The sequence below is a fragment of the Bacillus cereus group sp. MG1 genome, assembly GCF_040460035.1.
In the GTDB taxonomy this organism is placed as follows: Bacteria; Bacillota; Bacilli; order Bacillales; family Bacillaceae_G; genus Bacillus_A; species Bacillus_A cereus.
This window is the reverse complement of the sequence record NZ_JARVGY010000001.1, coordinates 288358-519043: the sequence shown is the minus strand read 5'-3', so window position 1 is coordinate 519043 and position 230686 is coordinate 288358. Positions and strand designations below refer to the sequence as shown.

Here is a 230686-nt window from a genome sequence, read left to right as displayed (position 1 = left end):
TACAAAGCAGTTTTTAAGTGTAATGGAATATATTTATGGAAAGTTTGATTTTGCAACAGCTTCAATTGAGAAATTAAAATTAATTAAGGTGAATTATGAAAATGGTTTTGCCGTTTCTTCTAGTATATTAGCAGAATATAATTTAAAGAGAATGGAGACATCGAGATGACATATATAATTAGAGAAATGAAGCAAGAAGACATTCATGCTGTACAATCAGTAGCAAAAATAGCTTGGCATGATACATATGAAGGCATTATTCCAAGAGAAATTCAAGACAGTTTTTTAGACGAGGCATATTCTGATGAAAAAATGAAATATCGTCTTAAAAATACGCATTTATTCGTTGCGGAAGAAGAAGGAGAAGTAATAGGGTTTGCGAACTTTTCACCTGTTAGACTACAAAATGAAGCGGAATTAGGTGCGATTTATTTGTTACCAGATCAGCAAGGAAAAGGGATTGGAAGTGCTTTATTACAAAGAGGGATTAAGGAATTAAATGGGATACGTAAATTGTACATACATGTAGAAGCAGCAAATGAAAAAGGAAAACGCTTTTATGAAGCGAAAGGTTTTGCTGAATTAGAGCAATTTGAAGAAGACTTTGAAGGACATATGATGCAGACAGTAAGGATGGTTTTATATGTATAAGGAGGACTAGCAATGAAAATTTTTGATTTTAGTGAAAAAGTAGGAAAGCACCTATCAGTATTTCAATCTAATTTCATCATGTCGAAAATAGTAAACCATAGAGGGAATATACATATCGGTGCTATGCATTTACACGAGAATGGAATCATCGGTAATCATGAAGCAGTTGTATCTCAACTGCTTCTTATTGTGGACGGAGCAGGATATGTATGTGGGGCAAATAAAAAAAAGATAAAGGTAGAGGCGGGACAAGCTGTGTTTTGGGAGAAGGGAGAGCTTCATGAAACAAGTACAGAACAAGGATTAACGGCAATTGTTATGGAAGCGGAGAATCTTGAACAAGCGATAGTAATGCCTATTATTCAAGGGGAGTTGTGAAAAATGATAATTAAGGCGAATCAAGAAGATACCAATGAAATATTAAAATATACGGCTCAATCGCTTTTTGAAGGGACGAGAGGAAATTGTCAATTAAGTACAGAGAAAGCGATTGAAATTACAAAGCCGATTGTAGAAAAAGGAGCGTATTATTTAATCATTAAAGAAGCAAATAAAGTAATGGGATGGATATTAATAGGGGAAAATACAGACTATTTTTCTCGTGAAAAACTTGGATTTATATATGAATTGTACGTTTTCCCAGAATATCGCGGGAGAGGATTATCGCGTGAACTGATGGAAGCTGGTATTAAGGAATTAAAGGAGGAATATTCAGAAATTAGGTTGAATGTATTTACTGGGAATTTTGCAAAAAAGATGTACGAAGAGTTTGGGTTTGTTGAAAGGCAGGTAATTATGACTTTGAAGTGAGTAGAATAGTCTGAATGAGAGAAGAGAAAATAATGATTTAGTGGCTACTTTATCGCTGGAATTTAAAGCGAATAAGTATAAAATAGATGGTTTGCCTTTATTTTATAGTAGATTTATAGAGTGTGCTTAAAAAACAAATAAATTAGTATTATACAATATATCGTTATTATAGCAAAAGAGAAATTTTGGAAAAATATCATTTTTTTGTTTAGAAATTTTTAAATTATTGATATAATCAATTTGTAGAATTGATTATTGGTTAATTTTACTATTTTTTAATTTTAAGGGGGATTTAATAATGGCAGGACAAATTCGTATGTCACCAGAGGAGCTTAAATCGAAAGCGACTCGATATGGACAAGGTGCAAATCAAATTGAGGACATTTTACGTCAACTACAAAACTTACAAAATGAATTAAGAGGAGAATGGGAAGGTCGTGCTTTCGAAGGTTTTGACCAACAGTTCAATCAATTAAAGCCAAAAGTACAAAACTTCGCACAGCTATTACAAGAAATTAATATGCAGCTTAATAAAACTGCAGAAGCTGTTGCTAGACATGACGAAGATCTTTCTCGTAATTTCGGTCTACAATAAGACAGATAAACAGAAATATATAATTTAGCCATGCAACCATACGTTGTATGGCTAAATTACTTTAAAACTAGAGTAAGATACGAAGTCTTTCATTAGATAGACTCGCAGTCGCAGGAGTGATAAGTAGTGAAAAAGTTCAAATGGAGCATCTTGTTGTTTATTATTTTAGCTCTTGTACTATCAACAGGGGTCTCCTATTTAGCATTAAATCAAAATGTTAAGAAAGCTAATGAGAATACTACACCAAAAATGACAGTTGCGTTGGTAAATGAAGATCAGGGCACTGTATTTGAGGGCAATAAAATAGCGTTTGGAGATCAATTTGTTAAAAATGTAAATAAAAATACGAAACAAGAATGGTACGTAGTTAGCCGCGGGGTAGCGGAAAATGGATTGAAAAATAATAATTACAATATGATGATTGTTATTCCAAATGATTTTTCTAGGAAGGCAGTTGCGATTGATTCAGAGATTCCAGAGAAATTAACGTTAAACTACAAAGTAAATGCAACTGGGAATAAGGATTTGAAAGCTGAGGCAGAAAATACAGCTTCTGTTATTTTAGAAGATTTCAATAAGCAAATAATCGACGTTTATTTTGCGAGTATTATCGGTAAGCTACAAGGTGCACAAGATAATATAGGTAAAATAATTGAAAAAGGAAACGTTCAAACAACTATGTATAAAAAAGATATACATAGTCCGTTAGCAAATTACACAAATCAATTTAAAACAGTACAAGATTATACAGGTGTTTCTGTTAATAGTTTCAAAGGATTTCAGGATGTTTTAAAAGGTTTCGGTCAAGCGTTAGATGAAGGGAATAAATCTAACAGTACGTACTTAGATGGTTTTAATAACTTTCAAAAAATGCAAACTGATAACAATTTGTTAGCGAATAATTTCACAAATCAATTCAATCAATATATGAATGATATGAATACAGGCGATGCTTTAAAGCAATTAAGTGCATTGGAATCCGCTAATAAAATTATTTCAAATCAATTTACGTTTTCAGAGAAAGAACCGAATATTTTAACTGATGCTGCAGCGATTCAAAAATATTTAGCAGATGTAAAAAAACAAGTATCTGAATATGATACAGAACTTGCAGGAAAGTTAGAAAGTGATATTCAAGAGACGGTAATTAAGAAGTTAAAGCAATCTATGTCGAATGATGGAAAGCAAGAAATCTTCATAAATACATTAATGAAACAACCAGATGCTCGAATAAAGAAACAAATCGAGAATTTAATTGCGAAATTACCTAGTTTAAACATGGAAGAAATCGGTCAAAGTGATTTGCCAGATACAACGAAATTACAACTGCAAAATGTAATTCAATTTACAAAAAAATATAATAAAGAAAATAATTTTTATTATGATCCTGTAAATAAAATATCTTTAGGAAACGCTATTAAAGAAGTAAAGGATAGACTTTATACAGAGGGAATTACATTTAGTGATACTGCGAAAGTAATTAAAATGGAATCTCCGCAAATTTTGAAGATAAAGATTCCAGAAGAATTTAAACTAGATGGAAGTACAGGATTCTTACATATTGATGGTGAGGATCGTACAAGTGATTTTCTTCAAAGCGAAGCAGGAGAAATTACAATAGCTCCTCGTAATGAAGGGGATATAAAGATTGATCTGCATGTGAAGTTAAAAGATCCAAACATCAATATAGATGTTTTCTCTCCTGTAATGTGGCAGTGGGAATTGAGTGGGACTCATAAAAAAGAAACTAGTCCTGAAAAAGAAAAACCTAACAAAGAAGATAAAGGAACACAAACGGAAAATAGCAAGGTGGAAAATGTGGTTCATAAATCACAGTATGGCATAATGCCGTTAGTACACAATGCTAAAACGCCTATTATCAAAAAAATGGAAAACACAACAGGCAATAATGAAGGAAGCCAAGGAGGCGGAACAGGGAAAGATAACGGAACTGGAGGAAACCCAGGAGGCGGAACGGGAACAGATAACGGAACTGGAGGAAACCCAGGAGGCGGAACAGGGAAAGATAACGAAACTGGAGGAAACCCAGGAGGCGGAACGGGAACAGACAACGGAACCGGAGGAAACCCAGGAGGCGGAACGGGGAAAGATAACGGAACCGGAGGAAACCCAGGAGGCGGAACGGGAACAGACAACGGAACCGGAGGAAACCCAGGAGGCGGAACGGGGAAAGATAACGGTAAAGTTACTGAAAGTACAACGAATCAAGTAGTACATCAAAAAGCAGAAGTATTAACAAAAAATATATCTAGTGTATTAATAAAAGAAGCAGTAGATACAGTCGAAAGTTATCAAGGTTTAATGAGCCTTTACGAAATGTATTATGGGATTGATTTAAGAACGAAAGATGTAGGTCCTAAGTTAGAAGAGGGAAGTTTAGATGCAATTGCGACGGATCAATCTTTGTACTACGTATTAAATAAACAAAGTTTAATTGATTTAATTTCAAATCTTGTTTCATCAAGTATTACTACAGAAATAAAGCAAGATATGTCAGGTTTAAAACAAAAAATAAACTCTTATCAACAATCTATTACTAGTGCGGATCAAAATTCTATGCTACTAGCGGAGAAATTAAATGGAACGACGCAACAAGCAACTAGTATGAATGAAAATTTAGGAGAGTATGTAAAAGGTTTAGCGAAATGGCGTGAGAATAGCTTAAAGCTAGTTGAAGAGCAGCAAGTATTAACAACAAATCATGCTGGTGAGCAAACAGCTATTTTATCGTTAGATTCTGGTATTAAATCATTAATGATGCAAAGTCAGTCATTGGTCGAAAGTTCGAAGCATAGTTTAGCAACTTCAGACGATGTATATAAAACATTTGATCAAATTAATGGACAAGCAAAAGAAATTCAAGACAGCGGAACGACAATTGTTTCAAAAGCTGATCTATTATTAAATGACTTTACGAAGAAAATGGAAGATGATAAATCATTCTCCAAAAACTTTACGAAAATTTTAGCGAATAGCCGTATTGGAGATCGTCAAAATGAGATGCTATATGACTTTTTAGCTAGTCCAGTTCAAAAGCAAAATGATGGAGTAATTGCAGCAGGTAATGCTTTTACACCGTACTTAATTGTATTAACTTGTTTCATTGTTGCATTATTTACAGCATACGCAATTGCGAATCAAGAAAAGAAACGAATGCAATCAGATCATTTTGAAGAGAAATTCTCATTAATTGATATGAATGTACCAACTACAGTAGTAGCTTTCGGTATATCAATTGTGGAAGGGATTAGTATAGGTATCATTTCTGGGCGTCTTTTAAAGTTCGGTCAGGATCAAAGTTTACTATGGATTGCGTTCATCACATTTATTATGATGGCGTTTGTATTGGTCTCAACCTACTTATTACGACAAATAAAAATGGTAGGAATGTTTATACTATTAGTATTTTTAAGCATGTACCTATTTTTAACTGAGGCAGTTGGAAGTAAAGTAGATCAAATGTCGTCTGTCGGAAAGATACGTCAATTCTCACCGCTTCAGTATATAGAAAGTTTTCTAAATGATTTTATTAGTGGTAAAGATACTGGGAAAGTTATTTTTGTCGTATTGTTTGTAATTGCCATTATTGGATTGGTTAGTAATCTATTTGTATGGCATAAGAAATGGGAGGAAAAAGAAGTAAATGATCAAACAATGGAGCATAGTGGCTAAGTTATCATTTCTCTCTATCCTTTTACTGTTTGTCGCGCTACCGATAAGGAGCGCGGCTGACAGTTATCTTGGTGATGATGGGAAGATTAAGTTTAAAGTGGATCGACTTGAAGAAAGCGACCAAGAAAAAAATAAAAAGGAACATAAGGAAACAGAATTAGATAAAGCATCGATTGAGTTATTTAACAAAGATATAGAGGAAGAAATTGAGAAAAAGAAAAAGAAAGAACAAAAAGATATGGAAGCTTTGCGAGATTCTCTTTTTACAAAACCAAAAGAGAATAATAGTGTTAAAGATACGAAAAATAGTTTATTTAGCAGTGAATACATTGTCAGAAAAAGTGCAGATGAAGTAGCGAGTAATGAAACAATGAATGAAGAGCCAATTAGTATAACAATAATATTATTATTTGGCGGCGGCATTCTACTTATTTGCATCGGTATTTATACGGTTCTTCGTAAAAGTTGGAGGTAAAGTGATGGCAATACAAACACATATCAATGTGACAGTAGATTTTAGTAAATGGAATGGAAATACATATGATTTGCGTATTCCGAATCATCAATCTATTAAATATTTATTAAAAAACTTATTAGATACGCTAAAGATTGATAATCATGAAGGTTCACATTTTGTAATTAAAGTGAAAAATAAGTCAATTGTTTTAACAGATAATGATCGTTTAATTGATCACCAAATAACAGATGGAGATATTTTGCAAGTTTTATAAAGAATATTTTTTACTTTTAGTTATTTGAAAATAAGTTATTACGGGTTATAAAGAAAAGGAGAAGAGGATAAACATGACGGAAAAAATAATTCAAATTGATGCAATGAACTATCAATTTCAAATAGAAAAAGAAAATTGGAAATTGGAGATGACCAAATCTCAAACACGTATAAAAGACTTCCGTCAATTCGATATAATTACGGGCGAATCATCTGAATTTGTACTATTAACAATAGAAGAAACGGATGATATGTTTACGTTTCTATATCAAGTAGATAAAAAATTATATAAGTGGGACGATCTTAGCCGTTTTGGAAGAAATGAGAAATTAAGACTACTTCGGAATGTTGCGCAGTTTCGTAAATATTTAAATAAACGAATCACGTTCTTTTTACATCCAGACAATATAGTTTTTAATGCTAATTTAATACCAAGTATTATACATAGAGGAATTCGAGATATTGTTCCGCCAACCCCATTATTAGAAGAGCAATTTTTAACACAATATAAGTGTCTAATTATTGCTTTATTCTCCCAAAAACATAACTTTGATGATTTGTATGCTGGGTTACTAAAAGATGCAAAAGAAACAACATTTGAACAGACCGTTGCTCAAATGGAAAGCTTAGATGCATTACTGCAGTTTCTTGATGACAGCTTTGAGAAGGAACAAACAAAAACAGAAAAAAATATGCAGTTAGTACCTAAAAAAAGCTATAAATCATTTAAATACTTAGCTTTTTCCTTCATAGCGGCGACAGTTATTTTAGCTGCTCCTTTAATATATTTCACTTTTATAAAATTTCCTTATCAAAATAAATTGTTAGAAGCAAATGCAAGTTTCATAGCAACTGATTATGACAAAGTCATTACGCAATTGAATGAAGAGGAGTTTGAATCATTACCGATTGCATCTAAATATGAGTTAGCATTTGCATACATTACAGCTGAAAAACTAGGTGAAGCTCAAAAGAAATCGATTATGAAAAACATTAGTTTGAAAAGTGATGAAAAGTATTTGCTGTATTGGATGTATAACGGAAAAGGTAATTTTGATAAATCATTAGATTTAGCTAAGACACTTGATGATCCTCAGCTTATTATGTACGGCCTTGTTAAACAAATTGAATCACTGAAAAATAATCCGGATTTATCAGGGGAAGAACGTGATCAAAAGTTAAAAACATATGAGCAACAATTAGATGAATATAAAAAGAAATATGGCAATTCATCAAACGATAAAAATTTGTCGGACACAGAGAAAAAAGAGTAAGCACTTGATGAGACAGTTGAAAAGGAGCAGTGAACACGGATGGAGCAACTATTAGTATTGACTTATGGAGACAAAATATATAAGTGCACATTACATCCAAATGAGCAATCAATAGTGTCGATTGGAAAAGAGTGGACAAATGATATTACGAATCCAAGTTTAGAACAAGAAGTAGAGTTAAAGTGGAATAATGAAGTAAATGCTTGGATGGTACAGGATCAATTAATAGAATTCAATAAGGAAATTGAGATTGGGAAAACAAGAGATGTGAGCTTGAAAATCTTTATATCTATTGTTGGCACAACTAAAGTGTTTGATATTGGAACGAAACATTCTCTTACAGTGAGTCAAAACGATTACGATGATATTTCTATTACCGGGACTAGTGTAGATTTAATGCTATCTCGCGAAACGTTGTACGATTCTTTTAAAGTGAACGTGTATGGCGGGGATGTATTTCATAATTATACGAAGTTAAAAGATAGCGTTATGTTGGAATCAGGAGACGTATTATATTTTGATGGTATTTTATTGGAGATTGGTAGTGAAGACATTCAAGTACTTTCTTCAGAAGATAAAGTGAAATCTGCGTTACCTATTTTAGTAGAATCAGAAACGAATTATCAAAGTGGTTATCCAGACTATCATCGTTCACCACGTATTATTTACCGTGAACCAGAAGAGAAAATGACAATTGCAAAGCCTTCAAGTATGCCATCAAAACCAACGGAGCATTTAGCAAGAATCATTGCACCTTCACTTGTCATGATTGTCGTAACTGTATTACTTGCTATTTTCATGAAATATGGAATGTTTATTATCGCATCGATTGCGATGACATTAGTAACAATCATTGTTTCTGTCACATCGTATATTAAAAATTTGAAGCAATATAAAGTCGACATTGTTGAACGAGATAAAAGCTATAGAGAGTATATAAAACAAAAAACGAAAGATTTACATGCAGAAAGTGAAAAACAGCGTCACGCATTACATTATCACAATCCAAATGTAGAAGTAATACGTAATATGGCAGTTCAAGTAAATCCTAGAATTTATGAAAAAACAATGTTACATCATGATTTCTTAACATTTAGCGTTGGAACAGGACAAGCTAATACGAGTTTTGAAATTCAATTTAATGAAGAAGAATTTAGTCAAACGAAAGATGAATTAATCGATATAGCACGTGAACTAAGACAGCGTTATCTATCATTGGAAGATGTACCAGTTGTAACAGATTTAATGAATGGACCAGTCGGTTATATTGGCCAACGCTCTTTAGTGTTAGAGCAATTACAATTATTAGTTGCACAAACGGCTTTATTCCATAGTTATTATGACTTGCAGTTTATTACTATTTTTCCGGAAGAAGAAAAAGAAAAATGGGATTGGATGCGCTGGTTACCTCATGGAAGTGTTCGCGATATAAATGTACGTGGATTTGTATACCATGATCGTAGCCGTGATCAAGTGTTAAATAGTTTGTATCAAATATTGAAAGAACGAAAATTAAAACTAGATGAAAAAAGTTCTACTAATGAAAAAATGTACTTTGCACCGCACTATGTCGTTCTCATTACAGATGAAAAACTAATATTAGACCATGTTGTTATGGAATTCTTTAATGATGATCCGAGTCAATTAGGTGTATCACTTGTATTTGTACAAGATGTTATGCAAAGTTTACCGGAGCATGTGAAAACGGTAATAGATATAAGAGATGCAAAACAAGGGAACATCATCTTAGAGCAAGGAGAGCTTGTTAACCGTCAATTTAAACTAAATCACGTACCGAAAGGGTTCAATTTAGAAGATATTTCACGGGCATTAGCACCATTAAATCATTTGCAAAACTTAAAAAATAGTATTCCAGAAAGCGTAACATTTTTAGAAATGTACGGCGTTGAAAAAGTAAAAGAACTGAATATCACAAGTCGTTGGGAGAAAAATGCAGCGCATAAATCTTTAGCTGTACCACTTGGATTACGTGGTAAAGAAGATATCGTAAACTTAAACTTACACGAAAAAGCACACGGACCACACGGATTAATAGCAGGTACAACCGGTTCAGGTAAATCGGAAATTATACAATCGTATATTTTATCTCTAGCAGTCAATTTCCACCCGTACGAAGTAGCCTTTTTACTAATTGACTATAAAGGCGGCGGAATGGCGAATTTATTCAAAAACTTACCGCATTTATTAGGAACAATTACGAACTTAGATGGAGCACAAAGTATGAGAGCGCTCGCATCAATTAAAGCTGAATTGCAAAAAAGACAACGCTTATTTGGGGAAAATGATGTAAACCATATTAATCAGTATCAAAAACTGTATAAAGAAGGCTTAGTAAGTGAACCGATGCCGCATCTATTTTTAATTAGTGATGAATTCGCGGAACTGAAGTCAGAACAACCAGAATTTATGAAAGAGTTAGTTTCAACAGCGCGTATCGGTCGTTCGCTCGGAATCCATTTAATATTAGCTACGCAAAAACCGAGTGGTGTTGTAGATGATCAAATTTGGAGTAACTCGAAATTCAAACTAGCATTAAAAGTGCAAAATACATCAGATAGTAATGAAATTTTAAAAACACCAGATGCTGCTGAAATTACATTACCAGGACGTGCTTACTTACAAGTTGGGAATAATGAAATTTATGAACTATTCCAATCAGCTTGGAGCGGAGCAGACTATGTAGAAAACAAAGAGGATAAAGAACATTTAGACGCAACAATCTATGCAATAAATGATCTAGGACAATATGAAATATTAAGTGAAGACTTAAGTGGACTTGGTAGCAGTAAAGAAGTAATAAGCGTACCATCTGAACTGGATGCTGTTATTGACTACATTCACGATTACGCAGAAATAAATGAAATTGAAGCGTTAGCTAGACCGTGGTTACCACCACTTCCAGAAAGCGTATATTTACAAGACTTACACGCTATTCAGTTCAAAGAAGCATGGACGAAAGAAAAGAAACCATTACAAGCAACAGTTGGTCTACTAGATCAGCCTGAATTACAATCACAAACACCATTAACATTAGATATTAGTAAAGACGGACACGTAGCGGTCTTCTCAAGTCCAGGCTACGGAAAATCAACATTCTTACAATCAGTCATTATGGATGTAGCTCGCCAGCATAGTCCGGAGCATTTGCATGTGTATTTAGTGGACCTTGGAACAAATGGTCTTCTACCTTTAAAAGGATTACCTCATGTAGCGGATACGATTACGATTGATGAATCTGAAAAATGTTTAAAGTTTGTTGAAAGATTAACTCAAGAAATGAAAAATCGTAAACGATTATTAAGTGAATATGACGTTGCAAATATTGAAATGTATGAAAAGGCAAGTGGGAAAGAAATACCACATATTATTATTGCGATCGACAATTATGATGCAGTAAAAGAAGCGAAGTTCTATGAAAGCTTTGAAATGCTAATTATGCAAATTGTCCGAGATGGTGCAAGTTTAGGAATTCATACCTTAATTAGTGCAGGGCGACAAAATGCACTTAGAATTCAATTGTACAATAATATTAAAATTCAAACTTGTCTATATATGATTGATCAAAGTGAAGTAGCTAGTATTGTAGGGAGATCTGATATAAAAGTGGAAGAAACAGCAGGAAGAGCGTTAATAAAACTAGAATCTCCTACATTATTCCAGGTTGCATTACCTACGAAAGCAGAAGATGAATTACAGCAAATTCAATTATTACAACAAGAAGCAAATGATATGGACCGAGAATGGGATGGAGAACGTCCGAAGGCAATTCCAATGATGCCAGAAATTATTGATATTGCTACTTATCGTAAAAATAAAGAGGTTACAAAAGCCCTACAAGCAGCAAGAATTCCAATGGGGCTTGATTTTGCAAACGTAGAAGTTGTAGCTCATGATATTGCAGGGAATGATCATTTAATGATTTATAGTGTAGATGATAGTATGAGAAAACAAATTGTATCTAGCATCCTATCTCAATTGAATAAAGATTATTTTGAAAGTGTGACGTTAGTGGATACAGCAGAGTATAGTTTCGTTCAATATAAAGATAATGTGACGCACTACATTGTAGACGAAAATGAAATCAATATGCATGCGAAGTATTGGATGGAAGTAATTCGCGAACGAGCTCTTGAATTAGCGCAAGCAAGACAAGAAGGTAGAGAAATTCCTGCATTCACAAAACAACTCATTATCATGACAAATGTTGAAGAGTTTAGTAAATTTGTTTATTTAGAAATGGAGGATGCAGCAACTTTAATTGATCTATCTCGTACAGTAGGCATTTACTTTGTATTAGCAGGTCACCACGACTACATGGACCGAAATCGTGAAGCTCTACCTATGAAAATGAGAAGTAAGCTAACAGCAGCAATTATCGCAATGCCATTAAATGATCAAAGTATCTTCAACATAAAATATATAAGCAACGAAGCGCCATTAGGTAAAGATGAAGTGTATTACTATCAAAAAGGGAACATAATGAAACTAAAAATGCCTAGAGTAACTAACGAGGTGACAGTATGAAATTAAAGAAGAAAGCTAAGGTGATGATAGTCGTGTCAATAGTGGCAAGTTTATTAAGTGGATGTGGTTTTGGGGAGACAAAGATAGAGTATGAGAGATTAGTAAAGGCATTGGATGAAGGGGACATGAAGACTGTTATGTCTGCAAGTGATGATGGGTATGCTTATGTGAAAGAAGAGGTTAGGGATAGCACTTTTATTGAGGATAATAATAAGCAAATAGGAGTAGTTTATCAAACAACGCAAGGTATTTATAGTATTAAAGATAATATTCTTTTTGGTGAGGCACAAAAGAAAGTCAATACTCCAGTTGAGGATGAAAAACATAGTGACAACCCACAATATAAAGAAGAAGTTGTATTCAAGTCAGATATAAGATACGAAAATGGACAGCTAGAAGCTTCAAATCGAGGGAAAGATATGTCTAATATAAAATTAATGCTTAATAGAGTGCAAGGAATAAAAGAATTGAAACCAAATGTGAATAAAAAAAGCTTCAGCCAACCAGCTACGATAAGCTATAATTTATCAGAAATTCAATTTAAAGAGATATTTAATGGGAATTTAGGATTAGAGTATGAGAAGTTTAGTTATGCAACACTACTAATTGAATTTAATTCTGCTAAGGATACAAAGGAAAATCCGATGGAAATAACAGAGATAACAATTTCGATAGGCTATAAACAAAGAAATGAAGAAAATAATATGATTAGGCATGATCAAGAAATAACAACATATTTACATAATAAAGAAGAAAATAATCGGAAATCAAAAAAAGATTACTTACAATATGAAAAGAAATTTAAAGAAAGCCATTAATATATAAGGGGGAGAATATGGTGAATGAGGAAGATTATAAATTAAGTAGTGATGTAGGAAAATTAAGATTATCGGCAAAAGATATTTATGATTATAATGCACAAGAAAAAAAATATAATAATTCTGATCCAATAATAAATAAACAGAAGTTACAAGACAACTTTAATGCTAATCTTATAGCTTCTGATGATATTCATTCAGTAACTGGATTTGGGGCATATGCTTTAGAGGATAGAAACACGCATGAAATTTTCATTGTATACGTTGGAACCCAACCGAGCCAAATAGGTGATTTAGCAACCGATGGAGCAATTGGGCTACATAATTTAACTAATTCACCTATATTGGGGTCATTAGCGGAATTTCAGTATAGTCAAGCAGAAAAATTTTATGAAAAAGTCAAGGCGAAGAATAAAGGAAAGAAGATAACTTTACTAGGGCACTCCTTAGGTGGCGGAGCAGCGAATACAGTTGCATTAAGACATCAAGAAGATAATATAAACGTATTAGCTTTAAATCCTGCGCCTGTTTTAAATAAAGATGTGGTTAAGTACGGATACGGGACCAATATGAAAAATTGCCGCAGTCTTATAAATGAATATGATCCTTTGTATGGCGCCATTAAGGCCGCAGATTTTGTAATACCTGGACAGGTTTATAAAATGGAAAATGGGGAAGGGCATTCTTTTTTATATGATCCAAAATTTTATTCTAGGAATGGGAATGTAGCAATAGATAAATTGAAAAAGGTTAGCGAAACAGGATTTGATTGGAAATTTGGTTTTTTAGAAATATCAGAATCTGCTGGGGACCTATATAAAGGAATCACTGGAAAAAAAACATTAAGTACAACAGAAGAAGTTGTAGTGGATTTAGTGGTAAATGGAACCCCAGTCAGTGCAATTCTAGTTGCAATAACAGTAGTGGGAGATACTAGTGCTCTAGCAACAAAAATAGCAAGTATAGGTGTAGAAACAGGAAAAAAAGCTTTGAAATTTAGTAAGGAAGTTATACAAGAAGTTAGAAATCAGGTGAATGCGGCTGTGGATTGGATAGAGAATAAATTAGCAAAATGTAAGGAAAAGGTACTTGAAGTGTTAGAATCAGTATTTAACGCAGCTGTAGATTTTTTAGTAGGATGCATCATTCTTTATTTATCCCGTGATGAAATTATAGCAATTGCAAAAGAAGTAGCATCTTCTCTTGTTCAAGATATTTTAGATGTATTTAAAGGTGACTTTGAAATTGATACAAATATTGCTTCAATTGCTGGAGATTATGTAAGAAGCCATCGCCAATCATTATTAAACTATTTTATGAATGATGGTAGTAGAGGATTAAATCGTTCATTATTAGTAGAGATTTCCAGAGATGTGAACGAACTTTCAAATGATTTAAAAGAGTTAAGTCAAGATGTAACAGATGCGGTAATTTCTATGATAGCAAAAGATGAAGAGTTAGCTTCGGTTTCTTATTATTGATAAATGTTAAGGAAGGGGGTATGAGGATGGATTTACATATGATAATGTCGAGGGTTCATAGTACATTTCCGGACAGTGGTGGGCGAGATCAAATTATTAACGTTGTTATGCAACTTGAAAAAGCAGCTGTATCTTTGACAGGAGATATTAGAAGATTAGAAAGTAGTATTGATAATAGTTTGCAAGGTAAAACACGTGATGCTTTTATTGATCGTATCCGCCAATTAGAAAAAAGGCGACAAAAAATAGAAGAGAAAATTATCGTATTAAAAGGATCGGTGAATTAATATGAAAGATTATATGGAGAAAGTTTTGCCTTTAGGAAGTGTAGTGAGGTTGAGTACTGAGGAAGAAAAAGATGTAGAGTATGTAATTACTACAAGAGGAATACTTCTCGATGAAGACACTTTCTATGATTATGGTGGGGTATTACACCCAGTAGGTTTGACGGCAGAGACATATAAATTATTCAATGACTTTGATATTTTAGAAGTGAAATTTGAAGGGTATAAAAATTCTATTGAAGGAAAATTTGCTCATAATTTTAAAATATGGCGAAATGAATTTGTAAAAACGATAAAGAACAAGGCTGAAAATAATAAGTAACAATTATTAATAAAACAAGGGCTATAATATATTTAGAAATAAATAGACTTTCCTCTTCCAACATGGAAAGAGGAAAGTCTATTTTTGATTGAATAAGAATCTAAATATCTAGTATTACGTGGGAACAACATGAAAAAGAACGTCAAGAATTTATAGCGAATAGAAAAAGAATAAAATAAAAGTTGAAATAACATTTGTAAATAATAGTCATAGACTGTTTTTTATGGTGGAAATCTATTTGTGAAGAAATAAATCATTTTATCCTATATGATGAAAATGGGATATTTCGGTATTTTTATAGTTAGGAAAAAGTTATTCTAAAAGGAGTCAGTTGAATGAATCATAGACGCAAGAAAAAGAAACCGAAACAAATAAGAAAAGAAGCAGTTCAGATAAAACCGATAGTAGAAGAATAACCACTAAAGAAGAGTAGCAACAAGTTGGTTTATATTCTCCTAGGTATTCTTCTTTTCCAAATTTTATATGGGCTGTCTTGGAAGGTTCTACAACACAAGTAAGCAAAGGGAAGACTTTCCTTATTATCGTTTTCTTTATCTTAATTGCAATAGGGTTATCTATGATAGGAAACAAATAAGGGGGAGTTCAGATGTTTAAGAAGAAGGAGAAAAAAAGCATTTACGTTAGACTGGTAAACACACAAGGGGAAATCATTCGAGAGTTTAATTGTACAGAAAAAGACTTGCGAAAAGTAAAAGAAAATGGTGCTGAAATTCGTTTGGTTGGAGATAAGTCATATGAGATGGTAGCAACCGATGAACAATTAGAAAAACTAGCAAGAGCTGAAGCAGAAATCGAAGCGGAAATTAAGGCATGGGAAGATGCTTTAAATGAGAGTTTGGATGAACGCGAAGAAAGAGAAGCGAGACAGAAGGAATTGAAAGAAAAGAATAAATGGAGTACAAAGAAGAAAGTAATCGTATTTGGACTCATATTCTTTGTATTTATTGGATTACCTATTATCGAAGGGTATCAAAATAGTAAACTAGTTGAAGAAGGTACATCGTTAAATGCAGAAATTGTAGGTAGGCACGTAGAGGAGGAATTTATATTTACACACCCCACACTAGTAGTTGAGGTAGATGGTAAAAAGCATAATGTATGGGTAAGTGAAGAGACATATAACGGAGCAGAGTGGTTAGGTAGACTAAAAGTCATCAAAACAAAAGATGGTAAAGTTGAGAAAGACCCTAGATATGAGGGTGAAGACTTAATTACGAGTTATTAAGCAGTATGTTTTTAGTATTCGCTTCTCTCAAATTAAATAACATTATTATTTGCAAAAATCGAATCCATTAAAATAAAAAACAAATTTTAAATAACTGTAATAACCTCCTAGCATATTGTTGATGGGAGGTTATCACCTTTCTGAAGATAAAATTAAAGCTATATTATCTCGATACAATTGTGATGACAGTAACGTTTTTACTAAGTGAGTGCAGTTTCGGGGGAAACAAAAATAGAGTATGAGGAATATGCTTAAGTGAAAGAGAGAAGAATATTTAGAGCTTTTGAGGAGAAAGAAGGCTATTTGAACTATCAAAAGCATTCTGATTATGTACGGTAATTAATGTAGTGATGATATACATAAAAGATTATCTAAATTTAGTTACACAAAGATGAATGTACTTGAAAAATTAGGAATGTAATGGGATTTTAGTGAATGAAAATTATTTAAACTGTATAGAAGGTGAAAAACTGAATGTGGAACATAAAAGAAGAAGATTTAGACAAGTTTCGAATGACATGTCAAGGTCGTTTAAGTTCTGAAGGTGCTGCGGGTTTTATGTTTGGAACAATATTTTATATTTCAATATTTATGTTTATTATTTTTGTAGGGGATTTGAATTACTACAATATTTTTTTTGACAGAACTATTGTTAAAACTGAAATTGTGTTATTTAGTATTCAAATTATATTTTTAATTATATATCTATTTCCGAAAGCATGTTTTAAATTTCAAAAGTTACAAACGCTCGTTATATTATTATATGCGTTTCAGCTTGGAACGATATTATTTGTAGTTTCGATTGTCTCTGAAATGGCTGACAATTCAACTGGTAGGATGTATACTTGGCTACTATTTGTAGGGGCAGTTATTATTCATATTGTAGCAACGCTAGATACATTTAAACAAGCAAGTGAAGGTGCGTTTAGTAGTGGTGAAAGATCCACCTCTTTTTTTAGTAAGACAAAAGGAGCTATGATTAAGGGGGCTATAATATATGTATTAATACTACTTATTTTGATGTATTTTCAAAATGATTATTCAATTGATTTTTTTGTTATGTATGGAGTAGGAACTGTTTTAATGTATGCGGTTGCAATTGGAGTGGCAGAATTCCAACTATTGGCGTACTGTAGATTTAAATTCAAGTCATTTAATATGTCATGGGCAGAGAATGAGAGAATGCGTGGGAGAATTTGAAAACAAAATAAGAAATTCAAAATGAAAAATAAATAATATATTAATAGAATTTTAGTGTTTGAAAAATAATTGAAACGTATAGAAGGTGAAGAGCCAGGATGTGGAATATAAAAGAAGAAGATTTAGATAAGTTTAGGATGACATGTAATGATCGTTTAAGTCCTGAGGGTGCTATGGTTTTCTTTATTGGAGGGATAGTTTATACTTCAGTATTTATGTTTTTTATTTTTATGGGGGGGTGGATTATTATCATACTTATTTTGATAAAACAATTGTTAAAACTGAAATTGTTTTATATAGCTTACAATTCATCTTTTTAATTCTATATTCATTTCCAAAAGCACGTTATAAATTTCAAAAGTTCCAAACGCTCGTTGTATTATTATATGCATTTCAATTAGGTACAATAACATTTACAGCGTTAGTTCTTCCTGGGATATCTGATTATTCAATTGACCGAATGACTTTAATTTGTGTAGGGTTATTATTTGTAGGAGCAGCTATCGTTCATATTGTGACAACAATTGATACATTTAAACAAGCGAGTGAAGGTGCGTTTAGTAAGGATGAAAGATCCATCTCATTTTTTAGTAAAAGAAAAGGAGATGTGATGAAGTGGGCTACAATATATGCGCTAATCCTGTTTATTTTGATATATTTTCATAATGGTTATGGAATTGATGTTTTAGTTCTTTATGCGGTAGGTATTGTTTTACTGTATACAGTAGCCATTGGAGCGGCAGAATTCCAACTATTGGTGTACTGTAGATTTAAATTCAAGTCATTTAATATGTCATGGGAAGAGAATGAGAGAATGCGAGGGAGAATTCGAAAGCGAAATACAAAATCCAAATCGAAAAGTAAATAAGAGTGAAATAGAATTGAAGTAAATGGAAATTATTTAAACTGTATAGAAGGTGAAATGTCAAGGTGTGGAATATAAAAGAAGAAGATTTAGATAAGTTTAGGATGACATGTAATGATCGTTTAAGTCCTGAGGGGGCTACAGGATTTATGTTTGGAGGAATACTATTTAGTTCAATAACCATTTTTTCTATTGTTTTATCAGCCGGGTGGGATTACTGCATGCTTCTCTTTAATATAGGAATTGTTAAGTTAGAAGTATTCTTATATATTATACAAATAATTCTTTTCGTCATTTATTCATTTCCGATAGCTCAATTTAAATTTCAAAAACTACAAACCCTTGTCGTATTATTATGTTCATTCCAATTGGCAACAATAGCTCCTATTGCTTTGACTGTTACTAAAATGGCTAATAATTCAATTGATTGGATTACAATACTGTATGCGGGTTTATTGCTTTTAGGAGCAGTAATTTTTCATATCGTAACAACAATAGATACATTTAAATTGGCAAGTGAAGGTGCGTTTAGTATGGATGAGAGGTCTGCTTCTTTCTTTAGTAAAACAAAAGGAAAGATGATGAAGTGGGCTACACTATACGCAGTAACTATTCTTATTTTGATATATTTTCATAACGATTATGGGTTTGATGATTTATTTATGTATGTAGTAGGGACCTTTTTAATGTATACGATAGCAATCGGTGCAGCTGAATTTCAGCTATTAGCATATTGCAGATTTAAATTTCCATCATTTAATAAAACGTGGGAGCAACATAAAAGAGAGACTCCAAGATATCGAAAGAAAAATAAAAAAGGTAAATCGAAACGTAAGGCATAAAGAAAGTGCGTATTGTACGTTTTGATGATAGAAAAGTAATTATTTACAGGAGAGTATTTTAACTTCTAAAAGAAAATTTAATTATGTAAGGTGATTAAAGTGATTAGAAGGTTATCTGATCGAAAATGTAGAGTGGGTAGTGTGATGATGAAATGAACACAAAAAAGGTTTCTAAAATGATTACTATCATAATAACAATCAGCCTACTACAAGCATGTAGTTTTTTTGAAAAAAAGATAGAATATGAGCCATTTGTCAAAGATTTGGATGAAGGTGACATGAAAAAGGTTATGTCTGCGAGTGATGATGGATATGCGTATGTGGAACAAAGAGGTATATATAGTACATATGAGCAAAAGGAAGATGGAGAGCATAGAAAAACAATCTATCAAACTTCGGAAGGGATATATAATACGAAAGATAAAAGTTTATATGGAAATACAACACAAGAGGTTACTTCAGCAGTAGACAGCAAAGATAATAAAGAAGAAGTTGTTTATCGTACCAATATTATGTATAAAAATGGACAGGTACAAAGTCCGGAATCGAATCTGGATGTTTCATATGTGAACTTAATTGTAGATCGTTTAAAAGGGATAGGGAAACTAAAGATGAAGCCCGGGGATGATATAAAAAAGTTTGATCAGCCTAGTACTGTTGGATACAAACTAACTGAATTAGAGTTTCAGAGTATCATTAATGATAAGTTGAAAATACAATATGATGAATATGATGGTGGATCAATCGCATTGCATATTGATTCTAAAAATGGTTCAAAGCAGATATTGGAAGTAAGTATTGTAATAAATTATAAGAAAAGAAATGATGAAGGCAAGTTAGTAAAATACATATCACAAATACATACATCTTTTGATAGTCACCAAGGTAATAACCAAGATGCGAAACAGGAATATATTGATTTTAAAGCAAAGTATAATAAGACGCAGTAATATTTAGAAGGGCATTTGTACGGAAAGATAATAGCGACATAAGTGGAATAAATGTTTCATAAATATAGTGGGAAGAATTTGAGGATAAACGCCCCAATTGTTGGAGTAGATGCAACAATTGGGGCGTTTATCTATCTAAATTTAGCTTGAATACATAACATGTTTTAGTTAGAGTCATTGCTCCGCAAGTAGCTTCTTTATCTTCATAATAACAGTATGAAATTGTGTATAATCTGCTTTTATTGTTAAGTTATAACTATTTCTGCTTATAAAGTACCCCTTATTATCGATACATCGTCCACATCCCAATGTCTTTAAATCCTAGTCGTTTATAAATTCGTCCAGCAGCTGGATTGTTATAAAATAAACAAAGTGTTCGGCCTTCTTTCGTAAAGTCTTGAATCATTTTTTGTAATATGAGTGAAGCGTAGCCATTTCCACGATAATTCGGGTGTGTACATACACCAACTACCATAGCGGATAATGAATTTTCAGCGGAAGTAGAGGTGGATGCGATGATCACGCCGTCTTTTTCAATATAGTATGTGCGTCCTGTATTCGTTTCGATAGCCTGCCTTAATATTTTCTCTGATTCATTAGTAGTCGGAAATTCAGCAATGTCACTTCGTAATTTCATAATTCGTTCTATATCATCGAGTGACGCAAGTTTAATCGTTTCATGAATAGGCGTGTCAGGTAAGTTGTTGTCATTTAGACATTCACAAAAATACATTTCATTTTTGACGCCTAATTGTAGACTTGGAGCAGTTTCAAACTTTTCTACAATAGTTGACTTACCAGAGAGTTTAAGTGGCTTATATGCGGAAAGAAGTGCCTCAAAATCAGTGGTAACAAAGTCTTCTTTACTATATGGTATAAATGAATCGTGGAATCGGAGTAAAATTGATTTTAATGTTCCATTCTCTTTAAATACTCCCCATAGTTCTTGAAAATCTGTGTCATAACTGAAAGCTTCAATATCTCCAATAATAAACAAGTTAAGGGCTGCTTCTTCTTTTAGGTAAGCGAATACTTGTTCATGATCTTTCTTTGTTAATTTTCGCATCATAACGAATCGACCTCTTTTTTATTTTTCTAAATATTACAACTTAAGTTTTTTGAAATCAATATTAAATTTTATGTTTAGTTCACAAACTTTCGGAAAAACTAGGAAAGATATGACAAAGGAGGTTATGAACGGTGGATCATCCAATTCAAGGGTTAATGAAAGCAGCAATGGAAAATTTAAAAGAAATGGTTGATGTAAATACGATTGTTGGAGAGCCTGTTCAAACGGCTGACGGTGGTGTGGTGTTAACGGTTTCTAAAGTAGCGTTCGGTTTTGGAGCAGGAGGTTCTGATTTCCAAACGAATGATGGACAAAGAGCAAACGGTAACGCTGCATTTGGTGGCGGTAGCGCGGGTGGTGTTTCTATTACACCAGTAGCATTTCTTGTGGTGAATAAAGATGGAGTAAATATTCTTCATTTACAAAATGCGACACATTTAGCAGAAAAAATGATTGAATTAGCTCCACAAACAATTGATAAAATTCAATCGATGTTCCAAAAAGAAGAAAAGAAAGAGGGAAATCATCATCCTCAAAACCCTGATGAAATCCTTTAAAAACGCCTGCTTATGAGCAGGCGTTTTTTCTTGTAATCACTATGTAATAAAACACATGAAATTGTAAATAGTTTTTGAAGTTTTTTCTATGTTTCTAAAATTTTTCATGTTAAAATATGCTATAGAATTGAAACATATAAAACGAAGGTGGCTAGGTGCTTTGTCTGGAGGATCTGACCAAGTAAAGAATATGATATATATTAATGGTAATCGTCGAGGTCATTGTTTTATTACATCAGGAATTACGTTTAAAGAGTTTGCGAGTAACATCCCTTCACCGCTTCATCAAGTGTTGCTTTTGAAGCACAACTTTGAATGGACGGATTTTCATTATCATACTTTATTTGAATATGTTGAGGAAGAAAATATACATAAGTTAATTCAAGCAGAGATTGATGAATTTGATGAATTTTGTTGGGTAGATTTTGATGATGCAAGCGATTTAGATGAATTAGAGCCGAAAGAAATTGCAGAATTATTATATTTGGCTCACAAAAAAGAACCACTTGCAAGAACATTCTTTCCGCTGTTGAAAAATCGATTTGTTTATTTTTCACATGATGACGGATGGTACAACAAAGTGTATTATCGTAGAATTGCTGATTTTGTAGGAATGTTAAGTAAAGTCATTCCGTATAAACTCGGTGCTTTCGGTAAGAAACGTTTTTCTTTCTTCCAAAAATCAAAAATTTTTCCAGCAATTTCAAAAGAATTGATCATGGGACTGATTCCACTAATGGAAGATGGTCTTTACATAGATCTAGCAGGGAAGATTGAGTCAAGAAGAGGTCTTGAAATTCCGGTATATGTAGTTGGTTCGTATGAAAGTACGGATGAGGTGTTAGATAATATCGATGAATTGAAAGAGGAAGCAACAGAAACAGGTTGGCTCATTTTTGATAAGAAAGAACAAGAGTGGCAATGGGTTGTTGACTAAGAAAACTTGGCGTATGAAGTCAAGTTTTCTTGTCATTTGAAAGGAGTACAAATGAAGAAATATTATACAATTGTGGGTATTATAAGTATTATTCTCGTGGCAATATTACTTATAACTTGTCCGAAAGAATCAGATTTTAAAGTGTATGTAGAGGATAAGTATGCGTTGAATTGTAATGAGAGTAGTTTTGAATGCACGCAAAATGTAGATGGTAAAAAAGAAAAACTACAATTTGAAAGTACAGATGCACGAAATGGTGTATTCTTTATGACTGTAAAGCAAACATTTAAAACAGAAGCTGGTGTTTCAAAAGAATATAGCGGAGTAGGAATGTTTGGTACATTTCTTTTTGTTTCAGAGAAGACTTTCTAGTAATAGAAGGTCTTTTTTTTATGCTTATGTTCATATAGATGAAGTAAGACAAGCATAGGAGGGATAGCGATGAAGAACACATGTATCGTTTGCGGTGGTGAGGAGTTTTTTTCCTCAACGTTATATGCACGTACGAAGCAAGATTGGGCATATGCACCAAACATGTATCGATTTGAAAAAGTATTTATTGAGCATCGAGATGAAGAAAATTATCCAGTGTTTCAAGAAATTACAGCGAAACATTGTTGTGGATGCGGTCATATTATGTTGTATCATGAATGAACACACCAAGTATAACTTGGTGTGTTTTTTTAAAACGCTGACAAAGCAAGCGGATAAAGTAAAGTAAATAAAACAGAAAAACTACCAAAACCAATTGCTGTATATCCAAGTGTTCTTGCTCCGAAATTGACAGCTAATAGGCCAACTAAAATTGCTAGGGAGCCGAGCGTAACTGGATAAAAAGCAATGGAGAATAACGAAAGAAATAAAGCGACATAGCCTACCATTGTGCCGGTATTTGTACCTTCTATCTCATTTGCAATTTCTTTACGCTTATGTCTAATTGGAATGCCAGCTGGTGATATTTCAGCAGCATACTCTTCGTTTTTTTCACCACTTTTAAAATGATGATTTCTCTTTCTTCGCATGTACATCCCTCTCTTTCAATTGGGTGTATCTATAGTATCTTTCAAAATGAGAAGAGCATGAGTATGAGTTAAACCCAAGTAAAGCAAAAATTGGAGAATACGCATTCCATCGTTAACATATCCATCTCCTATTGAAGATAAAGTGTGGGATTTTTTCCACTAGGACTGATTATCAGCCAGCAACAATTGGATTTTTATGAGCAGTTCTCTCCCATTAACTAATCCGCATCCATTGAATTTTGAGGTAGGTGTCTTACTGCAAGCGGGATAAAACAGGAATTTTGGAAAATGATGTAGAATGAAATGAATGATAATACGTGAAGGTAGGGGAATGTATGACGAAATTTAATTGGCACGAGTCAGCGGAGAAGAAATGGGATAGTAGCGCAGAGTTTTGGAATCAAAATAGTCAAGAGATGTGGGACAGTGGTAGCAGAAGTACAATTATTCCGTTTTTTGAACAATACGTGAAGAAAGAAGCACAAGTGCTCGATGTTGGTTGTGGTGATGGCTACGGTACATATAAATTAAGTCGCGCAGGCTATAAAGCAGTGGGAGTAGATTTATCGGAAGTGATGATTCAAAAAGGTAAGGAACGCGGAGAAGGACCGAATTTATCTTTTATAAAAGGAGATCTTTCTGCATTACCATTTGAAAATGAGCAATTTGAATCAATTATGGCAATTAATTCTTTAGAATGGACGGAAGAGCCATTACGAGCGTTAAATGAAATAAAGCGTGTGTTAAAGAAAGATGGATATGCATGTATTGCAATTTTAGGACCGACAGCAAAGCCACGAGAGAACAGTTATCCTCGCTTGTACGGAAAAGACGTTGTTTGTAATACGATGATGCCTTGGGAATTTGAACAGTTAGCGAAAGAACAAGGTTTTAAAGTTGTAGATGGCATCGGCGTATATAAGCGCGGAGTAAATGAGAAGATGTTAGGTCAACTACCTACAGAGTTACAACAATCGTTAACATTCTTATGGGTATTTATGTTAAAAAACGTATAAAGAAATGAAAGAATTTTTAGGAGGTAAATAAGTGCAGAAAATACAAAAAACTGATACAATATCATCAGAACCAATTAAAGGGGGACTAGGGTATATGACAACTACTACAACAGTGAAATCCGATATTGAAATCGCACAAGAAGCGAGTATGAAGAAGATTCAAGAAATTGCAGCTGATTTAAATATTTTAGAAGATGAATTAGAGCCATACGGGCATTATAAAGGTAAGTTATCTCTTGATATTTTTAAGCGCTTACAAGATGGGAAAGACGGTAAAGTTGTTTTAGTAACAGCAATTAACCCAACTCCAGCTGGAGAAGGTAAATCAACAGTAACAGTTGGTTTAGGTCAAGCTTTTAACAAAATTGGTAAGAAAACAGTAATTGCACTTCGTGAACCATCTCTTGGACCGACGATGGGATTAAAAGGTGGAGCAGCGGGTGGCGGTTTTTCACAAGTCGTACCAATGGAAGACATTAACCTTCACTTTACTGGAGATATCCATGCGATCACAACTGCCAATAACGCATTAGCAGCGTTTATTGATAATCATATCCAACAAGGAAACACACTTGGAATTGATACGCGTAAAATCGTTTGGAAACGCTGCGTTGACTTAAATGATCGTGCCCTTCGTAACGTAGTAATTGGTCTTGGTGGACCTGTACAAGGTGTACCACGTGAAGACGGTTTTGACATTACAGTAGCATCTGAAATTATGGCCGTGTTCTGCCTTGCAACAGATATTCAAGACTTAAAAGCACGTTTATCTCGCATCGTAGTTGCCTATAACTTTGCAAATCAACCTGTAACGGTTAAAGATTTAGGTGTAGAAGGTGCGTTAACACTATTATTAAAAGACGCATTAAAGCCGAACTTAGTACAAACGTTAGAAAATACACCAGCTATCATTCATGGCGGACCATTTGCGAATATCGCTCACGGTTGTAACAGTGTTATCGCTACAACAATGGCAGCAAAATTAGGTGATTATGTTATTACAGAAGCTGGATTCGGTGCTGATTTAGGCGCTGAGAAGTTTTTAGATATTAAAGCTCGTGCAGCTGGCATTAAACCAGAAGCAGTTGTTATTGTTGCGACGATTCGTGCGCTTAAAATGCATGGTGGCGTTGCAAAAGATCAATTAAAAGAAGAAAATGTAGATGCATTAGCAAAAGGTATGGAAAACTTACAGAAGCATGTTGAAACAATTCAAAGCTTCGGTGTGCCTTTCGTAATTGCAATTAATAAATTCATTACAGATACAGATGCAGAAGTTACATACTTACAAGAGTGGTGTAATGAGCGTGGCTATGCAGTATCCTTAACAGAAGTTTGGGAGAAGGGTGGCCAAGGCGGAGTTGACCTTGCTGAAAAAGTACTAAAAGAAATCGAAAAAGGTGAAAACAACTACGCACCACTTTATGAATTAGAATTACCCTTAGAAGAAAAAATTCGTACAATTGCTCAAAAGGTATATGGCGCAAAAGATATTGAATTTGCTCCGAAAGCACGTAAGCAATTAGCTCAATATGAAGGAGAAGGTTGGAGTAACCTACCAGTTTGTATGGCGAAAACACAATACTCTCTTTCTGACGATGCAACAAAATTAGGTCGTCCATCTGACTTTATCGTTACAATTCGTGAGTTAAAACCATCTATCGGCGCAGGCTTTATCGTTGCGTTAACAGGTACAATGTTAACAATGCCAGGTCTTCCAAAACAACCAGCAGCACTTCAAATGGATGTAAATGAAGATGGAAAAGCAGTAGGTTTATTCTAAAAGGTTGTAATTCATCTCGTTTATCTGTAAACTATATATACATCAAGTGGCGCCTTTCCATCGAAAGGCGCCTGTTTTTTGGAGGAAATTATGTTTGATCCAACTGCTTTTGACAATTTAAAAGTAATCGTAGAAGGTGCTGTGTATGATTTTGATCTACATGGAGATATTCTTGTAACAGATCGAAAAGATATGATGGATCTTGCTTCATTAAGTCGTATATATCATATCTCATTTCAATTAACAGAACCGTTTGAACCATTAGTAGAAGCAACATTTTCATTATCTGTGGATGCAAAGAACTTGTCTGGTGAAATACTAGAAGTGCCTCAGTTTACACCAGGTTGTGAAATGAAGCTAGCATTTTTATTCCCGTTAGAACAACCAGAAGTAAAATGCGAAGGAATTGAAACATTAATGCGTTCTATATGGGGAAAAGAAAGAATGATTATGCAGAAAGTTTCATACGAATATAATAAGCAAGCGATTTCATATCATAATAAGGTAGAGGTTCTATTTCAAAAAGCGATTACAGAAGACCATGTTGATGATTTAATAGCTGTTATTTCACACATGATAGAAACGGTGCGAACAATACAGCATTTTCTTCAAAAATAGAGATAAAGGAGAAAAACAAATGATAAAAGATATGCAACCATTTTTACAACAAGCTTGGGAGAAGGCTGGTTTTAAAGAGTTAACTGAAATTCAAAAACAAGCGATTCCAACTATTTTAGAAGGACAAGACGTTATAGCTGAATCTCCAACTGGAACAGGAAAAACATTAGCGTACTTATTACCACTTTTACATAAAATTAATCCTGAAGTAAAACAGCCACAAGTTGTTGTTTTAGCGCCAACACGTGAACTTGTAATGCAAATTCATGAAGAGGTTCAAAAGTTTACAGCAGGAACTGAAATTTCAGGTGCATCTTTAATTGGTGGTGCAGATATTAAGCGCCAAGTTGAAAAATTAAAGAAACACCCAAGAGTAATTGTCGGTTCACCAGGCCGTATTTTAGAATTAATTCGTATGAAAAAGCTAAAAATGCATGAAGTAAAAACAATTGTATTTGATGAGTTTGATCAAATTGTAAAGCAAAAAATGATGGGCGCAGTGCAAGATGTAATTAAATCAACGATGCGCGATCGTCAATTAGTATTCTTCTCGGCGACAATGACAAAAGCGGCAGAAGATGCGGCACGTGATTTAGCAGTGGAACCACAATTAGTACGTGTAACACGTGCAGAATCAAAAAGCTTAGTTGAGCATACGTATATCATTTGTGAGCGACGCGAAAAAAATGATTACGTAAGAAGAATTATGCATATGGGCGATGTAAAAGCAGTTGCTTTCTTAAACGATCCATTCCGTTTAGATGAAATTACTGAGAAATTGAAATTCCGTAAAATGAAAGCGGCGGCTCTTCATGCAGAAGCAAGTAAACAAGAGCGTGAAGCGACAATGCGTGCTTTCCGCGGAGGGAAATTAGAAATTCTACTTGCTACTGATATTGCAGCGCGCGGTATCGACATTGACGATTTAACACATGTAATTCACTTAGAATTACCAGACACAGTAGACCAATACATTCACCGCTCAGGACGTACTGGACGTATGGGTAAAGAAGGAACTGTCGTATCTCTTGTAACTCCACAAGAAGAGCGCAAATTACTGCAATTTGCGAAAAAACTAGGCATCGTATTTACGAAGCAAGAAATGTTCAAAGGATCATTCGTAGAAACGAAACCGAAAGCACCAAAGAAAAAGAAACCAGCATTTACTGGGAAGAAAAAGCCTAGATAAATGATGGAGAAGGCGTAACTATTTGTAGTTACGTCTTTTTTGTTTGTAAACAAGTGATAATGGGAATTAATCTGTACCCTTTGTAAAGGACATTTTGAAAAAAGTTAGGCAACATCAAGAAGATGGTTTCTGTATCCAACAGGAGTCATCTTTTTTAAATTCCATTGATATCTATAATGATTATAATACGTCATATATTTCTTAATCTCTTGTTTCAATTCATTAAAGGACACGCAAGGTTTTATATGAGCTTCATCTTTCAGATGACCAAAAAATGATTCTTGTGGGGCGTTATCCCAACAGTTTCCTCTTCTTGACATGGATTGTCCTAGGTTTAGCTTTTTAACTAGCTTTTGATAGGTAGGGCTTGTGTAGTGGGATCCTTGATCTGAATGAATATAAGCACCTTCAGTCAATCGAATCCGCGGATTCCTTTTTAGTTTATGGAGAGTTGTCGTTACGAGCTCTAATGTCATCTGTTCTGAAACATGGTAAGCTAAAATTTCATTAGTTGAGCCGTCTAAAATTGTAGATAAATAGGCCCTTTGATTCTTACCGTAAACTAAATAGGTGATATCTGTAAGAAGTGTTTTCCCTGGGGTATTTTGTTTAAATTCCCGATTTAATTGATTTGGTACTATTCGATGTTCTTTTGTAGCTTTAAGCATTCTTTTATAAGGATTCGCTTTGCGAACCGGACAGATAATCTCGTATTTCTTCATAATTCTACGGATACGCTTTAAATTGTAGACAACTTGAAACTGACCCGCCAATGTCATCTTTATCTGACGAGCCCCTTTGTTTCTATTTCTAAATCGAAGTGCTTTTAATATGGTTTCCTTCAAGATTTCATCTCGATCACTCTTTTGTTTCCGTTGTTCTTGAGATGAAACTGAAAAGTAATTATAGTATCCCGAACGGGATACACCAGCTACTTTACACAAATGACTGACCATATTCCTTAAGTTGTATTTCATGATGACAGAACGAATCAAGATGAATTTCTGACTAGGTGGTAGTGTTATTTCCTTCTCATCCTCCCTTCCATAAGTTTGATTTTTTTTAGCAATTCGTTTTCCGCCTTTAGTAAGTTTCGTTCGGCTTCTAAACGGGCATACTTTTCTTCTAACGTAAGCTCTCTCTCAAGAGTTCTTCCAGCGTTTTCGATACGTGTATCCCTTAAACCCAATACACCATTTTTTCTATAAGCAGCACGCCATCTACTTCCCGATGACATAACTCGTTTCATTCCAATCATATCTATATCAAAACCACATTCTTCAAAAATATTTCGAGGTAGCTTTCCTTTTTCATTTTCCTCAATAAAAATATGCTTAAATTCCTCTGTATAAGTGATACCTTTCTGACTTACAGATTTTACGTATAGGTTATTTGATAGAATTTGAATTTCTCTTTCTGTAAATAGTTTTTTTGTCATTTTCAACATTCTCCGATCCCAATTTTCCTTTTATTATACAAGAAATACCCTATAGAATAGACTTTTTTCAAGTGTCTATTCTATAGGGTACATTTTAAATTGTATTAGTGTTTTTAATGTGCCTATCATATATATGCTTCTACTGGGAGTATCGAAAAAAGGGTAGTTTATTTATTTGGTTTATACGAGGAAATAATATAAAAAAGTCGAATATTAAAATGATGCGAAATAATAAAAAGAAGGTACACATATGGATAGGAAATTAGGAATGTTTTTGAATACAAAATATATTGAAGTAAACGAAGGAATACAAAAAGCAAGGGAATGGGATTTAGAATATATTCAATTATATGCTATGAATCCGACTTTCAACTTAGCTAACATCTCAAAGATACAATGGAATACATTAAAAGAAAACTTATCTTTTAATGAGATTCAAGTCCCGTCATTAGCAATTAGCTTCGGAGAAAATGGAATAATAGGAACTGAAGCTGAATGTGTAATAGAGAGTTTTAAATATATTACTGATAAAGGGTTAAGGTTAGGAGCTAACATAGTAACAGCCCATATTGGGAAAATCCCTGATGATGAAAATAGTGAGTACTATGATAAAATGCTACGTGTTTGTAATGAAATAGGGGACTTAGCGTTCAGATTTGGAGGATTCTTCGCCATTGAGACGGGATCTGAAAAAGCAATAGTATTAAAACGATTTTTAGAAACTGCAAACTCGAAAGGACTAGCTGTTAACTTTGACCCAGCAAATTTAATAAGTGATGTAAATGAAAATCCGGGAGAAGGTTTATTACTATTAAAAGATTATATAGTACAAACTCATATTAAAGATTGTAAAGAAGTGAAAAGTGATCGTTCAACTAAGTATATAGAAGTCGCAGCAGGGAATGGTGAAGTAGATTTCGATATATTCTTCAAAGTATTAGATAAAATTGGATTCGACGGATATAACATGATTGAAAGAAATGATTATTTTGATGAACTGGATGGGATGAGTCAGTCGATAAATTTTGCAAAGAAGTACATACCAACTCAAAAGGAATAACGATAGTATTTGTAGAAAGCTACATAGAATATAAAAACCATTAGGGGGAAATGTAATGATCCATAAAGTAGGACAAATTATGTTATATGTAAATAATCAAGATGAGGCAGTAAATTTTTGGACGGAGAAGGTAGGGTTTCATGTAGTTGCAGAGGAAGATAATAAGCAAGGAATGAGATGGATTGAAATCGCTCCGAAAAGCGGTGCGGAAACGAGCATTATATTACATAATAAAGAAGTTATTTCGAAAATGAGCCCAGAATTGAATCTTGGTACACCGTCTTTAATGTTCTTCTCAGAAAATCTTGATCAACTATATACAGATTTAACAAATAAAAATGTTACTGTTGGAGAAATGGTAACTATGTCTTCTGGTAAAGTGTTTAACTTTGCTGATAGCGAAGGGAATTATTTTGCGGTTATGGAGAAGAACCAATAATAATATTGCTATGTGAAAATCCCCCTCAAATATATTTGAGGGGGATTAAATTTTTGAAGTGGATTTTTCATTAGAGAGTTGTTTAATAAAAAATACTCCTTTTTCAATAGCTGTCTCAATATAGCCAACGATTTGGTCAAACGTAAATACTTGTAAGTCTTCAGGCAAATGTTGCTTTGGATACAACATATCTTCAAAAAGATACTTTCGAAAAGCTAAAACGTTTTCTCTAGAAACCTCTTCAATATCCACAATGTGAGCCTCTTGATTGAGAAGAGAGAAAAGCTGTTGTTCTTGATCGTAATGATGAAGCAACTTTGCATTTAACAATTTAAAATCGTTATAGTACAGGGGTGCGATAGTTTCGTCATTCTCTATTCTATTTTTTAGCCAAGGTAGAAAAAATCCACTTAGCCAATTATCATCGGCAATGAGGTGGGTATAATAGCCTAAAATAAATGGGGAATCTATATGTGATTCATATTTATGAAAAAATGAATCATAATCTATTCTTCTCGTATAGTTCTTCGTTGTACCGGCATAAAAATGTGAGGTTCCTTTTTCTTTTTTTGAATGAACAGCATCAGGGGCTACAGCTCCAAGTAAGAAAGAAGTCTTATCGTGAATTGATAGTTTCTCAGCAATACCACTAGCGATAATAACATGCATAATTCGTGATCCCATGAATGCCACCTCTGTTTCCAGTATTCATTTCAGGAAGAGGACTAAACGGTTAGTATTACTTTCCCTGTACTTTTTCTACTTTCGACCCATTCATGTGCTTTCCCTGCATTTTGAAGTGGAAAAGATTTCGTAGCCTTAATTTGTAAACGTCCGTCACGCAAATAACGGAAAACTTCATTGCAGTTTCTTGGAGCAGTTCAGGACGCTTTTTTCGTGTGTTTCCAAAGCTAAAACCGAGTATAGAGCGGCAACTTGCATGTAAATCTTTCGTTTGAAAGTTACCAATTTCACCGCTAGCATTACCGAAATGAACGAGGCGACCGTAATAAGCAAGGCAGTTTAAACTTCTTTCAGAAACCGTTCCAGAAATAGAGTCTAAAATTACATCAACCCCTTCACCATTTGTCAGTTCATTGACTTTCTCTACAAAATCTTCATCTTGATGACAAATAACATAATCAGCTCCAGCCTCTAATAGTTTAGCAAGTTGAATAGCAGTAGTGCCAATTCCGCCAGCAGCCGCATGAATGAGTACAGATTCACCTTGTTGAAGCCTTGCAACATTTGCGAGTAAATTATAGCTTGTAAAAGATACGATTGGACAAGCGGCTGCAGTTTGAAAGTCAACTTCATGGGGTAATACGAAAGTAAGATTTTCATTTGCAACAACGTATTCTGCGTAAGATCCATTTTGAGGAAAAGCAATGACACGTTGTCCAGGGTGAATATTTTTCACATGAGAACCGACACGTTCTACAATACCAGTGGCATCTATACCTGGAATAAAAGGTAGTGCTTTATTTCCTTTTTTACCATAACGTAATTTAATATCAGCGAAATTTACACTAGTAGCAACAACGCGAATTAAAACTTGATCTTCTGAAATAGCCGGTATATCCAAATCTGTATATTTCATCACTTCAGGACCACCGAACGACGTTACAACGATAGCTTTCATCATATATCCTCCTAAATTTGACTATATAAATTATTTTAAATCTTTATCAGAAATTGGAAAAATATATAATAGTTATGTGTGGTTATAAGTGAAGCTTATGAACTCAATGAATCATAATATTAATTTATATAAAAAAACTTTAAAAAATCGAAAGAAATATGAATTACCTGCCAATATATAGTGTAAGACAAAGGAGGGCTGGAATATGAAGGGTGAAATAGATTACGCACATTTAATCCAATTAACTTTATCAGGAAATAAAGAAGCATATAGCAAGTTGTATGATAAAACGATTCAAGAAATATATAAAACAGCACATTTTTTAATAGAGGATAAAACGGATGTAGATGATGTCGTTCAAGAAATATACATACAACTATATGAATCGCTTCGTAAGTATGGTAGCGAGAAGCCATTTCGTCCTTGGCTAATTGGACTTGCGATTAAACAAATTCACTCTTATAGAAGAAAGAGGTGGATGCGACTACGAATTATAAAAAAAGCAGAAGAGCAAAGAAAGTCAGTGCAAATTGATTTTTCTAACGATGTTGTAAGTAAAATATCAAACCAAAAACTAATTGAACTCATTCATAAATTACCGTATAAATTGAAACAAGTTATTATCTTAAGATACTTACATGATTATTCACAAGAAGAAGTAGCACAAATATTACATATTCCAATTGGTACTGTGAAATCTAGAATTCATGCGGCATTAAAGAAACTACGTCAAAAAGAGCAAGTAGAAGAAATCTTTTTAGGAGAGGTAGGGAATGTGAAATGAGTTTAGATTGTAGAGTTAGGGAATCTATACAAGAAGAAGCAAAGGGTATTGTTGCCCCGCCGGATTTAAAAGAAAAAGTAATTGTACAAATAAAAATGAAGCACGGGCGGAGTAAGAGGAAGAAACGCCTTATCGCAGGAGTACTTGCAGCAGCTCTTTTAATCCCGACGACAGGTTTTGCGTACCAATCTATTATGGCGGATGGTATATATGGATCTTTTGAGAATTTAAAAAACATGCCGGAGCAATGACATTAGAAACGTATATGCGTTTTAATGCAAAATTATCAGAAGCGAAAGATGAAATGGGTTCGAAGGAATATGAAGAGTTTACAAAAGAACTGAAAAAATTAACTAATGCAAAGTTTGCGTACGGAGATTCGAACGGTAATATTGATTATGATCAATTATTACCGGCTAAAAAAGAGGAATTGAAAAAGGTGGTAATGGAGCTTCATCCGTATTTTGATAAATTAAATGGCCATAAGTCTAGTAAAGAGGTATTAACTCCTGAAGAGTATGAACAATATATGGAAGCATTAATGTCATATCAAACCGTTTTAGTAAAAACGAAATCGAGTGGGGGGATAACAATAGAAGAAGTACCTGAAGCGTACAAAGAAAGATTTATTAAAGCAGAGCAGTTTATGGAATATGCAAATGAAAAGGTGCAATAATTAGAAAAGCTCATAGCCTTCTTAGCTTTGAGCTTTTTTATTGAAACAAAAAAGAGTGTTCAATTATACTTTTTCATATTTGCATTATCTTTTTGTATAAAACAATCTAAAAGGGAATAACCAGCTATTAAACTAATTATCGTAACAAAAGTTGTATTTATTAGAATAATATTAACTAAATAAGGTAGGTATTCTGCAAGTGGTGAAAAGAGTAGTGCTGGGGAAAAGGAAATGAATAGTGTAGGCACTGTAATAGCAATAAATTTATCCGGTTGAAAGCTCCAGTTTTGTTTACTTGTTTCGCGATTAATAGATTGAAGGAATCGTAATAAAATGCCAACTATAAGAGGGAAGAGTGTAAAGTAGAATAATCTTGGATAAACGTTAAAGTTCACTTGCGTGTCTGTATCTAAATAAAATTGAATTTTTACTCCTACAAATAATAATAAGACGATAAATAATGTAAAGCAGAGGTATAGCATCACTTTTTGCATTATATTCCACCATCCTTTACTCAAAATATATTCAAAAAAAAGAAGAGATATACAATAACTACTGTTGTATATCTCTTCTTTTACTGTTAGTTAATAGTGGAGTTTGCTTTTTCTTGCTTCGTGAAATAATCAATAATGCCCATTGCACTAATTTCTATATCTAGATGTAAAATATTATAAACGGAATGATCTGATGGAACGTTTAACTTTGTAAGATGAGAAGATATTTTATCCATTAACAAAGTTTGTAAAGCTTTAGTCGCTTCATCGAAATCATTATACTTTTCAAAGACTTCCTTACCAGTCTGAACGAAAATAGGTAGCCAATGTTCCAGTTGATTGTATACTTCTGTAACATGAGAGGATGCGCCGTAATGACCGAAATAAATAGTATCTACATCCATACTTTGAATATGATTTTTAGAAGCAATCATCGCATCTGGTTGAAATTGTGAAGGGGACGTTGATGGTAGATACAGTTCTACACCAACGTTTGCGAGTTCTCTATAATAAATTCCAATTGTATCACCAGTGAAAATCCCGTTTGTTAATGAATCGTGAATGCTAATATGGTGCTTAGCATGCCCCGGTGTATCATAAAATGTAAGGATACGTTCTTCGGCAATTTTTAACGTATCACCATGTTGTACAATACGAACACGTTCTTCTTCTATAGGAAGAATTGGATCAAATAGTTTATCAAAATCTTCTTTGTATACAGCTTTTGCACCTAAAATGAGTTTTGTTGGATCAATCATATGACGAGCACCACGAGAATGCACATATAACGTAGTATTTGGGCACTTCTCCATCATTAAACCAGCTGCGCCAGCGTGATCTAAATGCACATGTGTAACGATAATGTTTTTAACATCGTTTAAATCAATATGTAATTGTTGTAAGCCGTCTAAAATATACGGAAGAGAAGGGGCTGCACAAGTTTCAATTAAAGTAATATCGTCACCTAATAAAACGTACGTACCTGTTCGTTCATTATGCTGTAAATCGAAATCATCAATAAGATATAGGTGAGAAGATAATTGCTCTACTTTTTTCATATTTACCACTCCTTATATACTGCATGTTTCTATTATACGATAAAATAGAAAAAAGGCAGAAAACGAAGCTCGTCTTCTGCCTTTTTGTAATATTATTATTTCGTTTGTTGTTTATTAATAGACATAATGAACAGTCCAACAATCCCGCCTACTAATGGAAGCATAATCTCTCCTGCTAAATTAAAGTAGGAGCTTAAGAATAAACCATTTACATCGATTACCCAGCCAGTAACATACAATAACATCATATATAGTACGAAATAAAACTCGCGATTTGAAATCGTTTCATGTTGTGCAGTTTTCATAATGGACACCATCCTTTTCTTTTATAATGGAATATAAACTGTCACATTTTGTTCACATTTCAATTGTAAAACTTTCCATCATAAAAGTCTAGTAGTATGTGTCGAATTTTGAACGGAAATAAAGCGTTATCATTATATCTTATAAGTACGTAATAAGAGATGTATATTCACGAATGTAGTATAGTATAAACATAGAATGATAGTGAAGAGAGGGGCAAAGACAATGACAGTTTATGATTTTTCAGCTAAAACAATTACCGGTGAAGAAAAATCGTTAAAAGATTACGAAGGAAAAGCACTTCTTATTGTAAATGTAGCTAGTAAATGTGGTTTCACACCGCAATATAAAGGATTACAAGAGGTGTATGATAAATATAAAGACCAAGGACTTGAAATACTCGGATTCCCTTGTAACCAATTCGGAGGACAAGAACCAGGTACAGAAGCGGATATTACTAGTTTTTGTGAATTAAACTACGGTGTAAACTTCCCAATGTTTGCAAAGGTTGATGTGAAAGGTGATAAGGCTCATCCTTTATATACATACATGACAGAACAAGCACCAGGTTTACTCGGTATGAAAGCAGTGAAATGGAATTTTACGAAGTTTTTAATCGGAAAAGACGGGAAAGTAGTAGGGCGTTTTGCGCCGCAGACGAAGCCGGTAGATTTAGAGGTTGAGATTGAGAAGGTACTTGGAGAATAATTAGGAGTTTCACTTTATTAAAAAACGTCTCAAAGAACAATGTAGTTCTTTGAGACGTTTTCTTTAAACTCACATTTTCAAGATTAAATTACTGTATCAAAGTCATCTGATTTAGGTAGAGAAGCTGCTTTTTTCATAAGCACTTCCCATAAGTGTACGGTTTTCTTCCATTCTGCTGCAACCTGCCCCTGTTTATACATAGCATTCTCATAACTGGCAGTAAGTTGTTGCATATCGGCCGAGTTGTAAAGTGTATCGATATGGAGAGCGTATTCTCGGAATGTTTGACTTTCACCCCGTGGCATGCCAATTCTCGCAAATTGTTTTAAAAGTGCACCGTAAGCTTTTTGATAAACAGCATCATCTTTTCGGTATTTATAGAAATGAATAATAAGAAATGTCCTCCATATCATTCTAGTGGTGAAGAGAATGTATCCCATAATACTAATTAGTATCGTAGAGAGGAATACGTACCACCAAGAAAAACTAGTTTGAGAATTTGTGACCTTTTTAGTAGAAGCTTCTTCTGTATTTTCTATTAAACTTTTAAGTTTTGCTTCATTATTTCGTTGTTGTATTTGCGTGTTATTAGAATTATTTGCTTCGCTATTTTGTGAAATAGGAGCAGGCGTATTATTTATAAAATTATAGGGATTAGTAAATCCTTTTGTTGGTTCGAATGGAATCCATCCGTATCCTGGGAAATATACTTCGGCCCAAGAGTGTGCGTTATCGTTCGTGATTGTATAAACATTCTCACCTTCTGCAGAGGCAAGTGTATTGTCAAGAGTTCCTTCTGTATAGCCTTTTACCCAGCGAGCAGGAATCCCGGCAGAACGAAGTAGTACAATCATAGACGTCGAAAAATTATTACAGTAGCCGCTTTTTGTATCGAAAAGGAATTGATCTACATAATCTTGGCTTTTGGCAGGGAATAAGACATTCGTTGATTCGTATGTAAAAGAGTTGTCTGTAAAGTAATTTTCAATAGCTAATACTTTATCATATCGGTTGTCTTTATCATTTGTAAGATTGACAGCCAAGTCTTTTACGCGCTGTGGTAATGACTTGGGAAGTTGTGTGTACTTTGTCATAAAATAAGGATTTGTTTCTTGACCTTCATTTGTTTTTACAGCTTTCAAGTTTTCTATGGAAAACTCAGGGATCTCATATGTTACTTTATACGAATGTAAAGTAGTAGAAGAGTCTCCATTCATTGTATAAATTTTTTCTGAAAACGGGTCAACACTGTATGATACATCAGAAGCAGCCTCAACTGATACTAATCCTGCTGGATAGGTAAGATGAGGGTAACTTTTTTGCATGGTAATTGTTGCCTCAGTCGTTTTCATTTTTGTATTTTGTTCGTACCAGCTTACGACGTCGTTTTTATTTTTAAAAGAAATCTTTTTCGGATTTTCAGAAATTTCCCAGCCTTTTCCTGTATAAAAATCTTTTGTTTCTACTCTCCAATATTGTTTGTTTTGCGTTCGTGCTGTGAAAACAATTGTAGGATCCGCCTTAAAAGGACCGCCTAATCGCGAGTCATCTAAACCATACCCAATTGTAGAAACTTTTTGCTCTTTACTTGCTTCAGATGTGTTGAATTTTAAAAAATCCATTGGGTTTGGCCATTGAGGGCCAAATTTTGGAGCAAAGTATGCAATGGTTGCTAATAATACGATAAATATTGTAAGTGGTCTAAGTAATTTTGAGATTTCTCTAGCATAATTTTGTAAGTGTTCACGTTCTTTTATTCGTTCTACTTGAAGAAGACTAAGCATAAAAAGCCGATGACAACAGTACGAATAATAGCGTAGTTTGCATTGTATAAATGTAAGTTATGAAAAGTTGCGATATAAATAATAGTCAATACAAGGAATAGAAACCCACGTTTTTTATGAATAATCCAAAATGAAGTGAAAGAACTCAAAAACCAAAATGAGAGAAAAAATAAAACCGTCGGAAAAACTGGAGAAATATCTAGTAAATTCCCTTGGAAAAACAGGGAGGAATTTCGAAACATATTAGAAAAGAATGTTGTTAGCCAAGATGGATTTATAAAAGCATTTTTATAATATAGGGAATGAATGATAAATAAGACTGTGACAATTTTTATAGGAATCTGCCACCTCGTTTGAAAAAAAGAGAGAGCGAAGCAAATTCCTATAAATGTTACGAAAATATCTAATCTACCTACATTTGTAATGCCTATAAGAGGTCTTAGCCATTCTAGTAAAAGAAGAAATACACATGCATGCATGAAGAATCTGTTCGTATCCCACTTGTATTTTGCTTGTAATATCATCATTTGCTCACCTCAAAAAACACGTTTGTATACCGGTTTTCATAAACCGTGTTTACAAATATTTGTCGTTTTTTTAGAGTTTCTAGTATACTGAGTTCTCGGTGTGAAAGTTGATTCGCTTTTTCTTTCACGACAAAAACCATACATTTTCTATTTCTTATAGCAGCACAATCAGCCGCCTTTTGAATATCGGGAGAAAGATTACTGGTCACGAGTATAACCGTGACGGGCTCATAAATTTTTCTTAGTTCCATGTCTACACTCTGGGAGAGCGGAAATACACTGTCTGCTTGTACTTTTGCTAAATGACAAAGGATTTGTTGTAACTGCGTATCTCCATTGTCTAAAGGGAAAATAGTTTGTTCTTTTCCGATAGACACGAATGATGCTGGTGAATTTTGTTTCAAGACAGCCCTTACAATAGAGGCAGTAAATGTGACGACTGATTCGAATAGAGGAGACTCGTTTCTGTCTATGAATATCATGATATTATGGCTGCGCTGTTGTTCAAACTCTTTTGTCATAATATTGTTTGTTCGTGCAGTTGCTTTCCAATCAATCCATGAAAAGCGATCACCAGGTTTATAGTCTCTGACACCGACAGAGATTGTAGAGTCTTTTGCTGAATTTATATTTGCTGAAAGCGCTCCTTGTTCGAAATGATTTTCCAATTGTCGATACGCTATATCTACATACTGGGGATAGACTAAAAATGTATCTGGAACTGAAAAAGTTGCTTCTTTCTCTATCATGCCGAATAAATCGCCGGTTTTGACACGTACGCTTGAAAAAGTGTGCTCGCCTCTAGGGATTGTGTCAATAACATATTGAAACGAAATATTTCGTTCCAATCCTGGGAAGAGTACTACCTTATTCATCTTTATTTGTTTACAACTTATAAATTGTGGTGGCAGTTCATCTTCTATAACTAAATAAAGTAAGGGAAAAGGAAATTTTCTTTTTATTGTAATCGTGCTTACAAATTGTTCTCCTACTACATATCCATTCTGGTTTGTTATTCGCTTTACTTCAGCGTCCCGTAAAGCGTAGAAGGGGAGTAGTAGCGAATAAAGAGCAATGGGAATTATGCTGTAAAATAAAAACCAACTGACAAACCCTCCTTGAAACATAGCGTACACAAATGTTAAGACTAGGCATAAAGGGAGTAGCAATAACTTCATAACGTGATATAGTGCTCGCAGCATTCGTTTCATCAAGGGTTCATCGCCCTTTGAGTAGGCACGGTAGTTCGTGCAACGATTTTTGCGATAACTTGTTCGCCAGTTATTCCTTCAAATTTTGCTTCCATTTTTATAATGAGTCTATGTGCTAAAACGTAAGGGGCTAAAAGTTTAACATCGTCTGGAATAACATAATTCCTGCCATGGATAAATGCATAAGCTTGTGAAGCTTTCATTAAAGCAATTGAGCCACGTGGACTTGCACCTAGCTGTATAGAACTGTACGTACGAGTCTGATTAACAAGCTTTACAATGTAATGCTTAATTGCTTTGTCCATACTTACTACCCGTACGCTTTGTTGTAAATAAAGTAATTCTTCTATTGTAGTAATGGTCTGTAATTGAGAGAGTGGATTTGTTTTTTCCATCCGGTTTAAAATTTCAAATTCTTCCTCTGGTGTAGGATATCCCATTTTTAGTTTCAATAAGAAACGATCGAGTTGAGCTTCTGGTAGAGAATATGTTCCTTCATATTCGACCGGATTTTGTGTAGCCATGACAAAGAACGGCTTTGGTAAAGGCCTTGTAATGCCATCTATTGTAATATTGCCTTCTTCCATACATTCAAGTAAAGCAGATTGTGTCTTTGGAGATGTACGATTAATTTCATCAGCAAGTACAAAATTACCCATAATTGGTCCAGGCTTGAACTCAAATTGGAGCTCTTTCGGATTATAAATAGAAACTCCTGTTACATCTGACGGCAATAAATCAGGTGTAAATTGAATTCGCTTATAATCAGCATCAATGGATTTAGAAAGAGCACGTACTAGCATTGTTTTCCCGACACCAGGAACATCTTCTAATAGGACATGACCTTCAGCTAAGAGAGCTGTCAAAACTAAGATGGTTTCTTTTCGTTTTCCGACCATTATTTTTTCAATATTATTGATTATTTTTTCTACAGTGGGATGTAATGAATCAAGCTGGGGCATCGTAATCCTCCTAATGTTATTATCGTTTTCTAATCTATTTAGTGGACATATTTCTAATTCTATTTGTAGATAGTAAAACTTCCACCTTTAATTCTGAGAATATTCAGATTATTTATTTTGATTATATCTAGTATAATTGTTTCCGTAACTAAGGGCAATACAGTAAATAATGATTTGTAGTTTTATGTAAAATCAGACTCGATATAAAATAATAACATTGGGAAAAATTTTTTTACATACAATTTATACTCTTTTCCATATAGCAGTTTTGAAATAATATCAAAACTCTTTTTCTTTTGCAAAATAGTCGATACCTCAAAATACCATTCTCCTAATAATCACGATTAACCATAACCTTCACAACGGAACAAAAGGTTTTCTCACAAACTTATTCTCTAATAAATTTTTGACAATCTCTTGAACTGTGCGAAATGTCACATCTGTATTTTACAACCTCTCTTATAGTAAGGGTATGTAAGAGAGACGTATTAAAGGAGTGAACAGTATGAAGAAAAAAACTTCAGCACTAATGAGACGTTTAAAATATTTTTCACCAATAGATCGTTATAACGATAATCATACACAAGAAACATATGAAGATCGCGAATGGGAAAATGTGTACAGAAAGCGTTGGCAGCATGATAAAGTAATTCGTTCTACACACGGCGTGAACTGTACTGGTTCATGTAGCTGGAATATATATGTGAAAGATGGAATTGTAACTTGGGAAGGGCAGGAGCTTAACTATCCGACTACAGGTCCTGATATGCCAGATTTTGAACCGCGAGGATGCCCACGTGGAGCAAGTTTTTCTTGGTACATTTATAGTCCACTTCGTGTGAAATACCCGTATGTACGTGGTGTTCTTTGGAATATGTGGCAAGAAGAATTGCAAAATAACGAGTCACCATTAGAGGCTTGGAAAAGCATTGTGGAAAACCGTGAAAAGGCACGTACGTATAAGCAGGCGCGTGGTAAAGGGGGATTCATTCGTGCGAATTGGGATGAAGTATTACAACTCGTTTCAGCTTCATTACTGTACACAGTAATGAAATACGGTCCAGACCGAAATGTTGGCTTTTCACCAATTCCAGCTATGTCGATGCTAAGTCATGCTGCTGGTAGTCGCTTTATGCAACTTATGGGTGGACCGATGCTTAGCTTCTATGATTGGTATGCGGATTTACCACCAGCTTCTCCTCAAATTTGGGGTGATCAAACAGATGTACCAGAAAGTAGTGACTGGTATAACTCTGGTTACATTATGACATGGGGTTCAAATGTACCAATGACGAGAACACCAGATGCACACTTTTTAGCAGAGGTTCGATATAAAGGAACGAAAGTTGTTTCTGTCAGTCCTGATTTCGCTGAATCAACAAAGTTTGCGGATGATTGGATTAGTGTGAAACAAGGTACAGACGGTGCACTTGCGATGGCAATGGGGCACGTAATCTTACAAGAATTTTACGTAGATAATCAAGTGGAATATTTCACAAAGTATGCGAAGCAATATACTGATTTTCCTTTCTTTGTCACATTGAAACAAAAAGGAGATCAATTCGTTGCTGATCGGTTCTTAAATGCTTCTGATATTGGACGAGAAACGAAGTTAGGGGAATGGAAACCTGTTCTTTGGAACGAGAATACGAATGATTTTGCAACACCTCACGGCACAATGGGGTCACGTTGGGATAATGAAAAGAAATGGAACTTGCGTTTAGAAGATGAAGAAACAGGTGAAAAGATTGATCCACGTCTTTCTTTACTTGGAATGGAAGAAGCGATTGGAACTGTACAAATTCCGTACTTCTCTGATGATGGAAACAAAGTATTAGAACGTACGATTCCAGTGAAAAAGGTTATGACAGAAGAGGGCGAAATGTTCGTTACAACTGTATACGACTTAACGTTAGCAAATTACGGTGTGAACCGAGGGCTTGGCGGACAAGAACCGAAAGACTTCAATGATGATATACCGTTTACACCTGCATGGCAAGAGAAAATGACAGGAGTAAAACGTGAGCTTATTATTCAAATTGCTCGTGAGTTCGCACAAAATGCTGTTGATACGAATGGTCGCTCAATGATAATTGTCGGAGCGGGTATTAACCATTGGTTTAACTCTGATACGATTTATCGCGCCGTTTTAAATCTTGTTCTTCTCGTTGGAGCACAAGGTGTAAACGGCGGTGGTTGGGCTCATTATGTTGGTCAAGAAAAATTAAGACCAGCAGAAGGATGGCAAACAATCGCGATGGCAAAAGATTGGCAAGGTCCACCGAAATTACAAAACGGTACATCCTTCTTCTATTTCGTAACAGATCAATGGCGTTATGAAGATACACCTGTTGGACATTTAGCGTCACCAGTTGAAGGTAACTCTCGTTATCAACATCACGGTGATTACAACGTATTAGCTGCACGACTTGGCTGGTTACCTTCTTATCCAACATTCGAGAAAAATGGAATTGAATTATATAAAGAGGCTGTTGCTGCTGGTGCAACAACGCAAGAAGAAATCGGAAAATATGTTGCACAAAAATTAAAAGAAAAAGAACTGAAGTTTGCGATTGAAGATCCAGATAACACAAACAACTTCCCGCGAAACTTATTCGTATGGCGTGCGAATTTAATTTCGAGTTCTGGTAAAGGACATGAATATTTCTTAAAACATTTATTAGGTACAACAAACGGGTTAATGAATGACGACAGTGATTCATTACGACCAGAAGAAATAAAGTGGCATGAAGAAGCGCCAGAAGGAAAGCTTGATTTACTCATTAATTTAGATTTCCGTATGGCTGGAACAGCACTGTATTCTGATATCGTCTTACCTGCTTCAACTTGGTACGAAAAACACGATTTAAGCAGTACAGATATGCATCCATTTGTACATCCATTTAATCCGGCAATCGGTTCACCGTGGGAAGCGCGCTCTGACTGGGATATTTTCACTTCACTTTCTAAAGCTGTGTCAGATTTAGCGAAGAAAATTGATCTTGAACCAATGAAAGAAGTTGTTGCAACACCACTTCTTCATGATACACCGCAAGAATTAGCGCAACCACTTGGCAAGATTAAAGATTGGAGTAAAGGTGAATGTGAACCAATCCCGGGTAAGACGATGCCACAAATTCACGTTGTTGAAAGGGATTATAAAACGATTTATGACAAAATGACTGCGCTTGGACCAAATGCCGGAAAACAACCGATTGGTACGAAAGGGATCTCTTGGTCAGCAGAAAAAGAGTATGAGCAATTAAAGAGCAAATTAGGAGTCGTTCGAACGGATTCTATCGCGAAAGGTTGTCCAGACATCAAAGAAGCAATCAATGCTGCTGAAGCGGTATTAACACTATCTTCTACAACAAACGGTCATATGGCAGTAAAAGCATGGGAAGCACTTGAAAAACAAACAGATTTAAAACTACGTGATTTAGCAGAAGAACGTGAAGAAGAATGCTTTACATTCGAACAAATTACAGCACAACCGAAAACAGTAATTACTTCTCCGGCCTTTACAGGTTCAGAAAAAGGTGGACGACGTTACTCACCGTTTACAACAAATGTGGAACGTCTCATTCCTTGGAGAACGATAACTGGTCGACAATCTTTCTACTTAGACCATGACATGATGAAAGAATTTGGTGAAACGATGGCAACATTTAAACCAATTCTGCAACATAAACCGTTCCGTAAATCACGACCTGAAGTAGAAGGGAAAGAAATTACATTAAACTATTTAACACCGCATAATAAGTGGTCGATTCATAGTATGTACTTCGATTCATTACCGATGTTAACGCTATTTAGAGGTGGTCCAACTGTTTGGATGAATAAAGAGGACGCTGCTGAAGCGGGTGTTGCAGATAATGATTGGATTGAGTGCTTTAATCGTAACGGTGTTGTTGTAGCGCGTGCTGTTGTAACGCACCGTATACCGAGAGGAATGGCATTTATGCATCATGCGCAAGATCGTCACATTAACGTACCTGGTACGAAATTAACAAGTAATCGCGGGGGAACGCATAATAGTCCAACTCGAATTCACGTAAAACCGACACATATGATTGGTGGATATGGTCAATTAAGTTATGGATTTAACTATTATGGTCCAACTGGGAACCAGCGCGACTTAAACGTTGTAATTCGCAAACTGAAGGAGGTAGATTGGCTTGAAGATTAAAGCACAAGTCGGAATGGTAATGAACCTAGATAAATGCATCGGCTGTCATACTTGTAGCGTAACATGCAAAAACACCTGGACAAATCGTCCAGGTGCTGAATATATGTATTTCAATAACGTAGAAACGAAACCAGGTATTGGTTATCCGAAACAATGGGAAGATCAGGAGAAATATAAAGGCGGCTGGGAATTGAAAAATGGTGAAATTCAGCTAAAATCCGGTTCGAAAATGAAACGTCTTATGAATATTTTCTACAATCCAGATCAACCAACGATTGATGATTACTTTGAACCTTGGAACTATGATTATGAAACGTTAACAAATAGTCCGCAGCGTAAGCATCAGCCAGTTGCTCGTCCGAAATCAGCAATTACAGGCGAATTTATCGACAAAATTGAATGGGGTCCAAACTGGGAAGATGACTTAGCAGGCGGACATATAACTGGATTGCAAGATCCAAACGTAAAGAAAATGGAAGAAGAAATTAAAACAGATTTTGAAAACGTCTTTATGATGTATTTACCACGCATATGTGAACATTGTATGAATCCATCTTGCGTATCATCTTGTCCATCTGGTGCGATGTATAAGCGTGAAGAAGATGGAATTGTTCTTGTAGATCAAAATGCATGTCGCGCATGGAGATTCTGCGTATCATCTTGTCCATATAAAAAAGTGTATTTTAACTGGCAAACGAATAAAGCTGAAAAATGTACAATGTGCTTCCCACGTATTGAAGCTGGTATGCCAACAATTTGTTCAGAAACATGTGTAGGACGTATCAGATATATTGGAGTAATGCTATATGACGCTGACAAAGTAAAAGAAGCAGCTTCTGTTGAAGACGAAAAAGATTTATATGAATCTCAGCTTACTGTTTTCCTAGATCCAAATGATCCAGAAATAGCAGCTGAAGCGAAAAAACAAGGCATTCCTGAAGAATGGATTAAAGCAGCACAACAGTCACCTATCTATAAAATGATTATCGATTGGAAAATTGCTCTGCCTCTTCACCCGGAGTATCGTACAATGCCGATGGTTTGGTATATCCCTCCGCTTAGCCCAATTATGAACATGGTGGAAGGGAAAGGTAGTAACTGGCAAGCAGAAGAGGTTTTCCCTGCAATTGATAATATGCGTATTCCAATTCAATATTTAGCGAATTTACTCACTGCAGGGGATGAATCACACATTCGTCTTACATTGAAAAAAATGGCTGTTATGCGAACACATATGAGAGCACTGCAAATTAATAAAGAGCCAAATGAAGCTGTATTAAAAGAACTTGGTTTAACGAAACAGGATGTAGAAGATATGTATCGTCTTCTTGCCATCGCGAAATATAAAGATCGCTTCGTTATCCCGACATCTCACCGTGAACAAGTGGCAGATTTATATAGCGAACAAGGAAGCTGTGGTTTATCATTCACAGGTGGTCCAGGCTCTTGTATGACAATTTCTTAAATAAAGGGGGCAGAAAATTATGAGACAAAGTTTACAAACAGCTTTTTCTTGTTCTTCTTTTCTTCTCTCCTATCCTGAACTAGGGTGGAGAGAAGCTTTAACTGAATTGCAAGAAGAGGTTAAAACAATAGAACAGGAAGACGTTAAAGCTTCACTTACAGCCTTTATAAAGCAAGTGCTAGATAAAACGAATGATCAACTCATTGATAGTTACGTATATACATTTGATTTTGGTAAGAAAACAAATATGTATCTTACTTATATGAACACTGGTGAACAAAGAGAAAGAGGTATTGAATTACTAGAGTTAAAACAACATTATAAAAAATCAGGTTTTAGCGTAACAGATAAAGAACTACCTGACTATTTACCACTTTTACTTGAGTTTTTTGCAAATGCAAATGAGCAAGACAGTGAACCAATTATGAGTAAATACACGGAAAATATACAAGCATTACACGTTCAATTAAAAGAAGCGGGTAGTATGTATGAACCAATTCTTGCGTCTGTGCTACTCGCTATCGAAACATGGGGTGTACAGACAAATTAGAAAGGAGCGTTGTCAAAATGATGGATCAATTTCTTTGGGTATTGTTTCCCTATATCATTTTTGCAATCTTTATCGGTGGACATATTTTTAGATACAACTATGATCAATTTGGATGGACATCAAAATCTAGTGAACTATTAGAAAAGAAAATGCTCCGACTCGGAAGTCTATTATTTCACTTTGGGATCATGTTCGTAATTGGCGGTCATGTTATGGGGATTTTAATTCCAGAAGCTGTATACCGTTCAGTAGGTATTTCTGAGCATGTGTACCATGTAGTAGCAATTAGTTTCGGGCTTCCGGCAGGTGTTGCTTCTATTATCGGTTTAATTATATTAACGTACCGCCGCGTAACTGTAAAACGTATCATTGCAACGAGTACAAAGGGAGATTATATTGCGCTTATTTTATTACTTATCGTAATGCTAGCAGGACTTTCTTCAACATTTTTAAATATCGATTCAAAAGGATTTGATTATCGTACAACGATTGGCCCTTGGTTCCGAAGTCTCTTTATTTTCCAACCGAAAGTTGAATATATGATGGAAGTACCAATATGGTTTAAAATTCACATTCTCGCAGGGATGGGGCTTTTCGCAGTGTGGCCATTTACAAGACTTGTACATGTATTTAGTGCCCCAATTAAATATGTAAGCCGTAGTTATGTGATTTACAGAAGACGTATTCCTAATGAGTTGAAAAAATAATACTGCTGTAAACGGATAGGAGCTAATGGTTAAAACGAAACGAGGTCTAATATGGAAGGCCTCGTTTTTGTTTACATAGGCAATAAACGTTAATAAGTAGTTTAAATTGAAAAAAGATTAGCATCTAAATAAGATGCTAATCAATGCTACAAACAGAAGCAGAGCAATCTTCACAAGCAATTTCACATTTTAAAAATTGTAAATCGTGGATTGTAATCTTTCCTTTATGAATTGAAATTGTACCTTGCTTTTTTAATTCATTTAACATTCGATTTACACTTTCACGTGAAGTTGCACAGAAATTAGCGAGTTCTTGATTCGTTAATGGTAAATCGATGAGAATACCATTTTCTTTTAATACACCGTAACTATTTGTCATTCGTATAAGAGTAGAGTACAGGGCACCTTTTTTGCCGTGTAATACTAAATCTCGGAACTTCGTTTGCATTCTTCTTAAATGTTCACTAATCCATTTCATAAATTCAAATACAAGAGCGGGTTTTTGGAGTAATGCTTTTTCTAACGCTTCACGTTTTATTACACCTACTTCAACATCTTCAAGACATTTTGAGTTTAATAAATATTTTGCATTATCCGTGAACAATGTTAATTCTCCAATAATGTCATATTCCGAACAAATTCGAAGTGTTAATTCTTGTCCGTCAGCACTAAGTTTACTAATTTGTACTTTCCCTGAGTGAATGATATAGAGTTCTGTTGCCTCCATACCTTCTTGAAAAATAAAACTACCTTTTTTTATCTGCATTTTATATTCAACAGATGCAAGTAATTCTTTTAAATCTTGAGATAATGTCATACTGTTTGCCACAGTGATCACCTTTCTTCTTATAAGCAATACATTTCCTATTTTGAGTGTAAGTATGATGAAAATGCAAGAGCTATTTAAAAATAAATTGAAATTTCAATGACCGTAAGGAGGAGTGGCTAAAGATGTGAACAAAATGCGAACGGATTTGTGAAAATTTTTTGAATGGGGAAAGTGATGTGAGAAAAGTCACATTGAATATGTAGCTTCTTTTTTATAATGAAGGCAAATAAAAAAATGAAAGCTTACTAAGGATTGCAGCAGAAAAGAAGGGATAGAGATGCACGAGAATATGAAAGATTCTTTAAAGCGGCCACTTCAAGATTTACGCATTTCAGTTATTGATCGTTGTAATTTTAGGTGCACATATTGTATGCCTGCTGAAGTGTTCGGACCTGATTATGCTTTTTTACAGGAAGAGTGTTTATTAACATTTAATGAAATAGAAAGGTTAGCGAGATTATTTATAAGTATGGGAGTTAATAAAATTAGGCTTACTGGCGGTGAACCTTTATTGCGTAAAGACTTACCGAAGTTAATTGCAAGACTTACAAATCTAGAAGGCTTAAAAGATATTGGACTCACAACAAACGGAATTCATTTAGCAAAACAAGCTAAGGCGCTAAAAGACGCGGGATTAAAACGTGTAAATATTAGTTTAGATGCGATAGAGGACCATGTCTTCAAAAAAATTAACGGAAGAAATGTAAGTACAAAACCTGTACTGAAAGGAATAGAAGCAGCAAATGCTGCTGGATTAGAAGTAAAGGTAAATATGGTCGTAAAAAAAGGGATGAATGATAGTCAAATTCTTCATATGGCTCGTTATTTTAAAGAAAAAGAAATTCAGCTCCGTTTCATTGAGTTTATGGATGTAGGCAGTACAAACGGATGGAATTTTGAAGAAGTCATTACGAAGGAACAATTAATAGAGAAAATTAATCGTGTATATCCAATTGAGCCCGCTCAGCCTCGTTATTTTGGAGAGGTTGCGAAATTGTATCGATATGTAGGGAGTAATGCAGAAGTTGGATTTATTACTTCTGTTTCTGAGTCATTTTGTTTTTCTTGTACGAGAGCTCGTATTTCGGCAGACGGCAAGTTTTTCACATGCCTATTTGGAGCGAAAGGAACGGATTTGCGAACGCTTCTTCGAGAAAATATTTCTGATGCATCACTATTAAAAATTTTAAATGATACATGGCGATATAGAACAGATCGATATTCAGATGAAAGAACAGTTGAGAATACAAGTAAACGTCCAAAAGTTGAAATGTCTTACATTGGTGGATAGTGAAAGGAGGATTTCTTATGCAAGAGCGTTATTCAAGACAAGTGTTGTTTTCTGGAATTGGTGAAATGGGACAAAGAAAAATAAGAGAAAAGCATGTGCTCCTAATCGGTGCGGGTGCGCTAGGAGCTGCGAATGCAGAAGCACTTGCTAGGATGGGAATTGGGAAATTGACAATTGCTGATCGTGACTACGTCGAATGGAGTAATTTACAGCGGCAGCAGTTATATACAGAAGAAGATGCGCAGCAGTGTAAACCAAAAGCAATTGCAGCAGCAGAACATGTAAGAAAGATTAATTCTGAAGTGGAAATTGTACCAGTTGTAACAGATGTCACAATGCGAGAAATAGAAGAGTTAACAAAAGATGTGGATCTCATATTAGATGCGACTGACAATTTCGATACGCGTCTACTTATAAATGACATTTCACAAAAAGAAAATATACCTTGGATATATGGCGGATGTATTGGGAGTTACGGTGTAACGTATACAATTCTTCCTGGGAAAACACCATGTTTTCGCTGTCTAATGGATCATCCTATGGGCGGTGCAACATGCGATACAGCCGGAATCATTCAGCCAGCTGTACAAATGGTCGTTGCTCACCAAGTTACAGAGGCGATGAAAATATTGGTGGGTGATTATGAATCATTAAGAGGGACGATGTTGTCATTTGATATTTGGAACAATCAATATCTCTCATTAAAAGTAAATAGACAGAAGAAAAGTACATGTCCTTCTTGTGGGAAATCACGAACGTATCCAAGCTTAATATTTGAAGCGCAAATGAAAACGGAAGTGTTATGCGGACGGAATACAGTTCAAATCCGTTCAGGAATAAAGAGAAATCTTAATTTAACCGAAATTCAAAAACGATTACAAAAAAGTGTACATGTCAAAAAAACGCCTTACTTACTATCATTTCTAGTTGATGAATATCGTTTTGTTTTATTTATAGACGGTAGGGCATTTATTCATGGGACAAATGATGTGAAAATAGCAAAACGATTATACGCCAAATATATAGGATGAACAGAAAAATCGTTTTTTCCTTATTAAAATGAGGTGAAAAAGAATGTTAGATAAACGTATACCAATTCCAGTAGCAGAAGCAGTTGCTCGTGTAATGAAATATGCCTACCAAGGTGAAATGGAAAAGGTTTCTCTTATAGAAAGCTACGGTAGAACACTTGGAGAAGATGTTATTGCAGATCATGATGTTCCGCATTTTGATCGCTCTCCGTACGACGGGTTTGCGATTCGAGCGGAAGATACAAAAGAAGCGAGTAGTAGTAACCCCATTCAATTTGAAGTAATTGGCGAAATTGGAGCAGGCTTTGTTTTTACAGAAGAAGTGAAAGAATTTCAAGCTGTCCGTATTATGACAGGTGCCGCAATTCCGGAAGGGTGTAATGTGGTTGTTATGTTAGAGCTAACGGAAGGATTTGAAGAAAATGAAAAGATTTATATGGTATTAAAACGCTCTTTCTCTTCTAGCGATAACATTTCTTTTAAAGGAGAAGATGTAAACCAAAATAGCATCCTTGTGAAAAAAGGGACTGTTATTAATCCTGGAGTAGCAGCGCTTCTTGCTACGTTTGGTTATAGTTCCGTACATGTTATAAAACAGCCGGTTATTGGAATTGTAACAACAGGAAGCGAACTGCTTGAAGTACATGAACAATTAAAGCTAGGGAAGATTCGAAATAGTAACTCTTATATGATTGCTGCTCAAATTGAACGAGCCGGCGGAGTTGTACAGTATTATGGGCAATTCGCTGACGATTTAGAGACGTGTTATAACACTGTAAAAAAAGCGATGAAAGAAGTCGATATTTTAATTACAACTGGTGGCGTTTCGGTAGGAGATTATGACTATTTACCTGCTATTCATAAGAGGTTACAAGCTAATGTACTTTTTAACAAAATAGCGATGCGACCAGGAAGTGTGACAACTGTAGCTGAGGTAGAAGGAAAACTACTATTTGGTTTATCTGGTAATCCTTCTGCTTGTTATGTCGGATGTGAGTTATATGTTCGACCAGTCATTGGAACATATTTGCATAGGAAAGATCCACACATTTATCGTGCAGAAGCAATTTTACAAAAAGACTTTTCGAAAGCAAATCCGTTTACTCGTTTTGTAAGAGGGAGAGTGGAATTTGTAGATAGTCAATTGCAAGCTATACCAGTTGGTTTAGATAAATCTAGTGCAATTTCTTCACTTGCAGAGGCGAACGCATTTATCGTCCTGCCAGGAGGAACGAGAGGATTTGAAGCAGGAATAACTGTTTCCGTACTGTTATTAGAATCAAACGCTGGAAGTGAGTGGCCGTGGGAAGAACCACTTCGATCATACAAATAATAGAAAAATAGATTACTAACTTATACAAAGATAAGAGGTGCAAAATGATACAAACGTATTATGAAGTAATTGATACACCTATTTCAATTGAGGAAGTTACAAACAAAGTAATTCGTCGTGAGTGTGGCGCAGTTACTACTTTCGTTGGTACTGTTAGAGAATTTACGAAAGGGCGTCGTACGCTACATTTAGAGTATGTAGCATATAAAACAATGGCAGAAAAACAACTTGAGAGAATTGGTACTGAATTAGGAGAGAGGTGGCCTGGGACATTTGTCGCCATTACACATCGCATTGGTACATTACAAATTTCTGATCTTGCTGTTGTCGTCGCTGTTTCTACACCACACCGGAAAGCTGCATATGAGGCGAACGAATATATTATGGAGCGTATAAAACAAATCGTTCCAATTTGGAAGAAAGAATTTTGGGAAGATGGTGAACCTGAAGAGGAGATGAGAATATGATTGAAGTACTATTATTTGCACATTTACAAGAAGAAGTAAGTAAGCCAGCATTACAAATCGATTGTGAAAATATTACAGTTGCTGAACTAAAGAAGGTACTCATTAAGAAATACAACGTAGCGATTTCAAATGAAATCATGGTAGCTATAAATGAAGAGTATGCAAATGAGAATGACGTCATTCAAACTGGTGATACTGTGGCGATGATTCCGCCAGTAAGTGGTGGTTGATTCTTTTCGACCTAATCATGTTACGACGTGATTAGGCTGGAGAGAATGAATATAACTATGCATACATAGGAGGGAACAGGATGAAAAGTCCTAATTTTCAATTAAGTTTACAAACTTCTAATCTAATTATAGGTTTTATGGTATGGGTCATTTTATCATCATTAATGCCTTATATTAAAGTGGATATCCCATTAACTGCGGGGCAAATTTCTATGGTCACAGCAGTACCCGTTATTTTAGGTTCTGTTCTTCGCATTCCAATTGGTTATTGGACAAATCGTTTCGGAGCAAGAAAATTATTCTTTATTAGTTTTATTCTATTATTACTTCCTGTCTTTTATATTAGTGTTGCCAATTCTATGATGGATTTAATTATTGGTGGATTATTTGTAGGAATCGGTGGTGCTGTATTCTCTGTAGGAGTAACTTCTTTACCAAAATACTTTCCGAAAGAGAGTCATGGTTTTGTAAATGGTATTTACGGTGTCGGTAACGCCGGAACAGCAATTACTTCATTTTTAGCGCCTGTTATCGCAACTTCAGTTGGCTGGAGAACGACAGTACAATGTTATTTAGTTTTACTTGCAGCATTTGCACTTATGAACTTTTTATTAGGTGATCGTAAGGAGAAAAAGGTGAATACACCATTAATGGAACAAATAAAAGGTGTATATAAAAATGAGAAACTTTGGTTTTTATGTATCTTTTACTTTTTAACATTCGGATCATTTGTCGCATTTACAGTATACTTACCAAACTTTTTAGTATCTCACTTCGGATTAGAGAAAGTAGATGCTGGTATGCGAACTGCAGGATTCATCGTACTCGCAACAATTATGCGTCCGATTGGTGGTTGGCTCGGCGATAAGTTTAATCCATTTAAAATATTAATCTTCGTATTTATCGGTTTAACACTTTCAGGTATTATTTTATCATTCATGCCTAGTATGAACGTGTATACATTTGGTTGCTTACTAGTCGCATTTTGTGCAGGCATTGGTAATGGTACAATCTTTAAACTCGTTCCAATGTACTTCTCAGAACAAGCAGGTATTGTAAATGGACTCGTTTCAGCTTTAGGTGGACTAGGAGGGTTCTTCCCGCCCCTAATTTTAACATTACTATTCCAACTAACAGGCCATTATGCAATTGGATTTATGGCATTATCAGAAGTCGCACTTGCTTGTTTAATCATTACAGTGTGGATGTATAGTCAAGAAAAGCTGTTAGTGATGTTAAAGAATCATTAATAAGGAAAAAGAACCATCCCAAAGTATTTTGGGATGGTTCTTTTAGTAATAGGCTTCAACATGTTTTTATTGATCTCTCAATAAACGCTTATTTTCTATAAGAATGTGCTTTTAAAATGAAGATGTCAAAAGTTATTCAATTAAAGGGCAGATTAGTTAAGGAAATCTTTAAAGTATTTACATATAGACTTGCGAAAAAAGACACAATCTCGCTTATAATTAAAGTTATATGAGCTTAGGGTGATAGCGATGGGGTGGGAGTGTCAAGTAAGAATTTTATGCATAATTGCCACTAAGGGAGATGATTAAAAGTTGAGTAAACAGAATATCAGCACAATAGTTTCAGGAGATTTGATTGTTACCCATCTAATTGGCCAGATTAATACAGAGGATGTGTATGAATGGTTTAATGATTTTGAGCAGGTTTGTCAGCAATTTATTTCTGAGGGTCGGAAATACAAATTGTTGGTGGATAGAAAAGGGTATACCCCAAATCATTTTTCTGTTCAAAAAGTATGGAAAGATAAGTTCTTCAATGAAACCATTTTGAATCATAGTAAGGCAATTGCATTTCTTCTTGAAGAAGGAGAGATACTGAAGTATTTGCAACAATCCAATACAAAAGAATCCGTGGAGTTTTTTGATGATTATGAACAAGCGCTAATTTGGTTGAATGAATATCCAATATAAAAACTGAATAGAAAGAGTTGCTCGTAATGTTACACTTGTCATGAAATTTATTTGTTTACAAGTTGCAAACACCATTTATTTTCTTCATAGATTGCTTGTGAAATAAAAGAACGGAACTACAACAAAAAGAACAAACGTCCCCTAAAAAACGTTTGTCCAAAGGTAATTACTATTTTAACTAAGAAATAGATTACAATTTATGTGTACGAGAAATCTTTTTTATAAGTTTAGGCAATATAGATGTTAGTTCTTGCTTCAAACGCTTCGTAAATGATGGATCTTTACCAGAAGTTGAAATAGTGACAACATATTCATTATTTCTTATAACGCCAGGTGTGTGAAAAGATGATTCTGTACCATCACTTACAACGTTAACCCACTGGAAATCATGAGCGGCCTGTTTGACCATCATATTTACAGCGTGTTGATTTGTAGCTGCATAAATAAGGTGAGCATCTTTAATATCATCATTACTAAAAGCTTTTTGCTTCCAAGTAATATAAGAAAGTTCCTTCATTTCCTCGCAAATTTCTGGGCTGACAACAGTGACGAAAGCGCCTGTATCTTTTAATCCAGACGCTTTTCGATATGCAATTTTACCTCCACCAATGATAACAACCACTTTATTTTGTAGATTAAACATAAGAGGGTACATGTTATACATATATGCATTCCTCCATTCGTTCTAACAATGTTAGTTTCATATATGTATCAAACTGAAGACAGTTACAAGTCGTAACATGATTGTATTTTTTTGTATGCAATTCAATTTTTTGAAGTAATAATCCGGTAAAGAGAAGGTATGGCATGACATATACATGGGACGCAGTCGATGTTATATCCTTGAGCTCAACAGCAAAAGAGGGAGTTCCTTTCGTTAAAAAGGAACAGGATACTGGCATACCAAGTTTTCGTTCGATGGCTGCTCCGATTTGTTGTAACTCATGTATCGGTTGTGTATCACTACTGCCTCGTCCTACGAGTAAAATACTACTATTTTGCATTGGCATAGCTTCACGTATTCTTTTCACTACAAGTTCCACCATATGTGGATGTGTACTAAAAGGAGGTACAACTGAAAATGTTATTTGTGGATATTTCTTTTGTAGTTGTTCTATTTCAAAAGGAACATCACGTTTGTAGTGAGCTGCTGCAAATAATAAAACAGGTACAATCATTATTTCAGTTACTCCCTCTATTATCGTTTCTGTAACTGCATCCGAAATAGTAGGTGTCGTTAGTTCTAGAAAAGCTATTTTTTGAATTCTTTCGTTTCGCTCTTTCATAACAGATTGAATAAATTGAATGAATTGTTCATTACCTTCTTGTAGCCGGCTCCCATGTCCAACATATACAATTCCTTTCATTGTCTCACCATGTCTTTCTTCATAAGAGTTTCTTGTAATTGATGATCTACGTTATGAAACCCAACTTTATTTGCATAGTATAAAGTTGGAACGTCGGTATACGAGAATGGGAGAGTAAGAATATTGATAAAGCCAAGGCGTTTTATTTCTGCTAGAAACGTATCAATAGAAGCACGACCTTCAAATACAATGCTATCCCATGAGAATTCAGAAAGCATACGTGAATGAATTTCATCGAAGCGATGATCAATTGTGTACTCATGAGTCATCATATAGGAACCAGCACCAATTTTTTCTTGAATAACAGCAATTCGGTTAATGTTTCGTCCTAAATAAACTGTTGTATTGGAAGAGAACTCTGCTTGTTTACTTAGTAGCCCATATTGCATAAGTTTTTCTTGAGTGGCAACGTTCATATGTTGTAGTTGCGCTTGTAAAGAACGAATATCTTTTTGGTGTTTACTACATGATTGCATCAATATTTCTACACTTTCAGCTGAACAAAAAACAAGACGATTAACGTTAAAAATTTCATTGATTTGTTCAAGTGTTAATGTGTATTCTACCTTTTTGAAAGTAGGAATTTGATATATTTCTGCACCGGCTTCTTGTAACTTTTGCTTCATTGAACTTGTTTTATTCGTTGCAGATGCAAATAAAACTTTTTTCTCGTGTAATGGTTTACGTTCTTTCCAAGCGATCTGATCCCGTAAGGAAACGACATCACCAATAATTGTCATAGAAGGATTAGAAATATTTTCGTTTTTGACAATAGAAACAATGGTAGACAGTGTCCCTGTGACAACGCGCTGTTTACCAGTTGTACCCCATTCAATGACTGCTACTGGCGTATCTTCTTTTTTTTCTGCTTGTAGTAAGTTTTCACAAATTGTAGGTAAGTTTTCTATACCCATGTAGTAGGCAATTGTGTCGCTATTGTGAGATGAATTATATTTTCCATGGTCGGTTAAAGGACCTTTTGCATGTCCGGTTAATAAAGTGACGCTATTACTGTAGTCACGGTGGGTGAGGGGAATACCTGCATAGATACTAGCGGCGATGCTAGATGTAATACCTGGTACAATTTCATATGGAATATTTGCTGATGCTAAAGTTTCTGCTTCTTCACCAACACGGCCAAAAATAGATGGATCTCCGCCTTTTAAGCGGACTACGATTTTTCCTTCTTTCGCAAATTGAAGGAGGTGTGCGTTAATCATTTCTTGACGCATAGTATGATTCTTTGGCATTTTTCCGCAATAAATAAGTTCACATGTTTCTTTTGTATAATTAAGAAAGGAAGGGTTTAATAAGCGGTCATATAAGACGATATCTGCACGATTTAAGCACTCCATCGCTTTTTTTGTAATAAGCCCTTCATCACCTGGTCCTGCACCAACTAAATATACATATCCGTTCATATTCGCACCTCGTCTATTTTTATTTAAAAGGAAGCCAGGGGAGGCTTCCTTTTGTAAATTACATGTATATATAAATATCCCCGTCAATAACTTCTACTTCATACGTTTGAATACAACCATCATCAGGTTTTTGAACTTCACCTGTTAGTAGTGAAATTTTCCAATTATGTAGTGGACAAAAGACGAATTCTCCAGATACAATACCTTCCGCTAATGGCCCGTTTTTATGAGAACAACGATTTTCTACAGCTCGAATATCGCCATTTGAAAGGCGGAATAGGGCGATAGACATACCTTTCATTTGTACCTCTTTACCGATTTGAATAGGAAGGTCTTCTGCACGCATAACTTTTATTTTTTCTTTCGTTTGTATCATATAGATCACAGCTCCTTATTTCACAGTTTCTACTTCATACATCGCTTTTAATGATTTCGTTTCTAGTGCTTGTCCCCATGCTTCTTTATATGTGCCACGAGCTTTTTGGAAACGTTCATTTAACTTAGTGACCATATTTGCATCTTGCAGTATTTCCTTTATGTGATCGAAGCCTAATCGTTCTGTCCAGTAGGCAGTACGCTCTCCATAAATACCAGTTTCACGATAATATTGCATGTAAGCTGTAGCGATGCGAAGGACATCATCTTCAGTAGGGACAATCATTACAAAATCAGCTTCGCGTACTTCCGTACCACCATTTCCGCCAATATAAAGTTGGTATCCATTTTCGACACAAACAACGCCAAAATCTTTCGTCAGTACTTCCGCACAGTTACGCGGACAGCCCGTTACACCCATCTTTATTTTATGAGGTGTATCTACCATTTCTAATGATTGTTCAAGCAACATACCAAGTCCTAATGAATCTTTCGTACCGAAACGGCAGAAACGAGAGCCAACACATGATTTTACATTACGAAGAGATTTTGAATACGCATATCCAGAAGCCATATTTAATTCAGCCCATACGTTAGGTAAATCTTGTTTCTTAACACCGTATAAGCCAATTCGGCTCGCACCTGTAATTTTCACAAGTGGAACATCGTACTTTTTCGCAACTTCAGCAATTTTCATTAAATCATCTGCTGTTGTAACGCCTCCGTACATACGTGGAATAACAGAGAAGGTACCATCGTGCTGGATGTTACCATTCATTCTTTCATTCACGAAACGGGATGATTTATCATCTTCATATTCTTCTGGAATCGCCATACGTAAATAGTAGTTTAAAGCAGGACGACATTTCGAACATCCATCTTCATGTACAAAACCAAGAACGTTTCGTACTTCTTTTGGAGATTTTAAACCTTTCTCATGAATGGCCGCTACGACTTCATCACGTGATAAAGGTGTACATCCGCACATACCGGTAGACTGTGCAGAAGCATCAAAAGCATCTCCAAGTGTATGAGATAAAACTTGTTCTACAAGCGGACGACATTTACCACAAGACCCTGCGGCTTTCGTACAGGCTTTAACTTCTTCAAAAGTCTTTAACTCCTGTTCTAAAATGGCGTGAACGATTGTGCCTTTCGTAACACCATTACATCCGCAAATTGTGTCATCCGCACTCATAGTAGCAACGTCAAGTTCACATTCTTCACCAGCTTTGTGAAGAATGGAAGCTGGTGTATATTCTTGTATATCTTCTTCTTTCTTTAACATGCTAAAGAGGCGGGTACCGTCAGCTGTATCACCGTATAAAACGATACCGACGACTTTATTATCACGAATTAATATTTTTTTATAGGAACGTTTACATTCATTAAAGATGGATATTGCTTTCGTTTGATCATCTTCATAAATTTGGCCAGCAGAGAATAAATCACAACCAGCAACTTTTAAGTGTGTACCGACGATACTGCCCGAATATCCATCAGTTTGTAAATTTGTTATATGTTTTGCTAATATCGCACCTTGTTCATAAAGAGGAGCAACAAGTCCATATGCGATACCGTCATGCTCTGCACATTCTCCAACTGCATAAATGGACTCATCATTTGTTAGCATATAGTCATTGACTACAATACCGCGATTTACAATTAGACCAGCATCTTTTGCTATTTGCGTATTTGGCCGTATTCCGACAGCCATTACGATTAAATCACAATCTACAACTTCACCGTCTTCAAATTGAATGCCCTCAACATGGTCTGTACCAAGAATTTTTACAGTTTTCTTTTCCATTAAAAACTTCATGCCTTGTGCTTCTAAATCTTCACGCAGAAGAGCAGCTGCTTTCGTATCTAGTTGTTGCTCCATTAAGCTAGGCATTAAATGAACAACATGTACGTCCATTCCTAAATCAATTAGACCTCTTGCGGCTTCTAAACCGAGTAACCCGCCACCAATGACAACGGCCTTTTTCTTTTCTTTAGCGGTATCTATCATAAATTGTGTATCTTCAATAGTTCGAAATCCTGTTACACCAGAAAGTGCGGAACCTTCAACAGGTAAAATAAAAGCACTAGAACCTGTTGCGATAATGAGCTTGTCGTATGTAAGAGTATGCTTCTTTTCTGTAATAATAATTTTTTCTTCTCGGTTAATACTTTGAACTCTTTCATTCGTATACAAAGTTATTTCGTTTTCTTCATACCAACTGTATTCATTCATAATGATATCTTGTATATTTGTTTTGCCTTGTAAAACATGAGAGAGCATAATGCGGTTGTAGTTTGGATGCGGTTCATCTCCAAAAATAGTAATCTCATATGAATCACTATCATGTTTTAAGATTTCTTCCATACAGCGAATGCCAGCCATACCATTTCCGATCATAACTAAACGTTTTTTCATTTTCGTTTCCCCTTTTTATGTGAAATATTGAACAAAGGATTATATTTTTATTATAGAAAATCAAATAAGGGGGAGATGTGATATTTATCACATCTTTATAATGATTCACAAATTGTTAAAATTCGGTTTTATGTGAAGGGGATGTGAATATTTTTCGCGAAACGAAAAAGCAGGCCATAAGTATTTACACTCATGTCCTGCACTTGATTTATGCTTTCGTAATGGCACGCGGAAATAAAATATTATTTTCTAAATGAATATGCTCAAATAAATCAGACTCTAGCGCTTCGAGGCGTTGGTAAACAAGTCGATAAGTACCGCAAGCACCTTCTGGAGGAGTAAAGTCATTTGTCACTTTACGAAGTTCTTTTATAATATTTCCAGCATGATTGTGCTCATTTTCTAGTTCATTTACTACTTTACGTAACTTAGCATAGTTTTCATTAGTTGGATTTTGTTCAAATTCTAAAATTAATGGAAAATCTTCCATTTCTTCTTTAATTAAATGCTGTTCTAATTCCATTCTAAGTTCATGAAATAGCTCATGAATTTGAGCAAAATGAGGCTGACTTGCCCCATGAACACGTAATACTTTTGTCACATATGGACTTAACTGTGGTAATTCTTCATTTAAATAGCGGTGATGCTTATTTATGACATAATCAATCAATTCACGATAAGAAGCATTTTTCCAATCAATTTCCGATTCATTTAATCGTTTCGTATTATGATAAAGCGTATTTAACTCTGTAAGCACTTCAGTAGCTGATAAATTTCTTTCATGAATTGCATCAATAAGTGGCTTATTACCGCCACAACAAAAATCTATTCTATATGATTTAAAAAGATCACTAGCTTTCGGAAATTGTGTAACAATCTCACCAACAATTGAAGTTTCAGTAAATGTATGTTCCATATGAATGCCTCCATAAAATTTTAATGTAATATCTGAATTAAGAATAGCGATAAATTAAAATCTATGTAGTGATTGAAATCACTTATTCTGTGTCGTTTTTGAGAATAATAAGAAGAATGTTATTAAAATAAGGGGGAAAGTAATAAGTGGTAATATTTTACGTTAATAAAAAAGAAGCTTAGTAAAAGCTTCTTTTTTATTACTATTTTTCACATGCAATTCCATCGCCATCACGATCAAGATGAGAGCTATAACCTGGTTGCCCTTTATGTAAAGGAGCTTTCCCAGCTGCTCTAACTGCAGCACAATTTTTGTAGTATGCACTATCAGTATTACCATTAGCTGGTTGTGTTTGAGCTTGCTGTGCTTTTTGTTCTTCTTGTTGTTTACGAGCTTGTTCATCAGCCTGACGTTTTTGTTCTTCTTGTTGTTTACGAGCTTGTTCATCAGCCTGACGTTTTTCATCCTCTTGCTTACGAGCTTGTTCTTCGGCTAGACGCTTCTCATCTTCTTGCTTTTGAGTTTTTTCGTCCGCCTCTTTCTTTTCTAGCTCTTTTTTCTGTTCGCTATCTTTTGGCTCTTCATTATTAGAGGCAACTTTTGTACTAGTTGCTGTCGTTTTTTCAGAAGAAGGAGCTGAAATACCTAATAACACAACAAAAATGACAAATAATACAGCTGTAATAATAAATTGTTTTTTCGCTACACCTGTTTTCTTAATAACAGATAAGATTGCTAGAACAAGGAAGAATATAAATAGAATGAAACTTAAAGTAGAAAAAAACTCGACGACGGGGTGTTCCGATTTTGTTGTACCGGCCGTTATTAATATAATAGAAATCATAAAAAGAATAACGGTAGGACGTCCATATTGTTTTGCTTTTCCATTTTTCTTAAAGAATGAAATGATACATAAGATTAAAAGAATAAAAGCAATAAAAAATAAAGCTGCACCAATATTACTTAAAATCGACATTTTCATACCTCTATTTGTAAGATTCTTCTTATTGATTATATAGGAATTTATTGGATATTACACGTTTTGTATAAATTTAGAAAATTAATATTTTTAATAGACTCATAAACATTTATTTTATATATAAGGAAAAATGGATATATTTCCTATTACTTTTTGAAAGAGATTTCATAAATTATAGTATATCAATTGAAAGGAGGAGATTTGAATGGAATTTCAATTGTTGGTAACTTGTATATTACAAGAAGGTAATGCTTACTTTTTAGTAACGAAGGTAGATGATGTTATTACGTTAAAAGTACCGATTACTGCGGGAGTAGCAGGTTTATTTTTAGCTTTAGGTGTACCAAGATGTTCTTAATTTAAATCTATAGTAGAAGAGGAAGGGACATGCCTTCCTTTCCTACTATTACATAATATAATTATGTAAACTTAAATGTCATATTTGTGATAGCACGTTTGAAATGGACATGCATATACTATAATGTTTCATTGGATGTTAGCGGTGAAAGGTAGTTTTAATAAGTGCATCCAGTGATATTTTTAAGCTATGAAAATAAAAGAGGTGCTATTATATATGAAAAGAAAAACATTGGATATTCCAGTTACATTGCGAAGAGAGTGGTTTTTAATAGAGTTAGCTCATTTAACGAAAAAATATGGAATTGAAATTGCAACTAGTAAAATGGATGCTGCACCGTTTTTAAGAGATCAAGTTACGGAGTCAAAGATAGGGAAAGGGCTACAATACGATAAATATGATGATGAGTATATAATTGAAAATTAAAGGGTAACAACAAAATTAAATTAATTTATAACAAAATATAAAATAAAGCAAATTCTAAATATAGAATCTGCTTTATTATGAAATACTTGTAGTCAACTAGCCTCTTTCTAGTGTTTTTCCTACATATTTCTCTTGCGTTATTCCAAAAGAGTCACGAAGAATGCGAGCATAATCTTTAGATTCTATTGGTCGTTTATTTTTGGTGCCTTTAAAGGTTTCTGTATAATTTTTATTTGTTAATGATATGTGACCATAAGTAGTTAATTTACAAGTGATAGCTCCTTTATTAAAAGGAGATTCTTTATGCTCTACAATCACTTTTTGAATCTTATTCACTTTTTTCTCATCTATTGGATCTACAGTGAAAGCATAGCCTATTTTCCATTCGTTTGAAGGTTCAGATTGTAAGAAACTTGTAGATTCCCCGTTAGCTCCTTTTCTCATTTCTAAAATATGCGTACCTTTTCGAGTATTTCGCTTACGAATTCGATATTCTCCTGTTTGAGAGGAGATGACTTCTCCGTTAAAAGGGACTGGATGTAAAGGGAGATGAGATGCATAACCTGCATCCACAACATAATCTTTATCCTCATGACTTAATATGATAATGACATGACCATCATCGGGTTTCCATTTATTATCGTAAAGGTCATAAACAGTACCGGCTACTTTGTATACTTGAAACCCACAATCAATTAAAAAATAATACAATAGGGAGTTTAATTCATAACAAAGTCCACCTCGTTTTTGAATAAGTAACTTTTCTATTAAGTTATCTTTTGAGATATTTTTAATAGTACCAGCCATAATATCAAGATTTTCATAGGGGAGGATCATTCCCATTTTTAAGAGAATTTCATCTAAATCATCAAGTGTTATTTCTTTTGCAGGAATTTCTAAGCGTTTAAAAAACTCCTTTTGTAATTTGGTCATCATAAAGTATTCTCCTTTCTTTTTACAGAATTTTCTTCTGCTCACCGATAGGTTAGTACTTCTAAAAAGTTAATTCAAGTGTGCGGAAATTATCATAATATATGTTTCTGGAAATATGATTTTCTATTCGGAAATTTCAGTTTAATTTTTAATCGTAGGAAAGTCTTATAATACAAGCTCCTTTAAAATTAGTTTGTATTTAATGAAAAGAAAGTACATATCTTTATTATATTTTTAAATAACTAACTAGTAATAAAATGTTTTTTCACTAAAATTTTTTCAAGATTTGTATGCTTTATATAAACAATAATGATTTAAAAAATATCTGGGTGTAGCGAAGTTAACAATTATTGAGAAACTTTTTTGTCGTATTCTATCAAAAGGAAGAGGTAGAAACAAAGAGAATAACGAGAGTTAAGGAAGAGGGTATACAACTAGTAACCTTCTAAAAATAAAAGATTAGCTATTATTAAGGAAGGGAAAATATAAAATATTATAAAGAACACCTTCTTTCAAAAAAATAGGGGGAGTAATATGCGACTGATGAGAAGATGTGTGGCCTTACTAATTGTATTTTTTATCATGGCTCCAACGATTAGCACAAATGTACAGGCAGAAGTTGTAAAAGAGCTTGGAAAGGGGTTTCCTGATACAGAAGTATTCACACCTGGAGAATGGTTTTTAGGCCAAAAACCTGCTAATTATGATGAGAATAAACCGCCAATTCTCTTTGTACAAGGAAGAAATGGTAATGCTGATAGTTGGTATGGAAAGACAGTATATCATGATATAAATGATATGTATGATTATGCTTTAAAAGCAGGTTATCAAACAGTGTTTATACAATTGTATGATGCTGCAGGGAAAGGTTCGGCTAGTCAGTGGGATAACGGAAAATTGTTAGCACAAAAACTTGAAGAAATATATAATTATTTCGGTAAAAAAGTTAATATTGTAGCGCATAGTAAAGGTGGTATTGATACACAAGCCGCATTAGTTGAATATGGTGCGAATCGATTTGTTGGAGATGTTATTACACTTGCTACACCGCATCACGGCTCAAATTTAGCAGATTTGTCATATAGTTGGTGGGCAGGTTGGCTTGCTTCTATATTAGGTCAAAAAGATGATGGTACGTATTCGTTACAAATAGGTGAAATGGCAAAGTTTCGTTCAATAATAGATAACAACCCAGCAGCTAAATTAAACCGTTACTATACGGCTACTGGAACTAGCTGGGGGCCAACATTTTCTGCATTATCTATGGGCGGGTTATATTTATCATCGTACGGTTCAAATGATGGACTAGTAAATGAATGGAGTGCGAAGCTATCGTACGGTACACATTTATTTACAGATTCCAGATTTGATCATGACAATATAAGAAAAGGATCAGCTGTTTTTGCACGAATTGAACCATATTTACGTACGACAAATGTGGGATTACCAGCTTTAGTAGCATCCAGCACTAGTTCAAATGAAGATCTAGAACAATTAAATACAACTTCAAATCAAAATATTTTAGGAGGCGAATTACCACAAAATCAGTGGATAGAGCAAAGTATTTCTGTTGATAAAAAGGCTGAAGGAATCGTTTCTGTACTAACTGCTTCTTCTGATGTAGAAGTACAAATGGTATCTCCAAAAGGAAAAATCTATGCAAATAAAGATAGCGCTATAACTACTGGTGAAGGCGAATCTTTCTTTAATAGGGCGACAATTAGAACATTTAAGTTTGATAAATTGGAAGTAGGCGAATGGAAAATCAAAATGATGGCGAAGCAGTCGAAAGATGCATATTTAGTTGTAAGCGATTACAAGGATGACGCACCATTTGTTCTTCGAATGCCTACAAAAGTTAAAATAAATAAACCTGAGTATAAACTGAAAAAATCACCTGTAGCACCTGAAATGAAAGGGGATCTTTCCATAACAGTAAGAGTCGTTAATAAAGAAGGTAAGTTAGTCTCTGAATTTAATGAATTACAAAATGTTAATACGAATACATTTACAGGTGCTTTGAAAGATATAAAACAACCGGGAGTATACAACGTTACGATGGATATAAAAGGGATGAATAAAGAAGGAAAACCATATAATCGTACGATTGTTAAGTCGGTTTATGTAGAGAAATAAGGAAGAATAAATAAGTATAATAAAAAGTGCAGAAATCTTGTGTTAGAAAGAATTCTGCACTTTTTTATGTGGGGAGAGATAATAAAAGTTGAAAAAACTGTTATTCAATAAAAAAAGATGCTGAAATAGCATCTGAATGTGAAGAAATAATTTTAACTTAGTTTTGTAACTGTTAATTCAACTGAATTTATACCATTGTCACAAGTTACAATACTTTGACGATTAAAACCACTATTATTTCTAAGTTGAAGAGTTGAATTAGCAGGCACTGTAACAATTGTTTCGCCAACGAGTTGAAGACATTCGTTATTTGATGAAGTATTCATTTGAATAGCGAAGTCACCTTGACTATTAGCAAGTGGATTGTTATTTAAAAATATAGTTATGACTGGGATATGTGGAAATACAGGATTTAAAGTAGTATTAATACTGGAAATGAACGAAACTCTATAATCACCAGCTTGTCTAAAGTGTATAGTAGTAGGATTTAGTAAGGAAACACCTCCTGCTAAAGGTCCAACGTGATTAAATGGAAAAGGATCGCCAAAAGGAACAGTTATAAATTCAGTTTGCCAAAAAGTTCCGTATGCAGGACAGCTTCGTTTATGTGAATGGTCACATGAACATTTTTTATTTGAACTGGAAGAAGATTTGCATGAGCATTTTTTATACGAGTTTGAAGAATGATAGTATGAACCCAAAATATTACCTCCTATTCTTAATAAATTTAAACCACATAGTAGTTTATGAAGATGAATCACAATTGGCGTGTATGCTTGTACTATAAAAGGAAATAGATTTGGAATATAAAGTGGTCAAATGATGAAGTGTAGTATTTGGGTATTACCTGTAACACCTTTTGAAGATGATAAGGTTTATAATTTGATAGAAAAATAAATGGAATTTCTAAATAGATTGAAGTAACGAGGAAACGTTTATCCCGCTATTTTCCGAGCAGTAAGACTCCCATCTCAAAATTCAGCGAAAGCAAAGAAGTTAGGTGGGGGATGAATTAAACCCCCACTCATTAAAATTTCACTTTACTATATTTATTTAGTCTGACAAAACAGAAATATTACCTTTAGCTGTATGGATGTTATCATTTGGTGAAGTTATAATATTTAGCTATATTTATATTAGGTTATTCAGTTTATTTTTTATTTGCGTAGCTGAGCAGGAAAAAGTCAGAAAATATAGAATAATATACATATGAAGCATCGTTTGTTTTTGGTGTGAATAGTAATTAAAGATACGCTAAAATATTTAAAATTGTAACGAAAGAGAGATTAAATAATAGAGGGAGCAACTTACATGGAAAATATATTAAAGGTATCTTCAAAATCAAGCCCAAATTCAGTCGCAGGTGCAATAGCAGGAGTACTAAGAACAAGTGGTAATGTGGAAATTCAAGCGATTGGGGCTGGAGCTATAAATCAAGCGATTAAAGCAATTGCGATTGCAAGAGGGTTCGTCGCTCCAAGTGGTATTGACTTAGCTTTTGTTCCAGCGTTTCAAGAGATTTCTATCAATAATGAAGAAAGAACAGCGATTAAATTAATTGTAGGCCCTAGAAAGAAAAGGTCTTAGTAGAAGAGAGCGTTACTATAAGGGAAAAAGGCCAATAGACTTCCCAGGTTAGATACGCTATTTTATGTAACCGATCCTTGGGTGTGGACACGGCATTATACCGGACTCATGTCTGTTAATTTCTCCTTAAATTTAGCGCGTGTTCTAGATACTTAAAAATGCCAAATCCTTTGTGATATAAGGGATTTGGCATTTTTGATGTTTTTAAAAATAAACAACCTTAAAACTGCTCATTTAGAAGATTTAGTTTTAGTAGCGGCCATTGAACGTTTTTATAATAGTTTACCTGATAAATGGTCTTTCTAATTCTTGCAGCTATAGACTGTTCGTGTTGGTATCTATTCAAGTCAATTTTATTACGCTCCATAACCTTTGTTTTAATTTGATTCAGTGTTCCTGCTCCATCTAGTTCGGTTAATATTGCTATAATTTCATCTAGCCATGAAGTGCTGTTGGACATACATATACCTCCTAATAAAACATGTGTACTTATTTTTATTTTAATCTTTTAAATTTATATATTCATATATTGATTCAATAAAATTAGCAAAATATAAATCTATTGATAATATTATTAAAGCGTTGAATGAGAGCTTTATTCTTTCTGAGGATGAGCAAGAGGAAGATATGTATCAGGCTAATATTGATTCGGATTTTAGTAAAGTAAAGATTGCAGAAGAAGAGAAACCGGAAAATCGAAAAAAAACTAAAATGGAATCTGGTAGGGAAGTATGGCCTCGTGATCCGAAAAAAGCTAAACAAGCTATTAAACAGGCAGAATTTAAATGTGAAATAGATGACACACATGAAACATTTGTATCGGAAGCCAGCCGAAAAAATTATATGGAGGCCCATCATCTAATACCGTTAAGAATGCAACATGATTTTGAAAATAGTTTAGATGTTGTTGGAAATATAGTTAGTATATGTCCGAACTGTCATAGGTTGATTCATTATGGAAGAGACAAAGATAAGAAAAAAGTTTTAGAACTTCTCTTTGAACAAAGAAAAGATTCTTTGAAGAAGTTCGGTATTGAGGTATCTCTCAAAGAGCTATTTGGATACTATGGAATTCTAAAATAAGAATATTCATAGCTATAGTGAAGGTAGAATGTTTCATACTTAAACATAGCTATTATTGTGATGGAAATTTAAATTTCGTCTTTTGAAAGTATCAATAATTTGTATTATTTTTATAGGGTTATATATTTTTCTTTTGCTCTGCTGTATAGCAGAGCTCTTTTTTTTGTCGTACAAAAGCCACCTATATATGTGAAGTGCACCCCAATTGTTAGGCTGTGTCTAACAATTGGGGTGCACTTCAGTCCTGTCGGGCGGCTTCTTTTAATTTATATTCACCAATTCATCAAACTTAAACTTAGTATTCAAACCAAAGGCATCTGTACAATATATAGTTTTCGTCATCGGTTCAATATGTAATACATTTATGTACATGTCTTGCACCATTCCATCACGATAGTATGAGATATGTATTTCTTCTTCCTCGTGAAAAGATTGCATTAACGCTCTTTCTATTCGTTCCATAGTATCTTGTGTTAAAAAAGGTTTAGGTACTTTATATTGTTCCTCAAACATTCTATGTATTTCCTCGTATTGCTTCGGTATTGAAGCAAACGGATTCCATTTGACCATCTTATCAAGACTTTTTTTCGATTATTGTAACGATATTAATGCCTCTATCGTTGTACACATATCTTCATACATAATTCTCTTTATAATAGATTTCTATATTTTAAAGTTTGTTAAGCAATTATTACATTTTGATACACCTGGAAAATTAAGATACATATGTAAGCATTTTTAATACACTGGGATTTTATATGCCAACTTAAGTACCTTTACAGTGGTGTTTAAATACAATGGTATGAGTAGTTACCGTTGTATTTAAGTGTTCAATAAATATCAGAATAACGAAGGGGTTTGGCTGATGAAGGACAATATTAAAGGATTAATTGAATATGGCGAACGTATTCCACATTTTCATAAAGATTTCCCCATAATTTTATTTTGGAGTCACAGAAGTGGTTGCACTTCTCTGGCTAATTGGTTTTTCTTCCAAATTGGGTTATATGAGGAAGCAATGAAATATGCACCGTTCATTCATTACTATGAATCTGAAATATACAAAAATAAAGTTGATTACTACACAAATTTAGAAATGCAACTCTTGGAACTAAGTAAGGATACCATAAAACTTGTGCGCAACCCTTATAAAAGAGCTGTAAGCTCATTTTTAATACTTTATGACAACCCTTACGCCTCGAAACAATGGGAACAGATTAGAGAATATTTTTATAATGATAAAAATGAATCGAAAGGAATTTCATTTAAACAATTTTTATATTATGTAAAAGAAAAAGGGGCTAAATCCATTCAGTTAGATCAACATTTTTCACAACAATATATTGAGGGAGAAGAAAAGGTCATCAAACAAAATATAAAACTAGAGAATTTTAATACAATAATTCCGCAGCTGGAGAAAGACTATGGATTACTTTCTTCTGATATATCACTCCTTACAAACTCCAATCACCATAGGGCACATCAAATGATTCATAAAGGAAACTATGCAGATGAGGATATTACAAACCCACACTTCCCTTCATTACCAACCTATCGAAGTTTTTATGATGAAGAAGCTCTAAATCTTGTTTCAGAAATATTTACTGACGATTTTGAAGCATATGGATATAAGAAGAATGAAATTAATTTTTAACTAATATACCTATCACCCCACTATGTATAGGGTCTCTTTAAAAACTATAACCACTATGAAAAGCCAGCGGTATGGAAGGGGAATTATAATGAGCATTTCTATTATAATGATGGGTTTCATCATAGGGGGATTGGTTGGAGTAACAGGGATAGGCGGGGCCGCATTACTGACTCCATTTCTTCTAACATTAGGTATAAGTCCTTCTGTAGCTGTTGGAACGGATCTAGTATATAATTCTATCACTAAAATGTTTGGAATATCCCAACACTGGAAACAGAAAACCATCAATTTTAAACTAGTAAAATATCTAGCTATTGGAAGTTTGCCTAGTGCAATTATCGCAGTAATAATAATTCATTTCTTGCCAATTTTTCATGATAATCGAGAGGGAATTATAAAATATATATTAGGATATGTTTTAATCATTGCGGCAATTTCTATTTTTATAAAAACATTTTTCTATAATGAATCTACACAAAGTTTTTTTCAAAAACAGACTATGGTCAAAAAAAAGAATCTAACAATTCTTATCGGTGCAATACTCGGTTTTATCGTGGGACTTACTTCCGTTGGATCAGGCTCTTTATTTGCTATTGCAATGATATATTTATATCAACTGAAACCATCCGAATTAGTAGGCACAGATATTACACATGCTTTTTTATTAGTGACGGTTGCAAGCATACTAAATATGAATTTAGGAAACGTAGATTATCTTTTATTAATTCACTTACTCATTGGTTCTATCCCAGGTGTCATACTTGGTAGTAAATTCTCCACTAAGATTCCTGTTAAACCTCTTCAAATATTTTTAGCTATCATTATTGGTGTTAGTGGACTAAAGTTAGTTATCGCTTATTAAAAATATTTCATGTTTTGCTATATAAGAATGGAGGTTCAAAATGGATCATATAGAACTATATAATTTTATATACAAGCAAGGGCGTGTCCCTCATTTTCATAAAGATTTTCCCCTCATCTTGTTTTGGAGCCAAAAAAGCGGATGTACTTCGCTAGCCCACTGGTTTTTTTATCAAATTAATTTATTTAAAGAAGCGATAAAGTACAACCCGTTCATTCACAACTATGAGTATGAAGTATATAAGAACTCTACACATTATTTAGCACAATTAGCTAGTGGATTACAAACTAAAGAGAAGAAGACGTACAAACTAGTAAGAAATCCTTATAGAAGGGCAGTAAGTTCTTTTGTTGCTCTGGTCCCACCACCAAATATTGAGAATCCCGTATGGAAACCCATTCGGCAATTTCTGTATGGTGATGAAACTTGCAATAAACCCATTTCCTTTAAACTATTTTTGTATTACTTAAAAGCACACATGACAAAATTAGATCAAGTAGATCCTCACTTTACACAACAATATATACAAGGAGAAGAAGAATTTGTTACAAACTATATCCATCTAGAAAATTTTAACACAGGTATTTCGAAGCTAGAAGAGGTATATAAATTAAAAAAATCACCATTATATCTATTATCAAAATCATGGCATTATCAAGGGAGTAAGATGATTTACAAAGGAGTTTATGCAGACGCTGATATTACAACCCCTGTTTTTCCACGATTACCTACTTATGATAGTTTTTATGACGCAGAAACAATTCAGTTGGTTCAAGAGGTATTTGCAAAAGATTTTAATATGTATCATTATGATTTAAATTCTATTTCTTAAAATAAAAATGTTCAAAGCCTGCTTTATTAAGGGTGTTATTTTAAAACTGATAGGACGATATCCCATATTTATAAATTTTCATAAACCTTTCCTAAATCTTTTTTCAGTTGTGTTTTTAAGTGCTCATTTTCACTTTCTAATAGCTTGTTCTTATGTTTTAAAAGATTGAGCTTATTCTTTAAAGTTTCTATGATTACATCCTTAGAGGCATCCGATGTCCTTCTTTTTACATTCTTAAAATCATGTATGCCTTCTTGCTGTTGACGTAAGTCTTCAATCGTTTTTCTGACTAAGGGTTCTCTATATAAATATGCTTTTGAAACCTGTGCTTTTTCTGAAACTGAATTAAAATTAATTTTTTGTCCTTCTTTAACCATTAACTGTATTACTTCATTCACTCTATATTGTGTTTCCCTCTTTTTTTTAGAGGCATGATTCAATAACCCCGTTGTATTCGGATGTTTGTTAACCATCAATTTTTCTTTCCTCTCCTATATATTCTCGTTTATGTTTCGGCATACCGAAAATTCCAATTTCATTTTTCAATGAATCTCTAATTTCCTTATACTTATTAAGTTTTGGTTGAATCAATTCAATAGAACGAATACGACCGTTAGTTTGATACTTTATAATATCTTCTTCCATCTTTGATATCTGCGCATTATAGTAATCTAAAAATGTTGTATCTACATGAAAACTCCTACAATTATTTTTAATACAAGGGGTTTCTAACGAATAATCTAAGAATTCACAGCTAACCTTAGGACTCTTTATGCATAATCCATGATCCAAACGAATAGAGTCCATGTTATGGCGAATCCATTCTAGTTCCAAGCCGTTTTCTTCTGCCTGCTCAGGGAGACTGGCTTGTATTAATTCTCCAGTTGTGTCAATACGCACTGAGTTTTGAACTTTTTCCCATTCCCTACGAAGAGTGTTATCTGAAATTTTTGCATAAGTTAATGTCATTTCAGGACTAGTATGTGCCATTAACTTTTGTACATGAAGAATATTCATACCATTATTAATTAGATTGACCCCATATCTATGTCGAAAAGCATGGTTCTTAAATAGAAATATTTCTCCATTTTTATCAAGGATTTTATATTTTTCGGCTAGTTGATTTAATGCATAGGTAACCGATTTTTGTGAAAAGGCCATCCCTCTATTTTTTCCAGTAAGAACAGGGAACAAAAATTGATGTAAGTTGTTATGCTTCTTTTCATGATTGTTAATATATTCTTGTTGTATTTTAACGATTTCCACAATTTCTTCTGAAATAGGAACAATATGTTCTTTTACATTTACTTTTCGTTGATCTCCTACCAACCACCAACCATCTTGCTTATATGCTAGACAATTTAATTGTAGCTGACATACATCTGAGACTCTAAATCCTGTTGCTTCCATAATGACTATTAATCGTGCAATTTCCGAATCTAAATTATGTAGATTTTCCAACACTTGCTCCCATATAAAATCTGGCACATGTTTAACATGTTCGTGATAGTTTTTCTTTTCTCTTCGAGGAAAGTCTTCGGGAAATATTAATCTGTTAACAGGGGTTTTAGGTGCTTCTTTCCATTCAAAACTTTGCATATATTCAATTATTCTTCTGACATTTGAAAGGCACTCTATTACATGACGATTACTAGGAACACGATTTTTCGTATAACTCTTTCCTCCCATTTCACGATTTCTAACATAAAATAAAAAATCTTCAATGTCCTGTCTTTGTAGATTTTGTAAATCTATCCACTTTGGATACGTTTCTACAATGAAATCAAAAAACAAATACATTTTCTTTAAAATATTTTGGGCGGTTGCAAAGGTAATTTGTTGGTGTATAAGTAATGTTTGATTTACATACTTTTTAACTAATTCCCGAAAGGGAAATTTTATACTGGTGAAATTAAGAAATCTGTCTCTTCGAGACATATTATATGGAATCCCTAGTCTTTTTATATTCCATTTATCTTTTTGATGTTCAGGTCGTTCGTCATAATAATTAGAGAAAAAATCATATAAACTTTTACATACTCCAAGATAAGGTGAAATAAATTCTCCTCCACGATGATGGGGGTATTTTAACGGCTTATTATTTTCAGTTAGATATAATTTGTATTCATCTAATAATGTAGTGTAAGGAATATCAATTATCGATGTGACTTGAGGGAATTTCTCGACTAAAAATTTTGAAAGAAAGTACATTTTATAAAAATGCTTCTCCATAAAGCTGGATAAAAGCCAAATTTCATTAGTTAAAGAATAAAAAGAATAGTACTTTATCTCAAGTTTAATATATTCATTACTAATTTTATTGAAATCAACAATTTTTTTTGTTTCTTTAATTTTTCCTCTTCTATCTGGCAGGGGAAACTCTTCGATTTTCCATTCATCTAAAGCCCAATAACCTTTAAGGTCGTTCATAACTTTACGTTGTATTTTATTGGAATTAATAGCTACGATATTCATTTTCTCATTCTCCTATGCTGCTGGGTATACTTTTCTTTTTTCTCCAGCTTGTGTTTTAGATTCTCTAACAGTGATACTACCATCATTGATATTGAAGTCCTCTATCCATAAACTTAATAACTCAGAGGCTCTTAATCCTCCTTCATATAAAATACGAATTATTAACTCATCTCTTATGTTATTACATGCTATACGAATTAATTCGGCCTGCTTAGTAGTAATGGTTTTTATTTTTCTTTTAGGTTCCTTAAGTTTTAAGATATTAATTTTGGTTGTTGGGGTATGTGTTATATGATCTAAAAATTTACGAAACTTTCGCCTTGTATTATGGACTTCTTTTGTAACTTTGGATTTTACATTAAATAAGATTTGACCACTACGCCATTGGTAGTCCAAAAATTCGATAACACAATTAGTGATTAAGTTAACGGAAGATTCAGTTCTTTTAGCGTACGCTAACTTCTTTGTGTCATTTAAATAGATAGTATTTATATCATCTGTTGATTTTCTTAACCAATGAATAAATTCTGTTAATAAACTTATATCCACTTCCCTGTAATCTTTATTCTTTTCGTTTAGAAAACACCAGAATATTTTCAAATGATAACAGTATGTTTTAAGTGTATTAGGGGCTTTTCCTAAAGAATCCTTATGTTTTATAAATTTCATGATTGGGATAACTGGTTCACCCTTGTTATGTAAAACCATCCAACGTTCTTCCCCAAACGATGTAATAATACTTTGTACTTTAAACATTTTTCCACCTCCAACTGTTCAATCTATCTATACTATAAATACTATCTCTTTTTACTATTATTATAGCTTCTACAAAGAGACAAAAAAAGAGAACTACCTATCGTTGTATACGTTATCTCTACTCATATATTATACTATTGTTAACACCATACCTCTTCCACGTACTACAGGAAAGCTGTTATATCCCATGATGTAATACCTCACTTTTGTTTTTTTAACTCCACTACAAACAAACATGTGTTCTTTTTTAAGGTTTGAAAAGGGACCATTTTGTTAACATGAATATTCAAAAATAATTTTTTCAAGTTAGAATATTCAAAAACTTATTTATGCAAACAAGCATGTCATGATAACATTTAACAAAAGGGGGTAGAAGTAGATGAGTGTTGACATTATTTCTAAAGAAGAAATCACAAAATTATTAAACGAATGGTATCAAGCTATGATTTCACAACGTGTATTACAGTCTCAGAAAATAAAAGAAGATATTGCAAATAAAATCAATAATATTAAGGAAGACCAAACAATATTAGTCTACTACGCTTTATTGAATGCACGATATAAACTGCTAATTCGGGATATGGATAGTACAAAAGATATTCTGGACAAAATCGAGCCTTTATCAGAGTCTACAGAAACATTTTTAGAGTACTATCATCATTTATTTAAAGCAATTTACGCTATTAATAAAGCAAACCATAGTGAAGCAAGAATGCAATTTGAAAAAGCTGAAACGTTTTTAGAATACATGCATGATGAAATTGAAAAAGCAGAATTTAATTATTGGCTTGCAGTCCATTACTATCACGTATTAAAACCGATCCTAGCAGTTCAATTTGCTACAAAGGCGAATGAAGTATTTTCAATTAGTCCAGGGTATGAATTAAAAACTGCAGCATGCTTAAATACTTTAGGAATGGCACACATTCGACTAAATGAATTCGAAAGTGCAGAGGAATATTTACTTTCAGCACTAGGTACCTTCCAAAAATCTAATGATGAACTTCTTATTAAACGAGTTAAGCATAATTTAGGACTTTTATACGCAAGTCAAAACATGCCAGAGTTAGCAATTAAACACTTAGAGGATTCATTAGAAAATAACGCTAAAACTATGTTTCTTTTAGCAAGAGAGCATTTTAAGTTAGGTTATAGTCATATCGCTAATGAATATATTGAGAATGGCTATAAGATTAGCGACTTATGTTATCGTCATCATTTCCGAATTTTAAAAGCAGTACATAACTATGTACCGCAAGAAGAATTAGAAAATGTGGTTATAGAAGGTATTTCGTATTTTGAAAAAGAAGAATTATATGATTGGGTAAAAGAATATGCTTCTCTTTTAGGTGAAAGATTCTATGGTTCAGAAAATCACAGAAAAGCAAGCAAGTATTTGCACATCGCTTTAGATGCAGACAAAAAGAGCATAGAAAGAAGGGCGCTAAAATGAAAAAAGCAATCTTATTAATGATGATGTTATCCGCTGTTTTTACTTTTGGTCTTACTAATGTAAAAGACATACCACAAAACGAAGCAATTGAAGTGTTTATGGATCATGGAGAACATATTTAAAACCTAAGGAAGAGGGCGCTTATAGTGTCCTCTTTTTAATATCTATTATTTATATGATGAGGTTGCAGGTACGTCTTTTGGTTATTGTTTGATAAACGTAAGATGTTTCTAAAAATGTGTATACAAAGGTGTAATTTTGTACTGTATATGTTCACGTACTATATAAAAAAGTATGAAAATCTATAAAAATAATTATTTCAATAAAATTTGTTTTAGATATTAAAAAGTGCCAAAACCCTTGTGGTATAAGGGGTTTGGCACTTTTGTGTTTTTTATATTTTATCAAATAAACAATTCTAAAACTGTTCATTCTTCTCCCAAGATTCAACGATATAATGTGCGATCGTCGGATTGAAGCCTTTACCAACTAAAAACATAATCGCAGCAACTTCTGTTAATGCGTGTTCATGTGATGTATGTTTTGCTTCATTTAAACCGTAATCTACCCATGGTTTTACGAAATCTAGTACGGGTTTCTTGAAAGGTAAAAACTGTGTACCGACAACTTGTTGAATTTGTTGTTGTGTTGGTTCAGTAATTGGTCCAGGTGGTAAGATTTGTGGTTGTGTAATGTCTAGTGTTGGTCCAGGTGGTAAGATTTGTGGTTGAGTTGGATCTATTGTTGGTGGTTTAGGTGGTGAGACACGTACGTCGTAGTTTGGTTGATACATTTGTTGTTGGTATTGCGGTTGTTGTGGTTGAGTTGTGTATGGATTTTGTTGATATTGTTGTTCTTGGTTTTGTGGTGCTACATATGGATTTTGTTGATATTGTTGTTCTTGGTTTTGTGGTGCTACATATGGATTTTGTTGATATTGTTGTTCTTGATTTTGTGGTGCTGCATATGGATTTTGTTGATATTGTTGTTCTTGGTTTTGTGGTATTACATATGGATTTTGAGGATATTCATAATTTGGACGTGTTTCATATGGATTTTGTTGAAATTCAGTTTCTTGATTTTGCGTTGTTGCATATGGGTTTTCGTCATATTGTGGTTCTTGCTGTTGTAACTCTTGTTCTTCGTATTGTTCTGTGTATCTCTGTTCTTGTTGTTGAGGATACAATGGTTGCCTTGGATAAGGCGGTTGATTATTATAGAACATGTTTATTCCTCCTTCATGATGATGCCTACCACCTAGTGTATGGGCGGACAAGAAAATATGTGATGAAAAAATGCGGGCGTGTTACAATAAGTAACTGGGTGAAGATAAAATGACAAAACAAGAAAAAATTCAAAAAACAATTACTTTTGTAAAACATATTTTAGAAAAAGATGCGAGTGGGCATGATTGGTATCATATTGAACGTGTACATAAAATGGCGATTTCTTTATCTGAGCAAGAAGGTGGAAATCGTTTTATAATTGAAATGGCAGCATTACTTCACGATGTGGCAGATGAAAAGCTAAATGAAAGTGAAGAAGCAGGAATGAAAAAAGTTTCTGATTGGTTAGAAGAGCTACGTGTTGAAGAAAAGGAAAGTAAACATATTCTTCATATCATCGCCAATATGTCTTATAAAGGTGGCCATGGCGGTAAAGTGGATTCACTTGAAGGGAAGCTTGTTCAAGATGCGGATCGCTTAGACGCCCTTGGAGCAATTGGAATAGCTCGTACCTTTGCATATGGCGGGGCGAAAGGGAGATTAATGTATGACCCAACTATTCCGCCGCGTGAAGAAATGACGAAAGAAGAGTATAGAAAAAATAATGATCCATCTTTAAATCATTTTTATGAAAAACTTTTGAAATTAAAAGATTTAATGAATACGAATGCAGCAAAACAAGAGGCTGAAATTCGTCATCGTTATATGGAACAGTTTATTGAACAATTTATGAAAGAGTGGAATGCACAAATATGAAAATGTTAACTGTGGAGAACTTATCAAAATCATATGGAGAAAAGCCGTTATTTGATGGATTATCATGTAGTATTACAGAAGGACAACGTGTCGGAATTATCGGTGTAAACGGAACTGGTAAATCGACATTATTAAAAATAATTGCAGGATTAGAAACTCCTGATACAGGTGATATGACGTATTCACGTGGGTATACAATTAGTTATTTATCACAGCAACCAGAGTTTGATGAAAAACTAACAGTATTAGAGCAAGTGTTCCATGGTGATACACCTTTAATTCGTCTTCTTCGTGATTATGAAAAAGCACTATTAAATATTGAAAAAGATCCAAGTAATGAAAAAGTACAGGAACAATTATTTGCAGTGCAGCAACGTATGGATGCAATGAGTGCATGGGAAGCAAATGCAAGTGCGAAATCTCTTTTAACGAAATTAGGAATTACAGATTTCACTGCAATTGTTGGGAATTTATCTGGTGGACAGAAAAAACGTATCGCAATGGCACAATGTTTTATTGAAACACCTGATTTATTAATTTTAGACGAGCCTACGAACCATCTTGACCATGAGACAGTTGAATGGTTAGAAGAATATTTAGCAAGATATACAGGTGCGGTATTACTTGTAACCCATGATCGTTATTTCTTAGATCGTGTGACGAACCGTATTTTTGAATTAGATAATGGTAAATTATATAGCTACGAAGGAAACTATAGTACATTTTTAGAAGCGAAAGCACTTCGTGAAGAGCAAGAATTGGTACAAGAATCGAAACGCCAAAATTTATATCGTCGTGAACTTGCTTGGATTCGTCGTGGTGCAAAAGCCCGTTCTACGAAACAAAAGGCGCGTATTCAGCGTTTTGATGAGCTAAAGGAACTAGAAGGACCAGCTGCAAAACAGTCAGTTGATATTGCACTTAGCGGTAGCCGTCTTGGGAAAAAAGTACTTGAGTTAAAAGATGTAACGAAAAAATTTGGTGATAAAACGGTATTAAACAACTTTAATCATATTGTGAAACCAGGCGATCGCATCGGAATTATTGGAGCGAATGGAAGCGGGAAATCTTCGCTATTAAATATGCTTGCAGGTAAGTTATCTCCTGATATTGGTGAAATTGAAGTTGGGCAAACTGTAAAAGTTGCTTATTATACGCAAGAAAATGAAGAGATGAATTTAAATCAGCGTATGATTGAATACATTAAAGAGATTGCAGAAGTTATTCATACGACAGATGGAAAAGTAATTGGTGCATCTCAAATGTTAGAACGTTTCTTATTCCCGACGCATTCACATGGTACACCGCTTGGTAAACTATCTGGTGGTGAAAGAAGACGTTTATATTTATTACGTATTTTAATGGGAGAACCAAACGTACTTTTACTTGATGAACCTACGAATGATCTAGATACACAAACATTAACAGTACTAGAAGATTATTTAGAAGATTTCCCAGGTGTCGTTTTAACTGTATCGCATGACCGTTACTTCTTAGATAAAGTAGTAGATGAACTGTTCATCTTTACTGGCGGAGGCGAAGTGCGTGAATTCCTAGGTAGTTATACAGATTATTTAGAAATGGAAAAAACGAGAGAACTTATGGAGAAAGCGGAAGTTCAAAAAGAGAAAAAAGTAGTAGAAGAAGCTCCAAAACAACAACGTAAACGTAAACTTTCATATAATGAGCAGCGTGAATGGGAAACGATTGAAGATACAATTGCCGAACTTGAAGAAAAAATTGAGTCAATTGGAGAAGAACTTGCGAAAGTTGGATCTGACTTCACAAAGGCACAAGAATTATCTGAAGCACAGCAGAAAACAGAAGAAGAGCTAGAAAAACAGATGGAAAGATGGAGTGAACTATCAGACATCGTTGAAGGATTAAAATAAAAACAAGCTGCATATATTGAAAAGTAAAGAGAAAAACTTTACACTATTGGTAGAACCTATTTTAGGAGGGGAAAAATGAGAACATCTAATCCAATGTTGAAAAAAGAGGCATTCCGTAAAGAGGGAGCAAGCGCTTCTGCGATGACGATTGGCGGAACAGTAGGCAAAACGTTCATTATGCTTATCTTGCTACTTGCAACGTCTGTCTATTCATACATACAGATGATGCAGGGGACGATGAAGATGCCAGTATTAATTGGTGCTTTAATCGTTGCGGCAATCATCGCATTCGCGTCTATGTTCTTCCCGCGCATTTCACCTTTTGGTGCACCAATCTATGCAGCGGTAGAAGGGGTTGTGTTAGGAAGTATTTCAGCAGTTTATACAATGAAATTTGGCGATTCTATCGTTTTAAATGCTGTATTACTAACAATCTCAATTCTATTTGCAATGTTAGTGTTATATGCAACACGCGTAGTAAAAGTAACGGATAAATTCCGTACAGGCGTTATGGCAGCAACACTTGGAATTATGGTTATGTATTTAGTCGTATTCCTACTAAATATGTTTGGTGTAACTGTTCCATACATTCACCAAGGTGGTACAATCGGTATTATTATTAGTGCAGTTGTTATTGTAGTTGCTGCATTAAACTTATTACTAGATTTCGATTTAATCGAAAATGGTGTACGTAGTCAAGCTCCGAAATATATGGAGTGGTATACTGCGATGGGACTAATGCTTACATTAGTATGGTTATACTTAGAAATTCTTCGTTTCGTTTCTTACTTTACGAAAAATGACTAATAAAAAAATCCTGCATGAAAAATGCAGGATTTTTTTATTTTCAAAGATATATTGAATGTATGGTATAATATGGATGATAGCAACTTGAAGTGAAGGAGATGGAATATGATGAAAGAGAAGAAGGGGATTATGAAAAAATTATTTTCTAAAAGTTTTTTCATAGAACTAGATGAAGCTTTAACGTATCCATCATCAAAAGTTATTACTTCAGCGATTGAAGGATATGCAACTGAATGCAATGAAAGACTAAAATTTGAGAGTAAAGTTAAACCGATTACTTTCTACTTAGAAAATGTAATGTACCGTGCTGAAATAAAGATGGCTCGCGGAGGATATTACATATCTTGTACTGAAGTGTAATAAATTTTGAAACTATACATGTTTGAACTATGTATGGTTTCTTTTTTTGTTTTGTAAGGTCCAAAATAATACTTTCTACTTACGGATATATCATTTTGTGCTTTTTACCATTCAAACATTTCTCCTTACAATGAAGAAAAACATGTGAGGTGGTATAACTTATGATGAATCTTCTCTGTACATAACTGTGTAGAAGTAAAAAAATAATAGCTTATAGAGAGTGATTAGCACAGAAATTAAGAAATATATAGGAAGAAACTACACACTATGCATTATAAGGTGTGTAGTTTTTATATATATATAAATTAGAAAGTGAAGAGATTATCCTATCTTACGATATAGAATGGATATTTAGTTTGTGATAATCTGGAAAAAGAATTAAAAGGTTTGTTTTCTTCGTGGTTTAATGTAATTGTGAGCAGTGTATTAAATATTAGGAGGGATAATAAACATGCAAAGTTTAGATGAAAGCCTACATTGGATGCCTAAAAGTGTATCTTTGCAGAGGAAAATAGCAAATGACATAAAATCTGATGAAGTTGTAATGATTTGTATAAAAAATAAGGTGAATGAATTAGTTATCCCACATCCCATTACAGACTTTATAAGAAAAGTATATAGGAATAGAGGAGTAGGGTATCATACTCAACTTAAAGCAGCAAGAGTAATATGTAAATTTCTTAATTTTATCTATAGAAGCATTGGAGATGATACTAAAGGCTATAATGAATTATTAAATCAAGGAATAAGAGGATTAAAACTTAAGCATGGTGGAGACTTTATTACACAGCTAACTTATGAAGGAGTTAGTTTCAAACATTCTAGTTATTGTGAGAGTGTACTTACAAAGTTTTATATATATTTAAAAGAAAATGAATTAATTGATGAAATTTTCCAAGTAATATATCGAAAAGATGGTGAAAAAGTAGGAGTGCCATATTCATTATTTAGTAAATCTGTTTTTGATATTGAGCGCCCTAATAAAAAATGGATAAACGAAAAATTAAGACTTAAGGATTTTGGACCTAATCGATATCGATTAGCTTATGAGTTTATTGAGGAAGCAGAGTCAAGCGATATAGCATTAGGTGTTTGTTTTCAAATTCTTGCAGGATTGAGATTGGGAGAGGTTGTAAACTTAACAAAAAGTTCTATTTATGAAACGGGTTTTAGAGGGAACGATGGAATGTGGTTAATAATTCAAGATAATCAAGAAGAATTGTTTGGACATTTATCTTCTAAGTATGATGTTCAAGTTAAACGTCCTAGAGAAGTTTTTGTTTTAAATGATCAGAGGCTTTGGGAGATTTATCATAATCATATGGAACGTTTAAAAAAACTTGAAAAAGAATGGGAATATAAAAATAATAAGGCGTTATTCATTTCAAACAATGGCTTACCTTTAAGTGGTGCTGGGTACGCTAAGAGATTTCATAGAGTGAAAAAAAGATTTTTAGAAAAGTTAAGAATAAACCGAAGGTATGAAGATTTAGAATTCTTAACAAGTTTACCTTGGTCTACACATATAGGCAGGGGGATTTTTACAAACTTCCTTATTGATATAGGTCTTAGTATTGAAAAAATTGCTAATTTAAGAGGAGATAAAACATTAACAGCAACTCTAGAATATATTGAAAAGAGAACCTCTTATAACAGAATAAAAGAACATGTAAATATCCTTACTAGTGTATATGGAGAAAATAAAGAAAATGTAGATATTTTGAAAAGCTCATCTAATACAAGAAAAATTTACGATAGATATATACATAATTGGAGTGGATTGAAGTAATGAATCAAAAATTTGTAAATTTAAATCAGCTGAGTTATAAAATTACTAAACATGGACTAAAATTTTTAGTGGAAAATGGTATTATTAAAGTTGATTATAAGGATGACGAGATTTTTGTATGTGAAAAAGATATAAAAAAGCATGAAGAATGGGAAAGAAAATTTAGTAATGAATATTTTACTGTAAGACAATTATGGGGATTTTTGGGTGTGAAGACGATAGAAGGGAAAAAATTGACTAATGCATATTATAAAAATCTTATTAAACTTGCTGAAAAAGGGATTATCCATATCAGAATACTGAGATATCCGTTAATAACATTGAATGATAAAGATTATCAAAATGTAAATCAATTTATCAGAAAAAGGGAGATAATTGATATTTTACATAAGTATGTACCTACAAGTAAATTTTTGAAAATGGTATCTATAGGATACAGTTATGCAAATGATATAGTAAATAAGTTTAATATAGAGAAAATAAAGTTCCTACAAGGAAAAGAAATGACATTTTATAATAAAAAAGACATAGAATCTTTCTTGAAATATAGGGAGAAGACAGTTGGAGATAAGATACGACTAAATGTTTCTGATGAGAGTCTACTAATTAAAGAAGATGTTTGTAAAATGTTGAATTTAAATAGTTTTAACTATAAGAAGTTTATAAATGAAGGGATATTACAAATTCAGGAAAAGATTGGGAGGAATATTTTCTTTACAAAAGATAAAGTAATAGTCCTAAAAAATCAAATAGAAAAAATGGATAAGAAACTTAGAACAGAATATTATACAAGACATGAAGTAATTCAAGAATATGGAATGAATGTAGATGCAATAAGGGAAGGGATAGAGAAAATTGAAGTTCCCTTATTAGTGAGGGGAATTTCAAGATATCTTTATAATAGATGTTTATATTTAAAGAAAGATATTATTAAGGAATACAATCGCAGAAGTGAAAAAATAAATCTTTATTTAGATAAAAGGAGTTTATCTGCCAATGTATTATATAGATTAGGTGTTGAAGGGATTGAATTTTCTGAACGATGTAAGGAGACAAAGTTACTATGGTTTGAATTTTTAAATTCTAAATCAGTTTTATACTCTGGCCAAAATAATGCGTCCAAAGCTGCAAGGGTGCTAGAGTATTTTTCAGCTACTAAGTTTTTGAGTCAACGACTTACCGAAAAAGAAATTTTTATGTGTTCTTCTAAAGAACTAAATTTAATGTTTTTTAATAAAAATACTGGTATCTATATACAAAAACCGATATATGTTTTTTTGAAAGAATTAGATAAGAGTGAGGAGGGGATTTTTAAAAATAACAATTTTAGGTTAAGCGAAATAAATAGTCCATATAAGATAAGTAGCAAGAAAAAGAGATCAAATGATATATACTCACCTGAAGAATTTAAAAAATTTTTTGATTATATTTCTAACCTTGATTTTCATAAAGAGAGAGCAATTAGAAGCGTGAAGGAAGTTATCAATAAATCTGTAACTAATAACCCAAGGAGAAATTTTTATAATCAGTATGATTCGGTTTGGCTGTATATGTTAATACACTTAAATAATGCTTGGAGACATTGGGATTGTACAGAAATTCCAAGAATAAATTTTGAAGGAACTAGTATAGTAGGTACCATAGATTGGCTCGAAAATAACCAGATATCAATAGAGGATGCTAAAACAATTGTAAGGAAATTGCAAATCAAAAATTTGAAACATTCAAAAACTGGGTCGACACGTTATTTTTATTGCTCTGAACAACTAATACTACCAGTTGCCTATGCAATAGTGTTATGTGAAATACGGAGCCGTGAGCTAAATCCTTTGAGCGAATCTTTAATAGATTTTCGTTCAAAGAATCGAGTGGTTACTAGTTATCCATATAATAGTTTTTTTAGTGATTTTTTAGAAGCGAACCTTAAATTTTCATCACTGAAAATGAATAGGACTTTTATAACATTTTCTTTTAATATAATTAATAAATATAAAGGTTCCGCACATGAACTTGAAGTATTAAAATTTCTTAGGAATCATAAATCGATTGAAACTACAAATATTTATATACACATGAGTCAATTAGATATTGATTTTTTAAGTAAACAAATGTTTTCTAGAGATTATTTTGGTTTTATAGCAGATGGTTTTGCAGATATTTTATTTGGATCAACACAAGATATTTCTGAGAGGACCCAGCAAATTAATGTAATATATGAAAAAATCGGAAAAGATTTAAAGTTAGAAGGGTTAGCAGATACCTTATTATATTTGTCAAAGAAAGAAGATATAGTAAGAGATCTCATTTACGGATTAGATGAAGATAATATCCACAAAATAAATAATATGTTAAACATTGGTGGTATGCATTCTAAAACAATGCACACTCAATGTTTATTGTCGTCAGAAGATTGTGTGTATCCCAATATAGACAATTGTATAGGTTGTCCTTTTGCAATATATAATTTTTATGCACTTTCAGCAATTACTGAAAGAATACTTAAACATATAGTAACTTTAGTTGAAGGTGAAGGCCTTGCTAAATATAAAGGAGATAATGAGAGAAATGCGATCCTATTTATAAAAGATTTAAAATTATTTAAGGAGGCTGAAAAAAAATTTGGCCCTTGTATTTATGAATTTTTTAACATGAGCCAGAAGAAATTTGAAAATATATTATTAAAATTACCTTCTCTTACTAGGTACCTTCCGGAAGAGAGAGAGGTGTAAAAATGGGAGAAGTAGCTAGATTTAAAAAAAGTTTTGAGATTTCAGAACTAAATGATGATGTGTTTGATTTGGATTTAAGTATAGAACTTGCTATTGAAAACTTACAAAGGGTAGAAATGAATGAGTTTTCTAAACTTAATTTTCACAATAATTTATGGCAACTATATGATGAAGAGAAAGATAGTATGCTATATTTTAGATTCAATAGATTGGAAGAGGAATTGCAAGATGAGCATTTTGATCGAGTAGAGAAAGTAATAGTAGTAATGAAATGTTGGGTAGCTAGTTTATTAGTTCAATATCATTTTAGTACTGTACATGCAAATTTTAATTATACAATTGATGAACTAATAGTCACAAAATGTTTCGAAATACACCTGTTAGAAGATTTTATTGAAAGAACTATGTCAAAAGGTGAGAGAACGAAGTCAATATTAGCCACAGCTTTACTAAACTTCTTTAATTATTATGATAATTTTAATGGGGTATCAGAATATTTGAATTTCATATCAACTATTCCAGCTTCAAAGCCAAAAACAAGGACTATTCCTACGGTGAAGGATTGCCTTAAATTTGCTTGGATTTTAAATGATTTCTTTACAAGGACTGATCATAAAGATTGGAAGTATATTTATTTTTATCCAATACGTATTTGGTGGCACTTAACTACGATTATTCCAATAAGAATTGGGGAATTTCTTCTTCTGAAAAGAGAATGTATAAGAGCAGAGGGAGATAAGTACTATCTTTATTTGTCTAGAATTAAAAATAAGAAACATGTAGGTAAGGAAAGAGAGCTTGAGAGGATAGAAATATCTTTTGAATTTTATGACATGATAAAAGAATATGTAAATTTGACTGAACAATATGGATATTCTAAAACATTATTGTCTTATCGAGCTCATAAAGAAATATCATTGACCAATAGGTTAGATTATTCAAAAACGAAACGGAATCCTAATATTTTTACGAGTCATTCTTTTCAGAGAATTTTAAATGATTTTTATGATAATATCATTTCGTCTTCACCATATAATTTCACCATTAGAGCACTAGGAGAGGACTCAGAACATGAGATTAGAAGAAGTAGACAGAATGGTATAGTTTTTGATTTCGAGCGTCGTTTAAGGCCAAATGATACAAGACATATAGCCTTTTTATCATTAATGATACAAGGCTTTCATCCAGTGGAAATTGCAAGATTAGGGGGACATGACACTGTATACGCCCAGCGACATTATCAACAGCATGAATTTTTTTTAACAGACTCAGGTATATCTAAGTTAATTAAAATGTTTAGTTTTACTGGGGAATTTTTAAAAGGATATAATTCCAATGGGACTTCTTCGAAAAGTACACTAAACATAGGGAAAAAGTTTAGAGAGGAATTTATTTTTTCACCAGCTAAAACTTTTAAAGATCAGTGGGATAAACTGGATGTTGGAAATTGTACGGCTCTAGTTAAGGATTGTCGTACGCAATGTTTTCAATGTGAATATTGGAGAATAGAATATGATGAGTTTATAGAAAAGAGAGAAAAGATTGAGAAATGGATGTTAGAAAGTCGTGAGGAGGTAATGGCTTTATATAAAACTTTATTTAATTTACATTTAAAGTTAGTTAACAAAACAATAGGTAAGATTAATCCGAATTTAACGAAAAATTTAGCTATACAATCAAAGAAACTTACCGCATTAATCGAAACACTTGATAAATTTAAAGAGAAATATGAAGGATGGTTGGAAGATGAGTAAGGTTGGGAGAAAAAAGAAGGAATATCCAGAGGATAAAATTAAAGAAATTATTCTTAAGTTTGCAAAAGATAAAGGAATAAGATCAGAGATTCCTAAAAGAACATTGAGTGAGTATGCAAAAGAACTTTTTAGAAAAGGAAAAATTACTTGGCTTGATGAGGAGATATCAGATAACTATTGGGTTCGAACCGAGAGAAGGGGGTTTCAGTTAATTGAGGAATATAATACTATAGTTCATAAATCCTTAGCACAAAATAGGTATAATACAGTACAATTGCCTAGAATAGAGGAAATTATAAAGTTGCATTCCAATAATTTGAAGCGGTTACAGCAAGAACTTCTCCCTTATGAAAAGGAATTATATATAATTCAGAAGGAAAAAAACACATTGCGAGATGAAATGAATCAGTTAAAAAAAATAATGAATGAGAAAGAAATATATATAGCAAATTTAGAGAAAAGAATTAAATTGCAGCAGGAAACAATCTTTAAACTATTTCATTATGGTTCTGTTAAAAATCCTAAACTTAGAAATTTAATGGAGATGGGGGAAGAGGTAAATTCTATAGTGCAGGATGCGTTACAAAATATTTTTAACTTAAATGCAGATAAATTTTTAAATTATGATATGAATGAGCAAGGAAGAATGACAAATATGGAGAAGGTGCAATCAAAGCTTTCGCTTTTAGATGATTTTAAAAAGTTATAAACAGAAAGAACTGTACCTTATAAACTGGACAGTTAAAAAAGAGCTTTAAAAATTAGGCACTTAAAAAATAGTTCCGGTATTATATCGGAGCTATTTTTCGAGTTTCCATTGATAACGATCATAATTATAATTTTACACATAATCCTCCATTACTTGTTGAAGAGATTGGAATGTTTGACAACACGTAGAGTCTAATAGTGGTAAGATATTTAAAAAATAATTAAATAGAATTAGTTGTTCCATCCAATTATTGGTTTATAAAGGAAGATTTATATAGAAGCACTATATCACACGTACTTAAGCCGCTAGGAGTGTGTATGAATTTTCAGAATTTTTATATAATAATATTGACAATGACCTAGAGGGTTATAAGAAACTAAGGATCGAATGCTTGAAAGGGGAGCAATAAGTAATTATAAGATAAGAGAATTAAATAAATTAGGTATAAACTCTAAAGAAATTATCAAAATAGCTATAGAAAATATGTCTAATCTTTTAACAGATGAATTTTGAGGATTGAAATAAAAGAGAATACTGGTGTGAAAACTATAAAAGGTAAGAATTTAGGACCAAAGAAGAAATCTCTCTTGGGTTGTTTGCAAAATTATCAAAATTAATATTTATAATTTTATGTTTATCACATATTACCAACTACATCCATTATAATGGATGTAGTTGGTAATATGTGATAATTATGTATACATCTAATATGAAAAGATTAATTTATTCATGAAATTTAGAGTGAGAAGGAGTTTTTTTAATGAGTAGACTTCAATCTATAGAAAATGGTTTGATTGAAATCAATGAGACAGTATTTCAGGAGCTTTGTGATGGTTATCTTGCGATGCGTAACGAAAATTATACAGCTTTTTCTAGAACGGGAAGTCAGAGTGGGAAACAGAAAACTAGAAAAGGGACGCCTGATTCGTTCTTTTTATTGTCAAATGGAAAGTATATATTTGTTGAATATTCCACTAATATTACTTCAGGGGTAAAAAAATTGGGGGAGGATATCCAAAAATGTCTCGATGAAGAAAAAACTGGAGTCCCCATTTCAGATATAGCAGAAATAATTTTATGTATTAATTTTAATTTGAAGGCATCAGAAATACAGGAATTAAAAGAATTATTGTCTAAAACAAAAATTATATTAACAATGGTAACGTTGAATTCATTGGCTATAGAATTACATTTAAACCATAGAGATTTAGCTAATCAATATTTGGGATTGCCATTAGATACAGGACAAATTGTATCAATTGGAAGATTTATTGAGGAATATAATAGAGCTTCAAATCGGATATCGACCCCATTGGACAATAAATTTCTACATCGTGAAAATGAAGTTAGTGCTCTAAAAAATGCTCTAGCTGATTTGGATTTTATAATATTAACAGGTGCTCCTGGTGTAGGAAAAACCAAACTAGCGATTGAGACTATAAAAGAATTTGTAAAAGAGAATAAAACGTTTAATGCATTTTGTGTTTCTTACAAAAATCACACTTTACTTGAGGACTTGTTCCATCATTTAAAGGAGGATAAAGATTATATTTTATTTGTTGATGATGCTAACCGAATAGATAGTTTTGATCAAATTAAAGGATTTTATCGTAGTTCAAGGAAAGGAAACCTTAAAATTGTTATTACAGTAAGGGATTATGCTTTACAAGAAATAGATAGAAGGTGCAATGAATTTTTGCCGCAACATATTAATGTTCCAAAACTTAATGATGAACAAATTATTGAAATAATAAAGGCTGATTCATTTGAAATATTAAACTCAGATTATCAACGAGAGATAGTTAGAATTGCAGATGGTAATCCAAGGTTAGCTATAATGGCGGCATTGTTGGCAAAACAAGAGAAAAATTTGGAGATTTTATCTGATGCGTCAGATCTTTTTGAAATTTATTTTTCAACCTTTATTCAAGATCAAGCAGAATTTGAAAATGATTTACATATTCGGTGTTTAGGACTTATTGCATTCTTTTATACAATCCCATATAAGGATAAAGAATTAGTAACAAATATATTGAGTGATTTCGAAATTAATTATTATGATTTTATTGATGCAATAGATAAGCTTGATAAATGGGAATTAATTGAAATTCAATTTGAACATGTGAAAATTCCTGAGCAAAACTTGTCAACATATTTCTTCTATCGATCCTTTATTAAGGATAATTTACTTTCATTTGGGATTTTGTTGAAAAAATACTTTGATGCAAATGAGGATCGATTTAGGGAATGTATTATTTCAGCAAACAATACATTTGGTCCTAAAAATGTAATGACTAAATTGAAATCAGAATTAATAGAACACTGGAATACTATAAAATCTGATGAAAAGAAAGCATATAAGTTCCTATCAATCTTTTGGATCTACTTGGAAAACCAATCTTTAGAGTTTGTCTATGATAAAATTGCTGATTTACCAGTAGTAGGTGTTGAAGAGTATAAAGTAGAGTATAAAAATAATGCATTTTCTTACAATAGAAATGAAATCATTGAGTTGTTAGGCGAGTTTTTTAGACCAATTTCAAGTTTTAAAGATGCTATAGAGTTAGCTTTTGAATTTACTCGAAAATACCCACAACATTTACCAGAGCTGATTCACAAAATTAGAGAAGTACTTACATTTGATAGAGATGATGAAATAACGGGGTATTATAGGCAAGAAGTACTATTTGATTTATTACTTAGAGGTTTAAATGAAGGGGATCAACTCTATTCGACTGCATTTTATGAGTTAGCGAAGACTTTTTTAGAATTTCAATTCCACCATAGTAAAGGAGGTAGAAATTATACTGTCTATTGGTACGATTATCAATTAAGAAGTATAAAACCAATACAAGAGTTCCGAGCAAAGATTTGGCATGCTTTGGATACTCATTTTACATCTAATCCTAATAAAACATTTGAAGTACTCCAGAGCTACTTAGATAACTATAAAACAGTTAAAGAGATTATGGAGTTTGATATTCCTTTTATTCTAGGGATTATTGATAAGTATTTTACTAATGAGTCCTTTGACAACTGCCGTTATGTACAAGACTATATAAGACGGTGTAAGCGAAATTCAGTATTAAATCCTATTTTTCCTAGCCTTATTGAAAAATTTACAAATTCAACATATGAAAGGTTTTTAAAAATAGATTGGAATAGATTACGTGATAAAGAAGTGTATCAATTTGAGGATTGGAAGGAGTATGAAAGATTAAAGGAAGCGGAGATAAGGTCTTCATTTACATTCCATTCTAAAGAGGAAATAAAAATATTTTATGATGATTTTGTGTATCTTAAAGACAAAATTAGGGATAATTGGTCTCATAATAAAGTAATGGATATTGTTATTGAAGAAAATTGTCTTAATAGTTTTGAACTAGGATTGCATATTTTACAATTGATCATTAAAGAAAACAATATAATAAATTATATTCCAAGAGCAGTTTTTTATAATCAACTTAACACTCAGAAACGAGTGAATCAAATTTGGGGTTTAATGCTAGATGAGTCATTTCAACATAAGATACAATGGGAATTTGCTTTCTTTGAAAATATTCATGACTCTTTAATAAATCATGAAATTCAAAAAGCAATTATGAATTCAATAAGTGCAACGGAAGAAAATGTTACAATCTATTTTGACGGACTAGAGAAGTTTCTAAAAATCCAGCCAAATCTATTTGAAGAAATGCTTAAAACTATTGTTGAAAAAAATTCTATGGGAGTAGTTAAGTTATATGTGTTGAGGGATGTATTTATAAAATATTTTGATAAATTAGGTGACGATATTGGGATCATTAAAGAGGCTTATTTACAACAAAATAAATTAAGCAATCATTTTGATTATGATGGAAAAGGGTTGCTTAATATACTAAAGACTAATCCGAGTTTTTTGGTGGATTTTGTTAATACACTTTATAATGTAGCTGATGGAAGATTTGAGAAGGAGAAAGTAAATTTGAGCTGCATTTGGGAAATTGAAAATATAGAAAATCAGTTAATAAGGGTATTCGATGAAGTAATTGAAAAGGAATTTTACTTAGGTATACTTGAACATTTTTGTAACAACTTTTTTAGAGATTTAAAAGATACACACCAATTAAAAGCAGATAGATTCCTGCTGAATTATGTAAAATCCAATTATAATAATCAGGTTAAAATGAACGTGGTTGTTGATATAGTGAGAAATTCAAGAACTGAATTGCTTGAAAAGGTTTTATTGTCGTACCTTTCATTGAATCAAAGTAGAGAAGCTTTTTCAAAAATCTATTGGATAAAAAATGGTGGAGTATATTCAGCTGATGTAATATTTGGAGATGTTGAAGCGGCTGAATGGAGAACTATTTTGTCAATAGTAGAAAAAGCAACATTGGGTATAAAGTTAATACCAATAAAAAGGTATTTAGCAGAAAAAATTGAAAATTGTCTTAAAAGTGGAGAGTATGAAAGGAAACGTAGATTTCTACAAAAGAACTGATTTGAAATATGTTAATAAAGTTCTCTATTGATAACACATAAGTAGTTGTCTGCATCGACAGGCAACTACGACAAATAACTATAATGAAAAAGTAAGTATTAAATATTATCTACCTTTCATTTGTAAATAAACTATTAGATAATCCCATATATCCTAAGATTTATTTGGAGGAGGAAACAGCTTTTAAAGAGAGAAGGGGGGAATTATTAACGTGAACGTCAAGTAACTCAAGAATCAATTTTATTATATATTACTGAAGTTACTTAACGTTTGCGAATAATTCACCTATAAATAAAGAATAATCAATCTATCTGCACTAGACTTATCCATAATAATTGTAAAATTGTTCCGATAATTACAATTAACATTAATGCACTATTTTTTATTGGTACATTCCAAAATTATAAGACATAGCATTAATGTTAATTTTATTACATTACGTATTTTATTATTTTTAGAATTTATAATTATAGATTTTCATAAACTCCTCATCTTGTAAATATTCTTCATTTAAAAAATAAGAAACTTCATTATCTTGGAGGGTAAACCATTCTGTAGAATGAAATAATAAATGCCTTTTATTAATGAATTTTTTCTTTACATACAGCTCTAGGTTAAATGCATTATTATTTAATATAATTTTCAATTTCTTAAAAGTTCCATTAGGAAATCGAAAATTATAAGCTTCTTCTGCTTCTATAAAACGCCTAGATAATGAACTAAATGTAATACCTACTTTATATGTTTTGGTGCTATGATCTCCAAAAATATATAAAATTTTTGCTTTTTTATATGTTTTCATGAAAGTGAAATTATAATCTAAATTTCTGAAGTCATTCTCGTAACAAAAAATATCGCCTGGATAAATTCTATCTATAATAAACATATCATTTTCAAATTTTTCGTTTTCGACTAAAAACTCAATTTCTTTTCTGAATTTGGACAATCTATAATCAGTTGAAATAACAAGTTTGTTAATTAAAAGCTTATAAACATTGTCAATATGCATTATAGAATTTGAACTACTATTAAATAGTTTGTAGAGCGTTATGTATTTTAAACTACTACTAAATTCAGCTATTTGATAAAGCTCATGATCTTCAATCTCTTTTGCTGTTTCTCTCCACTTATATCCTCTGTAATAATTTCCCCAATCATTAAGAATATTATTAATTTTAATACAAAACTCCTTTACTTCTTGGTCTAGCAACCTGTTGTTGATATAAAATAATGTTTCATATTCTCCTAGTTTGTTCTTAATTTTAATAATAGTATCAACTCTTCTAATTTTAGCTCTTCCCATTAATTTTAAAGAGTAACACATTTCGTTAACTTGTTTAAGGATATCACACATATTTTCTCGAGTTGACATACTTAGATTGTCATTATTAGTATAAAAATATTCCAGTTTCTCATTTAACTTTTTAACCTGAATGTTACTCTGACATACATCATATTTTAAAATATGTTTTTCTTGAAGACATTCTTGATAGCTTCTCAGGTATCTTTTCTTTTTTTGCTCTGTGATGTAAAGTCGTTTATTTAAGTGAATTACTTTATCCTCCAACTTATAACAGTGTTCTTTCAATATATCATTCTGATGTTTAGCTTCTGCTAGCATATTTTCAATTAATTCGACATAATATACATCTAGCTTGTTAGTTAAATTCCAATCAAATTGTAATAATCGTTCTATTTCCTTTTTCTTTTCAATTTCTAATTTCAACTTTTTTTCAATTGGAATTCTCTCCCATTTTTCAATTTCTAGCATTAGCTCTAATTCAAATATCCGATGATATAATCCTTGAATCACATCAGACATATAATTTCACTCCTAACACTTAACTTTTTTAGTAATAAACAGCTATATTCTTCAAAGTTCAATAATAAAATGAAATTAAATTAATTATATATTACACGAGAAATGTAGACTATAGTCTGTAGAACAAAAAGATTTACTCTCTCAAAATTAGTCTAGAACTAATAGGAGAGTGATCTCTTGAAGATTGAGCAAGCATTTGGAATTGTATTAAATAGACACCGGACTAATTTGCAATTAAGTCAAGAGGAGTTAGCCTTTCAATCTGGACTAGATAGAACATATATAAGTCTTTTAGAAAGAGGAAAAAGAAAACCTACAATAAATACTCTATTTTCCTTAGCTAGAACTTTAAGAGTTACGCCAGCCCAATTAATTAAAGAAGTTGAAGAATATTTAGACTACTAATGAAAAGAGAAAATCGCTAAGAGATTTTCTCTTTTTGTTGATACAGATACTTATTAGTATGAATTTGAAATAAGGTTTGATCAAAAGTATTTTATAACTCGTATTTTATAGTAAATAAGAAGAACCCATTTTGAAAAAGATTAATTAAAATGGAGTCTTCTTTAACATACTTAAGTTTCTATTTTATACAATATTTGTAACTACTCAGCTACCCAAAGGGGTTAATATTTTGATTTTCAAGTTTACCGCCGCAAACTTTTGCTAACTATGTAGAACAATGTTATCTTGGTAACCATGAAATTTCGCGATTAAACATGTATGAAGGTTTAAAAAATGGTGATGAATATAGTTGAGTATCAAGATAAGTTAAGTGAGTATAGGGGTGTTATATAATGGCAATACGAAAAATATTAGTAAATAAGCTACGGTGCAAAAAATGTAATGACATCATTGAATCCAAACATCGACATGATTTTAATTCATGTAAGTGTAAAGCCATTTTCGTAGACGGTGGCACGGATTATCAACGTTGTGGTTGGGGATTAGACCGTCCAGGTGAAGACTTACCAATAGATGATTATGTTGATTTTAGTTATTCAGTTTATGAGGACTAGTTTTATAAAGGACAACACTAAGATTAGGGAACGGCTTTGCGCTATTACTCCACAATCATAAAGTGTTTGAACAATATCTGGATTGGAGAACTGTCCATTAACTTCTTCGTAGATGGATCGGATTGCTGTTTTTTGGAATGATTACTTGGTGTATTCCCTACAGTTTGTGTTGCGATGATAAATTCATTTATTTTCGCTTATACTTGGATAATCGCATGTGGAATGAATCGATGAACATTGACAGCTGTTGCACATTCGTGGATAGGATTCATAATAATTACTATTTCTTTTAAAAGAAATAGATTCTTTTTGTACAGTGACAATAAAAATTGTTTCATCTACATTATCAAGACCTAAATCAAAAAAAGTCATAAAAAAATAAGGAGTAATACATATTAGTCATGACTAATATGTATTACTCCTTTACTTCTTGTTCAACAATCATACCCTTTATTGCATTTAAGTCAGAATTAATACGGAAATTTCTATAGTGGATAAAGTCATTTCTAAGCCCGTACTGCTAAAATTTCCAGCATCAGTCTGTTCCTAGTACTAATGGGTGCAACACCGTTCTAAACAATAATCTTTTCCATTTTAAAATCGCTGAAAAAATAGATGAATCATGGGATAGAGTCAGAAAAATGCAGATTTACAACGTTAAGGGAAATTCAAAATAAAAAAAGCCAAATGCTGAGAAATTAGACTTTTTTCATTGCTCCATTAAATGGCCAGATTGTTGAATAATGTTCAATTTCAAACGAATAAAGCCATTAATATTAAATCTTGATAGCCGTCATCCAATTTTACAACCTTTGCTTTTCTCTCCTCTTCAAAGAAGCCTAGATTCTTATATAACTGGATTGCACCTAAATTATCTTCCATTACCTCAAGACGAACTTTTTCAATCTTACTGTTATTTTTAGCCCAATTAATTAACGTTTCTACAAGAACTCTTTCAATACCATAATTTTGATATTCAGGTAGTACGGTCATCGCAAAAGCCCATTGATGATTAATTTTTTCTAAATATAAAAATCTAGGTTTCGAATTGATGAAAAATTAGTATTATAATTTAATAATTTTATACATTAAAACATTCATTTGCATTTGCTTTGGGATTTAAAGATAGAGTATGAATTATAGTTATGGTGTTAAGGGGGAAAGAGGCTGAATTTCTCAAAATTATTAATTGGATAATCTAGAATAGAATATATTTAATAAGTTACTTTTTGCTAAATAGTGGCGGTTCTTGTTTATCTGTTTATAAAAAATTATTAATAAACTTTGAGTGGTAATTATAATGTTAGTCTTTTATAGTATGAGTTATACTATAAAAAGAGTTCTGTATTAATAATATGATATTTAGAAATAGGTTAAAATTTATTGAATTAAAAGAAATGGATTCGAGAAACCAGTAATGGATAGGGGGAGCTAAAATGAGTAAAAGTAATAATCCTACAGCGGGTAGTGGTGATCCATATTGGTATGAATGGTCAATTGGATTGTTGTATATTATGGACATGCTTAATTTAGATAATAATATTAAGTCAGTAACATTACAATCACGTGAAGCTCAAGGGCTAGATGATGTTGTAGTTAAATATGATAATGATAAAACAAAGTGTATTCAAATTAAGCACACCCGTGTAGATGATACAATTACTTTTGGGGATATGATATCTTTCAGTGAAAAGAAACAGTCACTTTTAAAGACGCTTTCGGTAGCTTGGAAAGAAGCCCATAGTAATTTTGGAGAAACTGAACCTGTCTTATATACAAATAGGAAATCTGGAAAAAGAGAAGCCCCTGCAAAACTTACAGAAGATGTTTGTTACATAAGGCCACCTCTTAAGGAGTTTTGGGAATTGATAACAAAGCAACTTCAGGAGGGAAAATCAATTGATAAAGTGGAAGTGAAAAAAGGTTGGAAAGAGGCTTGGAAGCTTTGGCTAACGGAATTGTCAGAGCTTAATGATGAAGAAAAATATAACTTTATGCGAGCGTTAAAAATTGAATCCGAACAACCAGAGCTGGAGCAAGTAGAAGCGAATTTAGTTGATAAAATAGCTAAGACGTTTGGGGTAGATGAAAATCAAGCACAACCTATAAAAAATGCATTAGATTCAGCATTACGCAAATGGGCTACAACTTTGCGAGGAGAAAAAGAAGAAGTCGATAGAGAAACTGTGTTTGAAACACTGAGTATTCAATCACAGGTAACAGTAGGAGAACATAATTTACTTCCTCCGTATCCATTTTTTTCGAGTAGACAAAAATTGTTAGACGAATTAGAAGTTTATCTGAAGAATGGTGAAAAAAGAATTATCTTTTTAACTGGTGATCCAGGTAAAGGAAAAACCAGTGTGGTTAGTGCTCTGGCAAATAAAAGGAATTCAGCAATTGATTTACGGTATCATGCATTTAAAACAATTACACCTAATTCACCTATTTTGCCAGCGGATATTGGTAAAACAGTGACTGCAAGGGCACTATGGAGTGATTTGCTTTCTCAAATAAGAATATTATTTAAAGGCCGTTTATCGAAGTATAATGTTCCAATTTTTAGTGACTTTTTAACAGTAGAACAATTGAGAAGTAATGTGCTTCGGCTTGCAAAAATAAATGGTGAAGAAAGAGGTACTCCGACTGTAATAGCAATTGATGGAATTGATCATGCTGCAAGAGCTGGAATGAATACTGAAACTTTTTTAAGTACTTTAGTGCCTCCTGAAGAAGTTCCAAAAGAAGTAAGGTTTTTAATTGTTGGACAACCTAGTGTTGCTTACGAGAATTATCCAATATGGTTAAGAGACTTAAGAGCAGATATCGCTCATTGGCATATAGAAGGAATTAAGGAAGAAGACATTCGACTAATGATATCTAGTAAAACGAATTTAGCTGAAAGTGAACTAGATTTAGCAGCGAGAGTAGTTGATAGTGTTGCTAAAGGGAATACACTTTCTGCAATTTTTGCTATTCATGAAGCTAAGGAATGCAAAAGTGCTGAGGAGTTGCAGCAGATTCTTTTAAGAAGAGAGCTTCATAATGGTATTTCAGTTTATTATGAAACAATTTGGAAAAGTGCAGTTAGAGAAATAAATGAAATTCAGCCATTTCTAGGTAAAAGGTTAGCTGTTTGTTTAGCATTGGCAAGTGAAAGGTTAAATGGTAACGATTTATCTGAAATATTTAAAGAACATCACTTTTCACCCGTGATCTGGGGCGATTTTTTTAGAAAATTGCGACCACTTGTTACAGAAGAAAATGGAGGTTTTAGAGTTACTCACAATGATGTTCGTGTCCATCTAATGAGACAGATAAAAGGGGAACATGTTTTGTTAAAAGAAGTTGCTAGCAATATGGCTGATTATTACTGGCATGCTGAGGGAAAAGGTTTTGTACGCCATTATAACTTATTTGATTTGTTTGAAATAAGTGGAAGATCTTCAGATAAAGCGAAAGTTTTTACTCCCCAATATGTAATGGAAGGAATCGCTTTAGAAAGACCGATAAATGAGCTTCAGGAACAATGTAAAAGTGCATTATTTAATTTGTCAGAAACAGTGGATTGGAAAAATTTGCAGATACTTGATTCCGCAATCTTAACGCTAAAACAGTTCAAAAGGTCTATTGATTGGACAGGAGAAGAGTTGGATTTTAACAAATCAATTCCTCCGTTGCTTCTTACAGAAGGTAGAGTAAAGAATATAGAAACTTGGGATTTAGATATAATTTCAGGTGTGATTCGGGATGCTGAAAGACTTATAAATGAACGAGAATTAGTTCGTGCTAGGGGGTTAATGGAGCGCTGGTTTACTGGCATTTCCCCAAATAATGTAGTATCAATTTTATCTGAAAAATATTCTAATCAAGAAAAACATAGTGGAATTGATAATGAGACAGAGAGTATATTGAGAGGATTTGGAAAAGTTTCACAACATACAGGTTTGACTTTTAGTGTTGATATAGATCAGTTAGATGAAATAGGAGAAAACGCTATAGCGTTATTCTTTGGTAGCTATGTTAAAGAAGCTATTAAAATCGGGGGAATAATGAGGCTGTTTCACTCTCTTAAAATTACTAAATGGATGTTTTGGCATGACCTTGAAACCTGTTTAGAACTCTTAGGTAAAGAAAGAAAATGGAGAGAAATCGCGTTATTTCTAAGGAGACTAGGGAATGATGAGAATACCCCTATTTCCTTTAAAATCAAAGCTGGTGTATATGCTTTATTGTTAGGAAATCAGGAATTATATATAAAGTGGACTAAAGAAGTAGAAGATTTAGGGTTTGGTATTTTAGATGCAGCAAAGGATAAATATGATGAAGATCATCCTGTTCTCTACATTATGGTGAGCTTTATTTTGGGATGGACAAAAAAAGAAAGAGTGAGTGGAGGAATTAGTCAAGAAGGAACTACTCATTTTTTTAAAGAGAGATCAAGTGATAGAGGAATGAAACATTTAAGAATCTTATTAAATGTTTCAGCATCAGTTTCAAAATGGCTAAGTGTTTTACTAAAAGAAGTCTCCCCCTCAACATTAGAAGTTATTTCAGTTAAAGATGTTTTACAAATGCTAAACTTACTAGTAATGCAGATACCACCTAATGAAAGAGTTAGTTATAACTTAGATTATATTACAAAGTCTTTAATTGAATTATTAATAGAATGTTGTACAAAGGCTGGAGGGGTCTATAACAGTGCTTGTTATGAGTTCATTAGGGATTACTGTAAAGATAAATATCCAATTAATTATATGCTTTCAGTAGGATGGAGCTATTTATATAGACGTAATGAGTTTCAATTATTAAATGAATGGTTTGACTATAGAATTGGTCCTTCTGGGAATGTTTGGAGTTTGGGTGTTGCAGAGCGAATTAGGATCGTGGATGATATGACAAAAATTGCTGTTGAAACCGGTTTTACAGAAAAGGTACAACAAGCACAAGCTCGTAGAAAATGGGGTCTTATAAGTTACGTTGGGCATAAAGAATATGTACTTGAAGAATTCATTCCTTGGTTTGAAGAATTATCAGGTGTAACACCTATATCATGGAAAAATGAAGGGAAGAAACTCTTGGAGTTATCTCAAGAAGCCTCTGTAGTGGGAGATAATCGTATAGAGATTTATTTGATGAATGCTTTTATTACAGCTGTGGCAAAATCTGGTGTTGAAGATATGTGGTGTTTCTATAAGGCGAAAAATGTAACAAATAATTTGTTAGATAATCCGCACATGCTAATTAATGGTATTATCAGTATGTTAGAAACAGTTGAATTGACCGAAAAAAACGCTCTAACCTTCTGGGGAATCGGAATTGGGTTATTAAATTGGAAAAAAGAAATAGATAGAATCTATTTAGAAGATTTAAAAGAAGCTATACTCAGGGCTGCAGAAAGAGAAGGATTTTCAAATATTGGTGAAAAACTCAAGGGACTTGGGCATGCGGAATACTATTCGACAGGAGATAGGGAAAGATATAGGCTTCCAAATAGATGGTTTAGTGGTCAAGAAGATGAACAGAGAAATGAAGAATGGGAAATATTAAAAGCAAAAATTCAGTCTGAAGATATTGAGAGCGTAATTAATCATATTTATGATAAGGCGGGAAATACAGATTCGTATGAATTGAATAGTGTATGGAGAAGTTTTATTTTAATTTGTAGTAGACTTGAAGAAGAACGACCAGCAGAATATCTTTATTACTTAAATCGTCTTAGAGATCTACTCATTAGTAAAGAGATAGAGTGGACTACTACTGGGATCTTGGAAGCATATAAGGCTATTATTCCATTATATGAAGACAGTGAAAGATGGATTATCATAAAAAAAATGATTTCAAATATCCAATATAATAAAGATTACTGGATTGAAAGTGTTCATGAAATGTTAGACCCACTTTGTTTTTCTAGAGCTAAAAGTATAGGAGTGGAAGCTGTTCAAGACGGATGTATTCAAAAGCTTGAGACCCACTTTATTTGGCTGAATGGTAATGGAAATATCCCAGGATTAAAGTGTATTGATTTACCAGAATCTGTAGTAGATACACCGAAAACATGGCAAAGTTTCGCCATGAAATATTTAATGGATGTTTTACAATCAAATAATTCTTCTAGAATTGAATTAGCTATACGAGGAATATGGACAATTTTTCAAATTGAGCCTACAGAATTTGATCTTTTAGGGGAAGATTTGGAGAATTCAGAAATAAGAATAAAGGAATGGTTTCTTTTAATTGCAGAACGAATAGCACGTTCTAATCCAGAATCATTTAGTTATATCTCTAACTTCGTAAAGCATTGCTATGATAGTGACGTACTTACTTTAAAGATGCAAGCATGGGTTGTTTATAATACGTTAAAAGAAACGAGCGGTATAGAAATTCCAAATTTGAATTTCAAAGAACACACAAATCAGGATATATTGAAGGAAATGAAAAGTAGTGGTAACCGATTAATGGAAATTCCGAGTATTCAACAAGGAGCTTTACATTTATTGCAGGGGACTAGGGCAGCGTCAAATATCTTTGATTATTTAAGGGCTGTAACAAAAGAACCTTTAATTGATTTAGAAAAAAAACTAAATAATTACTTGAACATGACTACTGATTTTCAACTAAATATAAGTGAAGTGAAAATAGATAGTGGTGAAATGCAATATCGTGAAAGAATAGAAAAACGTAAAGTGATGGATATTCTGTACTATGAATTATATTGTGGTAAATGGAACAATTTATCGACTATGAGACTTGCACAGGCACTACTAACAGGAGATGATCCTTTTATTCTTTTAGATACACCTACTCCTGCTATTGATAAGGAAGCGTGGGTAATTGATACAGTGTTGGATAAATATCTGGAAGAAGGTAGGTCGAATCTCGAGCAACGCTTATTAGGAAATGTAAAAGCAGGTATAAAAGAGGATGAAGTAGTGTTAGGAGCTGTATTATTGACATATAGCTCTTACAGTGATGTGAAATTTATTTATAATCAATTTTTAAGAAACGAAGAAGATTACTTTTTGCAAGAAAAACAAAGTGGATTATTCAGTGGTCGTTCGTTTGCTTTTAATAATTTGGAGCGATATGATCCTTTTGATGAATTAGAATGGGCAGATGCTCAGATGACATATGGAACAGGTGGAATGTCTAACTTTATGAATCAAAGTTTTTTAATTTCTCCTAGCACTTTATGGAATGATTTATTTAACTGGAGTCCTTCACCTGAAAATACAAGAATTTGGTTACATGAGGGAGAAGAGGTTGCTAGAATGGAGTATATGCATGGACCATTTCGAGAGTTATATGGAGGGAGGATTGACAGACAGCCTATATTACAGCGATGGGTTTGTAAGCGTGAAGCTTATGAGAAGGTAACAAAGGCGCTTGATATAATAAGTAAATCTGTTAGTAACCTTATAGTGCAAAATCATAAATAATATAAAATTACTTAGTATTTTCCTACCATATAAAAAAGAGTCCATCATGCCAGATGGACTCTTTTTTTATTTATTCATAAGGCTACTAGTCTAATTATTTTTAATAGCTTTCTGGGATAAGGGTTAATGATTAGATTGTATTGTGAATGCGTTTAACATATATTAGGGGATTGCGGTAGGTCATTAATACACACACAAGGACTAATCAACTCTTAAATATAATTAAATCTTACTTTTTATGAAAAAAATACATTAATTGTCGATGATTAAAAATGCGTAGGTATTAGATAATTTCTACACATTTTAATTGTGCAGAAATTAAGAGAACGTTTGTATGTCAATATTTATAATTTATTACACACTAAATTTAGTATAGAGATTGAATCGAGTTGTATTAATCGGTAGATTGACAAAGGAGCCAGAATTATACTACACAAAACAAGGCGTCGCTTATGCACGAATATGTGTTGCGGTGAATAGAGGATTTCGAAATAGTTTAGGTGAACAACAAGTCGATTTTATTAATTGTGTCGTTTGGCGCAAATCGGCTGAGAATGTAGCTGAATATTGTAAGAAGGGGTCGCTCGTTGGGATTACAGGGCGTATTCAGACTAGTAATTACGATGATGAACAAGGCAAGAGAATATATAGAACTGAAGTTGTGATTGAGAGTATTACCTTTTTGGAGAGAAGGCGGGAGGGGGCATCGTAATAAAAGGTGATTTTAAGTAATAGCTTCGGAAAAAATTGTGGAAAGTATTTTAATAAACTTAAAGAGGGGATACCGCCAGCTTTTTTGAAAAAATAAGTAAAGAGTATACAAAATTTTAGAACGTTTTTTGGCTAATCCAGTAACAAACGAGAACCATAAAACCCATCACAGGATAGGAATGTATAAAAAGATGAATCGAGTGATAGAAAATAAAAAAAGGGATTCCTTCTGAGAGTAAGGAATCCCTTTTTGTTGCAACCGATAATAGGACGTTATGTTAATTAGAAATGTATATGATATTCATAAAATCCGAACTGTTCAATTTGTTAAAAAAAACTATAGTTGAAATTCTTTCTTTATAATTTCAGCTACTTCTGTAGCATTTAAATTCGTATTATTGATCCTTATATAATTTTTCTCTGTAATTTCTCCTTCTTTTGAATTTAATCTAAAATTTTCAAATGTGCTTAATAAATTTTGTTCAGATTGTTCAATCTTTCTTTTCGTTGGCTTATGTTCAAGTCGATGAGGTGTTTTATTTCGTTGAAGTCTTTCTTCTACATCAGCTTCTAATTCAACAAAATAAATATCAACCCCTTGGGAACGAAAAATATTACATATACTTTCAACATCATCCCAATCTTTCTTTTCATTAAACGCCCATACGTATGTAAAAATCATTCCATAATGTTCACTCTTTGAAAATGATTGAAATATTTCCTTTCGGAAAAGATGGGTTAATCGCCACATTTCCGAAGAGAATCCATACAATGGCTCCAATAAATCAATTGTCATATGGTTATGAAATAATTTTAAATCAGTCATCTTTGCTAGTTCTTGTCCAACTGTCATTTTCCCAACTGCTTGTGGCCCAAATATCAAAACAAACTTTTTCATCGAATTCCCTCCAAAAAATAATAAGACATTAATTATAAAATAAGAGATTCTGTAAATGTATCACAATCAAAATATTTTGTAGAATCTATATACTTTTCTGCCTTTTGTATTTATAAAAATAGTTGTCTTCCAATAACGAAAATTATGTAAATAAGCTATCCATATGGATAGCTTATTATATTTTTTTGTTTAGCGTGTTTTTTTCAAAAATAATGGCGATGCCTCAAGAAATGGATAAAAAATAAAAATTATCGGAAACGAAAGCTTTTAAAATCCCGTTCCTAATTTAAAATGTAAAAAGAATGAAATAGTATGGTAGTGGGAAGAAAGTAGTAAAATTAAGCATCCGAGTAGGAGTATAGAGTGATAACATGTTACAATACAGCTAAGAACATGCAATAAAGGAGAGTTTTTTACGTGAAGATTAAAGCAATTGAACCGACGCCAAGTCCAAACACAATGAAAGTTATTTTGAATGAAGTATTACCATCAGGAGCACGTAATAATTATACAAATGAAAATAAAGAACAAGCACCAATGCAAGTGCAAGAAATTTTGAAAATTGAAGGCATTAAAGGTGTATATCATGTAGCCGACTTTTTAGCAGTGGAGCGAAATGCGAAGTATGACTGGAAAGTTTTATTACAACAAGTTCGTGCTGTTTTCGGCGAAGAAGTAGTGGAAGAAAGTGAAGAACAACAACTTGCTCATTTTGGAGAAGTGAAAGTGTTTGTTCAAATGTTCTTTACAATTCCAATGCAAGTAAAGTTAACAGATGGAACGACGGAAGAACGTGTTGGTTTACCTGATCGTTTTAAAGAATCAATTATGAAAGTGCAAATGTCTGCACCAAATGTTGTAAAAGAGCGTAAATGGGTGGAACAAAGTACACGTTACGGTAACTTTGAAGAAATCGGGAAAGAAGTAGTAGAAGAGATTGTTGCTGCTTATTCAGAAGAACGTGTAAATGAAACGGTTAAAGAATTATTAAATCAAGCAGGTGCTGTTGAAGTAACGATCCAAAAGCGTGAGCCATATAAAGTAACAGAAGAGATGATGAAAGATTCTGACTGGAAAAACCGTTTTGCAGCATTAGAACAAATGGATCCTACTGAAGAAGATATTCCAGTGTTGAAGATGGCGTTAGATGATGAAAAAGTTTCAATACGCCGTTTAGCAACAGCGTATTTAGGTATGGTAAAAGGTGATGAAGTATTACCGTTATTATATAAAGCGTTGTTAGATCGCTCTGTAAGTGTTCGCCGTACTGCAGGAGATTGTTTATCAGATGTAGGTGATCCGGCAGCGATGTTCGTTATGATTAAATCTCTGAAAGATCCAAGTAAATTAGTACGCTGGCGTGCAGCGATGTTCTTATTTGAACTTGGAGATGAAAGCGCGATTCCAGCATTAAAAGCAGCGCAAGATGATCCAGAGTTTGAAGTAGCGATGCAAGCACGTCTAGCATTAGAGCGTATTGAAGGCGGAGAAGAAGCAAAAGGTTCTGTATGGAAACAAATGACGGAGTCACGTAAAGGGGAATAATGTATGATTGTTTTCTATGATAGTTGGTGTCCGATGTGTACGGCTGTTGCAGAACGTACGAAAAAATTAGATAAAAAGGGTAAGATGAAATTTGTTTCATTTCGAAATGAAGATGTAGTTGAGAAGTATGAGCTTTCTCAAGAACTACAAAGTAAGATGGAACAAAGACTGTATATTTTTAAAAATAATAAGTGGTATGACGGTATTCAGAGCATAGATGTATTAGCAAAGGCCGTTCCATCTTATTGGTTTGCAGTTCCTTTTATAAAGCTATCTATCGTACTTGGTTTTGGAAGTAAAGTATACGATTATATCGCTAACAATAGAAAACTTGTTCCAGTGGGGCATTGCCGCGGTGGGGTTTGTGAAATCCCTACAAAAAAATGAAATCATCGTTATCTTTCTTTTGCACCTATTAATAGAGCGTGATATGATGAATTTGGAATGAAAGTTGAAGGAGAGATTACAAGATGTCAAATGCTTATGAAGAATACATGCGCCAAATGGTAATCCCAATGCGCCAAGAGTTAGTGCGTTCTGGGTTTGAAGAGTTAACTACAGAAGAAGCTGTAACAGAATTTATGGAAAATACATCAGGTACAACTTTAGTAGTTGTAAACTCTGTTTGTGGTTGTGCAGCTGGTTTAGCACGTCCATCAGCAGGTCAAGCGGTTGTTCGTGCTGAAAAACAACCTGATCATCTTGTAACTGTATTCGCAGGTCAAGATAAAGATGCTACTGCAAAAATGCGTGAATACTTCGGAGAAATTCCTCCATCTTCACCATCTATGGCATTATTAAAAGGAAAAGAAGTTGTTCACTTCATTCACCGTCATGAAATTGAAGGTGCAACTATGGACGAAATTATTACGAACTTAGAACAAGCTTTCGAAAAGAATTGCTAAAGAAGGGGGAGAGTAAATCTCCCTCTTTTCTTTATATAGAGGTGAAACAATGATCGTAACAACAGCAGGAAGAACGAATAAAGAAATGACAGATTATGCAAAGCAGGTAGCCGCAGAATTAAATCGTTCATTCGTTAAACGTAATGACATACCAGTACATAAGCTGCATGAGCAGTATGAACAAGATGTGCTTGTCGTAGGGAAGAACCGATTAGCTATTTATCCGAAAGGTACGGAAGAATCGTTTTTCTTTCATCCGAACTCAGCGATGTTTCGTGTGAAAAGGTTAATGCGTGGAGAACACGATCCGTTTGTACAAGCCACGCAATTAGAGAGAGGAATGACAGTGTTAGATTGTACGCTCGGGATGGCATCAGATAGTATTGTAGCTAGTTATGTTGTTGGTGAAAGCGGAAAAGTAACAGGACTTGAAGGCAATGAGTATATGGCTTATATTATGGAAAATGGTTTGAAAACATGGTCTTCATCCGTTTCTGAAATTGATGAAGCAATGCAAAGAATTCAAGTAAAGCAAACGGAGCATTTTTCATTTTTAGCGCAATGTGAAGACAATAGTTACGATGTCGTTTACCTTGATCCGATGTTTGAAGAAACTGTCATAGAATCCGACGGAATTAAAGGATTAAAACACTTCGCTTTGTATCATGATATTACTGATGAAACAATTGCGGAGGCAAAACGAGTGGCGAGAAAACGTGTCGTTTTAAAAGATTATTTTCGTAGTTCTAGATTTGAAAAACACAATTTTTATGTATACAAAAGAAAAAGTGCTAAGTTTCACTTTGGTGTAATTCACCCTTGCTAATTGTTTGAAAAGATGTATAATAAGCAATAATTAATTAAATATACTGTCTGTGATGAAGAGAGTAGTCTTTTTTAGAAGGAAAGCGAGCTAGGGATGGTGTGAGCCTAGTACGGAAGAAAAAGATGAAGCGCACTTCGGAGATGCTTCTTGAACGAATAGTAGAGAAAGCCGAGGCCCCCTGTCCTCGTTATAAACGGGAAAGTGGTTCGTAACGAACAACAAGGGTGGTACCACGGGTTAAAACTCGTCTCTTTTTTAGAGACGAGTTTTTTGTGTTTTAAAAAATAAGGAGGTTGTATCATGGATTATAAAATGCAGTTTGCGGAAAGTTTATCTAATATTTTCACGAATGAATTAACGCAAAAACAAATTTTAGATTTAATTGAAACACCGAAACAAGATGAATTTGGAGATGCAGCGTTCCCATGCTTTTCATTAGCGAAGCAATATAAAAAAGCACCAGCTCTTATCGCAAAGGAAGTTGCTGAGAAATTAAATAATCCGTTTTTTACGAAAGTAGAAGCCGTTGGTCCTTATGTAAATGTATTTTTCAATCGTGAAACTGTAAGTGATGCAGTATTAAAAACAGTTTTAGCGGAGAAAGAAGAGTTCGGTCAAAACCACTTTGGCTGTGAAAAAACAGTAGTAATTGATTATTCCTCTCCTAATATCGCGAAACCTTTTTCGATGGGGCATTTACGTTCTACAATGATAGGAAATTCGCTGAAACATATCGCTGAAAAATGTGGCTATGAAGTTGTAGGGATTAATTATATAGGAGATTGGGGAACACAGTTTGGAAAGTTAATTACGGCTTATAAAAAATGGGGAAATGAAGCAGTAGTTAAAGAAGATCCAATACGTGAGCTATTTAAGTTATATGTCCAATTCCATGAAGAGGTAAAAGACGACGAAGAACTAGAAGAAGAAGGACGTGCTTGGTTTAAGAAATTAGAAGAAGGTGATGAAGAAGCGGTAGAGCTTTGGAATTGGTTCCGTCATGAGTCCCTTAAAGAATTTTCTCGCATCTATGAACTTCTCGGCGTAGAATTTACTAATTTTCAGGGAGAAGCATTTTATAATAATTTAATGGAAGATTTTATTGGGATTTTAGAAGAACATGAGTTGCTTGAAGAATCAGAAGGTGCATTAGTCGTTAATTTAGAAGAAGAAGGAATGCCGCCTTGCTTAATTAGAAAATCAGATGGTGCGACGATTTATGCAACGCGTGACTTAACGGCAGCTTTATATCGTCAAAACACTTATGGGTTTGATAAAGCGCTATATGTTGTTGGTCCAGAACAAAGCTTACATTTCAATCAATTTTTCACCGTATTAAAAAAACTTGGCTATACTTGGGTTGATGGTATGGAACACGTACCGTTTGGCTTCATTTTAAAAGATGGTAAGAAAATGTCGACACGTAAAGGAAGAGTTATTTTACTTGAAGAAGTACTCGAAGAAGCAATCGAACTTGCAAAACAAAATATTGAAGAGAAAAATCCAAACTTAAAACAGAAAGAAGAAGTAGCAAAGCAAGTCGGTGTTGGTGCAGTCATCTTCCACGATTTAAAAAATGAGCGTATGCATAATATCGAATTCTCATTAGAAAATATGCTGAAATTTGAAGGAGAAACAGGACCTTACGTACAGTACACACATGCACGTGCTTGTTCTATTTTAAGAAAAGAAAGTGTAGAATTTGAAACATGTACATTTGCTTTAAAAGACGATCATAGCTGGAGTGTCGTAAAATTACTAAATAAATTCCCGCAAATAATTGAAGCAGCTTTCAATAAAAATGAGCCATCGATTATTTCGAAATATATATTAGATGTAGCACAATCATTCAATAAATATTACGGTAATGTTCGTATATTAGAAGAGAGCGAAGAAAAAGACAGCAGACTCGCATTGGTTTATGCTGTGACGGTTGTATTAAAAGAAGGATTACGTTTACTTGGGGTGGAGGCACCTGAGGAGATGTAACATAGTAGTAAACTGACAAACTGGGTCTAGTATAAACCTGGTTTGTTTTTTTATTGAATATATATTTTTTTGGCAAAATCAATTAAAATCTTTTTAGAGAGGGTGATTCATATTGATTCGAACTTTTATTTTACAAATTCCTTGTCATAGAAGATTAGATAGGAGTTTTTTTAAACTACAAAAGTACATACCTTTATGTGCGCGTTGTACAGGCATGCTTATTGGTATTTTAATGTTTCCAATTTATTTTTATATGACACCTTCATTTCTTTTGGCAATCATACTATCATTTTTCGCTCAAATTCCGTTACTTATCGATGGGTTCACCCAAAAGTGGAAATGGAGAAGTAGCTCAAATTTGCTAAGAATAACTACTGGTGTATTAAGCGGTAATGGTATGGGATTATTCATTTCCTCTAGTGTTATATGGATATTATCTTAAGATATATAGTAATGGAGGTATTTACATAGATGTTCTGGATTTATTTAATTCTAATTTTTATTTCAGGCGGAAGTGGAATTGGTTTTATGATTCAAAATAAGTATACAGAAGCAATAATAGCTTTTGTTATTTGTATACTATTGTTTGGGCTACTGTATTATTATCTTAAAAGAAACAAAAGAAAGAGAAAAGCAGATTGTGACGATTTAGACTGTACGGATTGTTTTGATTGTGATTGTACTTGTTAAATTTTTCTTCCAAATAAAAAGCTAGTGTATTATTAAAAATACACTAGCTTTTTTGCTTTGAAATTTTAAGAAAAGTGTAGGAATACGGCTATTATATAGAGAACTTTAGTTTTGTATATAAAAGGAGGCGGAAAAATAATCTGTTTTGAACCACATTGGATTTCTAATATGGCTTCTTATTTACTAGATGGGGAGAAACAATCGGAATTTATTCAGCTAGGTGTTTTGCAGAAATTATTTGAAAGTGATACGCAAAGAAATGGTAAAGATGGCAATATAGGCATGAAAATACCGATATATTTAAGTGAATTAGGTGTGAAAAATATTGAATGTAGAGTAAGCGATAAAGTGAACTTTTTAGATTCAAATATGCATCACAATGATAAAAACGATTTGTATCAATCATTAAAAGAAGAGGGGATTGCAGGTGATCCGGGTGATAAGCAACAATTTGTAGAACGTTTAATAGCCAGAGGATTAACATATGATAATGCGCTAGCTCAATATGAAGCTGAACTACGATTTTTTAAAATATTTCATGTGTATTCTTCTTTTGTATACGCTCCCAATATGAAAATTACATTTGGTGACATAGTTTGTTAAAAGGTATGATGTATAAGGCTTGTCGTTTAATGTCGATAAGTCGATATTCGACATATAATCGCTGATATATGTTAAGAATCGGTCGATATAATTTGAAAATCGCCGATATAATTTTATGTACTAATTTCAGCTTCTACAAGATTAAAACCGCATGTTACGTTATTCCATATAATTAAACAAAATACGGAGAAAAACAATCATTTTTACTATATTTTGTTATAAATTTGAATAATATTAATTAATAACATCTATTATAAGAGATTTTAGTTGAATACATACTATATGGTGTGTAAAATCTAAGCAAGTAGCAGTTTAAATATAAATTCGAGGTGAATGCATGCTAGATTTTAAGCAGTTAGAAACTTGTTTAAAAGACAAGAGATTTGTAGATGGATTACAGGAAATAAATAATGAAATTGCATATATAAAAGAAACGAATACTTTATCCTATGTGAAGAATTGGCTTGCCAATATTCCTTCGCATAAGGAGTTCGATATATTGATTCGCCTTACTGATGAAGGGCTTATGCACCAATACAGTTCATTCCTCATTCGTTACGCTTATAAAAAATTCCCAAATATGAGAACGCTCTCTTTATATTGTGATGAGTTAATTGATGAGCGGAAAATTCTTGAAGCGGAGCAGTTGTTAAAATCTTCTTTAGAAGAGTTAAGTAAAGAAGAAATAGATGCAGATTTTTTAGCGAAAACATATTTTACGTTAGTACGATGTCTTTTAGAAATGAAACGAAACGAAGAAGCGTTAATGTATATGCAAAAAGCAGAGGAGTACAGTGCGCGCGCAGTGTTTGATAAATGGGGCTACGTTTATATGCATACAGGTGAATGGGAGAAAGCGGAAGAACAATTTATTGCTGGCATGCAGCATGAAGATTGTGAAGAGTTATCTACCTATTTATTATCACAATTGTATGCGAATAAAGGAGAACAAAAACGCGCGATACAGTTAATCAATGATGCGATTGTAAAATTCCCACAAGTACCATATTTTCATTTTGAGAAGATAAAGTATTTATTAGATTTAGAGCAATATGAAGAGATGTTAGCGGTAATAGATAATATAAATACTCAGCTGCCATATCATGCCTATAATACTTACTTTGTACATTTACGTGCAGAAGCGCTGTACAAAATGAATAAATTTGCAGATTTACAAAAACTATTAAAAGAAGAAAAGAGTTTAAAAGAATCTTTATATCATAATTTAGAAAAAAATCCGGATGGAAAAAAGGTTCACTTGCCGATAGTTCCTATTGTACAAAAGGATAATTATTGTGTTCCGACAAGTTTAGAGATGACGTTGCGTATATGGGGAGAGAAACGTACACAAGATGAAATAGCAGAGTTTATTTTTGATATGACAGGTTCGAAGTTTTCAGATACTGTTTCTTATTTAGAAGAATTAGGTTATGAATATCGTTATTTTAAAGGGAATGAAGAGAATTATAAGAGACTGATTGACGAAGGAATTCCTGTTTTATTAAGTATAGATATTGAGCATGCTTCACACGTACAAGTTCTATCTGGATATGATGATACATTGCAAGCTTTCTATGTTCAAGATCCAAACTTTATAGAGCCAGTTCTTGTGGAATATAGTAAAGTACAAGAAAAATATCGTTATACAGGCTGTTTAGCAATCACGTTTGTTCCGAAAGAAAAGAAGGAGCAACTAGAGTTTCTAAGTGAAGAAGAAAATCGTTATTTTAAATCTATTTTTTCTCTTACTGATCATTTAGATGAACATGACAAAGAGGGAATTAGTAACCTAGTACAATTTTTAAAAGAAACGAGTGATAATCCAAATACGTGGTTATATACGATAAAGCACTTAGATGTTGAAGTAGATAAAGAATTTATTTTATATTGTATCGATAAGTTAATGGAAAAGTTTCCGAACTCGGACTTTGTTAAATTGCATGGTGCACAGTGTTTTATTCGTCTTCAGGAAGTAGAGAAAGCGGAGCAAATGCTGACAAGCGTTGAGAAGAAAAATAATCGTGCTTTATATCATTTAATAAACGGAAGATATGCGTTTGAACAGGAAAGTTATCTAGAAGCGATTTCAAGCTTTCGTTTATCGTTACAATTAGACGCAGATCAGCCTATTGCTTGGAGTTTTCTAGCTTTATCCTATATGTATATTGATCAATCTGAAAAAGCATTGCAATACTCTCAAGTTGCGTTAGAGCGTAGTCCTGAAAGGTTCACTTTAACAAATCACGGTTTAATATTAATAGATTTAGAAAGATATGAAGAAGCATATGAAATCTTTAATGACTTGTTAAAAGAGTACAAATATGAAGCGCATGTATGGTATGAACGAGCGAGATGTGCACATCAACTAGGGAAATTATATTTAGCAATAAAAGGGCTTAAAGTAGCGATTCATTTGGATAGTAATGCACCTTACATTTATACGAAACTTTCGGAAATATACGAATCTGATTTGAAGGATGAGGAAAGTGCGAAAGAAATTTTATTAAACGGTATTGAGAATTGTGATGATAAAGCACCTCTTTACGTAAAATTAGGTGATTATCATTTTCAAAATGATAGCTTGGAAGAAGCAGAAGTATTGTATAAGCGTGCTTTAGAAGAAAATGATGAGGATGTTTATTCTCACTTCGGACTTACACAAGTTTATATGGCAAGAGAACAATATAAGGAAGCAAAAGAATATATTCTTGGTCTTGAGAAGCAAATTGAAAAGAGTCAAGATTTCCTCATGAATGCAGGAATGGTTTTATGGGATGCTGAAATTGAACTTGGTGGAAATGAAGAAGGGTTTAAAGTAGCACTATCTAAGTTAGAAAATGGTATAAAGAAAAGTGATTATAATGTAGCAAGTGCGTTAGATGAATATGTGAATCGAATTAAAGGAACGGAATTTGTACAACGAGGTATAGCATTTTTAAGAACGTTACACAAAGAAAGAAATGAAGTAAGTGAGTACGGTTGTTATGCAGGTATTTTATATGAATCTATTGGACAGTACGGCCAAGCGATGAAAAGATATAATAAGGCGATAGAACAAATGGAAACGGCATTACCGTATTACCGAATTGGTGAAACACTTATGGCATTAGGGCAATTGACGGAAGCAAAACAAGCGTATGAAACATGTTTAGAGCTTGATGGGAATTTCGTAGGTGTACATTTACAGCTTGCGGAAATATACGAAAAAGAAGAAAACCGTTCTAAAGAACAAAGTCATATGGTTCAGGCGATGAAAGAAGAGCCGTTGCATATTAATATGGAATATTTAGCACAGCTTTCAGTAGATATGAATCTTCAGGAAGAATTGCTGACTGAACTAGAGCAATTAGCAGACGAAGTACCTGAAATATGGCGTTTAGATGCGATTGCATATGTGTACGGAGCGATGAATGAAATAGATAAAGAACAAGCACAGATTGAATACGCGCTACAATTAGATGGTGAGCATATAGAAGTTCTATATCATTATGCAAAAGTATTAGTGAAAAAAAGAAATGTAAAAGCAATTGAAGTTGCAATGAAAGTAATACAAAAAGATTTTGATAATGAACGTATATTTGATGTTTATGTAAAAGCAGTAGAGCAACATAAAAAATTGTCTAACATACGAGATTTTCTTCATACGTTAAAGGTGAAAAAAGCAGAAAGAAGTACAGCATTCATGTATGCTGCAGCTGCGGTTACGGAAATATGGATTGAACGCCAGCTGCATGAACAGCCGAAACGATCTATCATTACGAGAGCTTTTTATCGTATGAAAAATCGTGCGAAAGAAATTTCAATGGTTACTATGATAATTGATTTATATGAAATCTCTTTAAAGTTAAATCCGAAAAATAGTATGGCAGCACAGCGATTTGCGCTATTTTATGAGAATGTAGAGATGAATAAAGAAGCAATAGAGATTCTGCACACGTCACTAGAAAATAAATGGGATTATGAAGTAGCGAAGCAACTTGTAAATCTTTTCGTTGAGTGCGAGGAAGAAGATATGTTAAGAGATGCTTTGGAATTAACGAAGCAAATGGTTCGAGAACTACCAGATGATTATGATACTCTTCTTCTGCAAGCACAAGTATTCTTTAAAGCAGGGGAAGAAAGAAAAGCAGAAAAGATTATCTTACAATTAACAGAGCAAACACCGTTTGTAAGCAGAGCATTTCTTGCTTTAGGAGAAATATATCAAAGTCAAGAAAGGTTTGAAGAGGCAATTCAAGTATTAGAAAATGCTTCTATACATCATCCAAATGAAACAGTAATTCTTCTTTCTTTAGCGTCTTCATATCATGGTGCCGGCCAAACACTAAAGGCAGAAAAAATAACAAATGAAGTATTAACAATGGATGCAAGTGATTTGTTAGCAAGATATGATCGTGCTTGTTATTTAGCACAGTTAAATAGAAATGAAGAGGCGAAGGAAGAGCTTGAAATTGTCCTTCGTGAGGATGACTCGGGATTCTTTGTTGAACTTATTGAGGATGATGAAAATTTAGCAGCATTGCGAGAATTTGAAAAGTAATTGTATAAGAATAGGAGATAAGGATAAGAATATATTTTGAATTAGTTGACAATTAGTTGCTAAATGGCATAAAATAACTTTTAACAAAGTATACAAATCTGAAGACGAGAAAGAGTAAAATAGTGAACTGTTCTCCAGAGAGCCGGTATATTGCTGAAAGCCGGTGGGCAGAAGTTATTTGAAAATCATCTCCGAGGAGACGAGGCTGAAAGTGAGTAAGCCCGGACGGATGTCTACCGTTACAAAGAACACGTATGATAGTACGTTGCTAAGCGCTATTAGTGAAAAAGCTAATAGAATTAGGGTGGTAACGCGGGTAAACCCGTCCCTACTTCATAGGGGCGGGTTTTTTGTGTGCTTTTAAAACATTCAAAGGAGTGATTGTAGATGAAGAAAGTAGATGTAAAAGAGTCAGCTGTAGGGAGAGAAACACGTATTCGTAAGCAGTGGAACGAACAAAGCATTTTTGAACAATCAATTCAGAATCGAGAAGGCGCGCAATCGTTTGTGTTTTATGAAGGACCACCAACGGCGAACGGTTTACCACACGTCGGCCATGCACTTGGTCGGGCAATTAAAGATTTAGTAGCAAGATATAAAACGATGGCTGGTTATAAAGTAGTAAGAAAAGCAGGATGGGATACACACGGTTTACCTGTAGAACTAGGTGTTGAGAAGCAACTTGGTATTTCTGGTAAACATGAGATCGAAGAATATGGCATTGAACCATTTATTCAAAAGTGTAAAGAGAGTGTTTTCACATATGAAAAGCAGTGGCGTGAATTCACTGAAAGCATCGGTTATTGGGTAGATATGGATGATCCATATGTAACTTTAAGGAATCCATATATCGAAAGTGTATGGAATATTTTGGGGACAATCCATGAAAAGGGATTGTTATATAAAGGACATAGAGTTTCACCATACTGCCCAAGCTGCCAAACCTCATTGAGCTCACATGAGGTTGCACAAGGGTATAAAACAGTAAAAGATTTAAGTGCAACTGTGAAGTTTAAAGTGAAAGATAGTGAAAATGAGTATTTTTTAGGTTGGACCACAACACCTTGGACACTTCCAGCAAACGTTGCGCTTGCTGTCCATCCAAATATGGAATACGTTAAAGCAAAACAAGAAAGTCATGTATACATTGTTGCGAAAGAACGTGTACAAGAAGTATTAAAAGAGAACTATGAAGTATTATCTGTTCATAAAGGCGAAGAATTATTAAACACATCTTATACAGCGCCATTTCCGATGAAAGAAGTTACAAATGGTTACCGCGTTATTGCAGCAGATTTTGTAACGGGAGATAGTGGTACAGGACTTGTTCATATTGCTCCAGCATATGGAGAGGACGATTATAGAGTTGTTCAAAGTGAAGGATTGTCATTTTTGCACGTTGTAGATGAAAAAGGTGAGTATACAGAAGCAGTACCATTTTTGAAAGGGAAATTTGTAAAAGATTGTGACGTGGATATCGTTCGTTATTTAGCGAAGGAAGGTTTACTGTATCATAAAGAAAAATATGAACATAGCTATCCGCATTGCTGGCGTTGTGATTCACCACTACTTTATTATGCAGGAGAAAGTTGGTTAATCCGAACAACTGCAATTAAAGATACATTTTTACAAAATAATGATTCTGTTACTTGGTATCCGGATCATATGAAACATGGACGTTTTGGTAAGTTTTTAGAAAATATGGTGGATTGGAATATTAGCCGAAATAGATATTGGGGAACACCATTAAACGTGTGGGAATGTGAAAGTTGCAATCATCAGTTCGCACCGAAGAGCATTGCCGAATTAAGAAAGTATAGTACGAAAGAAACACCAGAAGATTTGGAATTGCATAAGCCGTATGTAGATGAAGTACAAGTGTGCTGCGGGAAATGCGGAGGCACAATGAATCGTACACCAGAAGTGATTGATGTTTGGTTTGATAGTGGTTCTATGCCATTTGCACAATATCATTACCCATTTGAAAATAAAGAGTTATTTGAAGAGCAGTTTCCAGCGGATGTTATTGCAGAAGGAATTGATCAAACACGCGGCTGGTTTTATAGTTTATTAGCAGTATCAGCACTATATACAGGAAAAGTACCGTATAAACGAGTGTTATCACTAGGGCATGTTTTAGATGAAGAAGGGCAGAAAATGTCTAAAAGCAAAGGAAATGCACTAGATCCAGTTGATTTAGTAGATAAATTTGGTGCAGATGCGCTAAGATGGGCTTTACTTGTTGATAGTGCCCCGTGGAATGCGAAGCGTTTTTCTGAAAGAACAGTACTGGAAGCGAAATCTAAATTTGTAGATACATTAGTCAATGTGTATAGCTTCTACGTTTTATATGCAAATTTAGATGAGTATAATCCGAAAGAAACGTATGATGTAAAGCTTACGAAATTAGACGAATGGGTATTATCAAGATTGCATAGTACAACGAAAAAAGTGAGAACTGCACTTGATGATTATCAATTTACGAATGCAGCTCGTGAAATTGCAGCACTTGTAGATGAAGTGAGTAACTGGTATGTAAGACGCTCACGTAATCGTTTCTGGGAATCTGGTATGAACGCTGAGAAAGCAGCTGCGTATGAGACACTTCATGAAGTGCTTGTAACAATTAGTAAATTAATTGCACCATTTACACCGTTTGTCGCGGAAGACATTCATCTAAATTTAGAAGGAAGCAGCGTTCATTTAGCTGATTATCCAGTTGTAAATGAATCACTACTTCAACCGAAATTAGAAGCGGAAATGGATGCTGTTTTACAAGTTGTTGAACTTGGAAGAAGTAACCGTAATCAGCATTCTTTAAAAGTAAAACAGCCGCTAGCAGAACTTGTATTACTTGAGCATAACGAGAATGATATGGATTGGGAATCTTATCGTGATATCGTTATGGATGAGTTAAATGTAAAAGCATTCCATGTTGAACTCGATGAAACAAAATACACATCATATCAATTGAAGCTTAATTTTAAAACAGCGGGGCCGAAATTCGGTAAAAATGTGAATGCAGTGAATGGTTGGCTAAAACAATTATCACAAGAAGAAGTACAAAACTTTGTATCAACAGGAAGAGCAGTTTACGAAGCAACACCAGGAAAAGAAGTAGTTGTAACTGCTGAAGATGTGTTAGTTGAGAAAGTTGCAAAATCAGGATTCTCTAATACGACTAACGGACAATATACAGTTATGTTAGATACGAATGTAACGGAAGAATTGTTGCAAGAAGGAGTAGCGCGTGAATTCATTCGTGCGGTTCAAGAATATCGTAAACAGTTGAATTTACCAGTTAATTTACGAGTCGATGTTATTCTTGATACAGAAGTAGAGCTACAGCGAACGTTAACGAACCATAAAGATTTATTGGAAGAAAACTTACTCGTTAAACAATTTACATTTGGTCACTTAACGAACGAAGACGATGAACTTTCTTTAGGTGAAACGAAAGTTCGAATTAAATTAAGCGCGGCTCATTAAAGGAAAAGGAAGTTGGAATAATTCCAACTTCCTTTTTGTATGATGGAAATTTATCCGGCTAATTTCCTCATAATCCATTCGATAGGACCTCTAGAAAATTTCTTTCTCCATAACACACTAATTAAAATGCTGAAAATGAAAAATGCAGTAGCAAATAATAAAACGAATAGTAGTGATTGATTTTCCATTCTATTTAATAGAATTAATGTCCCAATACCGATAAATACATGACTGACATAATGAGTTAATGTTAATTGTCCTGTTTGCACAATGGAAGTGACAAACCAATTATTTCTATATTTTTCAGCGATATAGAGGCAAATGATTAATATAGCAATAGAGGATCCTGTAGCAGATAAAATATATAATACATTTGGTAAGATGGGTCCTGTATTAAATAAAAATGTGGCGGTCTCTCTGCCGATGTATGGAATAAAAAAGTGTGTAAGTCCTTTTGATAAAAGTTCTGTCAATATTGTGATTGTAATACCGAGTAAGAGTAATCTTTTTTTTATTTTTTTATTATGAAGATCTAACCTGCCAATTAACATACCGATTAAGAAGAACGAGAACCAAGGGAAAATAGGGTGATAGCCATTAAAGAATAAGTTGCGAAGAAAACCCTTTATTGTCCAGAAGTCTACATAATTTATAAATGGAGTTGGACCTACCCAACCCTCGAAAGTATTGAAAGTAAGCTGAAGAGATTGTGCGAACAATAAAATAATGATAGAAAGAAAAAGTAATAGTTTTTTGCGTACTGTCATGAGTAATGCAGCAACGAAAAGGTAAACACCATAGTAGTGTAATATATCCCCAGTCCACTCCATTACATATAGTAGTAATCCTAAAATAAATAAGAAAAGTGATCGTTTCCATATGGTCTTTCGGCTATTAGAAATTTTTATTTGTTCATTGCTAGCAACGGCTGACCTAGTCATTAAAGTTATACCGATGCCAGCAAGTATAACAAACAAAGCAGAGGCTCTACCTTCAAATAGTGACATGAAGGTTATTAAAAAAGGGGGACCATTTCCTTCTGCACCTGTTATCACCATGAAATTAACAAGTAGCATACCAAACATCGCCCAAGCTCTAGCAAAATCTAAGCCGATAATGCGTTTTTTTGTATTCACTTCAACCCCTTCTTTCAAAAATGTTATTTACAGCTTCAATCCAAATTTGTTTATAATCTATCTTTGCATCAATCATCATAAAATTTCCGATATTATCAAGCACTAATGCTAACATATGAGCTTTTGAAACTAGATTTTTATTTTCAATTAATTGAAGTTCATTTGCTTTTATAAGGAGTACTTCAAATCCATGTAAGTATTCTGTTTGCACAGTTAGTAATCGATCTTTGTACATCTTGTTTCTTGAAGATAGTAATACATATTCTTGTAACACTCGGTTAAAATAAGGGTCGTTTCGCTGTTCATCAATTATTTTAAGGCCAATTGCAATACATTTTTCAATAAAATTTGATTTTGTAAACTCTTCTGTATGGAAATAAGAAGAGAACTGCATAGCTTTACATAATTCAGTAAAAATACATTCAATTAAAGCATCTTTAGACTTAAAGTAGTAATATATAGATGGTTTTGCGATACCAACCTCCTCACCAATCATCGTATAAGTTGTTTTAACAATACCGTACGTAGCAAAAAGGCGATAACTTGCTTCCATTATTGAAGAGAGTGTTTCTTCACTTTTACTCATATAGATCCTCCTAAAAAAAGGTTATTTAAATCGTATCACTTACAAGTGATTTTTTCAACCTACCGTTAGGTAAAAAATAGTCTATTTTTTTAAACAGTAATATGAAAAGCTTTAGGGATAAGGAATGGATTTAGAAATTTCTTTCTAAAGTATTGTGTTCACTTTACACATAAATATTGAGAAAATTTCACTTACCCTAAATGGAAAGGTAATAGAAGTGTTCATAGAGAATTACTCGTAGATTCAATTTTTATCCATCCGTTTTGCGGGGAATGATTGCCTAGTGGTAATGGGATAAGGTTGAGCTACTTTATTAGGGGGAGTGGTTCTATGTTTAATAAAAAAATGGTGGCAATGGCAATGACCGTGCCGTTAGTAATGGGGACGATTTCTACGGTTTCGGCATTGGAAAAACAACAGCAAGTAAAGTTAGAAGCTTATTCGCCACAGAAAAAAGCAACTGAATATTTAAAAGAAAATGCTGCGCAGTATGGATTGAAAACAGATCTTTCAGACTTGCAATATATTTCTACAACAGAAACATCAGTAGCTTCATATGTTAGGTTCCAACAAGTTGTTAATGGTGCACCTGTATTTTCAAAACAAATAACAGTTACGCTTAACGGAGAGGGAAAGGGAGTACTCGCTGTTTCTGATTATCAGCCTGTTACAGGTGTGAAGGAAGTAACGACAAAAATTAGTGAAAAAGATGCAATACAAAAATCAATGGCGTATGTTGGAGAAGCAAGTGAGCAAAATTTATGGGCTCCTACAGATAAAGAGTTCGGATATATTGTTGAAGAAGGAATTGCTCGTCCAGTATATAAAGTTGTAGTCCATTCTAATAATCCATTTGGTGCATGGGAAACATTTATTGATGCAGAAAATGGAAAGTTAATTAAAAAGGTTGATATAAACCGAAAAGCTGAAGGGTCAGGAAAAGTATTTTTACCTAACCCAGTCGTATCTAGCGGTAGTAAAGTAGGCTTAAAAGATAATAACGATGCAGATTCAACAGCTCTAACGAACCAACTGAAAACTGTTACGTTAAAAGGTTTAGATGGAACAGGATTTTTAATTGGAGAATATGTAACGATTTCTTCAAAAGCGAAAACAAAATCTACGAATTTACAATTTAACTATACACGCGCAAATGATAGCTTTGAAGATGTTATGTCGTACTATCATATCGACACATTGCAACGTTACATTCAAAGTCTAGGTTTTAAAAATATTAATAACCGTTCGATAAAAGTGAATGTTAATGGTACAACTGATGATAACTCATTCTATTCTCCATCAACAAAAGCTTTAACTTTCGGTACTGGCGGTGTTGATGATGCAGAAGATGCTGGTATTATCGCACATGAGTATGGGCATTCGATTCAAGATAACCAAGTTCCTGGCTTTGGTAGTTCAGCAGAAGGTGGAGCGATGGGAGAAGGATTTGGCGACTTCTTAGGTGCTACATATGAAGATGCAGTATCGACTACTGGATATGGTAAAGCATGTGTTGGAGAATGGGATGCGACAGCTTATTCTAGTTCAGATCCAACATGCTTACGCCGATTAGATACGAATAAAGTATATCCGAAAGATATAACGAATGAAGTGCATGATGATGGTGAAATTTGGGCTCAAGGCCAATACGAAATGGCACAAGCTTTTGGCCGTGATGTAGCAACAAAAATCATTTTACAATCACACTGGTCATTAACACCAAACTCTAAATTCAGTGATGGAGCGAAAGCGATTAAGCAAGCGGATGCTCTTTTATATGGCGGACAACATGCTGCTGATATCGATCGCATTTGGGCAGCGAGAGGCATTAGTACGAATTAATATAAAAAGTCGTGGCATTTATGAAGTGACCCCCGAAAGTTAGACAGGTCGTTTCATTAGGCAGCCTCTAGGGCATGAGCCCGGTATTGTACTGGGCTCATACCCTTTAATTTTGCCTTAATTCTTTTATGATTATAGTATTCTATATACTTTGCTAATTCTTGTTTGAAATGTGTTATACTTTCAAATTCTTTTCGATACAGAAATTCCGATTTCATGATACCGAAGAAATTTTCAATAACGGCATTGTCATAACAGTTTCCTTTGCGAGACATACTTTGAGTTATGCCACAATTCTTAAGAGAATGACGGTATTGTTTCATTTGATAGTGCCAACCTTGATCAGAGTGAATGAGGAGTTTATCCGGATTGGTTACACAATAAAGGGCTTGGTCCAACATCGTTGAAACAAGGGAATAGGTCGGTCTTGAACCAATTGTATACGTGATAATTTCACCATTAAATAAATCCAACATTGGTGATAGGTATAACTTCTCCCCAAATAACTTAAACTCCGTAATATCTGTAACCCACTTTTCATTTGGTTTTTCAGCTTGGAAGTTGCGATTTAAAATATTTGGCGCAATTTTCCCAACTGTCCCTTTGTAAGAGCGGTATTTTTTCATACGAACCAGACATTTTAACCCTAATTCTTTCATAAGGCGATACACTTTTTTATGATTTACTTTGTGTCCACGATTCATAAGTTCATCACGAATACGACGATAACCATAACACCCATCGTGTTCATTATAAATAGCTTGAATCAGTTCTTTTACCTCCGCATTTGGATCAGGACGATTAAAACGTTTCATCCAGTAATAGTACGTACTACGTGGAATGTTTGCGAGTTGAAGTAACTCCTTGATAGGAAATTCATGCCTTAACTCGTAGATTACTTGCGCTTTGTCTTGTTTGGTGATTTTTCTTTGTTTTGAACTAAGGCATTCAACTTTTTTAAATATGCATTTTCCATACGTAAACGCTCATTTTCCGCTTGTAAGGCTTCGATTGATCCTTCATCTACTGGCTTTATTTTTTTAACTTTCATGGTTGGACGCCCCTTTTTCTTTGATTGTAGGGCATCCAATCCTCCTGTTTCATAAGCTATTTTCCATTTCCGAAGTGTTTCATAAGACGGTATATTGAAAAGTGCCGCTGTTTCTCTGATAGATGTCCCGTGTTCATTCATATAATAAAGTACATCTAGTTTATACTGGGCTGGGTAGAATGTATAGCACTTTTCAAAGGCCTTTTCACCTGAAGACTCATATCGTCTAATCCACTCACGAAGTACGCTAGGGTTAACTCCTATAGATTTAGCAATTGTTTTTCCACTTTCTGTACCATCTAAATATCGTTTCACCGCTTGGATTTTTTCTTTTGAAGAAAATTTAGCCATAAAAAATGCACCTCCAATTGTTAGACTGTGTCTAACAATTGGGGTGCACTTCATTATAAGCCACGACTTTTTAATTTGCTTAAGAACTGGTACTAGTAAATAAAGCTATATCAATGATAGTGTGAATATATCCGTATCCCATTTACTTTTTAGCTTCTTTAAAAACAAAATGCTCTTTAAATTTTCTAGATTCAACTTTTTGACCATTTCGCATCGATCGGAATGGGTGTTCTTGCCATGTAATAATAACATCAACTTCATCTGCTTTTGTAGCAACGGGTAAATTAGCGTGTTCAAATCCAGTTTTTCCACTTGCCAAACGACTTTCCTTTAGGGAAAAGAGTTCATATTTCGTTTTCTTATTTGGTTCGTTGCGGAATACTTCGACGTTTACATTATATACTTCACTATTCCCGACATTCTTTACTGAAAAATGATATGTTTGAAATTCATCTTTTTTAGCTTGAAGCATATTCTTGTTTGTTTTTTTCGGTTTATCAATATTCACTTGCCATTGATCAGAGTTTTGAGAGATTGGTAAAGATTTTGGTGAATAGGCATACGTTTCGTTTACTACAATTAAGCAAAACAAAAGGAGAAAGAAACTAATTGCTTTTTGCATATACACACCTCGCTTTAAAATTTTTATTAATATGCGTAAATGAATTAGTTTTTATGTAAAAATTGGAAAATATTAAAGGTGTAATTTTGGATGTAATACATAAGAATATGTATTACAAAATTAACTTTTCACACTTTAGAAGAAGTTAGGAGTTATAAAACCAGAATGTTTCAAAAAAAGCTTGCGTTTTATAAGATAAGGAGTTAGAATGCTCTGTAAATATAAAAAGTGATGATCAGGAAAAGTACATGGTGCAAAGGTCTACAGAGAGCAGCCAGTTGCTGGAAAGGTTGCGATACCGCATGATGGAAAGACACCTGTGAGTGTTGCTTTGAACGTGATTATTAGTAAAAGCAAACGGTACCTACCGTTATCAGGGCTAAGATGGTCAGTATGACAATTTGGGTGGTACCGCGGAAAAAAATCCGTCCCTATTTATAGGGGCGGATTTTTGTATTCTTTGAAAGGGGGTGAGTGACCGTGGATGATGACGATGACAACAATAACGTAAATAAATATAAAATTACTGGAGGGAAAAATAATGGATTCAATAATGAAGCGTTCACTCACAAAAGAATGTAAAAAGCAAAGTGGAAAGGTTGTATTACTTCAAGGATGGGTAAAAAAGATTCGACATCTTGGAAATGTTAGTTTTTTATTATTACGGGACAGAACAGGAGTAATTCAATGTGTATTAGAAAATGAATTGGCTGGATATAAAGTTGATGTAGAAAGTGTCGTCCACGTAATTGGTGAAATAGTCGAGACATCGAAAACAGAATTGGGTGTTGAAGTACTTGCTCATGAAGTGAAAGTAATAAACAGTGCAGAGCCACTTCCATTTGAAATAAATAAAAAGAAGTTACAAGTTGGCTTAGATCAACTACTTAATGAGCGAGTAATATCATTAAGGCATGAGCGAACCGCAGCGATTTTTAAAGTGAAATCTACACTCGTTCAAAGCTTTAGTGAATTTCTTATAGAGAACGATTTCACACGGATCTTTACGCCGAAAATTGTTTCGCAAGGGGCAGAAGGAGGAGCAAATGTTTTTAAGCTTCCATACTTCCAAAAAGAAGCTTATTTAGCACAATCACCACAGTTCTATAAGCAAATGATGGTGGCAGGTGGGTTAGAACGAGTTTTTGAAATTGCACCTGTATATAGAGCGGAACATCATAATTCTTCCCGTCATTTGAATGAATATATATCGTTAGACGTAGAGCTTGGTTTTATTCATGATTTTTATGAAGTGATGCAACTAGAAACGGATGTTTTACGATATATGTTTCAACAAGTAGCGAAAAAATGTGAAATAGAACTACAACTATTACAAATAGAAGTACCTGTTATTACTGAAATACCTAAAATTACATTGTTAGAAGCACAAGAAATTTTGAAAAGTAAGTATCGTAAAGAATCTCCTGTAGGGGATTTAGATACAGAAGGTGAAAAGTTACTAGGGAAATATGTAAAGGAAATATATAATAGTGAATTTGTTTTCATTACGCATTATCCGAAAAAAGCGAGACCGATGTATACGATGCCGAATAAAGAGAATCCAGCTATTACTGATTCATTCGACTTATTATATAAAGGATTAGAAATAACGTCAGGGGCACAGCGAATTCATAATTATGAAATGTTACTCGCTTCGTTTAAAGAAAAAGGATTACACCCAGATAAATTTCAATCTTATTTAAATACATTTCGATATGGTTGTCCACCACATGGAGGTTTCGGAATTGGGTTAGAAAGGGTTGTATATAAACTTTTAGAATTAACAAATGTACGAGAGGCGAGTGCTTTTCCGAGAGATTGTACTCGTCTCATACCGTAAAAAGAATCTTCGCGATTATCGCGAAGATTCTTTTTTTATAGTTCGTTTGAAAAGGTGAAAATATAGACTCTTTCTTTTTCTAATAAGCTTAGTAAAAGTCAGTTGAAATATGAACCATTTCGACAAAAAAATCAATATACCCTTGACAGTTACAAATATAACAGATATACTTCATATTAATTTCAAAAGAAAATATATTCTAAATATTAAAATGTGTTGAATAGGAGTAGTAAGGTCATGTATTTGTACAGAGAGCTATGGGTTGGTGTGACATAGTCAAATAACATCCTGAACTCGCCTAGGAGCAGTAAGGTGGAACGGAATTACATTCTTAGTAAATCTTAACGGTTAACCTTCGATATTAGGTTTGTAATCAAACGATTACTACTAAGGTGGATTCATAATGGAATCAATAAGGGTGGTACCGCGTTAAGTAAATGGCTTAGCGTCTCTTTATATAGAGATGCTAGGCCATTTTTTTATTATATGGAAGAAGAAATGGAGGGTTTATTTGAATAGGTTTATAAAATTTATTTATTTATATAAAAAGATTTAATTAGGAGGAAAATGAGATGAAACAGACGGAGCAATGGACTTCGAAATTAGGTTTTATAATGGCGGCAGCCGGATCAGCAATTGGACTTGGTGCGATATGGAAGTTCCCTTATATCGCTGGGAAGAGTGGGGGAGGAGCGTTCTTTTTAATATTTATATTATTTACTGTTTTAATTGGACTACCGCTACTTATAGCTGAATTTATGATTGGACGCAGTACGCAGAAACAAGCAGTTGGAGCATTTAAAAGCATCGCACCAAATACGGGATGGCATTGGATTGGACGCCTTGGTGTTGGAACTTGTTTTATACTACTTTCGTTTTATAGTGTTGTAGGTGGATGGGTATTAATTTATTTATTTATTCAGAGGAATAACTGGACAACTGATTACTCCAGGACAAAATTACGGTACATTATTTACTGAAACAATTGGGAATCCTGCTTGGGCTATTATGGGACATTTCGCTTTTATGTTCATTACGATATGGGTTGTATCAAAGGGTGTACAAAACGGAATTGAAAAAGCAAGTAAATATATGTTGCCAGCATTGTTCGTTTTATTTGTCGCTCTTATTATTCGTTCGTTAACACTTGATGATGCAATGAAAGGTGTGAAGTTTTTCTTACAACCAGATTTCTCAAAGATTACTTCGGAAAGTATTTTGTTCGCAATGGGGCAATCATTCTTTGCAATTAGTATCGGGATTTCAATTATGGTTACGTATAGTTCCTATTTAAATAAAAAAGAAAGTTTACCAAAATCAGCAATAACAATTGTTGGATTAAATTTATTTGTTTCATTATTTGCAGGTCTTGCTATTTTTCCAGCCGTATTTTCATTAGGAATGGAGCCAACAGAAGGACCTGGATTACTATTTATCGTATTACCATCTGTATTTAGTCAAATCCCATTCGGTGGATTTTTCTTAACAGTATTTCTTGCACTATTTACATTTGCGACATTAACATCAGCATTTTCTCTACTAGAAACTGTTGTTTCAGCATTAGCAAATGGTGAACAAGAAAAGAGAACGAAATTATCATGGATGATCGGTTTCGGCATTTTCTTGGTAGGTATACCATCAGCGTTATCATTTGGAGTATGGAGTGATATTACGATTTTCGGAAAGAATATTTTTGATGCAGTAGACTTTTTATCTAGTAATATATTAATGCCACTTGGAGCACTATTTATTAGTATTTTCGTTTCATTCAAAATGGAGAAGAAGGTACTAGAAGCAGAGTTTTTTGTAGGTGGAAATTATGGAAAGAAAGTATTTACTTGTTGGGCATTTTTACTTCGATTTGTAGCACCACTTGCAATAATTATCGTCTTCTTAAATGTAATAGGAATTATTTAATATTAAATGTTATAATATTCAGTAAAAAAAGGGGGGTGGTGATTATAAAGGAAAATTTGATAGAAGCAGGGAAATACATGAATATTAGAGGGAAAAAGCTATACGTTGAAACACATGGAAATCCTAAAAATAAGCCAGTCTTATACTTGCATGGTGGACCAGGAGAAAGTTGTTATGATTTTTCATTTCATCAAGCGGAACGTTTAAAAGATTCTCTATATGTAATTATAATAGATCAAAGAGGTGTTTGTCGCTCAGAAGAAATAACTGAAGACGAAGCTTTTGGATTAAATGATTTGATTGAAGACTGTGAGGAATTAAAAAAAGTATTACAAATTGAGAAGTGGTCTATAATTGGACACTCTTTCGGTGGATATGTAGCATTGCTTTATGCGTCGATATATCCAAGTTCAATAGAGAAAATAATATTTGAAGGACCAACTTTTAATTTTGCATTAACAAGTAGGGCTTTGTTACAAAAGACAGGACATTTATTAAAAAAGTATGGAAAAGAAGAAATAGCAAAAGAATGCTTTGCTTATTCATCTAGCGATGCTAGTTCAGAAGAGTTGTTAGAAGCTTATATAAGACTAAGCGCTGAATTAGAAGAAAAAAGAATGGAGATTTACAATAATAAGGAAAATAGGACAGATGAGAGTTTATACAGTGATGAAGAGTGGGAAATATTTTCAAATCGCTCCAAAATTCACTTTGATAGATTAAAATTAGAGGGAGCATGTCATACATCATTATTATCAAAAATAAAAGATGTACAAAATCTAATGTTATTAATAGTAGGAAAACATGATGTAGTAACGTGTGAAGAACAAATTAAAACATTTAATAAAGATGCCCGAAACGGCAAGTATATCGTATTTGAAGAGAGCGGTCATTCACCTCATTATGAGGAAGCAGATAGATTTGCAGAAACAGTCATACATTTTTTGAAATGAAGAAAAGGGTGCTTCTATAAATGAGAGGCACCCTTTCTAAATTTCTGGATATGTGATTGTGATGTTAGGCCACTTACTTTGCCAATTCTTTTTTATAACTCTGTTTTTGTACATATGTAATCGTTCTTTCGATTCAAGAAAATGAGCTGTTGGTTTCACTTGTAAGGAAAGGACATCTTCAATACCACATGGGGCTGTTAAGATAACGTTGTTTAGTTCATCAAGTGTAACTCCTAAAGCCGTTGCTGTTTCAGGGAATTTAGAAATAGCATTAACAGAAGAAGAATATGGTGGCATATTATTCACTACATGCATACGAGCTTGATTTTTTACAGACCAAGGGATAGTAGCATCAATATTCATTAATTTCGTTTCTAATGATTGTTCGTATATCTCATCTTGATGTAGACTATCATAATAAATCACATCAACATCAGGCATAGCCGTTTTAGCTTCATAGTCATGTAAAGTATCCCAAATTTTAGAACGAACAAATCCGGCACAAATCCACCAATCAGGTAGCTCTAGTAATTTTGCCATTTGTAATACATTCATCATCCATTCGTCGTTTTCTATTAAGCGAATTATATCTTTCTCTGTTTTGATCTTCATTGATAAATTCACCTTTCTAGTAAATTAATGCATCAGTTCAATAATCCATAAAATCCAGTAAGCACCTGGTACAAATAGCAGTTGTGCTAATAATGTGCCGAGAAGTCTAGAAATCATTAGCCAACCATACATTTTACTCATAGATTCAGCACCGCTTTCTGATTGTAGAGCACGTTCTGTTAAAAGAGCAATGCGTGGATCGAGTAATACAGTTAATAAAATAGTGGCGAAACCATTTACAAGGCCAGAAGCTGTACTTGCATTTGTTGCATAATCTGGATTTAAAAAAGAAGCGTAAAGGGCTGAAAGTACCCCTGCTGTATAAATAGCAGTAGCAAACATGTTAATAAGCATAATACGCTTTGGAATACCACCGATACGCAGTCTATGAATCATTTCTAACTTTGGAAAACGGACATATTTTTTTGTGTACTTTAATTTTTGAATGTTATTCGTTTTCATCATTCGAATGAAAGAACCGTCTGTTTCAAAGTTTTGAATGACATATCCAAATAATTTTGTCAAAGTTGGATAAAGAATGATCGCGATTAAAGTACCGATAGAAGCCGATAATAGTACGAGTCGTATAATATGCTCTAAATTAATAGAAGAATCTAGTTTTGCTTCATCGACAATACCACCGATTAAAAAGGCTTGTAGTAAGTTTGATGTTCTTGAAATAAGTAACACCATTCCTACAACAGACAAGGCAACCGCAATCTTCTTTAAACGTACTCCAGCTAATCGAATACTATAAGAGCTTGTTTCAACTGCGTGGATCACAATTGTGAAAGCCATTATAAAAATTAACGTAATTGACATTTGTTTCACCAGTTTCTATTAAAATAATTGTAACTTTTTTACTGTATCATATCTATCGTATTTTGTAACTGAAAGTATGTGACATAGGGAAATTGATTTTTCGAAAAAATAGATAATAATAGTATAATAGGGAGAAGTGGAAGAGATGTTAGCACTTATTTATACAGCAAATTAAGTGGAGGAATGAAGCATGTATAAAATATTTCTATTTGATTTAGATGGAACTTTAACTGATCCGAAAGAAGGGATTGTAAACTCGGTTTTATATGCATTAAAAAAAGTAGGAATTGAAGAAGTACATATAAGTGAGTTAGATTCATTTATAGGTCCTCCTATTCAGCAATCATTCATAGAGAGATATAATATGAGTGAAGGAGAGGTTGAACGTGCTGTTTTTTACTTCCGTGAGTATTTAAAGCAGCGTGGATTGTTTGAAAATAATGTATAAGAGGGGATTCTGAAGCTCTTGCAACAATTAAAAAGTTCAGGGAATCGCATATTCGTAGCAACTTCAAAGCCCACTGTATTTGCGAAACAAGTTATAGAGCATTTTCAATTAACGAATTATTTCGAAGACATCATTGGAAGTAATTTAGATGGTACGAGAATAAAAAAAGAAGAAATAATTGCTCATATTTTACAAACACATGAAGAACTAAATAAAGAAGAAATGATAATGATTGGTGATAGAAAGCACGATATAATAGGTGCAAATCAGAATGGAATTGCTTCAATTGGTGTTTTATATGGCTATGGCTGTGAAAAAGAACTGACTGAAGTTAGTGCGACCTACATAGTGAAAGATGTTGAAGAACTGTATCATTTTTGTATAGAGAAAAATTTAATACAGCAGTAAATATAGATTCTAGCAATCCCTTTATAACGTATGACGATGAATTCGTTTCTGTTTAAAGGGATTTTTCATATGTAATCGAATAATTATAATTAGACATTTTTAGCATAAAAATTTGTATGAATAAGAGGAGGGATGTCAGAATTAAAAGGTTAGTAGAAATTTATCAATAAAATTTAGAATATTCTGTTTAATGGAGGGGTAAAATTGGAGTTAGTTATTATATTATTAGCACTAAGTTTACTTATGTTCGTAGCATACAGAGGTTTTTCTGTTATTTTATTCGCGCCGATATTTGCATTATTTGCAGTATTTTTGACAGAACCTAGTTATGTATTACCTTTCTTTTCTAATATCTTTATGGAGAAAATGGTTGGATTTATAAAATTATATTTTCCTGTGTTTTTATTAGGAGCAATATTTGGAAAAGTAGTGGAAATGTCAGGAATTGCAGATTCTATCGCAAAAACAATTATTGAGTTAGTTGGTGAAAAACGTACTATATTAGCGATTGTATTAATGGGGGCTATTTTAACGTATAGTGGTGTTAGTGTGTATGTAGTAGTGTTTGCTGTTTATCCGTTCGCAGCTAAGTTGTTTCGACAAGCTAATATTCCAAAGCGTTTAATCCCTGGAACGATTGTTCTTGGAGCAGTAACGTTTACAATGGATGCGCTACCTGGATCACCACAAATTCAAAATGTAATACCTACAACATTTTTTAAAACGGATATTTATGCTGCACCGATACTTGGGATTGTAGGAGCAATTTTTGTTCTTACATTAGGTTTACTATATTTAGAGAGTAGACGTAAGAAGGCAAAAGCAGCAGGTGAAGGATATTTTGGTTTTAATGATGGAAATACTGAAATGGCAGCATCTTTGCAAGTAGAACAAAAAAATATGCCATTAATTAATAACATTGAAATCACAAGAGCGCAACAACTTATTGCATTTATACCACTTATTTTAGTAGGTGTAATGAATAAAGTGTTTACTATTATGATACCGAAGTGGTATCCAAGCGGTTTTGATTTTTCTGCAATTGGTATGAAAGCATTTGGAAAAGTAGAATTAAGTGCAGTAGTAGGAATTTGGTCTGTAGAATTGGCACTTATTATAGGGATCTTAACAACGTTATTATTATATTGGAAGCGAGTAGTAACAGGTTTCCAAGCTGGATTGAATACAAGTATTGGTGGAGCGCTACTTGCAACGATGAATACAGGAGCTGAGTTTGGATTCGGTGGTGTCATTGCAGCACTTCCAGGCTTCGCAATTATGAGAGATGGCATCTCTGCTACTTTCACAAATCCGTTAGTGAATGGTGCAGTAACGACGAATATTTTAGCTGGAATTACAGGCTCGGCATCAGGAGGAATGGGAATAGTATTAAGCGCAATGGGAGATAAATTTATTGCAGCGGCCAATCAATTTGATATTCCATTAGAAGTTATGCACCGTATCGTATCAATGGCATCAGGAGGAATGGATACACTACCACATAACGGGGCTATTATTACTATTCTTACAGTAACGGGATTAACACATAAACAGTCATATAAAGATATATTTGCTATTACTATTTTGAAAACGGTTGCTGTATTTTTAGTTATCGCATTCTATACTTTAACAGGACTCTATTAAAAAATTTGAATCGTAAAGATTCATCAAATCGATAATTTATATTATAAAATATTAATTAGGATAAGAAGGGGTGGGGGACTTGCAAGAGGTTTCTGAGTTTCGTATGCCAAAGTCGGTATTATATGGAAGGAATTCGCTTGAAAAACTGGGAGAACAATCAAAAAAGTTAGGGAAAAGAGCTTTTATAGTTACTGATACAATTATGGAGAAATTAGGATATGTTGAAAAGTGTATGCAACAACTAAATAAGAAAGGTATTATTGTTAGTACATATAATAAAGTGGATGCTGAGCCTACAAATATACACGTATTAGAAGCGTTATCTCTTTGTAAAGAGGAAAAGTGCGATTTTATTATCGGTATTGGTGGTGGAAGTTGTATTGATGCTGCGAAAGCGGTACCGGTTTTATATACAAATGGTGGAGAAGTTGAGGATTATGTCCAAAAGGATATTGAAATAGAAAACAATCCACTACCACTTATTGCAATTCCAACAACTTCTGGTACTGGTTCGGAAGTTACAAGTGTAGCAGTAATTACGAATAAAAAAACAGATGTAAAAATGATGATGAAGCATCCTAGTTTTATACCGAAAGTAGCAATTATAGATCCAGTTTTGACAAGTTCGTTACCACCACAAATTACGGCAGCAACAGGAATAGATGCGTTATGTCATGCGATTGAAGCTTATATTTCTAAATTTTCACAACCACTTACAGATGTACTTGCTCTTTCAGCTATTGAAAGTATTATGAAATATTTACGTATAGCATATGAAGATGGACATAATATGGAGGCAAGAGAAGCGATGATGATTGCTTCCTTACAAGCTGGAATTGCATTTTCGAATGCATCAGTTACATTAGTTCATGGAATGTCAAGGCCAGTGGGAGCATTATTTCATGTACCGCATGGAATATCAAATGCCATACTATTACCTACAGTGTTAGAGTTTACAAAAACAAGTGCAGTGAAAAGGTTAGCAAAAATTGGACGTAACTTAAATAAGGATTTGTATTCGAATTCTGATGAGGAAGTAGCAGACTACACGATTGGGGAAATAAAAAAGCTTTGCTATGATCTTCGTATTCCAAATTTAAAAGAATACGGTATCGATGAAATTGAATTTGAAAATGCTATCTCTAAAATGGCATCAGATGCAATTGAAAGTGGTAGCCCAGCTAATAACCCACGTGTTCCATCATATGATGAAATCAAAGAGTTGTATCGAGAGTGTTTTAATTATAAGTATAAAGAATTTATAAAAATATCAGATTATTAATTTCAGAATATTCTATAAAAATTTCCTTGGAAATGAAAGTACAATTATTCTATATTATTACGTTAAAACAAGACTTTATATCCCAAACTTAAAGTCTTGTTTTATTGTGTATAATATACATAATAAAACGTTGTTATTAGTTTTATAAAAAAGTTTAGGTAGGTGTTTATATGAAAACGATAGGTCTTATAGGTGGTATGAGTTGGGAATCAACTTCTGAATATTATCGAATTATTAATGAAGAAATAAAAGAGAGATTAGGAGGGCTACATTCAGCAAAATGTTTGATTAATAGTGTGGATTTTGAAGAGATTGAACGATGTCAGTCTAGCGGAGATTGGGATGGTGCTGGAGAAATTCTAGGGAATGCGGCATATTCATTACAAAAGGGAGGAGCAGACTTTATAATCATTTGTACAAATACAATGCATAAGGTAGTTGGAAAAATAAAGGCCAAAATTGATATTCCAGTCTTACATATTGCTGATGCAACTGCAAAAGAAATTAAAAGAAAAGACATTCAAAAGGTTGGTCTGCTTGGAACTAAATATACAATGGAGCAAGATTTCTATAAGTCACGTATAGAAGAAAATAATATAAAAGTAATAGTACCATCAGAAAAAAATAGAAAAGAAATAAATAAAGTAATATATACAGAATTATGTTTAGGAAAAATAGTATCTCAATCTAGAGAATATTATAAAAGAGGCATCGAAGAGTTAGTGCAAAAAGGAGCACAGGGAATCATATTAGGTTGTACAGAAATAGGGTTATTAATAAAGCAAGAAAACGTATCTGTCCCGATATTTGATACAACTCATATACATGCAATTGAAGCAGTCAAGGTAGCTCTAGATAGAGTATAATTATATTATGTAAACTTTATTCGTATATCTGGAAAACATTCAGAAAATATTTTATAATGTAAGTGGTTACATTTAAGGGGGAATGCGTATGTTTTCAGTTCAACCAATCGCATTTGTACATAATGAAAGAAAGGAAATAAAAGATGATGAGTGGGGAGAAGTAAGATCTCGTATAACTTTAACTGAAATGTATGCAGAAGAGAGTATACAAGGGGTTGAAGATTTTTCTCATATTGAAGTTGTTTTTTATTTTCATAAAGTAACTGACGAGCAAATTCAGTATTTTGCTAGACATCCTAGAAATAATAAGGATTATCCTGAAGTAGGTATTTTTGCACAGCGCGGGAAAAATCGCCCAAATCGCATAGGTGTAACAATTGTAAAGATGATCAAAAGAGAAGGTAAATCAATTATTGTTGAGGGATTAGATGCTATTGATGGCACTCCTATATTGGATATAAAACCAATAATGAAAGAGTTTATGCCGACAGAAGAAATACACCAGCCTAAATGGGCAACGGATATAATGAGACAGTATTGGAAGGGGAATGGAGTAAAATGAGAATATATGAGGCAACAATTGCAGATTTAGATGGACTAGCATCAGTTTTTAATAACTATCGCATGTTTTATAGGCAAGATTCTGATTTAGAAGGGGCAAAAGTATTTTTACGAAATAGAATTGAGAAAAAAGAGTCTGTTATTTTCGTAGCAGTTGAAGACGGCGAATATATTGGGTTCACGCAACTATATCCATCATTTTCTTCTATTTCAATGAAAGAATTATGGATTTTAAATGATTTATTTGTACAAGCGGCGAAGCGTGGAGCCGGAACAGGTAAAAAATTATTAGAAGCTGCTAAAGAATACGCATTAGAAAATGGAGCAAAAGGTGTAAAGCTGCAAACGGAGATTGATAATTTATCAGCACAACGATTATACGCTGAAAATGGTTATTTGAGAGATAATCGTTATTTCCATTACGAATTAACGTTTTAAAAAATTAAGTTGAAAGAGACATTTTCAAGAAAAAGAATTTCTTTGTAATGAGAAATTCTTTTTTATTTTTGCCTAAATTAAAAAACATGACGAAAATAAAACGATATTTATTTATTGTTAAACAATAAATGTTGTGATAAAATTATGTTGCCATTAAATAAGTGAGGTATTGTAAATGAATCTTAAACGAAGTTCAACAATGTTCTTAAAAGTAATTATTTTTCTTGCTGGAATTTCAGTGCTTGCTTTATGCATATTTTTAGTGCCGGAAATGGCGGATTTCACAGCGAATTTGTATCCTAACATTGCTCCGATAAAATATCTTGTTTTAATTGTACTGTATGTAGCAGCTGTGCCTTTTTACGTTGCTCTTTATCAGGCTTTCAATCTTTTACAGTACATTGATGAGAACACAGCGTTCTCGGAATTATCAGTAAAGGCGTTAAAGAATATAAAGCGCTGTGCAATTACAATCAGTGGTTTGTATGTATTAAGTTTGCCACTTTTTCATTTTATAGCGAAAAAAATGGACCCTCCTATTGGGTTAGTGGGACTCATTATCGTTTTTGCTTCGCTCGTTATCGCCGTTTTTGCTGCTATCCTCCAACGACTTCTACAAGAGGCAATTAACATAAAATCAGAAAATGATTTGACGGTCTGAGGTGGCGGATATGACAATCATTATTAATATTGACGTCATGTTAGCAAAACGAAAAATGAGTGTAACGGAGCTTTCGGAGAAGGTTGGAATTACGATGGCGAATCTTTCTATTTTGAAAAATGGGAAAGCAAAAGCGGTTCGTTTTTCAACATTAGAAGCGATATGTAAAGCTTTGGAGTGTCAGCCAGGGGATATTTTGGAGTATAAAAACGATGAGAATACTCAATAAAAACAGATAACAAATGTAAATAATAGAAGTCAATAAAGAAGGGATAGCCACTAAGCTATTCCTTCTTTACGTTAATTGCTGTTACTAATAAAAAATATAATTTGAATTGCAATGTTTGCGTATCAAAAGGGAACTTGCTACCTTTTGAGGTGATCCGTTTTGTGGAATACAATTATTTGCCAAAAAGGCTATTTTAACTATGTTTTAAATTATTTCGGGTGAATCAAAATTTTCATTTGTATTATAGTTGATTTAAAACCCAGTTTGTTGCATCTTCAAAGTTATCTGCAATGTAGTTTGGTTCAATATGTGCCCATTTGTCTCGGTACGTATGTAAAGCATCGTATCCAGCGCCTGTGCGCACCAATATCGTTATCGCATGCACTGTTGCTCCTGCAACGATATCGGTCCAGCGATCACCAATTACAGCGCATTTTGTTAAATCAAGCCCGTGTTTTTCAGCTGCTTGTAGCAGCATACCTGTACTTGGTTTACGACATTCACAACCATCACCGTGTTTGTGAGGACATACATAAATATCATCAAAACCGAAGCCTTCTAATTCTTGTACAAAATCGGCTACAGTTGCAATTCCATCTGCGATACCAGGTTGATTTGTGAAAGAGAAAATTTTTATATTTTGAGCTTTTAGTTTTTGCAAAGCTGCTTTTGTAAACGGAAATAATGTAAAAGATCCCGGATAATGTATTGTAGTGTCACCACCAATTGTACCGTCACGATCAATGAAAATTGCTTTAATGTTTGTCATAGTTATAGTCCCTTCAATTTATAAGTAGTTTAAAAATGTTTTACAAATCTGTAGCCATTTACTTCATATCCTAATTTTTTGTAAAAAGGATGAGCTTCTACTCTTTTTGTTCCACTAACTAGCCATGTGCCAATGCAATTATGTTTCTTTGCTAATTGCTCGGCATAATCCATCAACACTTGTCCAATGCCTTTCCGTCGTATGTTAGAATCAACGCTAATAATTGAAATCTCTCCATAACGTGTTACATCTTCTAAATTTTCACGTATACGAAATCCAAGTAACCCAAATATAGCTTCTTCTTCCTCGTAAACATATAAAAAATCAAACGGACTCATTTGTACGAATTGTAATCGGTTGTTCATATCTTCATAGGAAATAGAGGAACCTTTTAATTCTTTCGTTAAAGAACAAAGTGCGTCTATATCATCTATCGTTGCTTCACGAATTTGAAAAGACATATTATCCACTCCAATAAAATGTAATCAAACATTTAATATTCTGTTAAAAAATGTTTTTTCCTGCTATGAAAATAAATATTTTATAATGATATATAGATAGTTATATGTTATTCTTTTCCTTGATTGTATTAGAAATGGAAAGAAGGGGAATGCATGTTAAAAGTAAATATCCGCTCAGCTGGATATGAAATAGGCGAAAAAATAATTCATGATATAGCTTTTTCTATCGAAAAAGGTGAACTAGTTGCTCTTATTGGAGCAAATGGTGCTGGGAAGAGTACGACGATTAAAACGATACTCGGATTACTTGTAAATATGGACGGTGAAATATCATTCGGTGAAAAGAAAAATCCGTATGCATACGTACCAGAACATCCAACATACTATGATTACTTGACGCTCTGGGAACATATTGAATTATTAATGGCAGCTCGTGGAAGTGAAATGGGAAGTTGGGAAGAACGAGCGGAACAATTATTACATACTTTTCGAATGAATAAGCATAAACATGAGTATTTATCAAAATTTTCAAAAGGCATGAAACAAAAATCGATGCTAATATTGGCGTTTTTAACTGAGCCAGATTTTTATATCATTGACGAACCTTTTATCGGTTTAGATCCGGTAGCTACGAAAGAGTTTTTAAATTATTTATATAAAGAAAAAGAGTGCGGGGCAGGAATTTTATTTTGTACGCACGTATTAGATACTGCTGAAAAAATTTGTGAAAGATTTTTACTCATTTCACAAGGTACATTAGTCGCAGATGGACATTTAGAATCTATTCAAATATTAGCGGAAATGCCGGGTAGTTCATTATTAGACTGCTTTGATGTAATTGTAAGGCGTGAACAACATGATTAAACAACAATTTTATAAGAGATTACGCCATGAACTTGAGCGGAAATGGAAGTCTATACGTTCGGTAACAGATTGGACAGTCGCATTATATATTATTATTCCAGCACTTATATTTATGGGAATCTATTATCGATCGCTATGGATAAATGAATTATCAACGGAAGAGACGATTTATTTCGGATTAGGATTACTCGCATTTTATGTGATTACATATGGAAGAGGAGTTCGTTCATTTTTTGAGCAAGCGGATAGTTTATTTTTAATTTCGTATGCAACACATATGCGAAAATTAGTCCAGTATGGCATGATGTACACATTTGTTCGAATAGCGATAACGAATATAATTGTAGTCGTTATTATGTTACCGGTGTTGATGGAAAGTATCGAAGTAACAGGGATACAAGTCCTATTATTTTGGGTATTCTTTACTATATTTCGATTTATGTTGTCGTTGTTAACGAGATTTATTCATGTACATGTGGGGAAACGATGGGTTTTATGGATTGTAAAAAATGTAGTATTTTCTATGAGCGTGTCCTTTTTTGGAATTAGTTTATTTTTTATTTATAAAAATCCATTGTATTCAATTTTATTTATCGGTCTAGTAATTTTCTTAAGTAGTGTATTAGTAAAAGAGAAAATGAATTATAAAAAGTTCTTTTTTAAAGAAATCGAGAAAGAAAAGGAGGAAAGCATGCGCTGGACGAGCGGAATTATGCAAGTTGGTGGTCATGCGGCTAAACCGAGTAGTTCGAATAAAAAACCGTGGATATTTCCTCGCTCTAAAAGACTTTTAGGGAAAAAAGCTGATTCTCGTATTGTCGAATCTTTTTTGAAAGAATTTTTCCGTACAAGTACTGCACGAATATTTTATATTCAAATTGTATGTATCAGTACTGTAAGTATAATTATGACTCCAAGGTGGATTGCGGCTATTGTTCTCGTATTTGCTGTAGTTGCAATTTCTCGCTATGCACGTGATTATTGGACTGAATTTACGAATAAGATGTTTCTTCGTGTATATTGTGATGAAGGGAAATTACTATTGTTAAGATGGAAGGCAGATCGTTATTTACTACTACCAGCAATACTTTTATATGGAATAGTTATACTTTCCCGGTTTTATTTATTGCCAGCTGTGATTGGTGGCATTGTTTTTATTTTATTGATTGTATGGATTGTATTTCTACCATTAAAAAAGAGCCATTGATGGCTCTTTTTCTAGTCTGTAACACATTGATAAATAAAATATACTAAAACGAGTATACTTGCGGCGGAATACATGACATCTAAAGTCATCTGATCGCCTCCTTATTTTTGTTGTATTTTTATTGTATGAAATCTTACAATTTCATATTCAAGTGAAAAATATGTGAACGTTAACAAAATTGTAAAGTGCAATAATTACAATCATTTTGTATAATAGAAGAAACCACCGTTATATAAAAAATAATGAGTGAAAGGGGAGGGAACATAAATGCCAAATTGGTTTAGAAAAACCTTAGTCGCACTAATTACCGTGTTTACATTTGGTTTAGTGACGCCTCCTTCCATATTACTTGATAATGCCAAAGCTGCGGACAAGCCTACGAGCACAGCTGGGCAACAAAGTTTGGAGAGCACGTCCTACACATATGAAGAAGCGAATGACAGGTTAACCACCGATACTTTTATTACTTATGCAATGCAAGAAGCAGAGAAGCAGTCGATGCAAAAGTTTGGTACTAAAATTGGTCCAGTAATTGAAGATGAGTTTAAAGATGTAATATTACCGAAAATTGAAGAGGCAATTGCTGAGCTTGCTAGTGATGTACCAGAAGATTCACTACAATCATTAGCGATTTCTCAAAAACCAGCTGGTGGGAATAATGAAAAGATTTTTCATGTCTACGATACGAAATCAGGAAATGATTTATTGCGTTTCCATGTAAGAAGAGATCATCCACCGCAAGATGGTTATTATTTTAATTTCCATTACCACCGTTTTGATGATGGATACTCTGGACATCATGAGTTAGGAAATATTTATTGGAATACGAATGTACCGCCGAAATGGCTTTCTTAAAAAGAACAAGAGAAAATCTTGTTCTTTTTTATTTTTATAGAAGGGACAGACAACTATGTTGTTGAATAACATAGGTTTAGAAAAAAGAAGCAAAGGGAGTATGGGAATGCAAAAATATATTGTTTTTGACTTTGATGGCACATTAGTAGACTCACAAAATATATTTGTACCGATTTATAATCAACTTGCTGAAAAACATGGGTATAAAGCAGTAAAGGAAGACGAAATTGAACATTTACGTAAATTAACGATGCCAGAGAGATGTAAACAACTTAATGTACCACTGTATAAATTACCGATATTAGCGTTGGAATTTTATAAATTATATCAGCCGGCTATAAAAAATCTCGTTTTGTTCCATGGGATGAAAGAAGTATTAGATGAACTACATAAAAAAGGCTACGGAATTGCAGTCATATCATCGAACTCAGAAGAGCATATTCGGGCGTTTTTACAAAAGAATGATATAGAAAATATACAAGAAGTGTATTGTTCTAAAAATTTGTTCGGTAAAGATAAAATGATAAAAAGATTTTTGAAATCAAAAAAAATAACAGAGAAAGATATGTTATATGTCGGTGATGAACAGCGAGACGTAGCAGCGTGTAAAAAGGCTGGAGTGAACGTAATTTGGGTATCTTGGGGATATGATGTTATTGAAACAGTGAAAAAAGATGCACCAGATTACATGGTTCATAAGCCGATGGAAATTGTGCAAGTAGTACAAGGAGCGTATTCTTAATATGAATACACTGCGAGCAGGCATTCATCATATTGAATTTTGGGTAGCAAATTTAGAGGAGTCCATTTCTTTTTATAATAAGTTGTTTTCCATAATTGGGTGGAGAAAGTTAAATGAAATAGCATATAGCACAGGAGAAAGTGAAATATACTTTAAAGAAGTAGATGAGGAAATTGTAAGGACGTTAGGGCCTAGACATATTTGTTATCAAGCTATTCATAGAGAAGTAGTTGATGAAGTAGCAGATTTTCTTTCTAGTACGAAAGTGAAGGTAATACGTGGTCCAATTGAAATGAATCATTATTCGGAAGGTTACTATACGATTGATTTTTACGATCCGAATGGATTTATTGTAGAAGTTGCCTATACACCAAATGCAGAAATGTAAGGGGAATAGATATGAAGATAATTACAGCACGGCAAAGCAATATACAAATAGTAAAAGATGCAGCGAATATTGAAGAAATTTCTAAAGGTTTCTCTCCAGATAAGAAATATGTAATTACGAATGCAAATAATGAAAAATATTTATTTCGGACAGGCGATATAAAAGAGTATGAAAGAAAGAAAATAGAGTTTCAAATTTTAAATGAAATGGTAAAACGTAACGTACAGGCACAAAGGCCAATTGAAATAGGTATATTGGAAGAAGAAGGTGTATGCTATAGTATTTTTTCATATTTAGAAGGGGAAGATGCGAAGAAGCTATTGCCTACGTATTCACCAAAAGAACAATATGATATTGGTATAGAGGCAGGAAAAGATTTAGCAAAAATGCATACATTTGAAGCTCCTAAGGATATACTTCCATGGTATGAAAGAGCTATGAAAAAACATAGTAAATATGTAGAGGTATACAAAACATGCGGAATAAAAATAAAAAATGATGATAAAATCATAAAGTTTATAGAAGAAAATGAAATATATTTAAAGAGCCGCCCGAATCGATTTCAACACGATGATTTTCATTTAGAAAATATAATTGTACGGGATGGAAAATATGTAGGTGTTGTTGATTTTAATGGCTATGACTGGGGCGACCCAATTCATGATTTCGTAAAAATTGCACTGTTTGCAAGGGATATTAGTATTCCGTATTCAATCGGACAAATAGAAGGATACTTTAATAGGAAAATACCAGAGGAGTTCTGGAAATTATACACGGTGTACGTTGGCATGACAGTTTTCTCCTCAGTTGTCTGGACATTACGAGCAGCGCCGCATATGTTAGATGATATGTTAGAGCGTCTTACTATAGTTTTAGAGGATCATAATAACTTTGAGTTATCGAAGCCAATTTGGTTTCAACCAGATAAGATTGATATGAAATAGAAAAGGTAGGTGTGATTCGCACCTACCTTTATTTTTTAACATCAAGATACTTATTTAATTTTCTTAAATGTAAGCGGCTGAGTACTTAATGTAGCTGGTACATGTAACTGAAGGGATGGGAATTCACCACTTACATTCATTTCATAAGCGAATAATAAGCTCATTTTCATTTGGAATAAGTCAACTTTTGTGGAGAAGATGTCGTAATGATGATGCCCTAATTGAATATCCATTTCCATAAATTGTACATATAACGAATCATCTCGTTTGTATACTTGTAATGTTCCGTATGCAGGATGTTCAAAAGTACCAGTATAATCCTCTAACTTGTGCGAAGGTGTAGTCCCTTTAATTTGTTCAGGGAGGGATTCAGTTGCTTCTTTCATCATTTCCTTCATTTTTTTAGTATCTTCTACAGCACGTTTATGCCAATCAATGGATTCTAATTCAAGTAGTTCGTCATAAATTTGATTAGCGAGATAAGTAGGAAGTAATGTTCCTCCAGCATTCGTTAAAATAACAAGGCCTATGTTTTCTGTTGGTATGAATGAAACAAGCGCTGAAAATCCATCGATATTACCGCCATGATGAATCACTTTTTTACCACGATAAGCGCTAATAAACCAACCAAGACCGTAACTATTTAATGGAGATTCAGGGAGTGATAAAACCGGTTGGTCTGGAATTGAATTGTGTGGTGTATACATTTGTTGTAATAATTCAGAGGAGATTAATTCATGATCTCCAAATTTCCCTTCATTTAAGTGGAGAAGTACCCAATTTGCCATATCTTCAATTGTGGAATTAATACACCCAGCAGCGCCAACTGTATCGATGTTACGGAATGGAACTGCTTTTATTTCACCGTCATTTTCAATGTAAGGTAAAGCGTAATCATCTGTAGTTTGTGAATCGTTAACAGAGAAGTTTGTATGTCTCATATTTAAAGGTTCTAAAATATGTTCTGTAGTGTATTGCTCCCACGTTTGATTTGTAATGTTTTCAACAATGTAGCTAATTGTTGCATACATTAAGTTGTTATATAGAAATGCAGTCCGGAACGGTGCATCAAGTGGTAAATGTTTTATTTTTTCAACGAGATCTTTTCGAGATAAGGAAGAACTGTACCAAAGAGCCTCATGACGACTCACTCCAGTTCGATGAGAAGCTAAATCCCGTCCTGTAACTTGTGAGCTAGCAAGTAGTTCAGATAAAGTAAAGTTAGGTATATAAGACGGGACAGGAGCATCCCAATTAAACTTTTTTTGCTGTGCTAACAAGCTTAATGAAAGTGTACCAAACGCTTTCGTTGAGGAACCGATTGCGAATCGAGTATTCGGTGTAACAGCCTCTTTTGTTTCCATATTACGATAGCCGAAACCTTCTGAAAGAATAACTTCACCGTCTTTTATAACAGCGACAGCAACACCAGGAACATTTAAATCCTTCATCATTTTTTCAACCGTGGTTTGTAAAGAAGTCATAACAGGTGTTTCAATTTTAGACATATTTCTAACCTCCAAATATAAATTTTGATCTACCGCACTATACTTTCGGTAATAGAAAATGAAAACCTTTTAAAATATGGAAAGTTAATAATTTTGTAAGAATTAGCGCAAGAAATTTTATTAATTAAGATTATTAAATTTACCATTTTTCATGTTATGATAAATTCCATATACGATTGAAAGAAGGTTTTCCTACATATGAAACATGCTGAAAATGAATACTTAAATTTATGCCGCCATGTAATGGAACATGGTACGAAGAAAGAAGATCGTACAGGGACAGGAACTGTATCTGTATTTGGATATCAAATGCGTTTTGATTTGAGCAAAGGATTTCCTTTATTAACGACAAAAAGAGTACCATTTCGCCTTGTAGCAAGTGAACTACTTTGGTTTATGAAAGGTGATACAAATATTCGCTATTTATTGCAGCATAATAATAACATTTGGAATGAATGGGCGTTTAAGAGCTGGGTAGAAAGTGATGAGTATACTGGTCCTGACATGACTGATTTTGGTCTTCGCTCACAACAAGATGAAGAATTTAAAGTACAGTACGATGAGCAAATGGAATTGTTTAAAAAGAACGTTTTAGAAGATGATGAGTTCTCAAATAAATATGGTTATTTAGGAGACGTTTACGGTAAACAATGGCGTGCTTGGAAAACGACAGCTGGTGAGACACTTGATCAATTAAAAGATGTAATTGAAATGATTAAAAAAACACCAGACTCACGTCGTTTAATCGTTTCTGCTTGGAATCCTGAAGACGTACCGAGTATGGCATTACCGCCTTGTCATACATTATTCCAATTTTATGTAGCGGACGGAAAACTTTCTTGTCAGCTATATCAAAGAAGTGGTGACATATTCCTTGGAATTCCATTTAACATCGCAAGTTATTCACTACTAACACATTTAATTGCACATGAATGTGGTCTTGAAGTAGGAGAATTTGTTCATACAATTGGAGATGCACACATTTATACAAATCATTTTGAACAAGTAGAAAAGCAATTGGCACGTGAACCACGTCCATTCCCGAAACTTACATTAAATCCAGATGTGAAATCTGTGTTTGATTTTGAAATGGAAGATTTAACGATTGAAGGATACGATCCGCATCCAGCAATTAAAGCACCGGTTGCAGTATAATTGTAGAGGAGATGAAAAAATGATTGTTTCATTTATGGTCGCGATGGACGAAAATAGAGTAATTGGTAAAGATAATAATTTACCTTGGCGTTTACCGAGTGAATTACAATACGTGAAGAAAACAACGATGGGCCACCCGCTTATTATGGGAAGAAAGAACTATGAAGCGATTGGTAGACCACTGCCTGGAAGACGTAATATTATTGTAACTCGTAATGAAGGGTATCATGTTGAAGGGTGTGAAGTTGTTCATTCTGTAGAAGAAGTATTTGAACTATGTAAAAATGAAGAAGAGATTTTTATTTTTGGCGGAGCGCAAATTTACGATCTCTTTTTACCTTATGTAGACAAGTTATATATAACAAAAATCCATTATGCATTTGAAGGAGATACATTCTTCCCAGAAATGGATATGACAAATTGGAAAGAGATTTTTGTAGAAAAAGGTTTAACGGATGAAAAAAACCTGTATACGTATTATTACCATGTATATGAGAAGCAACAATAATAAAAAAGATTGATGTGAGAATTCACATCAATCTTTTTATTTATATTCACCAATATAAGTTTATAGATGAGATTCGATAGTGCTATAATGATAGGTAGCATGTAAAAATGCTAAAATTTTCAAAAGTACTAATATAGAAAGAGGAGGAGAATCGATTGAGAAAGATATGGGGGATTCTTTTTCTTTGCTTAACATTCATGTTAGTTGGATGTGGTAAAGAAGAAAAACCACAAGAAGCGTTTGATACATATGTAAAAGCGTGGAATAAACAAAAATTTGCAGATATGTATGATCAACTATCAAAAAATGCAAAAAAAGATATTTCAAAGAAAGAGTTTACTGAGAAATATGAAAAAATTTATTCTGGTATCGAAGTGAAAGACTTAAAGGTAGAAACAGGGGAAGTAAAAGAAGATAAAAAAGATGAAGGTCCTGTTCCTTTTAAAGTAAGCATGGATACAGTTGGTGGTAAAATCACATTTGGTCATGAAGCAAAAATGGTAAAAGAAAAAGATGGAGATAAAGAATCTTGGAAAATAGATTGGACTCCTGATTTTATTTTCCCTGGCATGACGAAAGATAGTAAAGTGCGTATGCAGACAACACAGCCAAAACGTGGTGAAATATACGATCGTAATGGAAAAGGTCTTGCAACGAATGGGAAAGCTTCTGAAATCGGATTGATTCCTGAAAAGTTAGGCGATACTGCTCCGCAAACGAAAGAAACAGTAGCGAAGTTATTAAATACGTCTGTAGAAGAAATTGATCAAAAATTAGCTGCTAAATGGGTAAAACCAGGGTATCTCGTACCAATTGGAATTTTGCCTGAAGGGGCAACACAAAATACGTACATTGATTTACCAGGTGTTTCAACAAAACCTGTAAATGTTCGTACATATCCGCTAGGGGAAGCGGCAGCTCATCTGACTGGTTATATTGGAAAGGTAAATGCTGAAGATTTAAAAACGCTACAAAAGAAAGGCTATCAAGCTGATGACCCAGTTGGTAAAGCTGGCTTAGAGCAAGTATTAGAGGAAAAGCTACGCGGTAAGAAAGGTGGCCGTGTCTTTGTAGAAGATGCGCAAGGAAAAGAAATTAAAAATTTAGCAAAAACAGATGCTGTTGATGGAGAAAATGTAACTTTAACTATTGATAGTGTTGTTCAAGAAAAAACGTATAATGAAATGAAGGGCGAAGCTGGTTCAAGTGCAGCAATTAATCCGAAAAGTGGAGAAACAATTGCACTAGTAAGTAGTCCAGCATATGATCCTAATATAATTGCACGAGGGACATCGAAGGCACAACGCGAAGCTTGGAATAATGATCCGAAAAAACCAATGACAAATCGTTTTACACAATTGTCGGTACCAGGTTCTGTATTTAAACCTATTACAGCTGCAATTGGTCTTGAAACGAAAACGATTGATCCAAAAGAAGAGTTGAAAATTGAAGGATTAAAATGGACAAAAGATTCTTCTTGGGGTAATTACTATGTAACGCGTGTGAAAGATGCAAATCCGATTGATTTTGATAAGGCGATGAAATACTCGGATAATATTTACTTCGCACAAGAAGCTTTAAAAATCGGAAAAGACAAGTTTATGAGTGAAGCGAAAAAATTCGGATTCGATGAGAAACTACCAATTGAATATGGATTCCCTGCTTCTAAAATTGCAAATGACGGCATTAAAAATGATATTCAAATGGCAGATACGGGATATGGACAAGGACAAGTATTAATGACTCCTCTTCATTTAGCTTTAACGTATGCGCCGATTGTAAATGATGGAACTATTCCGTCACCGTATATTATTAAAACAGATAAACAACCAAAAGCTTGGAAAGAAAATGTAATTTCTAAAGGAAATCAGGATATATTAAAAACTGCAATGACGAAAGTAATTAATGATCCAGATGGTACAGGGAAAATTGCTAAAATTGATGGTATGACTCTTGCTGGAAAAACAGGTACAGCGGAATTAAAAGTATCAAAAGAGGCCGAAGGAAAAGAACTAGGTTGGTTCGCTGCATTTGATTTAAATTCACCAGATATGGTCATTACAATGATGATTGAAGATGTAAAAGGTAGAGGCGGGAGTAATATTCCAGCTGAAAAAGTAAAACATGTATTTCAAAAATAATATGTAATAGAAGGCTATCTCTATAAGTTGTAGAGGTAGCCTTTTTATACGAAAGAATTCTTAATATCTGTATACTAAATTTTAAGGAAACAAAGTAAATCATTAACTTACGAAAAAAAAGTAGCTATTTTTTATTGACATTGATTAAAACTTTTTGTATTATACTTACATAAGGTAAGTTATTAACTTTTAAAAAACAAATCTTGAATTAAAGATAAAGAGAAAAAAGGGAGAGAATACAATGACAAAAGTACTATTTATCACAGCAAATCCAAATTCAGCAGAAGGTTCTTTCGGAATGGCAGTAGGGGAGGCTTTCATCGAAGCTTATAAAAACGAACATCCACAAGACGAAGTTGTAACAATTGATTTATTCAACACTACAGTACCAGCAATTGATGCAGATGTATTTGCTGCTTGGGGTAAATTTGCAGCAGGTGAAGGCTTTGAAGCTTTAACTGAAGTTCAACAACAAAAAGTAGCAGCAATGAACACAAACTTAGAAACATTTATGAATGCAGATCGTTATGTATTCGTAACTCCAATGTGGAACTTTAGCTATCCACCAGTAGTAAAAGCATACTTAGATAACGTAGCAATCGCAGGTAAAACATTCAAATATACTGAAAATGGTCCAGTCGGCTTATTAGAAGGTAAAAAAGCACTTCACATTCAGGCAACAGGTGGCGTATATTCTGAAGGAGCATACGCAGCTGTAGACTTCGGTCGCAATCACTTAAAGACTGTATTAGGATTTGTCGGTGTAAATGATACTGAATATATCGCAGTTGAAGGTATGAATGCAAACCCTGAAAAAGCACAAGAAATTAAAGAAGCAGCAATTGCTAATGCTCGTGAATTAGCAAAACGTTTCTAATATAGAATGCTTAAAAAGTCCAAACACTTGCTGTTTGGACTTTTTTTCTTCTTTTTCCTTCGTTTGTCTAGTATAATGAAGGTCGGAATGATAATAGGTGGGGGTTCTGTATGATTCAAACGTTTTTTAAAATCTTTTATTTAATTTTAATCGTAATTGCGATTACACCGAGAATGTGGCGTCTTAAAAGACAAGTAAATACGATGGCGCCAAAAGAAAAAGATAATGCTGTGTATAAAACGACAAATTGGTTTGGTAAGAAAATGGTACGTGTAGCTGGAGGGGCAGTAGAAGTGAAAGGACTTGAAAATGTTCCGAAAGACAAGCCAGTACTAGTTGTAAGTAATCACCAAAGTAATATGGATATCCCTGTTTTACTAGGTTACTTAAATAAACCAATTGGATTCGTTTCAAAAGCAGAGATTAAAAAGTTCCCAGTTGTACCAACTTGGATGGAACTTATGAATTGTGTATTTATGGATCGTAGCGATCGTCGTCAATCTCTTCAAGCGATTAAAGATGGAATTGAACTATTAAAAAATGGACATTCTATCGTAATTTTCCCTGAAGGAACGAGAAGTAAGGGTGGCGAAGTTGGAGAGTTTAAGGCTGGTAGTTTTCATCTGGCAGTAAAGTCAGGTGTAGCAATTTTACCTGTAACGTTAGATGGTACATATAAGATGTTTGAAGCGAATGGAAATCGTATGAAGCCAGCTCATGCAACAGTAACAATTTCTAAGCCGATTACACCTGAAGATTATGCGAATATGGATATTAAAGAATTAACGAAGCATACACAGGAAGTTATCGCATCACAATTACATAAGTAATAAAAAAGGATTCAGCTTATAGTAAGCTGGTATTATCCCCTATAGGTAGACAGTAAAAAAAGAGTCCATCTGATATGATGGACTCAATACTGTTTTATCTGGAGGGGATTTTTTTATGGCAAGAAAAGGACAATCATTTCAAAAATATACAGAAGAACTAAAGCGAGAAGCAGTTCGTCTTCGATTAGAAGAGAGAAAATCATTGCGAGAAATTCGTGAACAACTCGGTGTGAAGAGCGATGCCCAGATTATTGAGTGGGTAAAACGTGCGCAACAAGGGGAGTCCTTTGATGATCAACGTGGTGTCTGGAATCGAAAGAATTTTAATAGTCTAGAAGAAGAAAATGCTTATTTGAAGGCACAGGTTGAGTATTTAAAAAAGCGCAATCCAAATCTACACGGGAAGGAATGGTCCTAAAGAAAGAACGATTTTCTCTTATCGATTCATTACGCCAAGCCTATCCACTCCGATGGTTGCTTCAAATCGCGGAAGTTTCTAAGGCTGGCTACTATAAATGGCGGAAATATCATAACGTGCAGCGTTTACGTCAGAAAAGGGATATGTGGCATAAAGAACATATTTTATCTATTCATCGTCAGCACCCTTACTATGGGTATAAACGTATGACTCGTGCTTTGGCTCGAGAAGGAATGGTAATGAATCATAAACGTGTTCGTCGTCTTATGAGAGAGCTGGGTATTCAATCTATCATTCGAAAAAAACGTCCGTTTTATGGAAGAAAAACATCTGTGGTATTTAAAAATCATTTGAATCGAGAGTTTCAAGCTGAAAAGCAAAATCAAAAATTCGTAACAGATATTACTTATGTACGAATCGGAGAACAATTTGCCTATTTGTCGGCTGTGTTAGATTTATACAACAATGAAATTGTTGCCTGGAAGCTATCTTCAAGAAATGATTTAGATTTGGTTTTAACTACATTACGTCAATTAGAAGGGAAGTCATTAACTACTAAGCCCCTTTTCCATTCAGATCAAGGGTTTCAATATACATCTAAATCCTACGCAAAACAGTTAGAGAAATTAGGATTTGTCGGTAGTCATTCTAGACGTGGAAACTGTTTTGATAATGCGTGTATCGAATCATTCTTCTCACATTTAAAAACAGAGAAGTTGTATTTAGTGTGCCCAAAAACATATGAAATGGCCTACCGAGCAATTCAAGAATATATTCAATTTTATAATACAGAAAGATTCCAAGAAAAACTTCACGGCCTTTCCCCGATAGAATATCGGGAAAAGGCCGTGGCATAATACTCTTTTTATTTCTGTCTACTTGACAGGGAGATGACCAAGCTGAATCCTTTTTTATTATGCTGTAGGTAAGACATAAAAGAGTACACAGAAGAACATCATCGCACTACCACCTAAAACGAACAGGTGCCATATGGCATGGTTGAAAGGTAGCTTTTCCCAAAGGAAGAATATAGCTCCGACAGAATATAAAATTCCACCTGCTAAAAGTAGTGAAAAACCATGTCCAGTTAGATTTTCATAAAGTGGTTTAATGGCAACGATTATGAGCCAACCCATAATGATGTAACATAAAGTTGAAGCCTTTATAAAGCGACGTACAAAGAAAATTTTGAAGACGATACCTCCGATTGCTAGTGTCCATATTATAGCAAGCAACGTCCATCCTAATGGGCCACGAAGTGTAATAAGTAGAAAAGGAGTATACGTGCCAGCAATCAATAAGTAAATGGCTGAATGATCTAAAATAGTAAATATTTTTTCTACTTTAGGATGATGAATGCTATGTAGCAATGTTGAAAACAAGTACAGTAAGAACATGCTTACACCATAAACAGTAAATGCAACTACAGCTGATGCGGTACCGTGCTTAGAAGCATGAATAATCAATATGATTAAGGCAGGGATGCTTAAAATGGCACCGATACCATGTGTAATTGCATTTGCAATTTCTTCTTTTACAAATTGGGTCATTCGTGTCATTTTTTCAGTCATAATGCAAATCCTTTCTACTATCATAAAATAATATGTCATTTCCCTTACCATATCATACACAAGAGCAATAGAAAATGAAATTTGTATAATTGATTATATTTTTGAATTTTTTTGACAAAAGACAATGGATTTGTTGACGTTTTCAAACTTTTTTGACAAAATAAAATTATGTAATAGTAGGACAAGGAAACTACTAATAAAGGGGATGGGGAAATGTTTTCAAATATTGGCTTTCCAGGGTTAATTTTAATTTTAGTAGCAGTACTCATTTTATTTGGACCTAAAAAATTGCCGGAAATCGGGAAGGCTTTAGGGGAAACGTTAAAAGAGTTTAAAAAATCAACGAAAGAATTGACAGATGACGCATTTCAAGAAAAGGAAAAGAAAGAAAAAATGTAGTGTATTTTCCTTGTAATGGATAAATAAAGTGTGGTGAACGAGATGGAAGATCGGGAAATGAGCGTAGTAGAACATATTGTTGAGCTTCGAAAAAGAGTAATATATACGGTGTTATCCTTTGTACTATTTTTAATTATTGGATTTACTTTTACAAAGGATATTTATTTTTGGCTTGTAAAAGATTTACCAATGAAATTAACTGTTCTCGGTCCAAGTGATGTATTGTGGATTTTTTTCTCGATTGCTACAGTATTTGCTATCGTTTGTACAATTCCTTTTGCTGCTATACAAATTTGGTTATTTGTAAAACCGGGTTTACATCCAAATGAACAAAAGATGACAATAATGTATATACCGGTATTGTCTATATTATTTCTCGCAGGTTTATGTTTTGGATATTTCATTGTAATGCCGTTTCTATTTCACTTTTTAACTACGATAGGTAATGAAATGTTTAATACGATGTTTACGACAGAAAAGTATTTTCATTTTGTACTTAATTTAACAGTTCCATTTGCTGTGATTTTTGAATTGCCAGTCGTTGTAATGTTTTTAACTAGCATTGGAATACTTACGGCGGAATTTTTAATAAAAATAAGAAGGTATGCTTACGTAGCATTAATTATCATTGCATCTTGTATATCACCGCCAGACTTTTTATCTCATAGTTTAGTTGCAGTGCCGCTTATTTGTATTTATGAAGTAAGTATTGCGTTATCAAAGGTTGTTAGTAAGAGGAAAAAGAAAAGAGAAGAAATGCAGTCGAAAAGTGCCTCGTTATAAAGGCACTTTTTTATTTATTTGTTATACTATAGCTATAAACGTATACAATATATAGAAGAAAAAAATTATAGAATCTCCAAAATTTAGACAAACTTTGCGCTTTTATAAGCTTATACTAAATGTATTAAACAATTGATGGATAATGAGATTCCCGTCTCAGAGATATTTAGGACGGGAAGGTGAATTAGGTGGAGATGAATAGAGTATAAATCTTCTAGCCATAAGGACTACAGAAATCATATAAGTCTGATTTTACTCCACTTTAAACAACGTGTTACAGCGCAAAGTAGAGGAAGTTCAAAAATCCAATGAAAAAGAGGATTGATATTGTGATTACGAAAAGTTTTTATTTCACTCATTCAACAGGGGATTGCATTAAAATATTCGAAATCCCTGTCCTACAGGCACAGCATCCATTATCGTTTCTAATTCAGTCTCGTCTTCAATTATTTATTGCAAAAATTCAAAGACAAAAACACCCAAGATTTTCGTATTCTTTCCGTGAATATTTACAAAATTGTTTGAAGTGGAATGATTATTTAAATGTATATAAAACAAATACCCTTGAAAAAAATGCATGATACGAAGTACGGACAGGGTTAGTAAACTCTGTCTTTTTCATTTTAGATATGAAAATATAATTAATTTGATGAAATTTCGTTCCAAATTGTTGAAAGCAATGGGAATACTAGTATAATAACAAGGAGAGCGTATTGGAAAGGGAAGAAGTATAGTATGCAAAAAATTAAAATTGTAACAGATTCAACGGCAGATTTATCACAAGACGTAATCGAAAAGTATGACATTCATGTTTTACCATTATCAATCTCTGTAAATGGACAAACATATTTAGATCGCGTTGATTTACAACCTGACGAATTTATTGAAGAAATGATTAAATCAGAGGAATTACCAAAAACATCACAACCAGCTATGGGTACATTTGTAGAAATGTATGACAAGCTAGGGGAAGATGGAAGCGAAGTCCTTTCTATCCATATGACAAGTGGAATGAGCGGTACTGTAGCAACTGCAAATAGCGCTGCATCAATGACTGATACAAAAGTAACAGTTGTTGATTCTCAATTTATTACACATGCTTTAGCATATCAAGTAATTGAAGCTGCAAAAATGGCAAATGACGGACGCTCACTAGAAGAAATTTTAAAACGTGTAGATGAAGTAAGAAAGAATACTCGTTTATATGTAGTAGTGGATACATTAGAAAACTTAGTGAAGGGTGGACGTATCGGTAAAGGAAAAGCGTTTATCGGTTCGCTACTTAATATAAAGCCAATTGCTAGTCTTGAAGACGGTGTTTATAATCCTGTAACGAAAGTTCGTAGCCAAGGCCAAATTGTAAAAACATTAGCTAAGTTATTTGAGCAAGATACGGCTGGAAAAGTCGTAAAAGCTGTTGCAATTCCGCATGCGAAAGCAATTCCTTTAGCTGAAAGTATGAAAGCGGCGGTTGAAAAAGTGAGTGGATTTGCTCAATCAGAAATTTTCTATACAACGCCTATTATTAGTACTCATACAGGTCCGGGCGCAATCGGATTTATGTATTTAGCAGAGTAATAAAAAAGCTACTTGAAAATATATTTCAAGTAGCTTTTTTATGTAAATAGAAAGTAAGAAATAAGAAGAGCTACACAGGCACTACCGCTAATGATATAGCGAGTCTGTAAATATTCATTCATAGAAAACACCCTTTATCCTGCTATTTGCGGACAGTAAAACTCTCTACCTCAAATTTAGCTGGAGCAAAGAGGTTAGGTAGCGGGCTGCCCGTAAAAGCTTGATCGGTGAAGGCAAATAATCAGTGGGGATGAAGAAATCCCACTAATTAAAGTTTCACTATAGGATTTTCTATATTATATGTTGGATATAGAAAATCAGTCATTACGTTACACATGTAAAGTTTCAATTTTTTCGTTTATTTGCTTATCATTTGTTGCGTTACTATAAATAAAAGTTTGACCTAAAAAGAGTACATGCAGTTGTTCCCACGGTAACATGCGCAAATTCCAATTATTTCGAAGTCTAGTTATTGCTTCACGAGGTGCTTCATCGGCGAGTGCAAAAGCTCCGTAATGCATTGGTATAAAATGTGTAGCGTTTAAATCTAAATAAGCTTGCACGGCCTCTTCAGGTGAAACATGAGATACTTTCATAAACCATTCTGGTTCATAAGCGCCAATGGGCATAAGAGCAATATCAATTAAAAAGCGTTCACCAATTTCTTTGAAACCTTGGAAATAGCCACTGTCGCCACAAAAATATATGGTTTCCATAGTCGTTTCATTATCAATAATCCATCCACCCCAGTGAGACGTATTCATATCAAATAAGAATCTTCTCGTCCAGTGCTGAGCAGGTACGAAGTGAAAAGAAACTTCGTTAATTATCGTACTTTCCCACCATTTATACTCTTCTACATGTTTAAATTTCTTACGAGTAAATAATTTTTTTAATCCAATAGGTACAAGATATAGAACATCATCATTCAACTGACGAAGAGTTGAAAAATCTAAATGATCATAATGACCATGTGAAATAAGGACAATATCAATTTTAGGTAGTGCTTCTATAGAGAGTCCAGGTTCTGTAAGTCTTGGAACTAGCTTTAATTTATTAGCCCATACTGGATCTGTTAATATATTAAGTCCATTCGTTTGGATAAGAAAAGTGGAATGCCCAATCCATGTGATAGTCGTTTTTTCAACATTACTTTGTAAAAATGCACTTTGTTTAACGGGTGATTGTTCTACTAAGAAAGAAAAATCTTTTTTGTTTTGCTTTCGTTCTTTACGCCAGCGTAAAAAAGAGCGAATTGATTTTTTTGTACTAACATTATCCATATTTTCATAGCGCTTTGCCATGAACATCACCTCATTTAAAATCGTTGTATTTGTATTGTACCGAAATGTTGTTAAGGAATACAGTGTAAAACATGGATTAATGTTTAAGGAATTGTTAAAAAATAGGGAGAGGTATTTACAAAAGTAACAATAAAATTAGTTTTATCACTTTTATTTAGAGAAATAATAGTAAAAAAATATATTTTGTCTAGTAATTCGCTTGAAATAAAGAAGTAACATACGTAAATTCGTACGATTTCGTGAACAAATGTAGTAAACAATTTTCTCGTAGTGTTAACTTTTGTTATTATAAACATAACCTATTTAAATTTAGGATAGAGAAAAGAGGTTTATAAATGAAGCGTTATCAAAAAATAATTGGTCTTATGGTTGTATTTTGTCTCTTTGTACTTGCTGGATGTAGTGAATCAGGTTCAAAGCTTCGTAAACCATTAAATTGGGATTTAGAAACCTTCCAATTTACAAATCAAGATGGAAAGCAATTTGGTACAAAAGATTTAAAAGGGAAAGTTTGGGTTGCAGATTTTATGTTCACAAATTGTCAGACAGTTTGTCCACCAATGACTGCAAATATGGCCAAGCTTCAAAAGATGGCAAAAGAAGAGAAATTAGACGTTCAGTTTGTTTCATTTAGTGTAGATCCAGACCTTGATAAGCCAGAAAATCTGAAAGCTTTTATTCAAAAGTTTACAGAGGATACTAGTAACTGGAATTTATTAACGGGGTATTCGTTAGAAGATATTACAAAGTTTTCAAAAGATAATTTCCAATCACTTGTAGATAAGCCGGAGAACGGTCAGGTCATGCATGGTACATCATTTTATTTAATTGATCAAAACGGAAAAGTAATGAAAAAGTATAGTGGCATTAGTAATACGCCATACGAAGACATTATACGTGATATGAAGCGATTAGTGGGTTAAAAATAAGGGTGCATAGCACCCTTATTTTTTTGCATTAGTCTATCGATAAAATGTCATGTTGCTGGGGAAGTTTCGGCGCCCGAATTTCTAATACGCCATTTTGATAAGAAGCTTTTGCCGCTTTTTTATTAATTGAATACGGCAATTTAATCAATCTTGATGCTTCTGAAATGGAACGTTCTCGGCGATAATAGTTATGGGATGTTTGTTCTTCTTCCTCTTCAAGTATCTCTTCTTTTACAGAGACTTTTAAGTATTCACTTTGTATTTCAATTTGGATTTGTTCTTTTTGTATACCTGGTAGTTCAGCTGTAACAACGAGTTCTTCACCAACTTCATATAAATCTACAGGGAATGTTAATAAACGGTTTCCTTTTTGGAAAAAATGATTTAAATCAGCGATTACATTGCGAAGAGGTGTTTGCTCGAAGAAATCATCAATTTGCTTTAAGTAATTACGAACCGGTGGGCGAGAAGAATCTTTTTTTTCTTCACTCATGGTATTCCCTCCTAGAAATCAATTTGCAATATCATATGACAAAAGCGGAGAAAGGTGAGTGCCTAGTTTTCATGTTTTCATAAAAAATTGTTAAAAATGTGAAATGGAGTGATTTTTTTATAGTTTTTGGTCGCCATATTCAGTTGATTATGCTAGTATAAATAGGGTTGATATAGTAGTATAGAGACAGAATGAAAACTGAAAGAGGGTAAGAAGTATGTGTGGTTTTGTAGGATGTTTATGTGAAAACCCTAGAGAGTTTTCAGAAACAGAAAAACATCAATTTGAAAATATGAACACGATGATTTTCCACCGTGGTCCAGATGACGAAGGATATTTTCGTGATGAACATGTACAATTTGGCTTCCGCCGTTTAAGCATCATTGACTTAGAGGCAGGACATCAGCCGCTAACTTATGAAAATGATCGATATGTAATTATTTTTAATGGTGAAATTTACAACTATGTAGAATTACGTGAAATGTTACTTGAAAAAGGTGCAACGTTTGCAACGCAATCTGATACAGAAGTTATCATTGCATTGTATGCACATATGAAAGAAAAATGTGTAGACTACCTTCGTGGTATGTTTGCATTTATGATTTGGGATCGTGAAGAAAAGAAACTTTTCGGTGCACGTGACCACTTCGGTATTAAACCTTTATACATCGCACAACAAGGTGATACTACATTCTTCGCATCTGAGAAGAAAAGTATTATGCATGTGATGGAAGATAAAGGCGTTAATCCAACGTCACTACAACATTACTTTACGTACCAATATGGTCCAGAGCCAGAAACTTTAACAATTGATGTTAATAAAATCGAGCCTGGTCATTATTTCGTAAAAGAAATCGGTAAAGAGATGGAAATCCATCGCTACTGGAAACCTTATTTCAATGCTTCAAGTGCAACGAAAGAGGAGCATATCCAAGCAATTCGTGATGTGTTATATGATTCAGTAAAAGTGCATATGCGTAGTGATGTACCAGTAGGTTCATTCTTATCTGGTGGTATCGATTCATCTATCATCGCTTCTATCGCAAGAGAAATGAATCCAAATCTTTTAACATTCTCTGTTGGTTTTGAGCAACGTGGTTTCAGTGAAGTTGATGTTGCGAAAGAAACTGCTGAGAAATTAGGCGTTAAAAACCATAACGTATTCATTTCAGCGAAAGAATTTATGGATGAGTTCCCAAAAATCATTTGGCATATGGATGATCCTTTAGCTGATCCAGCAGCTGTACCATTGTACTTCGTTGCGAAAGAAGCACGTAAACATGTAACAGTTGTTCTTTCTGGTGAAGGCGCAGACGAGCTATTTGGTGGTTATAACATTTACCGTGAGCCAAACTCACTAAAAATGTTCTCTTACATTCCTAGCCCAGGTAAGAGCGTTCTAAAAGCATTAAGTGGTGCTCTTAAAGAAGGATTTAAAGGTAAGAGCTTCCTAGAGCGTGGATGTACACCAATTGAAGAGCGTTACTATGGAAATGCTAAAATCTTCCGTGAAGAAGAAAAAGCTGAATTAATGAAGTATTACAATGAAAGTGTTAACTATATGGATATCACGAAACCATTGTATAACGAGATTAAAGATTATGATGATGTAAGTAAAATGCAGTACATTGACATGTTCACATGGCTACGCGGTGACATTTTATTAAAAGCTGATAAAATGACAATGGCAAACTCATTAGAACTTCGTGTACCGTTCTTAGATAAAGAAGTATTCGATGTTGCATCTAAAATTCCAACTGAATTTAAGATTGCTAACGGAACTACGAAAGCTATTTTACGTGAAGCAGCACGCGGAATCGTTCCAGATCACGTATTAGATCGTAAAAAACTTGGATTCCCAGTACCAATTCGTCACTGGTTAAAAGACGAAATGCATGATTGGGCTATAAATATTATAAACGAAAGTAAGACAGAGCATTTAATCGACAAACAGTATGTATTAAACTTACTGGAAGCACATTGTGCAGATAAAGGCGATTATAGCCGTAAAATTTGGACTGTACTTGCGTTTATGGTATGGCACCAAATTTATGTTGAGCATAAATACGATACGAATAAGTTCCATGAAGAAACAAAACGTGCGTATAGCTTAGTTTAATTAGAAAAACCTTAAGATCGCATACGGTCTTAAGGTTTTTTTCATAAATAGGAAGTATTATTGATACAATAATAGTAAAAGGATGGACAACATATGATTACGTTTGAGAAAGTTACTGTAGAAAATGAAAGCGTTGTTAAAGAAATGTTTAAATCGCATAGTTTAGGTGAGAAAAAGGTACAGTACTGTGTGAAAGTTGATGATACATATATTGGTGTAATAGATTATAGTGTACAAGAGGAACGGGCTGTTTTATCACAGCTAATTATTCATTTTGATTACCAAGGTTACGGTTATGGTACAAATACGTATTTTACATTTGAAGAAATGATGAAACAAAGAAATGTGAAAGAAATCAAAGTGCTACAAGAGAAATTAACAGAAAAGGCGAAGTCTTTCATAGAGAGTTTTGGTTTTGCTTCAGAAGATGAAGAGTATGTAAAGAAAATATAACGATGATTATTTATGCGATACAATAAATATAAGGCAGGTGGATGTATGACGATGACTTCTGGTCTTGTATTAATTGGAGGGTGCTTTATAGTAGCAGAATTATGTCATATAATCATTCGGAAAAGAATGAGTAAGAAAAAAAAGCCGTATGAATTACAATACATCTCTGTCTTTTTCATTATGTTTTGTATGCTTAGTACATTACAAAATTTAATGAACTTTCCACCACTTGTAAATGTTTTTTTAAAGTTTGGTTTACTTTATAGTGGTGTTGGAATAGCACTTTTATTTATTTTATTTTGCATACGTTATGTTCACTATCAATCGTATATATTTATTTTAAATTGGTTAAAGCAAGATGATAGAAACCGCCTTACATAAGGCGGTTTTTTTATTTGCAATTGTAACAGAACCTGTACATTTCACATAAAATAGGACGAGTAGAAATGCAAACATATTACAAGAAAGGGGCGGGGCAATAAAATGAAACTTGTTATAGACGCAGGGCACGGTGGATATGATTCTGGTGCTGTTGGTAATGGTTTAGTAGAAAAAAACTTAACACTTCAAATTGCTAGACGCGTTCGAGACATTTTAACGGTAAATTACCCAATTACAATTAAAATGACACGTGATAGTGATGTGTTTATTTCTTTATCTGAACGTGCTAATATTGCTAATGCTTTCAGTGCGGATTATTTTATTTCATTTCATATTAATAGCGGCGGGGGTACAGGTTTTGAAAGTTATATTTATAATGCGTTATCCAATAGCAGCACTGCATATGCAAAGCAACAAAAAATGCATACAGCTGTCAATCCTGTATTAACAAAATATGGTCTTCGTGATCGAGGAGCAAAAAAAGAAAATTATGCGGTATTAAGAGAAACCACAATGGATGCAATTTTAACTGAGACTGCTTTTATTGATACAGCGTTTGATGCAAATTTATTAAAAAATCCACAATTTATTGAAGATCTAAGTCAATCGTATGCAAATGGAATAGCAGCTATTTTTGGAGTAGCTCCAAATCCACAACCCCCTAACCCACAACCGACACCTCAAACGAAGGGAATCGCTTATATTCTTGGGAAAAATGTAAATTTAAGAAATGGTCCATCAACTTCTTCCTCAGTTATTCGTCAATTAAATTCTCCAGAATCTTACGTTGTATATCAGGAAAGTAACGGATGGCTAGATTTGGGGAATGGGCAATGGGTGTATAATGATCCTTCGTACATTAATTTTGTAAAGACAAGCAATAGTGATGGAAGCCCGATTGGGGTTGCATATATACAAGGGATGAATGTAAATTTAAGAAGTGGTCCATCAACTACATCTGCAGTTATCCGCCAATTAAATTCTCCAGAATCTTATTTAGTATATATAAATGAAAATGGTTGGTTAAACCTTGGTGGAAATCAGTGGGTATATAATGACCCAGCGTATATTAAATATACTCAATATTAGGAATTAAAATGATAATGCAATATGGATGCGTATCCTTGTTATGTATAACAAGGATACGCATTTTAATAACAACATTTATTTTCATACTTATGCACTATGTTTTAAAAAGAAACCTTAGAAAAGCGGATAGAATCTAAATAGTATGTATTAAAAAAGTTTTCTTATATACATTGACAATGTATATAAGATACATTAATCTTTAAATGTTAATGATAATCGATTTCATCTAGGGAGGACATATGATACATACTAAAAAACTAATTATGTTCTGCATTATGATACTCATGGTTGTAATTGCAGGATGTAGTAAAGAAGAGAAAAAAGAAAATAATATATCAGCGAAAGCAAAAGATTCATATACGGTAAAGCATGCAATGGGTGAAACGACAGTAAATGGTACACCTAAAAAAGTTGTTGTTTTAACAAATGAAGGCGCAGAGGCTCTCCTAGCTGTGGGCGTAACGCCAGTGGGGACTACGAAACCACGTGCTGGTGATGAATGGTATCCTCATTTAGCGAAAGAGTTAAAAAACACGGAAGTTGTAGGAACTGAACGTGATATTAATTTAGAGGCTGTAATGAAGCTTAAGCCAGATTTAATTATCGGAAATAAAATGCGTCATGAAAAAATATATGATCAGCTAAAAGAAATCGCACCAACTGTTTATGCAGAAACATTACGCGGTGATTGGAAAGAAAACTTTACACTTTATACAAAAGCTGTAAATAAAGAAAAAGAAGGGCAAAAAGCTCTTGATGATTATAAAAAACGCATTGAAGGAATGAAAGAGAAGTTAGGCGATAAATTGAATTCTAAAGTTTCTATTATTCGTTTCGTGCCAGGTGATGTTCGTATTTATCAAAAAAACTCATTCTCGGGTGTTGTTTTAAATGATATTGGATTTAAACGACCACCATTACAAGATAAAGATGATTTTGCGATAAAAGGAATTACAAAAGAGCAGATTCCAAATATGGACGGAGACTACTTATTCTATTTCACGTCTGATAAAGATGCAGATAAGAATAATGAAGGAAATTCGTTAGCGAAGGAATGGACAGAAGATCCACTCTTTAAGCAACTACAGGCTTCTAAAAATAATAAAGTATTCCAAGTAGATGAAGTGATTTGGAATACAGCAGGTGGTATTGTAGCTGCAAATCTTATGTTAGATGATATTGAAAAATATTTTCTGAAGTAAATGAATAGTCGAGTGCATCCCTTTAAATAAGAGATGCACTTTTTTGTTTGTTAAAATACAGAAAATTCCTTCTTTTGAGTGTAGATAAGTTGTACAATTAAAACAATCATGTGATAAAGGAGTGGGGAAGAATGAAAGCTACTCATAAAGATTGGATTTTATTTAACGGAAGAATTGTAAATACGAAGGAAGAACAGCCGATGATTCCATTAGAGGAGAGAGGCTTTCAATTTGGTGATGGTATATACGAGGTATTCAGACTATATGACGGGAAGCCACATTTATTAGATTTACATTTAGAACGATTCTTTAACTCTATGGCAGAAATAAAACTAATTCCACCATTTACGAAGGAAGAATTAGTAGAAGAGTTATATCAAATGATTGAAAAAAATCAGTTTCAAGAAGATGGGAATGTATATTTACAAATATCAAGAGGTACACAACCGCGCAATCATGTATATGAATCAGATTTACAACCGACATATTTTGCAAATCTTGTTTCGTTCCCAAGACCAGTTGCTTCAATGGAGGCAGGGATTAAGGTGACAGTAGAAGAGGACATCAGGTGGAAGTTTTGCCATATAAAATCTTTAAATTTGCTTCCTAATATCATGATCAAAAACAAAATAAATGAACAAGGGTATCAAGAAGCAATATTAGTACGAGATGGTATTGTGACTGAAGGGTGTCATTCCAATTTCTTTATCGTGAAGAATAATAAGTTGATTACACATCCAGCGGATCATTTCATTTTACATGGTATTACACGTCACTACGTAATTACATTAGCGAAAGAGTTACATATCGATGTAGAGGAACGAGAGTTTTCATTACAAGAAGTATATGACGCTGAGGAGTGCTTTTTTACAGCGACGCCACTTGAAATATTCCCAGTCGTTCAAATTGGTGATGAACAGTTCGGGGCTGGTGAAAGAGGACCAATTACGAAAAAACTACAAGCTGCATACGAAGAGAGTATTCGTTTGTTTAAAGTGACAAATTAATCATGAAGAAAAAAGCTGGTATTCTTCCGGCTTTTTTTCATGATATAATTCAAGCATAGGACAAGTTTTGAAAACGCTGTAAAAAGGGGATTTAATATATGAATTATGAAGATTTTAAAGAAGTAATTCACGGAAGACGAAGTGTTAGAAAGTTTACAAATCAAGAAGTATCTACTAATGATATAAAAGAAATAATTGATTGTGCTCGTTACGCACCGAGTGATACGAATTCACAAACGTGGGAATTCTTAGTTATCATGAATCGAGAGAAGATTAAAGAAATTGAACAAATGACATGGGATGCATTACATAAACTTGCGGCAAAAGCAGCAGAAAATGGAGAAGAGAAAGCAGGGAAATTACTTACACGTTCTTTCGGACCATATGCAACAGCTTTCTCGGAGGCACCAGTATTAATTGTATGTTTGGCAACACCATATGAATCAAAGTTCCGTGAAAAGATATTTGATCCAATTGCTTTTGTTCCAGATTCCGTTTGGGAAGAAGAAGGCATTAAGAGTAGCTGTTTAGCGGCACAAAACTTAATGTTAGCTGCACATGCAAAGGGACTTGGTACTTGTCCAATGACAGGGCCAGTATTGCTAGCTCAAGATGAACTGCGCCAATATTTACAAATTGAGCCTGAAAAACAAATAAATATGGTTATTTCACTCGGATTTCCGAAAGATAAACCGAAGAAACTTCCAAGAAAAGAAGTAGATGAGATTACAACGTTTGTTTTTTAATTGCTGCATAGAAAAGACATTGAACTAACAATGTCTTTTTATTTTTGAGGGTATGTAATTCATATGTTGGGCTAAAATGATAGATAAGAGGGAATTACTATTTATTTCATAAAAAAAATTAATGTTCTATTAAGGAAAGTATGATACATTAATCGTGAGCAAGATTCTATTTGTTCATGAAAGTGTTGAAAGTAGTCTCAAAATTTAAAAGTTATTTTTGTATAATAAATTATAATGAAGTTACAGGGGGGATGAATTTTGAAAAAATTCATAATCACTGGATTGTCTGTATTGTTATTAGTTGGTTGCGGTGCTCCACAGGAAAAAGAGGACGCGCAATCAAAACAGGAAGAACAAGTTGTAAACGCAAGTGATGAGAATATGGTTGTATTTCCTGAAGGAGCAATGTCAATTGGAGAAGGGAAAGTAAAAGTTATTACTCCAGATGGTACTTCTGAAAACGGCAATATACCGACTGTATTCATCAAAAAGGATACGTTAATTCAGCAAGTTGAATTAGAACTTTCTAATTTTCAAAGTGATAAAGAAACATTCGTATTTGTAGATCAAATGTATACAGATAAACATCAAGTAACTAGTACAACGCAGACAACAGTGCAGTTAAAAGAAAAAACGCTGGAAACAGGTAGTCATACAATTACTGCAGTTCAGTATGAAAACAATGACCCGAAAGGAAAGGTTATTAGTTTTAATCAAGCAACATTTGAGACAAAACCTGCGTCTTAACAAGAATAAAAAGTACATTACTCAAAAAGTAGTGTGCTTTTTTGTTTGGACTAGAGTGTGCAAGAGTGAATAACTTATTTCATTTTCTAATACGATTAAATAGGAAGTAATCACTTGTTACTACTATGACAGAGAAAGAGGTTGAAGATGTGAATCGGTGTATTCGTATCGTCTTGATTAGTATGATGATGGCAGTATTTTGGTTTACGATACAAGAGATGATTCAAGCTACGCTCAATTATCAAATTCATGACTTATTAATAGGAGCTATTTATTTTACCATTGTTTATCTATTATATCCCGCACTAACGGGCAGTAAGACCTTACCTTAAAACTCGGTATAGGTGAGGAGATTAGGTGGGAGATCAACTGCCTGTAAATGCACGATTGATGAGGGCTGATAATCATTGGAGATGAACAAACTCTCCAATGATTAAAGTTTCACTTTATGATAAACTCGGATTAAGGTGAGTTTTGCAAGAAAAATGTAGGTATTTCATTTGAAATGTCGAATAGTACATACGATGTCGTAATAACAAATTTTCTATTGTTTACTGTGAAACAGGAGAAGGAGAGATAGTAATGAAACGAGCTCTTATAAATATTGATTATACATATGATTTTGTAGCTGAGAAAGGCGCTTTAACATGCGGGAAACCAGGACAGGAAATTGAGAAGGAAATTGTACATATAACGAAGCAATATATTGAAAATGGAGATTACGTTGTCTTTGCTATTGATAAACATGAAGAAAATGATGTATATCATCCAGAATCAAAGTTATTCCCGCCTCATAATATAGCTGGTACAAGTGGAAGAGATTTGTTTGGTGAATTACAAGATGTGTACGAAACATATAAAAATGCAGAGAATGTATATTACATGGATAAAACACGGTATAGTGCATTTGCAGGAACAGACTTAGAGATGAAGTTAAGAGAAAGAGGAATAGCAGAAGTTCATCTTGTAGGTGTTTGTACTGATATTTGTGTTCTTCATACAGCAGTAGATGCTTATAATAAAGGGTTTAAAATTGTTGTTTATGAAAAGGCGGTTGCATCTTTTAATGCACAAGGGCATGAATATGCACTTGGACATTTTAAGTCATGCCTACATGCAGAAGTGAAGTGAAAAAAGAGGCCTTTAAAAAAGGTCTCTTTTATTTGTCCTTGTTCATTGAAAACAGCTACCGCAACGCCTAATAAATTGAGTGGTCTTGATCCGACAACTTCTCTAATTTCTTCGATATACCCCATTGTAGGTAACCTCATTAAGGAAAAATAAGAGCATATAAACTATTCGTTATTATATAAATATATTCCTCTTTATAAATGTAAGAGGTGTCAAATATCTCATGTGTTTTATTTGGTAAAATATACATCAAAAAAGGTCAAACAAAAACTTTGACCTTTTTTGACCAAATGTTATAATAAAGGCAGAAAGAGATAATCTTTCATTCATAAATAATAAGGAGGAAAAAATATGCGTAATTTATTTCCAGAGATAACAAAACGTCAAAATGGTATTTTTGATTTTGGGCCTTCTTTATTAGAAGGGATGACAGATGCTTTCTTGAAGCCACTGAACATGGATACTTTTAAAGTAGATGTTCATGAGCAATCTGATAAATATACTGTGAAAGCAGATTTACCAGGTTTTCAAAAAGAAAACATTCAAGTTGATTTTGAACAAGATGTATTAACGATTCAAGCAACTAATCATAATGAAGTAGAAGAAAAAAATGAGAATGGCACATATATTCGTAAAGAACGTTCTATAGGTTCTGTAACTCGACGCTTTAGTTTTAAACAAGTTGAGGAAGAAAATGTTAGAGCAAATTATAAAGATGGCGTACTGACAATTGAATTGCCAAAATTGAAAGAAGAAAAAAGTAGTAAGACAACAATTAATATCGAATAAAAGAGCTGATAAATTCAGCTCTTTTTTTACGTAGTTAATGAATAAATGAGTTGAAATCGTAATGAGATGAATAAAGTTTTAACGTATAAAAAAATTTCACGATTTGCTCCCCCTTAGGTTATTAAAAAGGGTATATTTAAAGGGAAAGGAAAAAGAACAGCTAGACATACTGTTTAAAGTGAATTAGTAATAGAGTCAAAATACATAGTAAGGGTAGCGGCATTTTAGATTAGGATAATAGATTTTTCTGGAACAAACTTAGGCGATTATGAATTTTTTAATTAGTAAGGAAGTGGTTAAATGAGCTTATTAACGTATACGGAAGAATTTTTTAATTATGTAAGAGAGTTTTTACTTTTAAGATTTTTACTATTTGCTTTCGTTCTAATCATTATTTCATTTGTAATAAACCGCATTATTGATTGGTTTTTTAGGAAATCGAGCTTTTTTGATGAAGAGATAGAGCAAACGATTCAAAGTGTAATTCGATCTATTTTTAGATATATCATTATCATCAGTCTTATCATATATTTAATTAGCCAATTTGTAGATATAAAAAGTATTATTGCAGGTGCAGGGATAGCTGGAGTTGTCATCGGTTTTGCTGCACAACAGATGCTAAAAGATGTTATATTAGGCTTTGCAAGATTAGCGGACAAAGAGTTTCGGGTTGGTGATTTTGTAACTTTTAACGGAACAAATTCAGGAACTATTGAAGAGATTAGTATTCGTTTTATGCAAATTCGTGAATGGTCAGGAAAACTACTTACCATCCCGCACGGAGAGATTAGAACGATACAAAATTTTAATAAAGGATGGATGCGTGTAATTGAACGCATCACGGTAAGTTATCAGGAAGATCCAACAAGAGTGAAGGAATTGTTAGAAGAAGTATGTGTTATATGCAATGAAAAATTGAATCAAACTCTTTATAGAGTAGAGGATGAGGCTGTTGAACCATTTAAATACGTCGGTGTTACAGACTTAAATCCTAACTTGAAATATGTTGGCTATGAATTTTGTATTACAGGTTTAATAAAGCCAGAAGATTATTTTGAAACTTCTAGACAAGTAAGATTTGAATTAATGTCTATGTTCCATAAAAATCAAGTGCAAATGCCAGCAGCGAATATGGTTGTTACTACTGAAGGTTTACAGCATATCCATGGTGGACAATCTTTATCGGACAGCTAAAGTAGAATCGTTTGTTAACAAAAATTCTGCTTCCAACATTGGATAGAATAACAATAATAAAATGATTGATATAAAGAAAGGCTGAAGGAATTCGGTTCTTTTTTTATTTATAGAATTTAGAAATTTCTTAATGTTATAATTGTAGTTGGTGATGAGAATGAACTTTGAAGAAAAAGAGATGCGTCGTTTAGAAGCATTAAAAGAAATTGCTGAATTATTAAATGAAGCAACAAACTTACAGGATATGTTAGAAAAAGTGTTGCATACATTGTTACAAGTAATGAATTTACAAACAGGGTGGATATTCTTTATTGATGAAAGTGGAAAGCACAGTATGCTTGTAGACGAAAATTTACCAGAGGCTCTTACGTGGCAAAAGAAGAAGCCGATGTGTGAAGGAAACTGTTGGTGTGTAGAACGTTTTGTAAATGGGAGATTGGAAAAAGCGACTAATATTATTGAATGTAAGCGAATAGAAGATGCAATTGAATGTAATTGGGGAGAGACAGAAGATGTTACACATCATGCGACAATTCCGCTTAGGTCTGGATCAGAAAAATTTGGTCTACTAAATGTGGCTGCACCTCATAAGACTCATTTTTCTGAGGAAGAGTTAGCATTATTAGAATCAATTGCATTTCAAATTGGAACGACAATACAACGTATTCAATTAGTTGAGAAAGAACGTAAATATGTAGTGGTAGCGGAAAGAAATCGACTTGCACGTGATTTACATGATTCAGTAAAACAATTGTTATTTTCTATTATGCTAACAGCGAAAGGTACTCTGAATATGACGCAAGATAGAGAATTGCAAGAGATGTTAAGTTATATTGGGGAATTATCACAAGAAGCATTACAAGAGATGACGCTATTAATTTGGCAATTAAGACCTGAAGGATTGGAGAAAGGATTAGCAGAAGCAATTCAAAATTACGGGAAGTTATTAGGAGTTCAAGTGGAAGTTCGAATTGATGGGATGGTTTCAATGGGGGATGAAATAGAAGAAGTTTTATGGCGTATTAGCCAAGAGGCGCTACATAATTGTAAAAAGCATGCTTCGTGTGAAAAGGTACATATTCTTTTGAAAATAGAAAATAACCAGTTACATTTTTACATAGAAGACAATGGAATAGGATTTATACAAGAACAGGTAAGGGAATCAGCACTTGGCCTGAAAAGTATGGAGGAACGTATTCAGTTAATGAAGGGATCGTTTCAAATTATAACAGAGCTGAAAAAGGGTACAAAAATAGAAATTCAATTGCCGATTTGAAGGGGAGAATAAGGTTGAAGATTAAACTGCTACTAGTTGAGGATCATCATATCGTTCGAAGAGGACTTGTATTCTTTTTGAAAACGAGAGAAGAATTTGAAATTATTGGGGAAGCGGAAAATGGCGAAGAGGCATTACATTTCGTGCAAAAAGAAAGACCAGATGTCGTACTAATGGATGTATCGATGCCGAAAATGGATGGAATTGAGGCAACAAAACGTCTAAAGCAATATGATGAGACAATAAAGGTACTTATATTAAGTAGTTTTTCAGAGCAAGATTATGTTATACCAGCACTTGAAGCTGGAGCAGATGGTTATCAATTAAAAGAAGTACAACCTGAGCAACTTGTCGCTTCTATTATTGCAGTACATCAAGGAAATGCGAATTTTCACCCGAAAGTAACACCTGCATTAATGGGGCGTTCTGCAGTAAAGAAGGAAGTAGAAAATCCTTTTTCAATGTTAACGAAAAGAGAGCAAGAGGTACTTCGCGAAATTGCGAAAGGAAGAAGCAACAAGGAGATTGCAGCAGAACTTCATATTACAGAACAAACTGTGAAAACACACGTTTCAAACGTTTTAGCTAAATTGGAAGTGGATGATCGTACGCAAGCCGCATTATACGCAGTGAAACATGGAGAGAATTATTCATAAGCATGAATAATTCTGTTATATCGTATGACAGAATACATAGGAGCAATTAAAAATTATAGTAATCCCTAATATAGGTTTTTCTTCTTTCGATAATTAGGTACAATAAAGTGAAACTCTAATCAGTGGAGGACCATCCCCACTGATGATTAGTTCAACTAATCGGTTTTTACAGGATAAAGCTACGATGGAAGGGGAGGATATGCTATGCCTGGTACAAGAAGTGGGATTGGAAAGATTCAGGCTTCGTTAAATGGTTTATCACCGAAATTGCGAAGTATTGCCGAACATATTTTGAAACATCCACAAGATGTTGTACATAAATCTATTACAGAATTAGCTGAAGTTACGAATAGTTCCGAAGCTACGATATTCCGCTTATGTAAAAACCTTGGTTTGCAAGGTTTTCAAGATTTAAAGATTACATTAGCTCGTGAAATTGTACATACACCGATGCAAAATATCCATGAAGAGGTATCAGCAGAAGATAGTATGGTAACTGTTGCTAAAAAAGTTTTTCATTCGCATATTACAGGACTGCAAGATACTTTACATTTGCTTAATGAAACGGCACTTGAGCAGGCTGTACGAGCCTTACAAGAAGCAAGTCGAATTGAGTTTTATGGAAATGGTGGCTCTGGTATTATTGCAATGGATGCGTATCATAAGTTTATGAGAACGGGTATTTCTTGTATCGCTCATACTGATTCGCATTTTCAAATTATGGGGGCAGGTTTACTCTCGGAAAATTCAGTTGTTATTGGTATTTCTCATTCTGGTAGCAATAAAGGATTACTTGAAGCGTTAGAAGTAGCGAAAGCAAGAGGAGCCAAAATTATTGCGATTACGAGCTATAAGAAATCAGCATTAAGTCAACTTGCTGATATAACGTTATATACATCAACACGTGAGACTGAATTCCGCACAGAAGCAAGTTCATCACGATTAGCACAGTTAAGCTTATTAGATACTTTGTATGTAGGGTTGTCGTTGCAGCGACAAGAGGAAACTCTAAAAAATTTACAAAGTATACGTGAAACGATTTCGATGAAGCGAATATAAAAAAAGCTCTTCAAATGAAGAGCTTTCAGACTGTAGACAAACTATTTTTGGAGAGTTCAAATGCTAAAAATAGTTTGTTTCTTATTTTAGGGATAATTTATCCAATGGAATTTATATGTAGTGCTTTCTATACTATAATTTACTATAAGTGAGGAAGGTGTCTTATGAAAATATCTGTTTATGTTGCAAGTGCATTTAGCAAGGATCATAAAGGCGGAAATAAAGCAGGAGTGGTATTTATTGAGAATACATTGACCACTACTCAAAAAATGGAAATAGCCAAACAACTGGGCTATGCGGAAACCGCATTTATATCAGAATCTGAAATTGCTGATTATAAATTTGAGTATTTTACACCAAAAGAAGAAGTTGATTTATGTGGTCATGCCACAATTGGCTCTTTCGCGATACTGATGCATTTAAATAAACTTTTCAGGAATCGCTATACGATTGAAACGAACAGCGGTGTTCTTACTATTACTATAAAAGATGACATCATATTCATGGAACAAAATAAACCGATATTCTATGATGTTGTATCTCCAAACGAGTTCATCGACTGTTTTGATAGTAAAGATATAGAAAATAAATACCCAATTCAAATTGTCTCCACGGGCTTAAAAGATATTTTAATTCCTATAAAAAGCGAAACACAATTACATGCACTGCAACCTAATTTTGAAAAAATTAAAGAAATCAGCAAGTATTATAATGTTGTCGGGATGCATCTATATACTTTTAATGACAATCGAATTATATGCAGAAATTTTGCTCCGCTATACGACATCAATGAAGAAGCAGCGACTGGAACTTCGAACGGTGCATTAGCTTGCTACCTTTATGAACAGGACTACTTGAAAAAAGAAGTCTATGTATTTGAACAAGGTTATTCTTTACACTCGCCTTCTGAAATATTAGTTAAATTAGCAACCAATAGCAAAAATAAAATAGAAAAAGTTTATGTTGGTGGCAAAGGATATTACTGTGAAACTAAGTGTTTACATGTAGAAAATATTGAGTGAAGAGCTTTTTTATCGGTGAGAAGTTTGTTAATTTATTTTGTTTTAGAAATATGTGACTTACTTATAGTCAATGATAAACTCTCATTTTTAAAAATTTAAAATAAAGACCGATTTGTGTAATAATTCAAATATTGTTCGTAATTTCACAAGTTGTTTATGAAGTGTCATGTTATGATGAAGATGTAATGATGATTGAACACTTAAATTTGGTAGAATAACTAGCCAAAGTAGTGAAGAAAGTAGTTGTGAGATAAACTCATTAAAATGCTAAAACACTAAAGGGGAGATCACATATGAAAGCAGTAGTGGTTAATAAAAACAGCAAAGCAAACATCGAAGTGATTGACAAAGAATTACGTCCGTTACACTCAGGTGAAGCGTTAGTAGATGTAGAGTATTGTGGAGTTTGCCACACTGATTTACACGTTGCGAATCATGATTTTGGTAACACTGATGGCCGTATTCTTGGTCATGAGGGTGTAGGTATTGTTACGAAAATAGCTGATGATGTTACTTCACTAAAGATAGGTGACCGTGTAAGTATTGCATGGATGTTCCAATCTTGTGGACGTTGTGAATATTGCGTAACTGGTAGAGAAACATTTTGCCGTGAAGTTAAAAACGCTGGTTATTCAGTGGATGGTGGTATGGCTGAACAATGTATCGTTACAGCTGATTATGCGGTAAAAGTACCAGAAGGATTAGATCCTGCTCAAGCATCATCAATTACTTGTGCTGGTGTAACTACATATAAAGCTATTAAAGTATCAGATATTAAACCTAGTCAACCTATTGTAATCTATGGCTGCGGTGGATTAGGTAACTTAGCTATCCAATATGCTAAAAATGTATTTGGTGCAAAGGTAATCGCAGTAGATATTAATGACGACAAATTAGCCTTAGCGAAAGAAGTTGGTGCTGATATGACTATCAATCCAATTTCTCAAGGTCCTGCTGATAAAATTGTGCAAGAGGAGTTTGGTGGCGCTTATGCTGCGGTAGTAACAGCAGTCTCTAAAGTAGCCTTTAACTCAGCAGTTGATGCAGTACGTGCTTGCGGTAAAGTAGTTGCAGTAGGGCTACCAGTAGAAACAATGGACTTAAACATCCCACGACTTGTACTGGATGGAATTGAAGTAGTTGGTTCTCTAGTTGGTACTCGTAAAGATTTGGAAGAGGCGTTTATGTTCGGGGCAGAAGGAAAAGTAGTGCCGGTTGTTCAAACTTGTTCTCTAGATAAAGTACAAAATGTATTCGAAGAAATGGAACAAGGTAGAATTCAAGGGCGTATGGTAATTGATTTTAAAAAACATAATTGTGATTGCAAATAATTCACTTTAAATATAAAAAGCATGAGTCTAGCAAAGGACATGTAAAAAAGTTAGACAGTATAAGAAGATGATCCCTGTATTTAATAGGGATCATCTTCTTTATTTTCTACTAATATCGATGCCAATTAATACTTGATTAATGAGAAATGATTAAAGGTTTACTTTATTTGCAAACGAAAAGGAATCTTTATGTTTAACAAATTTTTTATGATCTGGAACGTTTTGAATTGCTACAATTTGCGAATCTCTTGCTTTCAGTGCATCTTGAATCCCGATGGTCATAAGCTTAATAAATAGAATCGTAATAAAGAATGAAGCGAGAGTATAAAAAATAATCCACCATGAAAGATTCATTTCATTACGATTTAATCCAATAAGACCTGCCCAATCATTAGATAGAGAAACAGGTTTGAGCACTCCGTCATAGAGTTCACGCATTTGTATGCCGCCAATTACAATGTTAAGCAACGCTAAATGGATAACGAGTATGAGTGTTTGGACGATATGTTCCATAAATAATACAAATAAGCGGTCAAGTAATAAGACTCGTAAGTGTTTTTTTATAATATGAAAACGACTAGCCCCCAGTAATTGTGAACTTAAGATGTAATCTTGTTTCATAAATTCATCAACTTCTGAGGATATGTATAAAGAAAGTGTAGGCAGAGCGACGAAAATAAGTACGAGTACTTGATAAAACGTAAATGAAATATTTGGATCTACCCCATCAGCATTTGATGTGATTATAATATTAACGGGCGTGATGAGTATGAATGCGATAAATAGAGTTGGAATATAATAAAAAACTTCTGAGCATGACTGGAAAAATCTCTTGAGTTTTGGAGCAAATAAACTTAAGAGGATTCCTATACATGTTCCGCATAAAATTCGAAAGAAGCTAATTGCCATGGCCAATAAAATAGTGAATTTTGCTCCTTCTACAATTTGTAAGAAAACAGACTCTCCAAAACGATCAGATCCAAAAGGTGGAATTAACGATGGCGGAAAGGGGGCCTTTCCAAGTAATTCGTTATTGTCATTGTAAAGTAACTGAGGAGGTTTTGGGATGTTATCTTTAAAGAACCAACTATAAATAAAACTAGCTGAAATAAGTATGAATAGATAAGTAAAGCCGATTAAAAAGCGTTTTGATTTCCAAATAGATTTCATAATGATACTCCTTTCAATTGCTTTTTCCATCTATTCATCATGAATGAGACTATTTGGAAAATGGCGTAAAATGGTAAAACAATCATAACAAGTGTGATAAATGCAGCTGGAGGTGAAACAAACGCCTTATTAAATAAAAATTGAATAATGCCTTCCATATTAAAAACAAATTCTAAAATGAATAAATTAGAAAGTAAGAAAACAAAAATCGTTTTTAAATGGTGGAAGAAGTGGATAGATATATTTTTGAATAAATGAATGCATAGTATATAACTTGATGAAAGGCCTTTTCCATATGCAACCTCTACGTAATGTTTTCCTTGCTCTTCTTTTATGTATAACACCATCATCCGAAACATTTGTAATGTAGGTAAGACAGCTAATGATAAAATAGGGAGTAAATAAGCTCGATTTTCATTAAAAGAAATAATAGTGACAGGAGATTCCCCAAATTTCTGAAGTACCCATATGAAAAATATTTGCAAACAAATCATCATCATCATATCAGGGACAGCTTCTAATATGAACACAATTCGGTTTATCCATTTTTTTATATAATCTTTTGCTAAAAAATAAAAAAATGCCATGCTAGATGATAAAAAGAGAGCAAGAAAAAAGGCTAAAAATAATATAGTAAATGAATATAGGTAAGGTTCTAAAACAGTTGGAAATAATGGTGTTTTTTTGAAATGGCCAAGCTTCGGGTCTGATCCTATAATCACTAATGATTCAGGGGGAAAAACCTGTTTTAACATAGTAACGGTCTGATTAAAAAAATAAATTGGTTGAAAGGTAAATCCTTGTTGAGTGATAAATAAATAAGGTAAATTTAATAATAGTAAGAGTGATAAAAGAATTGACGAAAGCTTAATTGTGAATTGAGATATTTTATTTAACATTAAATCCCTCCGACATCTTTTTACAACATTATACAATAAATTTCGTGTTATTGTTTTTATTTTTCTGAAAAATAAAAATACTTTTCGGTTTTATAGTATGCAAGATATATTTACAAGGTAAAAAAGTGATAGTAGGGGGGCCACGCTCTATGTTTATCAAGATAAAAGACTAGTGAACCTAAAACAATAAATAAGAGCAAAATGCACAGAATTCTCATTCTGCGGTTAGTTACTTTTCTTGGCTGGATGGTGATGTTACGTGACCGCTAAAAATGAATATTGCTTTTCAACTCTTTCTTCAAGCAAATAAGTAGAACGTATGGAGGACTATGTATGTGTTGTTAATGAGAGGAAAGAGTGTATTGCGTAACGAATATAACGTAATTTTACCCCATGGAAAAGCTAAATGTAGTATATAAGTGAAATGGAATGAGGGGATTTATTTTTTGATATGAAAAAAATTTTCTTTTTACAACTTGATAAATGAAAAAATATTTTATATACTAATTCATGTAAACGGTTTACTAAATCGTATTTTGCTAGAAATGAAGGGAAGATTCGCATGGAAACAAGGGGGAGAGTAATCGGGATTGATATCGGTACCACAAGTACAAAAACGGTTGTGTTCACAGAAAAAGGAAAAGTCATTGCATCACATGCAATCGATTACCCAATTATTCAACCGAATGTAGGATGGGCTGAGCAAGATCCTGATGTAATATGTGCCGCTGTATACAAAAGTGTAAGCGTTGCCATTGAAAAAGGTAATGTATTACCAGAAGATATTTCTTCAATCGGTATTAGTACAGCTATGCACGCATTAATTGCAGTAGATGAAAATGGTGCGCCATTAACGCGTTCTATCATTTGGGCAGATAATCGAAGTACGAAGCAATCAGAAAAATTATTACAACAAATGAATGGGCATGAAATTTATAGACGTACAGGTACACCGATTCATCCGATGTCACCACTTTCTAAATTGTTATGGATGAAAGAAGAGGAACCAGAGTTATATACAAGTGCCTATAAATTCATTTCCATTAAAGAGTATGTGATTTACCAATTATTTTCACGCTACGTAGTTGATTATTCGATTGCTTCTGCTACGGGGTTATTTAATTTAGAAACATTAAACTGGGATAAAGATGTTTTAACTATGTTACATATGTCACCAGAAAAATTATCAACCCCTGTACCAACTACATATATTTTATCAGGTATGAAGCCAGAATTAGCACAGAAGATGGGGATAAGTGCAGAAACACCAATTGTCATCGGAGCAAGTGATGGGGTTCTTGCAAATGTAGGAGTTGGTGCGATATCACCGGGTGCGGCTGCAATTACGATTGGAACGAGTGGTGCGGTTCGAACAATCTCATCAAATATAAATACAGATGAGAAAGGGAGAACGTTTTGTTACGCATTAACAGATGAGCACTGGGTAATCGGTGGTCCAACGAATAACGGCGGAATATTACTGAGATGGTTACGTGATGAATTTGGTAGTCCAGAGCAAGAAGTAGCAAGAAAGCTCGGCATTGATCCTTATGATTTATTAATTAAATATGCAGAAAGCGTACCAGCTGGAGCGGATGGGCTATTGTTCTTACCTTTCTTATCTGGAGAACGCGCACCTTACTGGAATGCAAATGCTCGTGGTACATTCTTTGGAATCAATCTTCAACATAAGCGAGAACATTTTATACGTGCAGTGATGGAAGGTGTTTGTATGAGTGTATATTCAGTAGCACTCGCAATCAGGGATTGTACAGGGCCACTTACTGAAATACGAGTTTCAGGAGGGTTTGCAAAATCTGCATTTTGGAGACAAATGTTGTCCGATATGATGGGAAAAGAATTGCTTGTACCTGAAAGTCATGAAGCATCTGCGCTTGGGGCAGCGGCAGTTGCTTTGTATGCTGTAGGAAAAATTGATTCTCTTGAAGAGGTAAAGGATTGGATTGATATTGTCCATCATCATGTACCGAATAAAGAAAATACGGCTATATATTTAGAAATGTTTTATATGTATGAACGACTTTACAATCGCTTGAAAGAAGAATTTGATTGTATAGCTGCTTTCCAACGTAAAAAATAGGGGGATTGGGAGAAATGGTAGTTGGGATCGTACTAGCGGCAGTTGTCATACTACTTTTACTTATTACGGTAGTAAAATGGCATCCATTTGTCGCATTAATTTTAACAGCAATTGGTGTAGGATTAGCAATGGGAATGCCTTTAATTGGAACTTCACCAAAAGATCCAGGAATTATTGATTCTATTAAACTAGGACTTGGTAATACGTTAGGATTTTTAGCAATAGTTTTAGCACTAGGAACGATGCTTGGAAAAATGATGGCCGAATCTGGTGGTGCTGAACGTATCGCTAACACATTAATTAATCGTTTTGGGAAGAAACGAGTTCACTGGGCGATGATGTTCGTTGCATTTTTAGTAGGGATTCCGGTATTTTTCCAAGTTGGATTTGTACTATTAATTCCGTTAGTATTTACAATTGCATTAGAAACAGGGGTATCACTTATTACAATCGGTATCCCGCTAGTAGCAGGACTATCCGTTGTGCACGGACTAGTGCCGCCGCATCCAGCGGCAATGGCGGCAGTTGGTATTTTTAAAGCAGATGTAGGGAAGACAATTTTATATGCATTAATTGTCGGACTTCCAACTGCAATTATTTCAGGTCCACTTTACGGGAAATGGATTGGTGCTCGTATACATAAGGAAGTACCATTAGATATAGCGGAGCAATTTATTGAAAAAGATAATAAAAAAGAGCTTCCAAGCTTTGGGAATACATTGTTTACAATTTTACTTCCAGTATTTCTTATGCTTGGTGCATCAATAGCAGAAGTTGCATTAAATAAAACGAGTCAACTAGCACAAGTATTACACTTTATTGGAGATCCGATTGTGGCTTTATTAATTGCAACCATTTACTCTTTCTTTAGTCTTGGATATGCAAAAGGTTTCTCAAAAGATAAAGTGTTACAATTTACAAATGATTGCCTTGGACCTATTGCAAACATATTGTTAGTGATTGGTGCAGGCGGTGCATTTAATAAAGTATTATTAGATTCTGGAATTGGAACGACAATTGCAGATATGGCGAAAGAATCACATATTTCAGCGATATTATTAGGGTGGGGAATTGCGGCACTTATTCGAATTGCAACTGGATCGGCAACTGTTTCTATGATGACAGCAGCTGGTATTGTTGCGCCGATTGCAGCAAGCACACCAGGTGTAAATGTTGAATTATTAGCACTTGCAACTGGTGCAGGGTCATTAATTTTATCACACGTGAATGATTCAGGATTTTGGATGATTAAAGAGTATTTCGGAATGACTGTGAAAGAAACATTATTAACATGGACTGCAATGGAGACTATATTATCTGTAGTAGCACTTGGGCTAATTTCGATATTAAATATATTTGTATAGAATAGGAGATTGATTAATATGAAACTAGGTTTAATTGGATTAGGAAAAATGGGATTCCCATTAGCTGAACACTTATATGAAGACAAGCATGAAGTAGTTGTATACGATGTAAATAAAGAGCTTGTTGAAAAGGCAGGAAAACTAGGAATTACTGCACGTCATACATTAAAAGAAATGATCGCTGAATTAGAAGCTCCTCGTACAATTTGGGTAATGGTGCCTGCAGGAGAAGTTGTAGAGTCAGTACTAAAAGATGTTTATCCGTTATTAGATGAAGGTGATATCGTTATTGAAGGCGGAAATTCATTCTATAAAGATACGTTACGCCGTGCTGAAGAAGCAAAAAGCTTCGGATTACATTATGTAGATATCGGTACATCAGGCGGTGTAGAAGGAGCTAGATACGGTGCTTGCTTAATGGTTGGTGGAGAAAAAGAAATTTACGACCAATTAGAACCTTTATTTAAAGATTTAGCAGTAGAAAATGGCTATTCTTATGCTGGCCGTGTTGGTAGTGGTCATTTCTTAAAAATGGTTCATAACGGTATTGAGTACGGCATGATGCAAGCAATCGCTGAAGGATTTGAAGTACTAGATAAGAGTGACTTTGATTTCAATTATGAAGATGTTGCAAAAGTATGGGCGAATGGATCAGTTATCCGTGGTTGGTTAATGGACTTAACTGAAAAAGCATTTGCAGAAGATCCGAAACTAGATGGCATTAAAGGTGTAATGAACTCTTCAGGAGAAGGAAAATGGACTGTTGAAACTGCACTTGAACTTCAAGCTGCAGCACCAGTAATCGCTATGTCATTATTTATGCGCTATCGTTCTCAGGAAGATGATACATTCCATGGAAAAGTAGTTTCAGCACTACGTAATCAGTTCGGTGGACATGAAGTTGTGAAAAAATAAGGATGTTTTTGAAAAGAAACTTGTGCATAAGCGCAAGTTTCTTTTTTATAGTTTAAGAAATTACTAATTTAAAAATACCAATCAATCATCGTTTTTTTGTCACAAATGACAGCTTCAACGTTCATTGAATGAACAATATATTCTATATTTTCTTCTTTAGCTAATAATAAGGTTGTAAAGGAATCGAATATACTCATAAACGCATACTCATTATCTTCGCCAGTAATAATTAACTCATTATTGCTAATGTCCCAAATATCTAATGGAGTAGTATTATTTACCTCTAATAATCCGTTTGTATCAAGAATTGGTTCAGAGAAATATAAATTTTTTGCACCTTTAGAACCGAGGAGTTTAAGTAATTTATGTAATAAAAATATAGACGTATAATCTTCTGTTGGATAATAAAGATCTTTTTTTAAGTTTGAATATAGCTTTTCGGCTAAATCCTCTCTTTTATATTCTTCTGTATAAGCACCAATGGAAGTCAACAGGGCCATTGCTAATTCTGCGTATGAATGTAATCCACTATAAGACATCATTTCCTTCCAAGAAACGGATTTCCCATTATGAATGATTTCTTCAGCGCTAGGATAGATGTGCTCATATGGTCTTTTTCTCACAGACTTTTCCCATCCTAAAGGCATTTGGACAAAAGGGTGTAGCAATATAGCTGCAGATTTAAAGGTGCTTGGTAGTTGTTCTAAAATTGGTGATTTGTCATCTAGCCAAATGTAATCCAACAAAATATAACCTCCTCTTAGACTTTGAAATGTACGGATTCCCGCATTATGTTTTTTTGTATTGATTGTATCAAATATAAAGCGCTGCATGAAATATATCTCAACATAAAAGTAAGAATAAATAAAATGAAGTTTTCATAAATAGTAAAAGGGTGCTTATGTCATCAGTATAGCTAAGAAATGTTGTTACATATGAGAAGAGCGTGTTAATAAAATATGAGGTGGTTAAATGGGAAATGAGCAAGTGAAGTCTGTAAAGAAAGAAAAAAAGTTATGTCTTTGTATGATCGTCAAAAATGAGTCTAGAATTATGGAAAGATGTTTAAATGCAACAAAATCAATTGTAGACTTTGTTTCTATTTGTGATACTGGATCGACGGATAATACGCCTGAAATTATTGAAAATTGGTGTAAGGAAAATGAGATACCTGGGACGGTTCATCATGAGCCGTTTAAAAACTTTGGTTATAACAGAAGCTTAGCTGTTTCGTTAGCGCAAAAAACATACCCAGAAGCAGATTATTTATTAATATTAGATGCGGATATGATTTTAGAGGTTGATCCGAATTTCGATAAAACGAGCTTAACGGAAGATCATTATCTTACATTACAATATGATGTTCATATTAAATATTGGCTTACACGTCTTTTGAAAGCTTCTTTACCATGGAAATCTGTCGGTGTTACTCATGAGTATTGGGATATAGATCGTTCAAAAGTTGGAGCGAATTACAATACGAGGGTAGCTCGGTTAGAGACTCTTGTCGTGAATGATCCCGGAGATGGCGGGAGCAAAGCTGATAAATTTGAAAGAGATGAGAGGTTGTTGTTACAAGGAATAAACGACCCAGAAACAACGCCAGATTTGCATATAAGATATTTATTTTATTTAGCTCAGACTTATTTTCATTTAAGTCAATTTGAGAATTCAATTAAATGGTATAAAAAACGAGTGGAAGCAGGAGGATGGGTTGAAGAGGTATTCTATTCGTTATTGCGAATAGGATTTTGTTATGAGCAGTTAGCAAATCGTTCAGCAAATAAACAAAATGAAGTGACAGATGCTGATGAAAAAGAAACTGTTAAAGGGCAAGAAGAGCAATATTTAGCATTAGCTGTTTTTTATTTTCAAAAAGCTTGGGAATATAGACCAACCCGGGCTGAACCATTATACCAACTTGCAAGGTTGTATCGATTACGATCTCAAAACAATATTGCTTTGATGTATGCTCTGCAAGGGAAGGAAATTCCTTTTCCAAAGGATGATCTACTATTTGTAGATTATCATGTGTATGATTACTTATTTGACTATGAAATTTCTATTAGTGCTTTCTATATACCTCATAAAAAACATTTAGGGGCGGTGTCGCAAAAGTATTTGGAATCGATAAAAGAAAAGATTCCATTTCATATAGCAAATATAGTAGAGAATAATGCGAAATTTTATTAAATACATTTTCGGTTAAAGGAGTAGTGGAGTAATCATGGAATTAATGAGATGGGCGATTGAACTAGGAGAATCGGTGCATGGAAATACGTATGAAGAATTGATGCCACTACTAGACTATTATTATGATCGTGATCATTTAAAAGCGTATTGTATCGCAAATCTTCTTTTAAATATGGATGTATTAGATGAGGACCGGGAAAGAATCGAATTAAGAAGATGCATCGCTGCTTATTATGCTGGATTATATAAAGTAGCAAGAAAACATGCAAATGAGTTGGTACTTAAACATCCAGATGTAGATTTATATAAAAATAATTTAAGATTAATGGAAGTTTATTTGAATAAAGAATATGATTATTGTCTTTTTATATGCCCAAAGACATACGGTAGTTTCATAGATGTTGCGCGAGCTTTAAAGTGGCGGTTGGAGCAGGAGGGAAATACAGTAATTATATCAGAAACAATACTGGAAAATGCAAAGAATACAGTTGTTTTTGGAGCACATACATACGCATATAACCCGAATCTTCTTCCGAAAGATGCAATTATTTATAATTTAGAACAGCTATACGAAGGAAGTCCATATGCGCATCCCCTTTATTTAATATTATTAAAAGATAGAGTGATTTGGGATTATAGTAAACAAAATATAGAATGGCTTCAACAAAAAGGGGTAGGAAAAGAAATAAAACATGTAGAAATGAACTATGCTCCAACTTTGGAAATAAAAAAAGATGCGTTTGAAGATGAGATTATTGAAGATATTGATATTCTGTTTATAGGTGCTCTTAATCCGAGGCGACAAGCTATTTTTGATCATCTAAAAGCGATTGCCCCGAATTTAAATATAGTTTTTAAAAATAATGCGTGGGGAATTGTTAGAAATGAATTGATTGCTAGAGCTAAAATTATATTAAATATTCATTTTTACTTATCAGGAATTCTTGAAACACCTCGCGTGTCTTATGCAGTTGCGAATAAGAAATTTATTATTTCCGAAAATAGTAATCCAGAAGATGAGGTAGAGTGGCCAGGAATTGTATTTACTCCGTACGAAAAAATAATTGAAAACGTAATGAAATATATAGAATTACCAGAAGAACGGAAAAGATTAGCGGAAAAAGCATATAATCATTTTGAAGCAAATGAAAGTTTAGGTACATTGAGCATGAGAGATGAATCAAAGTAATTGTACGAAACTCATACGAAAGTATGAGTTCTTTTTTGTTTATCATACTATTTTATGAAACAAGTTAACTCTTTATATTGTGTTTTGTATAGAAATTTCTGATAATATATAAGTAGAACTTGAAAACAAAGGGGAGAAATAATCATGAAACTAGTCGTTATTAACGGTACACCAAGAAAATTTGGTAGAACTCGCGTGGTGGCAAAATATATTGCGGATCAATTTGAAGGGGAATTATATGATTTAGCAATTGAGGAGTTACCTTTATACAATGGAGAAGAGTCGCAACGTGATTTAGAGGCAGTAAAAAAATTAAAAACGTTAGTGAAAGCTGCGGATGGGGTTGTATTATGTACACCAGAATATCATAATGCGATGAGCGGTGCGCTGAAAAACTCTTTAGATTACTTAAGTAGTAGTGAATTTATTCATAAACCAGTTGCGTTGTTAGCGGTTGCTGGTGGCGGTAAAGGTGGAATAAATGCATTAAACAGCATGCGAACGGTCGCTAGAGGTGTTTATGCAAATGCAATTCCAAAACAAGTTGTGCTTGATGGATTACATGTGCAAGATGGTGAACTTGGGGAAGATGCAAAACCATTAATTCATGATGTAGTTAAAGAATTGAAAGCATATATGAGCGTATATAAAGAGGTGAAAAAACAACTAGGAGTGGAATGATATGTCCTCACTTTATCATGATTCTCGCTTGTATTACATTCTAGGAGCCAATAGTCTATCTGCTATTGGTTCCGGGATTGTTATGATAACGATTCCTTGGCTGTTAATTAAAGAGAGTGGAGGAGAGACAACATTTGGTTATGTTTCTATCATTGCAACCCTCATTATGTTTTTATTAACACCATTCATTGGGCAAAGTATTGATCGTTTTTCAAGAAAATCTTTATTGCTATGTAACGAAGGAATCGGAATAGCCGTAATCGGAATAATGGTTATATGGGGATTTGCTGGGCAACCTTATCATTCTATTCACTATATTCTTATTTATATAGCCGGATCATTCTACTATTTATTATTTTATCCTACAATATTTGCGTTCAACCAAGAGATATTTCAAGCAGAACATTATAAAAGTTTAAGTGGAACGATGGAAATACAAGGACAGTTAACACAAGTTATTTCTGGAGCGGCCGCGAGCTTCTTAATTGAAATTGTATCTTTGAAGTGGATTTTGTTAGTAGACATGTTAACTTTTGCTGGAGCATTTTTTCTTTTCTTATGTATACCATACGTAAAGAAAAAAGAAGTGAAAAGAAAAATAACATTTAAGAAGCAATTGTTTGAAGGAATTCACTTTATGAAAAAACGTCCTAAGCTCTTTTGGTTCTTACTGGCCACTTATATGCCGTTTATAGGTGTTATGATGGCAAATTATTTAATACCAGTTTATATTTCGGATATACTTAAAGCCAATGCCTCTGTATACGCAATAGAGGGGATGATGTACGGTGTCGGAGCGGTTGTTGCAGGAATCTGTATTCCACTCATAATGAAATATGTAAAAACAGAAGTTTCAATCGTTATGACGATGTCCATTTATGTAATTTCAATTACCGCAATGATTATTGAACCTTCCGTAATTTTCTTATATGGACTTGCAATTTTTCAAGCAGTTGGAAATGCGGGTACAAGAGTGGCGAGAAATGTATTGATGATGGAGGAAATTCCAAACGAAGTAATGGGACGTGTAGACAGCTTATTTCGCCTAATTGGTACTGGAATACGAATTGTATTATTAATGCTGTTTACAGCGGGTGTATCTAAAGCCGGAGTAATGCTTCCATTTTACGTATTAAGCTGCATATTGATCTTCTCATTAGGAATCGCTATTTATTATGTACTATCACAACGTAAAGTAGCGGCGAATGTTTCTAATAAATCAATCGTTTAAAAAACACTTCTGCCGCCCTTTCTTTTTCTGTATAATAAAAAGAAAGGGAGTGCAAACTTATTTATGAACAAATGGATCTTTCTTATCATTTTATTATTACCGCCACTATATATCATTTATATGACGTTTAGAATGAACAAAGTTGCTCGTGAAAAGTTGAGCTATCACTCTCCGTACGTTCTTATACTGGGTGCAAAGTTATTTGGAGATAGACCGTCTTTATCTCTTCAAAATCGTTTGGATGTAGCGTTGGAGTATTTATTTTCCCATCCTGAAGCGAAAGTAATTGTTTCAGGTGGTCAAGGAGAAGATGAAGATATACCGGAAGCTCACAGCATGAGAAACTATTTAATGGTACACGGTATAGATGAGAGTCGTATTTTAATAGAAGATCAATCTACAAATACGTATGAAAACTTAAAGTTTAGTATGGATTTATATAATGTGAAACATGCGGTAGTTGTAAGTAATACGTATCATTTATATCGAACGAAAATAATTGCAAAGCGTTTAGGCATGAAGATGGAGGCACTAGCTGCTGAAACACCAATTCGTTCTAAGAGAAAAATGTATGTTCGCGAATATGCTGCTATAATGAAAACAATATTGTTCGACCGTTAGAGCTCAAATGTGAGCTCTTTTTTAATTTAAAAGCGTATCATTTGAAATGAATGCCATATTCCATCAAAATAAAGGAAACAACAGTAAAGGAGTTGTATTTGTGATTCAATTTAATCATGTGTCAAAATCGTATGAAGATGGCACGAAAGCAGTGGATTCATTGCATTTAGAAATTAAAAAGGGAGAATTTTTTGTTCTCATCGGTCCGAGTGGTTGCGGGAAAACAACGACAATGAAGATGATTAATCGTTTAATCGAAACGACTGAAGGATCGATTTTAATCGATGGAAAAGATATTCAACAATATAATATAAACGAATTACGTTGGGATATAGGATACGTGTTGCAACAGATTGCTTTGTTTCCTCATATGACAATTGCTGAAAATATTGCAGTTGTTCCTGAAATGAGGCAATGGAGCAAAAAAGAAATTAAAGCACGCGTCGATGACTTGTTACATATGGTTGGATTAGATCCGGATATTTATCGAAATCGTATGCCTGATGAATTGTCAGGAGGACAAAAACAACGTGTCGGTGTCGTGCGAGCATTAGCTGCAAACCCGAAAATCATTCTTATGGATGAACCATTTAGTGCGTTAGATCCATTAAGTAGGGAACAGCTTCAGAAGGATATTGTACAGTTGCAAAAAAAGATTCAAAAAACAATCGTATTCGTAACACATGATATGCAAGAAGCATTATCACTTGGAGATCGCATTTGTATTATGAAAGAAGGAAAAGTTGTTCAACTAGATACACCAGAAGGAATTATACATAATCCGAAAAATGAATTTGTAGAGGAATTCATTGGAAATCGTGGGCGAACTTGGTATGAGGGGAAAAGTATAGCAGATGTATTGCCACTTGATCAAAGTGTGCAATTAGAAGGGCAGGCGCTATCATTACATTCTTCTTTACAAGAAGCGTTAGTTCGTGTGCGTGATGAGGAGGTCGTTCCAGTTGAAAAAAACGGTCAATATATTGGAGCGTTAACAAGTCGTCACATTGTCAATTACATTGTTGAACAAATGAAGGAAAGAGGCTAAACAGTGACTAATTTTATACAAACGTTCCAAGAACGAAAAATAGAATTACTAACTGCATTAAGTGAGCATTTACAAATATCGCTTATTTCATTATTTTTTGCAGTAATTATAGCGGTGCCACTTGGCATCTTATTAACAAGAAAAGAACGAATGGCTGAATTTATAATAGGAACTTCTGCAGTAATGCAGACAGTGCCATCACTTGCATTACTCGGACTATTAATTCCATTAGTAGGAATCGGAAAACTTCCAGCGATTATCGCATTAGTTGTGTATGCACTATTACCTATTTTACGAAATACATATACAGGAATAAGGGAATTAGATGAATCTTTAATAGAAGCCGCGAAAGCTATGGGGATGAATAGTTGGAGAAGATTGTGGAAGGTAGAACTTCCTCTTGCATTGCCTATCATTATGGCTGGTATTCGTACAGCGATGGTATTAATTGTTGGAACGGCTACATTAGCAGCTCTCATTGGTGCAGGTGGGCTCGGTAAGCTTATACTATTAGGTATAGATCGAAATGATCATGCGCTTATCATTTTAGGGGCCGTACCAGCCGCGTTACTCGCTTTATTCTTTGATATAGTACTTCGCATACTTGAACGACCGAAACGCTCTTCTAAGCGTGTTATATTGACGATATGTATTGTTTGTATAATGATTGCTTCTCCATTTCTTTGGAGTACAGAAAAGAAAGATATTGTTATTGCGGGCAAACTTGGATCAGAACCTGAAATTTTAATTCAAATGTATAAGCAGCTTATTGAACAAGATACAGATTTACACGTACAATTAAAACCAGGTCTTGGGAAAACAGCATTTGTATTTGAAGCGTTGAAATCAGGAGAAGTAGATATATACCCAGAATTTTCAGGAACAGCTTTATCTACTTTCGTGAAAGAAGAACCAAAGAGTACAAATCGTGATGAAGTATATGAGCAGGCTCGCATTGGAATGGAAAAGAAATATAATATGATTATGTTGAAGCCAATGGAGTATAACAATACATATGCACTAGCTATGCCGAAAAAAATAGCAGATCAAAAGAATATAAATACAATTTCTGATTTAGGGAATGTTGCGCAGGAAGCCAAAGTAGGATTTACATTGGAATTTGCTGATCGTGAAGATGGTTATAAAGGAATGCAAAAATTATATAACTATAAGTTCTCGAATGTTAAAACGATGGAGCCGAAGCTGCGTTATAGCGCAATTGAATCTGGAGATGTTAACGTAATTGATGCATATTCAACAGATAGTGAATTGGAGCAATACGGACTGAAAGTGCTAAAAGATGATAAAGGGTTATTCCCACCTTATCAAGGAGCACCATTATTAAGAAAAGAAACGTTACAGAAATATCCTGAACTTGAAAAGGTATTAAATAAATTATCTGGAAAGATTACAGATGAAGAAATGCGAAAAATGAATTATGAAGTTAACGTAAATGGTAAAAGTAGTGAAGAAGTCGCAAAACAATTTTTACAAAAAGAGAAGTTACTTCGTTAAATTTACAAGAAATATACAAATTTATATGTTTGAAATGGCCGTTCATTACAAAATGAGCGGTTTTTTTGTGCATACTTATACATTTTTTCAAAAAAGTATTCCATTTTTGCTCATTTTCTTTTAGAATAAGTAATGTTTTCCTGAAAAAATATAAGAGAAACGTCTATTAGAGAAAAAGGTGACTTTAATAGTTGAACGAACATAACACCTAGAATGACAGATGGGGTGGTACAAATAGAAAAGAAGTTAGGATTTTTTCCATTAATCGCATTAGTAGTTGGAACAATGGTTGGTGGCGGTGTTTTTAGTTTACCGCATGATTTAGCAGTAGGAGCAAACAGTGGTGCAATAATAATTGGCTGGTGTATTACAGCGATGGGAATGATTCCACTTGCGCTCGTATATCAAACGTTAGCAAGACAAAAACCGGAACTTGAAGGTGGAATTTATAGTTATGCACGTGCTGGTTTCGGTGAATATATTGGATTTAATAGTGCTTGGGGATATTGGCTAGCAGGAATCTTAGGTAATGTCGCAACAATTATGTTACTGTTTAGTACATTAGGTTATTTCTTTCCAATTTTCAAAGGAGGAAATAATGTTGCGTCTATCGTTGGGGCATCACTTTTATTATGGACACTTCATTTTTTAATTTTATTTGGAATTCGTGAAGCTTCTATTATGAATGTGATCGCAACAATAGGGAAGTTAGTTCCAATCGTTTTATTTATTGTTGTAATGGTAACAGCCTTTCGCTGGGACACATTTACACATGATTTTTGGGGGGAAGGAACGATCTCACTTTCCGCTATACTTGGTCAAGTGAAAAATACAATGCTTGTAACACTTTGGGTTTTCATTGGAGTTGAAGGAGCAGTTGTATTATCTGGAAGAGCGAAGAATAGTCGAGATGTTGGAAAGGCAACAGTATTGGGACTTATTTTAGTAATGTCCATTTATATTTTAATTTCTGTCCTGTCAATGGGAGCTATGACAAGAGGCGAACTTTCTGTGTTAGAAACCCCTTCAATGGGGCATGTATTAGAGCACGTTGTTGGTCCATGGGGTGCAGTTGCGATTAACATCGGATTAGTTGCTTCACTTGTCGGTACATTAATTGGTTGGTTTTTACTTGTTTCTGAAATTTCTCATGTGGCAGGAAAAGATGGCGTATTTCCGAAAGTCTTTACGAAAACAAATAAAAAGCAAACACCGCACATGGCATTATGGATTTCAAATGGTGTTACCCAAACTATATTTATCATCGTTTTGTTTTCGGAATCAACATATCAAATTATGTATTTCATTGCCTCAACATCAATTTTATTACCATATTTATTATCAGCGTTATTCCAATTTAAATTAGTCATTACAAACGAGCTAAAAGACGCTAAATTAAAAAACGGAGCGTTAGCTTTAATTGCTTCTATTTACTCTGTATGGCTTCTTTATGCAGCTGGTTTAAAGAATTTACTACTCGTTTCAATTGTGTATGGAATTGGAATTATTGTTTACACATTTGCAAGAAAAGAACAAGGGAACCGTTGCTTTGTAGGTGTAGAGAAGTATGTGATGTGGGCAATTATTGTTGCGGCTATCACATCAATATATATGTTATTAACTGGAAATATAAAAATGTAAAAAGTCCTTTTCATTTAAAGGGCTTTTTTCTTTGTTTAGAGAATATTTACTACATAAGATATTCAGGAGGGATGAGAATGGAAGAAAAAGAACAGTTGTCTAGAATAATTGATTTAGCTAGTGAGTTAAGGAAAGTATTAGTGCAAGAATCTTTTTTTAATCATCATCCTGAACTAAGAGGAGTCATTGAAAATTTAGCAAGTTCTGTTGAAAATTTGGCGGAATTACAAATAAGTAAAGATGAAAACGCTGAAGATCGATTACGTTACGTACTTGCGAAAATGAAAATTGCTCATAATGCAATTTTACAGGAGAAAAAAGCATTTCCTTCTCATTAATATAAGTTTTTATTTTGAACCTGGCGGATAACGTCAGGTTTTTTATTTCTAGTTTTTCGTTTCTTTCATACACTAAGAATAGTATGAAAAAAGAAGGTGACTAAGGTGAAATTACATAAAGCTCTTCAGCCAAGTTTTATAAAACGAATGTACTATATGAGATTTTTAGGGAAATTTACAAAAGCTGAGAAAGAGAAGAGTGGAGAGAATTTCTTTGTACAATGCTTATCGCCAATACCATTCACTTTACAGGAACAATTTACAAATGAACCATATGTATTTGAAGGGTTATGTAGCAATAAAAAGAATGAAAAAATCTTTTCGGAATTAAAGAAGAGGAAATTAGAAAAGCAACTAGTAATGTTTCGTCTTTATTATGAAAGAGGAAATGTATACGTGGAGTTAATATGTACAGAAGAACCGAAAGAAATAGCAAGCAGCTATAAAATGATTCCGGCACCTAAAGTTACAAATAATAAAAAAAGAGAATCTTTAGAACGAAAACTTAGCAACGGTTATTTATCATTTCTTATGCCAAAATTTCCGAAAGACTTTGAGCCTCCCGAATTATTGTGGCACGATGGAAGACTTTACGGAAACATATCCCTAAAGTCATCAATTAGCTCAATCGCCTATTTTGAACAGAAACGTGAATGTAAATATATAAACTGCAGTGACTGGCCGAAGTATGTAGAAATAGCGGTAGAAGATCAATTATATTTTGTAAGTGATTATGTGTATGAGCAATTAAAAAAACGAATGCATGAAGAAGGTAAGCTAGTTGAAGTAGAGGATATAAAAGTACAAAAAGATGAATGGGAATGGGATGAGCGTGAATCGTCTTTTTTACAGTATGTACAAAGTATGGTGCATAATAAAGGGTTATATTTGGATGAAACGGATATTTATAATTTTCATATAAGTGTAAAAACAAATATGTTAACGATTCTTGGTGGTATACCGGGCATTGGGAAATCACGTTTTGTGCAAACTTATGCAGAAGCATTAGGGTTACAGTATGGGGAAGAGTTGGTTTGGATTCCGATTTCGCCATCGTATCAAGAACCACATGATTTACTTGGTTACCTTCATCCAAATGGTACTTTTATTGAAAGTGAAACGAAGTTAGTTAGGACGTTAATGAAGGCGAAAGAAAATCCAAATCAACTGTATATAATCGTTTTTGATGAAATGAACATGTCTCATATTGAGCATTGGTTTACTCCGTTTCTATCTGTTCTTGAACTTGAAACAAAAAATCGTATTTTAAACTTGTATGAGGGTGTACAGGACATAGAGAATTCAATTCCATCAACAATTGAAATTGGAGAAAATATTATATTTGTAGGTACTGTGAATTTTGATGAAACAACAAAAGAGCTCTCTGATCGATTATTAGATCGAACGAACCTAATAACGTTACAGAAAATTCCGTTTTGTGAGATGGACATGGAACAGGGGAAAGTCGTATTACATCCACCTTTGAAAGTAACAGCGGGAGAATTTCGGATAAATTGGATGAGAAATAAAGCGATGATTGAAGTGTTTTCTGAAGAAGAATTAGAGCTATTAGATAAGTTGCATGTCGTATTGTCATCACATGACGCGTCTAAGGGAATTTCTTTCCGATGTGCAAATGCAATTGCGACTTATTTGCAAAACATACCGTTCCAAAATAACCATACCTATATGATCAGTAGAGAAGAGGGGTTTGATTTACAAATAAAGCAGCGTGTATTGACGAAAATCAGAGGGACCGAAATGATGGTTGGGCCTTTACTTTCTGAAGAAGCAAAAAGGGGGGCGACCTTAGTACCTCTTTTGCAATCTGCACTTGCAAACAGAGTATCTACATTTGAACACTCTTTAGCATATATACGAGAAAAACGTAGAGAACTGGAGCTGTATGGATATGCAAAATGAAGGGCGTTACGAAACAAAAATCGTTGATACGAATGAAACGCTCCCTTTTGTATTAAAGTTAATCATTGGAAATGAGGGGAAAGGAGATTATATTTTATTAAATCGTCTTTGTACATCTACTACAGCATTAGTTCAATGTATTTATAAAGTACAAGAATTAAAACCAATAAGATTGCAGTACAATTATGAAATTCCAATGAATATTACTTTTATATGGAATAAAGTATATGAGGGACAGAAAAATATAAAAGAGGCTCAATATGAAATAAATGAAAAAAAACAAAGAGTATTAATATATGAACATGGGAAAACAGAATTCTTTTATCCATGGCGCTGTGGTTTATACCATTTTGAAGTGCGTATAGAAGATACAACGTATTATGGCGCATTTCAAATCGTACCGAAAAACTTTTTTGATGATCAATTTGAAATGATTCAAGACTATGTGAAGTCAATTTTAAATGAGTTGATTTTGGATAGAGGTTACTATAAAAAGACCTTCTCTGCACTTAGCGATATTGAGGATTCTTCTTATTTAGTGTTACTTAGAAAGTTACCCCAAAAAATGAAAATGATAAAGCAAATCTTTAAGAAAATAGAATCAAGCTCAAAATTTATAAATGAATATAAATGGGAAGGAAAAGAGCGAAGGCCAACAAGAAAAGGAACTATAGTAGCAGAACGAAAACCTTATGCCAAATATTATAATCGTAAGTTTATGGAACAAAAAAATAGTAAGGAAAATGCATTTCTTAAATATAAAGCGATGCAATTTTATCATTATTTAATTGAAGCAAAAAGTTTTTTACGTCAAACAATTGAAATCTTAGAAAGAGAAAAAAAGAAAAAATCAGAAGAGTTTCAAGCCGTAAAAACGATTATACAAACAATTGAGCGTAATGGATCGGTAACTGATAGAGAGAAGCAAAAATATAAAAATATACATTTACTAAAAGAAGCCGATTTACGAAAGAGCTCAATGAAAATACAAGAATATAAAATATTGGCGCATATTGTGCATGAAAATGTACAATACTTTCAAATGTTAATGCATTCTTCGTTTTGGAGGGAAGTTACTGAAACAAGTAACATGAACTTACATGATTTACCGATACCACATCAACAATTACTACATCATTTAGAAGTACTCCCGCAATATACGGATCAATCTCCATCGTTATTATTTGTTTATAAGCCAACGTTTTTAGTGTATGAATATTACGCTTTTTTTATCGTTATTTCAATTTTAGAGCAAATTGGTTTTGAAGCTAGAAACTCTATCCGTGAACAAATACAAGAACATTTTTATGTAGATGGATTACAAGATGGAACGACAGTAGTTTTAGAACGAGATGATATAAAGGTGCATGTTGCATTTAATGACTTAATTGAAACACATCCTCTTATTGCATTAAGTAAAGGTAGTAATTTTTACAATGGTGAGGATACGAAGAAGCCAGATATTCGCTTAGACTGTTATGTAAAAGAAGATGGGAAATACGTATATAAATCTTCTATTATTATTGAAGTGAAGTATAGTCCAATGTACAATATTTTTCAGCACGTCGGAAATACGAAAGCAACTGAGCAAATGTATAAGTACTGGTCTATAAAGTATGTAGAAGAACAGGATGGAAAGCGAGTCTATTATCGAAGGTCAATTTATGAAGTCATTTGTGTATATCCAGGAAGCCATATGCATAGTAAAAAAATTGAGTCTGGATGCGGTGTTTTCTTGCAGTTATATCCATATAAGACGAAACAAGGGGAAGAGAAATTAGCTGGAAAACATGGGATGATACAAATTTTTGAAAAATGGTTAAAAAGCATTAAGAAGTAAAAGAAATCCTTTTTCATAAAGGATTTCTTTAGATTAAGAAGAATTATATGCTGTATGGAAAGAAACATAATGTAATTTAGATTTGAAAAGTGCTACAAATGTGTTATTAAAAGGAATGTGAGCGCGGGATAAAAGTCGATTAAATTGGAATCTAATTCATTTTGCAGAATATAATAAGTCATAAATATTTTTAGTTGCATACGAAGATTTGTTCTTATATGATAGATAGTGAAAGCGTTATCAAAAACAGAGCGACGATGGGAAAGGCGGTTAAATATGTTCCAGCGTGTTCAAACAAAGGAAGAACATTTTGGGTTCGAGCAACTATGGGGAGATTTTTGTGAAGAAAGAAACTTAATGTTCGTAGAACGTAATTTAAATCCATCACGATTTTTATTAATAGAAGATGAACATCCTATTGGTACAGTAGAATGTATTAAGTATACGATACCTGAACAATCAAATTCTGAGTTTTTCTATCCGTTTTCTAAAAATGATTTAGTAAAAGATTTGAAGAATGTATATGAAATAGGCAAGTTAAGTATTTCGAAAACGTCTCGTGGGAGAGGACATTTCAAAAGGCTAACAGCTATTTTATTTATACATGCGTTAGAAACAAAAGCTGAATGGTACATTGCAGCAGTAACAAAAAGAATGTATATGTATTTACTTACACTTGGTTTTCCAATTGAGCCAATAGATAATCCATTTCAGTTTCATGATACTTTACAAGGTGTACCAGTAAGAATTCATGCTCGAAAAGGGGTTACGCATTTGTATTCTTTAAAAGAATTTCGTGATGTGATTCAAGGGAATGCTCATGCACAGGCATTAATTGCAGAATACAGTAAAAATATTATGTTAACGAAATAAAGCGAAGTGAATATGTATAATAAAGAGAATAATATTTGTATAGGATATAACTCTTCATTAAAAAAGACCCTTATTATTTTAATAAGGGTCTAAAAATTATAATCCAAATATACTAAAAATCATTTTGCGGCGCTTCGGTTTCTTTTCTCGTTCATATGTTGGTTTTGAATCAGGAGTAATATAAATGGGTTCTTCTTTCGTTAGGGCAGCTTCTAATTTTTGAATTCGCTCTAACATTTCCTCCATTTCACGACGGTGTTGTAAAAGTTGGTACGTGACGACATCATTTGCCTTATCTTGCATTTGTTCTTCCATTCGATCAAGTCTTCTCGTAATAGTGTTTAATTGATCAGCTAATTGCTCAAAATCATTGGGTAATATGTTTTGAACAATTGTATTAACTTGAGTTTTTAATTCCTCAACTTCATTTGAGGAAGCCTTTTGAGTAGATTGAGAATTTTGAGATTGCTCTATTTGAAATCGATGGTGTTCTAACATTTGATCGACATCCTCTTGTGTGAAAATAAAGTGGCCATATTTGTTTTTCTCTATCGTAAGATTTAATTGTTGTGCGATCCGGACAACAGCCTTTGGGCTAACACCTAATTTCTTTGCGATAAATGGTGTTTTATATTCCAAAATAATCCCTCCTATATATATCCTGTTGAATGATTTCGAGCTATGAAGTAAGTTCCCTTCTAGTGCGACAAAAGAAGTGTGGAATCGGCAAAGAAAGTGTTTTTTCACGAAATTGAGTTGAGAAGAATAGTTCGTTTAAATAAAAATGTTTTATCGTAACATTTAGAATAATTTGACGATTGTAAATGAATTAGATTATCATAATGATAAATATCTTTTTTATGTATGCATATAATATATAAAAAGGTGGTTGCTAATGTAGAATTTTGTTAGAGTATTAGAATGCTTACTTCACTTGAATAAAATTAAGTAGGAGGTGGCTTCCTTGCTTACAAAGTAAGTAAGGAAAAGTATTTGGACATATATAGTATAAGTATAGTGATTGTTTTAATTGCTTTAACGGCATTTTTCGTTGCAGCAGAATTTGCAATTGTTAAAGTGAGAAGTTCACGAATTGACTATTTAATTGCAGAAGGAAATAATCGTGCAACATCGGTCAAAACAGTCATTACAAACTTAGACGAATATTTATCTGCTTGTCAGCTGGGAATTACTGTTACAGCTTTAGGAATTGGGTGGTTTGGTAAACCTGCGTTAAAGCAAATGTTTGATACGCTTTTTGCAAATTGGAATATCTCTACTCAACTAGCAGACATTTTTGCTGTAATTTTAGTGTTTTTGTTAATTACTTTTTTACATGTTGTAATAGGTGAATTGGCCCCAAAAACATTTGCAATTCAAAAATCTGAACAAGTGAGTTTACTTGTTTCTAAGCCGTTAATTTTCTTTTATCGTATTGCATTCCCATTCATTTGGCTATTAAATGGTTCAGCTCGAATCATTACGAAGCTGCTAGGGCTGAAACCGCCGAAGGGACATGATGAGGTTCATTCAGAAGAAGAATTACGGTTGTTAGTTTCAGAAAGTTATAAAAATGGTGAGATTAATCAATCTGAATATAAATATGTGAATAAAATTTTTGAATTTGATGATCGCATTGCAAAAGAAATAATGGTACCTCGAACTGAAATGAATATTATAAGTAAAGAGATGCCTGCTGAAGAAGCTTTGCAAAAAATGTCTCGTGAAAAATATACAAGGTATCCAGTTGTTGATGGCGACAAAGACCACGTAATAGGTTTTGTGAATTTTAAAGATATTTTTACTGAATTTGTACAACATAAAGCTGTTAATAAGAAGACAGTAGAGCAATATATGAGACCAATTATTTTAGTTATCGATTCTATTCCAATTCATGATTTGTTTTTAAAAATGCAAAAAGAAAGAACACATATTGCTATATTGATAGATGAATATGGTGGAACATCTGGACTTGTTACTGTTGAAGATATTCTGGAAGAAATTGTTGGAGATATTCAGGATGAGTTTGATACGGATGAGCAGCCAGAAATTCAAAAGGTTAGTGAAACGAAGACGATACTAGAGGGAAAAGTACTTGTTAGTGAAGTGAATATGTTATTTGGTTTAGGGATTGATGATGATGGTGTTGATACAATCGGTGGTTGGATTTTAACGAAGAATATAGAGATTGCTGAAGAGGATTCCATTGAAATTGAAAATTATAAGTTTTGTGTGAAAGAATTAGATGGACATTATATAAAAAGATTAGAAGTTACAAAGATAGTAGAATCGATTGTTATTTTAGAAGATGAAAAACAAATTTCGTTACAAGAGCAAATTAGCTCGTAAACTCTGCTATATAGCAGAGTTTTTTTGAGCATAATGTTTTTTGAGGGATAAGGGCTATGATACAATGACATAAGTCAAACCTTTCACTAGGTGAAGTATTGTTGTATACATATATTTGGAAGGAGAAGAAGTATGAAAAAGCATTTATATATAAATGGAGATTGGAAATCTGTAAACACGTATAAACCATTATATGCACCATATTCTGAAGAAACATTAGCGGAAATTGCACAAGGCACGGAAGAAGATGTAAAAGAGGCTGTTACCGCTGCAAAAAATGCAATGACAAAAATGAATACATTATCTGCATATGATCGTGCGACTATTTTAGAGAAAGTTGCACAAAAAATGGATGAAAGAAGAGAAGAATTTGCAGAGATTATTGCAAAAGAAGCTGCAAAACCAATACGTGCTGCAAGGGGAGAAGTAGATCGTACTGTTCAAACATACAAATTTGCAGCTGAAGAAGCGAAGCGTATATATGGTGAGACATTGCCATTAGACGCCGCACCTGGTGCAGATGGGCGTATTGCATGTACAATCCGAAAGCCGATTGGGGTTATAGGGGCTATTACACCATTTAATTTCCCATTAAATTTAGTAGCGCATAAAGTTGGACCAGCAATCGCTGCCGGAAATACAGTTGTATTAAAGCCAGCTGATCAAACGCCATTATCATCTTATGCATTAGTTGAGTTATTTGAAGAGGCAGGATTGCCAAATGGAGCTTTAAATATCATTTCTGGTCCTGGCTCCACGGTTGGTGAGGCAATCGTCAAAAATGATTACGTTGCTTCTATTACTTTTACCGGAAGTCCAAAAGTTGGAATCGGAATAAAACAAAAGGCTGGGCTAAAACGAGTTACGTTAGAACTAGGCTCAAATGCTGCTGTTATCATTGATGAAGATGTAGAGTTAACAGATGAAATAATTGAACGTGTAAAATGGGGAGCATTTGTTAATAATGGACAAGTTTGTATTTCAGTACAACGTGTTTTTGTACATGAAACGAAAATGCATGAATTTCTTTCGAAGCTAAAGAAAGCGATGGAATCAGTTGTTGTTGGTGATCCACTGCTTGAGGAAACGGATGTATCAGCTTTAATTTCAAAAAGAGATGTAGAGCGAATTGATATGTGGGTTCAAGAAGCAATTAAGGAAGGAGCAACTGTTTTATGCGGTGGTAAGAAGCGGGATGCACGAATTTTTGAACCGACTGTATTAAAAAATGTTCCAAATCATGTATCTGTGCAGTGCCAAGAAGTATTCGGTCCACTCATGACAGTAAATACATTTAAAGAATTTGATGAAGCGATTGAGCAAGTAAATAATTCGCGTTACGGCTTACAGGCAGGAGTATTTACAAATAATTTATTTAAAGCAATGCGTGCAATTGATGAGCTAGAGGTTGGTGGTGTCATGATTAATGATATTCCAACGTTCAGAGTAGATCATATGCCTTATGGTGGCGTGAAAGAAAGTGGCACGGGGCGTGAAGGAATTAAATATGCAATAGAAGAAATGACAGAAATGAAATTAGTATGTATTAAAAAATAAAGTAGAAAAACTTAAAACTTGCACTAAAAAACGAGTAGGAAATGTTTACGATTCCATACTCGTTTTTTACGCTTCTAGTAACTATTTAATTAAGTGTAACTTTTACTTCATTTCTTGTTTGAAAATAGTATCTTCTACATAAATTTGTTCTTTATCTACAGCAGTAGCATGAGTTAATACTAAACCGATTGGTGTTTTTGTATCTTTATTTTGAACAATTGTAAAAGGAACATTTTTTTCGTTTGCTAATTTAATGTATTTTGATAAATGTGGGTAAGCAATGCCACCATTTAGGAGGAGTTGTAATGATTGAGAAGGGCGCATGCTACCCGCCACTTCAGAGTATACATTACTTTGCATTACTTGACCGATCGTTAAAGCGATTTCCACACGCTCACGTAATGTAGTTAAATACATATTACGTTCTTCTGGTTTGTTTTGCTTTTGGCCGTAAATGCCTTCTTGGAGATAATCTTCCACATTTTTATTTACCATATTTTTCACACCTTTCATTTTCTATTGTACGCAAGAATTAAAAATGATGCAAAAAAAGTCGTTTTGACTACGGAAATAATGAAAATATGTGAAGGAAAAAGGGGATTTGCATACAATTAGTTAAATAAGAAAGAAAAAATAATTTTATCAACAGAAATTAACAAAATGTGACAAAAATCTATTAACGAATCGTATTTTTTGTGTTAATATTCAAAATATAAAGGGTATTCGTCGTATGGAAATGGAGGGAATGGAGGTTTTTCCAATCGATAAGGATATTAAAGAAATATTTTGTTCACACTTGAAAAACAATAGGCACCAATTCGTAGAGAACTGGAAAAACAAAATGATAATTTCCGAAAAAGATCCATTTAAACTAGAAGTAGTTCAAAATGGAGAGGATTTACTAGAGTTAATTATCGAACTTACTATGGAAGATAAAGATATAAATTATCTTCAACCGTTATGTGAGAAAATTGCTATTGAACGTGCTGGAGCAGATGCGAATATTGGAGATTTTGTTTATAACGCAAACGTGGGAAGAAATGAACTTTTCGAAGCGATGTGTGAATTAGATGTTAGCGCTCGTGAATTGAAACCAATTATGGCAAAAATACATACTTGTTTTGACAAATTAATTTATTATACCGTTTTAAAATACTCGGAAATTATATCGAAGAATTTAGAGGAAAAACAGCAATATATTAACGAAACACATAAAGAAAGACTGACGATTTTAGGACAAATGTCAGCTAGTTTTGTACATGAATTTCGTAATCCGCTTACTTCCATTATGGGGTTTGTCAAATTATTAAAGGCAGATCATCCGAGTTTATCGTATTTAGATATTATTTCGCATGAATTAGATCAATTAAATTTTCGTATTTCGCAATTTTTACTCGTATCAAAAAAAGAAATGTGGAATGAATCGGAACGGTTTTGGCTTAATGACTTGTTTCAAGACATTATACAATTCTTATATCCGAGTTTGGTCAATGCGAATGTTTTGATTGAAAAGAATTTACCGTATCCAATTCCGCTTGTTGGTTATCGGAGTGAAGTGAGACAAGTATTTTTAAACATATTAATGAATTCAATTGATGCTCTTGAATCAATGAAAGAAGAACGAAAAATTATCATTGATGTATTTGAAGAAGATCAAGCTATTCGAATTGTGATAAAAAATAATGGACCAATGATTCCAGCTGAAAATGTAGAAACGATTTTTGAACCATTTGTAACTACTAAAAAGTTAGGAACTGGTATTGGATTGTTTGTATGTAAACAAATTGTGGAAAAACATAATGGATCCATTATGTGTCGATCAGATAACGATTGGACAGAATTTCAAATTGCATTTCAAAAATAAACAGTCTACACCAAATGAATGGTGTAGACTGTTTTAATTTGTGAGTATAACGGCTTCTAATTTAGGATCTTTAGTTGAATAACCTACTATTGAAATTGTATAAATAACATTTGGTTCAACATTGAATTTCGGTATAGTCAATAAAACGTTTTTATTATCTGCGAGTGAAATTTCAATATCTGCTGTACCAGGGCTAACTTGCAAAAAATCGGTTATTTGTTTAAAGAGTGCATTTTCAAATAAATGATCTCCATCTTTTAAATCTACATTTACAACAGGGGTATCTGGAGAGAAATGTGCAAAGCGTATTTTTGCTTGACCAGCTGGTAAATGTGTATTATCAAGTATAGGTTGTAATTGTAGGTGATTATCACTATTTATTGCAGCAAGAGTATAAGTATGATTTCCCATTATTGGTACCAACGCTGAAAAGATTGGAGTTTCATTTCCGACAGGAACAATATCTATACGGTATTTACCTTGCACTAATGAAAAATAAGGGCTGAATTGCTTAAATGAAATATTTTTAATAACCTTTTGTCCGTTTACTAAAATGTCAACCGCCGGTATATTTGGATCGGCATGAAAAATTCTTATATGTGATGGTAAAGCAGCTTCTTGTGAGTCTCTTGTTTCATACGCCTGTACAAGTTTTGATAGTGCATCGTAATATTTCATATATAATTCTATATATTTTTTAGGGTTACGAAACTGATAGTAACGTGCGAGCTGTTCGTATTGCGTAACTTCTTGTCCATATTTTTCGATTTCAGATTGAGACATGAACATTCCTCCTTTGTCATCATTAAAACTATATGCGAAGCAAGAAAGCGGTTATGCAAAAAAAATGATTTTATAAAGGGAAAATTAAAAAGTGACAACAAATATGTTTTCATAAAGAGGTGCTGGTGCTTACGAGAATTTCACAGAGTAAAGCAGTACATATGACTGTACGAAAGTAAAATAAATGCCAAATTGAAAGTGCATTTCAATTAACATATTGAATACATGTCCAAAAATCGCTAGAAAACTAGGGATTTTTTTAATTATAGGCAAATACACATACAAAGTGATAATTGTCCTACATAAATTATAAAGGAAAGATACTTTGAATCTGAGGAAAGGAGTGCCACTTCGGGATAGGGATATCCCGATAGTAATTGTGAATGAAGTTATGAAAAGGTTTTGTGTTATAGACTGTAGGATGAATTTGTAAACTTCATTTTTCTATTTATTTTAGCAATTGACAGTATTAACCCATAAGAGAGCGTCATGACGAACTGATTAGTGTGGTTAATCGGTTCTTTTTTTATAGTTTAAAAATGAAAAGTTTACATAATGAATAGGAATCTGAATTGATTAGTAAGGTGGGTGTCGAAATTTGTTTTAAAATATGCAATTTAAAGTAGGATAATAGGAAGGAGTTTAACGGGAGTTCCGTCGAAGTGTACAGAATGTCGGTATTTAAGGACAGCTGGCATTATGCTATAAAAACATTTGGTGATGCAGTCATTTCATATAAAAAGGAGGGTCATTTGGGCGTATAGAAAAGGGTTGGTCTTCGGTTTTTTAGTTCTGAATTTTCTGTTTTATAAAATTTTTTAAGCACTCATTTGTATATTTTATAATAGTTTTTTGATAAATTCACTGCTTTTGCAGAGGATTCTTTTTTATGAAAGAAACGTCAATTTTCTTCATATATATATACAAATTGGAGAAATGGGGGAGCGCTATGCGCGATTACTTAATTAAACCACTTGTTGGTCAGCCGTATCCAATGATTTCACATGGAAAAGGTGTTTATTTGTATGATCAAAATGGCAATAAATATTTTGATGGTTCGTCAGGAGCAATTACGGCAGGTATTGGGCATGGCGTAAAGGAGATTGCAGACGTTATTAAAAAGCAAGCTGAGGAGATTGCTTTCGTTTATAGATCACAGTTTACGAGTGAACCAGCTGAAAAATTAGCGAAGAAGTTAAGTGATTTAAGTGTAGGAGATTTGAACTGGAGTTTTTTTGTAAATAGTGGTACGGAAGCGAATGAAACAGCTATGAAAATTGCAATTCAGCATTTTCAAGAGCGAGGTATTCAAGGGAAACATAAAATTTTATCAAGATGGATGAGTTATCACGGTATTACGATGGGTGCTTTATCAATGTCTGGGCATCCACTACGTAGACAACGTTTCGTATCTATTTTGGAAGATTATCCGACTATACCAGCTCCATATTGTTTCAGATGTCCTGTTCAAAAGGTATATCCAACTTGTCAGCTGGCATGTGCGACTGAACTAGAAAGATCAATTGAAAGAATTGGTGCAGAGCATATTGCTGCTTTTATTGCTGAGCCGATTATCGGAGCAGCTGGAGGCGCGGTTGTTCCGCCGAAAGACTATTATAAAGTCATTAAAGAGATTTGCGACCATTACGATATTTTATTTATTGCGGATGAAGTAATGACTGGGCTTGGTCGTACTGGAGCATGGTTTGCGATGGAGCATTGGGGCGTAGAGCCGGATATTATGACACTTGGTAAAGGGTTAGGAGCGGGATATACACCGATGGCAGCGACAGTTGTAAGTGATCGTGTTATGGAACCAATATTACGTGGATCACGTTCAGTAATGAGCGGTCATACGTTAAGTGCAAATCCATTGTCTGCAGCAACGGCTTTAGCTGTTATTGAATATATGGAGAAACATAATCTTCCTGAAAAAACAGCAGAAAAGGGAGAGTATTTAATAAAAGGCTTACAGAAAGTTCAGCAACAATCGACAATCATTGCTGATGTGCGCGGAAAAGGGTTGCTAATCGGAGTAGAATTGCAATCGTTTACAAAAGCGTCAGAGCTTATTTCAGTTGCAGCTAAAAATGGTCTGCTTTTATACCAAGCAGTTTCAGGGCAAGCAGGAAAAGAAGATAGTGCACTGCTTGTAGCACCGCCAATGACAACTACATATTCCGAGTTAGATGAATTACTTTCAATTTTCTCTAAAAGTGTGGAAGAGATGATGCAAAAAGGAGGGCATAGTATCGCATGACAACTATTACAAATACATTCGGTAAATTAAAAGAAATTGAGGAAGTAATTTCTTTGTTCCATGATGATATGACATTGATGTTTGGGGGATTTGGAGGGATTGGATCCCCTCCATCTTTAATACAGGCAATTTTAGAAAAAGGCGTTACAAATTTAAATTTAATTGGAAATGACACTGGATTTCCTGATGTAGGTATCGGTCGTCTTGTTACAAATGAAAGAGTTAAATCAATAATTACTTCTCACATTGGCTCCAATCCAAATGCAGGAAGGCAACTAAACGAGGGAAGATTACAAATTGAGTTTTCTCCGCAGGGAACATTAGCAGAGCGCATTCGCGCTGGTGGCGTTGGTCTTGGTGGTGTTTTAGTTGATGTTGGTGTTGATACGATTGTGGAAGAGGGAAAACGAACAGTTGAAATGAATGGTAAGACCTACTTAGTTGAAACAGCATTAACTGCTGAAGTTTCAATTGTATATGCAAAAAAGGCAGATCCGTTTGGTAACCTTGTATTTGACAAAAGTGCACGAAATATGAATCCTCACGTAGCGATGGCTGGGGATATAACAATTGTAGAAGCGGAAGAAATAGTCCCGCTTGGAAGTTTAGATCCAGAGGAAATTGTCGTTCCAGGTGTTTTCGTAAATTATATTGTACCGTCGGAAGGAGTGAACTGGAAATGGGTATGGGCGTAGAAGTGAGGGATAAGATTGCTAGGCGTGCGGCGAAAGAAATACAAAATGGTATGATTGTAAATTTAGGTATTGGCATACCATCGCTTGTACCAAATCATTTGCCTGACGATATAAATGTTATGTTTCATGCGGAAAATGGAATCGTGGGCATGGGACCAACGCCAAGTAAAGGGAATGAAGACGAAAATTTGTGTAATGCAGCAGGTTTACCAACTTCTCTTATAACAGGAGCGAGTTATTTCGATAGCTGCACAGCGTTTGGGATGATTCGAAAAGGTTTGCTAGACATAACGATTCTTGGTTCATTACAAGTAAGTGAAAATGGCGATTTAGCAAACTGGATTGTACCTGGAAAACGTGTTCCAGGTATTGGTGGAGCAATGGATTTAGCACAAAAAGCGAAGCGGGTCGTTGTTGTGATGAATCATGTTGATAAGTACGGAAATGCAAAAATTGTTTCAGAGTGTACATTGCCATTAACTTCAAAGAAATGTGTAGATTTAATTATTACTGATATGGCAGTCATGGAGGTAACTCCGAGTGGACTTATATTACAAGAATTAATGAGCCCATACACAGTAGAAGATGTAAAACGACATACAGAAGCTGATTTTCAAATTAGTTCTAACTTACTAGTAATTGAATGAAGGGAGATGTAATATATGGAGCAATTAAAAAAGCAAGTTTGTGATTATATTGAGAGCCATGAAGAGGAAAGTGTGAAATTTTTAAAACGATTAATTCAAGAAAAGAGCGTATCTGGTGATGAAAGCGGTGCGCAGGCAATTGTGATTGAAAAATTACGTGAATTAGGTTTAGATCTCGATATATGGGAGCCCTCCTTTTCTAAAATGAAAGATCATCCTTATTTTGTATCACCCCGTACAAGTTTTTCAGATAGCCCAAATATTGTAGCAACTTTAAAAGGAAGTGGCGACGGGAAATCTATGATATTAAATGGGCATATTGATGTAGTTCCAGAAGGGGATGTGAATCAGTGGGAACATCACCCTTATAGCGGTGAGAAAATAGGAAATCGTATATATGGCCGTGGAACGACGGATATGAAGGGCGGAAATGTCGCACTTATGCTTGCGATGGAAGCGATCATTGAATCTAGTATTGAATTAAAAGGAGACATCTATTTTCAAAGTGTAATAGAAGAGGAAAGTGGTGGAGCAGGGACATTAGCAACTATATTACGAGGATATAAAGCAGATGGTGTCATTATTCCAGAGCCTACTAATATGAAGTTTTTCCCGAAACAACAAGGTTCCATGTGGTTTCGTCTACGTGTAAAAGGGAAAGCTGCACACGGTGGAACGCGCTATGAAGGGGTTAGTGCAATTGAAAAAAGCATGTTTGTTATAGAACATGTAAGAAAGCTAGAGGAGAAAAGAAATAGTCGAATTACAGATCCGTTATTTAAAGGAATTCCAATTCCAATTCCAATTAACATTGGCAAAATTGAAGGAGGGAGTTGGCCAAGTTCTGTTCCCGATGAATTAATTTTAGAAGGAAGATGCGGTGTTGCGCCGAATGAGACTATAGAGGCGGCAAAAGAAGAGTTTGAGAATTGGATTGTTGAATTAAATGATGTGGACAATTGGTTTGTTGAAAATCCGGTAGAAGTAGAATGGTTTGGAGCGAGATGGGTTCCTGGTGAATTAGAAGAAAATCATGAACTCATTACAACACTTCATCATAACTTTGTTGAAATCGAAGGGAACGAACCAATTATTGAAGCATCTCCGTGGGGGACTGATGGAGGTTTATTTACACAAATTGCAAACGTACCAACAATAGTATTTGGTCCAGGAGAGACGAAAGTAGCACACTATCCAAACGAATATATAGAAGTTGATAAAATGATAGCTGCCGCAAAAATTATTGCATGTACATTACTAGATTGGTGTGAGGTGAAAAAATGAAATACTATGAATCTTTTAGAGAACAGACGAATTGTTATACAGTAGAAGGCGTTTTAGATTATTTTAATAAACGTATCCGGGTAGATCACTATACAGGAAATGTTGAAAGTATTATACAGACAATTGACGAACTAGCAGAGAAACATTCTTTCACTAAATGTATTATTAAAGGAAAGGGAGAGCATGTTTCAACATGGCTCTCTTTCGGTTTTGTGTTGGAAGCAACGATACCTCATTATTTTCAAGGACACGATGCATACTTTTTTGTGAAATATAATAATGATGAAAGACGAAATAGTATGCATTGGACTGAGGAAGATACTATATTAAGCGGTGTAAAAGGAAAAGAAATAAAAGAAAAAGTAGTTCCAGAGAAATTTTTGCTGAGAAAAGCGACTGAAGAAGATGCAGAAGAATTAGCAACTGTCTTCGGAAAAGTATTTGAAGTGTATCCGACACCTTTAAATGAAGCAGGTTATGTATTACAGACGATGAAAGAAGACGATACAATTTACTACGTGTATGAATTTGAGGGGGAAATTATTAGTACAGCATCTGCAGAAATGAACATAAAGGAAGGAAATGCAGAATTAACGAATTGTGCTACTTTACCTGAATATCGTAAACATGGATTTATGAAAAGTTTACTAATTAAATTAGAGGAAGAGCTTCGAGAAAGATCTATTTTCTGCTCCTATACAATTGCTCGATCGCTTTCTTTCGGAATGAATGCTGCCTTTCATCAATTAGGCTATACGTATACAGGAAGACTGGCGAATAATTGCTACATTTTCGATAAGTTGGAAGATATGAATATATGGGTGAAAGATCTATCTAGTTATTCGAAAGCAGTAAAACTTCCGTCTCAAAATTTGGCTGTAAAGCAAAACAGTTAGGTGGAGCTGGGTGTTCGAAAAAGTTGTACTAATTAGAGTTTCGAGTTATCTAATGAAAATATAAAATTGGTCAAAATTATAGAACGGAATCGTCATGCTTACAATCGCACATAGGTGTGCCGAAAATTCGGCATATAATTGCTGGATTTTCGGCAAGAGGGGGGATGACATTGCTAGCAGTTTCGACACAAGAAGTCATTGAAGCGATTTTGGGCAGTATTGATGAGGCTATACACGCTGTAGATGAAAATGGAATTACAATATTTTATAATTCTGTAGCTGCAAAACACGATGGATCCAAGATTGAAAAAGTGTTAGGGAAACATCTGTTAGAAGCGTTCCCGTCTTTATCAAGGGAAACGAGTACATTGATGAAAGTACTAGATACAAAAAAACCTATCGTACATCAGGTACAACATTATCAAAATTTAAATGGTGAAGATGTTTGTACAGTAAATACGACGTTACCTATTTTTATAGATGGGAATATTGCTGGGGCTGTTGAAATTGCAAAGGATTACTCTACAATTCAAAAACTTACTGACACAATTGTTGACTTACAGTCGAAAATAAAGCGATCATCTAGAAAAAAAGTGATTAAAAAGCACGCTGCATTTGAGACGATAGTGACAAATGATACGCGGTTTAAACAGACGAAAGAGTTAGCACAAAAAGTAGCACCAACAGACGCGAATGTTTTAATATATGGTGAAACAGGAACAGGAAAAGAACTGTTCGTACAAGCAATTCATGAAGCTTCTAAAAGAAAAAACAAGCCATTTATTGCACAAAACTGTGCAGCTTTACCAGAGTCGCTATTAGAAAGTTTATTGTTTGGAACGACAAAAGGAAGCTATACGGGAGCGATTGAAAGAGCTGGGCTATTTGAACTTGTTGATGGTGGTACATTATTTTTAGATGAACTGAATTCAATGCCTCTTGATTTGCAGGCAAAAATGTTACGAGTGTTAGAAGATGGAGTCATTAGAAGAATTGGTGATAATAAGACGAGAAAAGTAGATGTTCGTGTTATTACCGCAATGAACCAGCCTCCAGAAATATGTTTACGAGAGAATAAAATTCGCACTGATTTATATTATCGCTTAAACGTATTTTCATTATATATCCCACCGCTTCGTGAAAGAACTGAGGATGTACTATTATTAGCATCTTATTTTTTGAAAGAATATAATAAAAGTTATAAAAAAGTTGTACTTCAAATTGATGAGGAAGCGAAAGATAGACTGCAAGCTTATCAGTGGCCTGGAAATGTCCGGGAGTTAAAACATACGATTGAACATGCTGTTATTATTGCAGAAGGGAATACATTGACAGCCAATTGTTTACCACGTACATTTCGGAAAGAGAAGTTTTCGAAGAAGAAGGGTATAATGCCACTTAGAGAAGCACTTCATCAAACAGAAAAAGAATTAATAGATCAAGCGTTGATTGAAACGGAAGGGAATATATTACAAGCCGCAAAAATGTTGGGTATCCCTCGTCAAACGCTTCAATATAAACTGAGCAAGTACGACAAAACCGCCGAATAATCGGCGGTTTTTGTGTGTTTGCACCAATAAAAGAGCGTTTACATATATAAAAAGTAATGAATATGATGTTAAGTATTGATTTCATACAACGCTTAAAAATATTTTTTCGCTTATGTAATAGGGTTCTCCGCACATTTACTTATCAACAATGTAAAGTTGGCATAACTATTGCTTATATAAAGGATGAGCGTATAAAAAGGGGGAATAGCAATGTTACATGATGTATACAAACCAAATCGTCACTGGAAGGATATCGAATTATGGAAAGATGTTACTGAAGAGCAATGGAATGATTGGGTTTGGCAATTAACGAATACGATCAAAACGTTAGATGACTTAAGAAAAGTGATTAACTTAACACCTGAAGAAGAAGAAGGCGTTAAAATTTCAACGAAAACGATCCCGTTAAACATTACACCGTACTATGCTTGGCTAATGAATCCTGATGATCCACGCTGTCCGATTCGGATGCAATCAGTACCGATTTCGGAAGAGTTATATAAAACAAAATATGATTTAGAAGACCCACTTCACGAAGACGAAGATTCACCAGTTCCAGGGCTAACACATCGTTATCCGGACCGTGTACTATTCTTAGTAACAAATCAATGTTCTATGTATTGTCGTTACTGTACACGTCGTCGTTTTAGTGGACAAATTGGAATGGGTGTACCAAAGAAACAATTAGATGATGCAATTGCTTATATTCGTGAAACGCCACAAGTACGAGATGTATTAATCTCCGGTGGTGACGGACTTCTAATTAATGATAAAATTTTAGAATATGTATTAAAAAATTTACGAGAGGTTCCGCATGTTGAGATTATTCGTATCGGAACGAGAGCACCAGTAGTATTCCCACAACGTATTACAGAAAACTTATGTAACATTATTAAAAAATACCATCCAGTATGGTTAAATACACATTTCAATACATCTATTGAAATTACTGAAGAATCGAAAAAGGCATGTGAAATGTTAGCGAATGCTGGTGTTCCAGTCGGAAACCAAGCAGTAATTTTAGCTGGTATTAACGACAGCGTTCCAATTATGAAAAAACTTATGCATGACTTAGTAAAAATCCGTGTACGTCCATACTACATTTATCAATGTGACTTATCTGAAGGTATCGGTCACTTCCGTGCACCAGTATCTAAAGGTCTTGAAATTATTGAAGGTTTACGTGGACACACATCTGGTTATGCTGTTCCGACATTCGTTGTTGATGCGCCAGGCGGAGGCGGTAAAATTGCACTTCAACCAAACTATTTAATCTCACAAAGTGCAGATAAAGTTGTACTTCGTAACTTTGAAGGTGTTATTACGACGTATCCAGAGCCAGAGAGCTATATTCCAGGAAGAGCGGAAGGATACTTTAAAGAGATTTATCCGAACTACGAAGAAAAACGTTCAGATGTTGGTATCGCAGGTCTTATGAGCGATAAGAAATTTAACCTCGTTCCAGACGACTTACAGCGTATGAACCGTCGTAAAGACTACGAAGATAATGATACTCATGCATCTTTAAAAGATAAACGTGATAAGCGCGATCAATTAAAAGATAAAAAATATCAAGCACAAATGGCTAAGTTAGAAGAAAACGACAAAAAAACTGAGGGTGATGCAGTATGAATTGTATGTGGTGTGACAGTACAGAAGCGAAAGAAAGCTTGAATACTGTATATTGGGAATTACCAGATGGTACGAAAGCCATTGAAATCCAAGAGACACCATGTATTTCTTGTTCCTCGTGTGGGATGGACTATCAATCAGACCATACAGTAAAAGAAATTGAAGATCAATTATTCTTAATTTACACGAAAGATTTACCAAAACAACTAACATATGAAGAATTAATGGGAAGACCGCGTCTATTAAAAAGAAATTATTTCGACTTTTAACCAGCTTTTATGCTGGTTTTTTTCTTTTTTGCCTTGTATAATGTACCCAAGTTAGAAAGGTAGGGAATATTTTTGAAAAAGACATTTTACCATTATATGATGAAGCATCGTGCAGCTTTATTTAGAAATGAAATTTCAGATTTAGCAGAGGCGATGTATGATGATTTAAGTTTTCCGAAGCAATCTGAAGACTATGATGAAATTAGTTCATACTTAGAGTTGAGCGGAATGCTAGAAAGTATGTCTATATTTGATGAAGCCTGGGATTTATACATACAAGATAGATAAAAACTATTTGAAAACATACAGAATACATTACTTTATTTAAAGTGAAGTATTCTGTATGTTTTTTTATTATGAAATTTGTTGATTTGAAGCTAGTCTAGTTACTAGCTTTTGTTTAAGTGTAATGTAAATTTTATAAGATTATATTTTTTATTGAAAAAATTTATGAATATAAGCTTCTGTGATAAGCGTTTTTATGTAGGTTGCATATACTGATATCAAAATCACGACGTCAAAAAAAGGAGAGATAGAGATGGCAAGAAAAAAACAACCTAAATACAACGTAGGGGACATAGTCGTGATTACGCTATATGGAACCGTTGGGAAAATCACAAATATGAAGGTTTTAGATGGAGTTTATGTATACGAAGTCAATAATCACGATGGATTTTACGTAGAGCAAACATTGCAGCACGTTACAGAGCAAGATATGAAAAAGGGCGATACGGAGTGGATTGAATTAAATTATAATTTCACGTTTGGTGATCTTGTGCAAGTAACTGGATATGATAAAGATGTTTTCCGTATTGTTGGTTTTCGTACAGAAGTATGGAGATATAAGAATGACGCATGGGAAGATACAATTTATGAATTGTCACGGATTACGGATGGTGAATGGTTAGAAGCGGATGAATCAGATTTAACGTTACTCGCCAATGCTCAAACGGCAAATGCAATTTTGAAGAAAATGAAACAAGATAAAGCAGGTATGAATAAATTAGATTTAGGAAAGTTAAAGTCAATTAACAACTCGAAAAAAGTGAGTGTTAAGACGAATCGTCAAGAAATCATTGATGGATTACTTGACATTTATAACGATTATCAATTATTGTTCGATACATTTAAAGATGAAGAATATAAAATTGTAATGGATGTTGTTCATAATTATTTAGTTAAATTGACAGAGAAAAAATAGTTAACTAGAAAGAGAGAATAAATTGAACAACAACATATGCAGTATAAGGTATGCCTACAACTATTAAAAAAATAAAAAGCCACTTTATAAGAGAGTCTGCCCATTGATCTTCATGCATGAACTCTTCTTTTGTTTGTCTTACTTCATATTGATTTTCCATTATTATTTCCCCCTTTGAATAGCTTGTACTACAATCGTATGCATCTCGTCCAAAGCTTATGACCTATAAAAAAATAAAATCTATTTTTCTAATCTCATATACATAATTTTGAGATTTTTTCATAAAACAGAAATAAAGGAGTGATGCTCATGAAGGAAATTGAAGTCGTGATTGATACGGAAGAGATTGCGGAGTTTTTTTATGAGCAACTAATTGAAAGAGGGTACGTCCCAAAACGAGAAGAAATTGAAGATCTCGCAGATATTACATTTGAGTATTTATTAGAGAAATGCATGATTGATGAAGTTTTTGATGAAGAGGATGAATGAAAGTAACGACGGGCATAACTCGTCGTTTTTTACTCTTTACAAACCTGTCACAAGTATAGTCAATAATTATTGATATAATGAAAAGGAAATTTTACTCAAGAGGTGAAGGAATGTTCAAAAAAATTATTGATTCTTTATTAGGAAAGAAAAAATATCGTTCGTATTCAAGTAGTGATTATCGTCGTAGAGGGCGCTCGTATTCAAGTAGCGATTATAAACGACGTTCATCTGGTTATGGACATCAACATTATAAAAGAAAACGTAAAAGCCGTAGCTTCTTTTCAAGTAGCTGATGAAATGGCGTCGTGTACTAGCATTATTTGATAGACCACTGCGAAAAAATACAATTGTTGCAGAGCATTATAAAATTGAATCAGTAATTGGAATGGGCAGTTATGGGGTTACATATGTCGTTAATGATTTGCAGATAAATAGATATAAAGTCTTAAAACAATTAAGACAAAGTAAACAAAGATATGAGTCTGGTAGAAAATCATTTGAACAAGAGAAAATGATTTTACAAACATTAAATCATCATGCAATTCCTAGTCTATATGATCATTTCATATGGGAGAAAAAGAGCTTCTTTGTGATGGAGTACATGTCTGGTAAAAATTTTGAAGATTATATTTTCATAGATGGGTATGTATATACAGAACGTGAAGTTTTTGAAATTTTATATGAAATATTAGAAATTGTATCGGTGTTTCATAGTGAAGGCATTATTCACCGAGATTTACGCATTCCAAACATATTAATGAAAGAAAATCAAATTAGTATTATTGATTTTGGATTAGCTAAATGGAAAGGTGAGGATGATGAGCGAGCTACAACTTACGAAGGTGAACAAGCTTTGATGCGAGAAGTTCAATTTCGTAGCGACTTTTATGCGCTCGGTCATTTCTCATTATTTTTATTATATGCAGGATATGAATCTAATGAAAAACAGGAAAAACCATGGTACGAAGAATTAACTTTGGAAAATTATAATCGTGAAATGCTTATGCGAATGTTACAAATAAAAACGCCGTACTATGAGAATGTACAAGATTTAAAACAAGATGTAGCTTCTGCTTTAGAAAGGATGGAGACTCCATGTTTCAAAAGTTTTTAGCAAGCGTTGGTATTGGAAGTGCAAAGGTAGATACTGTTCTTGAAAAAGATGAGTATATTGTTGGGGAAGAAATAGTTGGAAAGGTTCATATAACTGGAGGTTCAGTTAGCCAACAAATTGAAAGCATTTACTTAACATTATCGACGTCGTATGTACGAGAAGTGGATGATAAAAAAGTAACAGCAACATATGATTTAGAGCGAGTACGCTTAACCGAACCTTTTTCTGTAGAACCAAATGAAACAGTTGACATTCCATTTTCTTTTCCAATGCCAATTGAAGCACCACTTACACTTGGTATGAAAACGGTTTGGATTCATACAGGTCTTGATATTAAACGTAGTATAGACCCAAGTGACCGCGACTACGTTCAAGTGTTACCTAATGCATTATTAAGTAGTGTTTTAGATAGTGTAAATGAATTAGGGTTTAAAGCACGTCATATAGAATGTGAAGAATTACCGCATCGATTACGTAAACAAGTTCCATTCGCACAAGAATTTGAGTTTATTCCGGTTTCTGGAGAGTACTACGGCAGATTAGATGAATTAGAATTATTAATTTTGCCACGTGCATACGACCGATTAGAAATAATTATGGAAGTAGATAGAAAATCACGTGGATTAGCTGGTTTATTCGCTGAGGCACTTGATCTTGATGAGAAGGTTATTCGCTTCACTGTAACAAGAGAAGATATCCCTGAGATGAAGCAAAAAATTAATAATTATATTTTTTAATAAACTATGCATAAAAAAGAAATGGAGAGGAAAACTAAAACAACCGCTCCATTTTTTTTGCATAGTGAGGTTATGTATGTGAAACGATATCGACATTTATACTTGCTAAGTTTTACGTTACTCATTTGTTTTGTCGTATTATCACTTTCGTATCATACCGCTTGTATTGAGAACTTTGACAATATAGTCGCACATTTTATTCAAAGCTTTCGAAACGATTATTTGACGACCTATTTTACTTGGGTGTCTTTTATCGGTTCCAAAAGAATATATTTTCCATTACTCATTATTCTTGTAATGTATTTTCTCGTTAGAAAAAAGTTGCTTAGTGCGTTACTTCTAACAATTAATTACTACGGATCTCGTTATTTAAACAGTATGCTTAAACTATGGTACGAACGAGCAAGACCTGATGTCACGCAGCTTGTTACTGCAACTGGATATAGTTTTCCGAGCGGTCATACGATGAATGCTACTGCTTTTTTAGGATTTATTGCATACGTCACAATTACTGAAGAACGTATTTCGTTGCATAAAAAATTGTTAATTATTCTTATAGCAAGCTTTGTTGTATTATCTATTTCAGTTAGCCGAATATATCTTGGCGTGCACTATCCATCTGACATATTAGCAGGATGGGCAGCTGGTGGTAGCTGGCTCGTTTTATGTGTTATATTCCATAAAACGTTCATAAAAAAAGAACCTATGTCATAATAGGTTCTTTTTTCATTGGCTCAACATGAATGTGTGCATGGTAAATTCCAAACTTTTTGCGAAGCATAGCTTCGATGTTGTCGGTAATACAGTGACTTTCTCCAACATCCATGCGAGCATCTACTTCAATTGTAATATCAACGTACGTTTGATTCCCATACATACGTGCTCTAATATCTACAATGTTTTCCACACCGCCAATATGCTCAATAGCATCAGCGTATTCTTCCATTTTATCAGGATCAATTCCATCTGTAAGCATATGAGAAGATTCTACGAAAATCTCCCATGCAGTTTTACAAATAATAAGACCGACAATTAAAGCGGCAATAGGGTCTAAAATAGGCATTTGGAACTGAGAACCGACAATACCTACTACGGTACCAATACTTACGAGTGCATCTGATAAATTATCCTTTGCAGCGGCTTCTAATGATTTACTTTTTGTTCGTGCTGCAATTTTTTTCGTATACAAATACACGCAGTACATAACGACAGCAGAAAATAAAGCAACCCATGCAGCGAGTATATTAGGCGCTGCTTGTTTCGGATTTAAGAAAGATTGAATGGCACTAATAACAACTTCTAATCCGACTGTTGCCATAATGAAGGACGCAACAAGTGATGCGATTTGTTCGGCCCGCGAATGCCCATACGGATGATCTGGGTCACGAGGTTTACGAGATATTTTTAGACCAATTAATATCGCTAAAGAAGCACCGATATCCGTTAAGTTATTTAAACCGTCAGCACGTAATGCGCTAGAGAGGGTAATATAACTGATGATGATTTTCATAGAGGATAAAAATATGTAGGCCATAATGCTGACAATAGCGCCTTTATCAGCTTCTTTATGAGAAAGAGTATCCATTTTAATCACTCACCTTTCTTTAAAGGAATTTCTTTCTATAAATAGAGTATCAAACGAAAGTCGTGTGGGTCTATACAAACATTGTTGACGTTTTATAGCTTTTTAAGAAGGGGATAACAAAGTTTCGTGAAGGAAAAATATGTTGAAAAGTACAAAGTCAGGGTGTAAACCTAATTAGAGTCTATTTACTAAAGAGATAGGAGGGGAGATGGATCAAGAAACGAATACTTTTCTTACTACATATTATTCTTATCATGACAAGGTGTAATTCATTAAACGAGGAAAAACGTCAAAAGATAATTATGAAAACAGATGAAAGCCCTCTGGAAAATATTTTCCAGAGGGCTTTCATCTTAGTATGCTTCTAAAAACTCAGTAACTTGCTCTTCTGTTTTTGCGTTAGCACTATGTAAGTGGCCTAGCTTCTCACCGTTTTGGTATACAAGTAAACTTGGAATACCCATTACTTGATACTCTTCAGCGATACTTGGAAACTCATCTTTATTAATAGAATACCATTCAAATTTATTGAACTCTTCCATTACATCTCCGATAAAGTTGTCCATACGTACGCAATCTGGGCACCATGTAGTAAAGAACTTAACAACTACTGGCTCCTCGCTTGCGATGATGTCTTTGAATTCTTGTTCTGTTTTAATTTCTTTCATAAGTAAAACTCCTTTCAATATCACACGAATTTATATGCAAAATTCGCATTTGCAAACATGTTGCAAACTTATTATTTGTTTTTTAGTTTTGTAGTTCGTTCACACTTATAAAATTGTATGTAACATGGCTGCGCTACTAAGTGTGAAAATAACGGAACCTCACTTTTCTTTATAAGCTTTTTCCAGGATTGTGTCAAATTTTTGAATTTTATACAGAAATTAAAGAAGCCGACACTTTGATTAAGTATGGGCAGAGTGACTAAAATTAATCGCTTATTAATTTCGAATAAATATTTAAATCGATAAGCTTTCCAGCTGATTTTTCGCTTTTTCTCAGAGTACCTTCAAAAGTAAAGTTTAATTTTTCTAATACTTTTATGGAATTTACATTTGCTGGTTCAACTTTTACAAAAATTGAATCAGGTTAGAAATTATATGGTTGTAATGGGAATTGAGGGATATGAATAAAAAAATTGTATCCCGCATTAACGGGCAGTAAGACCCCCACTGATTAAAGTTTCACTTTATTAGGGATTTGCCTTAAACATTTATTACAGTCAAGAATATTTATAATAATATGAACTAAAAAAGGTCCAATTTTTGTAATGTTGGAGGGGATTATTGTGGACATAACTCAAAGCGTGGCAAGAATAGTGATTAATGGGAAAGACCTTTCTTTCACTTCAGTTCAAACCTCTGCATGGAATCATGGACCTGTAAATGATTTAATCATTACGACGAATCAGAGGGTGAATGAGCTTTTTCAATTCATGTGGTCACAAGTACCGGTTACGATGTCGATATATTTTCTTCAAGGGGCGGATTTACTTAGGTTCGTTAGGGTTGCTGGAATCGATGAGCGTGTAACAGGAGAATATGTATATCATTTCATTTGGTAATAAGAAGAATTCAAAGTAGTCTAGCAGCTACTGTTTTATTTTGTCATTTGAATATAAGCGAGCGGACTAGCATTATAGTACCCAATGAAATAAAGAATCATAATATAATGTGTAACAAATTATACGGAAGTGAGTTGAAAATTATGTTTTATTCATATATTAATTCTGAAGCTGGCATGCGACCAGCGTATGGTACGTCTATAACGTATAGTGGAGCACAAAGTACAGTCCAAGCTATTCAGCAAGCATTACAAATGCAACAACAAATGCAGCAGCAAGGAGTACAACCATATTACTCATCCGTAGAGTATTTTTATCCAGTACATCATGTTACACCGTACGGAAGTTCTTTTCTTACTATTCCATATGGAACTATATACAACTTATAACTAGTAAGGAATGAAGTGGTTTATATAAATAAGGGTGCAGATTAATAGCGCCCTTATGAATAAGAAAAATAGCTAGTCCAAACCTTATAAATCAATCTTACATAATATGTAGTAATAAGTTTGAAAGGGGAATTAGTATGTCTTGTTATTACTACTGTAAGTATTGTAAGGAGTATAAAAAGAAGCATCATGATTGTTGTAAGAACACTAGTAAGTGTCATGATAATAAGGACAATCTTGTTAGAGCATCGGCATTTAGAGCTAGAAATACTGTGAATCAAAATGTTCCTGCTAATACTTTTGTGAAAGTGTTATTTCAAAATGAACAATTTGATTTAGCGAATGAGTATAATCCAGCAACATCTATTTTTACGCCGAAGACTAAAGGAGTATATTCTATTATTGGAACGATTGGTTTCTTTCCAAACGATCCAACTTTAAATTATAGAGCGCGTGTAGAAATTCGTGTGAATGGAAACGCAGCGATAGCTATCGATAATGACTTTTTTGGTCCAATAAGTTTTGGAAATGTCGTAAGTGTTTCGACGATTGTTCAATTGAATGCAGGGGATGAAGTTGAGATTTATGCACAAAGTAGTATAGATGGGGTTTTAAGTCCTTTAGAAGATGGGGCACATTTTGAAGCAGCAAGATTTCCTTCTCCAATTAAATAAAACAGATCATTAAATGTTTTTTAGTAGGTTTAGTTAATCCCCTTACCAAATGGTGGGGGAATATTATTGTTTTTCTAAAATATATAAGTAAATAGGTAAAGTGTAGTTTAATTTGTAGAGGTTTCAATCTTCTTCAGATAATAAACAGAATAATAAGTAACATGCTTGTGAAAACTCATTGTTAGTAAGTTTACTAGTTTTCTTATTGAACAGAAAGACGGAATACATAAAAGATCGTATCATTACGTTTTTTCTTTACTATATAGAAATTACATATTGAACACAGCTTTGTATAGGTAATGCTAATACACTGAAAAGAATAACATAAAGGCGATTACACTATATAAAAACAAAATCAATCCTAAGATGAGTAGTATCGGATGCAGCTTGAACATATTTGACCTCCTTGAGTATATAAAGAATTTTAATATATTGTTGGTCAATTTAGAAGGGGGACGGTTATATAAAAAAAGAGCATACATAATAAGTACGCTCCAAAGAAAGATAGGTTTTATGAGTGGATAATCTCCATACGATAATATATGTTCTTTTAATAAAAACGTGTAAAAAATCAATGAATTATCAATGGAATATCATAAAATGAGTAATTTTAGTCTAGGAATGCAGTTATTTTCTTTCTCAGTTATTTTAGGTAACAAAGTTGTGAAAATCGTGCATTATGCGGACTAACAACGGGATAACGATCGTACTTCAGTTACATATTTCTTAAAGTCTGGATATTGCGTGATAGTTTGACATTTAGGGGCGCATAGTTGATTAATTATAGACACATTTGTAATTACTTCGTTACAAGGACCGAAAAATGTAACTTTTAGTTTTGAATTTGGTGGGATTTTGAACACGATAGGTTTTTTTCCATGAAATCAGCTCCTAATATTGAGTATTATAATTTAAAGGATATAGAGTCGTATTAGTATAATATGAAATTTCAGTGGATTTGCTTATAATAAAGAATTTCATAGTAGTAAAAGTGCTTAAAGATGTAAAGGGAAAATTGAGAATGTGAAATAAGATGTTTAATTAATATAACTGATGCATTTTTTAGTTTTTTACATATTATGCTAGTAAGAATTGTATAAGGAGGTAGTGTAAAATATTGGAAGGGAATGTACAAGTTCAGCTTTCGCCACCTTGGATCACATATTTTAATGAATTGAAAAATTCAATAGGTGCTGATCCAACTGTTACAGTTGGGCCACTTATTCCTGTTGGTGGTAATTATATTATTTTAGTGCATGCGTTAAGCAACGAAAAAGCGAGAGCATTAGTAACTCTTTTAAAATCTTTTGTACAATTTGGGAATGTAAGTGTGACAGTTATTGTAACGAATAATGAGAATGAAATTGTAAATCCATTTCCTTGTCCACTAGATGCATTTGAAATAGCTCATTTATTTCAAGTAGCACTAGAAAATAATCCTTATTTTGAACAAGTTGTGGTACAGCCTCAGTTCCCTGGCGGACCGAATGTTGTCTTTCCGGTTTTCGCTGCGGAAGTCATTCAGTTTTTCAATGACGATATTTCTAACTTATGTCAAACGTTTACAGGTGTTGCTGCCAATGTATTTCGTGATGTAATGAAAGATGAGATTTGTGGTATCCCAATTCTATTTTCCACAAGTTGTGTTATGAGCAGTGAAAATAAAGAATTACAAAATACAGATTTAGCACCAAAGTTGTTTTATTAAACTGTAAAAAGACATTTTCATTAATAGAAAATGTCTTTTTTTATGCACCAATAGTGTTCAGGTTGGAAAATTGTGATTTAAAAGGAGTAAACTTCAATTAATTTAAATTTTTCTAAATCTCAAATTTCATGTAGAGGTAGTAATTTTGACTTAAGAATATATAGAAAATGAGGGATGAAATTTTTTAGTTGAAAGGAAATTGATACTGAAAGTTATAATTTAATAAAACAGGGATTTTTTTCTAATATCTGTAAAAATGATTAATAGGACGAGATTACATAATAAATGAATAGTAGGGTATATTTCGAATGTTTTATGTGGCATACATGTTAAAGTTTATAGAAATATTTCTGAAAGAGAATATATTTTGAAAAACAGTAAAGATTCTTTTTACTTATATTATAGATAGCTAGTTTTAGAGAGCTGAGGCTTACAATAAAACTAGCTATGAATAGGACATTCAAAAGGAGCTGGAATGTATGGGGTATATTGTAGACATTTCAAAATGGAATGGAACTATCAATTGGGATATTGCAGCATCTCAGCTAGATTTAGTGATTGCTAGAGTTCAAGATGGCTCTAATACGGTGGATTTTATGTATCAAAATTATGTTAGTGAAATGAAAAAGCATAGTATCCCATTCGGTAATTATGCTTTTTGCCGTTTTATATCTATTGCTGATGCAAAGAAAGAGGCACAAGATTTTTGGAATCGTGGTGATCAATCTGCTAAGTTTTGGGTAGCGGACGTAGAAGTTCAAACGATGGTAGATATGCAAGGCGGGACACAGGCATTTATTGATGAATTACGCCGTTTAGGTGCGGAAAAAGTAGGATTATATGTAGGGCATCACACGTATCTATCATTTGGAGCACGTAATATTGAAGCTGATTTCGTATGGATCCCTCGTTATGGAGGGAATAAGCCAGCATATCCATGCGATATGTGGCAATATACGGATTCAGGGAATGTTCCTGGGATTGGGAAATGTGATCTGAATCGATTAGTAGGAAATAAGTCACTTTCTTGGTTTATAAATTCGAACAAAGCAAATCAATCTAACATAGTGTATACACAGCAACCAAATGGCATTGGTATTGCAGTTTCGAAATATCCTGATGGATATGGAATAAATTTATATGAAAACCCCATGAATCCTCAATTTACAGGTACACTCACTCAAAAAATTCCATATTTAATCTTAGCAGGTTATTGGGGAGGCGGTGAGCAAGATATGATTTGTTTAGGGAACGATAAGCAGTGGGTATATTTAAAACATTTTAATGTGAAATGGTTTTATGCAACTTCAAAATATCCTGTCGGTTACGGAGTAAATTATTATGAAGAGCCTGAATGTATGAATTATAAAGGAAACATAGATGGATCGACATCTTTTCGAGTGTGGGGTAGAGTGGGAAATGCGGTAGATATCGGACAGAATAGTTGGATACCTGAAAAACATGTAATTATTAAGCAACTATAGAAGCTATATTTTTTTGAGAATTATATAAAGAGCCTTCTTACTATGCATAGTAAGAAGGCTCTTTATATTTAAAAATGAAAATACATGATACATAGTCAACTCATATGAAATGAATTACATGTAGAAAACACACTGTTTTCACAATGACTGTGTATAGTTAATTTGCATAATGATAAAAGTGAGGTATTTGAATTGAAAAAGAAGAAAATATTTATTGGAACAATTATTTCATGCATGATGCTAGCATTATCTGCATGTGGTTCCTCAGACAACGTAGTAACATCAAAAGTAGGAAATGTTACAGAGAAAGAATTAAGTAAAGAATTACGACAACAATATGGAGAAAGTACTTTATATCAAATGATGTTAAGTAAGGCATTGCTAGATAAATATAAAGTTTCAGATGAGGAAGCAAAAAAGAAAGTAGAAGAAGCAAAAGATAAAATGGGTGAAAACTTTAAATCGACTTTAGAACAACTTGGGTTGAAAAATGAAGATGAATTAAAAGAAAAAATGAAGCCAGAAATTGCATTTGAGAAAGCAATTAAAGCAACAGTTACAGATAAAGATGTGAAAGATAACTATAAACCAGAAATGAAAGTAAGTCACATTTTAGTGAAAGATGAAAAAACGGCTAAAGAAATAAAGGAGAAAGTAAATAATGGTGAAGATTTTGCTGCCTTAGCAAAACAGTATTCAGAAGATACTGGTTCAAAGGAACAGGGCGGGGAAATATCTGGTTTTGCCCCTGGACAAACAGTGAAAGAATTTGAGGAAGCTGCGTATAAATTAGATGCAGGCCAAGTAAGTGAGCCGGTTAAAACAACTTACGGTTACCATATTATTAAAGTGACGGATAAAAAAGAATTGAAGCCATTTGATGAAGTAAAGGATAAAATTCGTAAAGATATAGAACAACAAAGACTACAAGATACGACAGGTAAATGGAAACAACAAGTAGTCAATGATTTATTGAAAGATGCTGATATTAAAGTGAATAATAAAGAATTTAAAGATACATTTAAATTTCTAGAAAAGAAATAATGACTGTAATCATAATTAGAAAAGGGAACTCATATAGAGTTCCCTTTTTCTAATTAGTGTGTGAGTTATAAATAGATAGTAAGACAATACAATATTACATTTAAATATTAAGAATTACAATGGAAAATTATGGATTATAATTATTTCAACGAAAGTGGATATTCTACGGTTTTCATTATGCAAGTTTATTACATATATTTACTCTTTAATAATGGATATCGAACATAATTTAAAAAATAATACATATAATGTTTTTGAATAAATATTTAACATGGATAATTAGTAAAAAGCTGAGCATTCGATTGGAAAGGATGTTCTTTTTCATATGAAAATTTTAGGATAAAGAATGAATCGTTTTAAACGCGTCATTTACCACATCAATAAATTAAGGTGGTGGAGAATATATGAAAGTAATCTTTCAAGGAGAGGGCGGCGCGAAAATTTTTGAGTCATATGATGAAAATGTAAGTGATTTATTAGCTATATTAAAAGAAACGAAAGGGATTAAAATCGGGATGGTTGAGTATAAAGTGTTAAAGTACGAACTTAATTATTTTCGTCATCCGAAAAAAGCGGATACAGAGAGAGAGTTACATATAATAGTACAACCTAAGTATATGTAATAAAATATAATAATAAAAATCATTGATTCAGTTTTGTAAAGTTCCATAGAGTATGTAAGAAAAGAGAGTGTTGTATGGTCATCTCCCTGTCAAGTAGACAGAAATAAAAAGAGTATTATGCCACGGCCTTTTCCCGATATTCTATCGGGGAAAGGCCGTGAAGTTTTTCTTGGAATCTTTCTGTATTATAAAATTGAATATATTCTTGAATTGCTCGGTAGGCCATTTCATATGTTTTTGGGCACACTAAATACAACTTCTCTGTTTTTAAATGTGAGAAGAATGATTCGATACACGCATTATCAAAACAGTTTCCACGTCTAGAATGACTACCGACAAATCCTAATTTCTCTAACTGTTTTGCGTAGGATTTAGATGTATATTGAAACCCTTGATCTGAATGGAAAAGGGGCTTAGTAGTTAATGACTTCCCTTCTAATTGACGTAATGTAGTTAAAACCAAATCTAAATCATTTCTTGAAGATAGCTTCCAGGCAACAATTTCATTGTTGTATAAATCTAACACAGCCGACAAATAGGCAAATTGTTCTCCGATTCGTACATAAGTAATATCTGTTACGAATTTTTGATTTTGCTTTTCAGCTTGAAACTCTCGATTCAAATGATTTTTAAATACCACAGATGTTTTTCTTCCATAAAACGGACGTTTTTTTCGAATGATAGATTGAATACCCAGCTCTCTCATAAGACGACGAACACGTTTATGATTCATTACCATTCCTTCTCGAGCCAAAGCACGAGTCATACGTTTATACCCATAGTAAGGGTGCTGACGATGAATAGATAAAATATGTTCTTTATGCCACATATCCCTTTTCTGACGTAAACGCTGCACGTTATGATATTTCCGCCATTTATAGTAGCCAGCCTTAGAAACTTCCGCGATTTGAAGCAACCATCGGAGTGGATAGGCTTGGCGTAATGAATCGATAAGAGAAAATCGTTCTTTCTTTAGGACCATTCCTTCCCGTGTAGATTTGGATTGCGCTTTTTTAAATACTCAACCTGTGCCTTCAAATAAGCATTTTCTTCTTCTAGACTATTAAAATTCTTTCGATTCCAGACACCACGTTGATCATCAAAGGACTCCCCTTGTTGCGCACGTTTTACCCACTCAATAATCTGGGCATCGCTCTTCACACCGAGTTGTTCACGAATTTCTCGCAATGATTTTCTCTCTTCTAATCGAAGACGAACTGCTTCTCGCTTTAGTTCTTCTGTATATTTTTGAAATGATTGTCCTTTTCTTGCCATAAAAAAATCCCCTCCAGATAAAACAGTATTGAGTCCATCATATCAGATGGACTCTTTTTTTACTGTCTACCTATAGGGGATAATACCAGTAAATGCTCTCTTTTCTTATGCTTTGTGAGTTCGTTCATCATAGTATATGTTTTCAGTTATAGATGGTTAATAAACGATAAAAATTTAAAACTTTTTCGTTTAGGCAGGGATTTTATATTTAAGTAAATAAATATACTATGAAGTATTTTTTATACGAATACTGGAGGAGTATAAAATGAGTTTAGCAAGTTACATAGGCTGTAATGTAGAAATTCCGTTAACGGATCCGGATTCTAATAATCTAATTGTTTTTGGACCGTGTTTTTCAGATGAAAGTATGCTTGAAATTGTACAAGATTATCATTTCCAAACAAATTACACATATGAGGTTTCAACTAGTTGGGGAATTGAACTTGTCGAGTGGCAAAATGTAAAGGAAAAAAAGAAGCGAAAGAAAAACTTTTAACTTTATGGAAGGTTATTTGGAAGATAGAGACTATTTCGAATTATTTAGTTGTTGGGTTGGTGATGAAGATAAGGAACGAGTAGGGGAATTGAACTTAAAAATAAATCATTTTAATATAGATGAATTATGTATTCCAGAAAGAACATTAGTTAGGATAGAAAAATAAGCTTTGAAATATTTTTTAGAAAAAGGCGATTTCACTTTGGGTGAAGTCGCCTTTTAGTTGTTATATGCATGTTATATAAGAAATGAGAAGTTTATTTGATAAAGGAAAAAAGTATGGAGATAAATAAAATTATGTTTTTTGTTAAGAAATAATAAGTATGGCTCTTCTCAAAAGAACGTAAGTTCGTGTATAATAGGAACGAATGTTCTTTTAAGAAGTAACCTAATTATAGTTTAGAAGTAAATTCGAGTTTAGTAAGTATTAAAAATAACTAAGGGATAGTATGGCTAAATAAATGTATAAATGATCAAGGAGATAAAAAATGAACGATGTAAAGATACAAAAAGAAGAAAGAGAGTGGGTTCCGTTTACAGTAATGTCCGAACGACTTTTAAATATGAGAAAGATTATTGGAGAGAAATTAAAAGTACAAAAACCGCTTTTAACAAATGAAGCAAAAGAGAGAATTTCTGATAAATTATTAACGTCATTACTGTCTGAGAAAGAAATATTGGTAACATATTTTGAAGATGGTTACATACTAACAAGCTACATGACTGTTGTACATATCAATCCGGTAAAACAAATTGTAATTTGTACAGACGCTTTTTATAAAACTTACGTATTTAACGCTATGGATATTATTGAAATAACGTAAAAGAAGCTGAGTATTAAATGGCAGCTTCTTTTATTTCTGATTTATGAGACAAATAATACAAGAAAAAGCAGCTAGCTTCGTGCTAGCTGCTGAGCCCCAGGGAAAGGGAGAAAAAGATAGGGTACTCCAAAATCGACAAGAGCTGTCAAACAGCCTGATTATAGTATAGACAAATTAAAATTTTCTATACAGAAAGTTGAACATAAGATTAGGCTGTACCCACTTGGTTTTGATCTGCAAGGTCAGAATCAAATGTATTGGTCGCGCTAACACCGCTAAAAGTATTAACAACAAAACCAACGTTTGATGCGCCGGAACCATTATAAGCTTTCGTATTTTCTTTCGGAGATACGTTGTAGAAATCACCTAAGTTAAATGATCCATTGCTATTTTGTACAACTAAATTTCCTACAACTGATGGCATAATTTTCACCTGCTTTATAATAAGTTGTTAACATTACTATATGGAGTTATAGTTCAGATGGTTCATACAATAAAAATTGTGGAATAGTAAAACGTTTGGAGCGTGGATTTCAATAAAAGTGTGTTAAAATTAATATAATAAAGTTGAGTAATTTTTTAAAAAAATTTGTATAATTGATATATATGAAAATAAAGGAGGCAAAATGTAATGAAAGATATTATGAAAAAAGTTGATTTAACAGATGCCAAATCAAGTAATCTTGTTGCACTAATTTATAGTAATGAAGTTATATTAGTTGAAGACGCATTTTGTCCAAATGAAATAAAATTAAAGTTTAATGAAATTGCAATTTTATCTGCAATTAAAACAGCTCATATTGCGAAAGTGTCTATTAGGAAAGAACTTGAAGCGCTTTTTCATGATACGGGTGTTATATTAGTGAAACAAAATGTTGATTATGGTAGTAGCCAATCTATTACCATGCATTTTGAGCAATTTAAAAAATTGCAAGATGAGATTGAACATTTAAATAAGAGTATGTAATAAAGCAGCTAAATAAAGGTTCTATCATAAAGGTGGAATGTGTTGTGTTGAAAAAGTGGTTTAGAAATTATTTGGGTGAATCGCATTGTAAACATAAATATATTTTTATTAAGATGCAGGATAATGAGGATTTTAAAAAAGGTACATTAGGTGTAGTTTATATTTACCAGTGTGAGAAATGTGGAAAAGAGAAGTTGAAATATAAAAATAATAATGAAATAAACAATGAATTTTTAGATATATAGCAAAAAGTAACCATGATGGTTACTTTTTTGTTTATGTATGCAATATCAAAACTATTACTAAAGTATGAGTTGAGTTGATACTATAGTAAATCGCTGAATAAAAATGAAGAGAGTAAGATATAGGGAAGGAGGATGAGGGAAATGAAGCGAAAAGAAATTAGTAAATCTGTAATTATTACAGGCGTGACACAAGGGTTAGGACGTGCGATGGTTGATCGATTTCATGAATTAGGGTGGAACATATATGGTTGTGGACGTTCAAAAGATAAAATTGAAGAACTAAAAAAACAGTACAGTAAAATACATGATTTCCAAGTAACTGATGTTTCAGATTCTCAGCAAGTTAACAATTGGGCAAATTATATACTTAATAGACATACGGCTCCCAATCTGATAATAAATAATGCATCAATTGTAAATCAAAATGCACAACTTTGGAAAATTACGGCTCAAGAATTTGAAAATGTAATGAATGTAAACGTGAATGGTGTAGTAAATGTAATAAGAGCATTTGTTCCCGCAATGGTAGCTAGGAAAGAAGGAATTATCATTAATATGAGTTCTAGTTGGGGGAGAGAAGGTGAAGCTGAGCTTGCGCCATATTGTGCCTCGAAATTTGCAATTGAAGGTATCACTAAATCTATGGCCCTGGAATTACCCCATGGCATGGCTGTAGTTGCTTTAGATCCTGGAGGGAGTATTAATACTCCAATGCTGAAGTCATGTGCGCCACAATATATAAATGAATCGCCTACACCTGAAACTTGGTCACATAAAGCGATTGAATATATATTGAATATAACAATAGATAAAAATGGAGATTCATTGACATGCCCAGCATGCGTATAAAAAGCACCTTTAAGGTGCTTTTTATATTAGTAGCACATTATATCATTCACAAAATTACATCTGAAAAATAAAATAAAAGATTAAGGGTGAGATTTGTTTGTTTTGAAAGCTTTAGAAAATATTTGAATAGGTGATAAAAATGAATCCAAGCAGTTTAAAAGTGACAGGGGCATGGTTTCAAGTGGGAGGGAATCTTACAGCTGCTATTGGAACGACAAGAGGATTTATTGGAGAAGAGAAAGTTGAATCGGATCTTGTTAT

At 33.6% G+C, this 230686-nt stretch carries 213 protein-coding genes, 13 pseudogenes and 4 other annotated features (2 of these 230 running past the window's edge); of the genes and pseudogenes, 170 read left to right on the top strand and 56 right to left on the bottom strand.

Features of this window, described 5'->3' with window-relative positions; all coding sequences use genetic code 11:
- The 21 genes and pseudogenes from QCI79_RS02470 to QCI79_RS02375 form a co-directional block, all read left to right on the top strand.
- A protein-coding gene (locus tag QCI79_RS02470) for a 2'-5' RNA ligase family protein (protein ID WP_000270885.1) crosses the window boundary here: on the top strand, nucleotides 1-169 show its end. The gene continues 392 nt to the left of window position 1, outside the view; only the last 169 of its 561 coding nucleotides appear in the window; its start codon lies beyond the left edge, outside the window; its stop codon occupies nucleotides 167-169.
- Entirely contained in the window at nucleotides 166-651 is a 486-nt protein-coding gene (locus tag QCI79_RS02465; RefSeq protein ID WP_000221051.1) for a GNAT family N-acetyltransferase, read from the top strand. The genes QCI79_RS02470 and QCI79_RS02465 overlap by 4 nt, the downstream gene beginning before the upstream one ends.
- Before the next feature lie 12 nt (nucleotides 652-663).
- The gene (locus QCI79_RS02460; RefSeq protein WP_000688081.1) at nucleotides 664-1029 is read left to right on the top strand and encodes a hypothetical protein; all 366 of its coding nucleotides are present in this window, start codon (nucleotides 664-666) and stop codon (nucleotides 1027-1029) included.
- Nucleotides 1030-1032: 3 nt separating this feature from the next.
- Nucleotides 1033-1461, top strand: a complete 429-nt coding sequence (locus tag QCI79_RS02455; RefSeq protein ID WP_000584247.1) for a GNAT family N-acetyltransferase — start codon at nucleotides 1033-1035, stop codon at nucleotides 1459-1461.
- Nucleotides 1462-1759: 298 nt separating this feature from the next.
- The gene (locus QCI79_RS02450; protein WP_000918601.1) at nucleotides 1760-2056 is read left to right on the top strand and encodes a WXG100 family type VII secretion target; all 297 of its coding nucleotides are present in this window, start codon (nucleotides 1760-1762) and stop codon (nucleotides 2054-2056) included.
- A gap of 126 nt (nucleotides 2057-2182) precedes the next feature.
- A complete protein-coding gene (gene esaA / locus QCI79_RS02445; protein ID WP_042991541.1) occupies nucleotides 2183-5749 on the top strand; it encodes a type VII secretion protein EsaA in 3567 nt (1188 codons plus the stop codon).
- Nucleotides 5721-6224 carry a type VII secretion protein EssA gene (gene essA / locus QCI79_RS02440; RefSeq protein ID WP_000595655.1) on the top strand — a complete coding sequence of 168 codons (504 nt, stop codon included), beginning with the start codon at nucleotides 5721-5723 and terminating at the stop codon, nucleotides 6222-6224. Before esaA ends, essA begins: the two co-directional genes overlap by 29 nt.
- A 4-nt stretch (nucleotides 6225-6228) precedes the next feature.
- A complete protein-coding gene (locus QCI79_RS02435; RefSeq protein WP_001007571.1) occupies nucleotides 6229-6480 on the top strand; it encodes an EsaB/YukD family protein in 252 nt (83 codons plus the stop codon).
- A gap of 73 nt (nucleotides 6481-6553) precedes the next feature.
- Nucleotides 6554-7753 (top strand): type VII secretion protein EssB, encoded by a 1200-nt coding sequence (essB, locus tag QCI79_RS02430; protein WP_000136608.1) that lies wholly within the window; start codon nucleotides 6554-6556, stop codon nucleotides 7751-7753.
- A gap of 39 nt (nucleotides 7754-7792) precedes the next feature.
- Nucleotides 7793-8074: pseudogene (locus QCI79_RS34940) on the top strand (FtsK/SpoIIIE N-terminal domain-containing protein); the annotation flags it as partial.
- Nucleotides 8069-12298: pseudogene (essC, locus tag QCI79_RS02425) on the top strand (type VII secretion protein EssC); the annotation flags it as partial. The pseudogenes QCI79_RS34940 and essC, both read left to right, overlap by 6 nt.
- Nucleotides 12295-13116, top strand: coding sequence for a DUF3952 domain-containing protein (locus QCI79_RS02420; RefSeq protein ID WP_000768474.1), 822 nt, complete (start codon nucleotides 12295-12297; stop codon nucleotides 13114-13116). The pseudogene essC and the gene QCI79_RS02420, both read left to right, overlap by 4 nt.
- Nucleotides 13117-13133: 17 nt before the next feature.
- On the top strand, nucleotides 13134-14597 hold the full coding sequence (locus tag QCI79_RS02415) for a lipase family protein (RefSeq protein ID WP_000245873.1): 1464 nt from the start codon (nucleotides 13134-13136) through the stop codon (nucleotides 14595-14597).
- 26 nt (nucleotides 14598-14623) lie between these two features.
- Entirely contained in the window at nucleotides 14624-14884 is a 261-nt protein-coding gene (locus tag QCI79_RS02410; protein ID WP_000363091.1) for a hypothetical protein, read from the top strand.
- A gap of 1 nt (nucleotide 14885) precedes the next feature.
- Nucleotides 14886-15203: a DUF4176 domain-containing protein gene (locus tag QCI79_RS02405; RefSeq protein WP_000656387.1), complete on the top strand. Its 318-nt coding sequence runs from the start codon at nucleotides 14886-14888 to the stop codon at nucleotides 15201-15203.
- A gap of 335 nt (nucleotides 15204-15538) precedes the next feature.
- Nucleotides 15539-15798 (top strand): annotated as a pseudogene (locus tag QCI79_RS02400) (hypothetical protein).
- 12 nt (nucleotides 15799-15810) lie between these two features.
- The gene (locus QCI79_RS02395) at nucleotides 15811-16449 is read left to right on the top strand and encodes a hypothetical protein (protein ID WP_000473574.1); all 639 of its coding nucleotides are present in this window, start codon (nucleotides 15811-15813) and stop codon (nucleotides 16447-16449) included.
- A 474-nt stretch (nucleotides 16450-16923) separates the two neighbouring features.
- Nucleotides 16924-17649: a hypothetical protein gene (locus tag QCI79_RS02390; protein ID WP_000267142.1), complete on the top strand. Its 726-nt coding sequence runs from the start codon at nucleotides 16924-16926 to the stop codon at nucleotides 17647-17649.
- A 98-nt stretch (nucleotides 17650-17747) separates the two neighbouring features.
- Nucleotides 17748-18517: pseudogene (locus QCI79_RS02385) on the top strand (hypothetical protein).
- Nucleotides 18518-18579: 62 nt separating this feature from the next.
- Nucleotides 18580-19356 carry a hypothetical protein gene (locus QCI79_RS02380; RefSeq protein ID WP_000267121.1) on the top strand — a complete coding sequence of 259 codons (777 nt, stop codon included), beginning with the start codon at nucleotides 18580-18582 and terminating at the stop codon, nucleotides 19354-19356.
- A gap of 152 nt (nucleotides 19357-19508) precedes the next feature.
- Nucleotides 19509-20306 carry a DUF3952 domain-containing protein gene (locus tag QCI79_RS02375; RefSeq protein ID WP_003286219.1) on the top strand — a complete coding sequence of 266 codons (798 nt, stop codon included), beginning with the start codon at nucleotides 19509-19511 and terminating at the stop codon, nucleotides 20304-20306.
- A 283-nt stretch (nucleotides 20307-20589) separates the two neighbouring features.
- Here QCI79_RS02375 and QCI79_RS02370 read toward each other — a convergent pair whose 3' ends face one another.
- Complete coding sequence (locus tag QCI79_RS02370; RefSeq protein ID WP_000984771.1) at nucleotides 20590-21375, bottom strand: GNAT family N-acetyltransferase; 786 nt, start codon at nucleotides 21373-21375, stop codon at nucleotides 20590-20592.
- Between the two features lie 131 nt (nucleotides 21376-21506).
- Between QCI79_RS02370 and ytfJ the strand changes: the two genes are divergently transcribed.
- The 4 genes from ytfJ (at nucleotide 21507) to QCI79_RS02350 (ending at nucleotide 23523) form a co-directional block, all read left to right on the top strand.
- Entirely contained in the window at nucleotides 21507-21932 is a 426-nt protein-coding gene (gene ytfJ, locus QCI79_RS02365) for a GerW family sporulation protein (RefSeq protein WP_000349986.1), read from the top strand.
- Between the two features lie 160 nt (nucleotides 21933-22092).
- Nucleotides 22093-22869 carry an oxalate:formate antiporter gene (locus QCI79_RS02360; protein ID WP_000014087.1) on the top strand — a complete coding sequence of 259 codons (777 nt, stop codon included), beginning with the start codon at nucleotides 22093-22095 and terminating at the stop codon, nucleotides 22867-22869.
- 51 nt (nucleotides 22870-22920) lie between these two features.
- Nucleotides 22921-23241, top strand: a complete 321-nt coding sequence (locus tag QCI79_RS02355; protein ID WP_000761171.1) for a hypothetical protein — start codon at nucleotides 22921-22923, stop codon at nucleotides 23239-23241.
- Nucleotides 23242-23310: 69 nt separating this feature from the next.
- Nucleotides 23311-23523, top strand: coding sequence for a hypothetical protein (locus QCI79_RS02350; RefSeq protein ID WP_000798747.1), 213 nt, complete (start codon nucleotides 23311-23313; stop codon nucleotides 23521-23523).
- Between the two features lie 29 nt (nucleotides 23524-23552).
- Here QCI79_RS02350 and QCI79_RS02345 read toward each other — a convergent pair whose 3' ends face one another.
- Complete coding sequence (locus tag QCI79_RS02345) at nucleotides 23553-23891, bottom strand: hypothetical protein (RefSeq protein WP_001253202.1); 339 nt, start codon at nucleotides 23889-23891, stop codon at nucleotides 23553-23555.
- A gap of 335 nt (nucleotides 23892-24226) precedes the next feature.
- On the opposite strand from QCI79_RS02345, the gene QCI79_RS02340 reads away from it, so the two are divergent.
- The 4 genes from QCI79_RS02340 (at nucleotide 24227) to QCI79_RS02325 (ending at nucleotide 28497) form a co-directional block, all read left to right on the top strand.
- Nucleotides 24227-24907 (top strand): class I SAM-dependent methyltransferase, encoded by a 681-nt coding sequence (locus QCI79_RS02340; protein WP_000160044.1) that lies wholly within the window; start codon nucleotides 24227-24229, stop codon nucleotides 24905-24907.
- A 94-nt stretch (nucleotides 24908-25001) separates the two neighbouring features.
- A complete protein-coding gene (locus QCI79_RS02335) occupies nucleotides 25002-26690 on the top strand; it encodes a formate--tetrahydrofolate ligase (protein WP_002194954.1) in 1689 nt (562 codons plus the stop codon).
- Between the two features lie 90 nt (nucleotides 26691-26780).
- Nucleotides 26781-27308 (top strand): hypothetical protein, encoded by a 528-nt coding sequence (locus QCI79_RS02330; protein ID WP_000460206.1) that lies wholly within the window; start codon nucleotides 26781-26783, stop codon nucleotides 27306-27308.
- Between the two features lie 19 nt (nucleotides 27309-27327).
- The gene (locus tag QCI79_RS02325; protein WP_000588613.1) at nucleotides 27328-28497 is read left to right on the top strand and encodes a DEAD/DEAH box helicase; all 1170 of its coding nucleotides are present in this window, start codon (nucleotides 27328-27330) and stop codon (nucleotides 28495-28497) included.
- Nucleotides 28498-28601: 104 nt separating this feature from the next.
- Here QCI79_RS02325 and QCI79_RS02320 read toward each other — a convergent pair.
- Nucleotides 28602-29944 (bottom strand): IS3 family transposase gene (locus QCI79_RS02320; RefSeq protein ID WP_087942833.1). Its coding sequence is split into 2 segments (ribosomal slippage): nucleotides 28602-29563 and nucleotides 29563-29944, totalling 1344 coding nucleotides; the frame shifts between segments, so codons are not numbered across the junction.
- A 241-nt stretch (nucleotides 29945-30185) separates the two neighbouring features.
- On the opposite strand from QCI79_RS02320, the gene QCI79_RS02315 reads away from it, so the two are divergent.
- On the top strand, nucleotides 30186-30995 hold the full coding sequence (locus QCI79_RS02315; protein ID WP_000375221.1) for a sugar phosphate isomerase/epimerase family protein: 810 nt from the start codon (nucleotides 30186-30188) through the stop codon (nucleotides 30993-30995).
- A 55-nt stretch (nucleotides 30996-31050) separates the two neighbouring features.
- The gene (locus tag QCI79_RS02310; RefSeq protein ID WP_000581468.1) at nucleotides 31051-31434 is read left to right on the top strand and encodes a VOC family protein; all 384 of its coding nucleotides are present in this window, start codon (nucleotides 31051-31053) and stop codon (nucleotides 31432-31434) included.
- 45 nt (nucleotides 31435-31479) lie between these two features.
- Here QCI79_RS02310 and QCI79_RS02305 read toward each other — a convergent pair whose 3' ends face one another.
- Entirely contained in the window at nucleotides 31480-32118 is a 639-nt protein-coding gene (locus tag QCI79_RS02305; RefSeq protein WP_021727824.1) for a zinc dependent phospholipase C family protein, read from the bottom strand.
- Between the two features lie 41 nt (nucleotides 32119-32159).
- Nucleotides 32160-33076: pseudogene (locus QCI79_RS02300) on the bottom strand (quinone oxidoreductase family protein).
- Between the two features lie 205 nt (nucleotides 33077-33281).
- Here QCI79_RS02300 and QCI79_RS02295 point away from each other — a divergent pair.
- Together QCI79_RS02295 and QCI79_RS02290 are read left to right on the top strand one after the other, a co-directional pair.
- Nucleotides 33282-33860, top strand: a complete 579-nt coding sequence (locus QCI79_RS02295; protein ID WP_000675562.1) for a sigma-70 family RNA polymerase sigma factor — start codon at nucleotides 33282-33284, stop codon at nucleotides 33858-33860.
- A pseudogene (locus tag QCI79_RS02290) lies at nucleotides 33857-34536 on the top strand (DUF3600 domain-containing protein). The gene QCI79_RS02295 and the pseudogene QCI79_RS02290 overlap by 4 nt, the downstream one beginning before the upstream one ends.
- A 59-nt stretch (nucleotides 34537-34595) precedes the next feature.
- Here QCI79_RS02290 and QCI79_RS02285 read toward each other — a convergent pair.
- The 3 genes from QCI79_RS02285 to QCI79_RS02275 all read right to left on the bottom strand — a co-directional run bounded on the left by QCI79_RS02285 (nucleotide 34596) and on the right by QCI79_RS02275 (nucleotide 36393).
- Nucleotides 34596-35030, bottom strand: coding sequence for a hypothetical protein (locus QCI79_RS02285; RefSeq protein WP_001174543.1), 435 nt, complete (start codon nucleotides 35028-35030; stop codon nucleotides 34596-34598).
- Between the two features lie 86 nt (nucleotides 35031-35116).
- A complete protein-coding gene (locus QCI79_RS02280) occupies nucleotides 35117-36088 on the bottom strand; it encodes an MBL fold metallo-hydrolase (RefSeq protein ID WP_000754973.1) in 972 nt (323 codons plus the stop codon).
- A 95-nt stretch (nucleotides 36089-36183) separates the two neighbouring features.
- Nucleotides 36184-36393: a DUF3925 domain-containing protein gene (locus tag QCI79_RS02275; protein ID WP_000844984.1), complete on the bottom strand. Its 210-nt coding sequence runs from the start codon at nucleotides 36391-36393 to the stop codon at nucleotides 36184-36186.
- 223 nt (nucleotides 36394-36616) lie between these two features.
- Here QCI79_RS02275 and bsaA point away from each other — a divergent pair, with 223 nt between their 5' ends.
- A complete protein-coding gene (gene bsaA / locus QCI79_RS02270; RefSeq protein WP_000219434.1) occupies nucleotides 36617-37099 on the top strand; it encodes a glutathione peroxidase in 483 nt (160 codons plus the stop codon).
- Between the two features lie 83 nt (nucleotides 37100-37182).
- Here bsaA and QCI79_RS02265 read toward each other — a convergent pair.
- From QCI79_RS02265 to QCI79_RS02255, 3 genes and pseudogenes are all read right to left on the bottom strand, one after another.
- A pseudogene (locus tag QCI79_RS02265) lies at nucleotides 37183-39410 on the bottom strand (transglutaminase TgpA family protein).
- Nucleotides 39407-40621 carry a DUF58 domain-containing protein gene (locus QCI79_RS02260; RefSeq protein WP_000827540.1) on the bottom strand — a complete coding sequence of 405 codons (1215 nt, stop codon included), beginning with the start codon at nucleotides 40619-40621 and terminating at the stop codon, nucleotides 39407-39409. Before QCI79_RS02260 ends, QCI79_RS02265 begins: the two are co-directional and overlap by 4 nt.
- The gene (locus tag QCI79_RS02255) at nucleotides 40621-41583 is read right to left on the bottom strand and encodes an AAA family ATPase (RefSeq protein WP_001135816.1); all 963 of its coding nucleotides are present in this window, start codon (nucleotides 41581-41583) and stop codon (nucleotides 40621-40623) included. Before QCI79_RS02255 ends, QCI79_RS02260 begins: the two co-directional genes overlap by 1 nt.
- A 505-nt stretch (nucleotides 41584-42088) precedes the next feature.
- Here QCI79_RS02255 and QCI79_RS02250 point away from each other — a divergent pair.
- The 4 genes from QCI79_RS02250 to narI are packed head-to-tail and all read left to right on the top strand — an operon-like array spanning nucleotide 42089 to nucleotide 48494.
- Nucleotides 42089-45772 (top strand): nitrate reductase subunit alpha, encoded by a 3684-nt coding sequence (locus QCI79_RS02250; protein ID WP_000730783.1) that lies wholly within the window; start codon nucleotides 42089-42091, stop codon nucleotides 45770-45772.
- Nucleotides 45762-47237: a nitrate reductase subunit beta gene (gene narH, locus QCI79_RS02245; RefSeq protein WP_000692704.1), complete on the top strand. Its 1476-nt coding sequence runs from the start codon at nucleotides 45762-45764 to the stop codon at nucleotides 47235-47237. The genes QCI79_RS02250 and narH overlap by 11 nt, the downstream gene beginning before the upstream one ends.
- A 19-nt stretch (nucleotides 47238-47256) precedes the next feature.
- The gene (gene narJ / locus QCI79_RS02240; RefSeq protein ID WP_001249921.1) at nucleotides 47257-47787 is read left to right on the top strand and encodes a nitrate reductase molybdenum cofactor assembly chaperone; all 531 of its coding nucleotides are present in this window, start codon (nucleotides 47257-47259) and stop codon (nucleotides 47785-47787) included.
- Nucleotides 47788-47804: 17 nt separating this feature from the next.
- A complete protein-coding gene (narI, locus tag QCI79_RS02235; protein WP_000969223.1) occupies nucleotides 47805-48494 on the top strand; it encodes a respiratory nitrate reductase subunit gamma in 690 nt (229 codons plus the stop codon).
- 136 nt (nucleotides 48495-48630) lie between these two features.
- Here the strand turns inward: narI and QCI79_RS02230 are convergent, their stop codons facing one another.
- Complete coding sequence (locus tag QCI79_RS02230; RefSeq protein ID WP_000013866.1) at nucleotides 48631-49323, bottom strand: Crp/Fnr family transcriptional regulator; 693 nt, start codon at nucleotides 49321-49323, stop codon at nucleotides 48631-48633.
- A 277-nt stretch (nucleotides 49324-49600) separates the two neighbouring features.
- Here QCI79_RS02230 and moaA point away from each other — a divergent pair, with 277 nt between their 5' ends.
- The 7 genes from moaA (at nucleotide 49601) to QCI79_RS02195 (ending at nucleotide 55615) form a co-directional block, all read left to right on the top strand.
- A complete protein-coding gene (gene moaA / locus QCI79_RS02225; RefSeq protein WP_000545028.1) occupies nucleotides 49601-50614 on the top strand; it encodes a GTP 3',8-cyclase MoaA in 1014 nt (337 codons plus the stop codon).
- Nucleotides 50615-50631: 17 nt separating this feature from the next.
- Nucleotides 50632-51645 (top strand): molybdopterin-synthase adenylyltransferase MoeB, encoded by a 1014-nt coding sequence (locus tag QCI79_RS02220; protein WP_001158130.1) that lies wholly within the window; start codon nucleotides 50632-50634, stop codon nucleotides 51643-51645.
- A 43-nt stretch (nucleotides 51646-51688) separates the two neighbouring features.
- Entirely contained in the window at nucleotides 51689-52978 is a 1290-nt protein-coding gene (locus tag QCI79_RS02215) for a molybdopterin molybdotransferase MoeA (protein ID WP_000884821.1), read from the top strand.
- 44 nt (nucleotides 52979-53022) lie between these two features.
- The gene (locus tag QCI79_RS02210) at nucleotides 53023-53445 is read left to right on the top strand and encodes a molybdenum cofactor biosynthesis protein MoaE (RefSeq protein WP_000616827.1); all 423 of its coding nucleotides are present in this window, start codon (nucleotides 53023-53025) and stop codon (nucleotides 53443-53445) included.
- Complete coding sequence (moaD, locus tag QCI79_RS02205; RefSeq protein WP_000573683.1) at nucleotides 53442-53675, top strand: molybdopterin converting factor subunit 1; 234 nt, start codon at nucleotides 53442-53444, stop codon at nucleotides 53673-53675. The genes QCI79_RS02210 and moaD overlap by 4 nt, the downstream gene beginning before the upstream one ends.
- Nucleotides 53676-53755: 80 nt before the next feature.
- The gene (narK, locus tag QCI79_RS02200; RefSeq protein WP_000841857.1) at nucleotides 53756-54925 is read left to right on the top strand and encodes a nitrate transporter NarK; all 1170 of its coding nucleotides are present in this window, start codon (nucleotides 53756-53758) and stop codon (nucleotides 54923-54925) included.
- 312 nt (nucleotides 54926-55237) lie between these two features.
- Entirely contained in the window at nucleotides 55238-55615 is a 378-nt protein-coding gene (locus QCI79_RS02195) for an STAS/SEC14 domain-containing protein (protein WP_000043362.1), read from the top strand.
- Nucleotides 55616-55805: 190 nt separating this feature from the next.
- Here QCI79_RS02195 and QCI79_RS02190 read toward each other — a convergent pair whose 3' ends face one another.
- The 7 genes from QCI79_RS02190 to QCI79_RS02160 all read right to left on the bottom strand — a co-directional run bounded on the left by QCI79_RS02190 (nucleotide 55806) and on the right by QCI79_RS02160 (nucleotide 63092).
- Entirely contained in the window at nucleotides 55806-56279 is a 474-nt protein-coding gene (locus QCI79_RS02190) for a precorrin-2 dehydrogenase (protein ID WP_000282595.1), read from the bottom strand.
- On the bottom strand, nucleotides 56272-56982 hold the full coding sequence (locus QCI79_RS02185) for a sirohydrochlorin chelatase (protein ID WP_000676479.1): 711 nt from the start codon (nucleotides 56980-56982) through the stop codon (nucleotides 56272-56274). Before QCI79_RS02185 ends, QCI79_RS02190 begins: the two co-directional genes overlap by 8 nt.
- A complete protein-coding gene (locus tag QCI79_RS02180) occupies nucleotides 56979-58403 on the bottom strand; it encodes a uroporphyrin-III C-methyltransferase (RefSeq protein ID WP_001014978.1) in 1425 nt (474 codons plus the stop codon). The genes QCI79_RS02185 and QCI79_RS02180 overlap by 4 nt, the downstream gene beginning before the upstream one ends.
- A 58-nt stretch (nucleotides 58404-58461) precedes the next feature.
- Nucleotides 58462-58779, bottom strand: coding sequence for a nitrite reductase small subunit NirD (gene nirD, locus QCI79_RS02175; RefSeq protein WP_000616694.1), 318 nt, complete (start codon nucleotides 58777-58779; stop codon nucleotides 58462-58464).
- Nucleotides 58780-58794: 15 nt separating this feature from the next.
- Nucleotides 58795-61200 (bottom strand): NADPH-nitrite reductase large subunit, encoded by a 2406-nt coding sequence (gene nirB / locus QCI79_RS02170; RefSeq protein ID WP_000746917.1) that lies wholly within the window; start codon nucleotides 61198-61200, stop codon nucleotides 58795-58797.
- A gap of 208 nt (nucleotides 61201-61408) precedes the next feature.
- Nucleotides 61409-62116, bottom strand: coding sequence for an iron-sulfur cluster repair di-iron protein (gene ric / locus QCI79_RS02165; RefSeq protein WP_000401358.1), 708 nt, complete (start codon nucleotides 62114-62116; stop codon nucleotides 61409-61411).
- Between the two features lie 202 nt (nucleotides 62117-62318).
- Nucleotides 62319-63092: an excalibur calcium-binding domain-containing protein gene (locus QCI79_RS02160; RefSeq protein WP_021727821.1), complete on the bottom strand. Its 774-nt coding sequence runs from the start codon at nucleotides 63090-63092 to the stop codon at nucleotides 62319-62321.
- 208 nt (nucleotides 63093-63300) lie between these two features.
- Between QCI79_RS02160 and exsG the strand changes: the two genes are divergently transcribed.
- Nucleotides 63301-63453 (top strand): exosporium protein ExsG, encoded by a 153-nt coding sequence (gene exsG / locus QCI79_RS02155; protein ID WP_000395679.1) that lies wholly within the window; start codon nucleotides 63301-63303, stop codon nucleotides 63451-63453.
- 216 nt (nucleotides 63454-63669) lie between these two features.
- Nucleotides 63670-63879, top strand: coding sequence for a hypothetical protein (locus QCI79_RS02150; protein ID WP_000824207.1), 210 nt, complete (start codon nucleotides 63670-63672; stop codon nucleotides 63877-63879).
- A gap of 96 nt (nucleotides 63880-63975) precedes the next feature.
- Here the strand turns inward: QCI79_RS02150 and QCI79_RS02145 are convergent, their stop codons facing one another.
- Complete coding sequence (locus tag QCI79_RS02145; RefSeq protein ID WP_000988430.1) at nucleotides 63976-64815, bottom strand: arylamine N-acetyltransferase family protein; 840 nt, start codon at nucleotides 64813-64815, stop codon at nucleotides 63976-63978.
- 531 nt (nucleotides 64816-65346) lie between these two features.
- On the opposite strand from QCI79_RS02145, the gene QCI79_RS02140 reads away from it, so the two are divergent.
- Nucleotides 65347-66948, top strand: coding sequence for a lipase family alpha/beta hydrolase (locus tag QCI79_RS02140; protein ID WP_021727820.1), 1602 nt, complete (start codon nucleotides 65347-65349; stop codon nucleotides 66946-66948).
- Between the two features lie 152 nt (nucleotides 66949-67100).
- Here QCI79_RS02140 and QCI79_RS02135 read toward each other — a convergent pair whose 3' ends face one another.
- Entirely contained in the window at nucleotides 67101-67649 is a 549-nt protein-coding gene (locus QCI79_RS02135; RefSeq protein WP_000536153.1) for a hypothetical protein, read from the bottom strand.
- Nucleotides 67650-68259: 610 nt separating this feature from the next.
- Between QCI79_RS02135 and QCI79_RS02130 the strand changes: the two genes are divergently transcribed.
- Nucleotides 68260-68535, top strand: coding sequence for a stage V sporulation protein S (locus tag QCI79_RS02130; RefSeq protein ID WP_000427801.1), 276 nt, complete (start codon nucleotides 68260-68262; stop codon nucleotides 68533-68535).
- 220 nt (nucleotides 68536-68755) lie between these two features.
- On the opposite strand, the gene QCI79_RS02125 is transcribed toward QCI79_RS02130, so the two are convergent.
- Nucleotides 68756-68995 carry a hypothetical protein gene (locus QCI79_RS02125; RefSeq protein ID WP_000071989.1) on the bottom strand — a complete coding sequence of 80 codons (240 nt, stop codon included), beginning with the start codon at nucleotides 68993-68995 and terminating at the stop codon, nucleotides 68756-68758.
- Between the two features lie 167 nt (nucleotides 68996-69162).
- Between QCI79_RS02125 and QCI79_RS02120 the strand changes: the two genes are divergently transcribed.
- Complete coding sequence (locus tag QCI79_RS02120; protein WP_000283853.1) at nucleotides 69163-69618, top strand: HNH endonuclease; 456 nt, start codon at nucleotides 69163-69165, stop codon at nucleotides 69616-69618.
- Between the two features lie 261 nt (nucleotides 69619-69879).
- On the opposite strand, the gene QCI79_RS02115 is transcribed toward QCI79_RS02120, so the two are convergent.
- Entirely contained in the window at nucleotides 69880-70188 is a 309-nt protein-coding gene (locus tag QCI79_RS02115) for a YolD-like family protein (protein ID WP_003284113.1), read from the bottom strand.
- Between the two features lie 295 nt (nucleotides 70189-70483).
- Here QCI79_RS02115 and QCI79_RS02110 point away from each other — a divergent pair, with 295 nt between their 5' ends.
- The 3 genes from QCI79_RS02110 (at nucleotide 70484) to QCI79_RS02100 (ending at nucleotide 72966) form a co-directional block, all read left to right on the top strand.
- Nucleotides 70484-71272, top strand: coding sequence for a sulfotransferase family 2 domain-containing protein (locus QCI79_RS02110; RefSeq protein WP_023901125.1), 789 nt, complete (start codon nucleotides 70484-70486; stop codon nucleotides 71270-71272).
- A gap of 88 nt (nucleotides 71273-71360) precedes the next feature.
- Nucleotides 71361-72134, top strand: a complete 774-nt coding sequence (locus QCI79_RS02105) for a sulfite exporter TauE/SafE family protein (RefSeq protein WP_021727857.1) — start codon at nucleotides 71361-71363, stop codon at nucleotides 72132-72134.
- A 40-nt stretch (nucleotides 72135-72174) separates the two neighbouring features.
- Nucleotides 72175-72966, top strand: a complete 792-nt coding sequence (locus tag QCI79_RS02100; protein WP_023901124.1) for a sulfotransferase family 2 domain-containing protein — start codon at nucleotides 72175-72177, stop codon at nucleotides 72964-72966.
- A 68-nt stretch (nucleotides 72967-73034) separates the two neighbouring features.
- On the opposite strand, the gene QCI79_RS02095 is transcribed toward QCI79_RS02100, so the two are convergent.
- The 3 genes from QCI79_RS02095 to QCI79_RS02085 are packed head-to-tail and all read right to left on the bottom strand — an operon-like array spanning nucleotide 73035 to nucleotide 76197.
- Nucleotides 73035-73439 (bottom strand): DUF6262 family protein, encoded by a 405-nt coding sequence (locus QCI79_RS02095; RefSeq protein ID WP_021727859.1) that lies wholly within the window; start codon nucleotides 73437-73439, stop codon nucleotides 73035-73037.
- On the bottom strand, nucleotides 73432-75441 hold the full coding sequence (locus tag QCI79_RS02090; RefSeq protein WP_021727860.1) for a tyrosine-type recombinase/integrase: 2010 nt from the start codon (nucleotides 75439-75441) through the stop codon (nucleotides 73432-73434). The genes QCI79_RS02095 and QCI79_RS02090 overlap by 8 nt, the downstream gene beginning before the upstream one ends.
- Before the next feature lie 12 nt (nucleotides 75442-75453).
- Nucleotides 75454-76197 carry a tyrosine-type recombinase/integrase gene (locus QCI79_RS02085; RefSeq protein ID WP_353842238.1) on the bottom strand — a complete coding sequence of 248 codons (744 nt, stop codon included), beginning with the start codon at nucleotides 76195-76197 and terminating at the stop codon, nucleotides 75454-75456.
- 379 nt (nucleotides 76198-76576) lie between these two features.
- Between QCI79_RS02085 and QCI79_RS02080 the strand changes: the two genes are divergently transcribed.
- On the top strand, nucleotides 76577-77650 hold the full coding sequence (locus tag QCI79_RS02080; RefSeq protein ID WP_000109863.1) for a response regulator aspartate phosphatase: 1074 nt from the start codon (nucleotides 76577-76579) through the stop codon (nucleotides 77648-77650).
- Nucleotides 77647-77772 carry a hypothetical protein gene (locus QCI79_RS02075; RefSeq protein ID WP_000709202.1) on the top strand — a complete coding sequence of 42 codons (126 nt, stop codon included), beginning with the start codon at nucleotides 77647-77649 and terminating at the stop codon, nucleotides 77770-77772. Before QCI79_RS02080 ends, QCI79_RS02075 begins: the two co-directional genes overlap by 4 nt.
- Before the next feature lie 296 nt (nucleotides 77773-78068).
- Here the strand turns inward: QCI79_RS02075 and QCI79_RS02070 are convergent, their stop codons facing one another.
- Nucleotides 78069-78875 (bottom strand): hypothetical protein, encoded by an 807-nt coding sequence (locus QCI79_RS02070; protein WP_021728044.1) that lies wholly within the window; start codon nucleotides 78873-78875, stop codon nucleotides 78069-78071.
- A 109-nt stretch (nucleotides 78876-78984) separates the two neighbouring features.
- On the opposite strand from QCI79_RS02070, the gene QCI79_RS02065 reads away from it, so the two are divergent.
- From QCI79_RS02065 to QCI79_RS02025, 9 genes are all read left to right on the top strand, one after another.
- Nucleotides 78985-79632 (top strand): HD domain-containing protein, encoded by a 648-nt coding sequence (locus QCI79_RS02065; RefSeq protein ID WP_000165969.1) that lies wholly within the window; start codon nucleotides 78985-78987, stop codon nucleotides 79630-79632.
- The gene (locus QCI79_RS02060; RefSeq protein ID WP_021728045.1) at nucleotides 79629-81524 is read left to right on the top strand and encodes an ABC-F family ATP-binding cassette domain-containing protein; all 1896 of its coding nucleotides are present in this window, start codon (nucleotides 79629-79631) and stop codon (nucleotides 81522-81524) included. The genes QCI79_RS02065 and QCI79_RS02060 overlap by 4 nt, the downstream gene beginning before the upstream one ends.
- 75 nt (nucleotides 81525-81599) lie before the next feature.
- The gene (locus QCI79_RS02055) at nucleotides 81600-82331 is read left to right on the top strand and encodes a Bax inhibitor-1/YccA family protein (RefSeq protein ID WP_001260655.1); all 732 of its coding nucleotides are present in this window, start codon (nucleotides 81600-81602) and stop codon (nucleotides 82329-82331) included.
- 105 nt (nucleotides 82332-82436) lie between these two features.
- Complete coding sequence (locus tag QCI79_RS02050) at nucleotides 82437-82691, top strand: DUF4318 domain-containing protein (protein ID WP_000975140.1); 255 nt, start codon at nucleotides 82437-82439, stop codon at nucleotides 82689-82691.
- Between the two features lie 451 nt (nucleotides 82692-83142).
- Entirely contained in the window at nucleotides 83143-84480 is a 1338-nt protein-coding gene (locus QCI79_RS02045) for a hypothetical protein (RefSeq protein WP_021728046.1), read from the top strand.
- Nucleotides 84480-87209 carry a hypothetical protein gene (locus QCI79_RS02040; protein WP_021728047.1) on the top strand — a complete coding sequence of 910 codons (2730 nt, stop codon included), beginning with the start codon at nucleotides 84480-84482 and terminating at the stop codon, nucleotides 87207-87209. The genes QCI79_RS02045 and QCI79_RS02040 overlap by 1 nt, the downstream gene beginning before the upstream one ends.
- A gap of 2 nt (nucleotides 87210-87211) precedes the next feature.
- Entirely contained in the window at nucleotides 87212-88963 is a 1752-nt protein-coding gene (locus QCI79_RS02035) for a phage integrase (protein ID WP_021729424.1), read from the top strand.
- Complete coding sequence (locus QCI79_RS02030; RefSeq protein ID WP_021728389.1) at nucleotides 88956-89672, top strand: hypothetical protein; 717 nt, start codon at nucleotides 88956-88958, stop codon at nucleotides 89670-89672. Before QCI79_RS02035 ends, QCI79_RS02030 begins: the two co-directional genes overlap by 8 nt.
- A gap of 760 nt (nucleotides 89673-90432) precedes the next feature.
- The gene (locus tag QCI79_RS02025; protein WP_042991544.1) at nucleotides 90433-94155 is read left to right on the top strand and encodes an nSTAND3 domain-containing NTPase; all 3723 of its coding nucleotides are present in this window, start codon (nucleotides 90433-90435) and stop codon (nucleotides 94153-94155) included.
- A 454-nt stretch (nucleotides 94156-94609) separates the two neighbouring features.
- Here the strand turns inward: QCI79_RS02025 and QCI79_RS02020 are convergent, their stop codons facing one another.
- Nucleotides 94610-95977, bottom strand: coding sequence for a GIY-YIG nuclease family protein (locus tag QCI79_RS02020; RefSeq protein WP_021728391.1), 1368 nt, complete (start codon nucleotides 95975-95977; stop codon nucleotides 94610-94612).
- 177 nt (nucleotides 95978-96154) lie between these two features.
- Between QCI79_RS02020 and QCI79_RS02015 the strand changes: the two genes are divergently transcribed.
- Nucleotides 96155-96382: a helix-turn-helix domain-containing protein gene (locus QCI79_RS02015; RefSeq protein WP_021728392.1), complete on the top strand. Its 228-nt coding sequence runs from the start codon at nucleotides 96155-96157 to the stop codon at nucleotides 96380-96382.
- A gap of 392 nt (nucleotides 96383-96774) precedes the next feature.
- Nucleotides 96775-96996, top strand: a complete 222-nt coding sequence (locus QCI79_RS02010; protein ID WP_021728393.1) for a DUF7695 domain-containing protein — start codon at nucleotides 96775-96777, stop codon at nucleotides 96994-96996.
- A gap of 753 nt (nucleotides 96997-97749) precedes the next feature.
- Here QCI79_RS02010 and QCI79_RS02005 read toward each other — a convergent pair.
- Nucleotides 97750-98019 (bottom strand): annotated as a pseudogene (locus tag QCI79_RS02005) (GNAT family N-acetyltransferase); the annotation flags it as partial.
- A gap of 413 nt (nucleotides 98020-98432) precedes the next feature.
- Here QCI79_RS02005 and QCI79_RS02000 point away from each other — a divergent pair.
- Together QCI79_RS02000 and QCI79_RS01995 are read left to right on the top strand one after the other, a co-directional pair.
- Entirely contained in the window at nucleotides 98433-104435 is a 6003-nt protein-coding gene (locus QCI79_RS02000) for an ATP-binding protein (RefSeq protein WP_021728395.1), read from the top strand.
- A gap of 379 nt (nucleotides 104436-104814) precedes the next feature.
- Entirely contained in the window at nucleotides 104815-105147 is a 333-nt protein-coding gene (locus QCI79_RS01995; RefSeq protein ID WP_001082769.1) for a single-stranded DNA-binding protein, read from the top strand.
- A gap of 336 nt (nucleotides 105148-105483) precedes the next feature.
- On the opposite strand, the gene QCI79_RS01990 is transcribed toward QCI79_RS01995, so the two are convergent.
- The gene (locus QCI79_RS01990; RefSeq protein WP_000714949.1) at nucleotides 105484-106044 is read right to left on the bottom strand and encodes an AAA family ATPase; all 561 of its coding nucleotides are present in this window, start codon (nucleotides 106042-106044) and stop codon (nucleotides 105484-105486) included.
- 417 nt (nucleotides 106045-106461) lie between these two features.
- Here QCI79_RS01990 and QCI79_RS01985 point away from each other — a divergent pair, with 417 nt between their 5' ends.
- From QCI79_RS01985 to ileS, 10 genes and pseudogenes are all read left to right on the top strand, one after another.
- On the top strand, nucleotides 106462-107589 hold the full coding sequence (locus QCI79_RS01985; protein WP_000692580.1) for a conserved virulence factor C family protein: 1128 nt from the start codon (nucleotides 106462-106464) through the stop codon (nucleotides 107587-107589).
- A 3-nt stretch (nucleotides 107590-107592) separates the two neighbouring features.
- Complete coding sequence (locus QCI79_RS01980; protein ID WP_000634884.1) at nucleotides 107593-107976, top strand: thiol-disulfide oxidoreductase DCC family protein; 384 nt, start codon at nucleotides 107593-107595, stop codon at nucleotides 107974-107976.
- An 83-nt stretch (nucleotides 107977-108059) separates the two neighbouring features.
- The gene (locus tag QCI79_RS01975) at nucleotides 108060-108494 is read left to right on the top strand and encodes a BrxA/BrxB family bacilliredoxin (RefSeq protein WP_000063706.1); all 435 of its coding nucleotides are present in this window, start codon (nucleotides 108060-108062) and stop codon (nucleotides 108492-108494) included.
- Between the two features lie 49 nt (nucleotides 108495-108543).
- A complete protein-coding gene (locus QCI79_RS01970) occupies nucleotides 108544-109320 on the top strand; it encodes a class I SAM-dependent methyltransferase (RefSeq protein ID WP_000637451.1) in 777 nt (258 codons plus the stop codon).
- A 40-nt stretch (nucleotides 109321-109360) separates the two neighbouring features.
- Nucleotides 109361-109575, top strand: a binding site (T-box leader).
- 45 nt (nucleotides 109576-109620) lie between these two features.
- On the top strand, nucleotides 109621-111309 hold the full coding sequence (gene argS / locus QCI79_RS01965) for an arginine--tRNA ligase (protein WP_000384921.1): 1689 nt from the start codon (nucleotides 109621-109623) through the stop codon (nucleotides 111307-111309).
- A gap of 112 nt (nucleotides 111310-111421) precedes the next feature.
- Nucleotides 111422-111751, top strand: a complete 330-nt coding sequence (locus QCI79_RS01960; protein WP_000621475.1) for a DUF2085 domain-containing protein — start codon at nucleotides 111422-111424, stop codon at nucleotides 111749-111751.
- A gap of 29 nt (nucleotides 111752-111780) precedes the next feature.
- The gene (locus QCI79_RS01955) at nucleotides 111781-111999 is read left to right on the top strand and encodes a hypothetical protein (RefSeq protein ID WP_000498601.1); all 219 of its coding nucleotides are present in this window, start codon (nucleotides 111781-111783) and stop codon (nucleotides 111997-111999) included.
- Nucleotides 112000-112116: 117 nt separating this feature from the next.
- Nucleotides 112117-112602 (top strand): annotated as a pseudogene (locus tag QCI79_RS01950) (class I SAM-dependent methyltransferase); the annotation flags it as partial.
- A 337-nt stretch (nucleotides 112603-112939) separates the two neighbouring features.
- Entirely contained in the window at nucleotides 112940-117142 is a 4203-nt protein-coding gene (locus tag QCI79_RS01945) for a bacteriocin-processing peptidase family protein (RefSeq protein ID WP_000883847.1), read from the top strand.
- Between the two features lie 92 nt (nucleotides 117143-117234).
- Nucleotides 117235-117475 (top strand) — a binding site (T-box leader).
- Nucleotides 117476-117529: 54 nt separating this feature from the next.
- Complete coding sequence (gene ileS, locus QCI79_RS01940; protein ID WP_021728397.1) at nucleotides 117530-120631, top strand: isoleucine--tRNA ligase; 3102 nt, start codon at nucleotides 117530-117532, stop codon at nucleotides 120629-120631.
- Nucleotides 120632-120681: 50 nt separating this feature from the next.
- Here ileS and QCI79_RS01935 read toward each other — a convergent pair whose 3' ends face one another.
- Complete coding sequence (locus tag QCI79_RS01935; RefSeq protein WP_001093123.1) at nucleotides 120682-121767, bottom strand: DUF418 domain-containing protein; 1086 nt, start codon at nucleotides 121765-121767, stop codon at nucleotides 120682-120684.
- Nucleotide 121768: 1 nt separating this feature from the next.
- Nucleotides 121769-122353 (bottom strand): TetR/AcrR family transcriptional regulator, encoded by a 585-nt coding sequence (locus tag QCI79_RS01930; protein ID WP_000045222.1) that lies wholly within the window; start codon nucleotides 122351-122353, stop codon nucleotides 121769-121771.
- Nucleotides 122354-122683: 330 nt separating this feature from the next.
- On the opposite strand from QCI79_RS01930, the gene QCI79_RS01925 reads away from it, so the two are divergent.
- Entirely contained in the window at nucleotides 122684-124195 is a 1512-nt protein-coding gene (locus QCI79_RS01925) for a M36 family metallopeptidase (RefSeq protein ID WP_000482274.1), read from the top strand.
- Nucleotides 124196-124251: 56 nt separating this feature from the next.
- Here QCI79_RS01925 and QCI79_RS01920 read toward each other — a convergent pair.
- Nucleotides 124252-125597, bottom strand: a protein-coding gene (locus QCI79_RS01920) for an IS3-like element ISBth10 family transposase (RefSeq protein ID WP_209291797.1) whose coding sequence is annotated in 2 segments (ribosomal slippage) — nucleotides 124252-125156 and nucleotides 125156-125597 — 1347 coding nt in all. Because the reading frame shifts where the segments join, the coding sequence is not laid out codon by codon here.
- 142 nt (nucleotides 125598-125739) lie between these two features.
- Nucleotides 125740-126219 (bottom strand): hypothetical protein, encoded by a 480-nt coding sequence (locus tag QCI79_RS01915; protein WP_001167912.1) that lies wholly within the window; start codon nucleotides 126217-126219, stop codon nucleotides 125740-125742.
- 222 nt (nucleotides 126220-126441) lie between these two features.
- Nucleotides 126442-126655: a binding site (T-box leader), on the top strand.
- Between the two features lie 105 nt (nucleotides 126656-126760).
- Between QCI79_RS01915 and aspS the strand changes: the two genes are divergently transcribed.
- From aspS to QCI79_RS01900, 3 genes and pseudogenes are all read left to right on the top strand, one after another.
- Complete coding sequence (gene aspS, locus QCI79_RS01910; protein WP_000377332.1) at nucleotides 126761-128059, top strand: aspartate--tRNA(Asn) ligase; 1299 nt, start codon at nucleotides 126761-126763, stop codon at nucleotides 128057-128059.
- Between the two features lie 207 nt (nucleotides 128060-128266).
- Nucleotides 128267-128515 (top strand) — a binding site (T-box leader).
- Between the two features lie 116 nt (nucleotides 128516-128631).
- Nucleotides 128632-129976 (top strand): annotated as a pseudogene (locus QCI79_RS01905) (sodium-dependent transporter).
- A 77-nt stretch (nucleotides 129977-130053) separates the two neighbouring features.
- A complete protein-coding gene (locus tag QCI79_RS01900; protein WP_002100944.1) occupies nucleotides 130054-130929 on the top strand; it encodes an alpha/beta fold hydrolase in 876 nt (291 codons plus the stop codon).
- Nucleotides 130930-130965: 36 nt separating this feature from the next.
- Here the strand turns inward: QCI79_RS01900 and QCI79_RS01895 are convergent, their stop codons facing one another.
- Nucleotides 130966-131541, bottom strand: coding sequence for a nucleotidyltransferase family protein (locus QCI79_RS01895; protein WP_000695354.1), 576 nt, complete (start codon nucleotides 131539-131541; stop codon nucleotides 130966-130968).
- A 24-nt stretch (nucleotides 131542-131565) separates the two neighbouring features.
- The gene (locus QCI79_RS01890) at nucleotides 131566-132363 is read right to left on the bottom strand and encodes a lipid II flippase Amj family protein (protein ID WP_000028915.1); all 798 of its coding nucleotides are present in this window, start codon (nucleotides 132361-132363) and stop codon (nucleotides 131566-131568) included.
- Nucleotides 132364-132553: 190 nt separating this feature from the next.
- Here QCI79_RS01890 and QCI79_RS01885 point away from each other — a divergent pair.
- The 8 genes and pseudogenes from QCI79_RS01885 (at nucleotide 132554) to QCI79_RS01850 (ending at nucleotide 138900) form a co-directional block, all read left to right on the top strand.
- A pseudogene (locus QCI79_RS01885) lies at nucleotides 132554-133219 on the top strand (HAD family hydrolase).
- Between the two features lie 204 nt (nucleotides 133220-133423).
- Nucleotides 133424-134863: a GntP family permease gene (locus QCI79_RS01880; RefSeq protein ID WP_000424327.1), complete on the top strand. Its 1440-nt coding sequence runs from the start codon at nucleotides 133424-133426 to the stop codon at nucleotides 134861-134863.
- Nucleotides 134864-134942: 79 nt separating this feature from the next.
- Nucleotides 134943-136145, top strand: a complete 1203-nt coding sequence (locus QCI79_RS01875; RefSeq protein ID WP_021727569.1) for an iron-containing alcohol dehydrogenase — start codon at nucleotides 134943-134945, stop codon at nucleotides 136143-136145.
- 170 nt (nucleotides 136146-136315) lie between these two features.
- Nucleotides 136316-137011, top strand: a complete 696-nt coding sequence (locus tag QCI79_RS01870) for an aspartate/glutamate racemase family protein (protein ID WP_000848570.1) — start codon at nucleotides 136316-136318, stop codon at nucleotides 137009-137011.
- Between the two features lie 88 nt (nucleotides 137012-137099).
- A complete protein-coding gene (locus QCI79_RS01865) occupies nucleotides 137100-137573 on the top strand; it encodes an SAM-dependent methyltransferase (RefSeq protein WP_000493254.1) in 474 nt (157 codons plus the stop codon).
- Entirely contained in the window at nucleotides 137570-138010 is a 441-nt protein-coding gene (locus QCI79_RS01860; protein WP_001223866.1) for a GNAT family N-acetyltransferase, read from the top strand. The genes QCI79_RS01865 and QCI79_RS01860 overlap by 4 nt, the downstream gene beginning before the upstream one ends.
- Nucleotides 138011-138185: 175 nt before the next feature.
- Nucleotides 138186-138671, top strand: a complete 486-nt coding sequence (locus QCI79_RS01855) for a DUF2975 domain-containing protein (protein WP_001050143.1) — start codon at nucleotides 138186-138188, stop codon at nucleotides 138669-138671.
- A 10-nt stretch (nucleotides 138672-138681) separates the two neighbouring features.
- Nucleotides 138682-138900, top strand: coding sequence for a helix-turn-helix domain-containing protein (locus tag QCI79_RS01850; protein ID WP_000152534.1), 219 nt, complete (start codon nucleotides 138682-138684; stop codon nucleotides 138898-138900).
- Nucleotides 138901-139141: 241 nt separating this feature from the next.
- Here the strand turns inward: QCI79_RS01850 and QCI79_RS01845 are convergent, their stop codons facing one another.
- A complete protein-coding gene (locus QCI79_RS01845) occupies nucleotides 139142-139669 on the bottom strand; it encodes an HAD-IIIA family hydrolase (RefSeq protein ID WP_000181777.1) in 528 nt (175 codons plus the stop codon).
- 29 nt (nucleotides 139670-139698) lie between these two features.
- Complete coding sequence (locus QCI79_RS01840; RefSeq protein ID WP_000009776.1) at nucleotides 139699-140130, bottom strand: GNAT family N-acetyltransferase; 432 nt, start codon at nucleotides 140128-140130, stop codon at nucleotides 139699-139701.
- Nucleotides 140131-140283: 153 nt separating this feature from the next.
- Between QCI79_RS01840 and QCI79_RS01835 the strand changes: the two genes are divergently transcribed.
- The 6 genes from QCI79_RS01835 (at nucleotide 140284) to QCI79_RS01810 (ending at nucleotide 145130) form a co-directional block, all read left to right on the top strand.
- Complete coding sequence (locus QCI79_RS01835; RefSeq protein ID WP_021727568.1) at nucleotides 140284-140994, top strand: ABC transporter ATP-binding protein; 711 nt, start codon at nucleotides 140284-140286, stop codon at nucleotides 140992-140994.
- Entirely contained in the window at nucleotides 140987-142201 is a 1215-nt protein-coding gene (locus tag QCI79_RS01830; RefSeq protein WP_000595447.1) for an ABC transporter permease, read from the top strand. Before QCI79_RS01835 ends, QCI79_RS01830 begins: the two co-directional genes overlap by 8 nt.
- A 267-nt stretch (nucleotides 142202-142468) precedes the next feature.
- On the top strand, nucleotides 142469-143056 hold the full coding sequence (locus QCI79_RS01825) for a YpjP family protein (RefSeq protein ID WP_001134420.1): 588 nt from the start codon (nucleotides 142469-142471) through the stop codon (nucleotides 143054-143056).
- A gap of 106 nt (nucleotides 143057-143162) precedes the next feature.
- A complete protein-coding gene (locus tag QCI79_RS01820) occupies nucleotides 143163-143798 on the top strand; it encodes an HAD family hydrolase (RefSeq protein ID WP_015382298.1) in 636 nt (211 codons plus the stop codon).
- A gap of 1 nt (nucleotide 143799) precedes the next feature.
- A complete protein-coding gene (locus QCI79_RS01815) occupies nucleotides 143800-144186 on the top strand; it encodes a VOC family protein (protein ID WP_001094662.1) in 387 nt (128 codons plus the stop codon).
- 11 nt (nucleotides 144187-144197) lie between these two features.
- Nucleotides 144198-145130 (top strand): aminoglycoside phosphotransferase family protein, encoded by a 933-nt coding sequence (locus tag QCI79_RS01810; protein ID WP_000692082.1) that lies wholly within the window; start codon nucleotides 144198-144200, stop codon nucleotides 145128-145130.
- Between the two features lie 50 nt (nucleotides 145131-145180).
- Here QCI79_RS01810 and QCI79_RS01805 read toward each other — a convergent pair whose 3' ends face one another.
- Nucleotides 145181-146638, bottom strand: coding sequence for a serine hydrolase (locus tag QCI79_RS01805; protein ID WP_000034354.1), 1458 nt, complete (start codon nucleotides 146636-146638; stop codon nucleotides 145181-145183).
- Between the two features lie 198 nt (nucleotides 146639-146836).
- Here QCI79_RS01805 and QCI79_RS01800 point away from each other — a divergent pair, with 198 nt between their 5' ends.
- The 6 genes from QCI79_RS01800 to QCI79_RS01775 all read left to right on the top strand — a co-directional run bounded on the left by QCI79_RS01800 (nucleotide 146837) and on the right by QCI79_RS01775 (nucleotide 153424).
- Complete coding sequence (locus QCI79_RS01800; RefSeq protein ID WP_000679609.1) at nucleotides 146837-147793, top strand: thymidylate synthase; 957 nt, start codon at nucleotides 146837-146839, stop codon at nucleotides 147791-147793.
- Nucleotides 147794-147812: 19 nt separating this feature from the next.
- A complete protein-coding gene (locus QCI79_RS01795; protein WP_021727567.1) occupies nucleotides 147813-148301 on the top strand; it encodes a dihydrofolate reductase in 489 nt (162 codons plus the stop codon).
- Between the two features lie 155 nt (nucleotides 148302-148456).
- Entirely contained in the window at nucleotides 148457-150442 is a 1986-nt protein-coding gene (gene pbpC / locus QCI79_RS01790; RefSeq protein WP_001227250.1) for a penicillin-binding protein 3, read from the top strand.
- A gap of 241 nt (nucleotides 150443-150683) precedes the next feature.
- Nucleotides 150684-151319 (top strand): FMN-dependent NADH-azoreductase, encoded by a 636-nt coding sequence (locus tag QCI79_RS01785; RefSeq protein WP_000170025.1) that lies wholly within the window; start codon nucleotides 150684-150686, stop codon nucleotides 151317-151319.
- Between the two features lie 110 nt (nucleotides 151320-151429).
- Complete coding sequence (locus QCI79_RS01780; RefSeq protein ID WP_000616577.1) at nucleotides 151430-152149, top strand: lysophospholipid acyltransferase family protein; 720 nt, start codon at nucleotides 151430-151432, stop codon at nucleotides 152147-152149.
- Nucleotides 152150-152264: 115 nt separating this feature from the next.
- Nucleotides 152265-153424 (top strand): IS3-like element ISBth8 family transposase gene (locus QCI79_RS01775; protein ID WP_087874946.1). Its coding sequence is split into 2 segments (ribosomal slippage): nucleotides 152265-152523 and nucleotides 152523-153424, totalling 1161 coding nucleotides; the frame shifts between segments, so codons are not numbered across the junction.
- A gap of 57 nt (nucleotides 153425-153481) precedes the next feature.
- Here QCI79_RS01775 and trhA read toward each other — a convergent pair.
- Nucleotides 153482-154138, bottom strand: coding sequence for a PAQR family membrane homeostasis protein TrhA (gene trhA / locus QCI79_RS01770; RefSeq protein ID WP_000136889.1), 657 nt, complete (start codon nucleotides 154136-154138; stop codon nucleotides 153482-153484).
- Between the two features lie 213 nt (nucleotides 154139-154351).
- Here trhA and QCI79_RS01765 point away from each other — a divergent pair, with 213 nt between their 5' ends.
- The 4 genes from QCI79_RS01765 (at nucleotide 154352) to QCI79_RS01750 (ending at nucleotide 156898) form a co-directional block, all read left to right on the top strand.
- A complete protein-coding gene (locus QCI79_RS01765) occupies nucleotides 154352-154537 on the top strand; it encodes a twin-arginine translocase TatA/TatE family subunit (protein WP_000492443.1) in 186 nt (61 codons plus the stop codon).
- A 42-nt stretch (nucleotides 154538-154579) separates the two neighbouring features.
- Nucleotides 154580-155320: a twin-arginine translocase subunit TatC gene (gene tatC / locus QCI79_RS01760; protein ID WP_000390120.1), complete on the top strand. Its 741-nt coding sequence runs from the start codon at nucleotides 154580-154582 to the stop codon at nucleotides 155318-155320.
- Nucleotides 155321-155649: 329 nt separating this feature from the next.
- Nucleotides 155650-155901 (top strand): DUF2535 family protein, encoded by a 252-nt coding sequence (locus tag QCI79_RS01755; RefSeq protein WP_000629013.1) that lies wholly within the window; start codon nucleotides 155650-155652, stop codon nucleotides 155899-155901.
- 154 nt (nucleotides 155902-156055) lie between these two features.
- Nucleotides 156056-156898: a DegV family protein gene (locus QCI79_RS01750; protein WP_001169470.1), complete on the top strand. Its 843-nt coding sequence runs from the start codon at nucleotides 156056-156058 to the stop codon at nucleotides 156896-156898.
- Nucleotides 156899-157227: 329 nt separating this feature from the next.
- Here the strand turns inward: QCI79_RS01750 and QCI79_RS01745 are convergent, their stop codons facing one another.
- The gene (locus tag QCI79_RS01745; RefSeq protein WP_001129627.1) at nucleotides 157228-158202 is read right to left on the bottom strand and encodes an MBL fold metallo-hydrolase; all 975 of its coding nucleotides are present in this window, start codon (nucleotides 158200-158202) and stop codon (nucleotides 157228-157230) included.
- A gap of 335 nt (nucleotides 158203-158537) precedes the next feature.
- Here QCI79_RS01745 and QCI79_RS01740 point away from each other — a divergent pair, with 335 nt between their 5' ends.
- Nucleotides 158538-159125, top strand: coding sequence for an SCO family protein (locus QCI79_RS01740; RefSeq protein WP_000833335.1), 588 nt, complete (start codon nucleotides 158538-158540; stop codon nucleotides 159123-159125).
- Nucleotides 159126-159159: 34 nt separating this feature from the next.
- Here QCI79_RS01740 and QCI79_RS01735 read toward each other — a convergent pair whose 3' ends face one another.
- Nucleotides 159160-159624, bottom strand: a complete 465-nt coding sequence (locus tag QCI79_RS01735; RefSeq protein WP_001288085.1) for an Hsp20/alpha crystallin family protein — start codon at nucleotides 159622-159624, stop codon at nucleotides 159160-159162.
- Nucleotides 159625-159841: 217 nt separating this feature from the next.
- Here QCI79_RS01735 and asnB point away from each other — a divergent pair, with 217 nt between their 5' ends.
- The 10 genes from asnB (at nucleotide 159842) to QCI79_RS01685 (ending at nucleotide 168499) form a co-directional block, all read left to right on the top strand.
- Nucleotides 159842-161743 carry an asparagine synthase (glutamine-hydrolyzing) gene (asnB, locus tag QCI79_RS01730; RefSeq protein WP_000333816.1) on the top strand — a complete coding sequence of 634 codons (1902 nt, stop codon included), beginning with the start codon at nucleotides 159842-159844 and terminating at the stop codon, nucleotides 161741-161743.
- A gap of 93 nt (nucleotides 161744-161836) precedes the next feature.
- Complete coding sequence (locus tag QCI79_RS01725) at nucleotides 161837-162196, top strand: GNAT family N-acetyltransferase (protein ID WP_000627522.1); 360 nt, start codon at nucleotides 161837-161839, stop codon at nucleotides 162194-162196.
- Between the two features lie 51 nt (nucleotides 162197-162247).
- A complete protein-coding gene (locus tag QCI79_RS01720; protein ID WP_000200461.1) occupies nucleotides 162248-162577 on the top strand; it encodes a hypothetical protein in 330 nt (109 codons plus the stop codon).
- Nucleotides 162578-162679: 102 nt separating this feature from the next.
- Nucleotides 162680-163666 carry an N-acetylmuramoyl-L-alanine amidase gene (locus QCI79_RS01715; RefSeq protein ID WP_021727621.1) on the top strand — a complete coding sequence of 329 codons (987 nt, stop codon included), beginning with the start codon at nucleotides 162680-162682 and terminating at the stop codon, nucleotides 163664-163666.
- Nucleotides 163667-163905: 239 nt separating this feature from the next.
- Complete coding sequence (locus tag QCI79_RS01710) at nucleotides 163906-164868, top strand: ABC transporter substrate-binding protein (RefSeq protein ID WP_000581991.1); 963 nt, start codon at nucleotides 163906-163908, stop codon at nucleotides 164866-164868.
- 131 nt (nucleotides 164869-164999) lie between these two features.
- A complete protein-coding gene (gene dat / locus QCI79_RS01705) occupies nucleotides 165000-165875 on the top strand; it encodes a D-amino-acid transaminase (protein WP_000648368.1) in 876 nt (291 codons plus the stop codon).
- Nucleotides 165876-165973: 98 nt separating this feature from the next.
- Nucleotides 165974-166621: a nitroreductase family protein gene (locus QCI79_RS01700; protein WP_001105310.1), complete on the top strand. Its 648-nt coding sequence runs from the start codon at nucleotides 165974-165976 to the stop codon at nucleotides 166619-166621.
- 258 nt (nucleotides 166622-166879) lie between these two features.
- Nucleotides 166880-167368: a putative periplasmic lipoprotein gene (locus tag QCI79_RS01695; RefSeq protein WP_000713496.1), complete on the top strand. Its 489-nt coding sequence runs from the start codon at nucleotides 166880-166882 to the stop codon at nucleotides 167366-167368.
- 125 nt (nucleotides 167369-167493) lie between these two features.
- Entirely contained in the window at nucleotides 167494-167700 is a 207-nt protein-coding gene (locus tag QCI79_RS01690) for a hypothetical protein (protein WP_000136533.1), read from the top strand.
- 250 nt (nucleotides 167701-167950) lie between these two features.
- On the top strand, nucleotides 167951-168499 hold the full coding sequence (locus QCI79_RS01685; protein WP_000816762.1) for a cysteine hydrolase family protein: 549 nt from the start codon (nucleotides 167951-167953) through the stop codon (nucleotides 168497-168499).
- 29 nt (nucleotides 168500-168528) lie between these two features.
- On the opposite strand, the pseudogene QCI79_RS01680 reads toward QCI79_RS01685, so the two are convergent.
- Nucleotides 168529-168624: pseudogene (locus QCI79_RS01680) on the bottom strand (DNA mismatch repair protein MutT); the annotation flags it as partial.
- 226 nt (nucleotides 168625-168850) lie between these two features.
- On the opposite strand from QCI79_RS01680, the gene QCI79_RS01675 reads away from it, so the two are divergent.
- The 7 genes from QCI79_RS01675 to adhP all read left to right on the top strand — a co-directional run bounded on the left by QCI79_RS01675 (nucleotide 168851) and on the right by adhP (nucleotide 175826).
- A complete protein-coding gene (locus QCI79_RS01675) occupies nucleotides 168851-169288 on the top strand; it encodes an Hsp20/alpha crystallin family protein (RefSeq protein ID WP_001245065.1) in 438 nt (145 codons plus the stop codon).
- Between the two features lie 300 nt (nucleotides 169289-169588).
- Nucleotides 169589-170482 carry a mechanosensitive ion channel family protein gene (locus tag QCI79_RS01670; RefSeq protein ID WP_000055415.1) on the top strand — a complete coding sequence of 298 codons (894 nt, stop codon included), beginning with the start codon at nucleotides 169589-169591 and terminating at the stop codon, nucleotides 170480-170482.
- A gap of 157 nt (nucleotides 170483-170639) precedes the next feature.
- Nucleotides 170640-171758: a two-component system sensor histidine kinase CasK gene (casK, locus tag QCI79_RS01665; protein WP_001008466.1), complete on the top strand. Its 1119-nt coding sequence runs from the start codon at nucleotides 170640-170642 to the stop codon at nucleotides 171756-171758.
- 14 nt (nucleotides 171759-171772) lie between these two features.
- On the top strand, nucleotides 171773-172414 hold the full coding sequence (casR, locus tag QCI79_RS01660; protein WP_000694629.1) for a two-component system response regulator CasR: 642 nt from the start codon (nucleotides 171773-171775) through the stop codon (nucleotides 172412-172414).
- 204 nt (nucleotides 172415-172618) lie between these two features.
- Nucleotides 172619-173473 (top strand): MurR/RpiR family transcriptional regulator, encoded by an 855-nt coding sequence (locus tag QCI79_RS01655; protein WP_001119646.1) that lies wholly within the window; start codon nucleotides 172619-172621, stop codon nucleotides 173471-173473.
- 164 nt (nucleotides 173474-173637) lie between these two features.
- Entirely contained in the window at nucleotides 173638-174495 is an 858-nt protein-coding gene (locus tag QCI79_RS01650; RefSeq protein ID WP_000704316.1) for a PhzF family phenazine biosynthesis protein, read from the top strand.
- Between the two features lie 293 nt (nucleotides 174496-174788).
- Complete coding sequence (gene adhP / locus QCI79_RS01645) at nucleotides 174789-175826, top strand: alcohol dehydrogenase AdhP (RefSeq protein ID WP_000649109.1); 1038 nt, start codon at nucleotides 174789-174791, stop codon at nucleotides 175824-175826.
- Between the two features lie 150 nt (nucleotides 175827-175976).
- On the opposite strand, the gene QCI79_RS01640 is transcribed toward adhP, so the two are convergent.
- The gene (locus QCI79_RS01640) at nucleotides 175977-176996 is read right to left on the bottom strand and encodes an ABC transporter permease (protein WP_000836565.1); all 1020 of its coding nucleotides are present in this window, start codon (nucleotides 176994-176996) and stop codon (nucleotides 175977-175979) included.
- The gene (locus QCI79_RS01635) at nucleotides 176993-177895 is read right to left on the bottom strand and encodes an ABC transporter permease subunit (RefSeq protein ID WP_000932682.1); all 903 of its coding nucleotides are present in this window, start codon (nucleotides 177893-177895) and stop codon (nucleotides 176993-176995) included. Before QCI79_RS01635 ends, QCI79_RS01640 begins: the two co-directional genes overlap by 4 nt.
- A 562-nt stretch (nucleotides 177896-178457) precedes the next feature.
- Here QCI79_RS01635 and gntK point away from each other — a divergent pair.
- The 3 genes from gntK to gnd are packed head-to-tail and all read left to right on the top strand — an operon-like array spanning nucleotide 178458 to nucleotide 182275.
- Nucleotides 178458-179996 (top strand): gluconokinase, encoded by a 1539-nt coding sequence (gene gntK / locus QCI79_RS01630; RefSeq protein WP_000450004.1) that lies wholly within the window; start codon nucleotides 178458-178460, stop codon nucleotides 179994-179996.
- A gap of 14 nt (nucleotides 179997-180010) precedes the next feature.
- Nucleotides 180011-181360: a GntP family permease gene (locus QCI79_RS01625; RefSeq protein ID WP_021727620.1), complete on the top strand. Its 1350-nt coding sequence runs from the start codon at nucleotides 180011-180013 to the stop codon at nucleotides 181358-181360.
- 18 nt (nucleotides 181361-181378) lie between these two features.
- The gene (gnd, locus tag QCI79_RS01620) at nucleotides 181379-182275 is read left to right on the top strand and encodes a phosphogluconate dehydrogenase (NAD(+)-dependent, decarboxylating) (RefSeq protein WP_000765995.1); all 897 of its coding nucleotides are present in this window, start codon (nucleotides 181379-181381) and stop codon (nucleotides 182273-182275) included.
- A gap of 68 nt (nucleotides 182276-182343) precedes the next feature.
- Here the strand turns inward: gnd and QCI79_RS01615 are convergent, their stop codons facing one another.
- A complete protein-coding gene (locus QCI79_RS01615) occupies nucleotides 182344-183108 on the bottom strand; it encodes a DUF2711 family protein (protein WP_002100954.1) in 765 nt (254 codons plus the stop codon).
- Between the two features lie 139 nt (nucleotides 183109-183247).
- Here QCI79_RS01615 and QCI79_RS01610 point away from each other — a divergent pair, with 139 nt between their 5' ends.
- The 12 genes from QCI79_RS01610 to QCI79_RS01555 all read left to right on the top strand — a co-directional run bounded on the left by QCI79_RS01610 (nucleotide 183248) and on the right by QCI79_RS01555 (nucleotide 197368).
- The gene (locus QCI79_RS01610; RefSeq protein ID WP_000526236.1) at nucleotides 183248-184468 is read left to right on the top strand and encodes a glycosyltransferase; all 1221 of its coding nucleotides are present in this window, start codon (nucleotides 183248-183250) and stop codon (nucleotides 184466-184468) included.
- Between the two features lie 34 nt (nucleotides 184469-184502).
- The gene (locus tag QCI79_RS01605) at nucleotides 184503-185657 is read left to right on the top strand and encodes a CgeB family protein (RefSeq protein WP_000422324.1); all 1155 of its coding nucleotides are present in this window, start codon (nucleotides 184503-184505) and stop codon (nucleotides 185655-185657) included.
- A 144-nt stretch (nucleotides 185658-185801) separates the two neighbouring features.
- Nucleotides 185802-186338, top strand: a complete 537-nt coding sequence (locus QCI79_RS01600; RefSeq protein WP_000780355.1) for an NADPH-dependent FMN reductase — start codon at nucleotides 185802-185804, stop codon at nucleotides 186336-186338.
- A gap of 1 nt (nucleotide 186339) precedes the next feature.
- On the top strand, nucleotides 186340-187569 hold the full coding sequence (locus tag QCI79_RS01595) for an MFS transporter (RefSeq protein ID WP_000097164.1): 1230 nt from the start codon (nucleotides 186340-186342) through the stop codon (nucleotides 187567-187569).
- A 63-nt stretch (nucleotides 187570-187632) separates the two neighbouring features.
- Nucleotides 187633-188190 carry a YdcF family protein gene (locus QCI79_RS01590; RefSeq protein ID WP_001045713.1) on the top strand — a complete coding sequence of 186 codons (558 nt, stop codon included), beginning with the start codon at nucleotides 187633-187635 and terminating at the stop codon, nucleotides 188188-188190.
- 100 nt (nucleotides 188191-188290) lie between these two features.
- Nucleotides 188291-189238 carry an ABC transporter ATP-binding protein gene (locus QCI79_RS01585; protein ID WP_000614077.1) on the top strand — a complete coding sequence of 316 codons (948 nt, stop codon included), beginning with the start codon at nucleotides 188291-188293 and terminating at the stop codon, nucleotides 189236-189238.
- Between the two features lie 3 nt (nucleotides 189239-189241).
- A complete protein-coding gene (locus tag QCI79_RS01580) occupies nucleotides 189242-190753 on the top strand; it encodes an ABC transporter permease/substrate-binding protein (protein WP_000181014.1) in 1512 nt (503 codons plus the stop codon).
- Nucleotides 190754-190966: 213 nt separating this feature from the next.
- The gene (locus QCI79_RS01575; RefSeq protein ID WP_021727619.1) at nucleotides 190967-192394 is read left to right on the top strand and encodes a basic amino acid/polyamine antiporter; all 1428 of its coding nucleotides are present in this window, start codon (nucleotides 190967-190969) and stop codon (nucleotides 192392-192394) included.
- A gap of 77 nt (nucleotides 192395-192471) precedes the next feature.
- The gene (locus QCI79_RS01570; RefSeq protein ID WP_000391445.1) at nucleotides 192472-192732 is read left to right on the top strand and encodes a hypothetical protein; all 261 of its coding nucleotides are present in this window, start codon (nucleotides 192472-192474) and stop codon (nucleotides 192730-192732) included.
- Between the two features lie 105 nt (nucleotides 192733-192837).
- The gene (locus QCI79_RS01565; protein ID WP_000766196.1) at nucleotides 192838-194655 is read left to right on the top strand and encodes an AAA family ATPase; all 1818 of its coding nucleotides are present in this window, start codon (nucleotides 192838-192840) and stop codon (nucleotides 194653-194655) included.
- Complete coding sequence (locus QCI79_RS01560; protein ID WP_001178736.1) at nucleotides 194645-196495, top strand: hypothetical protein; 1851 nt, start codon at nucleotides 194645-194647, stop codon at nucleotides 196493-196495. Before QCI79_RS01565 ends, QCI79_RS01560 begins: the two co-directional genes overlap by 11 nt.
- 276 nt (nucleotides 196496-196771) lie before the next feature.
- The gene (locus QCI79_RS01555; protein WP_000487794.1) at nucleotides 196772-197368 is read left to right on the top strand and encodes a hypothetical protein; all 597 of its coding nucleotides are present in this window, start codon (nucleotides 196772-196774) and stop codon (nucleotides 197366-197368) included.
- Nucleotides 197369-197464: 96 nt separating this feature from the next.
- Here QCI79_RS01555 and racA read toward each other — a convergent pair whose 3' ends face one another.
- Nucleotides 197465-198007, bottom strand: coding sequence for a chromosome-anchoring protein RacA (racA, locus tag QCI79_RS01550; RefSeq protein ID WP_000456021.1), 543 nt, complete (start codon nucleotides 198005-198007; stop codon nucleotides 197465-197467).
- Between the two features lie 354 nt (nucleotides 198008-198361).
- Between racA and QCI79_RS01545 the strand changes: the two genes are divergently transcribed.
- Nucleotides 198362-199717, top strand: a complete 1356-nt coding sequence (locus tag QCI79_RS01545; RefSeq protein WP_001987328.1) for a hemolysin family protein — start codon at nucleotides 198362-198364, stop codon at nucleotides 199715-199717.
- Between the two features lie 132 nt (nucleotides 199718-199849).
- Nucleotides 199850-201274 (top strand): aldehyde dehydrogenase family protein, encoded by a 1425-nt coding sequence (locus QCI79_RS01540; protein ID WP_021727618.1) that lies wholly within the window; start codon nucleotides 199850-199852, stop codon nucleotides 201272-201274.
- 102 nt (nucleotides 201275-201376) lie between these two features.
- On the opposite strand, the gene QCI79_RS01535 is transcribed toward QCI79_RS01540, so the two are convergent.
- Nucleotides 201377-201769 carry a YueI family protein gene (locus QCI79_RS01535; protein WP_000247557.1) on the bottom strand — a complete coding sequence of 131 codons (393 nt, stop codon included), beginning with the start codon at nucleotides 201767-201769 and terminating at the stop codon, nucleotides 201377-201379.
- 235 nt (nucleotides 201770-202004) lie between these two features.
- Here QCI79_RS01535 and QCI79_RS01530 point away from each other — a divergent pair, with 235 nt between their 5' ends.
- A complete protein-coding gene (locus QCI79_RS01530) occupies nucleotides 202005-203138 on the top strand; it encodes a BA2291 family sporulation histidine kinase (protein ID WP_000425086.1) in 1134 nt (377 codons plus the stop codon).
- A 33-nt stretch (nucleotides 203139-203171) separates the two neighbouring features.
- Here the strand turns inward: QCI79_RS01530 and QCI79_RS01525 are convergent, their stop codons facing one another.
- Nucleotides 203172-203921 (bottom strand): DUF4397 domain-containing protein, encoded by a 750-nt coding sequence (locus QCI79_RS01525; RefSeq protein ID WP_021727617.1) that lies wholly within the window; start codon nucleotides 203919-203921, stop codon nucleotides 203172-203174.
- A gap of 949 nt (nucleotides 203922-204870) precedes the next feature.
- On the opposite strand from QCI79_RS01525, the gene QCI79_RS01520 reads away from it, so the two are divergent.
- From QCI79_RS01520 to QCI79_RS01475, 10 genes are all read left to right on the top strand, one after another.
- Nucleotides 204871-206181 (top strand): aspartate aminotransferase family protein, encoded by a 1311-nt coding sequence (locus tag QCI79_RS01520; protein ID WP_021727616.1) that lies wholly within the window; start codon nucleotides 204871-204873, stop codon nucleotides 206179-206181.
- Nucleotides 206178-206876, top strand: coding sequence for an acetate CoA-transferase subunit alpha (gene atoD, locus QCI79_RS01515; protein ID WP_000208102.1), 699 nt, complete (start codon nucleotides 206178-206180; stop codon nucleotides 206874-206876). The genes QCI79_RS01520 and atoD overlap by 4 nt, the downstream gene beginning before the upstream one ends.
- Nucleotides 206861-207523 carry a CoA transferase subunit B gene (locus QCI79_RS01510; RefSeq protein ID WP_000525278.1) on the top strand — a complete coding sequence of 221 codons (663 nt, stop codon included), beginning with the start codon at nucleotides 206861-206863 and terminating at the stop codon, nucleotides 207521-207523. Before atoD ends, QCI79_RS01510 begins: the two co-directional genes overlap by 16 nt.
- Nucleotides 207524-207538: 15 nt before the next feature.
- Complete coding sequence (locus QCI79_RS01505) at nucleotides 207539-208807, top strand: peptidase (protein WP_000436691.1); 1269 nt, start codon at nucleotides 207539-207541, stop codon at nucleotides 208805-208807.
- A complete protein-coding gene (gene ablB / locus QCI79_RS01500) occupies nucleotides 208804-209703 on the top strand; it encodes a putative beta-lysine N-acetyltransferase (protein WP_021727615.1) in 900 nt (299 codons plus the stop codon). The genes QCI79_RS01505 and ablB overlap by 4 nt, the downstream gene beginning before the upstream one ends.
- 164 nt (nucleotides 209704-209867) lie before the next feature.
- Nucleotides 209868-211253 carry an arginine utilization transcriptional regulator RocR gene (gene rocR, locus QCI79_RS01495; protein WP_021727614.1) on the top strand — a complete coding sequence of 462 codons (1386 nt, stop codon included), beginning with the start codon at nucleotides 209868-209870 and terminating at the stop codon, nucleotides 211251-211253.
- A gap of 210 nt (nucleotides 211254-211463) precedes the next feature.
- Nucleotides 211464-212885: a lysine 2,3-aminomutase gene (kamA, locus tag QCI79_RS01490; RefSeq protein WP_000902143.1), complete on the top strand. Its 1422-nt coding sequence runs from the start codon at nucleotides 211464-211466 to the stop codon at nucleotides 212883-212885.
- Complete coding sequence (locus QCI79_RS01485) at nucleotides 212882-213154, top strand: YokU family protein (RefSeq protein ID WP_000995763.1); 273 nt, start codon at nucleotides 212882-212884, stop codon at nucleotides 213152-213154. The genes kamA and QCI79_RS01485 overlap by 4 nt, the downstream gene beginning before the upstream one ends.
- A 72-nt stretch (nucleotides 213155-213226) precedes the next feature.
- Nucleotides 213227-213442 (top strand): YozE family protein, encoded by a 216-nt coding sequence (locus QCI79_RS01480; RefSeq protein ID WP_000750717.1) that lies wholly within the window; start codon nucleotides 213227-213229, stop codon nucleotides 213440-213442.
- A 250-nt stretch (nucleotides 213443-213692) separates the two neighbouring features.
- The gene (locus QCI79_RS01475; RefSeq protein ID WP_000101499.1) at nucleotides 213693-214355 is read left to right on the top strand and encodes a hypothetical protein; all 663 of its coding nucleotides are present in this window, start codon (nucleotides 213693-213695) and stop codon (nucleotides 214353-214355) included.
- Nucleotides 214356-214359: 4 nt separating this feature from the next.
- On the opposite strand, the gene QCI79_RS01470 is transcribed toward QCI79_RS01475, so the two are convergent.
- Complete coding sequence (locus QCI79_RS01470) at nucleotides 214360-214515, bottom strand: DUF3930 family protein (protein WP_000431487.1); 156 nt, start codon at nucleotides 214513-214515, stop codon at nucleotides 214360-214362.
- 149 nt (nucleotides 214516-214664) lie between these two features.
- Here QCI79_RS01470 and QCI79_RS01465 point away from each other — a divergent pair, with 149 nt between their 5' ends.
- From QCI79_RS01465 to QCI79_RS01445, 5 genes are all read left to right on the top strand, one after another.
- A complete protein-coding gene (locus tag QCI79_RS01465) occupies nucleotides 214665-214844 on the top strand; it encodes a YozD family protein (protein WP_000658451.1) in 180 nt (59 codons plus the stop codon).
- A 110-nt stretch (nucleotides 214845-214954) separates the two neighbouring features.
- Nucleotides 214955-215137, top strand: a complete 183-nt coding sequence (locus QCI79_RS01460; RefSeq protein ID WP_000473371.1) for a hypothetical protein — start codon at nucleotides 214955-214957, stop codon at nucleotides 215135-215137.
- Nucleotides 215137-215958, top strand: a complete 822-nt coding sequence (locus tag QCI79_RS01455) for a serine/threonine protein kinase (protein ID WP_000872051.1) — start codon at nucleotides 215137-215139, stop codon at nucleotides 215956-215958. The genes QCI79_RS01460 and QCI79_RS01455 overlap by 1 nt, the downstream gene beginning before the upstream one ends.
- Complete coding sequence (locus tag QCI79_RS01450) at nucleotides 215940-216695, top strand: sporulation protein (RefSeq protein ID WP_000486631.1); 756 nt, start codon at nucleotides 215940-215942, stop codon at nucleotides 216693-216695. The genes QCI79_RS01455 and QCI79_RS01450 overlap by 19 nt, the downstream gene beginning before the upstream one ends.
- Before the next feature lie 78 nt (nucleotides 216696-216773).
- The gene (locus QCI79_RS01445; protein ID WP_000833370.1) at nucleotides 216774-217409 is read left to right on the top strand and encodes a phosphatase PAP2 family protein; all 636 of its coding nucleotides are present in this window, start codon (nucleotides 216774-216776) and stop codon (nucleotides 217407-217409) included.
- Here the strand turns inward: QCI79_RS01445 and QCI79_RS01440 are convergent.
- From QCI79_RS01440 to QCI79_RS01430, 3 genes and pseudogenes are all read right to left on the bottom strand, one after another.
- The gene (locus tag QCI79_RS01440) at nucleotides 217399-218280 is read right to left on the bottom strand and encodes a cation diffusion facilitator family transporter (protein WP_000380380.1); all 882 of its coding nucleotides are present in this window, start codon (nucleotides 218278-218280) and stop codon (nucleotides 217399-217401) included. The genes QCI79_RS01445 and QCI79_RS01440 overlap by 11 nt on opposite strands.
- 353 nt (nucleotides 218281-218633) lie before the next feature.
- On the bottom strand, nucleotides 218634-218948 hold the full coding sequence (locus QCI79_RS01435) for a thioredoxin family protein (protein ID WP_000658787.1): 315 nt from the start codon (nucleotides 218946-218948) through the stop codon (nucleotides 218634-218636).
- Between the two features lie 265 nt (nucleotides 218949-219213).
- A pseudogene (locus QCI79_RS01430) lies at nucleotides 219214-219363 on the bottom strand (GNAT family N-acetyltransferase); the annotation flags it as partial.
- A gap of 208 nt (nucleotides 219364-219571) precedes the next feature.
- Between QCI79_RS01430 and QCI79_RS01425 the strand changes: the two are divergent.
- From QCI79_RS01425 to QCI79_RS01415, 3 genes are all read left to right on the top strand, one after another.
- Nucleotides 219572-219847 carry a hypothetical protein gene (locus QCI79_RS01425; protein ID WP_000355687.1) on the top strand — a complete coding sequence of 92 codons (276 nt, stop codon included), beginning with the start codon at nucleotides 219572-219574 and terminating at the stop codon, nucleotides 219845-219847.
- Nucleotides 219848-219990: 143 nt separating this feature from the next.
- Entirely contained in the window at nucleotides 219991-220236 is a 246-nt protein-coding gene (locus QCI79_RS01420) for a DUF3947 family protein (RefSeq protein WP_000500112.1), read from the top strand.
- Nucleotides 220237-220373: 137 nt separating this feature from the next.
- The gene (locus QCI79_RS01415) at nucleotides 220374-220910 is read left to right on the top strand and encodes a C1q-like domain-containing protein (protein WP_002100961.1); all 537 of its coding nucleotides are present in this window, start codon (nucleotides 220374-220376) and stop codon (nucleotides 220908-220910) included.
- A 686-nt stretch (nucleotides 220911-221596) separates the two neighbouring features.
- Here the strand turns inward: QCI79_RS01415 and QCI79_RS01410 are convergent.
- Nucleotides 221597-221776: a hypothetical protein gene (locus tag QCI79_RS01410; protein ID WP_042991551.1), complete on the bottom strand. Its 180-nt coding sequence runs from the start codon at nucleotides 221774-221776 to the stop codon at nucleotides 221597-221599.
- Between the two features lie 251 nt (nucleotides 221777-222027).
- On the opposite strand from QCI79_RS01410, the gene QCI79_RS01405 reads away from it, so the two are divergent.
- The 4 genes from QCI79_RS01405 (at nucleotide 222028) to QCI79_RS01390 (ending at nucleotide 225769) form a co-directional block, all read left to right on the top strand.
- Nucleotides 222028-222618 (top strand): hypothetical protein, encoded by a 591-nt coding sequence (locus tag QCI79_RS01405; RefSeq protein WP_000398986.1) that lies wholly within the window; start codon nucleotides 222028-222030, stop codon nucleotides 222616-222618.
- Nucleotides 222619-223097: 479 nt separating this feature from the next.
- Nucleotides 223098-224102, top strand: coding sequence for a glycoside hydrolase family 25 protein (locus QCI79_RS01400; RefSeq protein ID WP_000540659.1), 1005 nt, complete (start codon nucleotides 223098-223100; stop codon nucleotides 224100-224102).
- 192 nt (nucleotides 224103-224294) lie between these two features.
- Nucleotides 224295-225146: a peptidylprolyl isomerase PrsA gene (locus QCI79_RS01395; RefSeq protein ID WP_000727342.1), complete on the top strand. Its 852-nt coding sequence runs from the start codon at nucleotides 224295-224297 to the stop codon at nucleotides 225144-225146.
- Between the two features lie 404 nt (nucleotides 225147-225550).
- Nucleotides 225551-225769: a hypothetical protein gene (locus QCI79_RS01390; protein ID WP_000864279.1), complete on the top strand. Its 219-nt coding sequence runs from the start codon at nucleotides 225551-225553 to the stop codon at nucleotides 225767-225769.
- 115 nt (nucleotides 225770-225884) lie between these two features.
- Here the strand turns inward: QCI79_RS01390 and QCI79_RS01385 are convergent.
- Nucleotides 225885-227044, bottom strand: a protein-coding gene (locus QCI79_RS01385) for an IS3-like element ISBth8 family transposase (RefSeq protein ID WP_087874946.1) whose coding sequence is annotated in 2 segments (ribosomal slippage) — nucleotides 225885-226786 and nucleotides 226786-227044 — 1161 coding nt in all. Because the reading frame shifts where the segments join, the coding sequence is not laid out codon by codon here.
- A gap of 265 nt (nucleotides 227045-227309) precedes the next feature.
- Here QCI79_RS01385 and QCI79_RS01380 point away from each other — a divergent pair.
- Nucleotides 227310-227540, top strand: coding sequence for a KH domain-containing protein (locus QCI79_RS01380; protein WP_000050516.1), 231 nt, complete (start codon nucleotides 227310-227312; stop codon nucleotides 227538-227540).
- Nucleotides 227541-228028: 488 nt separating this feature from the next.
- Nucleotides 228029-228364, top strand: a complete 336-nt coding sequence (locus tag QCI79_RS01375) for a YolD-like family protein (protein ID WP_002100962.1) — start codon at nucleotides 228029-228031, stop codon at nucleotides 228362-228364.
- Between the two features lie 208 nt (nucleotides 228365-228572).
- On the opposite strand, the gene gerPF is transcribed toward QCI79_RS01375, so the two are convergent.
- Nucleotides 228573-228788, bottom strand: a complete 216-nt coding sequence (gene gerPF / locus QCI79_RS01370; RefSeq protein ID WP_001141569.1) for a spore germination protein GerPF — start codon at nucleotides 228786-228788, stop codon at nucleotides 228573-228575.
- A gap of 207 nt (nucleotides 228789-228995) precedes the next feature.
- Between gerPF and QCI79_RS01365 the strand changes: the two genes are divergently transcribed.
- From QCI79_RS01365 to QCI79_RS01350, 4 genes are all read left to right on the top strand, one after another.
- Nucleotides 228996-229331: a hypothetical protein gene (locus QCI79_RS01365; protein ID WP_000651907.1), complete on the top strand. Its 336-nt coding sequence runs from the start codon at nucleotides 228996-228998 to the stop codon at nucleotides 229329-229331.
- Between the two features lie 44 nt (nucleotides 229332-229375).
- Nucleotides 229376-229576 carry a hypothetical protein gene (locus tag QCI79_RS01360; RefSeq protein ID WP_000915150.1) on the top strand — a complete coding sequence of 67 codons (201 nt, stop codon included), beginning with the start codon at nucleotides 229376-229378 and terminating at the stop codon, nucleotides 229574-229576.
- A gap of 141 nt (nucleotides 229577-229717) precedes the next feature.
- A complete protein-coding gene (locus tag QCI79_RS01355) occupies nucleotides 229718-230425 on the top strand; it encodes an SDR family oxidoreductase (protein ID WP_000823066.1) in 708 nt (235 codons plus the stop codon).
- Nucleotides 230426-230564: 139 nt separating this feature from the next.
- Nucleotides 230565-230686, top strand: the start of a protein-coding gene (locus QCI79_RS01350; protein WP_001070034.1) for a DUF6944 family repetitive protein. It continues 553 nt past the right edge of the window; 122 of the gene's 675 nt are visible here — the first part of the coding sequence; the start codon lies at nucleotides 230565-230567; its stop codon lies beyond the right edge, outside the window.

Excerpts from the sequence above, each read along its gene's own strand:
- QCI79_RS02465 (WP_000221051.1), top strand. The coding sequence starts at position 166 with ATGACATATATAATTAGAGAAATGAAGCAAGAAGACATTCATGCTGTA.
- QCI79_RS02460 (WP_000688081.1), top strand. The coding sequence starts at position 664 with ATGAAAATTTTTGATTTTAGTGAAAAAGTAGGAAAGCACCTATCAGTA.
- QCI79_RS02455 (WP_000584247.1), top strand. The coding sequence starts at position 1,033 with ATGATAATTAAGGCGAATCAAGAAGATACCAATGAAATATTAAAATAT.
- QCI79_RS02450 (WP_000918601.1), top strand. The coding sequence starts at position 1,760 with ATGGCAGGACAAATTCGTATGTCACCAGAGGAGCTTAAATCGAAAGCG.
- essA (WP_000595655.1), top strand. The coding sequence starts at position 5,721 with ATGATCAAACAATGGAGCATAGTGGCTAAGTTATCATTTCTCTCTATC.
- QCI79_RS02435 (WP_001007571.1), top strand. The coding sequence starts at position 6,229 with ATGGCAATACAAACACATATCAATGTGACAGTAGATTTTAGTAAATGG.
- essB (WP_000136608.1), top strand. The coding sequence starts at position 6,554 with ATGACGGAAAAAATAATTCAAATTGATGCAATGAACTATCAATTTCAA.
- QCI79_RS02420 (WP_000768474.1), top strand. The coding sequence starts at position 12,295 with ATGAAATTAAAGAAGAAAGCTAAGGTGATGATAGTCGTGTCAATAGTG.
- QCI79_RS02415 (WP_000245873.1), top strand. The coding sequence starts at position 13,134 with ATGGTGAATGAGGAAGATTATAAATTAAGTAGTGATGTAGGAAAATTA.
- QCI79_RS02410 (WP_000363091.1), top strand. The coding sequence starts at position 14,624 with ATGGATTTACATATGATAATGTCGAGGGTTCATAGTACATTTCCGGAC.
- QCI79_RS02405 (WP_000656387.1), top strand. The coding sequence starts at position 14,886 with ATGAAAGATTATATGGAGAAAGTTTTGCCTTTAGGAAGTGTAGTGAGG.
- QCI79_RS02395 (WP_000473574.1), top strand. The coding sequence starts at position 15,811 with ATGTTTAAGAAGAAGGAGAAAAAAAGCATTTACGTTAGACTGGTAAAC.
- QCI79_RS02390 (WP_000267142.1), top strand. The coding sequence starts at position 16,924 with ATGTGGAACATAAAAGAAGAAGATTTAGACAAGTTTCGAATGACATGT.
- QCI79_RS02375 (WP_003286219.1), top strand. The coding sequence starts at position 19,509 with ATGAACACAAAAAAGGTTTCTAAAATGATTACTATCATAATAACAATC.
- QCI79_RS02370 (WP_000984771.1), bottom strand. The coding sequence starts at position 21,375 with ATGATGCGAAAATTAACAAAGAAAGATCATGAACAAGTATTCGCTTAC.
- QCI79_RS02355 (WP_000761171.1), top strand. The coding sequence starts at position 22,921 with ATGAAGAAATATTATACAATTGTGGGTATTATAAGTATTATTCTCGTG.
- QCI79_RS02350 (WP_000798747.1), top strand. The coding sequence starts at position 23,311 with ATGAAGAACACATGTATCGTTTGCGGTGGTGAGGAGTTTTTTTCCTCA.
- QCI79_RS02345 (WP_001253202.1), bottom strand. The coding sequence starts at position 23,891 with ATGCGAAGAAAGAGAAATCATCATTTTAAAAGTGGTGAAAAAAACGAA.
- QCI79_RS02340 (WP_000160044.1), top strand. The coding sequence starts at position 24,227 with ATGACGAAATTTAATTGGCACGAGTCAGCGGAGAAGAAATGGGATAGT.
- QCI79_RS02335 (WP_002194954.1), top strand. The coding sequence starts at position 25,002 with ATGACAACTACTACAACAGTGAAATCCGATATTGAAATCGCACAAGAA.
- QCI79_RS02330 (WP_000460206.1), top strand. The coding sequence starts at position 26,781 with ATGTTTGATCCAACTGCTTTTGACAATTTAAAAGTAATCGTAGAAGGT.
- QCI79_RS02325 (WP_000588613.1), top strand. The coding sequence starts at position 27,328 with ATGATAAAAGATATGCAACCATTTTTACAACAAGCTTGGGAGAAGGCT.
- QCI79_RS02315 (WP_000375221.1), top strand. The coding sequence starts at position 30,186 with ATGGATAGGAAATTAGGAATGTTTTTGAATACAAAATATATTGAAGTA.
- QCI79_RS02310 (WP_000581468.1), top strand. The coding sequence starts at position 31,051 with ATGATCCATAAAGTAGGACAAATTATGTTATATGTAAATAATCAAGAT.
- QCI79_RS02305 (WP_021727824.1), bottom strand. The coding sequence starts at position 32,118 with ATGGGATCACGAATTATGCATGTTATTATCGCTAGTGGTATTGCTGAG.
- QCI79_RS02295 (WP_000675562.1), top strand. The coding sequence starts at position 33,282 with ATGAAGGGTGAAATAGATTACGCACATTTAATCCAATTAACTTTATCA.
- QCI79_RS02285 (WP_001174543.1), bottom strand. The coding sequence starts at position 35,030 with ATGCAAAAAGTGATGCTATACCTCTGCTTTACATTATTTATCGTCTTA.
- QCI79_RS02280 (WP_000754973.1), bottom strand. The coding sequence starts at position 36,088 with ATGAAAAAAGTAGAGCAATTATCTTCTCACCTATATCTTATTGATGAT.
- QCI79_RS02275 (WP_000844984.1), bottom strand. The coding sequence starts at position 36,393 with ATGAAAACTGCACAACATGAAACGATTTCAAATCGCGAGTTTTATTTC.
- bsaA (WP_000219434.1), top strand. The coding sequence starts at position 36,617 with ATGACAGTTTATGATTTTTCAGCTAAAACAATTACCGGTGAAGAAAAA.
- QCI79_RS02260 (WP_000827540.1), bottom strand. The coding sequence starts at position 40,621 with ATGAAACGAATGCTGCGAGCACTATATCACGTTATGAAGTTATTGCTA.
- QCI79_RS02255 (WP_001135816.1), bottom strand. The coding sequence starts at position 41,583 with ATGCCCCAGCTTGATTCATTACATCCCACTGTAGAAAAAATAATCAAT.
- QCI79_RS02250 (WP_000730783.1), top strand. The coding sequence starts at position 42,089 with ATGAAGAAAAAAACTTCAGCACTAATGAGACGTTTAAAATATTTTTCA.
- narJ (WP_001249921.1), top strand. The coding sequence starts at position 47,257 with ATGAGACAAAGTTTACAAACAGCTTTTTCTTGTTCTTCTTTTCTTCTC.
- narI (WP_000969223.1), top strand. The coding sequence starts at position 47,805 with ATGATGGATCAATTTCTTTGGGTATTGTTTCCCTATATCATTTTTGCA.
- moaA (WP_000545028.1), top strand. The coding sequence starts at position 49,601 with ATGCACGAGAATATGAAAGATTCTTTAAAGCGGCCACTTCAAGATTTA.
- QCI79_RS02220 (WP_001158130.1), top strand. The coding sequence starts at position 50,632 with ATGCAAGAGCGTTATTCAAGACAAGTGTTGTTTTCTGGAATTGGTGAA.
- QCI79_RS02215 (WP_000884821.1), top strand. The coding sequence starts at position 51,689 with ATGTTAGATAAACGTATACCAATTCCAGTAGCAGAAGCAGTTGCTCGT.
- QCI79_RS02210 (WP_000616827.1), top strand. The coding sequence starts at position 53,023 with ATGATACAAACGTATTATGAAGTAATTGATACACCTATTTCAATTGAG.
- moaD (WP_000573683.1), top strand. The coding sequence starts at position 53,442 with ATGATTGAAGTACTATTATTTGCACATTTACAAGAAGAAGTAAGTAAG.
- narK (WP_000841857.1), top strand. The coding sequence starts at position 53,756 with ATGAAAAGTCCTAATTTTCAATTAAGTTTACAAACTTCTAATCTAATT.
- QCI79_RS02190 (WP_000282595.1), bottom strand. The coding sequence starts at position 56,279 with ATGTATAACATGTACCCTCTTATGTTTAATCTACAAAATAAAGTGGTT.
- QCI79_RS02185 (WP_000676479.1), bottom strand. The coding sequence starts at position 56,982 with ATGAAAGGAATTGTATATGTTGGACATGGGAGCCGGCTACAAGAAGGT.
- QCI79_RS02180 (WP_001014978.1), bottom strand. The coding sequence starts at position 58,403 with ATGAACGGATATGTATATTTAGTTGGTGCAGGACCAGGTGATGAAGGG.
- nirD (WP_000616694.1), bottom strand. The coding sequence starts at position 58,779 with ATGATACAAACGAAAGAAAAAATAAAAGTTATGCGTGCAGAAGACCTT.
- nirB (WP_000746917.1), bottom strand. The coding sequence starts at position 61,200 with ATGAAAAAACGTTTAGTTATGATCGGAAATGGTATGGCTGGCATTCGC.
- ric (WP_000401358.1), bottom strand. The coding sequence starts at position 62,116 with ATGGAACATACATTTACTGAAACTTCAATTGTTGGTGAGATTGTTACA.
- QCI79_RS02160 (WP_021727821.1), bottom strand. The coding sequence starts at position 63,092 with ATGTCGATTTTAAGTAATATTGGTGCAGCTTTATTTTTTATTGCTTTT.
- exsG (WP_000395679.1), top strand. The coding sequence starts at position 63,301 with ATGGAATTTCAATTGTTGGTAACTTGTATATTACAAGAAGGTAATGCT.
- QCI79_RS02150 (WP_000824207.1), top strand. The coding sequence starts at position 63,670 with ATGAAAAGAAAAACATTGGATATTCCAGTTACATTGCGAAGAGAGTGG.
- QCI79_RS02145 (WP_000988430.1), bottom strand. The coding sequence starts at position 64,815 with ATGATGACCAAATTACAAAAGGAGTTTTTTAAACGCTTAGAAATTCCT.
- QCI79_RS02140 (WP_021727820.1), top strand. The coding sequence starts at position 65,347 with ATGCGACTGATGAGAAGATGTGTGGCCTTACTAATTGTATTTTTTATC.
- QCI79_RS02130 (WP_000427801.1), top strand. The coding sequence starts at position 68,260 with ATGGAAAATATATTAAAGGTATCTTCAAAATCAAGCCCAAATTCAGTC.
- QCI79_RS02125 (WP_000071989.1), bottom strand. The coding sequence starts at position 68,995 with ATGTCCAACAGCACTTCATGGCTAGATGAAATTATAGCAATATTAACC.
- QCI79_RS02120 (WP_000283853.1), top strand. The coding sequence starts at position 69,163 with ATGTATCAGGCTAATATTGATTCGGATTTTAGTAAAGTAAAGATTGCA.
- QCI79_RS02115 (WP_003284113.1), bottom strand. The coding sequence starts at position 70,188 with ATGGTCAAATGGAATCCGTTTGCTTCAATACCGAAGCAATACGAGGAA.
- QCI79_RS02110 (WP_023901125.1), top strand. The coding sequence starts at position 70,484 with ATGAAGGACAATATTAAAGGATTAATTGAATATGGCGAACGTATTCCA.
- QCI79_RS02105 (WP_021727857.1), top strand. The coding sequence starts at position 71,361 with ATGAGCATTTCTATTATAATGATGGGTTTCATCATAGGGGGATTGGTT.
- QCI79_RS02100 (WP_023901124.1), top strand. The coding sequence starts at position 72,175 with ATGGATCATATAGAACTATATAATTTTATATACAAGCAAGGGCGTGTC.
- QCI79_RS02095 (WP_021727859.1), bottom strand. The coding sequence starts at position 73,439 with ATGGTTAACAAACATCCGAATACAACGGGGTTATTGAATCATGCCTCT.
- QCI79_RS02090 (WP_021727860.1), bottom strand. The coding sequence starts at position 75,441 with ATGAATATCGTAGCTATTAATTCCAATAAAATACAACGTAAAGTTATG.
- QCI79_RS02085 (WP_353842238.1), bottom strand. The coding sequence starts at position 76,197 with ATGTTTAAAGTACAAAGTATTATTACATCGTTTGGGGAAGAACGTTGG.
- QCI79_RS02080 (WP_000109863.1), top strand. The coding sequence starts at position 76,577 with ATGAGTGTTGACATTATTTCTAAAGAAGAAATCACAAAATTATTAAAC.
- QCI79_RS02075 (WP_000709202.1), top strand. The coding sequence starts at position 77,647 with ATGAAAAAAGCAATCTTATTAATGATGATGTTATCCGCTGTTTTTACT.
- QCI79_RS02070 (WP_021728044.1), bottom strand. The coding sequence starts at position 78,875 with ATGTTCTATAATAATCAACCGCCTTATCCAAGGCAACCATTGTATCCT.
- QCI79_RS02065 (WP_000165969.1), top strand. The coding sequence starts at position 78,985 with ATGACAAAACAAGAAAAAATTCAAAAAACAATTACTTTTGTAAAACAT.
- QCI79_RS02060 (WP_021728045.1), top strand. The coding sequence starts at position 79,629 with ATGAAAATGTTAACTGTGGAGAACTTATCAAAATCATATGGAGAAAAG.
- QCI79_RS02055 (WP_001260655.1), top strand. The coding sequence starts at position 81,600 with ATGAGAACATCTAATCCAATGTTGAAAAAAGAGGCATTCCGTAAAGAG.
- QCI79_RS02050 (WP_000975140.1), top strand. The coding sequence starts at position 82,437 with ATGATGAAAGAGAAGAAGGGGATTATGAAAAAATTATTTTCTAAAAGT.
- QCI79_RS02045 (WP_021728046.1), top strand. The coding sequence starts at position 83,143 with ATGCAAAGTTTAGATGAAAGCCTACATTGGATGCCTAAAAGTGTATCT.
- QCI79_RS02040 (WP_021728047.1), top strand. The coding sequence starts at position 84,480 with ATGAATCAAAAATTTGTAAATTTAAATCAGCTGAGTTATAAAATTACT.
- QCI79_RS02035 (WP_021729424.1), top strand. The coding sequence starts at position 87,212 with ATGGGAGAAGTAGCTAGATTTAAAAAAAGTTTTGAGATTTCAGAACTA.
- QCI79_RS02030 (WP_021728389.1), top strand. The coding sequence starts at position 88,956 with ATGAGTAAGGTTGGGAGAAAAAAGAAGGAATATCCAGAGGATAAAATT.
- QCI79_RS02025 (WP_042991544.1), top strand. The coding sequence starts at position 90,433 with ATGAGTAGACTTCAATCTATAGAAAATGGTTTGATTGAAATCAATGAG.
- QCI79_RS02020 (WP_021728391.1), bottom strand. The coding sequence starts at position 95,977 with ATGTCTGATGTGATTCAAGGATTATATCATCGGATATTTGAATTAGAG.
- QCI79_RS02010 (WP_021728393.1), top strand. The coding sequence starts at position 96,775 with ATGGCAATACGAAAAATATTAGTAAATAAGCTACGGTGCAAAAAATGT.
- QCI79_RS02000 (WP_021728395.1), top strand. The coding sequence starts at position 98,433 with ATGAGTAAAAGTAATAATCCTACAGCGGGTAGTGGTGATCCATATTGG.
- QCI79_RS01990 (WP_000714949.1), bottom strand. The coding sequence starts at position 106,044 with ATGAAAAAGTTTGTTTTGATATTTGGGCCACAAGCAGTTGGGAAAATG.
- QCI79_RS01980 (WP_000634884.1), top strand. The coding sequence starts at position 107,593 with ATGATTGTTTTCTATGATAGTTGGTGTCCGATGTGTACGGCTGTTGCA.
- QCI79_RS01975 (WP_000063706.1), top strand. The coding sequence starts at position 108,060 with ATGTCAAATGCTTATGAAGAATACATGCGCCAAATGGTAATCCCAATG.
- QCI79_RS01970 (WP_000637451.1), top strand. The coding sequence starts at position 108,544 with ATGATCGTAACAACAGCAGGAAGAACGAATAAAGAAATGACAGATTAT.
- argS (WP_000384921.1), top strand. The coding sequence starts at position 109,621 with ATGGATTATAAAATGCAGTTTGCGGAAAGTTTATCTAATATTTTCACG.
- QCI79_RS01955 (WP_000498601.1), top strand. The coding sequence starts at position 111,781 with ATGTTCTGGATTTATTTAATTCTAATTTTTATTTCAGGCGGAAGTGGA.
- QCI79_RS01945 (WP_000883847.1), top strand. The coding sequence starts at position 112,940 with ATGCTAGATTTTAAGCAGTTAGAAACTTGTTTAAAAGACAAGAGATTT.
- ileS (WP_021728397.1), top strand. The coding sequence starts at position 117,530 with ATGAAGAAAGTAGATGTAAAAGAGTCAGCTGTAGGGAGAGAAACACGT.
- QCI79_RS01930 (WP_000045222.1), bottom strand. The coding sequence starts at position 122,353 with ATGAGTAAAAGTGAAGAAACACTCTCTTCAATAATGGAAGCAAGTTAT.
- QCI79_RS01925 (WP_000482274.1), top strand. The coding sequence starts at position 122,684 with ATGTTTAATAAAAAAATGGTGGCAATGGCAATGACCGTGCCGTTAGTA.
- QCI79_RS01915 (WP_001167912.1), bottom strand. The coding sequence starts at position 126,219 with ATGCAAAAAGCAATTAGTTTCTTTCTCCTTTTGTTTTGCTTAATTGTA.
- aspS (WP_000377332.1), top strand. The coding sequence starts at position 126,761 with ATGGATTCAATAATGAAGCGTTCACTCACAAAAGAATGTAAAAAGCAA.
- QCI79_RS01900 (WP_002100944.1), top strand. The coding sequence starts at position 130,054 with ATGAATATTAGAGGGAAAAAGCTATACGTTGAAACACATGGAAATCCT.
- QCI79_RS01895 (WP_000695354.1), bottom strand. The coding sequence starts at position 131,541 with ATGAAGATCAAAACAGAGAAAGATATAATTCGCTTAATAGAAAACGAC.
- QCI79_RS01890 (WP_000028915.1), bottom strand. The coding sequence starts at position 132,363 with ATGTCAATTACGTTAATTTTTATAATGGCTTTCACAATTGTGATCCAC.
- QCI79_RS01870 (WP_000848570.1), top strand. The coding sequence starts at position 136,316 with ATGAAAACGATAGGTCTTATAGGTGGTATGAGTTGGGAATCAACTTCT.
- QCI79_RS01865 (WP_000493254.1), top strand. The coding sequence starts at position 137,100 with ATGTTTTCAGTTCAACCAATCGCATTTGTACATAATGAAAGAAAGGAA.
- QCI79_RS01860 (WP_001223866.1), top strand. The coding sequence starts at position 137,570 with ATGAGAATATATGAGGCAACAATTGCAGATTTAGATGGACTAGCATCA.
- QCI79_RS01855 (WP_001050143.1), top strand. The coding sequence starts at position 138,186 with ATGAATCTTAAACGAAGTTCAACAATGTTCTTAAAAGTAATTATTTTT.
- QCI79_RS01850 (WP_000152534.1), top strand. The coding sequence starts at position 138,682 with ATGACAATCATTATTAATATTGACGTCATGTTAGCAAAACGAAAAATG.
- QCI79_RS01845 (WP_000181777.1), bottom strand. The coding sequence starts at position 139,669 with ATGACAAACATTAAAGCAATTTTCATTGATCGTGACGGTACAATTGGT.
- QCI79_RS01840 (WP_000009776.1), bottom strand. The coding sequence starts at position 140,130 with ATGTCTTTTCAAATTCGTGAAGCAACGATAGATGATATAGACGCACTT.
- QCI79_RS01835 (WP_021727568.1), top strand. The coding sequence starts at position 140,284 with ATGTTAAAAGTAAATATCCGCTCAGCTGGATATGAAATAGGCGAAAAA.
- QCI79_RS01830 (WP_000595447.1), top strand. The coding sequence starts at position 140,987 with ATGATTAAACAACAATTTTATAAGAGATTACGCCATGAACTTGAGCGG.
- QCI79_RS01825 (WP_001134420.1), top strand. The coding sequence starts at position 142,469 with ATGCCAAATTGGTTTAGAAAAACCTTAGTCGCACTAATTACCGTGTTT.
- QCI79_RS01820 (WP_015382298.1), top strand. The coding sequence starts at position 143,163 with ATGCAAAAATATATTGTTTTTGACTTTGATGGCACATTAGTAGACTCA.
- QCI79_RS01815 (WP_001094662.1), top strand. The coding sequence starts at position 143,800 with ATGAATACACTGCGAGCAGGCATTCATCATATTGAATTTTGGGTAGCA.
- QCI79_RS01810 (WP_000692082.1), top strand. The coding sequence starts at position 144,198 with ATGAAGATAATTACAGCACGGCAAAGCAATATACAAATAGTAAAAGAT.
- QCI79_RS01805 (WP_000034354.1), bottom strand. The coding sequence starts at position 146,638 with ATGTCTAAAATTGAAACACCTGTTATGACTTCTTTACAAACCACGGTT.
- QCI79_RS01800 (WP_000679609.1), top strand. The coding sequence starts at position 146,837 with ATGAAACATGCTGAAAATGAATACTTAAATTTATGCCGCCATGTAATG.
- QCI79_RS01795 (WP_021727567.1), top strand. The coding sequence starts at position 147,813 with ATGATTGTTTCATTTATGGTCGCGATGGACGAAAATAGAGTAATTGGT.
- QCI79_RS01785 (WP_000170025.1), top strand. The coding sequence starts at position 150,684 with ATGACAAAAGTACTATTTATCACAGCAAATCCAAATTCAGCAGAAGGT.
- QCI79_RS01780 (WP_000616577.1), top strand. The coding sequence starts at position 151,430 with ATGATTCAAACGTTTTTTAAAATCTTTTATTTAATTTTAATCGTAATT.
- trhA (WP_000136889.1), bottom strand. The coding sequence starts at position 154,138 with ATGACTGAAAAAATGACACGAATGACCCAATTTGTAAAAGAAGAAATT.
- QCI79_RS01765 (WP_000492443.1), top strand. The coding sequence starts at position 154,352 with ATGTTTTCAAATATTGGCTTTCCAGGGTTAATTTTAATTTTAGTAGCA.
- tatC (WP_000390120.1), top strand. The coding sequence starts at position 154,580 with ATGGAAGATCGGGAAATGAGCGTAGTAGAACATATTGTTGAGCTTCGA.
- QCI79_RS01750 (WP_001169470.1), top strand. The coding sequence starts at position 156,056 with ATGCAAAAAATTAAAATTGTAACAGATTCAACGGCAGATTTATCACAA.
- QCI79_RS01745 (WP_001129627.1), bottom strand. The coding sequence starts at position 158,202 with ATGGCAAAGCGCTATGAAAATATGGATAATGTTAGTACAAAAAAATCA.
- QCI79_RS01740 (WP_000833335.1), top strand. The coding sequence starts at position 158,538 with ATGAAGCGTTATCAAAAAATAATTGGTCTTATGGTTGTATTTTGTCTC.
- QCI79_RS01735 (WP_001288085.1), bottom strand. The coding sequence starts at position 159,624 with ATGAGTGAAGAAAAAAAAGATTCTTCTCGCCCACCGGTTCGTAATTAC.
- asnB (WP_000333816.1), top strand. The coding sequence starts at position 159,842 with ATGTGTGGTTTTGTAGGATGTTTATGTGAAAACCCTAGAGAGTTTTCA.
- QCI79_RS01725 (WP_000627522.1), top strand. The coding sequence starts at position 161,837 with ATGATTACGTTTGAGAAAGTTACTGTAGAAAATGAAAGCGTTGTTAAA.
- QCI79_RS01720 (WP_000200461.1), top strand. The coding sequence starts at position 162,248 with ATGACTTCTGGTCTTGTATTAATTGGAGGGTGCTTTATAGTAGCAGAA.
- QCI79_RS01715 (WP_021727621.1), top strand. The coding sequence starts at position 162,680 with ATGAAACTTGTTATAGACGCAGGGCACGGTGGATATGATTCTGGTGCT.
- QCI79_RS01710 (WP_000581991.1), top strand. The coding sequence starts at position 163,906 with ATGATACATACTAAAAAACTAATTATGTTCTGCATTATGATACTCATG.
- dat (WP_000648368.1), top strand. The coding sequence starts at position 165,000 with ATGAAAGCTACTCATAAAGATTGGATTTTATTTAACGGAAGAATTGTA.
- QCI79_RS01700 (WP_001105310.1), top strand. The coding sequence starts at position 165,974 with ATGAATTATGAAGATTTTAAAGAAGTAATTCACGGAAGACGAAGTGTT.
- QCI79_RS01690 (WP_000136533.1), top strand. The coding sequence starts at position 167,494 with ATGACAGAGAAAGAGGTTGAAGATGTGAATCGGTGTATTCGTATCGTC.
- QCI79_RS01685 (WP_000816762.1), top strand. The coding sequence starts at position 167,951 with ATGAAACGAGCTCTTATAAATATTGATTATACATATGATTTTGTAGCT.
- QCI79_RS01675 (WP_001245065.1), top strand. The coding sequence starts at position 168,851 with ATGCGTAATTTATTTCCAGAGATAACAAAACGTCAAAATGGTATTTTT.
- QCI79_RS01670 (WP_000055415.1), top strand. The coding sequence starts at position 169,589 with ATGAGCTTATTAACGTATACGGAAGAATTTTTTAATTATGTAAGAGAG.
- casK (WP_001008466.1), top strand. The coding sequence starts at position 170,640 with ATGAACTTTGAAGAAAAAGAGATGCGTCGTTTAGAAGCATTAAAAGAA.
- QCI79_RS01655 (WP_001119646.1), top strand. The coding sequence starts at position 172,619 with ATGCCTGGTACAAGAAGTGGGATTGGAAAGATTCAGGCTTCGTTAAAT.
- QCI79_RS01650 (WP_000704316.1), top strand. The coding sequence starts at position 173,638 with ATGAAAATATCTGTTTATGTTGCAAGTGCATTTAGCAAGGATCATAAA.
- adhP (WP_000649109.1), top strand. The coding sequence starts at position 174,789 with ATGAAAGCAGTAGTGGTTAATAAAAACAGCAAAGCAAACATCGAAGTG.
- QCI79_RS01640 (WP_000836565.1), bottom strand. The coding sequence starts at position 176,996 with ATGAAATCTATTTGGAAATCAAAACGCTTTTTAATCGGCTTTACTTAT.
- QCI79_RS01635 (WP_000932682.1), bottom strand. The coding sequence starts at position 177,895 with ATGTTAAATAAAATATCTCAATTCACAATTAAGCTTTCGTCAATTCTT.
- gntK (WP_000450004.1), top strand. The coding sequence starts at position 178,458 with ATGGAAACAAGGGGGAGAGTAATCGGGATTGATATCGGTACCACAAGT.
- QCI79_RS01625 (WP_021727620.1), top strand. The coding sequence starts at position 180,011 with ATGGTAGTTGGGATCGTACTAGCGGCAGTTGTCATACTACTTTTACTT.
- gnd (WP_000765995.1), top strand. The coding sequence starts at position 181,379 with ATGAAACTAGGTTTAATTGGATTAGGAAAAATGGGATTCCCATTAGCT.
- QCI79_RS01615 (WP_002100954.1), bottom strand. The coding sequence starts at position 183,108 with ATGCAGCGCTTTATATTTGATACAATCAATACAAAAAAACATAATGCG.
- QCI79_RS01610 (WP_000526236.1), top strand. The coding sequence starts at position 183,248 with ATGGGAAATGAGCAAGTGAAGTCTGTAAAGAAAGAAAAAAAGTTATGT.
- QCI79_RS01605 (WP_000422324.1), top strand. The coding sequence starts at position 184,503 with ATGGAATTAATGAGATGGGCGATTGAACTAGGAGAATCGGTGCATGGA.
- QCI79_RS01600 (WP_000780355.1), top strand. The coding sequence starts at position 185,802 with ATGAAACTAGTCGTTATTAACGGTACACCAAGAAAATTTGGTAGAACT.
- QCI79_RS01595 (WP_000097164.1), top strand. The coding sequence starts at position 186,340 with ATGTCCTCACTTTATCATGATTCTCGCTTGTATTACATTCTAGGAGCC.
- QCI79_RS01590 (WP_001045713.1), top strand. The coding sequence starts at position 187,633 with ATGAACAAATGGATCTTTCTTATCATTTTATTATTACCGCCACTATAT.
- QCI79_RS01575 (WP_021727619.1), top strand. The coding sequence starts at position 190,967 with ATGACAGATGGGGTGGTACAAATAGAAAAGAAGTTAGGATTTTTTCCA.
- QCI79_RS01570 (WP_000391445.1), top strand. The coding sequence starts at position 192,472 with ATGGAAGAAAAAGAACAGTTGTCTAGAATAATTGATTTAGCTAGTGAG.
- QCI79_RS01560 (WP_001178736.1), top strand. The coding sequence starts at position 194,645 with ATGCAAAATGAAGGGCGTTACGAAACAAAAATCGTTGATACGAATGAA.
- QCI79_RS01555 (WP_000487794.1), top strand. The coding sequence starts at position 196,772 with ATGTTCCAGCGTGTTCAAACAAAGGAAGAACATTTTGGGTTCGAGCAA.
- QCI79_RS01540 (WP_021727618.1), top strand. The coding sequence starts at position 199,850 with ATGAAAAAGCATTTATATATAAATGGAGATTGGAAATCTGTAAACACG.
- QCI79_RS01535 (WP_000247557.1), bottom strand. The coding sequence starts at position 201,769 with ATGGTAAATAAAAATGTGGAAGATTATCTCCAAGAAGGCATTTACGGC.
- QCI79_RS01530 (WP_000425086.1), top strand. The coding sequence starts at position 202,005 with ATGGAAATGGAGGGAATGGAGGTTTTTCCAATCGATAAGGATATTAAA.
- QCI79_RS01525 (WP_021727617.1), bottom strand. The coding sequence starts at position 203,921 with ATGTCTCAATCTGAAATCGAAAAATATGGACAAGAAGTTACGCAATAC.
- QCI79_RS01520 (WP_021727616.1), top strand. The coding sequence starts at position 204,871 with ATGCGCGATTACTTAATTAAACCACTTGTTGGTCAGCCGTATCCAATG.
- atoD (WP_000208102.1), top strand. The coding sequence starts at position 206,178 with ATGACAACTATTACAAATACATTCGGTAAATTAAAAGAAATTGAGGAA.
- QCI79_RS01510 (WP_000525278.1), top strand. The coding sequence starts at position 206,861 with ATGGGTATGGGCGTAGAAGTGAGGGATAAGATTGCTAGGCGTGCGGCG.
- QCI79_RS01505 (WP_000436691.1), top strand. The coding sequence starts at position 207,539 with ATGGAGCAATTAAAAAAGCAAGTTTGTGATTATATTGAGAGCCATGAA.
- ablB (WP_021727615.1), top strand. The coding sequence starts at position 208,804 with ATGAAATACTATGAATCTTTTAGAGAACAGACGAATTGTTATACAGTA.
- rocR (WP_021727614.1), top strand. The coding sequence starts at position 209,868 with ATGACATTGCTAGCAGTTTCGACACAAGAAGTCATTGAAGCGATTTTG.
- kamA (WP_000902143.1), top strand. The coding sequence starts at position 211,464 with ATGTTACATGATGTATACAAACCAAATCGTCACTGGAAGGATATCGAA.
- QCI79_RS01485 (WP_000995763.1), top strand. The coding sequence starts at position 212,882 with ATGAATTGTATGTGGTGTGACAGTACAGAAGCGAAAGAAAGCTTGAAT.
- QCI79_RS01475 (WP_000101499.1), top strand. The coding sequence starts at position 213,693 with ATGGCAAGAAAAAAACAACCTAAATACAACGTAGGGGACATAGTCGTG.
- QCI79_RS01470 (WP_000431487.1), bottom strand. The coding sequence starts at position 214,515 with ATGGAAAATCAATATGAAGTAAGACAAACAAAAGAAGAGTTCATGCAT.
- QCI79_RS01465 (WP_000658451.1), top strand. The coding sequence starts at position 214,665 with ATGAAGGAAATTGAAGTCGTGATTGATACGGAAGAGATTGCGGAGTTT.
- QCI79_RS01460 (WP_000473371.1), top strand. The coding sequence starts at position 214,955 with ATGTTCAAAAAAATTATTGATTCTTTATTAGGAAAGAAAAAATATCGT.
- QCI79_RS01455 (WP_000872051.1), top strand. The coding sequence starts at position 215,137 with ATGAAATGGCGTCGTGTACTAGCATTATTTGATAGACCACTGCGAAAA.
- QCI79_RS01450 (WP_000486631.1), top strand. The coding sequence starts at position 215,940 with ATGTTTCAAAAGTTTTTAGCAAGCGTTGGTATTGGAAGTGCAAAGGTA.
- QCI79_RS01440 (WP_000380380.1), bottom strand. The coding sequence starts at position 218,280 with ATGGATACTCTTTCTCATAAAGAAGCTGATAAAGGCGCTATTGTCAGC.
- QCI79_RS01435 (WP_000658787.1), bottom strand. The coding sequence starts at position 218,948 with ATGAAAGAAATTAAAACAGAACAAGAATTCAAAGACATCATCGCAAGC.
- QCI79_RS01420 (WP_000500112.1), top strand. The coding sequence starts at position 219,991 with ATGTTTTATTCATATATTAATTCTGAAGCTGGCATGCGACCAGCGTAT.
- QCI79_RS01415 (WP_002100961.1), top strand. The coding sequence starts at position 220,374 with ATGTCTTGTTATTACTACTGTAAGTATTGTAAGGAGTATAAAAAGAAG.
- QCI79_RS01400 (WP_000540659.1), top strand. The coding sequence starts at position 223,098 with ATGGGGTATATTGTAGACATTTCAAAATGGAATGGAACTATCAATTGG.
- QCI79_RS01390 (WP_000864279.1), top strand. The coding sequence starts at position 225,551 with ATGAAAGTAATCTTTCAAGGAGAGGGCGGCGCGAAAATTTTTGAGTCA.
- QCI79_RS01380 (WP_000050516.1), top strand. The coding sequence starts at position 227,310 with ATGAGTTTAGCAAGTTACATAGGCTGTAATGTAGAAATTCCGTTAACG.
- QCI79_RS01375 (WP_002100962.1), top strand. The coding sequence starts at position 228,029 with ATGAACGATGTAAAGATACAAAAAGAAGAAAGAGAGTGGGTTCCGTTT.
- gerPF (WP_001141569.1), bottom strand. The coding sequence starts at position 228,788 with ATGCCATCAGTTGTAGGAAATTTAGTTGTACAAAATAGCAATGGATCA.
- QCI79_RS01365 (WP_000651907.1), top strand. The coding sequence starts at position 228,996 with ATGAAAGATATTATGAAAAAAGTTGATTTAACAGATGCCAAATCAAGT.
- QCI79_RS01355 (WP_000823066.1), top strand. The coding sequence starts at position 229,718 with ATGAAGCGAAAAGAAATTAGTAAATCTGTAATTATTACAGGCGTGACA.